This is a genomic window from Streptomyces sp. SD31 (assembly GCF_052068475.1).
In the GTDB taxonomy this organism is placed as follows: domain Bacteria; phylum Actinomycetota; class Actinomycetes; order Streptomycetales; family Streptomycetaceae; genus Streptomyces.
Map to the genome: position 1 here is coordinate 512,393 of NZ_JBQHCX010000002.1, position 228,247 is coordinate 740,639.

The 228,247-nt window shown below is 70.3% G+C and carries 200 protein-coding genes, 4 tRNA genes, 5 pseudogenes and 1 riboswitch (2 of these 210 cut by a window edge); of the genes and pseudogenes, 102 read left to right on the plus strand and 107 right to left on the minus strand.

Annotated features, from left to right (window positions below; translation table 11 throughout):
- The 3 genes from ACTMVF_RS06260 to ACTMVF_RS06270 form a co-directional block, all read left to right on the plus strand.
- Window positions 1–1,060, plus strand: partial view of a UPF0182 family membrane protein gene (locus ACTMVF_RS06260; RefSeq protein WP_441270142.1) — the end only. Its footprint begins 1,904 nt before the window's first position; the window shows 1,060 of its 2,964 coding nt (coding positions 1,905–2,964); the start codon falls outside the window, past its left edge; its stop codon occupies window positions 1,058–1,060.
- Between the two features lie 57 nt (window positions 1,061–1,117).
- Window positions 1,118–1,191 (plus strand) — tRNA-Met (locus tag ACTMVF_RS06265).
- A gap of 236 nt (window positions 1,192–1,427) precedes the next feature.
- Complete coding sequence (locus ACTMVF_RS06270; RefSeq protein WP_441269927.1) at window positions 1,428–3,338, plus strand: sel1 repeat family protein; 1,911 nt, start codon at window positions 1,428–1,430, stop codon at window positions 3,336–3,338.
- Window positions 3,339–3,879: 541 nt separating this feature from the next.
- On the opposite strand, the gene ACTMVF_RS06275 is transcribed toward ACTMVF_RS06270, so the two are convergent.
- Both ACTMVF_RS06275 and ACTMVF_RS06280 read right to left on the minus strand, forming a co-directional pair.
- A complete protein-coding gene (locus ACTMVF_RS06275; protein ID WP_441269928.1) occupies window positions 3,880–4,962 on the minus strand; it encodes a sugar phosphate nucleotidyltransferase in 1,083 nt (360 codons plus the stop codon).
- Window positions 4,963–5,158: 196 nt separating this feature from the next.
- On the minus strand, window positions 5,159–6,655 hold the full coding sequence (locus ACTMVF_RS06280) for an N-acetylmuramoyl-L-alanine amidase (RefSeq protein ID WP_441269929.1): 1,497 nt from the start codon (window positions 6,653–6,655) through the stop codon (window positions 5,159–5,161).
- A 141-nt stretch (window positions 6,656–6,796) separates the two neighbouring features.
- Between ACTMVF_RS06280 and ACTMVF_RS06285 the strand changes: the two genes are divergently transcribed.
- From ACTMVF_RS06285 to ACTMVF_RS06300, 4 genes are all read left to right on the plus strand, one after another.
- Window positions 6,797–7,552, plus strand: a complete 756-nt coding sequence (locus ACTMVF_RS06285; protein WP_441269930.1) for a TIGR03089 family protein — start codon at window positions 6,797–6,799, stop codon at window positions 7,550–7,552.
- A gap of 1,038 nt (window positions 7,553–8,590) precedes the next feature.
- Window positions 8,591–9,745: an LCP family protein gene (locus tag ACTMVF_RS06290; protein WP_441270143.1), complete on the plus strand. Its 1,155-nt coding sequence runs from the start codon at window positions 8,591–8,593 to the stop codon at window positions 9,743–9,745.
- Window positions 9,746–9,971: 226 nt separating this feature from the next.
- Complete coding sequence (locus ACTMVF_RS06295; RefSeq protein WP_441269931.1) at window positions 9,972–11,777, plus strand: LCP family protein; 1,806 nt, start codon at window positions 9,972–9,974, stop codon at window positions 11,775–11,777.
- Window positions 11,778–12,127: 350 nt separating this feature from the next.
- Window positions 12,128–13,714: an LCP family protein gene (locus tag ACTMVF_RS06300; RefSeq protein ID WP_441269932.1), complete on the plus strand. Its 1,587-nt coding sequence runs from the start codon at window positions 12,128–12,130 to the stop codon at window positions 13,712–13,714.
- A 24-nt stretch (window positions 13,715–13,738) separates the two neighbouring features.
- Here the strand turns inward: ACTMVF_RS06300 and ACTMVF_RS06305 are convergent, their stop codons facing one another.
- Window positions 13,739–14,767, minus strand: a complete 1,029-nt coding sequence (locus tag ACTMVF_RS06305; protein ID WP_441269933.1) for a glycosyltransferase family 2 protein — start codon at window positions 14,765–14,767, stop codon at window positions 13,739–13,741.
- Between the two features lie 143 nt (window positions 14,768–14,910).
- Here ACTMVF_RS06305 and ACTMVF_RS06310 point away from each other — a divergent pair, with 143 nt between their 5' ends.
- Together ACTMVF_RS06310 and ACTMVF_RS06315 are read left to right on the plus strand one after the other, a co-directional pair.
- Window positions 14,911–16,365, plus strand: a complete 1,455-nt coding sequence (locus ACTMVF_RS06310; protein WP_441269934.1) for an LCP family protein — start codon at window positions 14,911–14,913, stop codon at window positions 16,363–16,365.
- A 204-nt stretch (window positions 16,366–16,569) separates the two neighbouring features.
- The gene (locus tag ACTMVF_RS06315) at window positions 16,570–16,932 is read left to right on the plus strand and encodes a four-helix bundle copper-binding protein (protein WP_441269935.1); all 363 of its coding nucleotides are present in this window, start codon (window positions 16,570–16,572) and stop codon (window positions 16,930–16,932) included.
- A 91-nt stretch (window positions 16,933–17,023) separates the two neighbouring features.
- Here ACTMVF_RS06315 and ACTMVF_RS06320 read toward each other — a convergent pair whose 3' ends face one another.
- Window positions 17,024–18,316 carry an LCP family protein gene (locus ACTMVF_RS06320; protein WP_441269936.1) on the minus strand — a complete coding sequence of 431 codons (1,293 nt, stop codon included), beginning with the start codon at window positions 18,314–18,316 and terminating at the stop codon, window positions 17,024–17,026.
- A 119-nt stretch (window positions 18,317–18,435) separates the two neighbouring features.
- Here ACTMVF_RS06320 and ACTMVF_RS06325 point away from each other — a divergent pair, with 119 nt between their 5' ends.
- Window positions 18,436–18,993, plus strand: coding sequence for an acyl-CoA thioesterase (locus tag ACTMVF_RS06325; protein ID WP_441269937.1), 558 nt, complete (start codon window positions 18,436–18,438; stop codon window positions 18,991–18,993).
- A gap of 101 nt (window positions 18,994–19,094) precedes the next feature.
- On the opposite strand, the gene ACTMVF_RS06330 is transcribed toward ACTMVF_RS06325, so the two are convergent.
- Entirely contained in the window at window positions 19,095–20,252 is a 1,158-nt protein-coding gene (locus ACTMVF_RS06330) for an acyl-CoA dehydrogenase (protein WP_441269938.1), read from the minus strand.
- Between the two features lie 199 nt (window positions 20,253–20,451).
- Here ACTMVF_RS06330 and ACTMVF_RS06335 point away from each other — a divergent pair, with 199 nt between their 5' ends.
- The 6 genes from ACTMVF_RS06335 (at window position 20,452) to ACTMVF_RS06360 (ending at window position 26,578) form a co-directional block, all read left to right on the plus strand.
- Window positions 20,452–21,795: a UDP-glucose dehydrogenase family protein gene (locus tag ACTMVF_RS06335; RefSeq protein ID WP_441269939.1), complete on the plus strand. Its 1,344-nt coding sequence runs from the start codon at window positions 20,452–20,454 to the stop codon at window positions 21,793–21,795.
- 378 nt (window positions 21,796–22,173) lie between these two features.
- Window positions 22,174–22,797 carry a hypothetical protein gene (locus ACTMVF_RS06340; RefSeq protein ID WP_441269940.1) on the plus strand — a complete coding sequence of 208 codons (624 nt, stop codon included), beginning with the start codon at window positions 22,174–22,176 and terminating at the stop codon, window positions 22,795–22,797.
- Entirely contained in the window at window positions 22,794–24,146 is a 1,353-nt protein-coding gene (locus tag ACTMVF_RS06345) for a copper resistance CopC/CopD family protein (protein ID WP_441269941.1), read from the plus strand. The genes ACTMVF_RS06340 and ACTMVF_RS06345 overlap by 4 nt, the downstream gene beginning before the upstream one ends.
- A gap of 27 nt (window positions 24,147–24,173) precedes the next feature.
- Window positions 24,174–25,229, plus strand: coding sequence for a cupredoxin domain-containing protein (locus ACTMVF_RS06350; protein ID WP_441269942.1), 1,056 nt, complete (start codon window positions 24,174–24,176; stop codon window positions 25,227–25,229).
- Between the two features lie 117 nt (window positions 25,230–25,346).
- Window positions 25,347–25,865: a hypothetical protein gene (locus tag ACTMVF_RS06355; RefSeq protein ID WP_441269943.1), complete on the plus strand. Its 519-nt coding sequence runs from the start codon at window positions 25,347–25,349 to the stop codon at window positions 25,863–25,865.
- Entirely contained in the window at window positions 25,862–26,578 is a 717-nt protein-coding gene (locus tag ACTMVF_RS06360) for a plastocyanin/azurin family copper-binding protein (RefSeq protein WP_441269944.1), read from the plus strand. Before ACTMVF_RS06355 ends, ACTMVF_RS06360 begins: the two co-directional genes overlap by 4 nt.
- Window positions 26,579–26,611: 33 nt before the next feature.
- Here the strand turns inward: ACTMVF_RS06360 and ACTMVF_RS06365 are convergent, their stop codons facing one another.
- Entirely contained in the window at window positions 26,612–27,112 is a 501-nt protein-coding gene (locus ACTMVF_RS06365) for a CGNR zinc finger domain-containing protein (RefSeq protein WP_302000181.1), read from the minus strand.
- A gap of 116 nt (window positions 27,113–27,228) precedes the next feature.
- Here ACTMVF_RS06365 and ACTMVF_RS06370 point away from each other — a divergent pair, with 116 nt between their 5' ends.
- Both ACTMVF_RS06370 and ACTMVF_RS06375 read left to right on the plus strand, forming a co-directional pair.
- Window positions 27,229–27,588, plus strand: a complete 360-nt coding sequence (locus ACTMVF_RS06370; RefSeq protein ID WP_441269945.1) for a VOC family protein — start codon at window positions 27,229–27,231, stop codon at window positions 27,586–27,588.
- Window positions 27,589–27,615: 27 nt separating this feature from the next.
- Complete coding sequence (locus tag ACTMVF_RS06375; RefSeq protein ID WP_441269946.1) at window positions 27,616–28,002, plus strand: VOC family protein; 387 nt, start codon at window positions 27,616–27,618, stop codon at window positions 28,000–28,002.
- Window positions 28,003–28,024: 22 nt separating this feature from the next.
- Here ACTMVF_RS06375 and ACTMVF_RS06380 read toward each other — a convergent pair whose 3' ends face one another.
- Window positions 28,025–28,384 carry a MerR family transcriptional regulator gene (locus tag ACTMVF_RS06380; RefSeq protein ID WP_441269947.1) on the minus strand — a complete coding sequence of 120 codons (360 nt, stop codon included), beginning with the start codon at window positions 28,382–28,384 and terminating at the stop codon, window positions 28,025–28,027.
- Between the two features lie 69 nt (window positions 28,385–28,453).
- Between ACTMVF_RS06380 and ACTMVF_RS06385 the strand changes: the two genes are divergently transcribed.
- Window positions 28,454–29,584: an alkene reductase gene (locus tag ACTMVF_RS06385; protein ID WP_441269948.1), complete on the plus strand. Its 1,131-nt coding sequence runs from the start codon at window positions 28,454–28,456 to the stop codon at window positions 29,582–29,584.
- On the opposite strand, the gene ACTMVF_RS06390 is transcribed toward ACTMVF_RS06385, so the two are convergent.
- From ACTMVF_RS06390 to ACTMVF_RS06400, 3 genes are read right to left on the minus strand one after another with little or no spacing between them, the layout of a single operon-like run.
- The gene (locus ACTMVF_RS06390; protein WP_441269949.1) at window positions 29,533–30,723 is read right to left on the minus strand and encodes a dipeptidase; all 1,191 of its coding nucleotides are present in this window, start codon (window positions 30,721–30,723) and stop codon (window positions 29,533–29,535) included. The genes ACTMVF_RS06385 and ACTMVF_RS06390 overlap by 52 nt on opposite strands.
- 5 nt (window positions 30,724–30,728) lie before the next feature.
- The gene (gene purE / locus ACTMVF_RS06395) at window positions 30,729–31,256 is read right to left on the minus strand and encodes a 5-(carboxyamino)imidazole ribonucleotide mutase (protein WP_441269950.1); all 528 of its coding nucleotides are present in this window, start codon (window positions 31,254–31,256) and stop codon (window positions 30,729–30,731) included.
- Window positions 31,253–32,413 carry a 5-(carboxyamino)imidazole ribonucleotide synthase gene (locus ACTMVF_RS06400; protein WP_441269951.1) on the minus strand — a complete coding sequence of 387 codons (1,161 nt, stop codon included), beginning with the start codon at window positions 32,411–32,413 and terminating at the stop codon, window positions 31,253–31,255. The genes purE and ACTMVF_RS06400 overlap by 4 nt, the downstream gene beginning before the upstream one ends.
- A 175-nt stretch (window positions 32,414–32,588) precedes the next feature.
- Between ACTMVF_RS06400 and ACTMVF_RS06405 the strand changes: the two genes are divergently transcribed.
- On the plus strand, window positions 32,589–33,149 hold the full coding sequence (locus ACTMVF_RS06405) for a GtrA family protein (protein WP_441269952.1): 561 nt from the start codon (window positions 32,589–32,591) through the stop codon (window positions 33,147–33,149).
- Between the two features lie 161 nt (window positions 33,150–33,310).
- Here ACTMVF_RS06405 and ACTMVF_RS06410 read toward each other — a convergent pair whose 3' ends face one another.
- Together ACTMVF_RS06410 and ACTMVF_RS06415 are read right to left on the minus strand one after the other, a co-directional pair.
- Window positions 33,311–34,585 carry an ATP-binding protein gene (locus tag ACTMVF_RS06410; protein WP_441269953.1) on the minus strand — a complete coding sequence of 425 codons (1,275 nt, stop codon included), beginning with the start codon at window positions 34,583–34,585 and terminating at the stop codon, window positions 33,311–33,313.
- A 133-nt stretch (window positions 34,586–34,718) separates the two neighbouring features.
- Entirely contained in the window at window positions 34,719–35,396 is a 678-nt protein-coding gene (locus ACTMVF_RS06415; RefSeq protein WP_441269954.1) for a response regulator transcription factor, read from the minus strand.
- 484 nt (window positions 35,397–35,880) lie between these two features.
- Here ACTMVF_RS06415 and ACTMVF_RS06420 point away from each other — a divergent pair, with 484 nt between their 5' ends.
- Window positions 35,881–37,377 (plus strand): oligopeptide:H+ symporter, encoded by a 1,497-nt coding sequence (locus ACTMVF_RS06420; RefSeq protein ID WP_441269955.1) that lies wholly within the window; start codon window positions 35,881–35,883, stop codon window positions 37,375–37,377.
- Window positions 37,378–37,456: 79 nt separating this feature from the next.
- On the opposite strand, the gene ACTMVF_RS06425 is transcribed toward ACTMVF_RS06420, so the two are convergent.
- Both ACTMVF_RS06425 and ACTMVF_RS06430 read right to left on the minus strand, forming a co-directional pair.
- Window positions 37,457–37,669: a DUF397 domain-containing protein gene (locus ACTMVF_RS06425; protein WP_441269956.1), complete on the minus strand. Its 213-nt coding sequence runs from the start codon at window positions 37,667–37,669 to the stop codon at window positions 37,457–37,459.
- Window positions 37,657–38,493 carry a helix-turn-helix domain-containing protein gene (locus ACTMVF_RS06430; RefSeq protein ID WP_441269957.1) on the minus strand — a complete coding sequence of 279 codons (837 nt, stop codon included), beginning with the start codon at window positions 38,491–38,493 and terminating at the stop codon, window positions 37,657–37,659. The genes ACTMVF_RS06425 and ACTMVF_RS06430 overlap by 13 nt, the downstream gene beginning before the upstream one ends.
- Window positions 38,494–38,684: 191 nt before the next feature.
- Here ACTMVF_RS06430 and ACTMVF_RS06435 point away from each other — a divergent pair, with 191 nt between their 5' ends.
- Window positions 38,685–38,831 carry a hypothetical protein gene (locus ACTMVF_RS06435; protein WP_302000166.1) on the plus strand — a complete coding sequence of 49 codons (147 nt, stop codon included), beginning with the start codon at window positions 38,685–38,687 and terminating at the stop codon, window positions 38,829–38,831.
- A 169-nt stretch (window positions 38,832–39,000) separates the two neighbouring features.
- Window positions 39,001–39,186: a hypothetical protein gene (locus ACTMVF_RS06440; RefSeq protein ID WP_441269958.1), complete on the plus strand. Its 186-nt coding sequence runs from the start codon at window positions 39,001–39,003 to the stop codon at window positions 39,184–39,186.
- A gap of 40 nt (window positions 39,187–39,226) precedes the next feature.
- Here the strand turns inward: ACTMVF_RS06440 and ACTMVF_RS06445 are convergent, their stop codons facing one another.
- The 6 genes from ACTMVF_RS06445 to ACTMVF_RS06470 all read right to left on the minus strand — a co-directional run bounded on the left by ACTMVF_RS06445 (window position 39,227) and on the right by ACTMVF_RS06470 (window position 44,798).
- Window positions 39,227–40,561, minus strand: coding sequence for a hypothetical protein (locus ACTMVF_RS06445; RefSeq protein ID WP_441270144.1), 1,335 nt, complete (start codon window positions 40,559–40,561; stop codon window positions 39,227–39,229).
- 62 nt (window positions 40,562–40,623) lie between these two features.
- Window positions 40,624–41,688, minus strand: coding sequence for a hypothetical protein (locus ACTMVF_RS06450; protein WP_441270145.1), 1,065 nt, complete (start codon window positions 41,686–41,688; stop codon window positions 40,624–40,626).
- Between the two features lie 14 nt (window positions 41,689–41,702).
- On the minus strand, window positions 41,703–42,536 hold the full coding sequence (locus ACTMVF_RS06455; RefSeq protein ID WP_441269959.1) for a hypothetical protein: 834 nt from the start codon (window positions 42,534–42,536) through the stop codon (window positions 41,703–41,705).
- A 50-nt stretch (window positions 42,537–42,586) separates the two neighbouring features.
- Window positions 42,587–43,288: an LPXTG cell wall anchor domain-containing protein gene (locus ACTMVF_RS06460; RefSeq protein ID WP_441269960.1), complete on the minus strand. Its 702-nt coding sequence runs from the start codon at window positions 43,286–43,288 to the stop codon at window positions 42,587–42,589.
- Between the two features lie 268 nt (window positions 43,289–43,556).
- The gene (locus tag ACTMVF_RS06465; RefSeq protein ID WP_441269961.1) at window positions 43,557–44,159 is read right to left on the minus strand and encodes an ATP-binding protein; all 603 of its coding nucleotides are present in this window, start codon (window positions 44,157–44,159) and stop codon (window positions 43,557–43,559) included.
- Between the two features lie 243 nt (window positions 44,160–44,402).
- Window positions 44,403–44,798 carry an STAS domain-containing protein gene (locus ACTMVF_RS06470; RefSeq protein WP_441269962.1) on the minus strand — a complete coding sequence of 132 codons (396 nt, stop codon included), beginning with the start codon at window positions 44,796–44,798 and terminating at the stop codon, window positions 44,403–44,405.
- 239 nt (window positions 44,799–45,037) lie between these two features.
- Between ACTMVF_RS06470 and ACTMVF_RS06475 the strand changes: the two genes are divergently transcribed.
- Window positions 45,038–46,027, plus strand: a complete 990-nt coding sequence (locus tag ACTMVF_RS06475; RefSeq protein WP_441269963.1) for an RNA polymerase sigma factor SigF — start codon at window positions 45,038–45,040, stop codon at window positions 46,025–46,027.
- A gap of 227 nt (window positions 46,028–46,254) precedes the next feature.
- A complete protein-coding gene (locus ACTMVF_RS06480) occupies window positions 46,255–47,820 on the plus strand; it encodes a ricin-type beta-trefoil lectin domain protein (RefSeq protein WP_441269964.1) in 1,566 nt (521 codons plus the stop codon).
- Window positions 47,821–47,862: 42 nt separating this feature from the next.
- Here the strand turns inward: ACTMVF_RS06480 and hutI are convergent, their stop codons facing one another.
- The 4 genes from hutI to hutU form a co-directional block, all read right to left on the minus strand.
- Window positions 47,863–49,164, minus strand: coding sequence for an imidazolonepropionase (hutI, locus tag ACTMVF_RS06485; protein WP_441269965.1), 1,302 nt, complete (start codon window positions 49,162–49,164; stop codon window positions 47,863–47,865).
- Window positions 49,161–50,510: a formimidoylglutamate deiminase gene (locus tag ACTMVF_RS06490; protein WP_441269966.1), complete on the minus strand. Its 1,350-nt coding sequence runs from the start codon at window positions 50,508–50,510 to the stop codon at window positions 49,161–49,163. The genes hutI and ACTMVF_RS06490 overlap by 4 nt, the downstream gene beginning before the upstream one ends.
- Window positions 50,507–51,709: an allantoate amidohydrolase gene (locus ACTMVF_RS06495; protein ID WP_441270146.1), complete on the minus strand. Its 1,203-nt coding sequence runs from the start codon at window positions 51,707–51,709 to the stop codon at window positions 50,507–50,509. Before ACTMVF_RS06495 ends, ACTMVF_RS06490 begins: the two co-directional genes overlap by 4 nt.
- Before the next feature lie 98 nt (window positions 51,710–51,807).
- Window positions 51,808–53,472 (minus strand): urocanate hydratase, encoded by a 1,665-nt coding sequence (gene hutU, locus ACTMVF_RS06500; protein WP_441269967.1) that lies wholly within the window; start codon window positions 53,470–53,472, stop codon window positions 51,808–51,810.
- A gap of 141 nt (window positions 53,473–53,613) precedes the next feature.
- On the opposite strand from hutU, the gene ACTMVF_RS06505 reads away from it, so the two are divergent.
- From ACTMVF_RS06505 to ACTMVF_RS06525, 5 genes are all read left to right on the plus strand, one after another.
- Window positions 53,614–55,050, plus strand: coding sequence for a diaminopimelate decarboxylase (locus ACTMVF_RS06505; RefSeq protein WP_441269968.1), 1,437 nt, complete (start codon window positions 53,614–53,616; stop codon window positions 55,048–55,050).
- Window positions 55,051–55,231: 181 nt separating this feature from the next.
- Window positions 55,232–55,624, plus strand: coding sequence for a hypothetical protein (locus ACTMVF_RS06510; RefSeq protein ID WP_441269969.1), 393 nt, complete (start codon window positions 55,232–55,234; stop codon window positions 55,622–55,624).
- A complete protein-coding gene (locus ACTMVF_RS06515; protein ID WP_441269970.1) occupies window positions 55,621–56,415 on the plus strand; it encodes a transcriptional regulator in 795 nt (264 codons plus the stop codon). The genes ACTMVF_RS06510 and ACTMVF_RS06515 overlap by 4 nt, the downstream gene beginning before the upstream one ends.
- Before the next feature lie 37 nt (window positions 56,416–56,452).
- Window positions 56,453–56,950, plus strand: a complete 498-nt coding sequence (locus ACTMVF_RS06520; protein ID WP_441269971.1) for a roadblock/LC7 domain-containing protein — start codon at window positions 56,453–56,455, stop codon at window positions 56,948–56,950.
- A 14-nt stretch (window positions 56,951–56,964) separates the two neighbouring features.
- A complete protein-coding gene (locus tag ACTMVF_RS06525; protein WP_383448309.1) occupies window positions 56,965–57,339 on the plus strand; it encodes a hypothetical protein in 375 nt (124 codons plus the stop codon).
- A gap of 7 nt (window positions 57,340–57,346) precedes the next feature.
- Here the strand turns inward: ACTMVF_RS06525 and ACTMVF_RS06530 are convergent, their stop codons facing one another.
- From ACTMVF_RS06530 to ACTMVF_RS06540, 3 genes are all read right to left on the minus strand, one after another.
- The gene (locus ACTMVF_RS06530; RefSeq protein ID WP_441269972.1) at window positions 57,347–57,934 is read right to left on the minus strand and encodes a hypothetical protein; all 588 of its coding nucleotides are present in this window, start codon (window positions 57,932–57,934) and stop codon (window positions 57,347–57,349) included.
- A 109-nt stretch (window positions 57,935–58,043) separates the two neighbouring features.
- On the minus strand, window positions 58,044–58,916 hold the full coding sequence (locus ACTMVF_RS06535; protein WP_441269973.1) for a MurR/RpiR family transcriptional regulator: 873 nt from the start codon (window positions 58,914–58,916) through the stop codon (window positions 58,044–58,046).
- Window positions 58,913–60,430, minus strand: a complete 1,518-nt coding sequence (locus ACTMVF_RS06540; RefSeq protein ID WP_441269974.1) for an aromatic amino acid ammonia-lyase — start codon at window positions 60,428–60,430, stop codon at window positions 58,913–58,915. The genes ACTMVF_RS06535 and ACTMVF_RS06540 overlap by 4 nt, the downstream gene beginning before the upstream one ends.
- 118 nt (window positions 60,431–60,548) lie before the next feature.
- Between ACTMVF_RS06540 and ACTMVF_RS06545 the strand changes: the two genes are divergently transcribed.
- From ACTMVF_RS06545 to ACTMVF_RS06570, 6 genes are all read left to right on the plus strand, one after another.
- Window positions 60,549–61,139, plus strand: a complete 591-nt coding sequence (locus tag ACTMVF_RS06545; RefSeq protein WP_441269975.1) for a DUF402 domain-containing protein — start codon at window positions 60,549–60,551, stop codon at window positions 61,137–61,139.
- Between the two features lie 167 nt (window positions 61,140–61,306).
- Window positions 61,307–62,359, plus strand: coding sequence for an ABC transporter ATP-binding protein (locus ACTMVF_RS06550; protein ID WP_441269976.1), 1,053 nt, complete (start codon window positions 61,307–61,309; stop codon window positions 62,357–62,359).
- Window positions 62,356–62,997 (plus strand): ABC transporter permease, encoded by a 642-nt coding sequence (locus ACTMVF_RS06555; RefSeq protein WP_441269977.1) that lies wholly within the window; start codon window positions 62,356–62,358, stop codon window positions 62,995–62,997. Before ACTMVF_RS06550 ends, ACTMVF_RS06555 begins: the two co-directional genes overlap by 4 nt.
- Before the next feature lies 1 nt (window position 62,998).
- Window positions 62,999–63,661, plus strand: a complete 663-nt coding sequence (locus ACTMVF_RS06560) for an ABC transporter permease (protein ID WP_441269978.1) — start codon at window positions 62,999–63,001, stop codon at window positions 63,659–63,661.
- Between the two features lie 9 nt (window positions 63,662–63,670).
- Window positions 63,671–64,603, plus strand: a complete 933-nt coding sequence (locus ACTMVF_RS06565) for an ABC transporter substrate-binding protein (RefSeq protein ID WP_441269979.1) — start codon at window positions 63,671–63,673, stop codon at window positions 64,601–64,603.
- 82 nt (window positions 64,604–64,685) lie between these two features.
- Window positions 64,686–65,126: a hypothetical protein gene (locus ACTMVF_RS06570; protein WP_441269980.1), complete on the plus strand. Its 441-nt coding sequence runs from the start codon at window positions 64,686–64,688 to the stop codon at window positions 65,124–65,126.
- Between the two features lie 22 nt (window positions 65,127–65,148).
- Here ACTMVF_RS06570 and ACTMVF_RS06575 read toward each other — a convergent pair.
- Window positions 65,149–65,283: pseudogene (locus tag ACTMVF_RS06575) on the minus strand (short-chain dehydrogenase); the annotation flags it as partial.
- Between ACTMVF_RS06575 and ACTMVF_RS06580 the strand changes: the two are divergent.
- Window positions 65,282–65,461: pseudogene (locus ACTMVF_RS06580) on the plus strand (MmyB family transcriptional regulator); the annotation flags it as partial. The pseudogenes ACTMVF_RS06575 and ACTMVF_RS06580 overlap by 2 nt on opposite strands.
- A gap of 337 nt (window positions 65,462–65,798) precedes the next feature.
- On the opposite strand, the gene ACTMVF_RS06585 reads toward ACTMVF_RS06580, so the two are convergent.
- The gene (locus ACTMVF_RS06585; RefSeq protein WP_441269981.1) at window positions 65,799–67,184 is read right to left on the minus strand and encodes a cystathionine beta-synthase; all 1,386 of its coding nucleotides are present in this window, start codon (window positions 67,182–67,184) and stop codon (window positions 65,799–65,801) included.
- A 159-nt stretch (window positions 67,185–67,343) separates the two neighbouring features.
- Between ACTMVF_RS06585 and ACTMVF_RS06590 the strand changes: the two genes are divergently transcribed.
- The 3 genes from ACTMVF_RS06590 (at window position 67,344) to ACTMVF_RS06600 (ending at window position 71,049) form a co-directional block, all read left to right on the plus strand.
- Window positions 67,344–68,369 (plus strand): SGNH/GDSL hydrolase family protein, encoded by a 1,026-nt coding sequence (locus ACTMVF_RS06590; protein WP_441269982.1) that lies wholly within the window; start codon window positions 67,344–67,346, stop codon window positions 68,367–68,369.
- A gap of 381 nt (window positions 68,370–68,750) precedes the next feature.
- Entirely contained in the window at window positions 68,751–69,971 is a 1,221-nt protein-coding gene (locus tag ACTMVF_RS06595; RefSeq protein WP_441269983.1) for an acetyl-CoA C-acetyltransferase, read from the plus strand.
- Window positions 69,972–70,266: 295 nt separating this feature from the next.
- Entirely contained in the window at window positions 70,267–71,049 is a 783-nt protein-coding gene (locus ACTMVF_RS06600; protein ID WP_441270147.1) for a hypothetical protein, read from the plus strand.
- Window positions 71,050–71,064: 15 nt separating this feature from the next.
- Here ACTMVF_RS06600 and ACTMVF_RS06605 read toward each other — a convergent pair whose 3' ends face one another.
- Window positions 71,065–71,376: a hypothetical protein gene (locus ACTMVF_RS06605; RefSeq protein ID WP_441269984.1), complete on the minus strand. Its 312-nt coding sequence runs from the start codon at window positions 71,374–71,376 to the stop codon at window positions 71,065–71,067.
- Between the two features lie 104 nt (window positions 71,377–71,480).
- On the opposite strand from ACTMVF_RS06605, the gene ACTMVF_RS06610 reads away from it, so the two are divergent.
- Entirely contained in the window at window positions 71,481–71,711 is a 231-nt protein-coding gene (locus ACTMVF_RS06610; RefSeq protein WP_095753563.1) for a DUF4287 domain-containing protein, read from the plus strand.
- Between the two features lie 77 nt (window positions 71,712–71,788).
- Here the strand turns inward: ACTMVF_RS06610 and ACTMVF_RS06615 are convergent, their stop codons facing one another.
- The 3 genes from ACTMVF_RS06615 to ACTMVF_RS06625 form a co-directional block, all read right to left on the minus strand.
- A complete protein-coding gene (locus ACTMVF_RS06615; protein WP_441269985.1) occupies window positions 71,789–72,685 on the minus strand; it encodes a Bax inhibitor-1/YccA family protein in 897 nt (298 codons plus the stop codon).
- A 215-nt stretch (window positions 72,686–72,900) separates the two neighbouring features.
- Window positions 72,901–74,076 carry a 4-hydroxybenzoate 3-monooxygenase gene (locus ACTMVF_RS06620; protein ID WP_441269986.1) on the minus strand — a complete coding sequence of 392 codons (1,176 nt, stop codon included), beginning with the start codon at window positions 74,074–74,076 and terminating at the stop codon, window positions 72,901–72,903.
- 115 nt (window positions 74,077–74,191) lie between these two features.
- Window positions 74,192–74,275 (minus strand) — tRNA-Leu (locus ACTMVF_RS06625).
- Between the two features lie 393 nt (window positions 74,276–74,668).
- Here ACTMVF_RS06625 and ACTMVF_RS06630 point away from each other — a divergent pair.
- A complete protein-coding gene (locus ACTMVF_RS06630) occupies window positions 74,669–75,439 on the plus strand; it encodes an ABC transporter ATP-binding protein (protein WP_441269987.1) in 771 nt (256 codons plus the stop codon).
- A complete protein-coding gene (locus ACTMVF_RS06635) occupies window positions 75,439–77,973 on the plus strand; it encodes an ABC transporter permease (RefSeq protein ID WP_441269988.1) in 2,535 nt (844 codons plus the stop codon). The genes ACTMVF_RS06630 and ACTMVF_RS06635 overlap by 1 nt, the downstream gene beginning before the upstream one ends.
- Window positions 77,974–78,025: 52 nt before the next feature.
- Here the strand turns inward: ACTMVF_RS06635 and ACTMVF_RS06640 are convergent, their stop codons facing one another.
- Together ACTMVF_RS06640 and ACTMVF_RS06645 are read right to left on the minus strand one after the other, a co-directional pair.
- A complete protein-coding gene (locus tag ACTMVF_RS06640) occupies window positions 78,026–79,324 on the minus strand; it encodes a class I SAM-dependent methyltransferase (RefSeq protein ID WP_441269989.1) in 1,299 nt (432 codons plus the stop codon).
- A gap of 197 nt (window positions 79,325–79,521) precedes the next feature.
- Window positions 79,522–80,910 carry an NAD(P)/FAD-dependent oxidoreductase gene (locus ACTMVF_RS06645; protein WP_441269990.1) on the minus strand — a complete coding sequence of 463 codons (1,389 nt, stop codon included), beginning with the start codon at window positions 80,908–80,910 and terminating at the stop codon, window positions 79,522–79,524.
- 547 nt (window positions 80,911–81,457) lie between these two features.
- Here ACTMVF_RS06645 and ACTMVF_RS06650 point away from each other — a divergent pair.
- Entirely contained in the window at window positions 81,458–81,703 is a 246-nt protein-coding gene (locus ACTMVF_RS06650; protein WP_441269991.1) for a hypothetical protein, read from the plus strand.
- A gap of 81 nt (window positions 81,704–81,784) precedes the next feature.
- Here ACTMVF_RS06650 and ACTMVF_RS06655 read toward each other — a convergent pair whose 3' ends face one another.
- From ACTMVF_RS06655 to ACTMVF_RS06740, 18 genes are all read right to left on the minus strand, one after another.
- On the minus strand, window positions 81,785–82,756 hold the full coding sequence (locus ACTMVF_RS06655) for a Ppx/GppA phosphatase family protein (protein ID WP_441269992.1): 972 nt from the start codon (window positions 82,754–82,756) through the stop codon (window positions 81,785–81,787).
- Window positions 82,757–82,901: 145 nt separating this feature from the next.
- Entirely contained in the window at window positions 82,902–83,420 is a 519-nt protein-coding gene (locus ACTMVF_RS06660) for a DUF501 domain-containing protein (RefSeq protein WP_441269993.1), read from the minus strand.
- Between the two features lie 29 nt (window positions 83,421–83,449).
- Window positions 83,450–83,926, minus strand: a complete 477-nt coding sequence (locus ACTMVF_RS06665; RefSeq protein ID WP_441269994.1) for an FtsB family cell division protein — start codon at window positions 83,924–83,926, stop codon at window positions 83,450–83,452.
- A gap of 92 nt (window positions 83,927–84,018) precedes the next feature.
- Window positions 84,019–85,299 (minus strand): phosphopyruvate hydratase, encoded by a 1,281-nt coding sequence (eno, locus tag ACTMVF_RS06670; protein ID WP_441269995.1) that lies wholly within the window; start codon window positions 85,297–85,299, stop codon window positions 84,019–84,021.
- A gap of 331 nt (window positions 85,300–85,630) precedes the next feature.
- Window positions 85,631–86,326 carry a transglycosylase family protein gene (locus tag ACTMVF_RS06675; protein ID WP_441269996.1) on the minus strand — a complete coding sequence of 232 codons (696 nt, stop codon included), beginning with the start codon at window positions 86,324–86,326 and terminating at the stop codon, window positions 85,631–85,633.
- Between the two features lie 4 nt (window positions 86,327–86,330).
- A riboswitch (cyclic di-AMP (ydaO/yuaA leader) is annotated at window positions 86,331–86,530 on the minus strand.
- A 206-nt stretch (window positions 86,531–86,736) separates the two neighbouring features.
- A complete protein-coding gene (locus ACTMVF_RS06680; protein WP_441269997.1) occupies window positions 86,737–87,768 on the minus strand; it encodes a transglycosylase family protein in 1,032 nt (343 codons plus the stop codon).
- 167 nt (window positions 87,769–87,935) lie between these two features.
- Window positions 87,936–89,216 carry a cytochrome P450 family protein gene (locus ACTMVF_RS06685; protein ID WP_441269998.1) on the minus strand — a complete coding sequence of 427 codons (1,281 nt, stop codon included), beginning with the start codon at window positions 89,214–89,216 and terminating at the stop codon, window positions 87,936–87,938.
- Window positions 89,213–91,327 (minus strand): hypothetical protein, encoded by a 2,115-nt coding sequence (locus tag ACTMVF_RS06690; RefSeq protein WP_441269999.1) that lies wholly within the window; start codon window positions 91,325–91,327, stop codon window positions 89,213–89,215. The genes ACTMVF_RS06685 and ACTMVF_RS06690 overlap by 4 nt, the downstream gene beginning before the upstream one ends.
- Before the next feature lie 194 nt (window positions 91,328–91,521).
- Entirely contained in the window at window positions 91,522–92,499 is a 978-nt protein-coding gene (locus ACTMVF_RS06695; RefSeq protein ID WP_441270000.1) for a nucleoside triphosphate pyrophosphohydrolase, read from the minus strand.
- A 141-nt stretch (window positions 92,500–92,640) separates the two neighbouring features.
- Entirely contained in the window at window positions 92,641–93,285 is a 645-nt protein-coding gene (locus tag ACTMVF_RS06700; RefSeq protein ID WP_441270001.1) for a SurA N-terminal domain-containing protein, read from the minus strand.
- Between the two features lie 331 nt (window positions 93,286–93,616).
- Window positions 93,617–94,390 (minus strand): tetratricopeptide repeat protein, encoded by a 774-nt coding sequence (locus tag ACTMVF_RS06705; protein WP_441270002.1) that lies wholly within the window; start codon window positions 94,388–94,390, stop codon window positions 93,617–93,619.
- 143 nt (window positions 94,391–94,533) lie between these two features.
- The gene (locus ACTMVF_RS06710; RefSeq protein WP_441270003.1) at window positions 94,534–95,058 is read right to left on the minus strand and encodes a suppressor of fused domain protein; all 525 of its coding nucleotides are present in this window, start codon (window positions 95,056–95,058) and stop codon (window positions 94,534–94,536) included.
- On the minus strand, window positions 95,019–95,516 hold the full coding sequence (locus ACTMVF_RS06715) for a DUF4265 domain-containing protein (RefSeq protein WP_441270004.1): 498 nt from the start codon (window positions 95,514–95,516) through the stop codon (window positions 95,019–95,021). The genes ACTMVF_RS06710 and ACTMVF_RS06715 overlap by 40 nt, the downstream gene beginning before the upstream one ends.
- Window positions 95,517–95,602: 86 nt before the next feature.
- The gene (locus ACTMVF_RS06720) at window positions 95,603–106,222 is read right to left on the minus strand and encodes a LamG-like jellyroll fold domain-containing protein (RefSeq protein ID WP_441270005.1); all 10,620 of its coding nucleotides are present in this window, start codon (window positions 106,220–106,222) and stop codon (window positions 95,603–95,605) included.
- A 232-nt stretch (window positions 106,223–106,454) separates the two neighbouring features.
- On the minus strand, window positions 106,455–107,093 hold the full coding sequence (locus ACTMVF_RS06725) for a BMP family ABC transporter substrate-binding protein (protein ID WP_441270006.1): 639 nt from the start codon (window positions 107,091–107,093) through the stop codon (window positions 106,455–106,457).
- Window positions 107,090–107,434, minus strand: a complete 345-nt coding sequence (locus tag ACTMVF_RS06730; RefSeq protein WP_441270007.1) for a hypothetical protein — start codon at window positions 107,432–107,434, stop codon at window positions 107,090–107,092. The genes ACTMVF_RS06725 and ACTMVF_RS06730 overlap by 4 nt, the downstream gene beginning before the upstream one ends.
- Window positions 107,435–107,566: 132 nt before the next feature.
- A complete protein-coding gene (locus ACTMVF_RS06735; protein ID WP_441270008.1) occupies window positions 107,567–108,310 on the minus strand; it encodes an N-acetyltransferase in 744 nt (247 codons plus the stop codon).
- Window positions 108,311–108,407: 97 nt separating this feature from the next.
- Window positions 108,408–109,175, minus strand: coding sequence for an HNH endonuclease family protein (locus tag ACTMVF_RS06740; protein WP_441270148.1), 768 nt, complete (start codon window positions 109,173–109,175; stop codon window positions 108,408–108,410).
- Between the two features lie 193 nt (window positions 109,176–109,368).
- Between ACTMVF_RS06740 and ACTMVF_RS06745 the strand changes: the two genes are divergently transcribed.
- Window positions 109,369–109,569, plus strand: coding sequence for an Rv0909 family putative TA system antitoxin (locus ACTMVF_RS06745; RefSeq protein WP_441270009.1), 201 nt, complete (start codon window positions 109,369–109,371; stop codon window positions 109,567–109,569).
- Between the two features lie 189 nt (window positions 109,570–109,758).
- A complete protein-coding gene (locus ACTMVF_RS06750; RefSeq protein WP_441270010.1) occupies window positions 109,759–110,193 on the plus strand; it encodes an SgcJ/EcaC family oxidoreductase in 435 nt (144 codons plus the stop codon).
- A gap of 30 nt (window positions 110,194–110,223) precedes the next feature.
- Here ACTMVF_RS06750 and mfd read toward each other — a convergent pair whose 3' ends face one another.
- Complete coding sequence (mfd, locus tag ACTMVF_RS06755) at window positions 110,224–113,754, minus strand: transcription-repair coupling factor (protein WP_441270011.1); 3,531 nt, start codon at window positions 113,752–113,754, stop codon at window positions 110,224–110,226.
- 314 nt (window positions 113,755–114,068) lie between these two features.
- Between mfd and ACTMVF_RS06760 the strand changes: the two genes are divergently transcribed.
- Window positions 114,069–115,541 carry a DUF2079 domain-containing protein gene (locus ACTMVF_RS06760; protein WP_441270012.1) on the plus strand — a complete coding sequence of 491 codons (1,473 nt, stop codon included), beginning with the start codon at window positions 114,069–114,071 and terminating at the stop codon, window positions 115,539–115,541.
- Between the two features lie 95 nt (window positions 115,542–115,636).
- Here the strand turns inward: ACTMVF_RS06760 and ACTMVF_RS06765 are convergent, their stop codons facing one another.
- Together ACTMVF_RS06765 and ACTMVF_RS06770 are read right to left on the minus strand one after the other, a co-directional pair.
- Window positions 115,637–118,216, minus strand: a complete 2,580-nt coding sequence (locus ACTMVF_RS06765) for an ABC transporter permease (protein ID WP_441270013.1) — start codon at window positions 118,214–118,216, stop codon at window positions 115,637–115,639.
- Window positions 118,213–119,001 carry an ABC transporter ATP-binding protein gene (locus ACTMVF_RS06770; RefSeq protein ID WP_441270014.1) on the minus strand — a complete coding sequence of 263 codons (789 nt, stop codon included), beginning with the start codon at window positions 118,999–119,001 and terminating at the stop codon, window positions 118,213–118,215. Before ACTMVF_RS06770 ends, ACTMVF_RS06765 begins: the two co-directional genes overlap by 4 nt.
- A gap of 445 nt (window positions 119,002–119,446) precedes the next feature.
- On the opposite strand from ACTMVF_RS06770, the gene ACTMVF_RS06775 reads away from it, so the two are divergent.
- A complete protein-coding gene (locus tag ACTMVF_RS06775; RefSeq protein ID WP_441270015.1) occupies window positions 119,447–120,991 on the plus strand; it encodes an MFS transporter in 1,545 nt (514 codons plus the stop codon).
- Here the strand turns inward: ACTMVF_RS06775 and ACTMVF_RS06780 are convergent.
- The gene (locus ACTMVF_RS06780) at window positions 120,972–122,135 is read right to left on the minus strand and encodes an alpha/beta hydrolase family protein (RefSeq protein ID WP_441270016.1); all 1,164 of its coding nucleotides are present in this window, start codon (window positions 122,133–122,135) and stop codon (window positions 120,972–120,974) included. The genes ACTMVF_RS06775 and ACTMVF_RS06780 overlap by 20 nt on opposite strands.
- A gap of 101 nt (window positions 122,136–122,236) precedes the next feature.
- Between ACTMVF_RS06780 and ACTMVF_RS06785 the strand changes: the two genes are divergently transcribed.
- Window positions 122,237–122,731 carry a GNAT family N-acetyltransferase gene (locus ACTMVF_RS06785; RefSeq protein WP_441270017.1) on the plus strand — a complete coding sequence of 165 codons (495 nt, stop codon included), beginning with the start codon at window positions 122,237–122,239 and terminating at the stop codon, window positions 122,729–122,731.
- A 109-nt stretch (window positions 122,732–122,840) separates the two neighbouring features.
- On the opposite strand, the gene ACTMVF_RS06790 is transcribed toward ACTMVF_RS06785, so the two are convergent.
- Window positions 122,841–123,389 carry a DUF1062 domain-containing protein gene (locus ACTMVF_RS06790; RefSeq protein WP_441270018.1) on the minus strand — a complete coding sequence of 183 codons (549 nt, stop codon included), beginning with the start codon at window positions 123,387–123,389 and terminating at the stop codon, window positions 122,841–122,843.
- 195 nt (window positions 123,390–123,584) lie between these two features.
- Here ACTMVF_RS06790 and ACTMVF_RS06795 point away from each other — a divergent pair, with 195 nt between their 5' ends.
- The 3 genes from ACTMVF_RS06795 (at window position 123,585) to ACTMVF_RS06805 (ending at window position 126,992) form a co-directional block, all read left to right on the plus strand.
- Window positions 123,585–124,697, plus strand: a complete 1,113-nt coding sequence (locus ACTMVF_RS06795; protein ID WP_441270019.1) for a hypothetical protein — start codon at window positions 123,585–123,587, stop codon at window positions 124,695–124,697.
- Window positions 124,698–124,923: 226 nt separating this feature from the next.
- Complete coding sequence (locus ACTMVF_RS06800; protein WP_441270020.1) at window positions 124,924–125,385, plus strand: DUF485 domain-containing protein; 462 nt, start codon at window positions 124,924–124,926, stop codon at window positions 125,383–125,385.
- Window positions 125,382–126,992 (plus strand): sodium/solute symporter, encoded by a 1,611-nt coding sequence (locus ACTMVF_RS06805; protein WP_441270021.1) that lies wholly within the window; start codon window positions 125,382–125,384, stop codon window positions 126,990–126,992. Before ACTMVF_RS06800 ends, ACTMVF_RS06805 begins: the two co-directional genes overlap by 4 nt.
- A gap of 106 nt (window positions 126,993–127,098) precedes the next feature.
- Here the strand turns inward: ACTMVF_RS06805 and ACTMVF_RS06810 are convergent, their stop codons facing one another.
- From ACTMVF_RS06810 to ACTMVF_RS06820, 3 genes are all read right to left on the minus strand, one after another.
- Window positions 127,099–127,986, minus strand: a complete 888-nt coding sequence (locus ACTMVF_RS06810) for a cellulose-binding protein (RefSeq protein WP_441270022.1) — start codon at window positions 127,984–127,986, stop codon at window positions 127,099–127,101.
- Window positions 127,987–128,889: 903 nt separating this feature from the next.
- Complete coding sequence (locus ACTMVF_RS06815; protein WP_441270023.1) at window positions 128,890–131,712, minus strand: SUKH-4 family immunity protein; 2,823 nt, start codon at window positions 131,710–131,712, stop codon at window positions 128,890–128,892.
- 8 nt (window positions 131,713–131,720) lie between these two features.
- Window positions 131,721–132,716, minus strand: coding sequence for an SMI1/KNR4 family protein (locus tag ACTMVF_RS06820; protein ID WP_441270024.1), 996 nt, complete (start codon window positions 132,714–132,716; stop codon window positions 131,721–131,723).
- Window positions 132,717–133,026: 310 nt separating this feature from the next.
- Between ACTMVF_RS06820 and ACTMVF_RS06825 the strand changes: the two genes are divergently transcribed.
- Both ACTMVF_RS06825 and ACTMVF_RS06830 read left to right on the plus strand, forming a co-directional pair.
- The gene (locus tag ACTMVF_RS06825) at window positions 133,027–133,551 is read left to right on the plus strand and encodes a YwqJ-related putative deaminase (protein WP_441270025.1); all 525 of its coding nucleotides are present in this window, start codon (window positions 133,027–133,029) and stop codon (window positions 133,549–133,551) included.
- 74 nt (window positions 133,552–133,625) lie between these two features.
- Window positions 133,626–134,120: an SUKH-3 domain-containing protein gene (locus ACTMVF_RS06830; protein ID WP_441270026.1), complete on the plus strand. Its 495-nt coding sequence runs from the start codon at window positions 133,626–133,628 to the stop codon at window positions 134,118–134,120.
- Window positions 134,121–134,142: 22 nt separating this feature from the next.
- Here the strand turns inward: ACTMVF_RS06830 and ACTMVF_RS06835 are convergent, their stop codons facing one another.
- A complete protein-coding gene (locus ACTMVF_RS06835) occupies window positions 134,143–135,474 on the minus strand; it encodes a sensor histidine kinase (protein WP_441270027.1) in 1,332 nt (443 codons plus the stop codon).
- A 167-nt stretch (window positions 135,475–135,641) separates the two neighbouring features.
- On the opposite strand from ACTMVF_RS06835, the gene ACTMVF_RS06840 reads away from it, so the two are divergent.
- The 8 genes from ACTMVF_RS06840 (at window position 135,642) to ACTMVF_RS06875 (ending at window position 142,188) form a co-directional block, all read left to right on the plus strand.
- Window positions 135,642–136,514 (plus strand): hypothetical protein, encoded by an 873-nt coding sequence (locus tag ACTMVF_RS06840; RefSeq protein ID WP_441270028.1) that lies wholly within the window; start codon window positions 135,642–135,644, stop codon window positions 136,512–136,514.
- Window positions 136,515–136,525: 11 nt separating this feature from the next.
- Window positions 136,526–136,596 (plus strand) — tRNA-Gln (locus tag ACTMVF_RS06845).
- A gap of 125 nt (window positions 136,597–136,721) precedes the next feature.
- A complete protein-coding gene (gene glmU / locus ACTMVF_RS06850; RefSeq protein ID WP_441270029.1) occupies window positions 136,722–138,170 on the plus strand; it encodes a bifunctional UDP-N-acetylglucosamine diphosphorylase/glucosamine-1-phosphate N-acetyltransferase GlmU in 1,449 nt (482 codons plus the stop codon).
- 133 nt (window positions 138,171–138,303) lie between these two features.
- Window positions 138,304–139,284: a ribose-phosphate diphosphokinase gene (locus ACTMVF_RS06855; protein ID WP_441270030.1), complete on the plus strand. Its 981-nt coding sequence runs from the start codon at window positions 138,304–138,306 to the stop codon at window positions 139,282–139,284.
- A 192-nt stretch (window positions 139,285–139,476) separates the two neighbouring features.
- Window positions 139,477–140,070 (plus strand): 50S ribosomal protein L25/general stress protein Ctc, encoded by a 594-nt coding sequence (locus tag ACTMVF_RS06860; protein ID WP_441270031.1) that lies wholly within the window; start codon window positions 139,477–139,479, stop codon window positions 140,068–140,070.
- A 95-nt stretch (window positions 140,071–140,165) separates the two neighbouring features.
- Window positions 140,166–140,768 carry an aminoacyl-tRNA hydrolase gene (gene pth / locus ACTMVF_RS06865; RefSeq protein WP_441270149.1) on the plus strand — a complete coding sequence of 201 codons (603 nt, stop codon included), beginning with the start codon at window positions 140,166–140,168 and terminating at the stop codon, window positions 140,766–140,768.
- Window positions 140,769–140,833: 65 nt separating this feature from the next.
- Window positions 140,834–141,322 (plus strand): hypothetical protein, encoded by a 489-nt coding sequence (locus ACTMVF_RS06870; protein ID WP_441270032.1) that lies wholly within the window; start codon window positions 140,834–140,836, stop codon window positions 141,320–141,322.
- Between the two features lie 137 nt (window positions 141,323–141,459).
- Window positions 141,460–142,188: an LPXTG cell wall anchor domain-containing protein gene (locus ACTMVF_RS06875; protein WP_441270033.1), complete on the plus strand. Its 729-nt coding sequence runs from the start codon at window positions 141,460–141,462 to the stop codon at window positions 142,186–142,188.
- 66 nt (window positions 142,189–142,254) lie between these two features.
- Here ACTMVF_RS06875 and ppc read toward each other — a convergent pair whose 3' ends face one another.
- The gene (gene ppc / locus ACTMVF_RS06880) at window positions 142,255–144,996 is read right to left on the minus strand and encodes a phosphoenolpyruvate carboxylase (protein WP_441270034.1); all 2,742 of its coding nucleotides are present in this window, start codon (window positions 144,994–144,996) and stop codon (window positions 142,255–142,257) included.
- Window positions 144,997–145,306: 310 nt separating this feature from the next.
- Here ppc and ACTMVF_RS06885 point away from each other — a divergent pair, with 310 nt between their 5' ends.
- Window positions 145,307–146,317: an acyl-CoA desaturase gene (locus tag ACTMVF_RS06885; RefSeq protein WP_441270035.1), complete on the plus strand. Its 1,011-nt coding sequence runs from the start codon at window positions 145,307–145,309 to the stop codon at window positions 146,315–146,317.
- On the plus strand, window positions 146,314–146,991 hold the full coding sequence (locus tag ACTMVF_RS06890; protein ID WP_274239636.1) for a TetR/AcrR family transcriptional regulator: 678 nt from the start codon (window positions 146,314–146,316) through the stop codon (window positions 146,989–146,991). The genes ACTMVF_RS06885 and ACTMVF_RS06890 overlap by 4 nt, the downstream gene beginning before the upstream one ends.
- Before the next feature lie 9 nt (window positions 146,992–147,000).
- Here ACTMVF_RS06890 and ACTMVF_RS06895 read toward each other — a convergent pair whose 3' ends face one another.
- Complete coding sequence (locus ACTMVF_RS06895) at window positions 147,001–147,174, minus strand: CsbD family protein (RefSeq protein WP_441270036.1); 174 nt, start codon at window positions 147,172–147,174, stop codon at window positions 147,001–147,003.
- A 128-nt stretch (window positions 147,175–147,302) separates the two neighbouring features.
- On the opposite strand from ACTMVF_RS06895, the gene ACTMVF_RS06900 reads away from it, so the two are divergent.
- Both ACTMVF_RS06900 and ACTMVF_RS06905 read left to right on the plus strand, forming a co-directional pair.
- The gene (locus ACTMVF_RS06900) at window positions 147,303–147,557 is read left to right on the plus strand and encodes a type II toxin-antitoxin system Phd/YefM family antitoxin (RefSeq protein WP_441270150.1); all 255 of its coding nucleotides are present in this window, start codon (window positions 147,303–147,305) and stop codon (window positions 147,555–147,557) included.
- Window positions 147,554–147,799, plus strand: a pseudogene (locus tag ACTMVF_RS06905) (type II toxin-antitoxin system RelE family toxin); the annotation flags it as partial. The gene ACTMVF_RS06900 and the pseudogene ACTMVF_RS06905, both read left to right, overlap by 4 nt.
- On the opposite strand, the pseudogene ACTMVF_RS06910 reads toward ACTMVF_RS06905, so the two are convergent.
- Both ACTMVF_RS06910 and ACTMVF_RS06915 read right to left on the minus strand, forming a co-directional pair.
- A pseudogene (locus tag ACTMVF_RS06910) lies at window positions 147,777–148,093 on the minus strand (glyoxalase). The pseudogenes ACTMVF_RS06905 and ACTMVF_RS06910 overlap by 23 nt on opposite strands.
- Window positions 148,093–148,902 (minus strand): trans-aconitate 2-methyltransferase, encoded by an 810-nt coding sequence (locus ACTMVF_RS06915; protein WP_441270037.1) that lies wholly within the window; start codon window positions 148,900–148,902, stop codon window positions 148,093–148,095. Before ACTMVF_RS06915 ends, ACTMVF_RS06910 begins: the two are co-directional and overlap by 1 nt.
- A 93-nt stretch (window positions 148,903–148,995) precedes the next feature.
- Between ACTMVF_RS06915 and tamR the strand changes: the two genes are divergently transcribed.
- Window positions 148,996–149,493: a MarR family transcriptional regulator TamR gene (tamR, locus tag ACTMVF_RS06920; protein ID WP_059196100.1), complete on the plus strand. Its 498-nt coding sequence runs from the start codon at window positions 148,996–148,998 to the stop codon at window positions 149,491–149,493.
- Between the two features lie 151 nt (window positions 149,494–149,644).
- On the opposite strand, the gene ACTMVF_RS06925 is transcribed toward tamR, so the two are convergent.
- Window positions 149,645–150,418, minus strand: coding sequence for a LuxR C-terminal-related transcriptional regulator (locus tag ACTMVF_RS06925; RefSeq protein ID WP_441270038.1), 774 nt, complete (start codon window positions 150,416–150,418; stop codon window positions 149,645–149,647).
- Window positions 150,419–150,690: 272 nt separating this feature from the next.
- Between ACTMVF_RS06925 and ACTMVF_RS06930 the strand changes: the two genes are divergently transcribed.
- Together ACTMVF_RS06930 and ACTMVF_RS06935 are read left to right on the plus strand one after the other, a co-directional pair.
- On the plus strand, window positions 150,691–151,146 hold the full coding sequence (locus ACTMVF_RS06930; RefSeq protein ID WP_441270039.1) for a GNAT family N-acetyltransferase: 456 nt from the start codon (window positions 150,691–150,693) through the stop codon (window positions 151,144–151,146).
- 132 nt (window positions 151,147–151,278) lie between these two features.
- Window positions 151,279–151,455, plus strand: coding sequence for a hypothetical protein (locus tag ACTMVF_RS06935; protein ID WP_441270040.1), 177 nt, complete (start codon window positions 151,279–151,281; stop codon window positions 151,453–151,455).
- Window positions 151,456–151,573: 118 nt separating this feature from the next.
- Here ACTMVF_RS06935 and galK read toward each other — a convergent pair.
- From galK to galT, 3 genes and pseudogenes are all read right to left on the minus strand, one after another.
- Window positions 151,574–152,681 (minus strand): annotated as a pseudogene (gene galK / locus ACTMVF_RS06940) (galactokinase).
- A gap of 101 nt (window positions 152,682–152,782) precedes the next feature.
- The gene (gene galE, locus ACTMVF_RS06945) at window positions 152,783–153,745 is read right to left on the minus strand and encodes a UDP-glucose 4-epimerase GalE (RefSeq protein ID WP_441270041.1); all 963 of its coding nucleotides are present in this window, start codon (window positions 153,743–153,745) and stop codon (window positions 152,783–152,785) included.
- Entirely contained in the window at window positions 153,742–154,827 is a 1,086-nt protein-coding gene (gene galT, locus ACTMVF_RS06950; RefSeq protein WP_441270042.1) for a galactose-1-phosphate uridylyltransferase, read from the minus strand. The genes galE and galT overlap by 4 nt, the downstream gene beginning before the upstream one ends.
- 177 nt (window positions 154,828–155,004) lie before the next feature.
- On the opposite strand from galT, the gene ACTMVF_RS06955 reads away from it, so the two are divergent.
- Together ACTMVF_RS06955 and ACTMVF_RS06960 are read left to right on the plus strand one after the other, a co-directional pair.
- Complete coding sequence (locus ACTMVF_RS06955; RefSeq protein WP_441270043.1) at window positions 155,005–156,696, plus strand: sodium:solute symporter family protein; 1,692 nt, start codon at window positions 155,005–155,007, stop codon at window positions 156,694–156,696.
- Window positions 156,697–156,716: 20 nt separating this feature from the next.
- Window positions 156,717–157,067 carry a hypothetical protein gene (locus tag ACTMVF_RS06960; RefSeq protein ID WP_441270044.1) on the plus strand — a complete coding sequence of 117 codons (351 nt, stop codon included), beginning with the start codon at window positions 156,717–156,719 and terminating at the stop codon, window positions 157,065–157,067.
- A gap of 614 nt (window positions 157,068–157,681) precedes the next feature.
- Here the strand turns inward: ACTMVF_RS06960 and ACTMVF_RS06965 are convergent.
- From ACTMVF_RS06965 to rsmI, 13 genes are all read right to left on the minus strand, one after another.
- Window positions 157,682–158,389, minus strand: coding sequence for a helix-turn-helix transcriptional regulator (locus ACTMVF_RS06965; protein ID WP_441270045.1), 708 nt, complete (start codon window positions 158,387–158,389; stop codon window positions 157,682–157,684).
- A 338-nt stretch (window positions 158,390–158,727) separates the two neighbouring features.
- A complete protein-coding gene (locus ACTMVF_RS06970; RefSeq protein ID WP_441270046.1) occupies window positions 158,728–160,578 on the minus strand; it encodes an outer membrane protein assembly factor BamB family protein in 1,851 nt (616 codons plus the stop codon).
- 71 nt (window positions 160,579–160,649) lie between these two features.
- Window positions 160,650–162,452, minus strand: a complete 1,803-nt coding sequence (locus ACTMVF_RS06975) for an outer membrane protein assembly factor BamB family protein (protein WP_441270047.1) — start codon at window positions 162,450–162,452, stop codon at window positions 160,650–160,652.
- A 335-nt stretch (window positions 162,453–162,787) separates the two neighbouring features.
- A complete protein-coding gene (locus ACTMVF_RS06980) occupies window positions 162,788–164,596 on the minus strand; it encodes an ABC-F family ATP-binding cassette domain-containing protein (RefSeq protein ID WP_441270048.1) in 1,809 nt (602 codons plus the stop codon).
- 274 nt (window positions 164,597–164,870) lie between these two features.
- Entirely contained in the window at window positions 164,871–165,992 is a 1,122-nt protein-coding gene (locus ACTMVF_RS06985; RefSeq protein WP_441270049.1) for a peptidoglycan recognition protein family protein, read from the minus strand.
- A 194-nt stretch (window positions 165,993–166,186) separates the two neighbouring features.
- The gene (locus ACTMVF_RS06990; RefSeq protein WP_441270050.1) at window positions 166,187–168,187 is read right to left on the minus strand and encodes a sensor histidine kinase; all 2,001 of its coding nucleotides are present in this window, start codon (window positions 168,185–168,187) and stop codon (window positions 166,187–166,189) included.
- A gap of 55 nt (window positions 168,188–168,242) precedes the next feature.
- Window positions 168,243–169,022 (minus strand): MHYT domain-containing protein, encoded by a 780-nt coding sequence (locus ACTMVF_RS06995; protein ID WP_441270051.1) that lies wholly within the window; start codon window positions 169,020–169,022, stop codon window positions 168,243–168,245.
- Window positions 169,023–169,203: 181 nt separating this feature from the next.
- Window positions 169,204–170,109: a 4-(cytidine 5'-diphospho)-2-C-methyl-D-erythritol kinase gene (locus tag ACTMVF_RS07000; protein WP_441270052.1), complete on the minus strand. Its 906-nt coding sequence runs from the start codon at window positions 170,107–170,109 to the stop codon at window positions 169,204–169,206.
- A complete protein-coding gene (gene rsmA, locus ACTMVF_RS07005) occupies window positions 170,110–170,997 on the minus strand; it encodes a 16S rRNA (adenine(1518)-N(6)/adenine(1519)-N(6))-dimethyltransferase RsmA (RefSeq protein ID WP_441270053.1) in 888 nt (295 codons plus the stop codon).
- A 78-nt stretch (window positions 170,998–171,075) separates the two neighbouring features.
- Complete coding sequence (locus tag ACTMVF_RS07010; RefSeq protein WP_441270054.1) at window positions 171,076–172,584, minus strand: ubiquitin-like domain-containing protein; 1,509 nt, start codon at window positions 172,582–172,584, stop codon at window positions 171,076–171,078.
- Window positions 172,585–172,731: 147 nt separating this feature from the next.
- Window positions 172,732–173,613 (minus strand): TatD family hydrolase, encoded by an 882-nt coding sequence (locus tag ACTMVF_RS07015; RefSeq protein ID WP_441270055.1) that lies wholly within the window; start codon window positions 173,611–173,613, stop codon window positions 172,732–172,734.
- A 96-nt stretch (window positions 173,614–173,709) separates the two neighbouring features.
- Window positions 173,710–174,117 carry a hypothetical protein gene (locus tag ACTMVF_RS07020; RefSeq protein ID WP_441270056.1) on the minus strand — a complete coding sequence of 136 codons (408 nt, stop codon included), beginning with the start codon at window positions 174,115–174,117 and terminating at the stop codon, window positions 173,710–173,712.
- A gap of 190 nt (window positions 174,118–174,307) precedes the next feature.
- Window positions 174,308–175,156 (minus strand): 16S rRNA (cytidine(1402)-2'-O)-methyltransferase, encoded by an 849-nt coding sequence (gene rsmI, locus ACTMVF_RS07025; protein ID WP_441270057.1) that lies wholly within the window; start codon window positions 175,154–175,156, stop codon window positions 174,308–174,310.
- Window positions 175,157–175,218: 62 nt separating this feature from the next.
- On the opposite strand from rsmI, the gene ACTMVF_RS07030 reads away from it, so the two are divergent.
- From ACTMVF_RS07030 to ACTMVF_RS07045, 4 genes are all read left to right on the plus strand, one after another.
- On the plus strand, window positions 175,219–176,961 hold the full coding sequence (locus ACTMVF_RS07030) for a dolichyl-phosphate-mannose--protein mannosyltransferase (RefSeq protein ID WP_441270058.1): 1,743 nt from the start codon (window positions 175,219–175,221) through the stop codon (window positions 176,959–176,961).
- 92 nt (window positions 176,962–177,053) lie between these two features.
- Complete coding sequence (locus ACTMVF_RS07035; RefSeq protein WP_441270059.1) at window positions 177,054–177,224, plus strand: hypothetical protein; 171 nt, start codon at window positions 177,054–177,056, stop codon at window positions 177,222–177,224.
- Window positions 177,225–177,414: 190 nt separating this feature from the next.
- Window positions 177,415–179,058, plus strand: a complete 1,644-nt coding sequence (locus ACTMVF_RS07040; protein ID WP_441270060.1) for a penicillin-binding transpeptidase domain-containing protein — start codon at window positions 177,415–177,417, stop codon at window positions 179,056–179,058.
- 105 nt (window positions 179,059–179,163) lie between these two features.
- Complete coding sequence (locus ACTMVF_RS07045; protein WP_441270061.1) at window positions 179,164–180,846, plus strand: penicillin-binding transpeptidase domain-containing protein; 1,683 nt, start codon at window positions 179,164–179,166, stop codon at window positions 180,844–180,846.
- A 3-nt stretch (window positions 180,847–180,849) separates the two neighbouring features.
- Here ACTMVF_RS07045 and ACTMVF_RS07050 read toward each other — a convergent pair whose 3' ends face one another.
- Window positions 180,850–181,209 (minus strand): SsgA family sporulation/cell division regulator, encoded by a 360-nt coding sequence (locus ACTMVF_RS07050; RefSeq protein ID WP_441270062.1) that lies wholly within the window; start codon window positions 181,207–181,209, stop codon window positions 180,850–180,852.
- Between the two features lie 180 nt (window positions 181,210–181,389).
- Between ACTMVF_RS07050 and ACTMVF_RS07055 the strand changes: the two genes are divergently transcribed.
- The 6 genes from ACTMVF_RS07055 (at window position 181,390) to ACTMVF_RS07080 (ending at window position 186,210) form a co-directional block, all read left to right on the plus strand.
- The gene (locus tag ACTMVF_RS07055) at window positions 181,390–182,448 is read left to right on the plus strand and encodes an energy-coupling factor ABC transporter permease (protein WP_441270063.1); all 1,059 of its coding nucleotides are present in this window, start codon (window positions 181,390–181,392) and stop codon (window positions 182,446–182,448) included.
- A gap of 2 nt (window positions 182,449–182,450) precedes the next feature.
- Window positions 182,451–183,212, plus strand: a complete 762-nt coding sequence (cbiQ, locus tag ACTMVF_RS07060) for a cobalt ECF transporter T component CbiQ (RefSeq protein ID WP_441270064.1) — start codon at window positions 182,451–182,453, stop codon at window positions 183,210–183,212.
- On the plus strand, window positions 183,200–183,961 hold the full coding sequence (locus ACTMVF_RS07065; protein ID WP_441270065.1) for an energy-coupling factor ABC transporter ATP-binding protein: 762 nt from the start codon (window positions 183,200–183,202) through the stop codon (window positions 183,959–183,961). The genes cbiQ and ACTMVF_RS07065 overlap by 13 nt, the downstream gene beginning before the upstream one ends.
- The gene (locus ACTMVF_RS07070) at window positions 183,958–184,428 is read left to right on the plus strand and encodes a MarR family winged helix-turn-helix transcriptional regulator (RefSeq protein WP_441270066.1); all 471 of its coding nucleotides are present in this window, start codon (window positions 183,958–183,960) and stop codon (window positions 184,426–184,428) included. Before ACTMVF_RS07065 ends, ACTMVF_RS07070 begins: the two co-directional genes overlap by 4 nt.
- 130 nt (window positions 184,429–184,558) lie before the next feature.
- On the plus strand, window positions 184,559–185,008 hold the full coding sequence (locus ACTMVF_RS07075; protein ID WP_441270067.1) for an organic hydroperoxide resistance protein: 450 nt from the start codon (window positions 184,559–184,561) through the stop codon (window positions 185,006–185,008).
- Between the two features lie 35 nt (window positions 185,009–185,043).
- A complete protein-coding gene (locus ACTMVF_RS07080; protein ID WP_441270068.1) occupies window positions 185,044–186,210 on the plus strand; it encodes a serine hydrolase domain-containing protein in 1,167 nt (388 codons plus the stop codon).
- A gap of 76 nt (window positions 186,211–186,286) precedes the next feature.
- Here the strand turns inward: ACTMVF_RS07080 and ACTMVF_RS07085 are convergent, their stop codons facing one another.
- Window positions 186,287–186,562: a DUF1876 domain-containing protein gene (locus tag ACTMVF_RS07085; RefSeq protein WP_441270069.1), complete on the minus strand. Its 276-nt coding sequence runs from the start codon at window positions 186,560–186,562 to the stop codon at window positions 186,287–186,289.
- Between the two features lie 72 nt (window positions 186,563–186,634).
- Entirely contained in the window at window positions 186,635–188,104 is a 1,470-nt protein-coding gene (locus tag ACTMVF_RS07090; protein ID WP_441270070.1) for a TIR domain-containing protein, read from the minus strand.
- A 31-nt stretch (window positions 188,105–188,135) separates the two neighbouring features.
- On the opposite strand from ACTMVF_RS07090, the gene ACTMVF_RS07095 reads away from it, so the two are divergent.
- A complete protein-coding gene (locus ACTMVF_RS07095; RefSeq protein ID WP_441270071.1) occupies window positions 188,136–188,591 on the plus strand; it encodes an HIT family protein in 456 nt (151 codons plus the stop codon).
- Window positions 188,592–188,593: 2 nt separating this feature from the next.
- Here the strand turns inward: ACTMVF_RS07095 and ACTMVF_RS07100 are convergent, their stop codons facing one another.
- Window positions 188,594–189,052 (minus strand): hypothetical protein, encoded by a 459-nt coding sequence (locus ACTMVF_RS07100; protein ID WP_441270072.1) that lies wholly within the window; start codon window positions 189,050–189,052, stop codon window positions 188,594–188,596.
- 217 nt (window positions 189,053–189,269) lie between these two features.
- On the opposite strand from ACTMVF_RS07100, the gene ACTMVF_RS07105 reads away from it, so the two are divergent.
- The 3 genes from ACTMVF_RS07105 to ACTMVF_RS07115 all read left to right on the plus strand — a co-directional run bounded on the left by ACTMVF_RS07105 (window position 189,270) and on the right by ACTMVF_RS07115 (window position 191,966).
- A complete protein-coding gene (locus tag ACTMVF_RS07105; RefSeq protein WP_441270073.1) occupies window positions 189,270–190,763 on the plus strand; it encodes a metallophosphoesterase in 1,494 nt (497 codons plus the stop codon).
- Window positions 190,764–190,799: 36 nt separating this feature from the next.
- Window positions 190,800–191,519 carry a class I SAM-dependent methyltransferase gene (locus ACTMVF_RS07110; protein WP_441270074.1) on the plus strand — a complete coding sequence of 240 codons (720 nt, stop codon included), beginning with the start codon at window positions 190,800–190,802 and terminating at the stop codon, window positions 191,517–191,519.
- A gap of 165 nt (window positions 191,520–191,684) precedes the next feature.
- The gene (locus tag ACTMVF_RS07115) at window positions 191,685–191,966 is read left to right on the plus strand and encodes a hypothetical protein (RefSeq protein ID WP_302000026.1); all 282 of its coding nucleotides are present in this window, start codon (window positions 191,685–191,687) and stop codon (window positions 191,964–191,966) included.
- Between the two features lie 94 nt (window positions 191,967–192,060).
- Here the strand turns inward: ACTMVF_RS07115 and ACTMVF_RS07120 are convergent, their stop codons facing one another.
- From ACTMVF_RS07120 to ACTMVF_RS07135, 4 genes are all read right to left on the minus strand, one after another.
- Window positions 192,061–192,906, minus strand: a complete 846-nt coding sequence (locus ACTMVF_RS07120; protein ID WP_441270075.1) for an EamA family transporter — start codon at window positions 192,904–192,906, stop codon at window positions 192,061–192,063.
- Window positions 192,903–193,415 (minus strand): YbaK/EbsC family protein, encoded by a 513-nt coding sequence (locus tag ACTMVF_RS07125; protein WP_441270076.1) that lies wholly within the window; start codon window positions 193,413–193,415, stop codon window positions 192,903–192,905. Before ACTMVF_RS07125 ends, ACTMVF_RS07120 begins: the two co-directional genes overlap by 4 nt.
- Window positions 193,416–193,624: 209 nt before the next feature.
- Window positions 193,625–195,874 carry an MMPL family transporter gene (locus tag ACTMVF_RS07130; protein WP_441270077.1) on the minus strand — a complete coding sequence of 750 codons (2,250 nt, stop codon included), beginning with the start codon at window positions 195,872–195,874 and terminating at the stop codon, window positions 193,625–193,627.
- Window positions 195,875–196,101: 227 nt separating this feature from the next.
- Window positions 196,102–196,707: a TetR/AcrR family transcriptional regulator gene (locus ACTMVF_RS07135; protein WP_441270078.1), complete on the minus strand. Its 606-nt coding sequence runs from the start codon at window positions 196,705–196,707 to the stop codon at window positions 196,102–196,104.
- Between the two features lie 166 nt (window positions 196,708–196,873).
- Here ACTMVF_RS07135 and ACTMVF_RS07140 point away from each other — a divergent pair, with 166 nt between their 5' ends.
- Window positions 196,874–200,131 carry a S41 family peptidase gene (locus ACTMVF_RS07140; protein WP_441270079.1) on the plus strand — a complete coding sequence of 1,086 codons (3,258 nt, stop codon included), beginning with the start codon at window positions 196,874–196,876 and terminating at the stop codon, window positions 200,129–200,131.
- Here the strand turns inward: ACTMVF_RS07140 and ACTMVF_RS07145 are convergent.
- The 5 genes from ACTMVF_RS07145 to ACTMVF_RS07165 form a co-directional block, all read right to left on the minus strand.
- Window positions 200,056–200,346, minus strand: coding sequence for a DUF6980 family protein (locus tag ACTMVF_RS07145; protein WP_441270080.1), 291 nt, complete (start codon window positions 200,344–200,346; stop codon window positions 200,056–200,058). The two genes, ACTMVF_RS07140 and ACTMVF_RS07145, sit on opposite strands and share 76 nt — an antisense overlap.
- 512 nt (window positions 200,347–200,858) lie before the next feature.
- Window positions 200,859–201,044, minus strand: coding sequence for a hypothetical protein (locus ACTMVF_RS07150; RefSeq protein ID WP_302000016.1), 186 nt, complete (start codon window positions 201,042–201,044; stop codon window positions 200,859–200,861).
- Between the two features lie 88 nt (window positions 201,045–201,132).
- Window positions 201,133–202,026 carry an SDR family oxidoreductase gene (locus tag ACTMVF_RS07155; protein ID WP_441270081.1) on the minus strand — a complete coding sequence of 298 codons (894 nt, stop codon included), beginning with the start codon at window positions 202,024–202,026 and terminating at the stop codon, window positions 201,133–201,135.
- The gene (locus ACTMVF_RS07160) at window positions 202,023–202,973 is read right to left on the minus strand and encodes an alpha/beta fold hydrolase (protein ID WP_441270082.1); all 951 of its coding nucleotides are present in this window, start codon (window positions 202,971–202,973) and stop codon (window positions 202,023–202,025) included. The genes ACTMVF_RS07155 and ACTMVF_RS07160 overlap by 4 nt, the downstream gene beginning before the upstream one ends.
- Window positions 202,970–204,469 carry a flavin-containing monooxygenase gene (locus ACTMVF_RS07165; RefSeq protein ID WP_441270083.1) on the minus strand — a complete coding sequence of 500 codons (1,500 nt, stop codon included), beginning with the start codon at window positions 204,467–204,469 and terminating at the stop codon, window positions 202,970–202,972. Before ACTMVF_RS07165 ends, ACTMVF_RS07160 begins: the two co-directional genes overlap by 4 nt.
- Window positions 204,470–204,620: 151 nt before the next feature.
- Here ACTMVF_RS07165 and ACTMVF_RS07170 point away from each other — a divergent pair, with 151 nt between their 5' ends.
- A complete protein-coding gene (locus ACTMVF_RS07170) occupies window positions 204,621–205,295 on the plus strand; it encodes a MerR family transcriptional regulator (RefSeq protein ID WP_441270084.1) in 675 nt (224 codons plus the stop codon).
- Here ACTMVF_RS07170 and ACTMVF_RS07175 read toward each other — a convergent pair.
- Window positions 205,292–206,095, minus strand: coding sequence for an exodeoxyribonuclease III (locus tag ACTMVF_RS07175; RefSeq protein ID WP_441270085.1), 804 nt, complete (start codon window positions 206,093–206,095; stop codon window positions 205,292–205,294). The genes ACTMVF_RS07170 and ACTMVF_RS07175 overlap by 4 nt on opposite strands.
- An 87-nt stretch (window positions 206,096–206,182) precedes the next feature.
- Here ACTMVF_RS07175 and ACTMVF_RS07180 point away from each other — a divergent pair, with 87 nt between their 5' ends.
- The gene (locus tag ACTMVF_RS07180; RefSeq protein WP_441270086.1) at window positions 206,183–206,659 is read left to right on the plus strand and encodes a GNAT family N-acetyltransferase; all 477 of its coding nucleotides are present in this window, start codon (window positions 206,183–206,185) and stop codon (window positions 206,657–206,659) included.
- Between the two features lie 4 nt (window positions 206,660–206,663).
- Here ACTMVF_RS07180 and ACTMVF_RS07185 read toward each other — a convergent pair whose 3' ends face one another.
- Both ACTMVF_RS07185 and ACTMVF_RS07190 read right to left on the minus strand, forming a co-directional pair.
- On the minus strand, window positions 206,664–207,896 hold the full coding sequence (locus ACTMVF_RS07185; RefSeq protein WP_441270087.1) for an MFS transporter: 1,233 nt from the start codon (window positions 207,894–207,896) through the stop codon (window positions 206,664–206,666).
- 1,104 nt (window positions 207,897–209,000) lie between these two features.
- Window positions 209,001–209,738 carry a GntR family transcriptional regulator gene (locus ACTMVF_RS07190; RefSeq protein ID WP_441270088.1) on the minus strand — a complete coding sequence of 246 codons (738 nt, stop codon included), beginning with the start codon at window positions 209,736–209,738 and terminating at the stop codon, window positions 209,001–209,003.
- A gap of 221 nt (window positions 209,739–209,959) precedes the next feature.
- On the opposite strand from ACTMVF_RS07190, the gene ACTMVF_RS07195 reads away from it, so the two are divergent.
- From ACTMVF_RS07195 to ACTMVF_RS07245, 11 genes are all read left to right on the plus strand, one after another.
- Entirely contained in the window at window positions 209,960–210,295 is a 336-nt protein-coding gene (locus ACTMVF_RS07195; protein WP_441270089.1) for an SCO3933 family regulatory protein, read from the plus strand.
- Window positions 210,296–210,297: 2 nt separating this feature from the next.
- On the plus strand, window positions 210,298–211,644 hold the full coding sequence (locus ACTMVF_RS07200) for an FtsK/SpoIIIE domain-containing protein (RefSeq protein WP_441270090.1): 1,347 nt from the start codon (window positions 210,298–210,300) through the stop codon (window positions 211,642–211,644).
- Between the two features lie 81 nt (window positions 211,645–211,725).
- The gene (locus tag ACTMVF_RS07205) at window positions 211,726–211,902 is read left to right on the plus strand and encodes a hypothetical protein (RefSeq protein ID WP_441270091.1); all 177 of its coding nucleotides are present in this window, start codon (window positions 211,726–211,728) and stop codon (window positions 211,900–211,902) included.
- Between the two features lie 77 nt (window positions 211,903–211,979).
- On the plus strand, window positions 211,980–212,621 hold the full coding sequence (locus ACTMVF_RS07210; protein WP_441270092.1) for a DUF2637 domain-containing protein: 642 nt from the start codon (window positions 211,980–211,982) through the stop codon (window positions 212,619–212,621).
- A 21-nt stretch (window positions 212,622–212,642) separates the two neighbouring features.
- Window positions 212,643–212,825 (plus strand): mobile element transfer protein, encoded by a 183-nt coding sequence (locus ACTMVF_RS07215; protein ID WP_441270093.1) that lies wholly within the window; start codon window positions 212,643–212,645, stop codon window positions 212,823–212,825.
- Window positions 212,826–212,841: 16 nt separating this feature from the next.
- On the plus strand, window positions 212,842–213,219 hold the full coding sequence (locus ACTMVF_RS07220; protein ID WP_441270094.1) for a hypothetical protein: 378 nt from the start codon (window positions 212,842–212,844) through the stop codon (window positions 213,217–213,219).
- A 92-nt stretch (window positions 213,220–213,311) separates the two neighbouring features.
- Window positions 213,312–213,491 (plus strand): hypothetical protein, encoded by a 180-nt coding sequence (locus tag ACTMVF_RS07225; RefSeq protein ID WP_441270095.1) that lies wholly within the window; start codon window positions 213,312–213,314, stop codon window positions 213,489–213,491.
- Entirely contained in the window at window positions 213,491–213,700 is a 210-nt protein-coding gene (locus ACTMVF_RS07230) for a hypothetical protein (RefSeq protein ID WP_441270096.1), read from the plus strand. The genes ACTMVF_RS07225 and ACTMVF_RS07230 overlap by 1 nt, the downstream gene beginning before the upstream one ends.
- On the plus strand, window positions 213,697–215,088 hold the full coding sequence (gene repSA / locus ACTMVF_RS07235) for a replication initiator protein RepSA (protein WP_441270097.1): 1,392 nt from the start codon (window positions 213,697–213,699) through the stop codon (window positions 215,086–215,088). The genes ACTMVF_RS07230 and repSA overlap by 4 nt, the downstream gene beginning before the upstream one ends.
- Window positions 215,085–215,291, plus strand: coding sequence for an excisionase family DNA-binding protein (locus tag ACTMVF_RS07240; RefSeq protein ID WP_441270098.1), 207 nt, complete (start codon window positions 215,085–215,087; stop codon window positions 215,289–215,291). The genes repSA and ACTMVF_RS07240 overlap by 4 nt, the downstream gene beginning before the upstream one ends.
- Window positions 215,288–216,511: a site-specific integrase gene (locus ACTMVF_RS07245; protein ID WP_441270099.1), complete on the plus strand. Its 1,224-nt coding sequence runs from the start codon at window positions 215,288–215,290 to the stop codon at window positions 216,509–216,511. Before ACTMVF_RS07240 ends, ACTMVF_RS07245 begins: the two co-directional genes overlap by 4 nt.
- A gap of 72 nt (window positions 216,512–216,583) precedes the next feature.
- Here the strand turns inward: ACTMVF_RS07245 and ACTMVF_RS07250 are convergent.
- The 7 genes from ACTMVF_RS07250 to galU form a co-directional block, all read right to left on the minus strand.
- A tRNA-Ala gene (locus tag ACTMVF_RS07250) sits at window positions 216,584–216,657 on the minus strand.
- A 69-nt stretch (window positions 216,658–216,726) separates the two neighbouring features.
- A complete protein-coding gene (gene sepX / locus ACTMVF_RS07255) occupies window positions 216,727–218,022 on the minus strand; it encodes a divisome protein SepX/GlpR (protein WP_441270100.1) in 1,296 nt (431 codons plus the stop codon).
- A 196-nt stretch (window positions 218,023–218,218) separates the two neighbouring features.
- A complete protein-coding gene (locus ACTMVF_RS07260) occupies window positions 218,219–218,854 on the minus strand; it encodes a GNAT family N-acetyltransferase (protein WP_441270101.1) in 636 nt (211 codons plus the stop codon).
- Between the two features lie 20 nt (window positions 218,855–218,874).
- Complete coding sequence (locus ACTMVF_RS07265) at window positions 218,875–219,375, minus strand: MogA/MoaB family molybdenum cofactor biosynthesis protein (RefSeq protein WP_441270102.1); 501 nt, start codon at window positions 219,373–219,375, stop codon at window positions 218,875–218,877.
- The gene (moaC, locus tag ACTMVF_RS07270) at window positions 219,372–219,866 is read right to left on the minus strand and encodes a cyclic pyranopterin monophosphate synthase MoaC (protein ID WP_441270103.1); all 495 of its coding nucleotides are present in this window, start codon (window positions 219,864–219,866) and stop codon (window positions 219,372–219,374) included. The genes ACTMVF_RS07265 and moaC overlap by 4 nt, the downstream gene beginning before the upstream one ends.
- 86 nt (window positions 219,867–219,952) lie before the next feature.
- Entirely contained in the window at window positions 219,953–221,275 is a 1,323-nt protein-coding gene (gene glp / locus ACTMVF_RS07275; protein WP_441270104.1) for a molybdotransferase-like divisome protein Glp, read from the minus strand.
- Between the two features lie 4 nt (window positions 221,276–221,279).
- Window positions 221,280–222,182, minus strand: a complete 903-nt coding sequence (gene galU, locus ACTMVF_RS07280) for a UTP--glucose-1-phosphate uridylyltransferase GalU (protein ID WP_403331432.1) — start codon at window positions 222,180–222,182, stop codon at window positions 221,280–221,282.
- 94 nt (window positions 222,183–222,276) lie between these two features.
- On the opposite strand from galU, the gene ACTMVF_RS07285 reads away from it, so the two are divergent.
- A complete protein-coding gene (locus tag ACTMVF_RS07285; RefSeq protein ID WP_441270105.1) occupies window positions 222,277–222,897 on the plus strand; it encodes a 5-formyltetrahydrofolate cyclo-ligase in 621 nt (206 codons plus the stop codon).
- 73 nt (window positions 222,898–222,970) lie between these two features.
- Here the strand turns inward: ACTMVF_RS07285 and ACTMVF_RS07290 are convergent, their stop codons facing one another.
- Window positions 222,971–225,736 (minus strand): penicillin acylase family protein, encoded by a 2,766-nt coding sequence (locus ACTMVF_RS07290; protein ID WP_441270106.1) that lies wholly within the window; start codon window positions 225,734–225,736, stop codon window positions 222,971–222,973.
- A 255-nt stretch (window positions 225,737–225,991) separates the two neighbouring features.
- On the opposite strand from ACTMVF_RS07290, the gene ACTMVF_RS07295 reads away from it, so the two are divergent.
- Window positions 225,992–227,512, plus strand: coding sequence for a potassium/proton antiporter (locus ACTMVF_RS07295; RefSeq protein ID WP_441270151.1), 1,521 nt, complete (start codon window positions 225,992–225,994; stop codon window positions 227,510–227,512).
- Between the two features lie 238 nt (window positions 227,513–227,750).
- Window positions 227,751–228,247, plus strand: the start of a protein-coding gene (locus tag ACTMVF_RS07300) for an MFS transporter (RefSeq protein ID WP_441270107.1). Its footprint extends 796 nt past the window's final position; the window shows 497 of its 1,293 coding nt (coding positions 1–497); the start codon lies at window positions 227,751–227,753; its stop codon lies off the right edge, out of view.

Sequence of the window (228,247 nt, forward strand, 5' to 3'; positions counted from 1 at the left end):
CTCCGTGAAGGCCACCGTCGACGCGTACACCGGCGAGGTCAAGCTCTTCCAGTGGGACACCAAGGACCCGGTCCTGAAGACCTGGATGAAGGCGTTCCCGGGCACGGTGGAGTCGAAGAGCGAGATCTCGAAGTCGCTGATGGCTCATCTGCGCTACCCCCAGGACCTGTTCAAGGTCCAGCGCGAGCTGCTCACCCGCTACCACGTGAAGGACGCCACGACGTTCCTCAGCGGCAGCGAGGTCTGGCAGGTGCCGGACGACCCGACCAACAAGTCGGGCAGCGCGGTGCCGCCGTATTACCTGAGCATGAAGATGCCCGACCAGGCGGCGCAGTCGTTCTCGCTGACGACGACGTTCACGCCGAACGGACGGGACAACCTCAGCGCCTTCATGGCCGTCGACGCGGAGGCAGGCACCAGTGACTACGGCAAGATCAGAATTCTGAAACTGCCGACCAACACCACGGTCAACGGACCCAGTCAGGTCCAGAGTCAGTTCAACTCCGAACAGAACATCGCCGAGACCATCAGGCTGCTGAGAGGCGGCGACTCGGAGGTCGAGTACGGCAACCTGCTGGCGGTCCCGCTGGACGGCGGCCTGCTCTATGTGGAGCCGGTCTACGTCCGCGGTGGTGGACTCAAGTACCCGTTGCTGCGAAAGGTGTTGGTGTCCTACGGCGGCACCACAGCCTTCGAGGACACGCTCGGCGAGGCACTCAACAAGGTCTTCGGAGCGGAAGGCCCGACCACCCAGCCACCGGACGAGGGCGATGAGGACGGCGGCGGTACGACACCACCACCGACGTCCACCAACCCGACGGTCCAAGACGCGCTCAACGACGCCCAGAAGGCCTTCGAAGCCGGCCAGGAAGCCCTGACGAAGGGCGACTGGGAGGCGTACGGCAAGGCGCAGGAGGATCTCGAGGACGCGCTGCAGCGGGCCGAGGACGCCCAGGCCGAGGCGGACAAGGCCGGCGGTGGTGGCAGCGGCGGCGACAGTGGCAGCAGCCCGAGCCCCAGTTCCAGTCCGAGTCCGACCAGCAGTCCCACCAGCTCGTAGGGACGGCGGCTGATCGAATAGCCCACCCCGCGCCGTGATACGGTTGCAGAACAACGGCGCGGGGTGGAGCAGCTCGGTAGCTCGCTGGGCTCATAACCCAGAGGTCGCAGGTTCAAATCCTGTCCCCGCTACTGAAGTCGACGAACATTTCGTACGACAGCGAAGGCCCGGATCCTCCAAGGATCCGGGCCTTTGTGATGTGCGAACGCATGTGCACGAGGCCGAGGCGGTCGCGCCGCCGTGGGGAGTTGGGAGAACTGTGTTTGACTTGTCTCTCTGTGGGCATGTCGACAAAACGCTGAAGTGACCTCACTGGCTGCGGTATACGAGGTGTACCCAGGTTGCAGGTGGTGCGACGATGGACGTTATGGGGGACAAGGCAACTCTGTTGGAGACAGGGCGGTTTGTGCAGCCTGCCGACTTTGTGCAGCCGACGGGCGATTTCGTGCAGCCGACGGACAGTGCCTCGCTGCCGGTGGGTGACCTCGCGCAGCCGGAGGGCGACTTCGCCTTCGACCGGACGACCGACCGGGACGAGGCCGCGGAGGCCGCCGAGGAGGCCCGGCAGCGGCTTGCCGCCGAGGCCGGTGACGCAGAGGCGACGAGCGTCCTCGGGGCCATGCTGCTGCGCCGTGGCGACCTCGACGGAGCCGAGCCCTATCTGCGGGCCGCCACCGCCGCCGGGGACCGGGCCGCCGCCAACAACCTGGGAGTCCTTCTCCACCAGCGCGGGTACGCCGACGAGGCCGCCGGATGGTGGCGGATCGCCGCCGTCGCGGGGTCGGCCGCGGCCGCGCACGCGCTGGGACGCCATCACCGCGAGCGGGGCGACGAGCCCGCCGCCGAGTACTGGCTGCGGCAGTCCGCCGAGCAGGGACACGCGCTGGGCGCGTACGCGCTCGCCGACCTGTTGGAGCACCGCAGCGACGCCGGGGCCGAGCAGTGGATGCGGGCCGCGGCCGAGCGGGGGCACCGGGAGGCGGCGTACCGGCTGGCGCGTGCGCTCGACCGGCAGGCGGGGCGTACGGGCGAGGACGGGGCCGACAACGGTGTCGCTGCGAGCGAGCCTCTGCTCGTCGAGGCCGAGCAGTGGTACCGGCAGGCCGCCGCGCGCGGGCATCGGCGGGCCGCGCTGCACCTCGGGGCGATTCTCGAGAAGCGCGGGGAGCTCAAGGAGGCGGGGCGCTGGTACCTGACCTCCGCCAAGGACGGGGAGGCGCGCGCCGCCTGCGCGCTCGGGTTCCTGCTGCGGGACGCCGGGGACACCGAGAGCGCCGCCGTGTGGTGGCTGCGGGCCGCGCAGGACGGCGACGGCAACGCGGCCAACGCGCTGGGCGCGCTGCACGCCGAGCGCGGCCAGCCGCAGACCGCCGAGCGGTGGTACCGGGCCGCGATGGACGCCGGCGACGTGAACGGTGCGTACAACCTCGGGCTGCTCTGCGCCGATCAGGGGCGTACCGCGCAGGCCGAGCAGTGGTACCGGCGGGCGGCGTACGCCGGGCACCGGGAGGCGGCGAACGCGCTGGCCATCCTGCTGCTGCAGGGCGGGGACACGACGGGTGCCGAGCCGTGGTTCTCCAAGGCCGCGGAGGCCGGGAGCGTGGACGCCGCGTTCAACCTGGGGATCCTGTACGCCGGGCGCGGCGAGGAGCGGGCCGCGCTGCGCTGGTACGAGCGTGCCGCGGCCGCCGGGCACACGGAGGCGGCGCTGCAGGTCGGCATCGCGCGGCTGCGGGACGGGGACGAGCTCGCCGCGGAGCGGCATCTGCGGTGCGCGGCCGGGGGCGGCAGCGCGGAGGCCGCGTACCGGCTGGCGACCGTGCTGGACGCTCGGCGGCCGCCGGAGCCCGAGCATGAGCTCGGGGAGCCGGCGTACGAGAAGACCGAGTGCGAGGAGTGGTACGAGCGGGCGGCTTCCCAGGGGCATCGGCGGGCGCAGGTGCGGGTGGGGATGCTTGCCGCGGCTCGGGGGGACGTGGTGGAGGCGGCTCGGTGGTACCGGGAGGCTGCCGAGGCCGGGTCGCGGAACGGGGCGTTCAATCTGGGGCTGCTGCTTGCCCGGGAGGGAAGTGAGCCGGAGGCCGCGATGTGGTGGACGCGGGCGGCTGACGCCGGGCATGGGCGGTCGGCGTTGCGGCTGGCTCTGGTCTACGCGCGTCGCGGCGAGCTGGCGGAGGGGCAGCGGTGGGCTGATCGGGCGGTGAGTCTGGGGCCGGGGGAGGTTGCGGAGCGGGCTGCGCGGTTGCGGGATGCTCTGCGGGAGGAGCTTTCGGCGTGACGGTGCGTTGAGTGGGCTTCGTGGGTGCCGGGTGCGGCGCGGTCGGCGTCGCGGGGGTTCGCCCCCGCCGCCCCTACCCGTCCCATCCTCCAAGGGCTGCCGCCCCTTCGACCCCGCCCTCCTGGGGGCCTGCGGCCCCCAGACCCCCGCTTCGGCCCTGAACGGGCCTCGTCCTCAAACGCCGGACGGGCTGGATGACGCCGGCCGGCACTCAAACACGACGGTCGGCGCCCCGACGCCCAGCCCCCGGCGGGTGGGAGGGAGCCAGGGACGGTGCGGCCTCTTCCTCTAACGCCGGACGGGCTGAAGGATGCCGGCCGGCACTGAGACGCGACGGTCGGCGCCCCCACGCCCAGCCCTCAGCGGGTGGGAGGGAGCCAGGGACGGTGCGGCCTCCTCCTCAAACGCCGGACGGGCTGAGTGATACCGGCCGGCGCCGGGACGTGGCCGTTGGTGCCGTGGAACGGAGACCCCAGCGCCACACGGGAGAGACCCCGCCGGGCCGGCTGGGATGCACGGGCCGGCGTTGCGAGGTGGTGTTCTACAGGTCCGGTGAGAAGCGGACCGCTCCCGCCGGGATTCGGGCGTCGCACCACACCCGTGCACCCTCCCCCAGCTCGTTGTCGGCGCCGATCACCGCGCCGTCGCCGATGACCGTGCCGGTGAGGACGGAGCGTTCGCCGACGCGGGCGCGGGTGCCGATGAGGGAGTCGGTGATGATCGCGCCGGGTTCGATGACGGCGCCGGGGAGGATCGTGCTGCCGAAGACCCTCGCACCCTCCGCGACGAACGCGCCCTCGCCCACCACCGTGCCGCCCGTCAGCTTGGCGTCGGGGGCGACCGTGGCCGTGGGGAGGATCAGGCGGTCGCCGCAGCGGCCGGGGACCGCGGGGGACGGGGCGCGGCCCAGGACGAGGTCGGCCGAGCCGCGGACGAAGGCGGCCGGAGTGCCCAGGTCCAGCCAGTAGGTGGAGTCGACCATGCCCTGGAGGTGGGCTCCGGCGGAGAGGAGGTCCGGGAAGGTCTCGCGCTCCACCGAGACCGGACGGTTCGCCGGGATCGTGTCGATGAGCGAGCGGCGGAAGACGTACGCACCCGCGTTGATCTGGTCGGTGACGATTTCTTCGGGGGTCTGTGGCTTCTCCAGGAAGGCTGTTACGCGGCCCGTCTCGTCCGTGGGGACCAAGCCGTACGCCCTCGGGTCCGTCACCTTCGTCAGGTGGAGGGAGACGTCCGCGCCGGTCGACTCGTGGGTGCGGACCAGTGCCTTGATGTCCAGGCCGGTCAGGATGTCGCCGTTGAAGATGAGGACCGGGTCGTCGGGCGCGGAGTGCAGCCGGGACGCCACGTTGCGGATCGCGCCGCCCGTGCCGAGGGGCTCCTCCTCCGTCACGTACTCCAGGTGGAGTCCGAGCGCGGAGCCGTCGCCGAAGTACGGCTCGAAGACCTCGGCCAAGTACGACGTCGCCAGGACGATGTGCTCGACGCCCGCGGCTCTCGCTCTCGCCAACTGGTGCGTGAGGAAGGGGACTCCGGCCGCCCGGACCATGGGCTTGGGCGTGTGCACGGTGAGCGGGCGCAGCCGAGTGCCCTTGCCGCCGACCAGGAGGATCGCTTCTGTCACCTGTCGTCTCTGCTTCCTGCCGGGACCGGCCGAACTGTCTTTCGGCCGGCCAGTGTATGCAGACCGTTGTACGGCGCCCTCGTCGGCAGTGCGGCGTTCCGCCTCTTGCCCCCCGACGGCGGTGAATGCATCCCCGTGTACTCCGTGTACTCCGTGTACCTCGTCTACTCGCGTACCCGGTCAGCCCTCCCCCGGCTCAACGTCCCTGGTAGCGGGCCGCCGTGGCGCGGGCCGTGCCGAGCTTGCGGTAGAGCTGCCGTCCCGGGCACTCCGTCAGGAAGCCGTCCCGATGGCCGGAGATCGCATTCAGCCGTACGTTCTTTCCCTTTCGGTAGAGATTGCCACCGGCGGACTTCAGGTACGTCTTTCCGCGCGGATTGACGCCGAAGAGACCCAGTTTCCATGCCGTGAGCCGGGCCACGGCCTTCACCGACGCCTTGGTCGGCTTGGTGGAGCCGTAGCTGCCGAGAACGGCGATCCCCATGCTGTTGGTGTTGAAACCGAGAGTGTGGGCACCCAGGACCGGCTTCGCCACTCCCCCGGCGCGTCCCTCGTAGATGTTTCCGCACTTGTCGACGAGGAAGTTGTAGCCGATGTCGCGCCAGCCCATGCTCTTGACGTGGTAGCGGTAGATACCGCGAATGAGCGAGGGGACCTGCGAGCACCAGTACTTGCTGCCGGTCGCCGTGTGATGCACGAAGGCCGCCTTCACCTTCTTCGTGTAGACGAACTGCCGCTCCCGCCACCCCTCGTTCGCGCCCCAGCCGCGCCGTGTGACGATGCGCGGCCGCGGCCCGATGTACGGCTTCGCCTGCTGCGCCTGCGTCAACTGGTCACCGCGCAGCGCCAGCAGCTCCCGTTCGGTCTCGGCCCGGCCGAGCGCGGGGATCGCCGCGACGCCGAGGGGCGCGAGTTCGGCGTTGGCGGCGGAGGCGGCCGTGTCGGCGGCGGAGGCGCCGAGGGCCTCGGCGGTCTCCGTGGTCTCGGTCTGCAGTGAGCCGGGGCGGGGGGCGCCGGGGTCGTCCGACGTGGGGGCGGGTTCACCGGGATCGACGAGTTCGAGGCGGAGGCCGGCGGGGAGCGGAGAGACGACGCCGGTGCCGCCCGGCGGGGTCGGATCATCACTGCCCGGCCCCGGCGCGCCGTCCTTGGACCCGGCCCCGACAGCCTGTGCCGTCACCCGCACCTCCACGGCGTCCGACTCCCCGACCCACAACGGCGCCGTGGAGCCGCGCACCCGGCCGGAGGTGCGTTCGACGCTGCCGGGGTCGGCCGCGTGCTCGCCGTTGTGCGTCTCGACGTCCTGCCAGTCGGACCAGGTGCCCGTGCCCACGGCGCGGGTGCGGACCTGGACGCGGCCGTGCAGTTCGGCGTCCGGGTCGTCCCAGACGACGCCTACGAGGGAGAAGTGTCGTACGTCTCGTGGGGACAGGCCCTCTATGGCGGGGGCGCCGACGACGCGGTCACGGGCGAGGGGTGTGAGCGGGGCGAGGGGCATCGACTGGGTGCTGCCGGGGACGTACGACTCGGCGTCCTCCTGACGCACCGCCGGCCCGGCCACCGCCTCCCCGCGCGTGGCCGCTTCCGCACTGAACGCCGGTCTCGCGGTCGACGCGACGGCGGGTGGGGTGAGCGGGAGGGCCAGAGCGGCCGCGCACGTGACACCGATCGAGGAAGCAAGGAATCCACGCATACCCCAGATGTTGGACATAGTCATACAAAGCTGTCCATCTGGGAGTTGACGGAGTGTCGGCGCCCGATTCGCCCGAACCGGTGGTGGCAGGGTGCCGCCAACCGGGGGTGCGCGCCTGTGTGGCCGCGTACGCTTGCACGGGTGAACGCCACCGATCGCACCCCTGCCGACCTGCTGCGTTCCGCGCTCGCCGCGGATCCCGGACGTCCCCTGGTGACCTTCTACGACGACGCCACCGGGGAACGCGTCGAATTGTCCGTGACCACCTTCGCCAATTGGGTGGCCAAGACCGCGAATCTGCTCCAGGGCGACCTCGGGGCCGGGCCGGGTGACCGGGTCACGCTGCTGCTGCCCACCCATTGGCAGACGGCGGTCTGGCTGCTGGCGTGTTCGTCGGTGGGCACGATCGCGGACGTGGGCGGGGATCCGGCGGCGGCCGACGTGGTCGTGAGCGGGCCGGACACGCTGGAGGCGGCGCGGGCGTGCCGGGGGGAGCGGGTCGCATTGGCGCTACGGCCGCTGGGGGGCCGCTTTCCGCAGCCGCCGGCGGGCTTCGCCGACTACGCCGTGGAAGTGCCGAGCCAGGGCGACCGTTTCGCCCCGTACGCGCCGGTCGACCCCGAGGATCCCGCACTGATCGTGGCCGGCCGGGAGTTCAGCGGCGCCGAGGTCGTCGAACGCGCCCGCGCCGAGGCGACGGGGCTGGGCCTCACGGGCCCGGGCTCCCGCATCCTGTCGTCCCTTCCCTACGACACCTGGGAGGGCCTCAACGCCGGCCTGTACGCGGCGCTGGCGACCGACGGCTCGGTGGTCCTGTGCCGCCACCTCGAATCCCTGGACGAGGAGTCCCTGGCCAAGCGCATCGAGAGTGAGCGCGTGACGACGACGGCGCGATAGCCCCGGGCACGGTCGGCTGCGCCGGCTGGGCCGAGGTGACCGCGTCGACCAGGCCGAGTCACAGGTGCCGTTCGCTGTGTGGCTTGCCCGGCGTGCGGGCTGGGCGGGGTGGGTCGCGCAGCCCGGCACTGACGGGGCACCGCCCGCGCCCACCCGTGCCGCCCCAGCGGCACGACTGCCCGCGGATTGGGCGGGACGGCCCGCGGGGCTGAGGCGGGACTGCCCGCGGCTGAGGCGGGATGGTCGGCCACTGAGCTGTGGGATGACCCGGGGCTGGGGCGCGGGACGACCCGCGGCCGAGGCGCGGGACTGCTTGCGGCTGGGGCGAGGGACGACCTGCGGCTGGGGCCTGGGATGGCCTGCGGCTACGGCGGGATGGCCTGCGGCTGCGACGCAGGACACAGCCCGCAACCGAAGCGCGGAACAGCCCACGGCTGCGACGTACGACAGCCCGCAACCGAAGCGCGGAACAGCCCACGCCTGCGACGTACGACAGCCCGCAACCGAAGCGCGGAACAGCCCACGCCTGCGACGTACGACAGCCCGCAACCGAAGCGCGGAACAGCCCACGCCTGCGACGTACGACAGCCCGCAACCGAGGCGGGGGACAGCCCGCACCCGCGTACGGCGGCAAGGGGACGTGCCGGGGGGGGTGTCCGCCCGCAGAGTCGGGCGTCAAGACACGGCACCTCCAGCGCAACGACCACCGCCCGACCGAGGACGGACACCCCCCGGCACGGCCCCGACCCACACCCCACCCGCAGGCGCTACCCGCACCCCCACCGAACCGGCACAGGCGCCGCAGGCACCCGACGCGCACCCCCACCGGACAGCAACAGGCCGCCGCAGGCACCCCCGCCCAACCGCCGGAGGCAACCGTCACCCATTCAGCCCCCCACCACTCACCCCCCACCCCCCATCCAAGCCATGGTCGTAACAGCAGCCCACACCACACGCACTACGCCATGAGGGGTGGACCCAGCCGTGACCGACTCCGCACGCACGCGCCGGGGGGCGTCGGCCAGCAGCAGGTGGCCCATGCGGCGGTGGGTACGGCGAGGGGCGCTGGGGATCGGGCTCGTGCTCCTCGCCGCCGGCGGGGCCGGGTGGGCCGTCTACGCCAAGCTCGACTCCAACATCACGCCCGACGAGGCCGCCGCCGCCGAACTCGCCCGGTACGAGAAGGAGCGCCCCACCTCCCTCGTGCGCGACGCCCGCAACGTCCTGCTCATCGGCTCGGACTCGAGGGCGGGCAAGGCAAACCGGCGCTACGGCCGCGACTCCGGGACCGAGCGGTCCGACACCACCATCCTGCTGCACCTCTCCGCGGGGCGCCGCAGCGCCACCGCCGTCTCGATACCCCGCGACCTGATGGTGGACGTCCCCGGCTGCCGGCGCCCCGACGGCACCCGCAGCAAGCCCATGTTCGCGATGTTCAACTACGCCTTCCAGGTCGGCGGTTCGGCCTGCACCATCCGTACCGTGGAGCGGCTCACGAACATCCGCCTCGACCACCACGTGGTCGTCGACTTCCACGGCTTCAAGGAGATGGTCGACGCCCTCGACGGCGTGGAGATCTGCCTCACCGAGCCCATCAACGACAAGGCCGCCAAGCTCAGGCTCCCCGCCGGAAAGGTGACGCTCAACGGCGAGCAGGCCCTCGGCTACGTCCGAGCCCGCAAGTCCCTCGGCGACGGCAGCGACACCGACCGCATGGAGCGCCAGCAACGATTCCTCGCCGCGCTCGTCCAGAAGGTGCGCAGCAACGACGTACTGCTGAATCCGGTCAGGCTCTACCCCGTCCTGGACGCCGCCACGTCCTCCCTCACCACCGACCCGGCCCTGGCCAGCTTGCGCGGTTTGTACGAACTCGTCCGCGGCGTGCGCGACATCCCCACCGAACGCGTGCAATTCCTCACCGTTCCTCGGGAGTCGTACATCTACAACGCCAATCGCGATCAACTCGTGGAGCCCGAGGCCGAGCGGCTCTTCGAGCGATTGCGCATCGACGCCCCGGTGGAAGTCGTGAATTCGCCCGAAACGTCCCCAGGCGCTCCGCGCACATCTCCGCACAGGAGTTCCCATTACGGCGCCGGGAAGGCGGGCGCCAAGCGTCCCGACGACCACACGGGACCCACTCCTCCGGCACCCACCTTCCGGGGCAACACCGCCGCCGAGAACCCGTGCGAGTAAAGCGCTCACCAAGTCGGCGAACCCCAGTTCAAAGAAATGGGATGGATTGCCCAGTTGTAGGGACGTGGAATTTGTCACCGTCGTCGCTTGACGCTGAACTGGGCGGATAGTGTGAGCGATCCGGTGCACCCGGCCGTAGTTAGGCTTGCGCACTGTTTGACCGAGAGACCCGAGCGCCTTGGAGGGGGAAGGCGCCGCGTGGCCCCGACGGAGGAATCAGACAACCGTGGACGCGCAAGGCCGTGGGCGGGCGGACGACATCGACCCCGCAGACCAGTGGGTACTCAATCCGAACACCGGCGAATACGAACTGCGACTGACTCCTTCCGCACCGCAGTCGTCGGTCCCGGGACCCCGTAGATCCGCTTCCCGCGCAGGCGCCGGGGCGCGTGCCGCCGGTGGCGCCGGAGGTTCAGGGAGTGCTGCGGCCGCCGCAGGTGCCGGTGGCGCCGGGCGCAGCCGCACCGCGACCCCGGGGCGCGAGACGCGGCCGGTGTCGCCGGGCCGTGAGGTCCCCCCACAGCGCAGGCGCCGGGGCGCGCCCGAGGAGCCGCCGCCGGGACGGCGCGGTCGCCGGGCTCCGGTGAAGAAGAGCAAGGCGAAGAAGGCCGTGCTGTGGACCGGCGGAATCATGGCGTTCGTGGTGGTGGCCGCGGCGACCGGCGCGTACCTCTACATCGAGCACCTCAACGACAACATCCAGTCCGTCTCCGACGACGGCGCGAGCACCGGTGGCTTCCAGAAGGACAAGGCCATCAACATCCTGCTCATCGGCACGGACAAGCGCACCGGCGCGGGCAACGGCAGCTACGGCGACACGGGCAGCGCGGGACACGCCGACACCACGATCCTGCTGCACGTCTCCAAGGACCGCTCGAACGCGACCGCGCTCAGCATCCCCCGCGACCTGATCGTCGACATCCCGGACTGCCAGACCACGCAGGAGGACGGCACCCAGAAGGTCATCCCGGGTGAGACCGGTGTCCGCTTCAACACCAGCCTCGGCCAGGAGGGCCGTACGCCCAGCTGCACCATGCGAACGGTCACCGAGCTGACCGGGATCAAGCCGGACAACTTCATGGTGGCCGACTTCAACGCGGTGAAGACGCTGACGACGGCGGTCGGCGGCGTCGAGGTGTGCCTGGCCAAGGACATCGACGACCCCGACTCCAAGCTCAAGCTCAGCGAGGGCAAGCACGTCATCGAGGGCGAGCAGGCGCTGGCCTTCGTCCGCACCCGGCACTCCGTGGGCTTCGGTGGCGACCTGAGCCGGATCGGGCTCCAGCAGCAGTTCCTCAGCGCGCTGATGCGGAAGCTGAAGTCCAACGACACGCTCACCAGCCCGTCCAAGATGATCAAGCTGGCCGAGGCGGGCACCGAGGCGCTGACCGTCGACAGCAACCTCGACAGCATCGACAAGCTGAAGGACCTCGGCCTGGAGCTGGGCAAGCTCAACACCAAGAACCTGACCTTCACCACGATTCCGGTGATCGACAACCCGGCCGAGAAGGTGAAGGCGACCGTCGTACTCAACGAGACGACGGCCCCCCAGGTCTTCGAGGCGATCCAGAACGACGTCTCCTTCACCGCGGTCAAGCAGCAGAAGAAGAAGGAGGCCGCCGCCGTGGCCGCCCGGCTGAAGGGCACCAAGGCCGACCCCTCCGAGGTGCGGGTGCAGGTCTACAACGGCGGGGCTCCCGCGGGCAGCGCCCAGGAGACCCTCACCTGGCTGCAGACCGAGGAGGGCGTGACCAAGTCCGAGAACGCGGGCAACGCCTCGACGACGCTGTCGAAGACGACGCTCGAGTACGCACCGGACCAGGCGGACCAGGCACGCCGGCTCGCCGCCATCATGGGGCTCTCCGGGTCCGCGATGAAGCCGGGCAAGAGCGTGACCAACTCCCAGGGCCTGCCCACGATGACGCTGACGCTGGGCAAGGACTTCAAGGGTCCGGGCGTCTCCCTCACGGCTCCGACCAAGGCGCCCGACGTGGAGAAGTCCACGGCGGACAAGGTGGAGTGCGCGAAGTAGCGGCAGACAGTGGCCCAACGGCTCCGGTACGGAATCTGCGGCGGGGAACGCAACTGTGCCGGACCCTCGTTGGTCTGACACAGGACACGGTGGTGTCAGGCGGCGTTGGCCTGGCACACCGCGTGGCCGTGCAGGGCGTGGATTTTGCCGACACGTGGCAAACCCGGTTCGGACTCACACAGGTCTGACAGGTTGCGAACCGGTGTCGGACAGGGTGGTCCGACATGGTTCGCTCCGCACGGACAGGGAGGTCCGCCGCGGAGTGAAGCCGTGTCGGGCCAAGGGTGGGGAAGGGCGAACAGTTGGCGCAGAGCAGTGTGCGGGGGGAGGTCCCCGCGGTGGAGGACACCATGTCCCTCACACCGCGGGCTGACCAGGACACGCCGGCCGACCAGGGCGGCCGGCACGGTGGCGGGGGTCGCGGGGGCGGCCGCGGAGGCGACGGCAGGCGCCGCAGACGGCGTGCGCTGCGCTGGTCGGCGACGGTTCTGGCGGTGGTGATACTGGGCACCGCGGGTGCCGGGTATCTCTACTACCAGCACCTCAACGGCAATCTGAAGAAGGACGACCTCAATATCGGCGACGCGAAGGACCGCGCCGCAGAGACCAAGGCGAACGCGGCCGGCCAGACGCCGCTGAACATCCTGCTGATCGGCTCGGACGCGCGGGACAGCAAGGAGAACCAGAAACTCGGCGGCGCCAAGGAGACGTTCGGCGCCACTCCGCTCGCCGACGTCCAGATGCTGCTGCACGTCTCCGCCGACCGCACCAACATGTCGGTCGTGAGCATGCCGCGCGACACGCTGGTGGACATCCCCAAGTGCACGGACCCGGACAGCGGGGACGTCTACGAGGCCGTCGACCGCGCGATGACGAATCGGTCGCTGGGCCGCGGCGGCCCAGGGTGCTCGGTGGCGACGTGGGAGAAGCTCACCGACATCCACATCGACCACTTCATGATGATCGACTTCTCGGGCGTGGTGTCGATGGCCGACGCGATCGGCGGCGTGCCGGTCTGCGTGAACGCCAACATCCACTCCAAGGACAGCGAGGGCCACGGCTCCGGGCTGAAGCTGGAGAAGGGCACGACGTACGTCCAGGGCGAGCAGGCCCTGCAGTGGCTGCGCACCCGGTACGGCTTCGAGGACGGCAGCGATCTGGCCCGCGCCAAGGCGCAGCACATGTACATGAACTCGATGGTCCGTGAGCTGCGCAAGAACGCGAAGCTCAGCAACCCGGGCAAGCTGCGCGCCCTCGCCGAGGCGGCCACCAAGGCGCTCACCGTCGACCCGGGCCTGGGCACGGTGGCGAAGCTGTACGACCTGGCCGGCGAGCTCAAGAAGGTGCCGACCTCCCGCATCACCATGACGACGATGCCGAACGAGTACGACACGATCCAGACCGGCCGGGTGGTGCCCACCGAGGACGCGACCAAGCTGTTCCGGCTGGTGCGCGAGGACGTCGCGCTCGACGGCAAGGACAAGAAGAAGCCCACCGAGGAGAAGGCCTCCACCGACCCGGCGGCGGCGGACGGCGAGATAGCCGTCCAGGTGCAGAACGGCACGCGCACCGACACCCTCGCCGCGGCCCGCGGCCGTGCGACCACCGTCGCCGGGCTGCTCGTCGACAAGGGCTTCACCCAGGCCGTGGCGGACGCCTCGGCCACGCCGGTCGAGGACGCGACGCTCGTCCGCTACCCGAGCGCCGAGCTGGAGGGCGACGCCCAGCGGGTCGCCAAGGCCCTCGGCATCCCGGCCAGCGCCGTGGAGAAGTCCACGGACGTCTCCGGCGTCACCCTCGTCGTCGGCGCCGACTGGCGGGAGGGGACGGCGTACAAGGCCCCGAAGCAGGACGACAAGGCGCCGGACACGGCGGACGCGCTGAACGCCTCCGACACCAAGGCCTGCATGAAGGTGAACCCGAACTTCACGTGGTGACGCCAACTCACCTCATCGGCGGGCTCAGTTGACGCTGAGCACCGCCGGGCGGCGGGAGGCGATGACCTTCTTCGCCAGGGACCGCGGGCTGGTCAGGAAGCCGTAGCCCCAGGACATGTGCATGGTGGCGAGGGCGACCGGAATCTGGAGGCGTGCCTTCAGCGGGAGGCCCCTGCCGGCCGGGACGGAGCCCGCGGTGATGGCCGCGAGATAGCCGCCGGGGACCACCAGGGCCCACGGGGTCACCAGGGCGCCCAGCACGAGGCCCGCCGCGATCGCGCACACCGCCGTCGGCGGGGCGAGGTAGCGCAGGTTGATGGAGCCGGAGTGGTAGCGGGCGACGACATGGCGCCAGCGGCCGTAGTCCTTGTACTGCTTGGCGAGGGCGCGCACCGAAGGACGCGGCCGGTACGACACCTTCAGCTCGGGCGAGAACCAGATCAGCCCGCCCGCTTCCCTGATCCGGAAGTTGAGCTCCCAGTCCTGGGCGCGGATGAACTCCTCGTTGTAGCCGCCCTGTTGCTCCAGGGCCTCGCGCCGGAAGACGCCGAGGTAGACGGTCTCGGCCGCCTGCGCCTCGCCGCCGGTGTGGAAGGCGGCGTTGCCGACCCCGATCTTCGAGGTCATCGCGGCGGCGACAGCGTGCTCCCAGTCGTTCTCGCCCTCGGCGTGCATGATGCCGCCGACGTTCTGCGCGCCGGTCTCCTCCAGGAGCCGTACGGCGGTGGCGATGTAGTTCGGCGAGAGGATCCCGTGCCCGTCGACGCGGACGACGATCGGGTGGCGGGAGGCCTTGATCGCGGCGTTGAGCGCGGCGGGCGTACGTCCGGTCGGATTCGGAACCGTGTGGACGCGGGAGTCCTCGGCGACGAGCTGAGCCGCGATCTCGTCCGTGCGGTCCGTGGACGGACCGAGGGCGATCACGACCTCCATCTCGCCGGCGTACTCCTGCGCGAGGATCGCTTGGACTGCTCCGCGCAGATGCCGCTCCTCGTTCAGGACGGGCATGATGACGGACACGGCGGGGAGCTGCACGTCGGGATTGGCGTTCATAGGGGGCTCACGTTACCGCGAACGGGGGACACCGGTGCGCCCCGCCGGGGTCGCTGCCCCGGTCAGCAGATCGTATGGGCCTACGGTGCTCACGGATCCCACGTACGGCCCCCAGGGCAAGCCCCAGCGGAAGGTAGCCCCCCATGCCCACGCCGCCCCGCCGCTCCCCCGCCCCTCCGCAGCGCCGCCCGCAGCCGACCCGCGGCGGGGCGCGGCCGGTCGCGCCCGTGCGGCGGAGAAGGCCGCGCTGGGCCATGCGGGCGGTGACCACACTGTCTGTGGTGGTCCTCGCCTCCGCCGGGATCGGGCACGCGGTGGTCACCAGCCTGGACGCGAAGATCGCGCGCGTGGACCCGTTCAAGGACATGAAGAACCGGCCGCAGGCCGGGCACGGGATGAACGTCCTCCTGGTCGGCACGGACGGCCGTGACCGCATCAGCGAGGAGGAGCGGCGCAAGTACCGGCTGGGCGGGGCACCCTGCCACTGCACCGACACGATCATGATCGTGCACATCTCGGAGGACCGGGAGCGGGCGAGTGTGGTGAGCCTGCCGCGCGACTCGTACGCCGAGGTGCCCGCCGGTCCGGGGCGCAAGGCACACCCCATCAAGATCAACGCGGCGTACGCGGAGGGCGGCCCGAACCTCACCGTCGCCACGGTCGAGCACATGACCCGCATCAAGATCGACCATTATCTGGAGGTCGACTTCACCAGCTTCATGAGGACGGTGGACGTGGTCGGCGGCGTGCAGATCTGCACCGCCGAGCCGATGAAGGACTCGTACACCGGACTCGACCTGCCGGCCGGCACGCACCGGCTGATGGGCGGCGAGGCGTTGCAGTACGTGCGTTCGCGGCATGTCGACAGCGACTCCGACCTGGGCCGGGTGCAGCGCCAGCAGCGTTTCATGGCGGCGCTGATCGAGCGGGCGACGTCGTCCGGGATCCTGCTGAACCCGATGCGGTTCCGGGACGTGACGCGGGCGGTGCTGGGTTCGGTGCGGGCCGACAAGGGGTTCGGGACGGGCGAGTTGCTCGACCTCGGGCGGGCGATGCGGAACTTCTCGCCGTCGTCGTCGGAGTTCACGACCGTGCCCATCCGGCAGCTGGGGTACACCGTGAAGGGCGTCGGTTCCACGGTGAAGTGGGACGCCGCGAAGTCCGAGCGTCTGTTCAGGGCGCTGCGCGAGGACGAGCCGCTGTCCGTGCACCGACCGAAGCGCAGGCCGGTCCGGGTGGAGGTCGCCCCGCAGGAGATCCACGTCCAGGTGGAGAACGGCACTCAGTCCGCGGACCTCGGCAAGCGCGTCGATGCGGCGCTGGCGGCTACCGGGTTCCGGACGACGGGGCGGCCGGTGAGCGCGGCGGACCGCCCGGTGAAGCGGACGGTCGTCGCCCACGACCCGCGCTGGGACCGCTCGGCGAAGTCCCTGGCCGCCGCGGTGCCGGGGAGCGAGCTGCGCGCGGTGAAGGGGCTGGGACCGACGCTGAAGGTGATCGTCGGGACGGATTTCAGGCAGGTACGCAAGGTACGGGCCGACGACTCGACCGAGGGCGAGTCGATGGTGGTACGGGGCGACGAGGCGGGGTGCTCGTAGGGGATCACGCTCCTCACCTGCACCGAGGCGGGCCGTAACCTCAATGGACCCGTGCGGCGGCCTCCGGCGTAGCGCCGGGCACCTTGCCGTGTGCGGCACCCGGGGTGAATCGTTCGCGTCCGTCCGATGGCGCGGTGCGGCGGGCGGGCGTAGGACGGAAGGGCACGGGGCCCGCCCCGGGCTTCCCGCACCCCAGGAGGAGCCATGACCCAGCAACGAACCATGACTGCCATGAGCAAGGAGATGCAGGCCTGCGTCGACGCGTGCATGTCCTGCCACGTGGTCTGCGAGGAGACGATGAGCTCCTGCATGCAGATGGGCGGCCAGCCGCAGATGCAGATCATGCGGGCGCTCATGGACTGCGCCGAGACGACCCGTATGTGCGCGGACATGATGATGCGCCGCTCGCCGATGTCGGCCGAGATGTGCGCGATGTGCGCCAAGGCCTGTGACATGTGTGCCGAGGCGTGTATGTCCATGCCGGACGACCCGCAGATGATGCGCTGTGCCGAGGCGTGTCGCCGCTGCGCCGAGTCCTGCCGCGCGATGTCGGGCGCCACCATGTGACGACAGTCCGGCGCCCCCCGGAAACACTCGAGGGCACCCCCTGGGGTGCCCTCGACTGCTGTGCGCGGACGCCGCTCGGGCCGCGCGCTGCTCAGTTGCCGGAGACGGTCACCGTCTCGTCGTTCTTCAGCTGCTCCACCAGCGTCTTCACCTTCGCCTTGTCCCAGACGAGGTTGCCGCCCGAGGAGCCGGAGATCGGCATGTTCATCGACTTGCCGTCGCCGCCGCTGACGCCCTTCATCGACCAGAACATGTCCGCCAGGTCGAACAGGCCCATGTCCTTGTCGACGATCAGCGAGTCCAGCCCCGCACCCATGGTCGGGTACAGCTTGAACGGGTTGAGGATCGTGCCCGGCGTCGCCACCTGGTTGGCCAGGGCCGAGAGGAACTTCTGCTGGTTCTTCGTACGGTCCAGGTCGGAGCCGGCCAGCGCGTACCGGGTGCGGACGAAGGCGAGTGCCTCCTCGCCGTTCAGGGTCTGCTTGCCCTTCTTGAAGTCCGCGCCGGACTTGGTGTCCTTGATGTCCTGCGGGATGTCGATCTCGACACCGCCGACCGCGTCCACGATGTTCGCGAAGCCCGCGAAGCCGATCTCGACGTAGTGGTCGATGTGCAGCCCGGTGTTGTACTCGACGGTGCGGACCAGCAGCTCCGGGCCGTCCTCGGCGTACGCGGCGTTCAGCTTCACGTGCCGGCCGGTGCCCTTGTACGTCTTGCCGGACTCGGAGCCCACGAAAGTCGGTATCTCGACGTCCGAGTCACGCGGCAGCGAGATCAGCGTCGGCCCGTTGCTGCCGGTGTGCAGGATCATCATCGAGTCCGTGCGCTTGCCCTCGGCGGACCCGGTGTGCAGCTTTTTCTTCTCCTCGGCCGACATGCCCGCACGGCTGTCGGAGCCGACGATCAGGTAGTTGGTGCCCTCGCCCGCCTCCGGCCGGTCGATGACCTTGGACAGGTCGACCTCGCGGTTGAGCTTGGAGTCGGCCCAGAAGTAGGTGGCGACGGACGTCACGACCAGGACGGTCACGACGGTGATCGCGGTCACCTTGATACGGCGCCGCCAGTTCGGCGCGGGCCGCGGCTCGCGCATCCCGCGGCCCCCGGGGCCACCCGGGCCGCCGGACCCGCCGTAGACCTGGCCGGTGTTGTAGCCGCTGTCGTACCCGTCGTCGCGGACGGTGTCGTCGCCGTAGCCGCCGTGGCCCTGGCCGTTCACGTACGACGGCTGCTGCGGCACCCCGCCGTACCCCTGGCCGGGCGGCGCCGCCGGACCGCGGCGGACCTGCCGCATCACGCGCGCGCCCTCGGGCTGTGCCCTTGAGCTGCCGCGTCCGTAGCGGTCACCGCGATTGTCGTCGGACCATCCACCGGGCCAGTCATTCATGCGCCCCAGTGTGCAGGGCACGACCAGGTCACTTACAAGGTTCGCGGGAAAATAGAGGCACGGCTGTTGCGAACCCAACACAAAGTCCGCGAATCTCGGGGCGGCATAAGGTGGAGGCCATGACAGACCAGGTCACCGCCGCAGAGTCGGGCACTCCGGAGATCCCGGGCAAGCCGACCTCCGCGTCCCGCACCACCCTCAGCCACATCATGACCCACAACGACACCAACCTGCTGGGTACGGTGCACGGCGGCGTGATCATGAAACTTGTCGACGACGCGGCGGGCGCCGTGGCCGGCCGGCACAGCGGCGGCCCCGCCGTCACCGCCTCCATGGACGAGATGGCCTTCCTGGAGCCGGTCCGCGTCGGCGACCTCGTCCATGTGAAGGCCCAGGTCAACTGGACCGGCCGGACCTCGATGGAGGTCGGCGTACGGGTCCTGGCCGAGCGCTGGAACGAGTCGGCGCCGCCCACCCAGGTCGGCTCGGCCTACCTGGTGTTCGCGGCGGTGGACGCCGACGGCAAGCCGCGCCGCGTCCCCCCGGTGATACCGGAGACCGAGCGCGACAAGCGCCGTAACCAGGAGGCGCAGATCCGCCGCACCCACCGCCTGGCCCGCCGCCGCGCCATCATGGAACTGCGCCAGAAGCGGGCGGCGGAGGGTTTCGACGACTGAGCGCGCCGCCGGCCCGGTGGACACACCGACACCGCCCCGACACCGACGAAGCCCCCGGCATCACGCCGGGGGCTTCGTCGTGCGAGGACCCTGTCGGAGGGCTACGGCAGGTTCCGCGCCATCACGATGCGCTGGACCTGGTTCGTGCCCTCGTAGATCTGCGTGATCTTGGCGTCGCGCATCATGCGCTCCACCGGGTAGTCACGGGTGTAGCCGTAGCCGCCGAGCAGTTGGACGGCGTCCGTGGTGACCTCCATCGCCACATCGGACGCGAAGCACTTGGCGGCGGCGCCCAGGTAGGTGAGGTCGGCGTCGCCGCGCTCGGAGGCGGCGGCGGCCTGGTAGGTCAGGGCGCGGGCGGCCGAGATCTTCATGGCCATGTCGGCGAGCATGAACTGGATGCCCTGGAAGTCGGCGATCGGCTTGCCGAACTGCTTGCGCTCCTGGACGTAGCCCTTGGCGTAGTCGAGGGCGCCCTGCGCGATGCCCAGCGCCTGCGCGGCGATCGTGATGCGGGTGTGGTCCAGCGTCTTCATCGCCGTGGCGAAGCCGGTGCCCTCCTCGCCGATCATGCGGTCCGCGGGGATGCGAACGTTGTCCAGGTAGACCTCGCGGGTCGGGGAGCCCTTGATGCCGAGCTTCTTCTCGGGGGCGCCGAAGGAGACGCCTTCGTCGGACTTCTCGACGACGAAGGCCGATATGCCCTTCGAGCGCTTGGTGGGGTCGGTGACCGCCATCACCGTGTAGTACTCGGAGACGCCGGCGTTGGTGATCCAGCGCTTCACGCCGTTCAGGACGTAGTGGTCGCCGTCGCGGACCGCCTTCGTCTTCATGCCGGCGGCGTCGGAACCCGCGTCCGGCTCGGAGAGGCAGTACGAGAACATGCCGTCGCCCTTGGCGAGCGGGGTCATGTACCGCTTCTTGAGGTCCTCGGAGCCGGAGAGGATCACCGGGAGCGAGCCCAGCTTGTTCACCGCGGGGATGAGGGAGGAGGACGCGCAGACGCGGGACACCTCCTCGATCACGATCACCGTGGCGAGGGCGTCCGCGCCCGCGCCGCCGTACTCCTCGGGCACGTGCACCGCGTGCAGGTCATTGGCGACCAGCGCGTCCAGCGCCTCCTGCGGGAAGCGGGCCTCCTCGTCCACCGCGGCAGCGTGCGGCGCGATCTTCGCCTCGGCCAGCGAGCGGATCGCGTCGCGGAGCATGTCGTGCTCCTCGGACGGGCGGTACAGGTCGAAGTCAGCCGATCCGGCCAAGGTCTCTCACGCTCCAAGGACGCTGTGGGGTCTAAGTGCGGTGCTGGCGCTAATTACCGTTAAGTAACTCAAATTTTAGGGGGCCGCTCACGGGAGTGATACGTGAGCTTGGCGACAGCGGGAAAGTTGCCCGTCGAACGCCCCGACTATGCTCGGGGCCGCATCACCGCCGGACTTCCGTAGACCTCTGGAGTACCCCATGGCCCTCAAGATCACCGTGATCGGCACCGGTTATCTCGGCGCGACGCACGCCGCGGCCATGGCCGAGCTCGGCTTCGAGGTGCTGGGGCTCGATGTCGTGCCGGAGAAGATCGAGATGCTGCGGCGCGGCGAGGTCCCGATGTACGAGCCGGGGCTGGAGGAGCTGCTGCGCAAGCACGTGGCCGGCATCGAGGGGTCGACCGGTCGGCTGCGGTTCACGATGGACTGGGCCGAGGTCGGGGCGTTCGGCGATGTGCACTTCGTGTGCGTGAACACGCCTCAGCGGCACGGCGAGTACGCCTGTGACATGTCGTACGTCGAGCGGGCCTTCGAGTCGCTCGCCCCGCACCTCACCGGCCCCGCCCTCGTCGTCGGCAAGTCCACCGTCCCCGTCGGCTCCGCCGACCGCCTCGCCGCCTACCTCGCCGAGCACGCGCCGGCGGGCGAGGACGCCGAGCTGGCCTGGAACCCGGAGTTCCTGCGGGAGGGCTTCGCCGTCGACGACACGCTGCACCCGGACCGGATCGTGGTCGGCGTGCGCAGCGAGCGGGCCGAGAAGCTGCTGCGCGAGGTGTACACGACGCCGATCGCCGCCGGCTCCCCCTTCGTCGTCACCGACTTCCCCACCGCCGAGCTGGTGAAGACGTCCGCCAACTCCTTCCTCGCCACCAAGATCTCCTTCATCAACGCGATGGCGGAGGTGTGCGAGGCCGCCGGCGGCGATGTCGCCAAGCTCGCCGAGGCCATCGGGTACGACGACCGGATCGGAAGGAAGTTCCTGCGAGCCGGGATCGGCTTCGGCGGCGGCTGCCTGCCCAAGGACATCCGCGCCTTCATGGCCCGGGCCGGTGAACTGGGCGCCGACCAGGCGCTGACCTTCCTGCGCGAGATCGACTCGATCAACATGCGCCAGCGCGGCCAGATGGTCGAGCTCGCCCGGCAGGCGCTGGGCGGCGGGCCCTTCCTGGGCAAGCGGGTCGCCGTGCTCGGCGCCACCTTCAAGCCCGACTCCGACGACGTCCGGGACTCGCCCGCGCTGAACGTCGCCGGGCAGATCCACCTCCAGGGCGGCCAGGTCACGGTGTACGACCCGAAGGGCATGGACAACGCCCGCCGCCTCTTCCCGACCCTCGGCTACGCCGACAGCGCGATCGACGCCGTACGGGGCGCCGACGTCGTACTGCATCTGACGGAATGGCGGGAATTCCGCGAGCTGGACCCGGCGGCGCTGGGCGATGTCGCGACGGCTCGGGTCATTCTGGACGGGCGCAATGCCCTGGACCCGGAGTTGTGGCGGAAGGCCGGCTGGACTTATCGGGCGATGGGGCGGCCGACGGCCTGAGAAAAGGCGTCCGTTCGTGCGGGCCGTCCGGGCAAGGGAATCGTGCTCGGGCGGCCTTCCTCATGGGGGACGGGCCCATGGGCGCCCGGGGCCGCCCATGGCAGACCTGCACAACGGGCATATGCCGTTCTCCTTGAAATCCCCACGCGGCTGTGAATTCTATTCGAGTAGCGTGTGGGAATAGAAATGCTCGCACGCTAATTCTTCACAGCCGCATTGCGCGGAATAGCAACGGTCTCACCCGGTCTCACAGCAGGGGTCCCCTCGAAAGAGAGGCGCCGCAACAGGCGTTTAACTGACGCGTAGCCGCACGGAATTCGCGCGCCACTCCACTGGTCGACGTCCGCTGGTTTTGAACAGACCATGCCAGGAGTGACCATGCCCCTGTTCCGCCGGGCCCTGTGGCCGCACGACCACCGTGACGAACTGGTCGCGGGAGCGCTCGTCGGCGCCGTGGTGGTCGTACTCGGATACGCGTCGGGCATCGGCGCCCCGGCCGCCTCCTCCACTCCGAGCGCCGCACCGCCCGCGGCCACGACACCGGCCACTCCGGCCGAGTCCGCGCCGCCGACAGCTCCTGGGGGCGCCGCGGGAGGCATCCCGGGCGATCAGGCGGGCACCGGAGGGCTGCCGGTCACTGGCGGCACCGGCGTCTTCTACCCCGGCGGCACGGGCGAGGACCACGCGGGCCACACGGGCCACACGGGCGACACCAGCCACCCCGGACACGGCGCCTCCCCCACCCCGCCCGGTTCGGAGCCCACGCCCTCCCCCTCCGACCCGGCAGCCACTCCTCCACCGCCCGACGGTGACGGCACCTGCGAGGACGGCGAAGTCCGTCTCGTACGACCGCTCCTCACCGGCCTCACCGAGCCGGTCTTCGGCCTCCTCAACCCCACGGCCGAGGCATCCCCGACCCCACAGCCCTCCCCCTGCATCGGGCTCGCCCCGCTGCCCGCCCTCCTCGGCGGCACCAGCCCCGCCCCGGAGGCGACGCCGTGACCCTGCGCCGCGCCCTCACCCTCCTCGTCCTGACGCCGCTCCTCTACGTCCTGGCAGGCACCGCCCAGGCCGCCGCCCACACCGAGCTGGTCACCTCCAGCCCCGCCGACGGCGCCGAGTTGAAGCGGGCGCCCGACCACCTGACCCTCACCTTCGACGAGCCCGTCGACGTCGCCGAGGTCCGCGTCATGACCATGGACGGCGACCGGCTCCCGGTGTCCCTCGTGCCGGGGCACAAGGGCGATGTCGTACGGGCCGCCCTCGGGCACCCGGCCGACGGCTCCTTCGCCGTCGTCTGGTCGGTCGTCGACGAGGAGGACGGACACGCTTCCTCCGGCCGGCTCGACTTCGGCATCGCGGCACCCGCCGCACAGGACCGCGGCGACGAGGCCGCGCCCGCACCGTCCCCCCTGGTGCGCAAGGGCCTCGTCGCCGCTCGCTGGGCCGGCTATCTGTCGCTGGCGCTGTTCGTCGGCGGCCTCGCCTTCGTCACGCTGCTGTGGCCGCGCGGCGCGCACGAGCCGCGGGCCCGGGCGCTGCTGGGGCTGGCCTGGACGTGCGGGCTGCTGGCGTCGGTCGCGGCGATCGGGCTCCAGGGCGCGTACTCCCTCACGCTCGAATCCCCTCGCGCGGGGGGACCCTCATCGCTCGGTGGCCTGCGGGAGGCCCTGCGCGCCGAGACGTACGCCGACGTCCTGGCCACCGACCCCGGCGTCGTGCTCGCCGCCCGGGTCCTGCTGTGGGTGCTCGCGGCCGTGGTGCTGAGCGCGCTGCTGCAGGGCGGGCCGCGCACCTCCCGCTCCCCCGGCTGGCGGGTCGGCGCGCTCGCCGTCTGTCTGGGGCTGCTGCGGGCGACCGGCATGGCAGGCCACAACTCCGAGGGAGACGCGCCCACTTGGGGCGCGATCGCCGACCTCGTGCATCTGCTCGGCGTATCACTGTGGATCGGCGGGCTGGCCATGCTCGCGCTGGCGGTGCTGCCCCGACGGCGACCCGGTGAGCTGGCCGCTGTGGTGCCGGGCTACTCACGGCTGGCGGCGGTGAGCGTGGCGGGCATCGTCGCCGCCGGGCTGGTGCTGGCGTGGCAGGTCGTGGGGTCGTACGACGCCCTCCTGCACACCTCGTACGGGCACCTGCTGCTGGCCAAGACCGCCGTGCTGGGGGCCGTCCTGCCGATCGCCCTCGCCAGCCGTCAGTGGGTGCGCACCCGTCTCGATCTCGCCGTGCTGCTGCGCGGCGACGCCGCCACCGTGCGGCCCTTCGGTTACTCGGTCGCGGCCGAGACGGGGCTCGTCCTCGTCGTGCTCGCCGTGACGAGTCTGCTGGTCACGACCAACCCTGGCCAGTGAACGCCCAGGAAAATCAAAGGAGTTGCGTTGAAACGACGTAATGAGAGCGACGCGGCACCGCGCCGCCGGGCGCCCGCGGGCAACCGGGGTCTGCTGGTCGCCGGACTCGGCGCGGCGCTGACCGCGGTGCTCAGCCTGGGGCTGCTGCAGGCCGCCTCGGGCACCTCGGCGTCCGGGGCCTCCACGGCGGACGCGGGCGCGGCTCAGGCGCCCGCTGCCGCCGCGGCCCAGGCCCAGCCGGCCGCCGACGCGGCGCCGGACCACCAGGTCGACATCATGAACAACGAGTTCGGCGACGGGAAGCAGCTCGTCGTCGAAGTCGGCGACACGGTCCGCTGGACCAACCACGACAGCGTGCCGCACACGGTCACCACGACCAAGGGCCCGAAGAAGTTCGACTCGGGCACGCTGGAGCAGGGCGACTCGTGGTCGTACACCTTCACCACTGCCGGGACGTACGAGTACTACTGCGCGGTGCACCCGGACATGGTGGCGTCCGTGAAGGTCCTCGCCGACGACAGCGGCTCGTCCGGTGGTTCTGGCGGCGGCTCGTCCGGTGGCTCCTCGGGCGGGTCCAGCGGCGGCTCCTCCGGTGGATCCGGCTCCGGTGGCAGCACGGGCGGTACGTCCGGCGGCACCTCGGGCGGTTCGTCCGGTGGCGGCACGGGCGGCACCTCCGGCGGCACTTCGGGCGGTACGTCCGGCGGTGGCTCCGGTGGCGACGACGAGCAGTGCACCAGCGTCCAGGACGTACTGCTGCCGATCCTCCAGCACCTCAACTCCGCGCATCTGGAGCGGTCCCCGGGCCAGCAGGTGCAGGACGCGCTGGCGCTGGACGCGTACATCAAGACGCACACGGTGTGGATCGAGAGCATCCTGACGCCCGCCACCGAGGGCGGCGGCACGATCGCCGACGACACGCTCAGCGTGCTGCTGAACCACATCAACAAGGCGCACCTGGAGGAGTCGCCCGGGCAGCAGGTCGCCGATCTGCTGAACGCCGACAGCTACGTGAAGATGCACACGGTCTGGGCCGGGCAGCTGCTCGCCCCCACCGAGGACTTCCTCACCAACAGCTGCTGACACCGCCCGCGCGGAAGACGGACGCCGGTCCGGCCGAGGCTCAGTCGGCCGGACCGGCGCTCCCCCATTGTCCCCGTCACCGCCGCCCGTCCGGAACCGCTTTCCAAGGAGACCGGGATGACAACCGTCACCCTGCCCAGCAACCCGACCCCGCCCGGGGCCCCCGGCTCGCCCCCCTGGCTGCCCCTGCCCGGCCGCTACACCGTGGCCCCCGGCCGCTCGCTCGTCGAACTCACCGCGCTGTGCGGCCCGTTGCCGCTCCGACGCCGCCGCCTCACCCTCACGGTGGCCTCGCTCATCGTCCCCGAGACCGACGAACACCCCACCTTCCGCTTCGAGTTCGACGACGCCCACCTCAAGGGTGCCCTCAGCCTCGACCACGTCCACGCCACCGCCCACCAGGGCACCGGTACCACCGTCCAGCTGACCGGCGACCTCGGCATCGACCGCACCGCCGGCACCGGCTTCCCCGCGCTGCTACGGCTGCGGGTCGTCGAGCGGTCCGACGACCGGCTGCTCGTGGTGGGCACCGCCCGGCTGCCGTACCGGCTGCTGCGCCGCGCCACCGGCTTCCGGTTCGGCCGGCTGCGGCCCACGACCCGGCTGCGGCTGCTGGTCGCCGGGGAGTTCGTGTGAGGGCGGCACGGCGAGCGGTCCAGGGGACCGTCCTCGCCCTGGCCGTACCGTCGGTCCTGTCCGTCCTGGTCGGGCTGTTGCTCGTGGTGCCGGCCGGCCGGGCCTCGGCGGCGACGTACCGGGTCGCCATGAGCGGGTACGCGTTCAGCCCCGCGACCCTGACCGTCACCGCCGGTTCCACGGTCACCTGGACCAACCAGGACACCGCCCCGCACGACGCGAAGACCACGTCGGCTCCGGCCGCCTTCCACTCCCCCATGCTGAACAAGGGCGGAAGCTGGAGCTTCACCTTCACCACGCCGGGGACGTACGCCTACTACTGCACCGTCCACCCGAACATGACCGCCCGGATCGTGGTCCAGCCGGCGGCACCGGCGACCTCGGCACCGGCGCCTGCGCCGACGCACGACCACTCGGATACGGGGTCATCGACGGGACAACAGCCGTCCGGTCATCACGCGACCCCACCGAGTCGTACAGCGGCAACACGCCCACCGTCCACACCGTCCACGTCGGCTCCGGCGGCCGCCCAACATGCATCTCCGTCACCGACTCCCACGCCGACCGCGATGCCACAGACCCAGGTCGCGGCCTCGACCTCCCGCCCGCTGGACCCGTTGCTGGTCCTGACCGGGATGGTCGCAGGCGTAGCGGTCCTGTGCCTGCTCCTGGTGGGCTCAAGGGCATCCCGGGCCAGGGAAGAAGAGACCTGACACACAACCCGGCATCCCGGGGGCGTCATGGCGTCACTTGGCCCGATACCGCCGCATCTTCGCCCGCGCCCCGCACACCTGCATGGAGCACCACCGACCGCGGCCCCCCGGGCTGCGGTCGTAGTACGCCCAGTGACAGTCGACGGCCTCGCAGGCCTTCAGCCGGTTCCACGTGCCCTCGACCAGGGCCCGGGCGATCGCCGCCGCCACCCGCGAGGCCAACGGCCCCTCCTCGGCCGGGGCGAGCGTCGCCGAACCGTCACCCGCGTCCACCGCGACCACCAGCGGGCCCGCCGCCAGCAGCTCACCCAGCGGCGTCACGGCACGATGCGGCGGATGCCCCGCGTGCGCGAGCAGAGCCACCCGCAGGGACTCCCGCAGCTCCCGCGCTCCAGGTATGTCCTCCTCGGCCAGCCCGAAGCGTGCCCGGCCCTCCGCCGTGTCCAGCGAGTCGGCACCCGACTCGATGTCCAGCGTGTTGACCAGGGACTCGACCAGCTCCAGGCCCCCGGGCGCGGGCGATCTCTCACTCATGGCTGCACGCTACCTCCCGTTTCCCCTTGCGACGTTACCGCCAATGATGGAGTATGCAGTAACGGAGTTACCCCCTACTGAGCTGTAGGGGTAACCAAGACTTCGAGGAGGAAGTCATGGCCATCGCCGAACTGGGCGTCGTCGTCCTGGACTGTCCCGACCCCCGCGCCCTCGCTGACTTCTACGCGCGCGTGCTCGGCGGAGACGTCGAGGGCGAAGGAGACTGGGTGGACCTGAAGGTGCCCGGCGGGCAGTCGCTGGCGTTCCAGGCCGTCCCCGGGTTCGTACCGCCGCAGTGGCCGGCGCCCGATCACTCGCAGCAGTTCCATCTGGACCTGACCGTCGCGGACCTGGACGCGGCCGAGGAAGGCGTACTGGCACTGGGGGCGAAGCCTCTGGACACTGAGGACCGCGGCCGGAGTTTCCGGGTTTACGCGGATCCGGCCGGGCACCCGTTCTGCCTGTGCGCCTGCTGATCGCGCCCTGACCGCCGGGAGGAACCCATGGCCGCCGTGGCCCGCCTGCGCAACGTCGTCATCGACTGCCCCGACCCGCGCGCCCTCGCCCGCTTCTACGCCGGCGTCGGCGGCGGCACCCCCGAGGACGACGACCCCGAATGGGTCGTACTCCAGATCCCGGGCGGGCCACGGCTCGCCTTCCAGCCGGCGCCCGGGTACACCCCGCCGGAGTGGCCGCGGGCCGACCGCAACTCGCAGCAGTTCCACCTCGACTTCGACGCCGGGTCCACCTGGGAGGAGGTCGACGCGGCTGAGGAGAAGGTGCTGAAGCTGGGCGCGCGGCTGCTGCACGCCGAGGACAAGCAGGACTGGCGGGTCTACGCCGACCCGGCGGGCCATCCGTTCTGCCTCTGCCGGATCGAGCACCCGTGATCCGGCCTCCGGAGGCGGGCGGTCAGCCTTCCCGCGCCGCCTCGATCACCTCGTCCAGGGTCTCCCTGGAGCGGACGAGGTCGGCGATCAGGCGGTCGATGCGGTCGCGTTCGGCGGTGAGGTCCTCGACCAGCCGGGGCGTGGCGACGGCGGAGGGACCGCCGTCGCTGTCCCGCATGCAGGGCAGCAACTGCACGATCCGGCTGCTGTGCAGCCCGGCGGCGAACAGCTCCTGGATCCGGACGACCCGGTCCACGGCCGCCTCGGGGTAGTCGCGGTGCCCGCCCGGGGTGCGCTCGGCGCGCAGCAGGCCCTGGGTCTCGTAGTAGCGCAGCGACCGCTCACTCACGCCGGTGCGCCGGGCGAGTTCCCCGATCCGCATCTCCGCCTCCGCCTCCGTCGACTGCCCGGGCTTGAATCTGACACTGATGTCAGGTTTTAGCGTACGGGCATGACGCAGACGACGGATTTCCTGGCACCGGCCCGGCTCGGCCGGCTCTCACTTCCCCACCACCTGGTGATGGCACCGCTCACCCGCAACCGCGCGGCGGCGGACGGCACCCCGACCGACCTCATGGTCACCCACTACACCCAGCGCGCCACGGCCGGTCTGATCATCGGCGAGGCCTCGACACCGAACGCGGTCGGGCAGACGTACCCGAACATCACCGCGATCCACACCGACCGGCACCTGGCCGGGTGGCGGCGGGTGACCGAGGCCGTGCGGGAGGGCGGCGGGCGGATGTTCCTGCAGCTCCAGCACGGCGGGCGGGTCAGCCATCCGGAGACCACCGGCCTGACGCCCGTCGCGCCCTCCCCCGTGCCGCTGCCGGAGAAGATCTTCACGCCGCGCGGGCACCTGCCGGCCGTCGTCCCCCGGGAGATGACGGTCGACGACATCCGGGCCACCGTCGCCGACTTCGCCGCGGCCGCCCGCCGGGCCGTCGACGCGGGCTTCGAGGGAGTCGAGGTGCACTCGGCCAACGGGCATCTGCTGCACCAGTTCCTCGCCGGGAACACCAACCGCAGGACGGACGGATACGGCGGGCCGGCGGAGCGGCGGGGGCGCTTCACGGCGGAGGTGACCGAGGCTGTGGCCGATGCGATCGGCGCCGACCGGGTGGGCGTGCGGATCTCCCCGGGAAACACCGTCAACGGCATCGAGGAGGTCGACACCGACGTCCTCTACCCGGCGCTGGTGGCCCGGCTGCGGGCTCTGGACCTGGCGTATCTGCACCTCGTGCACGCCGACCCGGACACGGCGGTGTACCGGAGGATCCGCGCGGACTGGCCGGGCGTCCTGATCGGCAACCCGGTACTGCCCGACCTCACCACCGAGGGCGTCACCCGGGCCACGGCCGGCATGCTGGCCGCCGGGGCCGATCTGGTCGCCCTCGGCAGGCCGTTCCTCGCCAACCCGGACCTGGTCACCCGCCTGCGCCTCGGCGCACCGCTCAACCCTGTCCGGGACCGGTACCTGATGTACACGGGCGGGGCGACCGGTTACACCGACTACCCCGCCCTCGACGATCAGCCGTCCAGCGCCTCGATGGTCGCGTTGGACGGCCCCCGAGTCGCCTGAAGGTCGCGCGCCACGTCCTCCGCCGCGCCCAGCACCCGTACCGCGTTCTGCCAGGTCAGCTTGGCCAGGTCAGCCTTCGACCAGCCACGGTCCATCAGTTCGGCGATGAGGTTGGGGTAGCCGGAGACGTCGCCCAGGCCGTCAGGAGTGAAGGCGGTGCCGTCGTAGTCGCCGCCGATGCCGATGTGGTCCACCCCGGCCACCTCACGCATGTGGTCCAGATGGTCCGCGACCGTGGACACCGTGGCGACCGGACGCGGGTTGCTCTCCTCGAAGGCGCGGTGCACCTTCATCGCCTCGGCGGTCGTGTCGAGGTGGTGGAAACCGTGGGCACGCATGTTCTCGTCAGCCGCGGCCGTCCAGTCGACCGCCGCCTGGAGCACGAACTTCGGCACGAACGTCACCATGGCGACGCCGCCGTTGCCGGGAAGGCGTTCCAGGACGTCGTCGGGGATGTTGCGCGGGTGGTCGCACACCGCGCGGGAGGAGGAGTGGGAGAAGATCACGGGGGCCGACGTGGCGTCCAGCGCGTCGCGCATCGTCGTCGCCGCCACGTGCGAGAGGTCCACGAGCATGCCCTCGCGGTTCATCTCCCGGACGACCTCGCGGCCGAAGGCCGACAGACCGCCCACCCCGGGCTCGTCCGTCGCCGAGTCGGCCCACGCGATGTTGTCGTTGTGGGTGAGGGTCATGTAGCGGACGCCGAGCGCGTACAACGCCCGCAGCGTGGCGAGGGAGTTGGCGATGGAGTGGCCGCCTTCGGCGCCCATGAGGGAGGCGATACGGCCCTCCGCGCGGACGGCCTCCATGCCCGCCGCCGTCAGCGCGGGACGCAGGTCGTCCGGGTAGCGCGCCAGCAACTGCCGTACGCAGTCGATCTGTTCGAGGGTGGCGCTGACCGCCTTGTCGCCGGCGTAGTCCGAGCGGACGTACACCGACCAGAACTGCGCGCCCACGCCGCCCGCACGCAGGCGGGGGATGTCGGTGTGCAGGTGAGCGCCTTGGTGGACGGCGATGTCGCGGGCGTCTAGGTCGTAACGGACCTGTGCGCGCAGGGCCCACGGGAGGTCGTTGTGGCCGTCGACGACCGGGAACTCGCGCAGGAGTTCCCGGGCCGCCTCCGACGAGGCGGAGGTCATCGCCGTCACTTCCCCGAGCCGAAGCCGAAGCCGCTCGCACCCTCTACCTTGGCGCGCAGGCGCTTGCCCTTCTCGGTGGCCTGGTCGTTCAGGTCCTGCTGGAACTCCCGCATCCTCTGCAGCAGGTCCTCGTCGTGGGTGGCGAGGATACGGGCGGCGAGCAGACCGGCGTTGCGGGCGCCGGCGACCGAGACGGTGGCCACGGGCACGCCGGCCGGCATCTGCACGATCGAGAGCAGGGAGTCCATGCCGTCGAGGTACTTCAGCGGCACCGGGACGCCGATGACCGGCAGGGGCGTGACCGAGGCGAGCATGCCGGGCAGATGAGCGGCCCCGCCGGCACCGGCGATGATCACCTTCAGGCCGCGCTCGGCCGCCTGCTCACCGTAGGTGACCATCTCGCGCGGCATCCGGTGCGCGGAGACGACGTCGACCTCGTACTCGATCTCGAACTCGTCGAGGGCCTTGGCCGCCGCCTCCATGACGGGCCAGTCGGAGTCCGACCCCATGACGATGCCTACAACGGGGCTCATTCGGTGATCGTGCCTCTCAGGTAGCCGGCAGCGTGACGGGCGCGCTCCAGCACGTCGTCGAGGTCGTCGCCGTAGGTGTTGACGTGACCGACCTTGCGGCCGGGCTTCACGTCCTTGCCGTACATGTGGATCTTGAGCTGGGGGTCGCGGGCCATGCAGTGCAGGTACGCGGAGTACATGTCCGGGTAGTCGCCGCCCAGGACGTTGACCATGACGGTCCACTTGGCGCGCGGGCGCGGGTCGCCCAGGGGGAGGTCGAGGACCGCGCGGACGTGGTTGGCGAACTGGCTGGTGATCGCGCCGTCCTGGGTCCAGTGGCCCGAGTTGTGCGGGCGCATCGCCAGTTCGTTGACGAGGATGCGGCCGTCGCGGGTCTGGAACAGCTCGACGGCGAGGTGGCCGACGACGCCGAGTTCCTTGGCGATGGTGAGGGCCATCTCCTCGGCCTTCAGGGCGAGGGTCCGGTCGAGCTCGGGGGCGGGCGCTATGACGGTGTCGCAGACGCCGTTGACCTGCCGGGACTCGACCACCGGGTACGCGACGGCCTGGCCGTGCGGGGAGCGTACGACGTTCGCCGCGAGCTCCCGTACGAAGTCGACCTTCTCCTCGGCGAGGACCGGGACGCCGGCGCGGAACGGCTCGGCGGCCTCCTCGACGGAGTCGACGACCCAGACACCCTTGCCGTCGTAGCCGCCGCGGACGGTCTTGAGGACGACGGGGAAGCCGTCACCCTCGGCGCCCTCGGAGAGGCCTTCGGCCGCGAAGGCCGCCACATCCTGTGGGTCGGTCACGAGTCTGTGCCGTGGGCACGGCACGCCGATCGCGTCGAGCTTCGCGCGCATCACGCCCTTGTCCTGGGCGTGCACGAGTGCGTCGGGGCCCGGGCGGACGGGGATGCCGTCCGCCTCCAGAGCCCTGAGGTGCTCGGTGGGTACGTGTTCGTGATCGAAAGTGATCACATCGCAGCCCCTCGCGAAGTCGCGCAGCGTGTCGAGATCGCGATAGTCGCCGATGACGACATCGCTCACGACCTGCGCCGCGGAATCCTGAGGGGTGTCACTGAGGAGCTTGAACCTGATGCCCAGCGGGATGCCTGCCTCGTGTGTCATACGAGCGAGCTGGCCCCCGCCGACCATGCCGACTACCGGGAACGTCACGCCCCTAGGGTATCGGCCGCGTGAGGGCGACCCTCTTACCGGACTTTTCCTGGCCTCTTCCCGACCTGTGTCCCGACCTATGAGTTCGCCCACAGGCAATCGAGGAGGGGGGTGGTTAGCATGGCTGGGTTGACGAAACCGACCGACAAACCGACCGACAGGAGCCTTCACGACCATGGGACGTGGTTCCTCGGGGCTTCATGCGGCGCCTCCCGTACCTCGCAGTGCGGTGCGGCAACGCTTTGACCGGCTGATGCGTGAGGTCGCCAAGTTCGGCGCGGTGGGTGGGGCGGGGCTGCTGGTCAATCTCCTCGTGTTCAACCTGGTGCGGCATGTGACCGACCTCCAGGTGGTGCGGGCCAGTGTCATCGCGACCGTCGTCGCGATCGTCTTCAACTACGTCGGGTTCCGCTACTTCACGTACCGGGATCGTGACAAGAGTCGGCGTACGAAGGAACTGGGGCTGTTCCTGCTGTTCAGCGTGGTCGGTCTGGTGATCGAGAACGGTGTGCTGTACGCGGCGACGTACGGGTTCGGCTGGGACAGTCCGCTGCAGAGCAACATCTTCAAGTTCCTCGGTATCGGTATCGCGACGCTGTTCAGGTTCTGGTCGTATCGGACGTGGGTGTTCCGGGCGCTTCCTGCGGAGCAGGAGCAGGCGGTGGTCGGCGCGGAATCGTTCCTGGAGCCTCGGCCGGGGGCCGCGAAGCCGCGAGTGCGGCAGCGAGTGGGCTGATTTTTTCGCCCTCGCCGCCCCTACCCGTCCCATCCTGAAGGGGCTCCGCCCCTTCCACCCCGCTGAGGCTGCCGCCCCAGACCCCGCTTTCGGCCCTGAACGGGCCTCGTCCTCGAACTCCCCCAGAGGGGGCACCCCCAGACGGGCTGGAATGCCCCCTGCTACCGGACCGTCGGCCCCGCGTCCCCCGGCTGCTTCTTCGGTGGAGGCGTGCGGGAGAGGAACAGGGCGAGTACCGGGGGCTTCGTCTGGAGCATTTCCAGGCGGCCGCCGTCGGCTTCGGCCAGGTCGCGGGCTACCGCGAGGCCGATGCCTGTGGAGTTGCGGCCGCTGATCGCGCGCTCGAAGATGCGGGCGCCCAGGTCCGCCGGGATGCCCGGGCCCTCGTCGGTGACCTCGATGACCGCCTGGTTGCCGGTGACGCGGGTGCGCAGCGCCACCGTGCCGCCGCCGTGCATGAGGGAGTTCTCGATCAGGGCCGCCAGGACCTGAGCGACCGCCCCGGGGGTGCCGACCGCCGTGAGGTGGCGTTTGCCCGAGCTGACGATCGCCCGCCCGGCGCTGCGGTACGCCGGGCGCCACTCCGCCAGCTGCTGCTGGATGACCTCGTCGAGGTCGAAGGTGACGGCGGAGCCGTTGCGCGGGTCGCGGGAGTTGGTCAGGAGGCGTTCGACCACGTCCGTGAGGCGCTCGACCTGCGTCAGGGCGATCGTCGCCTCCTCCTTCACCGTGTCGAGATCCTCGGTGAGGGTGATCTCCTCCAGGCGCATGGACAGTGCCGTGAGCGGCGTGCGGAGCTGGTGCGAGGCGTCCGCGGCCAGGCGGCGTTCCGCCGTCAGCATGCGGGCGATGCGCTCGGCGGAGGAGTCCAGCACGTCGGCCACTCGGTCCAGCTCATGGACGCCGTACCGCTTGTGACGGGGGCGGGGGTCGCCCGAGCCGAGGCGTTCCGCCGTCTCGGCCAGGTCGGTGAGCGGGGAGGCGAGGCGGTTCGCCTGGCGGATCGCCAGCAGGACCGCCGCGATCACCGCCAGCAGCGCCACCGCCGCGATGATCAGCAACGTACGGCCGACCTCCCGCGTCACCGACGACCGCGGCTCCTGCACGGTGACCGTCTCGCCCTCCTCGCCGGTCTCCTTGGCGCTGATGACGTCACCGGTCGGCTTGGAGCCCACCTCGATCAGCGGCTTCCCCGGGATCCGGATCTCGGCGTAACGGTCCCCCTGGATCTGATCCCGCAGCACCGAGGCGTCCACGGTCTCGTCCCCGAGCAGCCGGCTGTCCACGATGCTGACCAGCCGCACCGCCTCGGTGTCCACCCGCTCCTGGGCGGTACTGGTGATCGTCCGGGTCTCGACGATGACCAGGGACACGCCGAAGACGGCGATGACGACGAGTACAACCGCGAGGGTCGACTGGATAAGACGGCGACGCACAGGTCCCTCCGGACAGTGACTCTAAAACGACCGGTACGTACTGCGCCCCTGAAAGGGGCGCGGGGAACTGCGCGACCAGCCACACACGACCCGCCGTCGCGCGCTCACACAAGCCCGCGACGGCGCGACCACGTCAACTCTTCTCGAACCGGAACCCCACACCCCGCACCGTGGCGATGTACCGAGGGTTCGCCGCATCGTCGCCGAGCTTCTTCCGCAGCCACGAGATGTGCATGTCGAGCGTCTTGGTCGACGACCACCAGGTCGTGTCCCAGACCTCCCGCATCAGCTGGTCCCGGGTCACCACCCGGCCCGCGTCGCGCACCAGCACCCGCAGCAGGTCGAACTCCTTGGCAGTGAGCTGGAGTTCCTCGTCGCCCATCCACGCCCGGTGCGACTCGACGTCGATCCGCACGCCGTGCGTGGCGGGCGGCTGCTGCGGCTCGGCCGACCCGCGCCTCAGCAGGGCCCGGACCCGCGCGAGCAGCTCGGCGAGCCGGAACGGCTTGGTGACGTAGTCGTCGGCGCCCGCGTCGAGGCCGACGACGGTGTCCACCTCGTCGGCGCGGGCGGTCAGGATGAGGACCGGCACGGTGTGGCCCTCGGCACGCAGTCGGCGGGCCACCTCCAGGCCGTCCATGCCGGGAAGACCGAGGTCCAGCACGACCAGGTCGATCCCGCCCTGCATTCCAGCGTCGAGCGCGGTGGGACCGTCCTCCCGCACCTCGACCTCGTACCCTTCCCGGCGCAGTGCGCGGGCCAGCGGCTCCGAAATGGACGCGTCGTCCTCGGCGAGCAGTACACGGGTCATGAGCTGATGGTAGTCCGCCCACGACAAGAGCTGGGGTGTGATCGGGTGCCTTGATTCTTACCCATCTCTGGCGCGTCTCTTACCTTCGACCGCTGTGGTACAGACCAGCACCTGAGGGGTGCGATCCTGTAAGGACCTTGGAAAGCGTGCCTACGGTTCCCTCGACACCTGTGATACCTGTCTCAAGTCCTTCCATATCCGGCGGTGTCCTGACGTATGGTGAATCAACGCCCGTAGCACTGCGGGGACCTTCGGCGGCACTTGACGCTGGGGGTCTCTTTTGTGTCTGCCTGGAATGACCTGTGGCCGGGCCCCCAAGGACGGGGGCGTGGATCCCGGTGGCCGCCGCCCTTCGCTCCGTGACCCGGAGCGGAACTCCCCGTGGGCGTGGGGGTGGGCGACTGTGCCCCGCCGGTGCCGGCCGCCCCCCACCGGGCGCGTGACAGTCAACGTCGGTGCGCGTCCCGACCAGCAAGGATCGACCATGGCGTCCAGCCTGACGAAGGACTCGGCCCGCCCGGGCACCCCCGGCTCCGAGAAGACCTTCTTCGGCCACCCCCGCGGACTGGCCACTCTCTTCATGACCGAGATGTGGGAGAGGTTCTCCTACTACGGCATGAGGGCACTGCTCCCGCTGTACCTCGTCGCTCCGGGCGGCCTGCACCTCAACGCGGCGACGGCCACCGCGATCTACTCCGTGTACGTGTCGCTGGTGTACCTGCTCGCCATGCCCGGCGGCTGGTTCGGCGACCGCGTGTGGGGTCCGCGCAAGACCGTCGCCGTCGCCGGCGGCGTCATCATGCTCGGCCACCTCACGCTGGCCCTGCCCTCCTCCGGCACCTTCTACGCCGGTCTCGGCCTGGTCGCCATCGGTTCGGGTCTGCTGAAGGCCAACATCTCGACGATGGTCGGCCACCTCTACGACGGACCGGGCGACCCGCGCCGCGACGGTGGCTTCACCGTCTTCTACATGGGCATCAACCTCGGTGCCTTCGCCGCGCCGCTGGTCATCGGCACCATCGGGGAGAGCGTCGACTGGCACCTGGGCTTCGCCCTCGCCGCGCTCGGCATGGCGCTGGGCCTCGCCCAGTTCCTGATCGGCTCCCGCCACCTGGCTGAGCGCTCCAGCGTCGTCCCGACGCCGCTGTCCGCCGAGGAGAAGGCCTCGACGCTGCGCAAGGCGGCGATCTGGGCCGGTATCGCGGTCGTCTTCTACGCCATCGTCGGCTTCTCCGGCCACTACACGCTGAACTGGATCCTGGTCCCGCTGACCCTGCTCGGCGTGATCATCCCGACGATGGTTCTGGTCCGCATCAAGCGCGACAAGGACCTGGACCGCACCGAGCAGAAGTCGATGTCCGCGTACATCTGGTTCTTCGTGGCCGCGGCCGTGTTCTGGATGATCTACGACCAGGGCGGCTCGACCCTGTCGATCTTCGCCGATTCGTCGGCCGAGAACAGCGTCTTCGGCTGGGGGTTCCCGGTCTCCTGGTACCAGTCGGTCAACCCGGTCCTGATCATGGCCCTGGCCCCGGTCTTCGCCTGGTTCTGGCTCGCGCTGAACAAGCGGGGCAAGGAGCCGAGCACGGTCGTGAAGTTCGCTTCCGGTCTGGTCCTGGTCGGCGCGTCCTTCTTCCTGTTCCTCGCCCCGCTGTCGATCGCCGAGGGCGGTCACAAGGCGGCCGCGATGTGGCTGGTGGCGATCTACTTCGTCCAGACCGTCGGTGAGCTTCTGGTCTCCCCGGTCGGCCTGTCGGTGACGACGAAGATGGCGCCCGCCAAGTACGCCTCCCAGATGATGGGCGTCTGGTTCCTGGCCGTCACCGCCGGTGACGCCACGACCGGGCTGCTCTCCATCGCCGGGGTCGACCTGAACAAGACGAACGTCGTGGCACTGGAAGCCACGCTCGCCGTGATCGCCGGTGTCGCGGTGTGGATGTACCGGAAGAACGTCAAGGCGCTCATGGGCGACGTCCACTAGCCGCCTGCGGCTGGGCTGAGCGGCCGGAGGCCGTCGCACTCACGTGAGTGCGACGGCCTCCGGCCTTTTGCGGGTCAGGTCAGTGCGGCAGTTCGTCGCGCCGTACGGCCGTGACGAACGAGGCCCAGGCCGTCGCCGGGAGGATCAGGGCGGGGCCGTGGGGGTTCTTGGAGTCGCGGACGGGGACGACGGGGGCGGGGAGGTTGTCGGCGACTTCGAGGCACTGGCCGCCGTCGGAGTTGCTGTAGCTGCTCCTGCGCCACGTCACGCCAGTCAGGTCTATGGATCGCACGGTGCTTCCTCCAGCATCTGCCCGATGAACTTCAGCGACTCGGCCGGTGACAGCGCCAGGTCACGCATCGAATCGTATGCGAGCTGCAACCGCCCAACTTGGCTTGCTTCTTCGATCAGTTCGCCCCGATAAGCGGTCTCCGTGTAAGCCACGGTACGCCCGTCGGCCATCCGCAGGAACATCACGTCCGTGCTGTCCAGGACGCACGGTCCGGCGCTGAACGGCAGCACCTGGATCGTGAGTCTCGGAAGCTCGGCGGCCTCCACAAGGTGCTCCAGCTGCTCGCGCCACGCAGCCGGGTCACGCAACGCCATGCGCAACACCGCCTCGTACAGGATGGTGCGGAAGCGAGGGCCGCCGTCCCCCATCAGCAACTCTGCACGACCGAGTCGCGCTTCCACCTGCTGGACGAGGGCGTCCCCCTCGATATCGCCCGCCGCGAGGACCTCCGTCGCGTATCCCCTGGTCTGGAGCATGCCCGGCACTCGGGTGACGCCGAAGTGCCACAGGCTTTCCGCCTCGGCCTCCAGCAGCATGTATCTGCGGTACTGCTCCTTGAACTGGGTCGGATCCCCGACCGCCAGCTCCCACAACGCCAGCAGCAGCCCCGGCGTCCCGTAGAACTCGTCCAGTGCCTGCGCCACCTCAGGGCTCCCCAGCGACTGACCCCGCTCCAGCTTCCCCAGCGTCGACCAGTCCCAGCCCAGTTCCGCCGCGAGCTGCCGCAGTGTGAGTCCTATCCCCTCCCGTAACCGCCGCACCTCCTCCGCATACCTCAAGCGCGGCTCATGGCTCCGGCTCGTCACCGTCCGTCGCTGCGGCACCCTGTCTCCCCCTCCGCCAGGCTGTGGAATTTGTGGAATTTGGAGTGCCGAGCGTGGAACTAGCGCGTCTCAGCAGCCTTTTCGCCTCCCCGACACGGCATGCTCGTATCCGGCACCTGAACACGCAGCGTAATCCAGCGATTGCGTGCAGCACAGGCGTTCCCCGGAACGCGAACCTCAAGGAGTGAGCCATGCAGTCCACGACTCTCCCCCGACTCCCCCGCCGCACGCGCCCCAACCGCTCGACCGTCGCCTGGACGCCGCCCGGCGGCTGGGCGCGGCCGACGCCCGCCGTGCTGCGCACGCTGGAGTCGGCGCTCGCACGGTGGTCCGCGTGACCGCGCGCACGGCATGGGTGGCGGCGCCCCCGCCGCCCCCCGCGTGTGATGTGTGCGGGGCCTTACTGGCCCAGCGGGAGGCGGCGAGAGCGGCGGGCCGGACCGCCGAAGCCGGTGCCTGCGAACGGGAGTTGCGTGAGCACTGGAGCGTCGGACGGGGGTGCGCGCCGTGACGGAGCCGCCGCCGTACCCCTCGTTCGACGTGAGCCGCTCGCCCGTCCCCGTGGAGGGCTGCGAGTCCTGCCGGAAACTCGCGGCCCGACGGGCGGCGGCCCGGACCGTGTTCGACCACAGCGCGGTGGCCGACGCGAACGTCATGCTGCGGACGCATCTACGGCTGGATCACGGCAGGTGAGGAGGAGGCGTCGTCGGCCTCGCGCCTCACCCGAAGAGCGCTAGCGCAGGCGACGCCCGGGCATGAAAGTGAACACCGCTCCCCCGAGGAGCAGTGCCGTCCCCGCCACCAGCCCCAGGGCCTTCAGCGAGCCGTGGTCCTCCGCGCCCGTCGCCGCCAGGCCGCCGTCGGTCGACGAGCCTCCGGCAGAACCTCCCGCCGCACCTCCCGCCGAACCACCGGAGGCCCCGCTCGCCTGCTCCGTCGTGTCCAGGGTCAGGGACACCTCGGTCTTGGCCGGCGTACAGGTCGTCGTCGTACCGAGGGCCTCGATGGTCAGGACCCCCGGGGAGAGCGTCGACTCGCCGCTCGCGCCGGGCTTGTACGTGCCCGTCAGGTCCGGTATCTCGATCGGCTCACCGGACTTGATGTCCTCGGAGTTGGTCGGGCCCTCGACATGGACCGTGCCCTTGTCCGCGCCGCCCAGGACGACCTCCATGGACGGCTTGACCGAGTCCTTGGGGATGTCGGCGGGGCTGTCCATCACCGACTTCTTGAACTGGACCGTCAGATCGAAGCTGCCACCGCTCTTCTTGGCATTGATCTGGACCGGCGAGGTCGCCTCCTTGTCGCCGATGGGCGTCTTGCACTGGTACGGGACCTGGACCTCCTTGCCCGTGAAGTCGGTCTGACCGCCGTCGCCGCCGCCAGTGCTCGAACCGCCGGAGTCCCCGCCCGTCTCGCTCTCACTCGGCGTCGGATTCGACGGACTCGTCGGGCTCGACGTCCCCGTCGGCAGACCTGTCGGCACGTCGGTCGGCACACCCGTGGGCAGCGTCGGGACGACCGTCGGCAGTCCTCCCGTCGTACCGCCCGAACCCCCGCTCCCGTCCGTCACCTTGATCGTCGCCGCCGACTTCACCGTCTCCTTCGGCGTGCACTTGGTGTCCGTGGAAATCGGCTTGTTGACGTTGATGTTGTACGCGTCCGGCGTCAGGGTCACCTCCCCCGGCGCCGTCAGCTTCAGCTTGCCCTTCATGTCGGACAGCTTCATATCGCTGTTCTTGGGGATGGGCGGGTTCTGCCGCGGCCCTTGCATGGCGATGTCCGCCGTCTGCGCGCCGGCCGCCTTCAGCGTCCCCGTCGGCTGGACCGTGTCCTGCCCGAGGTCGAGGATGTTCGGGTTCTTCGACGCCGCCTGGACGAACTTCCAGACGATCTCCACCTCGTCGCCGACCTTCGCCTCCGCGGGCGCGGTGATCTCCACCTTCGTCGTGCCCTGGACCGGCGGCAGCCCGGAGATGGCGGGCGGGATGCACTCGGTCGCGTACGCCACCTCGGCCGCCTGTGCGGGTGCGGCGGCCACGCCGAGCAGCACGCCCGCGCCGCCGAGCATCAGGGCGGCGCCCGCCGCGGTCGCTCTCCGGGGGCGTACCGGTGTGACTCTCCTTGACTTGCTCACGGGGGTCCCTTCCTGGTGGGGGTGGCAGGGGTCGTCGGGCTGTCGTCGTGCGGTGCGGAGAGCAGACCGGCCGTGCCCGGGTCGTTGTCCGGGGTGAACCACGGCAGGGTCGAGGGGGAGGGAGAGGCGTGCCTCGCCTGTTCGCGGGGCTTCAACCCCGGGATGCGCAGGGCCACTTCAGGCAGCCGGAGCCCGCGGCGGCGTGCGGTCTGCCGCGGCCGTACCCGGTCCACCACCGCCATCCCGACGCGGAACAACGCCGCCGGGACGACCAGACCGGCCAGGATCCAGAACAGCGTCACGCCCCAGGGCCGGCCCACGCCCCAGGGCTGTTCGGCCATCACCTTGCCGCCGTACTTCAGGGAGACGGTGTAGCCGCCGTGCGCCCCGGCGGCGAGCTCCACCGGCAGCTCGATCCGCGCCTTCCTGCCCGGCTGGATCGTGCCGCGCCACTGCTGTTCCTGCCACTGCGGGGCGAACACGCCGTGGGAGGTGCCGACTTGGAACACCGGGTTCTTCACGGCGGAGGTGCCCACATTGCCGACGGTGAAGACGAGCGTCCGCGCCGGCGGTGCGCCGAACCACGTCAGCAGGCCGCTCGATCCCTCCAGCCGGGTGTCCGTGAGGACCGACAGGCGCCCGCCCGCCGGCTCCGTGGGCAGCGGCTCGACGGCGTGCCCGGCCACCTGGAAGATGGCGTCGGCCTCGGCCTTCGCCCCGGTCACCGTCGCCACGTGCACCACGCACGGGCACGGCACGGGCGGCTCGGCCACCGGCAGCTTCCTGCTGAAGCGCCCGTCGGCGTCCGTCGTCACGGCCCTGCCGTCCGCGTTGGCGCAGGAGTTGGTGCCGCCGGTCACGCCGGTCGAGGGCACGGACTGGCCGCAGATCAGGATCATCAGCAGCGCGCGCGAACGCCAGCCACTGCCGGTCACGGTGATCGAACCGCCCGTCCCCGCCTGGGACTTGGAGAGCTTGACGGCGGGTGGGTCGGCGGCCATGGCCGGGGCGGGCGCCAACAGCAGCGCCAGCAGGGGCAGCACAGCCAGCACCATCGACATCCGCGCCCTGCCGTTCACGTCCCCGCTCCCGTCAACTCGGCTTGTTTGTGAGGTCGTTCGGCCGACTCGTCAACGGTGGGCGCACGACGCCTGCGATGCCGTACGACGAACAGGGCGCCGATCACGGCCGCTGCCCCCGTGAGCGTGCCCCACGGCACGAACCGCACCGACACCTGAGCCGTGTCACCCGCCCCGCCCGCCGCCGTCACCGTCAGCCGCACGTCGACCGCGTCGAGGGCGGGCCGGTCGGGCCACGGCTCGGTGAGGTTCGTACGGCTGCCGGGCGGCAGGTCGACGGAGAGGGTGCGCGGCGTACGGTCCAGGACGGCGCCGAAGACCCCGTCCGCGTGGACGGACAGCCGCGGTGTCAGGGTCGTCGTACCGCGGTTGACCAGCTCGTACGTGATGCCGTCGGCGCGGACGGAGACCTGCTCGACGGTCAGTGCCGCGACCGGCGGGACCGAGGCGCGCACATGGAGCCGCAGGCGCTGGGTACGGCCGTCCGTGTCCCGCGCCACGATCTCGGCGGTGCGGTCACCCTCCGGGACGGTCACCGAGAAGGGCACGTCCGCTCGGGTGCGGGCAGGGATCCGCACCTCGGGCTCCGCGAAGATGACCGGGGCGCCGGTGCCGTGCAGCCGTACGGTGACCGGTTCGCCGCCCCGGTTCGTCACGGAGACCGCGTCCTGAAGGACCGCCGCCGGCTCACCCTCGGCGTAGAGGTACGGCCGCCCGCCGCCGGAGGGCGCGACGGACCAGCCCTCGGCGGCGGTCGCCGTGGGGGCGGCGACCAGCAGAGCCGGGAGGGACAGCAGGGACAGGCACAGGACACGGACGGCTGACGACATCGGCGGCTCCAGCAGCGTCGTACGAAACGGTACGAACCGGCACGACACGGTCAGCGGCGTACCGCCTGCCCCATCTGCCCCCTCTGCCCACGCCGCGTCAGCCACAGCGCCCCCGCCGCGCCCGCGAGCAGGACCGTTCCGCCGAGGGTGCCCAGGGCGATCGCCGAGTCCTCGGGGCCGGTCTGCGGGAGCTCGGCGCCGGAGCCGGAGCCGCCCTGGCCACTGCCGCCGCCCGCGCCGGCCGCCGCCGTCACGTCTAGGGTCAGCGACGGGCCGGGGTTGTTGGTGGGGGTGCACGTGGTGGTCGTGCCCAGGGCCTTGATGGTGAGCACGCCCGCCGTGAAGGTGACCTTGCCGGTCTTCTTCGGGGTGTAGGTGCCCGTCAAGTCGTTGATCTTGATGGGTGTGTTGGCGGGAATCGCCTCCTGGTTGGCCGGGCCGGTCACCGCCAGGGTGCCGCCGTCGGCGCCGCCCAGCTTGATGGTGGCGCTCGGGCTCATCGCGCCCTTGCCGAGTTCGACCGGGCTGGAGGAGACGCCCTTCTGCCACGACATGGTGATCTTGTAGGCGCTGCCGCTCTTGACGCCCTTGATGTCGATGGGCGAGACGGCGCTCTTGTCGCCGATCGGCGTCTTGCAGGCGTAGTTGACGTCGACAACCTCGGCCCGGGCCGCGGGGGCGGCCATCAACACCGCCGAGCCGGCCAGGGCCGCGGCGGTCGCGAGCGCGGCGGTTCGCTTCTGCTTCGACACGGTCCCCTCATTCCTGACGGCATATCAGATCGGCCGTCAAGGTACGCCCGGGGCCCAGAGGAAGGAAGACACGGCGCACACCGGAGTTGTGGGGATCCGGCGTGCGCGCGAGGGGGTTCGGATGGAGAGGGTGACCCTTGGTAACCCAGGGTCGGCGTGGCCGCGCAAAGGAGGCGTTCGTTCGAGTCCGATGACGGGGGCCGGCCGACGGGGCGTCGGCTCCCCGTGCTCAAGAACGGCCGCGCGGAAACGAATCTCCGCGCTTCCCCTACGCCGGCGCTCCCAGCTCCGCCCACACCGTCTTGCCCGCGACCCCCGGCGTCCGTACGACGCCCCAGTCCAGGCACAGCCGCTGCACGATGAACATGCCGTGGCCGCCGGGGCGGCCCGCGCGGTGTGGGGTGCGGGGGGCCGGCTGGCCCGTGCCCTTGTCGGAGACCTCGATGCGGATCACCTTGTTGTCGCAGGCGATCCACAGCTCGTCCGGCCCCTCGGCATGCAGACAGGCGTTGGTGACCAGTTCGGAGACGACGAGCAGCACATCCTCGGCGGCGGCCCGCTGGTCGGCGGTGGCGGCGGGCAGCCAGCCCCACGCGTACAGCGCCTGGCGGGCGAAGTCGCGGGCGAGCGGGACGACCCCGCTCTGCCCCTCGAAGCCCAACCGACGGACCTGACGCGCCACCGATGCCTCGGCGGACGACTCGGGCCCCTCGGGCCTCGAGGACGGCATGGAGCCCCCGTCGGACGCTCCGGCCGCCGGGGCGCCCTCCTCGGCGCTGCCCGTGGTCGGTACGCCCCTCTCGGACGCCCCGGAAGCGCCGCTGGGCTCTGGGCCGCGGTCGCCCGGCGAGAAAGGCCGGGTGGTGCTCATCAGCGCTTCACCTCACCGATTCACCAGCTCAACAGTTCAACATTCACACGATTCACAAGTCTGTACGCAGAGTCAGTACGCCAGTGCACGTCCTTGCTTGATACATCGGTCACAGTCCCCCACCCTCGGTGGCCGACGTCACAGCCGACAGGTTCAGGATGTCTCCTGCCCGACCGCGCCGAGGGAACACCCCCGATTTCGGCACGAATGATGTGACGTCCGATGCAGTGCCGGACGCGAGGGTCAACCCGATCCGTCGGACTCGTCGGACTCGGCGGCCAGGGCGTCGGCGAGCGAGTCGTGGACCGTGAAGACCGCTTCGGCCCCTGTGATCTCGAACACGCGCGAAACGACGGGCAGCATGCCCGCGAGATGCACCCCGCCACCGGCGGCCTCCGCCTTCAATCGCGCCCCGAGCAGCACGTTCAGCCCTGTGGAGTCACAGAACTCAAGCCGCGAGCAGTCGACGACCAGTCGACTGAAACCCTTGCCGAGGCAGTCCTCGAGTGGCTCACGCAACAAATCGGCGGTGTGGTGGTCCAACTCACCCGCCGGGGTCACGACGGCACTGGAGCCCTCTTCCCGCACCTCGACCAGAAGCCGGCCAGACTGTGCGCTGCCGACGGTCCCGCGGTCCATGCCGTCTCTCACTCCCGACGTCGTGGCTGCTGACTGACGCTCTCGAACACTACGCCTTCCCTACGTCCTCCAACACCCGAACATCCACCCAGAAACGGACATTTCGGAACAGAGTGCACTTGCGGTGGGCTCCCGAAAGCGGGTAGGGCTAGTAGAGACACGTAACCGACTCGGCCGGCTTTGGAGGCGCCGCACACCGCAGTGCACGCACAGGCTTCGGCAGCCATATGCCGAGAACGATGGAGGACATCATGTCACCCCGGCTCGACGCATCGCATACCCAGAAGGCGACGTCGGCACCCCGACCGGAACATCTGGATCCCATCGAGCGCAGCAGCGCCGTACGTCACGGACAGGACTTCGCTCAGGAGTTCGGCCAGCAGTTCGGCCATGAGTCCGCTCAGGAGTCCGCTCAGGACGACGTACTCGCCGGGCTTCCGGACATCCCCCCTTACGACGAGGTGGGGCCGGTGGACGCGCGGGCCCTTTCCAAGACCCTCTTCGAGCGGCTGGAGTCGCTGGAGGAAGGGACCCACGAATACTCGTACGTCCGCAACACGCTCGTCGAACTCAACCTCGCCCTGGTCAAGTTCGCCGCCTCCCGCTTCCGCTCGCGCAGCGAGCCGATGGAGGACATCATCCAGGTCGGCACCATCGGCCTGATCAAGGCGATCGACCGCTTCGAGCTCAGCCGTGGCGTGGAGTTCCCCACCTTCGCCATGCCGACCATCGTCGGTGAGATCAAGCGCTTCTTCCGCGACACGTCGTGGTCGGTGCGGGTGCCGAGGAGGCTGCAGGAGCTGCGGCTCGACCTCGCCAAGGCGGGCGACGAGTTGGCCCAGAAGCTGGACCGCGCCCCGACGGTGGCGGAACTGGCGGAGCGCCTCGGTCTGACCAACGACGAGGTCATCGAGGGCATGGCGGCCTCGAACGCGTACACCGCCTCCTCGCTGGACGCCCAGCCCGAGGAGGACGACGCCGAGGGCGCGCTCGCCGACCGGATCGGCTACGAGGACCACGGCATCGAAGGCATCGAGTACGTCGAGTCGTTGAAGCCGCTCATCGCCGAACTGCCGCAGAGAGACCGGAAGATCCTGTCCTTGCGGTTCGTCGCGGGCATGACCCAGTCGGAGATCGGCGACGAGCTCGGCATCTCGCAGATGCATGTGTCGCGACTGCTGTCGCGTACCTTGATCCGGCTCCGGAAGGGGCTGACGGTCGAGGAGTGATCCCGCAGGATCGGTGTCTTCTCCGCGCTGACCTGCGCTGTGCCCGGTGCCCCGCCGAATTCTGTCGGCCGGACACCGGGCACAGTGCGTTCGGGCCGCGCCCACGCGGCCCATGGGTTACCCACAGAAACTCTTTCCCCAGAGCTTCCCTTCCTCCACTATGAGCGGTCATACCCGCCGGTAGCCAGGTCTCCGGGCGGGTCGCACGGCTGCAAGGAGGCAGGCGGATGGCTCGCGCCGACGACGGCAGGGACTCCGGCCCCGGGGTCTACACGGGCGCGTCCGACGCGCGGCTCACCGAACTGCTGCGCGCCGACACGGCCACCGCGTACCCGGCGCTCCAGGAACTCCGCGCCCGCCACCACACACCCGTCCTCGCCTACGCCCGTCTGTGCACCCCGAACGAGTCCATGGCACGGCAGTTGGCGGCCCAGGCGTTCACCCTCGCGGCCCGCCAGACGGCACGCGGCGTCGACCCCGGCCTGCCCTGGCGGCACCGACTCCTGCTCCTGACCGCCCGGTCGGCCGGGACCTGGGCCATGGACGAGCGGGCCGCGGGCCTCGACGCGAGCCTGCTCCTCGTCCTGAACACGGCGGGCCCCTCCGGCCCGGTCCCGCCCATGCTCACGGCGTTCCAGTCCCTGCCGCCGCGCGCGCAGGGCCTGATCTGGTACGGAGTCGTGGAGCGGGAGCCGGTGGAACGAACGGCCGCTCTCCTCGGCCTCACCCGCGAGGACGTCACGTACGGCACCGATCCGGCGCTCCAGCAGCTGGCCCGGGCCTGCCTGCGTACCCGCCTCGCCGCCTCCGACGACCCCGACTGCCCCGACTTCGGCCGCCTCATCGAGGAGTCCGTACGGCCGGACAGCCCCCGCGACAGCGCCGACCTGCACGCCCACATGACACGCTGCCCGCACTGCACGACGGCCTACGAGGAGCTGTCGGCGCTCCGGGACACCCCGCGCACGGCGCTGGCGGAGGGGCTGCTGCCGTGGAGCGGGACGGCGTACGTGGCTGGTGGTGCCGGGGAGCGGGAGGCCGTCTCCGGCGCGACGGACGGGACTTGGCCAGCGCAGCGACGCCGGCTCGTGCTGGTGTCGGCGGCGATCGGGGCGGCGTTGGTGCCATTGGTGGTGTTCCTGGTGGCGCAGGGCGGTTCGTCGGCGGCGCAGGGTCCGGTGGGCTCGGTCAGCACTCCGGTGAGCGGGCCGACGGTGGCGGTCACGGTGACGGCCACGGTGTCGGCCACGCCGTCGGCCGCTTCGCCCTCACCATCGGCGTCGCCCTCTCCGTCGCGAAGTTCCAAGTCGCCGGCCCCGACGACGAGTTCGACACCCACGAAGGCTCCCCGCCCGAAGCCGACTCCCTCCCCCGCTCACACCCCGCCGAACGGCACCTTTGCCCAGGTCGTGAACATCGCCACGGGCCTCTGCTTGGACGTCGAAGGCGCCCCGGCGAACGGCACGGACGTCGTCACGGCCACCTGCACGTCCTCGCGCGACCAGCGGTGGCGGGTCGACTCCGAGCGCGGCGTGCTGCAGTCGTACGCCTACCCCGGCTACTGCCTGGACAGCCGCGGCTCCGTGGAACGAGGCATCGGCATCTGGGAGTGCGACGCGGTGTACGGGCCCAACGGGCAGAACCTGAGGTTCGCGGTGGACTCCCGCGGGGTGCTCCGCCCCGGCATCGCCCCGGACCACGCGGTGACTCCGAACGAGGACGGCTCGCTGTCCCTGGTGAGGGAGGCCGGGCGGGGGGATCAGCGGTGGCGGGCGGGGGCGCAGCCGGCCTGACGGCTTCACCGGCTCGTCCGCCCACGGCTGACACCCCGCCCCTCACACCTCCCGCGCACCCCTCCGCCACACCCCGCTGACCAGCGGCACGCCCGGCCGGTAAGCGAGGTGCACATGGCTGGGCGCGTCGAGGAGGAGCAGGTCCGCGCGGGCGCCCGGGGTGAGGTGGCCGATGTCGTCGCGGCGGAGGGCCGCCGCACCGCCCGCCGTGGCCGACCAGACCGCCTCGTCCGGGGTCATGCCCATGTCCCGTACCGCGAGGGCGATGCAGAACGGGACGGACGACGTGAAGGACGAGCCCGGGTTGCAGTCCGTCGACAGGGCGACGGTGACACCCGCGTCGAGGAGGCGGCGGGCGTTCGGCCACTGGGCGCGGGTGGAGAACTCGGCGCCGGGGAGGAGGGTGGCGACGGTGTTGCCGCTCGCGAGGGCGTCCACGTCGGCGTCGGTCAGGTGGGTGCAGTGGTCGGCGCTGGCGGCGTCCAGCTCGACAGCCAGCCGGACGCCAGGGCCGTAGGTGAGCTGGTTGGCGTGGACGCGCGGGTGCAGGCCCTTGGCCTTGCCCGCGGTGAGGATCGCGCGGGCCTGGTCGCCGTCGAAGGCGCCCTTCTCGCAGAAGACGTCGATCCAACGAGCGTACGGGGCGCAGGCGTCGAGCATCTCGCCGGTGACGAGGGCGACGTAGGCGGCCGGGTCGTCGGCGTAGTCGGGAGAGACGATGTGGGCGCCCAGGTACGTGACCTCATCCGTGTGCGCCGACGCGATGCGCAGCGCTCGGGCCTCGTCCTCGACCGTCAGGCCGTAGCCGGACTTGGTCTCGAAGGTGGTGGTGCCTTGGCGCAGCGCCTCGCGGAGGTAACGGGTGAGGTTGGCCTCGAGTTCCTCGTCGCTCGCGGCGCGGGTGGCGGCGACGGTCGTACGGATGCCGCCGGCGGTGTAGCTGCGGCCGGACATGCGGGCGTTGAACTCCTGCGTCCGGTCGCCCGCGAACACGAGGTGGGAGTGGGAGTCGACGAAGCCGGGGATGACCGCCCGGCCGCCCGCGTCGACCCGATTGTCAGTGGCGGGTGCTTTGCTTTGATCACCGGTCCACGCGATGCGGTCGCCTTCGATGACGACGGCCGCGTCCTGGATCAGTCCGAGGGGGGAACTGTCACCGAGGGAGGGGTCGTTGGTGACCAGGGCGGCGATGTTGGTGATGAGCGTGCTGGCGGTGCTCGCGGAGTTGGCGGGGCTGACGGTCGTCGCGTTGCTCATGGCGTCCTTGCTGGCCTGGTCGGCGGTGGGGTCGGGTTCGGGGGCGGGGACGGGGGCGGACCGCGCGGGTGGGCGGCCCGGGGTCATCCGCGCAGCGCTGCGACGGCGTCCGCGAGGGCTTTCGGCACATCCGGTACGAGTGAGTGGACCCCGTCCCGTACGACGTGCCGACCGCCCACGACCGTATGCGACACGTCTGCTGCCGACGCAGCGAATACGGCCGTCTCGGCCCCGAGCCGCGGAAGCGGCCCTGCCGTCCTGACCGAGTCGAGCGCGATGGTGGTGAAGTCGGCGAGCGCGCCGGGCTCCAGGGTGCCCGCCCCGTCCCAGCCGAGGGCCGCGTGGCCGTCGGCCGAGGCCGCCCGCAGCAGGGCCGCCGCCGTCCAGTGACCTCGCGTGCGGGTGCGCAGGCGCTCGTTCAGCTCCATCGCGCGCGCCTCTTCGAGCAGGTCGATGACGGCGTGGCTGTCGGAGCCGAGGGAGAGCGGGGAGCCTTCGTTCTGCAGGGCGACGGCCGGCCCGATGCCGTCCGCGAGGTCCCGTTCGGTGGTCGGGCACATGCAGGTGCCGGTGCCGCTGCCGCCGATCAGGGAGATGTCCTCGGCGGTGAGGTGGGTGTTGTGGACGCCGGTGGTGCGCGGGCCGAGGACGCCGTGCAGGGCGAGGAGCTGGGTGGGGGTGCAGCCGTGCACCTCCAGGCACGCCTCGTTCTCGGCGGTCTGCTCGGACAGGTGCACATGGAGCGGAGCCCGCCGCTCCTCGGCCCATCGCGCCACGGTCGCCAACTGGTCGGCGGGCACGGCCCGTACGGAGTGGATCGCCGCCCCGATCCGTGCGTGATCCTGGTCCTTGAGAACTGAACAGCGTTCGGCCCAGGCCTCGGCGTGTCCGTCGGAGAAGCGGAGCTGGTGGCTGTTGGGCGGCCGGCCGAAGCCGGCGGAGAGATAGGCGGTGTCGAGGAGGGTGATCCGGATGCCGGCGTCGGCGGCCGCCGCGACGAGGGCCTCGCCCATCGCGTTCGGGTCGGCGTAAGGGGTGCCGCCCGGGGCGTGGTGGACGTAGTGGAACTCACCGACGGCGGTGATCCCCGCCAGCGCCATCTCTGCGTAAACGGCCCGGGCGAGGGCGTGGTAGGTCTCCGGGGTGAGCCTGTCGGCGAACGAGTACATGACCTCGCGCCAGGTCCAGAAGGTGCCGGAGCCGACCTGGACGGTGGAGCGCAGGGCGCGGTGGAAGGCGTGCGAGTGGGCGTTGGCCAGCCCGGGGAGCGTGAGCCCGCGGAGGATCGCGGCGCCGGGGGGCGGGGTCTTTGTGCCCGTGCGGACGGCGGTGATGCGGCCGTCGCTCACCTCGAGGGCGACGCCCGGCTCGACGTGGGTGTCGAGCCAGGCGTGTTCCAGCCAGTACGTACGGGTCCGCTGGGTGGGCGTCACGTGCAGGCCAGTCCTTCCAGTACGTCGGCGAGGGCGATGACTCCGGCCACGCAGTCGTCCTCGGCGGCGAACTCGGCCGGGGAGTGCGAGACGCCCGTGGGGTTGCGTACGAACAGCATGGCGGTCGGGACGGTCCCGGAGAGGATTCCGGCGTCGTGTCCGGCACCGGTGCCCAGGACCGGGACGGTGATGTCGGAGTCCTTGCCCAGGATGCGGGCCAGTTCGTCGCGCAGGGCGTGGTCGAACTCGACGACGGGCGTGAAGGACTCACGGACGATGTCGAAATCGATGCCGTGGGCTGCCGCGTGCTCCCGGGCCGCCTTCTCGATGCCGCCGACGACGGTGTCGAGGCTCGCCTGGTCCTCGGCCCGGGAGTCGAGCCAGCCGCGCACCAGGGAGGGGATGGCGTTGACGCCGTTCGGCTCGACGGAGATCTTGCCGAACGTCGCGACGGCACCGGCGAGTTGCGCCTCCCGGCGGGCGGCGAGCACGGTCTCGGCGTACGTCAGCATGGGGTCGCGGCGGTCCACGAGCCGGGTGGTCCCCGCGTGATTGGCCTCGCCCCGGAAGTCGAACCGCCACCGGCCGTGCGGCCAGATGGCGCTGGCGATGCCCACCCGGTCGCCGGACAGGTCGAGGGCCCGTCCCTGCTCGACATGCAGCTCGACGAAGGCACCGATGCGGGCGAGCCGCTCCGGGTCGGCGCCGATGGCCTCGGGGTCGTACCCCGCGGCCTCCATGGCCCGGGGCAGGCTGACCCCGTCCCCGTCGGTCAGCTTGTGGGCGCTGTCGACGGTGAGCTGCCCGGCAGCGAGCCGGGACCCGACACAGGCGAGCCCGAACCGGGCGCCCTCTTCGTCACCGAAGTTGACGATGGCGAGGGGCTTGGCGAAGTGCACGCCCCTGCCCCGCAGTTCATCGAGCGCGGCGAAGGACGACACGATCCCGAGGGGCCCGTCGAAGGCACCCCCGTCCGGCACGGAGTCGAGATGCGACCCGGTGACGACGGCGTCCCCGGCAGCGGGATCCCCGAGCCAGGCCCACTGATTCCCGTTCCGGTCGACCTCATAGACAAGCCCGCGCACTTCGGCCTGCTCCTTGAACCAGCCTCGGCATTCGAGGTCGGCACCGTTCCAGGCGAAGCGCCGGTAGCCGTGGGAGCCGGGGTGCCGGCCGAGGGGGAGCAGCTCGCGCCACATCTCGTGGAAGGACCCGCCAGGCACAGTCGGACCCGCAGACGGCGATGAGACCTCGGTCCCCGCCGGAGGGTTGCCGCTGCGCCCACTGTCGTTCCGCGTCACGCCTGGTCACCCTCGCGCATCGGGACGCGCACGCCCCGCTCATCAGCGACGGACTCCGCGATGTCGTAGCCCGCGTCCACATGCCGGATGACCCCCATCCCGGGGTCGTTCGTCAGCACCCGGCGAATCTTCTCGCCCCCGAGCTTCGTACCATCCGCCACCGTCACCTGCCCGGCATGAATGGACCGCCCCATCCCGACGCCGCCGCCGTGGTGAATGGACACCCAGGAGGCGCCCGAAGCCACGTTCACCATGGCATTCAGCAGCGGCCAGTCCGCGATCGCGTCGGACCCGTCGAGCATGGCCTCGGTCTCGCGGTACGGAGAGGCCACCGAACCGCAGTCCAGGTGGTCCCGCCCGATCGCCAGCGGCGCGGCCAGCTCACCGCTCGCCACCATGTCGTTGAACCGCTCACCCGCCTTGTCCCGCTCCCCGTAACCGAGCCAGCAGATACGCGCGGGCAGCCCCTGGAAGTGCACCCGCTCCCCCGCCATCTTGATCCAGCGGGCCAGGGACTCGTTCTCCGGGAAGAGGTCGAGGATCGCCTTGTCGGTCTTGGCGATGTCGGCCGGGTCGCCCGAGAGGGCAGCCCACCGGAAGGGCCCCTTGCCCTCGCAGAAGAGCGGCCGGATGTAGGCCGGCACGAACCCGGGGAAGGCGAACGCCCGCTCGTACCCGGCGAGTTGGGCCTCGCCCCGGATCGAGTTGCCGTAGTCGAAGACCTCGGCACCGGCGTCCATGAAGCCGACCATGGCCTCGACGTGCTTGGCCATGGACTCACGGGCACGGGTGGTGAAACCGGCCGGGTCCTTGGCCGCGTAGGACGCCATCTCGTCGAAGTCGACGCCCAACGGCAGGTACGCCAGCGGGTCGTGCGCCGAGGTCTGGTCGGTGACGATGTCGATGGGGGCGCCCATGGCGAGGAGCTGCGGCACCAGCTCGGCCGCGTTGCCGAGGACGCCGATGGACAGCGGGCGCCGGGCGTCGCGCGCCTCCACCGCCAGCTGAAGGGCGTGGTCCAGGCTGTCGGCCTTCACGTCCAGGTACCGGTGCTCGATGCGGCGTTCGATGGCACGCGGGTCGCAGTCGATGCAGATCGCGACGCCGTCGTTCATGGTGACGGCGAGCGGCTGGGCGCCGCCCATGCCGCCGAGACCGGCGGTGAGGGTGATCGTCCCGGCGAGGGTGCCGTCGAACTTCTTCGCGGCGACGGCGGCGAAGGTCTCGTAGGTGCCCTGAAGGATGCCCTGGGTGCCGATGTAGATCCAGGAGCCGGCCGTCATCTGGCCGTACATGGTCAGCCCCAGCTGCTCCAGGCGGCGGAACTCCTCCCAGTTGGCCCAGTCGCCGACGAGGTTGGAGTTGGCGATGAGGACGCGCGGGGCCCACTCGTGGGTCTGCATGACGCCGACGGGGCGGCCGGACTGGACCAGCATGGTCTCGTCCTGCTTCAGCCCCTTCAGCGTGCGCACCATCGCGTCGAAGGAGCGCCAGTCGCGGGCCGCCTTGCCGGTGCCGCCGTAGACGACGAGCTTGTCGGGGTGCTCGGCGACCTCGGGGTCGAGGTTGTTCTGCAGCATCCGCAGGGCGGCTTCCTGCTGCCATCCCAGGGCACTCAGTTCCGTACCGCGCGGCGCTCGGACGGGGCGGGGTCCTGACATGGTCTGCCTCCCAGCGGACTGTGACTGCGAAGTGTGACTGCGAACTGTTGAGGTGGTTATTCACATCCTGGACGCCTGAATAGAGCTAGTCAATACGTTCGCGGGCCAGCGCTCGCGCGTCACGGATGTTTGGCTGGATGCATGGGCTCGGACAACGACAGGACGGGGGATGTTGTGGACATCGGAGCGGGCGACGCAGTGGGCGGCGGAGTCGAGATACCGGCGTATGACGCCGACCGGGTGGCCCGGCGGGACGACGCGGTGCGGGCGGCCGTGGAGCAGGGGCTGCTCGGGCCCGGCTCCCCCATCGTCGGCCTGCTGGACGTCACCGGCATCCGGGAGTCGGCGGCGGCGTTGCGGGCGGCGTTCGACGCGGTGGTGGCGCCGGGCACGCACGTGCTGCACGCCTTCGCGGTGAAGGCGACCCCCCTGGTTCCGGTGCTGCGGCTGCTGCGCGAGGAGGGCATCGGCGCGGAGGTGGCGAGCCCGGGCGAGCTGGCACTGGCGAGGGCGGCGGGGCTGCGGCCGGAGATGACGGTCCTGGACTCGCCGGCCAAGACGCCGGCCGAGCTGCGCGAGGCGCTGGCGCTGGGCATCGCCGTCAACGCGGACAACCCGCAGGAGCTGGACCGCATCGACGGCCTCGTCCGGTCCGCGGCCAGCCGCTCCCCGCTCGGGCTCCGGGTGAATCCGCAGGTCGGCGGGGGCTCCATCGAGGCGACGTCCACGGCCACGGCGACGTCGAAGTTCGGGGTGGCACTGCGCGACGAGGGGGCGCGGGAGTGGGTCGTACGGGCGTACCAGGACCGCCCGTGGCTGACTCGGCTGCATGCGCACACCGGCTCGCAGGGCATCCCGCTGGCGCTGATGACCCGGGGGGTCGCGGAGGCGTACGCGCTCGCCGAGGAGATCAACCGGCGGATCGGGCGGCGGCAGATCGACACGCTCGACATCGGCGGCGGGCTGCCGGTGAACTTCGCCTCGGACGCGACGACGCCGACGTACGCGCAGTACGCGCGGCTGCTGCGCGAGGCGGTGCCGGGGCTGTTCGACGGGCGGTACGGGCTGGTCACGGAGTTCGGGCGGTCGCTGCTGGCCAAGCACGGGACGGTCGTGGCCCGGGTCGAGTACGCCAAGAGCGCGGGCGGGCGACCGGTGGCGGTCACGCACGCGGGCGTGCAGGTCGCCACGCGCACGGTGTACGCGCCGGGGAGCTGGCCGCTGAGGATCACCGCGTACGACGGCAAGGGGCGCCCGAAGGAGGGTCCGGCCGTGGTGCAGGACGTGGCCGGGCCGGCCTGCTTCTCGGGTGACCTGCTGGCCGAGGGGTGCGCGCTGCCGCTGCTGGCGCAAGGGGACTACGCGGCGGCGGTGGACACGGGGGCGTACTACTTCGCGCACCACTACGCGTACAACTCCCTCGCCCGGCCCGGCATTTACGGCTTCGCGCCGGACGAGGCCGGGGGCATGGCCTTCGCGACCGTGCGCGAGCCGCAGTCGCTCGACGAGATCGTGGCCGAATCCGGAGGGGCGCACGCGACATCGCTCACCACCCTGCCCGCGCCGCAGCGCCGTTGACGTACGGCGATGAGGGTCCGTACGCCATACGCGATCAACTGGAGTGAAAACAGGGTCAGTTGACCCACCTTAGTCACTCGGCGCATGTTCCACTGGAAAATGCCCGAACGCTCACTCGCCGCACACACGTTGCGTAGTTTGGCCATCACTCAGCCGAACCCCAGGCGGGAGGGGAGCGACGGTGCCCGGAATCGACGAGTGCTTGCTGGAGGCGATGCGGCTGCCCGGTGCACGGGGCGCCGCGCTGGTCGACTGGACCAGCGGGCTGGCCCTGGGCACCGTGGGCGATCCGCCGGGCGGTGACCACGAGACGGCGGCCGCCGAGGCGGCGGAGCTGGCGCGGCTGGCCGCCGAGCAGCACGCGTTCGGGCCCGGCGACGACGGTGACGCCGCGGATCCGCCCGTCGAGGACGTGATCCTCAGCAACCGGGACAGCTATCACGTGCTGCGGTTCGTGCCGACGGCCTTCGACAGCAGCGTGTTCCTGTACCTGTGGCTGGCCCGCGCGGACGGCAACCTCGCGCTGGCCCGTATCCGGCTGGGCGAGATGGCCGAGCGGCTGGTGCTGGGATGACCGTGGTCGGAACCACACCGCCACCGCGTCTGCCGGTCCGGGACCGGACGACGGCGCACCAGCGGGCCGGGGGCGTGTCGCCGATGCTGACCCGGCTGGCGGACGAGCGGGCCACCGGCGTCCTGGACCGCGAGCACGGCACACTCCATCTCGCCGAGGGCCGGGTGGTGCACGCCGAGAGCCCCCTCGCCCCCGGCCTCGGCGTGCTCCTCACGCTCCACGGCGCCCTCGCCGCCGAGACCTGGCAGGACGCCGAGGACAGCGCCGAGAAGGGGCGGCTGCTGCGGCACGGCGTCACGCCGGGGGCACTGGAGCTGGCGCAGGCGAGCGCCCTGTACGACGCCGCGTACTTCGCCCTCGCCCCCAGCAGCACGCCCGGCCGCTTCCGCTACGGCCCCGCGCACTGGCTCGCCTCGGTGCACCCCGTGCCGGTCGCCGCCCTGGAGCGCGAGACGCTGCGCCGCCGCGCCCTGCTGCGCCGCATCTGGCCCGACCCGGCGACGGACGCCGCACCCCTGATCCGGGCCGACCCGGTCGCCGCCCCCGCCGTCCCGCCGAGGCAGGCCGCCGTACTCGCCCGGGTGGACGGCGTACGGCGGGCCGCCGACATCGCGCGGGAGCTGGGCAGACCGGCGTTCCACACGCTGGTGCACCTACGGCGGCTGGCCGCGGCGGGGCTGGTGTCCCCGCAGCCGCCGCCCGCCGCCCGGGACCACCCGACCGACGCCGCCGCCGCCGATCCCTATGTCGCGCTGCTGAAGAGGGTCAGGGATGCGCTGGAGGCCCTTTGACCGCAAGCCCCTCGTGGGCGCCGAGAGGAGACACCTGATGGCGGCCGAGCCCCCGATACTCGACGAGTTCCGCCGGCTCAGAGCCCGCGTGCCCCAGCTGACCGGAGCACTCGCGGCCGGCGTGGACGGCCTCGTCCTCGCCCACGACACCCCCGGCGTCGAACCGGACGGCCTCGCCGCGCTGACCGCCGCCGCACTCGGCGTCGCGATGCGGGTGACGGACGCGACCGGCCGGGGCGACTTCCGCGAGCTGCTCGTGCGCGGGGCGGACGGCTATGTGGCGACGTACGCCGCGGGACGCACCGCCGTACTGACCCTGCTCGCCACGGACGGCGTCAACGTCGGCCGGCTGCACCTGGAGGGCCGCCGCGCCGGTGCCCGCATCGGAGAGCTCGTCGACGCCGACGCGGCGCCCCCGAAGAGGAGCCCCGCCAAGAGCTCCGCCAAGGAGCCCGCCAAACCCATGCCCACCCGCACGAGAACCGCGCGTGCGGCACGTACTGCCGCCAACGCGCGTACCACTACCGAGAGTTGAGAGGAACACTCGTCATGGCCAACACCGAGACCACCCTGAAGGAATGCCTCGCCTCCATCGAGGGGGCGACCGGGGCCGCGCTGGTCGACTACACCAGCGGCATGGCGCTCGGCACGCTGGGCGGCAGCAAGACCTTCGACCTCAATGTCGCCGCCGCGGGCAACACCGACGTCGTCCGCGCCAAGATGCGCACGATGGAGCACCTCGGCCTCAAGGGCGGCATCGAGGACATCCTGATCACCCTCAGCGACCAGTACCACCTGATCCGGCTGATCACCGGGCGCGGGGGCAACGGTCTCTTCCTGTATCTGGTCCTCGACGCCAAGCGCGCCAACCTTGCGATGGCCCGGCACCAGTTGAAGAAGATCGAGGAAGAACTGGAGGTCTGACCGCGCCCTACACCAGCGCCGCGGTGCGGCGGCGCGCCCCGCCCGGGGCCGCGTCGCCCGCCGCGATGCCCGTGCTGCGGTAGCCCTTGACCGCCTTGCCCGCCGGCCGGCCGCCCCGGCGGTCGAGCCAGTCCACCCGCACCCACAGCAGGGCGTTCTCGGCCCGCTCCCGCCGCCCGAGCCACGCGGCCTTGAGCCGGAGCCCCGCCCCGCACCCCGCCAGCAGCATCCCGCCGACCGCCGGCACGGCGAACGCGCTGCCCAGCGCGGCGACGAAGGCGAGCAGCAGCCACCAGCGGTGGCCACGACGCCAGTTACGGACGGCGACCGCACGGTCCTGGAGCACGTCGTGCTTGCCGGCGCGGGCGGCCGAACGACTCAGCGCGGTGTAGCGCCCGCGGCGGGCGTACGCGACCACGGCCGTCGCGACGATGAACAGCGCGGCGCCGGCCATGACGCCGATCCTGCGGCCCGTCAGCCCCGGCACCAGCACCCCGATGCCCGCCACGAACACCCCGAGCCACCACAGCGGTGCCGCCCCGGCCCGTACGACGACGGCCACCCGAGCCAGCCCCTGCCCACCTCCGTGTGCCACGTTCCGCCTCCCGTCTCACGTCTGTCCAGCTGCTGTCCGCGCACGCTAGCCAGTCAACGTGAGACGAGCCTTAAGAACTCACCCGGCCCTCAGGAACTCACACGACGACTCACTCGACGAACAGCCCCCGCGCCACCGCCCGAGCGTCGAACTCCTCCAGACGCGCCTGGGCGTCCGGCAGGTCGTCGCACATCGCCTCCAGCAGGACCCGGCCCAGCAGCATCGGCGCGCAGGCCGTGTCGAAGGCGAGGCCCGTGCCGACGGCGGCGGGCAGCAGCAGGTCGGAGACCTTGGCGACCGGCGCGAAGGCGGAGTCGGCCACCGTCACCACCGTCAGCCCGGCTTCCTTGGCGTACGCCAGGGTGTCCACGACCTCGCGCGGGTGGCGGGGCAGCGCGAAGCAGAGCAGGGCCGTCGCACCGGCCCGTACGGCGGCGTCGATACGGTCGTGGATCATCGTGCCGCCCTCGTGCAGCAGCCGTACGTCCGGGTGCACCTTGGCGGCGAAGTAGGAGAAGCCGTACGCCTGGGAGGCAGCCGCCCGCAGGCCGAGCACCGGCAGCGGACGTGAGGCCGCGAGCAGCCGCCCCGCCTTCTGCACCGGGCGCGGGTCGGCCAGCACCTCCGCCAGATGCCGGAGGTTCTCGATCTCGGCCTCGACAGCCTGCTGGTACTCGTTGTACGAGCCGGCGTCCGGGGCCTGCTCCACGGGCGCGACCTCGCGCAGGTGCTTGCGCAGCGCCGGGTAGCCGTCGAAGCCGAGGGCGACGGCGAAGCGGGTCACGGAGGGCTGGCTGACCCCGGCCAGCTCGGCCAGTTCCACGCTGGACAGGAACGGCACGTCGGCGGCCTGCCGCACCATGCTGTGCGCGATGCGCCGCTGGGTCGGGGTGAGCCGGTGCCCCTCGAAGAGCGCCTGGAGCCGCGCGGTGGGGCTGTCCGTCCCATGCGCCGACCCGTTCGTGTTCCTGTCCGCGCTCATGCGGCGCTCCCCCTCCAGATGTCCGTGAACCGGTCCAGCAGTGCGGCCGCCGCCGTCACGTCGTCGGTGAGCGGCCGGTCGGCCAGGTCGTCGTCGAGCACCGACTCGGCCAGCTCCAGTGCCCGGGCCACCGGAAGATCCGGGTCGGGCCTGAGGCCGCGCAGCCGCAACGCCCGTACGGCGGCGACGAGTTCACAGCCGACGACCAGACGGTACGCGCCGCACGCGCGCAGTGTCTGCCGTGCGGCGAGCGAGGCGAAGCTGGCCTGCTCCTCCACGCCCCGGGAGAGTACAGCGTGGCCGAGCGAGGCGGGGGCGGAGAAGGCGCGCAGGTCACCGAGGGCGGCCGCGGCGGCGTACTCCAGGATCATCACGCCGGACGAGGCGGGCTCGTGGTCGGCGAGGAAGGGCTTGAGGCGGGTGTAGGCGGGCTCGTTCAGGGTGGACAGGCGGGATGTCGACAGCCGCGCCACCTGGGTCAGGGCAAGCCTGAAGTGGTCCAGGGCGAGGGCGAGTTGGGCCTGGTAGAAGCCGCCGTGATGGTAGGCGGCCATGTCCTCGGGGGAGATGAAGGGGTTCTCGGCAGCCGCGTTGATCTCCACCGCGAGCACCTCCTCCAGGGCGTCGGCAGCATCGTGCGCGGGGCCGTGGATCTGGGGCAGGCAGCGGAAGCCGTACGGATCCTGGATGCGGCCCAGCGGAGGGGTGGGCCGGTCCTCGGCGCCGATCAACTCCCGCATCCGGCGGGCGACTTCGGCGCTGCCCCGGTGCGGGCGGGCGGCGTGCACGGGGGCGGCGTACGCCTCGTGGGAGCCGTCGACGGCGAGCAGCGACAGGGCGGCGACGACCTGGGTGGCGGCGACCAGGCCGCGCAGTTCGTGCAGGGCCAGGGCCGCCTGGCCGAGGGTGAGGGCGTTGCTGCTGATGAAGGCGAGGGCGTCGTTGTTGTCGAGCTGCTGCGGCTCGGGGGCGCCGGAGCCCCGCCAGGGATGCTCACCGGCGAGCGCGAGGCCGGCCTGCGCAAGCGCCGCGAGGTCTCCGGTGCCGACCGAGCCGAACTCGTTCACGACCGGGTGGGCCCCGCTCTCCAGCGCCTCGCAGAGCGCCGTGACGACGGTGGGCCGCAGGCCGGCACCCCCCGCGAGCAGCTGGTTGGCCCGTACGGCGAGCATGGCCCGCACCTGCCGGGCGGGCAGCTCCTCGCCGATGGCGCCGGCGTGGCTGCGCAGCAGGCGCAGGCCGTGCTCGGCGGCGGCGTCGGTGGGGATGTCCTCGTTCCGGTTGGCGCCCACGCCGGTGGAGCGGCCGTAGACGCGTCCGGTCGCGGCGATGAGGCGGGCGGCGTCCCAGGACTCCTCGGCACGCTTCATCGCGTCGGCCGCGGGAACCGGGCGCGCGGTGCCGCCCGCGAGGCCTACGACGTCCTCGACGCGGAGCCCGATGCCGTCGAGGACGACCAGGCCGGTGTGCCCGGTGTGCACAGCGCCGGGTGCGTCCACGATCCGAGACGACATAAGACTCAAACACCCCTCAATCCGTGCAGCTTCGACCACTTATTCAGACACCAAGAACTCTGCATGACGTTATACAGCCGGGCAAGGGACATCTCATGATCCACTAGGGTCGGGCGCCATGAGGTCACGGTTCCGCAGTGGTGAGGTCGCCGTCCGGCGGGAGATTCTGTCCGGCCGCGAATGGCTGGTGTACCCGGTGCGGGTCGCGAGCGACGACGAGCGTGCGCTCGCCGTGTACCTGGCCCAGGGCACCCCGCTCACCTTCGGGCGAGGCGACTTCCGCTGGGGCCTGCACCCCTGGATCGAGTTCGAGCACGTGTGGCAGTCCAGCGGTGTCCTGCAGCTGCAGCGCCCGGGGGACGGCTATTCCGTGTGGGGCCGTTGGGAGGACGGCGTCCTGTCGGAGTGGTACGTCAACTTCCAGGCACCCCTCGTCCGCACGGAGCGCGGGTTCGACACCCTGGACCACGAGCTGGACCCGATCATCCCCGGCGACGGCTCCCCGTACCGATGGAAGGACGTCGAGCACTTCGAGGAGCGGGTGCGCACGGGCGGCTTCGACGCCGAGGAGGCGGACGCCGTCCGTGCGACTGCCGCCTCCGTCGTGGATCTCATCGAGCGGGGGGCGTGCTGGTGGGAGCAGTGGCGCGACTGGCGGGCGCCGGCCGACTGGGCCGTTCCGGCCCGCGTGCCCCTCGGGCACGAGTGACATCCGTCCACGATCCGAGACGACATAGTCCCTGAAACACCCCCAAGCCGGTCAGTCAGTCCCGCTCCCCGGTCATCCGTTACCGCGGATTAACAGCAGAGTATTGACAATCTATTCAGCCGCCGAGAACTCTGCATGAGGTTATACAGCCGGGCAGAGGACACCTCATGATCCAGTTCGACGCGGTCCACAAACGCTTCCCCAACGGCACGACAGCCGTCCACGACCTCTCCCTGGAGATGCCGGAGGGCGGCGTGACCGTCCTGGTCGGATCCTCCGGTTGTGGCAAGACAACCACCCTGCGGATGATCAACCGGATGGTCGAGCCGACCTCCGGCACCATCCGGGTCGGCGGCAAGGACGTCACCCGGCAGGACGCCGCCGAGCTGCGCCGCTCCATCGGCTACGTCATCCAGCAGGCGGGCCTGTTCCCGCATCGCACGGTGCTCGACAACATCGCCACCGTGCCGCTGCTGCTCGGCTGGAACCGCCGCAAGGCCCGCGCCCGGGCGGCGGAACTGCTGGAGACCGTCGGTCTCGCGGCCGACGCCGGCAAGCGCTACCCGCACCAGCTCTCCGGCGGCCAGCAGCAGCGCGTCGGCGTCGCCCGTGCGCTCGCCGCCGATCCGCCCGTGCTGCTGATGGACGAGCCGTTCGGCGCGGTCGACCCCGTCGTGCGCACCCAGCTCCAGGACGAACTGCTGCGCCTGCAGAAGGAGTTGAGCAAGACCATCGTCTTCGTCACGCACGATGTCGACGAGGCCGTACGGCTGGGCGACCAGATCGCGATCTTCCGCACCGGCGGCCACCTCGTCCAGTGCGCCTCCCCCACCGAACTCCTCGCCCGCCCCGCCGACGACTTCGTGGCCGACTTCCTCGGCGCCGAGCGCGGCCTGAAGCTGCTGTCGCTGCGGACCCTCGCGCAGGTCCCGCAGGGCCCGGCGCCGGAGGGCGGCGACTGGAGCCTCGTACTCGACGCGGCGAACAAGCCCCTGCACTGGGCGGCGAAGGCCACCAAGGACACGAAGGGCGCCGAACTCCCCGTACGACCGCTCAAGGACACCGACTCGCTCCTGGCGGCCCTGAACGAGTCGATCGCCTCCCCCACCGGCCTGATAGCCCGCGTCGACGCGGAGGGCGCCCTCACCGGCGTCTCGTCCCGCGCCGACATCCACGAGCACGCCGGACAGGCCCACACCGAGGCGCGGGTAGCCGCATGACCATCGACTGGTCGTGGATAGGCGACCACACCGACGACCTCACCACCCTGACGATCTCCCACCTCCAGGCCGCACTCACCGCCGTCTTCCTGGGCGTCCTGATCTCCCTCCCCCTCGCGGTGATCGCCCACCGGATCCGCCCCCTGCGCGGCTTCCTGCTCGGCCTCTCGAACGTCCTGTTCACGATCCCGTCGATCGCGATCTTCGTGCTCCTGCTCCCGGTCTCCGGCCTCACCCGCACCACGACCGTCATCGGCCTGACCGTCTACACGCTGGTCGTCCTGCTGCGGAACACCGTCGAGGGCCTCGACTCGGTCCCCGTGAAGGTGAAGGAGGCCGCGAAGGCGATGGGCACGCGCCCCCTGCGCACGCTCCTCACCGTCGAGTTCCCGCTCGCCCTCCCCGTGATCATGGCGGGCGTCCGGATCGCGACGGTCATGTCCATCTCCCTGGTCTCGGTCGCGACCTACATCGGCGACGGCGGCCTCGGCCAGCTCTTCACCGACGGCTTCCAGCGCAACTTCCCGACCCCGGTGATCGTCGGAGTGGTCCTCACCCTCCTGCTCGCCGTGGTCGCGGACGCGGCTCTGGTCGCCCTGCAGTACGTCCTGACCCCCTGGCGGAGGCGGCGAGCCTGACATGTACGAACTCTTCAGCAACCTCGGCGCCTGGCTGGTCAGCGGCGAGCAGTGGTCGGGCCCGGACGGCATCGGCCACCGCCTGGCCGAACACCTCCAGTACTCCCTTCTCGCCACGCTCATCGCGGCGGCGATCGGCCTCCCCCTCGGCCTGCTGATCGGCCACACCGGCAAGGGCGCCTTCCTCGCGATCAACCTCGCGTCCTTCGGCCGCGCCCTGCCGACCGTCGGCTTGGTCGTCCTGGTCTTCCTGGCCGGCGGACTGTCCATGCTCCCGGTCTACGTCGCCCTGGTCGCCCTCGCGGTCCCGGCGATCGTGACCAACACCTACGCGGGGATGACGGCCGTCGACCCGGACGTGAAGGACGCGGCGCGCGGCCAGGGCATGCGCGGCCACCAGGTCCTGTTCCAGGTGGAACTCCCCCTCGCCCTCCCCTTGATCATGACGGGCCTGCGCCTGGCACTGATCCAGGTCGTGGCGACGGCCACCATCGCCGCGTACGTCTCCTTCGGCGGCCTGGGCCGCTACGTCTTCGACGGCCTCGCCCAGCGCGACCTCGTGCAGGTGCTCGGCGGCGCGGTGCTGGTAGCCGTGGTCGCCGTGGCCCTGGACCTGGCCCTGTCCGGCCTCCAGCGCATCCTCTTCCGCCACCGCACTGCCTAGGGACCTTCGATGAACCGACGCACTCTCCTCGGCGGCCTCTTCGCAGCGGCCTCCGTCCCGGCCCTCTCCGCCTGCGCGAGCGGCATCACGTCCCTGGACAGCCAGGGCTCGACCAGCGGTGGCGGCGGCTCCAGCAAGGGCGGCATCACCATCGGCACCGCCAACTTCACCGAGAACCAGGTGCTCGGGTATCTGTACGCCGCCGTGCTGCAGGAGGCCGGCGTGAAGGTGAACGTCCGCCCCAACCTCGGCACCCGCGAGATCCTCATCCCCGCCCTCAGGGGCGGCGACATCGACCTGCTCCCCGAGTACCAGGGCGCCCTGCTCCACTACGTCGCCCCCAAGGCGACCGCGACCGAGGAGGGCGAGATGCAGAACGCCCTCACCATCGCCCTCCCCAGCGGCCTCCAGGTGCTGCCGTACGGCATGGCCGAGGACTCCGACGCCTTCGTCGTCACCCGGGAGACGGCCGAGAAGTACGGCCTGACCTCCCTCGCCGACCTGAAGAAGCAGAACGGCAAGCTGGTCATCGGCGCGGCTCCCGAGGTGAAGAAGCGGGAGGTGGGTGTGGTCGGTCTGAAGGACGTGTACGGGGTGGAGTTCAAGGAGTTCAAGTCCCTCGACTCCTCCGGTCCGCTGGTCAAGGGCGCCCTCAAGAAGGGCGACGTGGACGTGGCGAACCTCTTCACCACCGACACCGACATCCAGGCCAACGACTGGGTGGTCCTGACCGACCCCAAGAACCTCATCCCCGGCCAGCACGTCGTCCCCCTCATCGCCGACCGCAAGGCCGACTCCACGGTCCGCAAAGCCCTCGCCCGCCTCGGCAACACCCTGACCACCGCCCAGCTCACCGAGCTGAACCGGCAGGTCGACAAGGACAAGAAGGACCCTCAGGACGTGGCGGACGCGTACGCGAAGGAGCACGGGTTGGTGAAGTGACGGCGCCCTGCCGCGTACCCCCATCCCAACAGGGGGGCTAACCCCAGTGCGGCCGCCGCCCGCGCTCCCTACCGTGGACCGTATGACCGGAATGGACGCGCGGGACACCGAGCTCAAGAAGGAACTCAACGCCACCCTGCAGGCGCGCAGGGAACTGGGCGACGACTACGAGTCCGCGCTGGTCGACTCGTTCATGGAGAAGGTCGACCAGCGCATCGACGGGGCGGTCGAGCGCCGGCTGCGGCGGCAGTTGGCCGAGCAGCAGATGGTGGCGGCCCGGGGCGCCCGGTCGCCGAAGGCCACGGACTCCTTCGGCGAGCGCTTCGGCTTCGGCATCGTCTCGCTGGTCGTGGCGATCCCGCTGTCCGGCATCGGCGGCGGCGTGGCCGGCCTCTCCGGTCTGCTGGTCACCTGGGTCGGCATCGTCGGCGTCAACGTCGTGCAGGCGGCGCGCACCAACCCCGGGTTGTTCCGGGGCTGGCGCCGCAAGTCGGCCAAGGACGAGGACCGCTGGGAGGCCTGATCTCCCTGAGCGGCTACGGCGCTCACGCCTGCCGGGTCGGCAGCACCACGACCTGCCGCAGGTTGACGTGCCGGGGGCGGCCGGCGACGTAGGCGACGAGATCGGCGAGCTCCCCGGCCGCCAGTGTGCCCATCGCCTCGACCATCCCGCCGACCTGCATGTACGGCGTGAAGCGGGTGCGGCATCCGGTCGCGGGCCTGCTGACCCTCCCGTACGAGTCGCTGACGCTCCCGGAGGCACCGGAACAGACACTCGTGGTCTACACGCCGGAACCGGGCTCGGAGACGGCGGAGAGGCTTGCGCTGCTGGCCAGTTGGACGACGACCCACGCGTAGCCCTGCTGAAAAAGCTATGCGCGGGGACCGCCGCACCCCCGTTTCCGGGGGGCGGGACGACGGCGGTCCCCGCGAGGGACGCGGGCCGGGTCAGGCCGGGTTGCGCGTCCTAGGCGTCTGGAGGTCCGGGAGCCGCTCCGGAGGTCCTTGACGCCGTTTTGGTGCCGGCCTGGGCGGGGAGCCGCTCCCGCCCTGCCGACACCCACTAATGTGCCGGACCCGTGTTAAGCCGGTGCTGCGTGAACGTGACGCGCTCGTACCAGTTCCGCGACGGCCCGAGCGGCCCCGGTCACCGCAAGTTCGCCGCGGACACGGCCCGTTCACCGCAAGTTCGCCGCTACTTCCCGCCCTTGGCGAGGAACGCCAGCAGGTCCTGCCTGCTGACCACACCGGTCGGCTTGCCCTCGACGAGGACGATCGCCGCGTCGGCCGCGCCCAGCACGGACATCAGGTCGCCGACCGGCTCACCGGAGCCGACCTGCGGCAGTGGAGCCGACATGTGCTTCTCCAGCGGGTCGTCGAGCGAGGCCCGCTTGGTGAACAGCGCGTCGAGCAGCTCCCGTTCGACGACGGACCCGACGACCTCCGCCGCCATGACGTCCGGGTGGCCGGCGCCCGGCTTCACGATCGGCATCTGCGAGACGCCGTACTCGCGCAGCACCTCGATGGCCTGACCGACCGTCTCGTCCGGGTGCATGTGGACGAGGGAGGGGATGCCGCCCTGCTTGTCCTTGAGGACGTCGGCGACGCGCGCGCTCGGACCCTCGTCCTCGAGGAAGCCGTAGTCGGCCATCCACTCGTCATTGAAGATCTTGGAGAGATACCCGCGCCCGCTGTCCGGCAGCAGCACCACCACGACGTCGTCCTCCCCGAGCCGCTCGGCGACCCGCAGCGCGGCCACGACCGCCATGCCGCACGAACCACCGACCAGCAGCCCCTCCTCACGGGCCAGGCGGCGGGTCATCTGGAAGGAGTCCTTGTCGGACACGGCGACGATCTCGTCGGCGACGGTCCGGTCGTAGGCGGTCGGCCAGAAGTCCTCTCCGACGCCCTCGACGAGATACGGCCGCCCGGACCCGCCGGAGTACACGGAGCCCTCGGGGTCGGCGCCGACGACCTGCACCTTGCCGTCGCTGACCTCCTTCAGATAGCGACCGGTACCGGAAATGGTCCCCCCGGTCCCCACGCCCGCCACGAAGTGGGTGATCTTCCCCTCCGTCTGCTCCCACAGCTCGGGGCCGGTGGAGTGGTAGTGGGAGAGCGGGTTGTTGGGGTTGGAGTACTGGTCCGGCTTCCAGGCGCCCGGCGTCTCCCGCACCAGCCGGTCCGACACGTTGTAGTAGGAGTCCGGGTGCTCGGGATCGACGGCGGTCGGGCAGACGACGACCTCGGCCCCGTACGCCCGCAACACATTGATCTTGTCGGTGCTCACCTTGTCGGGGCACACGAAGATGCACTTGTACCCCTTCTGCTGAGCGACGATCGCGAGACCGACACCGGTGTTACCGCTGGTCGGCTCCACAATGGTCCCGCCGGGCTTGAGCGCACCGCTCTCCTCCGCGGCCTCGATCATGCGCAGGGCGATGCGGTCCTTCACGGAGCCGCCCGGGTTGAAGTACTCCACCTTGGCCAGGACGGTCGCCCGGATGCCCTTGGTCACGTTGTTGAGCCTCAACAGCGGGGTGTTGCCGACGAGGCTGATCATCGAGTCGTGGAAATGCACCGTTGTCTCCGGATGCTGCAAAAGAAGTGGTCTTAGTGGTTCCGCCAGCCTATGGCCTGCACGGGGCCCATGACGGTCGTTCACTCCTCGTTGGGATTGGGCCACGGTCCGTGCGGGGCAAGCAGTGGGTGTACGGCTATGAGGAGGTGGCGGCGACGCATGACGAGCATGTCGAGGGCGCGGGTGGCCCGGCGGATCGCGGCGGGCGCGGCGTACGGCGGAGGCGGGATCGGCCTGGTCGGCGCGGCGGCCGTCGGTCTTTTTCTCGCCGAAGTGCGGCTGGCCAGGCGCCACGTGGGCAACGGCACCGACAACCACGTACCGAACGCCGACGGCCGGTACGGCCGCCTGTACGACAACCCCGGTGAGCCGCCGCTGCGCCTGACGATCCTGGGTGACTCGACGGCCGCGGGCCAGGGCGTGCACCGGGCGGGCCAGACGCCGGGCGCGCTCCTCGCGTCCGGGCTGGCGGCGGTCGCGGAACGTCCGGTGCTGCTGCGCAACGTGGCCCTGCCGGGCGCCCGCTCCGACGACCTGGACCGCCAGGTGGCCCTGGTGCTCAGTGACCCCGCCCTGCTGCCCGACATCTGCGTGATCATGATCGGCGCGAACGACGTCACCAACCGCATGCCGCCGACGCGCTCGGTCCGCCACCTGTCCGCGGCGGTACGGCGCCTGCGCACGGCCGGTGCGGAGGTCGTGGTCGGCACGTGTCCCGACCTGGGCACGATCGAACCGGTCCAGCAACCCCTGCGCTGGCTGGCCCGCCGGGCCTCACGCCAGCTGGCGGCCGCCCAGACGATCGGCGTCGTCGAACAGGGCGGCCGCACGGTGTCGCTGGGCGACCTGCTGGGTCCGGAATTCGCGGCGAACCCGAGGGAGCTCTTCGGCCCCGACAACTACCACCCCTCGGCGGAGGGCTACGCCACCGCGGCGATGGCGGTCCTGCCGACGGTCTGCGCGGCCCTCGGGCTCTGGCCGGCCGAAGAGGAACGCCCCGACGTCACCCGCCGCGAGGGCTTCCTCCCGGTGGCCCGCGCGGCAGCCGAGGCCGCGTCGGAGGCGGGCACGGAGGTCACGGCCGCGATGCCGACAGGCCCGAAGGGCCCCTGGGCCCTCCTGAAGCGTCGGCGCCGCCGCCGCGTCCCGGAACCGGACAGGACCCCGGCAACACCGTCACCGTGAACCCCGGGAGGTTTGCATCCCATCCCCGGGGCTGCCGCCCCGGGACCCCCGCTTCGGCCCTGAACGGGCCTCGTCCTCGAACGCCGGGCGGTTAAATCCAGCCCCTGCGGCGTTTGAGGAGCGGGGGTCCAGGGGGCAGAGCCCCTGGCGGGGTCGAAGGGGCGGAGCCCCTGGGGATGGGCCGGGTAGGGGCGGCGGGGGCGGGAAAAGCAAGCGCTTAGAAAATTGCGGCCAGGGTCACACCGCACTACCAGTGACCCTGGCCGTACGTACGGGTAACTTCCCTCACAGCCCTGCCCGACCCCCCGGTATGCCCACCCGTCGCCCGACCACCACCCCTCAACGAGGCGCTGCGCGCCACACCTTTCAACTGGAGCCGTGATGCCCGAAGCCGTGATCGTCTCGACCGCCCGCTCCCCCATCGGCCGCGCCTTCAAGGGCTCCCTGAAAGACCTCCGCCCCGATGACCTCACCGCCACGATCATCCAGGCGGCCCTGGCCAAGGTCCCCGAGCTGGACCCGCGCGACATCGACGACCTGATGCTGGGCTGCGGCCTCCCCGGCGGCGAGCAGGGCAACAACCTCGGCCGCATCGTCGCCGTACAGATGGGAATGGACCACCTCCCGGGCTGCACCATCACCCGCTACTGCTCCTCCTCCCTCCAGACGTCCCGCATGGCCCTGCACGCCATCAAGGCCGGCGAGGGCGACGTCTTCATCTCGGCGGGCGTGGAGATGGTCTCCAGCTTCGCCAAGGGGAACTCCGACAGCCTCCCCGACACCCGCAACCCCCTCTTCGCCGAGGCCGAGGCCCGCACCGCCGAGGTCGCCCAGCAGGAGGGCACGACCTGGCACGACCCGCGTGAGGACGGCCTCCTCCCCGACCCGTACATCGCCATGGGCCAGACCGCCGAGAACCTCGCCCGGGTGAAGGGCATCACCCGCCAGGACATGGACGAGTTCGGCGTCCGCTCGCAGAACCTCGCCGAGGAAGCCATCAAGAACGGCTTCTGGGAGCGCGAGATCACCCCGGTCACGACCCCCGACGGCACGGTCGTCGCCAAGGACGACGGCCCCCGCCCGGGCGTCACCATGGAGGGCGTCGCGGGCCTGAAGCCGGTCTTCCGCCCCGACGGCCTCGTCACCGCCGGCAACTGCTGCCCCCTCAACGACGGCGCGGCGGCGGTCGTGATCATGTCCGACACCAAGGCCCGCGAGCTCGGCCTCACCCCGCTCGCCCGCATCGTCTCCACCGGCGTCTCCGGCCTCTCCCCGGAGATCATGGGCCTCGGCCCGGTCGAGGCGAGCAACCAGGCCCTGCGCCGCGCCGGTCTGACGATCGACGACATCGACCTGGTCGAGATCAACGAGGCGTTCGCCGCCCAGGTGATCCCCTCCTACCGCGACCTGGGCATCGACCTCGACAAGCTGAACGTCAACGGCGGCGCCATCGCCGTGGGCCACCCCTTCGGCATGACCGGCGCCCGCATCACCGGCACGCTCATCAACTCCCTCCAGTTCCACGACAAGCAGTTCGGCCTGGAGACGATGTGCGTCGGCGGCGGCCAGGGCATGGCGATGGTCATCGAGCGCCTGAGCTGAACCACCGATCCAGAGCCCCTAGGTAGTCAACTCACGACCCAGCGTGAGCCTTCGGCCCAGAACCCGGGAAACCCCAAGGTTCTGGGCCGTTTTGTGATCCAATCTCCCCCAGGATGTGACCTATCTCCCTCCACGGAGGGATCTATGCAGGTCAGAGCCGCTTCACCACTAAACACAGGACCCAAAGTCCTGCCCGTTTCGTGACGTTACGCACTGACAGCTGGATAGTCCGCCCTTCAAGCTGATGTAGGAAGTCGGGGGTCGACTTTGAACCGGGAGTACGTCAGTGAGCGCCATGCCGATCGCTTTGCTGCTCACCACGGCCGCCACCGGCGCCGTGGGCGTCGCCGTCCTGCGCACCCTCATGATGTTGCGCCGACAGGTCGCGGCCCTGCACACCGAGCTGGCCCAGAACAACGCCGCCGCGGCCCGCGGCCTGGTCCCGCCCGCCCGCCTCTCCGCCGAGGCCGATGAGATACGCGCCGCGGTGGCCGAGGCGCTCGCCGAGGAACGTGAGCGGGAGCTGGCCGAGGCGCGCGCCTTCTGGGCCGCCCAGGAGGCCCGTGACGCCTCCGACGCACCCACCCTGCTGGGCCTGTCCGACAGCGAGCTGTTCCTGCCCCGCCAGGCCGATTTCGCGGGCCTGGAGCACCTGGAGCCGGTGAGCGAGACGACCACGGACGCCGACGAGTTCGCCGGGGAGTCCCCGGAGCTGGCCGCGGCCCGCCGCCGCCACCCCTCCCACCCGGACTTCGTCCCGGTCTCCTCACCCGTGGTGAACGACCATGAGCGTACGGTGTCCACCCTTGAGGAGTTGGCCGCCTCCGCCACCGAGCTGACCGACGTCCGCCCGGGCCCGCTCGGCACCCTCGACGTCTACGTCTTCGCCGACGGCACCACGCTCTGCATGACCCCGGGCCACCGGGAGACCGCGGAACGCCTGGCGGCGGCCCTGCGCGCGGGCGAGACGCCGGTGCTGCTGGGCGGATCGGGCGTGTCCGGGGCGTACACCCTGACCTTCGCCTGCGGCGAGGAGAACGTCTACATCCTGGCGGACCGCGTCATAGCGTCCCTCTAGGGCTGAACAGCCGGGTCACACCCCCGCCCGCTTCTGCGCCTCCTCCACCAGCTTCACCGCGTCCTCGACCTCACCCTCGTTCGTGAGTACGAGAGCCAAGTCGTGCACGGCAACGGTGATTTGGTCGGCCGCGGCGAACATCCCGGCGTCAGGCATCTCCCGGGGCTCCGCCCCGGGCCGCTCCAGGACCTGCGCCCGCCGGGCCAACTCCCTGGCCAGCCGCAATGCTTCGCCGGCGCCGCCTCTCTGCAACCGGCTCTGAGGCGCGGCCCTCAAACGGTCGGCGAAGTGATCAACGGCACGAGTCAAGGGCGTCGTATCAACCACCCCACAAACCTACGCGTCGCACCACGACTGTTGCCAACGGGCGAACGCTCAGGCACGGTGACCTGAAGGACCGGCTTACATCCCCTTTGCGTCCGGAGGCGCCGATGTCCCACGTCCTCTCCGAGGAGACCCACCGCAACATGCTCGCCCGCATCCCCCACTGCACCGGTCGTGAAGTCTCCGACTGGCTCCGCACCGTAGAAGAAGGCCCGGCTCTGTTCCGCTTCGAGGAGAAGGTCAGCTGGCTGCGCCACGAATACGACCTCGCGTACGGCCACGCGAAGGCGATCGTCCATGAGTACGACCTGAGGAGGGCGGCGCGCAAATTCCTCTAGGCGCGCACAGACGACGAAGGGCCCCGGGTACGTACCCGGGGCCCTTCGCTGCAACGGCTGTCGCGGACTGGTCGCTGCTAGTCGCTGCTGTTGAGGATCGCGATGATCCTCAGGAACTCCATGTAGATCCACACCAGCGTCAGCGTGAGGCCGAAGGCCGCCAGCCAGGCCTCCTCGCGCGGCGCGCCGTAGGCGAGGCCGTCCTCGACCTGCTTGAAGTCCAGGGCGAGGAAGCAGGCGCCGAGCAGGATGCCGATGACACCGAAGAGGATGCCGAGAGGGCCGCTGCGGAAGCCGAGGCCGTCACCGCCGCCGAAGACGGCGAACAGCAGGTTGACCGCCATCAGCAGGATGAAGCCGAGCGCGGCCGCCATCACGAAGCCGACGAAGCGGCGGTTGACGCGGATCCAGCCCGCCTTGTACGCCACCAGCACCGCGGCGAAGACCGCCATCGTGCCGAGCACCGCCTGCATGGCCGCACCGCTGGCGATGCGGTTGTCGACGATGCTGGAGATCACGCCGAGGAACACGCCCTCGAACGCGGCATACGTCAGGATCAGCGCGGGCGAGGCCTTGCGCTTGAAGGACTGGACGAACGCCAGGACCATGCCGATCAGCGCGGCGCCGATGCCGATGCCGTAGGACCGGCTGATGTTCGCGTCGTCGACGGGCAGCAGCGCCCAGGCGAGCGCGGCCGTGACGATCAGGACGCCGAGCGTGGTGCCGGTGCGCAGGATGACGTCATCCATCGTCATCCGGCCGGTGGTGGCCGGGGCCTGCGGCGGTGCGCCGTGCTGCACGTCCTGCTGGGCGTACGGGTTCTGCGCGTACGGGTTGCCGGCCTGCGGCTGGGCGTACGGGTTGGCCTGCGTGCCGACAGCGGCGCCCCCGGCCTGCGGCGCGGTGTTGAAGCCCGCGTAGCCGTTGTCGCGGCTGAACCCCCGTCGCGAGAAGACCGGGTTGCTGCTCCTCATTTCACTCCTCCATGGCCGCCGTGCGCGGCCTTGGCTCAAGAGTAATAGGTAGGCAAAGGATTGACCCTAGTGCTTGGGGAGGATCTTTCCCTCGTCGTGTTGCGCAACACGCTACGCGGCTGGGTGATTCCCGGCCACGGTGGGGCTCATTCATGACGAACCTGGTACGTGGCCGGAACCGGCCGGAGATCACTCCCCCGGCCCCACCCGTGCGCTCACCCGAACGGGAAGCCGGTGTACCCCTCGGCCAGGTCCGTCTCGGCCGCCCTCGACCCCGTGATCCGCTCCAGTCGCGCCAGCTGGAGCCGGTCCTCGAAGGGGGTGGCGTCGGGGGCGCGGTGCAGCAGCGTCGTCATGTCGTACGAGAACCGCTCGGCCTGCCAGACGCGGCGCAGACAGGTCGCGGAGTAGGCGTCGAGAAGCTCCGCCGAACCCGTCCGCCGCTCGTGCGCCAGTGCCCTCGCGAAGGTGACGACGTCCCCGACGGCCAGGTTCAGGCCCTTCGCGCCGGTCGGCGGCACGATGTGCGCCGCGTCGCCGGCCAGGAAGAGACGGCCGTGACGCATGGGCTCGTGGACGTACGAGCGCATGGGGGTGACGTTCTTCTGGGTGATCGGGCCGCGCTCCAGGCGCCAGTCGTCGGCGGTCTCGAAGCGGCGCTCCAGCTCCGCCCAGATCTCGTCGTCGCTCCACTCCTCGGCGTCCGTGCCCTCGGGGACCTGGAGGTAGAGGCGGGAGACGGACGGGGAGCGCATGGAGAGGAGCGCGAAGCCGCGGTCGTGGCGGGCGTAGACGAGCTCGTCGTGCGAGGGCGGTACGTCGGCGAGGATGCCGAGCCAGCCGAAGGGGTACGTCCGCTCGAAGACCCGAGTGAGCTCGGCGGGGATCGCCTTGCGGGACACGCCCCAGAAGCCGTCGCAGCCGACGACGTAGTCGCATTCGAGGACGTCCTCGACGCCCTCGTGCCGGAAGCGCACGCGCGGGCTGTCGCTGTCCGCGCCCTCCACCGCCAGGGCCTCCGCCTCGAAGAGCAGCGGGCCGCCCTCCTTGAGCTGGAGGGCGATGAGGTCCTTGCAGACCTCGGTCTGGGCGTAGACCCTCACCGACCGGCCGCCGGTGAGGGCGGGGAAGTCCACGCGGTGGCGCTTCTTGTCGAAGCGGAGCTCTATGCCGTCGTGGCGCAGGCCCTCGCGGTCCATGCGCTCCCCGGCACCGGCCGCGCGCAGCACGTCCACCGTGCCCTGCTCCAGGATTCCGGCGCGCTGGCGGTGCTCGACGTAGGCGCGGTCGCGGCTCTCCAGGACGACCGACTCGATGCCGGCGTTGTGGAGCAGCCGGGCGAGGAGGAGGCCGGCGGGGCCTGCTCCGATGATGCCGACGGTGGTGCGCATCGCCGAACCTCTCTGTTCGTGTAGTGAAATTTCATTCACCAACTTCCGAACAGGAGTCTGCTCCCCTCGGCATGAGGTGTCAATGAACGCTGCAGTGATCGACGAACGTCGGAAGTGCCCAGAGCCGGACTTGAACCGGCACGCCCGCGAAGGGGCAGCGAGGTTTAAGCTCGCCGTGTCTGCATTCCACCATCTGGGCAGGCCATGGGCTCCGCATCGAGGTTCCGAGCCTATCGGGATACATCCCCCGAACAGCGGACGGGCGGACCGATGTTGTCTTATTTTATTGACGTCTGAGGGTGCATCAGCCCACGGAACGCGCCATCCGCACTTGCCAATAGCCTTACGTGCGGCGGTCGGCGGCGCATACGGAATGACGGAATTTCACCGTCCGAACAAGGACGCTCCACCTGTTCCAGACGCGAACACCCGTCAGGGGCGCCCGTCATCCTCAGGTATGACGCGGCGGCGTCCGGTCCATCCGCAGTCTGTCTTCGAAACCGGAACAGCGACTGACTACACGGCGCTCTTCGGCCAGGACGATGGATGACGTCCCTTCGAACACACCGTCGTCCCTCAGGAGCGCCTTCTCGTGACCACCTCATCCATCGCCGACCGGGCCACCACCGTGGCCGCGCGTGCCACGGATCTGTCGAAGATCTACGGACAGGGCGAGACCCAGGTGGTCGCCCTGGACCAGGTCTCCGTCGACTTCCGGCAGGCCGAGTTCACCGCGATCATGGGACCCTCCGGGTCCGGCAAGTCCACGCTGATGCACTGCGTGGCCGGCCTGGACACCTTCTCCTCCGGTTCGGTGCGCATCGGCGACACCGAGCTGGGCTCCCTGAAGGACAAGCAACTGACCAAGCTGCGCCGGGACAAGATCGGCTTCATCTTCCAGGCGTTCAACCTGCTGCCGACGTTGACGGCCCTGGAGAACATCACCCTCCCGATGGACATCGCGGGCCGCAAGGCTGACAAGCAGTGGCTGGATTCGGTCATCCGGATGGTGGGCCTGGCCGATCGTCTCAGCCACCGCCCCGCCCAGCTCTCCGGCGGCCAGCAGCAGCGCGTCGCCGTGGCCCGCGCGCTGGCCTCCAAGCCCGAGATCATCTTCGGCGACGAGCCGACCGGAAACCTCGACTCGCGCTCGGGCGCCGAGGTGCTGGGCTTTCTGCGCAACTCCGTACGGGAGTTGGGGCAGACCGTGGTGATGGTGACCCATGACCCGGTGGCCGCGGCGTACGCGGACCGGGTGGTCTTCCTCGCGGACGGCCGGATCGTGGACGAGATGTACCGGCCGACGGCCGACACCGTCCTCGACTTCATGAAGCAGTTCGACGCGAAGGGCCGCACCAGCTGATGTTCCGCACCGCCCTGCGCAACGTACTCGCGCACAAGGCCCGGCTGTTGATGACGGTGCTCGCCGTGATGCTCGGCGTCGCGTTCGTCTCCGGCACCCTGGTCTTCGCCGACACCCTCTCCAACGCCTTCCGCAACCAGTCGGCCAAGAGCTACGACAACGTCGCCGTCGCCATCACCTCGTACGCCAACCCGAACGACACCAAGGAAGAGCCCGGTCTCTCCCGCGAGACCCTCGACAAGATCGCCGCGGTGGACGGCGTCGACGCCGCGTACGGCCGCGTCGACGGCTTCGCCGGGGTCGCCGACCCCGACGGGAAGCTGATCGGCGTCGGCTGGTCCAACAAGGGCTCCAACTTCGCTCCCGGCAAGGACGGCAAGGACCCCGCCTACACGTTCACCGACGGCTCGGGCCCGGTGAAGGACGATCAGATCGCCCTGGACAAGGAGTCCGCGGCCAAGGGCGAGTACCAGGTCGGCGACCGGGTCCGGGTCGCCACGAACGGGCCGGTGAAGGAGTACACCCTCAGCGGTGTGTTCACCACCGAGGACGGCGCCGTGAACGCCGGCGGCAGCCTCGTCCTCTTCGACACCGCGGTCGCCCAGAAGCAGTACCTCAAGCCCGGCTACTTCGCGAGCGCCACCGTCACCGCCGCCCCCGGCGCGTCCGACGCGAAGATCCTGGACGCGGTCAAGCCGCTGCTGCCGGACGCTGCCGAGGCCAAGACCGGCCAGGCGCTCGCGGACGAGCAGGCCGAGCAGATCGAACAGGGGCTGAGCTCGCTCAAGCAGGTCCTGCTCGGCTTCGCGGGCATCGCGCTCTTCGTCGGGATCTTCCTGATCTCCAACACCTTCACGATGCTGGTCGCCCAGCGCACGAAGGAGATCGCGCTGATGCGGGCCGTCGGCGCGTCGCGCAAGCAGATCACCCGCTCGGTGCTCGCCGAGGCCGCGGTGGTGGGCCTGGTCGCCTCGGTGATCGGCTTCGTCCTCGGCGTCGGTCTCGCGGTCGGTCTGCGGTCCGGGATGGCCGCGTTCGGCATGAAGATTCCGGACGGTCCGCTGATCCTGTCCGTCACGCCGGTGCTCGCCGCGATCGGCGTCGGTGTGCTGATCACGATGTTCGCCGCCTGGCTGCCCGGCCGCCGGGCCGCGAAGATCCCGCCGGTGGCGGCCATGAGCAGCGTCCACGCGGTGGCCACCACCAAGTCGCTGGTGGTGCGCAACTCCATCGGTGCGGCCATCACCGCCCTCGGCTCGGCCGGCATCGTGCTGGGTGCCTCGTCCGGTGGCGAAAGCGGGCGGATGTACATCGCGGCGGGCGCGTTCTTCGCGCTGGTCGGTGTGATCATCCTGATCCCGCTGCTGTCCCGGCCCGTGATCGCACTCGTCCGTCCGCTGCTCGTCGGCCCCTTCGGGGTGTCCGGCAAGCTGGCCGGCCAGAACGCGGTCCGCAACCCGCGCCGTACCGGCGCCACCGCCTCGGCGCTCGCGATCGGGCTGACGCTGGTGACCGGCCTGTCGGTGCTCGGTGCCACGGTCGGCACGGCCATCGACAAGATGACCACGGACAACATCAAGGCCGACTACATGGTCTCGATGGCGAACGGCGGGGACCTCGACCAGTCCGCGCTGACGGCGCTGGAGAAGGCCAAGGGCGTCTCGGCGGTCTCGCCGCAGCAGAGCGCCTACTTCCAGGTCGGCGACGACGACTTCGTGTCCGCTTCGGCGGTCACACCGGGCGACATCGAGCAGGTCCTGAACGTCGACGTCGTCAGCGGCAACATCGCTTCGCTCGCCAAGGGACAGATCGCGGTCGCCGAGAAGACGGCCAAGAGCAAGGGCTGGAAGCCCGGCGACAGCATCCCCGTCACCTTCAACGACGAGAAGAAGGACACCCTGACGGTCGGCGCCGTCTTCAAGGACAGCGAGTTCCTCTCCCCCGTCCTCGTCGACACGAAGGTCGTGAACCCGCACGAGGTACAGCCGTCCATCCAGCAGATCTTCGTGAAGGTCGACGGCGGCGACTCCGCGGCGAACGAGAAGGTCCTCGTCGACGCGCTGGGCGACAACCCCGCGATCACGGTCATGGACCAGCAGGACATCCGCAACGAGTTCGGCGGCATCATCAACACGATGCTGAACATCATGTACGGCCTGCTGGCGATGGCCCTGATCATCGCCGTGCTGGGTGTCGTCAACACCCTCGCGATGTCAGTCTTCGAACGGCAGCAGGAGATCGGCATGCTGCGTGCGATCGGTCTCGACCGGCGCCGGGTGAAGCGGATGGTCCGGCTGGAGGCCGTGGTCATCTCGGTGTTCGGCGCGGTGGTCGGCATCGGTCTCGGCTCGTTCCTCGGCTGGGCGATCGGCGAGACCATCGCGGAGGAGATCCCCGGTTACGCGCTGGTCCTGCCCTGGGACCGGATCGGGATCTTCCTGGTGCTGGCCGGTCTGGTGGGCGTCCTGGCCGCACTGTGGCCGGCCCGCAACGCCGCGCGGCTGAACATGCTGAACGCGATCAAGGCGGAATAGCCGTACGAGTGCAAGGGCCCCGTTCCCGGGAGGGAGCGGGGCCCTTGGCCTTTCAGCCCCAGGTACGGGACCGCAACGGCATCCCCGAGTCACCGGAGTCGGGTGTCCTGACAGCCAGCACCTGGTTCACCCCGATGCGATTGCGTTCGAAGGCGAGCGCGCAGGCGGCCATGTACAGCTGCCAGACGCGGGCGCGCCCCGGGCTGGTGAACTCGACGGCCCGCGCCCAGTCGGCCTCCAGGTTGGCGACCCAGCGGCGCAGGGTCAGGGCGTAGTGCTCACGGATCGACTCCACGTCGCGCACCTCGAAGCCGGCCCGCTCCAACTGGGCGACGGTGACGCCGATGGGCTGGAGCTCGCCGTCGGGGAAGACGTAGGAGTCGATGAACTCGTCGACCTGGTAGGTGGATTCGTCCCGCTGCGGCCGCCGCCCGATCTGGTGGTTGAGCAGCCGCCCCCCGGGCTTCAGGAGCCGGTACAGCACATCGGCGTACTCCAGATACCGCTCGGCGCCGACGTGTTCGGCCATACCGACGGAGGAAACGGCGTCGTACGGACCGTCGTCGACGTCCCGGTAGTCCTGGACGCGGATCTCCACCTTGTCGGTGAGCCCCTCGCCGGCGACGCGCTTGCGGGCGTACGCCGCCTGCTCCTGGGAGAGGGTGACACCGACGACGCTCACGCCGTACTCACGGGCCGCGTGCACGGCCATGGAGCCCCAGCCGCAGCCCACGTCCAGCAGCCGCTGACCGGGCCGGAGTCCGAGCTTGCGGCAGATGAGGTCGAGCTTGTCGTGCTGGGCGGCTTCGAGGGTGCCGTCCGGGGGCGGGGCGGACCAGTAGGCGCAGGAGTACACCATGGACGGGCCGAGGACGATCTCGTAGAAGTCGTTGCCGACGTCGTAGTGGTGACTGATGGCCCGTCTGTCGGTGCGCTTGGTGTGCAGATGACCGCGGGCCCGACGCACCTCCTCCGGCGGCGGCGCGGGCGGCAGCGGAAGTCCGCCGAGCTTGACGAGTCCGCGTACGGCGGCGCGCACTTCGGGGTCACGCAGGGACTCCACCAGCCCGCGGGCGTCCTCCCCCCGCTCCCACACCAGCCCCGCGAGCAGATCGAGGGCGGCGTACAGGTCCCCCTCGATCTCCAGGTCCCCCGCCACCCAGGCCCGCGCCAGGCCCAGTTCGCCCGGCTTCCACAGCAGTCGGCGCACCGCACGGCGATTGCGTACGACGAGAATCGGCGCCCCCGGCGGCCCCGCCTGCGAACCGTCCCAGGCGCGGATGCGCACCGGGAGCGGAACTCCCAGCACCTGTTCGAGAAGGCTCTTCAGCCGCAGCGCGACGTCTGCCATGGCGCACACCTCCGTGATCGGATCCCGGAATGTCCAACACCACGTAAACACCTGAGGGCCCCGTGCGCAGTCCCCCACGCGCGTTACGGCTGGGCAAACAACCGTCACGGATCCCGTCACGGATCCCCGAACGCCGAAGGACCTCCCGCACCACGGATGGCGGGAGGTCCTTCGGTTGGTTCAGCGACCGGTCGGGGTCAGGAGGCCTTGGCCTTCTCGCCCTTGTCGGCCTTGCTCGCGGCGGCGACCGGCGCCGGCTTGGCGGCCTCGTAGAACTCCTCGCGCGGGTGCTCCATCGCGCCGAGGGAGACGACCTCGCGCTTGAGGAACATGCCGAGGGTCCAGTCGGCGAACACGCGGACCTTGCGGTTCCAGGTCGGCATCGCCAGGCCGTGGTAGCCACGGTGCATGTACCAGGCGAGACGGCCCTTGAGCTTGATCTTCATCTTGCCCATGACGATCATCGCCACGCCCTTGTGCAGGCCGAGGCCCGCCACCGCGCCCTTGTTGGCGTGCGCGTAGTCCTTCTGCGGGAAGCCCCGCATACCGGAGATCACGTTGTCGCCGAGGACGCGGGCCTGACGCAGCGCGTGCTGGGCGTTCGGCGGGCACCAGGCGTTCTCGTTGCCCGCCTTGCGGCCGACGAGGTCCGGGACCTGGGCGTTGTCGCCCGCGGCCCAGATGTAGTCGGTGCCCTTGACCTGGAGCGTCGTCTCGCAGTCGACGTGACCGCGGGGGCCGAGCGGCAGACCGAAGCGGCCGAGGGCCGGGTTCGGCTTGACGCCGGCCGTCCACACGATCGTGTTGGAGTCGACCTCGAGCCCGTTCTTCAGCACGACGTGGCCGTCGACGCAGGAGTCCATCGAGGTGGAGAGGTAGATCTCCACGCCCCGGCTCTCCAGGTGCTCCTTGCCGTAGGCGCCCAGCTTGGGGCCGACCTCGGGAAGGATCTTGTCGGCGGCGTCGACGAGGATGAACCGCATGTCCTCGCGGGAGACGTTGGTGTAGTACTTGGCCGCGTCGCGGGCCATGTCCTCGACCTCGCCGATGGTCTCCGCGCCCGCGAAGCCACCGCCGATGAAGACGAAGGTGAGCGCCTTGCGGCGGATCTCCTCGTCGGTCGTGGAGTCGGCCTTGTCGAGCTGCTCGAGGACGTGGTTGCGCAGGCCGATGGCCTCCTCGATGCCCTTCATGCCGATGCCCTGCTCGGCGAGGCCGGGGATCGGGAAGGTGCGGGAGACCGCGCCCATCGCGATGACCAGGTAGTCGAAGGGCAGCTCGTACGCCTCGCCCACCAGCGGGGCGATCGTGGCGACCTTGCGGTCCTGGTCGATGGTGGTGACCCGGCCGGTGAGGACCTCCGCCTTCGGCAGCACGCGTCGCAGCGGGACGACGACGTGGCGCGGGGAGATGTTGCCGGCGGCGGTTTCGGGGAGGAAGGGCTGGTAGGTCATGTACGACCGGGGATCGACGACCGTGACGGTCGCCTCGCCGTAGCGCATCTTCTTGAGAATGCGCCGAGCTGCGTACAGGCCTACGTACCCACCGCCTACTACGAGGATCCTGGGACGCTCCGTGGTGCTCATGCCATCGAGTATCCACCCGGTTCAGGGGGGTCGCTCGTGCGCCCCTTCACAAGCTCTTGCAGAGCCTGTGCTACCATCCCCGGCCCGCGTGACGCAGGTCATGGTCACGATCGGGAACCGCGATGCGCCGCACCCCGTTGTCAATGCCGCGTGAGCTGCCTCTCTGGGCCTCCGGGCCCCCGGTGAGCGGTCCGGAACACCCTCCGACGGGAGACCCCCGCAGCACCCTTACACCGTCCATCTGAACATGTTCAAGGGCCTGTTCACCCCTCGGACGGGTCAACCGACACCGATCAGTGCTCCGACAGGGCAGAATTCCTTGTGAAGAACTTCACGAAGTTTCTTCGGCGGGCACCTTCGAAGGGTTCCCGAAGGGCCCCAAAGGCCCCCTGGACGCGCTCATACGCTAGCCGACCTGCTCAACCGAAGGCTACTGATCGGTAGCAAACGAGACCCGGACCACCCCGCGAGTGCGACCGCGACCACCGTCACCCGGTCAGCCACGCTCGGCGAGCAAATCCGACATAAGCGCGCATAACGTGCAGCCATGATCACCACACAGAAGGCCCTCACGCGGGCCACCTCGCGAATAGTCTCGGTCGGCGCGGCTCTGGGCATTGCTCTCGCATTGGGGGCGGCGACGGCCGCATCCGCTGCGGCAGCCCCGCCCGCCTCACACGTCGCCGCAAGGGCCGCGGACGGCCACGGCCACGAGCACGAGCACCACCACGACGGTCACCACCACCACGACGGCGGGGGCTGCAGCGGCCTCGTCGTCCTCCTCTGTAACTGACGGATAGCCCGCAAGGGCCGAGACAACGGCCCCGGTTCCTCACCAAGAGGTACCGGGGCCGTTCCGTGTCACCGCGGCGGGTCAGTCGCCGCGCTCACCCTCTTCCGCGGCTTCCGCCACCTTGAAGGCGATGCCGTCGAGGATGTCGTGCTCGCTGACGACGACCTCCTGCGCACCGATCCGTTCCATGATCGCGAGCAGCACCAGGGCGCCCGCCGCGATGACGTCAACTCGCCCCGGGTGCATGGACGGTACGGCCGCGCGCTCGGCGTGGGTGGAGTGCAGCAGCCACTCGGTGATCTCCCGGACCCGGTCGTGGCTGATCCGCGAGTGGTGGATGCGGGTCGAGTCGTACTCGGGCAGCTCCTGGGCGATCGCCGACACCGTGGTCACGGACCCGGCGAGCCCAACCAGCGTGCGCGCCTCCCGCAACGGCACCGTCTCCTCGGCGAGGTCGAGGGCCGCCTCGATGTCGGCCCGCATCGCCGCGATCTGCTCCGCGGACGGCGGGTCGGAGACGACACCGTCCCGCACCAGATGACGCTCGGTCATCCGCACACAGCCGACGTCCACCGAGCGCGCCGCGCGCACGTGCTCCTCGCCGACGACGAACTCCGTCGACCCGCCGCCGATGTCCACCACCAGGTAGGGCTTGGGGAGGTGGTCGTGCTCGGCCAGCTCCTTCGTCGCCCCCGTGAAGGAGAACTCGGCCTCCTGGTCCCCGGTGATGACCTCGGGCTCGACCCCCAGGATGTCCACGACCCCGCGCACGAACTCGTCCCGGTTCTCCGCGTCCCGGGAGGCGGACGTGGCGACGAAGCGCAGCCGCTCGGCGCCGTGCTCCTTGATGATCGCCGCGTAGTCACGGCAGGCGGCGAAGGTGCGCTCCAGCGCCTCGGGCGCGAGCCGCCCGGTCCGGTCGACGCCCTGCCCGAGCCGCACGATGGTCATACGGCGGTCCAGGTCGGCGAGTTCGCCGGTGGCGGGGTCCACATCGGCGACGAGAAGCCGGATGGAGTTCGTACCGCAGTCGATGGCGGCGACGCGGGTCATGGGGGGTGCCTTTCTTCTCAGCCCGTCCGGCGTTTGAGGACGAGGCCGTCAGGCCGAAGCGGGGGTCTGGGGGCGGCAGCCCTCAGCGGGGTCGAAGGGGCGGGGCCCCTTCAGGATGGGACGGGTAGGGGCGGCGGGGGCGAGATCACTCGGCGGAGACCACGCACGGCCCCTTCGCCCACCACTCCGGCAACATCGCGATCGCCTCGTCCCCCAGCGGATTGACACCGGGCCCGGCCGCCAACGAGTGCGCGACCAGCACATGCAGGCACTTCACCCGATCCGGCATCCCGCCCGCACTCGGAAAGCCCTTCAGCTCCTCGATCTCGTCGCGGCGCCGAATGTAGTCCTCGTGCGCGGAGCGGTACGCGGCGGCCAGCTCCGGATCACTCTCCAGCCGAGCCGTCATCTCCTTCATCACGCCGTTCGCCTCCAGCGTGCCGATCGCCGACGACGCCTTGGGGCACGTGAGGTAGTACAGCGTCGGGAAGGGCGTGCCGTCGGGCAGCCGGGGAGCCGTCTCGACCACGTCCGGCTGTCCGCACGGGCACCGGTGCGCGATCGCGCGCAGCCCGCGCGGCGGACGTCCGAGCTGCTGCTTGAAGGCCTCGACGTCCGCGTCGGTGGGTTCGGTGCGCGGGGTGGGCGGCGGGGGCGTTTGCATGCCTGTCTTTCTATCGGTTCTCGCTGGGCTCAGTGATCGGCGGCGTCGGCCTTGTCGACCCCGTCCCAGATGTTGGTGTACCAGGGCCGGTCGGCCGCGCCCAGTTCGGTCCGCGACTGCTTGGCCGCGTCCGGGTCGATCACGATGTAACCGGTCTCCCCGGGCATCACATAGTGCAGCCGCTGCCGGATCTGCTGCTCGGCGTAGGCGTCGTCCTGCCAGCGTGCCTTGACGTCGCGCAGTTGCTCGACCCGCTTGGCGGCTTCCTTCTTCTGCCGCTGCATGTCGGCGATGTCGGCGCGCTGGGAGACGTACTGCCTTATGGGGTAGGCGAGCGCCACGACCAGGGAGCACAGGACCAGCGCGAGCAGCGCGGCCCGTCCGGTGAGCCTGGAGCGCCGGGCCTGCCGCTTGGTCTGGGAGCGGTAGACGCGGGCCGCCGTCTGCTCTCCGAGCAACCGGATCCTGGTCGCGGTGGAGAACCGGTCCCGGTCCTTCACGGCCATGTCCCGCCTCCCGTTTCACACGCGTACGTCCCCGCACACGGTACGGGACCGAGTACGGGGACGTACGTACGACGCTGCCCTTATGGAGCTTGTCAGCCCTTGAAGCGCGGGAAGGCGCTACGGCCGGCGTACACCGCGGCGTCGTCGAGGATCTCCTCGATGCGCAGCAGTTGGTTGTACTTGGCGACGCGCTCGGAGCGGGCCGGGGCGCCGGTCTTGATCTGGCCGCAGTTGGTGGCGACGGCCAGGTCGGCGATGGTGACGTCCTCGGTCTCGCCGGAGCGGTGGGACATCATGCACTTGAAGCCGTTGCGCTGGGCGAGCTCGACGGCGTCCAGGGTCTCGGTGAGCGAGCCGATCTGGTTCACCTTCACCAGCAGGGCGTTGGCCGCGCCCTCCTCGATGCCACGGGCCAGGCGCTCGGGGTTGGTGACGAACAGGTCGTCGCCGACGAGCTGCACCTTGTCACCGAGCTTGTCGGTGATGGTCTTCCAGCCGTCCCAGTCGTCCTCGAACAGCGGGTCCTCGATGGAGACCAGCGGGTACGCCTCGACCAGCTCGGCGTAGTACTCGGTCATCTCGGCGGCGGAGCGCGCCTTGCCCTCGAAGAGGTAGGAGCCGTCCTTGTAGAACTCGGACGCGGCGACGTCGAGCGCGAGGGCGATCTGCTCGCCGGGGGTGTAGCCGGCTTCCTTGATGGCCTCGAGGATGAGGTCGAGGGCCTCGCGGTTGGAGCCGAGGTTCGGGGCGAAGCCGCCCTCGTCGCCGAGGCCGGTGGCCAGGCCCTTGCTCTTCAGGACCTTCTTGAGGGTGTGGTAGACCTCGGTGCCCCAGCGCAGCGCCTCGGAGAAGGTCTCCGCGCCGATCGGCGCGATCATGAACTCCTGGATGTCCACGTTGGAGTCGGCGTGCGAGCCGCCGTTCAGGATGTTCATCATCGGCACCGGCAGCAGGTGCGCGTTCGGGCCGCCCAGGTAGCGGAAGAGCGGGAGGTCGCTGGCCTCGGAGGCGGCGTGGGCGACGGCGAGCGAGACGCCGAGGATGGCGTTGGCGCCGAGGGAGCCCTTGTTGTCGGTGGCGTCCAGGTCGAACATGGCCTGGTCGATCAGGCGCTGCTCGGTGGCGTCGTAGCCGACGAGCTCCGGGCCGATCTGCTCGATGACGGCGAGGACGGCCTTCTCGACACCCTTGCCGAGGTAGCGGTTCTGGTCGCCGTCGCGAAGCTCGATGGCCTCGAAGGCGCCGGTGGAGGCGCCGGACGGAACGGCGGCACGACCCGTGCTGCCGTCGTCGAGGCCGACCTCGACCTCGACGGTGGGGTTGCCTCGCGAGTCGAGGATTTCCCGGGCTACGACGACGTCGATGGACGGCACGAGCATCTCCTTCGTGGATGTGACGCTGGTAGTGCGGGGCTGTGAGCCTTGCGACTAGAGCCTAACCGCCTCGGGGACCTCGGCAGCCGACCGACCGTCCCGTGGACAGAACCGAACCGTACCCATTGTTCCCTACCGGAACAAAGGGCGGGAACAAAGAGGGGGAACAAAAGGTGGGTGACATACGGGAAAAGAAAAGCCCCGCCCCGGTGCGTACGGGGGAACACGCACCGGAGCGGGGAGCCCGTGGGGGACGGGGGTGACCCTCACGAGGTCTTCGCTATGAGGTCCACGGATGTGAGGGCCCTGTGGTTCAGCTGCCGCCCTCGTATTACTTCAGGTGCAGCTGCTGACCCGGGTAGATCAGGTTCGCGTCCTCGACGATGTCCTTGTTCAGCTGGAAGAGCTTCTCCCAGCCGCCCTTGACGTCGTGCTCCGCGGCGATCGAGCTGAGGGTGTCGCCCTTGACGACCTTGTACTCGCCGTCACCCTTCTTGACCTTCTTGCCGGTCGGGGTGGTGACGGTCTTGGTGCTCTTCTTGGCGGCCGGACGCTCGCTGGAGCGGGAGGCCGACTGCTCCTCGGTGGAGCGGGTGGTGCTCTCGCTGCTCTGCGAGGAACCGCTCGACGAGGAGCCGGAGCCGTTGTAGGCGGCGCTCGACAGGCCGGTGCCGCAGTGCGGCCAGGCACCCTTGCCCTGGCCCGCGAGGACCTTCTCGGCGATCTCGATCTGCTGGGCCTTGGTGGCCTGGTCGGCGGTGGAGGCGTACGCCGTGCCGCCGTACGCGGCCCACGTGGAGGCGGAGAACTGCAGACCGCCGTAGTAGCCGTTGCCGGTGTTGATCGACCAGTTGCCGCCGGACTCGCACTGGGCGACGGCGTCCCACTCGGAGGCGGTGGCGGCGGAGGCGCTGCCGGCCGCCATCAGCGGGGCGGCGACGGCGGCGGCGCCGGTGACGCCGACGACGGCTATGGCGCGAGCGGCCTTGGACGGACGACGGTGCTTGCCCTTGCTGGAAAACAGCATGGAGAGATCCCCTCACCGACGCCTGCGAGGTGAGCTGTCGGGTTCGGGCCGGTTGAGTTGCCCGGCCGCGCACGGTCGCCTTTCGGCTCCCGCTGCGCGGCTTCACCCCTAGCCGACTCCGGCCGTGCGGCCCCGAAGGGCCTCAACTGCCGGACCCGGCGCTTACCTTGGGTCCCCCGCTCCTGCCTACGGCGCTTGACGCGACGACTGTTCCCGTACGGCCGCTGGCAGGATTCGGCGTTGCGGCAGCCGGGGCTCGTGGTGACGAGCGGTCATGACCGTAGCCACGCGATTCGCGGAATTTCAAAGACGATCAGGGCTTCTGAGATCTATCTCTCACTGCATTCAAAGCGGACATTCAGTGCGAAATCATGACGCGAACTCCGGCTGTTTTTCACCCCGTTCGCCCCCTATTCGGTGGGGACTTCCAGGGTCTGACCGGGGAAGATGTGGTTCGCGTCAGTACCGATGGCCCGCTTGTTCGCGTCATACAGCGCGGACCATCCGCCGTCGAGGTCAAGGGAGTCGGCGATGGAGGCGAGAGTGTCGCCGGCGCGCACGGTGTACGAGGCATGGCGGCCGGAGGACTTGACGGCGCTCTCGGTCGCCTCGCTCTCGTCGGCACTGGGGCCACGATGACGCCCGGAGCCGGTCGCTTCGGAGTCGATGGCTCCGGTGTCGACGAGACTCCGGGAGCCCTCTCCCTGCTCCGAGTTGTCCCGATTGTCGCCCTTGGACGTCTCTACGGGTGAGCCATCGGGCGACTGTGAGGCGCCCGTGTCGGCGGACGTATCGGACTTCGAGGAGTTGTCCGTCGTAGAGGATGAAGAGGGCGAAGAGGAGGAAGGGGCGGAATCCTGGGATGATTCGGACGAGGTGTCGGGAGAGCCGCTCGGCGAGTTCGAGGAGTCGGAGGAATTCGAGGAGTCACCGGACGGGTTCGTCGCATCGGACGAGTCCGATGAGCCCGACGAACTCGATGAATCGAGCAATCCGGACGATCCGGATACTTCGGAGGGCGAGTCCTCCGCGACGCCGGTGTCGAGGTCGAGGTCGACCGAGCCGGACTTCTGAGTCAGCCCGTTGAGTACCGCACAGGTGCCCCAAGGGCTGGTTCCCTGGTCCGCGAGGATGTCCTGGGCCACGGCGATCTGCTGGGAACGGCTCGCCAGGTTGGGGCTGGAGGCGTAGTCGAGGCCGCCGTACTTCTCCCAGTCGTCCTGGGTCAGTTGCAGTCCGCCGTAAAGTCCGTCGCCATTGTCGGCACTCCAGGAGCCGCCGCTCTCACAGTCGGCCACCTTGTCCCACACGGTGCCCTCGGCCGCGCTCGCGCCCGTGGCGCCGAGAAGCGGGATGGCGATGGCGGACCCGGTCACTCCGGCCGCGACGAGGAGCGCCGGAGCTTGACGGGGGCGACGGTGACGACCGTTCCCGGAGAGCATGCGGGGACCTTTCGCGAGACAACAGTGACCGCGGCGCGTGAAACCTGGGCGCCGTCATTGATCCGTGAACGTATAGGCAGACGATCACTTGTCACAAGTTAATGCCGCGCAGATCACGTGAAGATCACAGGCTTGTGCGCGTGTCACGTTTGCGCCGGCGGACGTACTCACCCAACAGGGGTGAACTCCACCGGAAGCGTACGCAGTCCGCGCATGATGAGGCCGCCCCGCCACCGCAACTCGGCCTGATCCACCGCGAGTTCCAGATCCGGGAGGCGGGTGAGGAGCGTGGCGAGGGCGGTCTGGCCCTCCAGGCGGGCGAGCGGGGCGCCGAGGCAGTAGTGGATGCCGTGGCCGTAGCCGAGGTGCTGGTTGTCGCGGCGGCCGAGGTCGAGGACGTCGGGGTCCGCGAACCGCTCCGGGTCACGGTCGGCGGCGGCCAGCACGACGAGGACGGGATCGCCGGGTGCGATGTGCTGCCCGCCGATGGTGAGCGGTTCGGTGGCGAAGCGCCAGGTGGCGAGTTCGACGGGGCCGTCGTAGCGCAGGAGTTCCTCGATGCCGGTTTCGAGGAGGGCGGTCTCCTTCGCGGCGAGGGAGGTCTGGAGGCGGGCGCGCTGCTCGGGGTGGGTGAGCAGGGCGTAGGTGCCGTTGCCGATGAGGTTGACCGTCGTCTCGAAGCCGGCGAACAGCAGGATGAAAGCCATCGCCGCGGCCTCGTTCTCGGTGAGGTGCTCGCCGTGGTCGGAGGCGCGGATGAGGCCGGAGATGAGGTCCTCGCCGGGGGTGGGCGTGTCGGGGAGTGCCTCGCGCTTGCGGTGGATGAGGTCGGCGAGATAGCCGCGCATCTTCTTCACGGACCGTGCGACGCCGCCCCGGGGGCCGCCTTGATGCCGGATCATCATGCCCGCCCAGTCCCGGAAGTCGTCCTGGTCCTCGCGGGGGACGCCGAGCAGGTCGCAGATGGCGTAGATGGGCAGCGGGAAGGCGAACTCGTGGATCAGGTCGGCGCTCCCCTTCTGCGCGAACCCGTCGATGAGCCGGTCCGTGAGCTCCTGCACCCGGGGGGCGAACTCGGCGACGCGGCGAGGGGTGAAGGCCTTGGAGACGAGCCTGCGCAGGCGGGTGTGATCGGGCGGGTCGATGTTCAGCAGGTGCGTCATCAACTCGGCCTTGCGCTCACCCGGGATGCCCGTCTTGCCTTTGGCGTGGGCGGGTTCGTCGTGGTGGGCCGGGTTCTTGGAGAGGCGGGCGTCGGCGAGGGCCTGCTTGGCGTCGGTGTAGCGGGTGACCAGCCAGGCCTCGACGCCGCTGGGGAGGCGGGTGCGGTGCACTGGCGCGTGCTCGCGGAGCCAGGCGTAGGCCGGGTAGGGGTCGGTGGCGAACTCCCAGGTGAAGAGTTCGGGGGACTGGGGGGTGGGGCCGGTGGGGGTGGGCTGGTTGGTCACTCCTTGACGGTATCCGGAGCGTCGGCCGGGGTACTGCCGGGTGGTGTGGGGAGCGTTTCGAGGAGGCCTTCCGGGTCTGCGGCTTCCGCCTTGCGGCGCCACTCCTCGGCTTCCGTGGCCTTCCCTCGCTTCTCCAGTAGCTCGGCGATGTACGACTCAACCTCAGTGGCTCCCCGTGCATGGCCCGCGAGATACCACGACAGTGCCTCCTTCTCCTGGCCGAGTTCCTCCAGTTCGACGCCGAGGTTGACCGCCCCGGACGCGTCGCCGCCTTCCGCCGCCTGCCGGTAGAGGGACACCCAGTCGGCGCCCTCCCGATCTTCGAGAAGAAGCCCGAGGTTGTTCGCGGCGCGCGCGTCACCCCACGCTGTCGCATACCGAAGCCACGCCTCCGCGTCCTCCTGCCTGCCCCAGTGGTACAGCAGAACGCCGAGACTGCCCGCGACCTCGCGGCGGCCCGCGGCCGCGGCCTTGCGGTACCAGCGCAGCGCCTCCTCCTCACGTCCGAGCCCCACCAGCATGTCGCCCAGTTCGTGCGCCGCGTCCCCCTCACCCGCCGACGCCGCCGCGCGCAGCCAGTGCTCGGCCCGCTCCCGCAAGAGGCTGCCCAGCCGCGCCGCGGCCTTCGCGCTGCCCGCCGCAGCCGCCCGCTCCAGATACGGGAGCGCACCGCCCTCCTCCCCCCGCCCCCGCAGAATCTCCGCCAGTTCCACGGCCGCCCACGCGTCCCCCGCGTCCGCCGCCCGCCGCAGCCACTCCTCACGCTCGTCCCCCTCGGTACGCCGAGCGAACCCGAGCGCCACCGCCGCGTCCCCCGCCTCCACGCGGTCGTGCAACGCGGTGCGGGCCGCGTCCAGGACGGCCGGGAAGTCCAGCGGAGCGTCCGGCTCCCGGGCCGCGTCGAGCAGTGTCCACCACACCTCGTCCGGCACCGGCTCCAGATCGCCGCCCGACCTCAGCGCCTCCGAGACAAGCGCCCCGTACGCCCGCCAGGTGCCGTCCGCCTCGCCCGCCACCAGCAGCCCCGAAACCCCGAACATCGGCGCCGTCGCCCAGGCGAGAGCATCCTCGAACGACTCCCGGTCCTCCGCCCGGTACAGCTCCTGGACCCTCCTGAGCAGCTCGGCCGGTACCGCTCCCGTGACCCCACAGCGGGCGAGGTCGATCGCCGCCCGGACCAGTAACTGCCCGCGTGGGTGCTCCAGTTGGGTTCCCACGCGACGCCATTCGTCGAACAGGTGGTGTCCGACGGCGAAGTACGTGGCCACGCCCTCCCGGCCGCTCCACATGTACGCCGGATACGCACGCCGGTCGTCGAGCGCCGCCAGCCGCGCCAGCTCCGCCTCACTCCACTCGCGCCCGAGCTCCACCGTGCGGGCCGCGGCGACGACCCGGTCGCCCGGGGCGGTCCCGGCCCGGCGCCGGTAGTACCCGTCGGGGCTCATCGTCGCGAGCACGACGGCACCAAGATCGTTGAGGCGTCCCAGGAGCCGGAGGTCCAGGCCGCCCGTGCCGAGATGACCGGTCAGCTCGTCCAGCCAGATGACGTATTTGCCGGGGTTGCCCTGGAGGGTGGCCGCCAGCGGCCGGAGGTCCTCGCCCGGGTCCGGGGCGTACAGGCGGTGCCCCTCCAGTGACCGCACGCCATGCCATGCGGTGTACGACTTGCCCACGCACGGCTCGCCCAGGATCAGCACGAGGCTGTTGCCGGCAATTTGGGCACGCAGCTCCTCGTCGCAGTCGCGCGGCACATACGGCGGCACGTCGGGCAGCCCGGGGACGGGACGGGTCGGGCGTACACCGAACTCCCGCGGCCCCACCTCCCCCACCGGCCGCCACTGCGCCGGAGCGGGAACGGTGCCGTAGTGGTTGTACTGCACGCCCACGACACGGTGGTGGAACGTGGAGTCGCGGAAGTCGACGTGGTCACCGGCCACGTGGTCACCGATGACTAGCTCGGCGGCACTAAGGATCACCTCACGGGCGTTGTCACCGGTCACGGGGGCGGCGTAGTCGGCCCCGATGGCCTTGAGGGCGGAGAACTCCTGGGGATGGTTTCTGCGCAGGACCACCAGCAGACTGACCCAGTCGCGAGCGTCCGCGCTGTGCATGGACGCCATCCCGGCTGTCCGGGCCCAGAGGTCCACCGCTCCGGGAACGCTCGACCGTTTCAGCGCTTGCAAGACCTCCTGCGAAGTCTCCCGCGAGTCGACCATGGCGCGCGTCAGCGCGTCCCTCAGCTCCTCCAACGACTCCCTTGGCACACCGGCCCCCCGCCTCGCTCCCGCCCGTTGGCCCAACGGTACTAAGGGGACACCCCCTCAGCAGCCCTCACCGCATCCCGGTATGCCCGTGCGGCAACCCTCAGGGCCGCCTCCGGATCCACCCCGGCCGCCTCCGCCCGGACCGCCATCGCGAGCAGCTCGTACCCGATGCCCTCCCCCGCCGGCAGCGGCACCTCCAGCCCCGCCGTGCGCACCCGGGACGCCAGCTTCGCCGCGAGGGCGAGGCCCGGCTGGCCGAGGGGTATGCCCTCCGTCACCGAGTTCCGCTGCTTCTCGACGGCCTTGGTGCGCAGCCAGTGCTCCTTGACCTCCTCGGGCGTCGTCGCCGTCTCGTCGCCGAAGACGTGCGGATGGCGATGGATGAGCTTGGTGACGATGCCGCCGGCCACGTCGTCGATGGAGAAGGGGGACTCCGGGTCCTCCTCGGCGATCCGCGCGTGGAAGACGACCTGCAACAGGACGTCGCCCAGTTCCTCGCGGAGCTCGTCGCGGTCGCCGTCCTCGATCGCCTCGACGAGTTCGTACGCCTCCTCGATGCCGTACTTCGCCAGGCCCTTGTGGGTCTGCTGGGAGGACCACGGGCACTCGGCGCGGATGCGGTCCATGACCTGGACGAGGTCGAGGAGGCGGGCGCCCGGGAGGTCGTAGGAGGCGGGGAGCAGCTCCAGCTCCGGCATCCGGACGCGGCCGCTGCCCGCCAGGCGGGCCAGGCCGTCCGTCAGGGCCGGCTCGCCCTCGCCCGTGGCCACGACCACGAGCGTGCGGCCGCCGGCGCACGCGTCGATCAGTTCCTCGGCGGTCGGGGCGGCCTCGTCGACCGCTATCCCGGCCTCGCGCAGATACGGCAGCTGCGGATGCGCGCCGTCCGCGCACAGCACACGGTCGGCGCCGTGCAGCGCCTGCCACGCCGGCCAGGACAGCAGGCCGGGTGCGACACGGTGGCTGGTGGTGAGCAGGACGATGCGGCCGGGGGCGGCTTCGGGACTGGTTGCGTTCACGATCCGAACGTAACCCAAGCCACGCACAACCCCCTGAGTTATCCACAGGCGGGCGGCTCAGCCGTTGTCCACAAGCCGGGCTCAGCGCGGCCCCTCGTTGTCCACAAGCCGGGCGACCCCTGCTGCCGCCCCGCCACTGCGCTACGCCGTCTGCGGCGTCCCCGCCGCCGTCACCTCGCGCACCCACGGCGTTTTCGCGTCGGCCCGGCTGCTCTTCTGGACGTCCCAGGTGCCGTAGCGCGGGTTGAGGTCGATGTCGAGCTTCTTGGACGCCTCGGCCAGGGCGTTCCAGAAGGCCGGCTTGCCGGTGTCGGTGCCGAGCGCGGCGGCGAGTTTCTGGGCCTCGAGCTGGAGGCGGAGGTTTTCGTCGAGGCGCTCGGGGGCGATGCCGTACTGCTGGAGCCAGGCCGTTTCCAGCGCCTTGGCCCCGCCGACCTGCCCTTCCAGCTCGGAGCGCATCTTCTGGAGCTCCTTGCGGGTGACGGTCACTCCCGCGTCCTGCGCGGCGCGGTGCAGCACCTGGTCGAGGACGAGGTTGTGCAGCACGTCGCGCGGGAGGGTGCCCGACTTGGCGATGACCTGCGCGTACTGGGCGTCGTCCGGCACGGCCGCGCGCTGTGCCGCGCGCACCTCACTCACCCTGTTCTCCAGCTGCGCGACGGTGATCCGCTGGCCGCCGACCACGGCCGCCGCTCCCGGATGCGCATCGTTTCCGCAAGCGGTGAGCAAAGGCGCCGCGGCGATCGCGGCGGAGAGCAGGAGCGCGGTGCGACGGCGGCGGTGCAAGGAAACCTCCCGAGGAGATTGTGCGACGGTGCACAAAGTCTTGCGGTGATCGATGGTAGGCAGTCGGCAAGCTCTGGCCAACCCATTCGACCAACGATTCATCAGGACTTCGGGCACCGACGCCTCCCCGGCACGACCCGCACGGCCCACTCGGCCTGCTCGGCCCACTCGGCCCGTGACTGGGTTCGGGAACCGCCGTTCCGCCGGCGTCACATCCGCCGTGCCTCCCCCGCGAGCGGGTGGCCGATGCGGCGGCGGACGTCGTGGGCGAGCTGGGGTCGCCGGAGACGTACTGGTTCTCGTAATACGGCATCTCTTCCGAAGTTGCCGATCACCTGTACTTCTGCACCGTCCCCACCATCGCCTCGGCCTCCCCAAGACAACCCGCCAGCTCCCCGGCACGGCGGATCTCCTCGTCGGTCAGGCCACGCGCGACGGTGATCGCCTCGTGGAGCCCGTCGGCGTTTCCGGCGTGGATCATCTTGAAGAACCACTTCAGGGCCTCGACGCTGTCCGGATGTCCGGCAGTGCCGTCCCGGTACCAGCAGGCAGCGATGTACATCGCCCCGTCATGCCCCGACACGGCAGCGTTCACATAACTGCGCAGCGCCTCGGCGTCCTGGTCCATCGCCGCGAGCAGGTCACCGAGGACGACATACGCGTCGTCGACACCACCCTTCGCGGCGGATCGCAGGAGCCCGGCAACAGCATGAGGGTCACGCTTTCCCCACCACAGCTGCGCCAGATTGAACTGAGCATGAGCGTCCCCGTCGTCGGCAGCCTCCTTGAAGAGCCGCTCAGCTTCCGCGAGGTCCTGCGGGACTCCCTGTCCGTTCGCGTAGAGATGCCCCAGGCTTCGCTTACCCACGGCACTGCCCCGGTCAGTGGTCTTCTTGAACCAAAAAGCAGCATCGGAGGGATTCTCCGCGAATTCGAGGAGAATCCCTCCGAGCACATTCTGAGCATCCGTTTCGCCTGATGCTGCCGCCGCCGTCAGCGACGGCAGCATCTCGCCGATTCGGTCAGCAGCAACCAGGTCCCCGTCTTGCGCCGACTCCAAAAGGGAAAGAGCGGTTGCCGCGATGCCGGAGTTCTCATCTGCCACTCGATCATGATACCGCGCCTCTCCTCTGCCCGGTCAACGCCCCGGCCCTCACAGCTATCATGGGTAGCGCAAATTGAGGATGCTCTCCAGCTCTCCGAAGCCATCGATCGCCGGCACCGTCAGGCCTGGCCGTGTCGTGAAATTCAGAGAGTCATCCCGGCGCGATTCAGATCCAGTAGATCGGGATCCTGACGGACCAGTTCCTCCTCGAAGGCAGGCCATCCCTTCTCGCGGACAAATGCCGCCTCGGATGCACCGATCGGGACGAGCCATACCACGGACGTCTCGACCCCGTTCTCCAGAACGACCGACGCGAAGTCGTCGTCGAAGTAGACCGGGAGCGCGGCATACAGGGCCGTCATGGTGCCGCCCGGGATCAGTGGCATGGGCAAAGGGATGACCTCTCCGCGCAGGACCGCCTCCCCGCTGGCCACCAGACGGTCGGCGACCCACTCCAGAACGCCTGGCAGAGGCCCGTGTTCGTCCCCCGGCACCGGGCGGCCGCACGTCAGCAGTTCGAGGTGCTGGTGCCGACCCGACACGCGGGACGTCAGAGGCGTCTTGAACAGACCAATCGTTTCCGAGAGGGCTACTGGGGTCGATATTCCCTTCTTTGGGTGCCAAACTTCTATATTCCTGTAGTCTGGAACGGCTTCATGTCGCTCCATTCCCAGAACAGCTTCCCCGCTGCGCGTTGTTCACTTATCAGCGCCACCAAAGGACTTGGATCCCTGTCTCCCGGAATGTCAACAGCCACATGCCGGTCACCACTCCACTCCCGGACGAAGCCCTCGCGCTGAGCCAGTGAGTTCACTCGATCTGCGAGAGCTGCCACCTCCGCGTGAGTAAGGCCCGGCACAATCAAGGCACGCAATGTCCGGTGGCCGCCGGAAGAGACAACCTCGGTCAGCATGTCGTCCTCATCGATCCGTACGACGTCGAACAACGAAAGTCCGTAGATACGGAACGGAATGCATTGCATGACGAAAAGACCATCGTCGCGATGGCCGAGCCAGATCTGCTCCAACTGATCTGGCAAGTCGAAAGGCGCGAGATCCACCATGGCAATGCGCTGCCGTTCGGACAGGATCGCAGGGTCATCGTGAACGATGTAGGTCTTGGTCACAAAATCACTCCTGAGGCTCTCTGCCAGCATAAGCGGTCCAGGCACCCCAGCAGAACGCCGGGGTGCCTGGCCGTATGGCTGGACTATTAGACCTTGTAGGGACTTATCCCATAGGTCTTCTCCCAGCCATTCCTCATATTCACCGGCCACCACGGTGGCGGCCAGTCTCCCTTGTAGTTCGGCGGCGGGGTCTTCGGCGCGACGCGATCACGCTTCGAGCTGTTGCAACGCCTGCATGCAGGAGTCGTGTTCGCGTCGGTCAGGTCGCCATTGTTGATCCTGGCGTCTACGTGGTCGATCGCCTGAGCTGGATTCGCCCGGCAGTACGAGCACAGCGGCGGCGTAGACCCCTGTGGCGCATTTACCCCGACGTTGTAGTCGCCGAGCATCGATGCCGGAATGCCCTCGCCGGCTCCATGGCCGCCCCTCGATCCTGCCGGGATGTCGTAAATCTCGTGGCCGCCGTTGACCGAGCACGCGATGGGTTCGTTCTTGTTGTGAACGAGGACCTCCACATTTCCGGCCGCCACGTGGTACGTGTGCAGGCCATCGATGCTGAGGTCGTAGGTGACGCGCTGTGCCGTGTACGCCTTGACGTCGACGATCTTGGTCGGTGCACCGTCCCCGTTCTGGAGCTTGTGGCCCGCCTTGAGGTCGCCGGCCTGGGTCCAGGCGTTGCGGCTGACCTCGTAGAACTGGTGGTGCTTGGTGGTCTGGATCGTTTTGGGACCGGCCTTGGTGTCAACGATCACGTCGACGTAGTTGCGGTCGGTCTTGGTGACGATCACCGCCTTGACCCGGTGCTTCTCCTTCTTCTTCTTGCCGGGCTCGGCCGTCAGGACCCAGTCCCCGGCCTTGACCTCGGAGATCGGCTTGGTGATGGCGTTCGCCATCAGGACGCCGGTGCTGCCGGTGAAGCTGTGCGGAGTGCAGCCCTTCGACTTGGGCCCGTACTTGCTGACCGCCGCCCCGAACACCCCCCCGGTGACGGCCCCGACAGCCGACGCCTTGGCCGCGCCGCTCGCGCTGCACCCCTCCTCGCTGGCCGCGCAGGAGACGCCGTATCCGACCGCGCCCTCCGCGGCGCCGCCCGCGGCGCCCATCGCCGCGCCCTGCGTGACCTTGCCGCCGACGCCGGCGAGCAGGCGGCCCACCGCGCCGGAGGCCGCTCCGCCGGCCGCGCCGCCCAGGGCACCGGTGGCAGCGCCGATGGCGACCGCGCCCAGGAAGCCCCCGACGGACTTGGGACCGTCGCTCATCAGGTAGCCCACGCCATTGGCCGCCGCGCCCGCGAGCGCCGCGCAGCCGATCACACCGGCGCCGGCCGTGGCCGCCGTACAGCCGGCGAAGACCACCACACCCACCGCCACCGAGGCGATGGTCGCGGCGTGCTGCTTGACGAAGTTGGCTGAGGCCTTCGCCGCCTTCTTGACGGCTCTGCCTATCTTCTTGACCGCCTTCTTGGCCGCCTTGACCGCCTTCTTCGCCACGTGTTTGACGGCCTTGGCGACCTTGCGCACCGTCTTCTTGACGTGGTGGACGACCTTGTGGACGACGCGTTTGACGCGTTTGTAGGTGCGTTTGACGTATCTCTTGACCTTCTTGACGCTGTCCGCCACATAGCGGACGGTCTTGCGGACCGTGCGATACACCTTGCGGGAGACCTTCTTGACCGCCCGCTTGACCTTCTTCACCGCCTTGCGGACCGCCTTCGCCGCCCGCTTGACCGTGTGCTTGGTCTTCTTCCAGGCCGACTTCGCGACCTTCTTGACCTTCTTCGTGACCTTCTTGACGGCCTTCTTGATGAACTCGAACCAGTGGCCGGTCGGGTCCACACCCGTCATCGGGTTCTGGTTGGCGTAGGCGTACTGGTTGGCGTTCACCGACGACGGCAGCGGGTCGTTGGACACCGTGTCCCGGCTGTTGAACTGGCCGGTCTGCGGCGAGTACCAGCGCGCCGCCATGTTCACCTTGGCCGTGGCCGGGTCCGTCCAACCGGACTGATAGCCCAGGTTGCCCAGCATCCCCGCCGACGTCGCCGCCTTGCCGAACGGCGTGTACGTCGTCGACCCGGTCAGCGCCTCACCCGTGTCCGTGAACTGGGCCACCACGTCGTCGTGGATGTCCGTCAGCACCTGCACCGACGACGCGCCCGTCTTCACGCCCACCAGCGAACCGTCCACGTTGCGGCTGTAGACGGACGAACCGTCCGAGGCCACCTCGTTCCCGGCACCGCTGTACTGGAAAGCGAAGACCTCCGAGCCCTGCTCGTCCTTGGCGCTCAGGACACGATCCAGACCGTCGTAGACGTACGTCCGATCGCCCTCACTCATCACCCGGTTGAAGGCATCCGCCTTCATCGGGGTTTGCACCCCGCCCTCGTCCGTGACCGAACTCAGCGTGCCGCGCGCGGTGTACGCGTACGTGCTGTGCCCGTCCGAGGTGAGCCGGTTACGGGCGTCGTACGTGTACGTGTCGCCGCCCACCCGGGTGCGGTTACCGGACCCGTCGTAGCCGTAGACCTCCGTCGTCGTCCCGTTGTTCCACGACGTCAGGCGGTTCGCCCAGTCGTACTCGTAGGTGTTCGCCGACGCGCCCGCCACACCCGTCGTCGTCTTCGACTTGAGGTTGTCGTTCTCGTCCCATCCGTAGGAGATGGACGACAGCACCTTGCCCGTGGGCGAGGTCAGCTTGTCACTGGTCAGCCGCTCCAGAGCGTCGTAGGAGAAGTCCCGCTTGGACTTTCCGGTGCCGTAGTCGATCTGCGTGACGTTGTTGTCGGTGTTGTAGTTGTAGGTCATCGTCGAGCCGGTGACCCCGTCGTTGACCGTCTTCAGCCGACCCGCTGTGTCGTACCCGTAGGTCGACGTACCCGACGCGTCCGTCCGTGTGGTCATCGCCCCGTCGCCGTCGTAGGCGAAGGACGAGGTGCCCGACGGGCCGGCCGTCGACAGCAGCAGACCGCGGTCGTCGTAGGTGAAGGTGTTCAGCTCCGTACCCACACCCGCGACGGCCGTGACCCGGTCGTCGGAGTCGTACGCGTAGGTGTGGTCGACCGTGGTGGCCTCCGCACCCGCGCCGGTCTGTTTGGTCAGCCGGCTCTTCTCGTCGTAGTCGTTGGTGACGACCACACCGCCCGGGGAGCGCTGCTCCCTCACCCGACCGTTCGCGTCGTACACCGTGGTGAAGGTGCGGTCGGCGGCGTCCGGGTGGGCCGGGGTGGACGGTTCGATCAGTGACTCGGGCAGCCCCCAGGTGTTGTACGTGGTGATGAAGGAATTGGTACGGCCGTCGGTGAAGCGCGTGCGGTTGCCCGCCGCGTCATAGCCGAAGGTCGTGGTGATGGACTCGGTCGCCGAGACCGGCTCGACCGCCTTGGTGACCAGGCCGGTGGCATCCAGGGTGAACGTGGTGGTGTGGCCGCGGTAGTCGGTCACCGACACCGGGTTGCCCGCCCGGTCGTACTCGGAGCGGCTGGTGCGCAGCACCGCGCCGGTCGCGTCCAGGTCGCTGGTGGCGACCAGCTGGCCGTAGCCGTCGTAGGTGTTCTTGGTGCTCGTCTGGTCCTGGTCCTTCGCGGTGAGGACCTCACCGTCCATGTTGTAGGTGAACGTCGACACGTTGCCTGCGGGGTCGGTCACCTCGGTGACTTCGCCCAGGGCGTTGTACTTGTACGACTCCGCCACACCCGTCGGGCTCACCATGCGGGACAGCTCGCCGCCGGGCGCGTTGTACTCGTTGATCGCCGTGTACGCCCGCTGCGTCGGCTGACGCACGATGTCCGTGCTGGTCAGCTCACGCCCCAGGTAGTCCCATGTGGACTCCTGACGCGCCCCGTTGGGGCTGGTCGCCGACAGCAGGTCGCCGTTGGTGTCGTACGTGAACGTCGACTTCGCGGCGCCCGGCTCCGTGACCGAGGCCAGATCTCCGAGCTGCGTGTAGGTGTACGTGGTGCGGTTGCCCAGTGGGTCGACCTCGGCGGTGACCTGGCCGAGCTTGTTGTACTCGTTCCAGGCGGTGGCCGTGATCGGTGTCGTGGACCCGGGTGGGGTGTAGTTCGGCAGTCTGGTCGAGGTCTCCTGGCCCTCGGCGTCGTAGGCGGTGACCGTGACGTTGCCGAGCGGGTCGGAGGTCTCGGTCATCTCGCCGAAGGTGTTGTACCCCATCATCGACACCGGGCGAACGGCCGTGGAAGTGCCGCCGTTCGTCTCGGCGTTGACGACCGGCTCGGTGACGGTGGTCTGCTGGGCGGCCTCGTCGTACCCGTAGTCGGTGGTGTTGCCCTTGGCGTCGGTCATCGACACGGGCAGTCCACGCTGGTCCAGCTTCCATGTGGTGGTACGGACCGAGCTGCCGGCCGCCGGGAGTGTGCCGCCCCGCACCGCGGACACCTGAGCCGCGGTGAGCGCCTCGCCGTAGACCTGGACGTCGTCCAGGCCGCCCTTGTGGGGCAGGGAGTAGCCGGAGGGGCCCTTGAAGCGGCCGAGCTGCAGCGTGCCGGTGGACTCCCAGGCGCCGGCGAACGCGGTCTCCTGCGCCAGCGTGCCGTTGACGTAGAGCCGCATCATCGCGGCGTCGGCGTCGTAGACCCCCGCGAGGTGCGCCCAGGTGCCCGCGGTCACCGCGGACAGTCCGGAGCTCACGCTCGCGCCGGTCGGCGGCTGGACGTCCGCCTTGGTGCGGGCGAAGCTCCAGCCGGTGCTGGCGGAGTAGTACAGCGCGAAGCCGTAGGTGGCCTGGCCGTCCTGCGAGACCAGCATGCGGGTCGTCGCGGTGTCGTCCATCTTCGCCCAGGTGGCGACGGTGAAGCTGCCGTTGCTGTTGACGGCGGGCGTCTTCGACTGGCCGTACGCGTTGGCGGTGCCGTCGAAGGTGGCCGAGCCGCTGCGGTCGGTGCCGTAGGTCATGCCCGAGCCACGGGTGACGGTGTTGTTGCCGCCCGAGGAGTCGGCCGCGGTGCTGCCGCCGCTCTCGTCGAGCTTCCAGCGCCCCACCGGAGCCGTCGTTCCGTCGTGGACGGTCATGCCGGTGACGTTGCCGAGGTTGTCGTACAGCGTGTCGACCGTGCTGACCTCACCGGTCGCCGGGTCGGTCTCGCTCTCCCTGACGACATTGTCGTCCGGGTCGTAGGACACCTTCGTGGTGCGGTTCAGGCCCGCCGGGTCGAGTATCTCCGACGTGACGCGGTCGGCCGCGTCCACCGTAAAGGTGGCCGTGGTCTGGCCGTCGTTGGTCACCTGCTTGATCAGGTTCCCGGCCATGTCGTAGGTGTTGGACTCCTCGACGAACTGCTTGCCGTTCTTCGGGTCCTTGCGCACGACCGTCGCCGGCATGCCGTCGTCGGTGTAGGTGTACGCGGTCACCCAACCCATCGAGTCGGTGATCGACGCGAGCCGGCCCGCCGGATCGTACGCCCGCGACTCCTGGACCAGCGTCTTGGCCGACTCGGGGTTGTTCGGGTCGCCGGTGTAGTTGAGCAGGTTGGTCGTCAGCGGCCGGCCCTCGGCGTCGAAGGTGTAGGTGTTGACGTTCCCCTCGGGGTCGGTCTCCTTCACCTTGTTGCCGTAGGCGTCGTACTCGAACGACGTGAACGACGTGGCGCTGCCGCCCGGGTCCGTCCGCGTGGCGACACGGTTGTAGGCGTCGTACGTCATCGACGTCGTCCGCGAGGCGTCACCGCCGGTCAGGTCGGCGACGGTCTGCGAGGTGACGTTGCCGTCGTAGTCGTAGGCCGTGGTCGTCTTCGCCTGGTGCACCGCGCCGGTGACCCGGTTGGTGACCGACGGGGCGGTCTCGGTGAGGACCTGGTCGTTCTTGTCGTACGTCCAGGTCGTGGTCAGGCCGGCCGGGTGGGCGTCGGATATCTCCTTCTTCGCGATCGGCCGGCCCAGGTTGTCGTAGGTGTTCTGCACCTTGGCGCCGCCTGCGTCGACGACCTCGGCGAGGTCGCCGTTGGCGAAGTAGACGTGCTTCGTCTTCCTGCCGCCCGGCGTCGTCACCGTGTCGACCAGACCCGCCGGCGCCACCGCCGTACCGCCCTCGGCCGCCGGGGTCGAGGAGGTGGTGTAGGTGGTGGAGGCGGTGCGGCCGTTCGGATGCCCGGCAACCGGCGGGCTGGTCACCGACAGCAGGTTGCCGCCGGTGTCATAGCTGTAGCTGGTCAGATAGGTGTTGTCCGTGGCGGACGTGGAACGGGCGTCCCGCTCGGTCAGGAGCAGGTCGTTGCGGGGGTCCATCGCCGGGAACGCGGTGGTCGCGTCCGGGTAGTAGGTGTAGTAGTCCGTGGCGCACTTGTTCGCGGCCGTGTCCTGGCAGTCGGTCTGGGAGACCGTGTTGCCGCGGACGTCGTGACCGGTGATGCTGCGGTTGCCGTTGGCGTCGGTCACGGTGTGCAGGAAGCCGCCCGTGTCGTAGCCGTACGTCGTCCGCTTGCCGTTGGTGTCGATCGCGGCCAGCAGGCGGTTGCCCATCTCCGCGTCGTACACGTACGTCAGCGTCTTCTCGTACGGGTCGGTGAGCGTGACCGTGCGCACCGGCGCGATGCCGGAGGACGCCTTGTACGCCGACCAGTGCTGCTCGACGTCGTCCGCGCTCAGCGAGTGGTCGTACGCCGCGACCTCGGCGATGGAGCCGTTGAAGAAGCTCACGTCACCGGGGGACTGGTACCAGTACTTGCCGAAACCGGCACCGACGAAGGTGCGGGTGTTGGACTGGTCCTTGGCCTCGCCGCTGTAGTCGGCCTGCTTGACGCCGTCGAGGTAGAGGGTCTGGGTCGTGCCCGAGGCGGACAGGACCGCATGGTGCCAGGTGTTGTCGTTGACGGTCTTCGTCGAGCCGAAGGCGATGCCGCTGGAGCTCGACGCGCTCCACCAGTGGCCGTGCAGCTTGCCGTCGGCGCCCACGTACAGCAGCGGGTTCCAGCTGCCGGTCGGGGTCGCGCCGGTCGGCGGCTGCGACTGGTCGGACAGGATCACACCGGGGCTGCCGGTCTTGAACCACAGCTCGACGGCGCGCTGGGACGAGCCGTGCCACGGGGTGAACGGGATCTCGGCGTACGACGACGTCCCGTTGAAGGACGCCGCGGTCACGTCACCGGTCCCGAACGGCCCCGCCACACCCTGCGTGACGGTGCTGTACGTGCCGGAGCCGGTGTGGATCTCGTTGGCGGCCTGCGCGGCGCCTCCCGTGTCGGCCAGCCGCCAGTAGCCGTTGGGCGCGGAGCCCATCACGGCGGAGCGGTAGACCTGCGAGGAGCCGGTGACCGTGGGCGGGTTGAGCTTCCAGGTGCCGCCGTCGCCGTCCGTGACCTGCTTGACCAGGTCGTCGGTGGTGCCGTACACCACCTGGGACTGGGTCTTGAGGTTGGGCGTGGTGATCTTGTTGAGCAGGCCGGCGGACCGCTTGGCGGCCTGGTACTGCGCGGTGATCACCGACGGGTCGAGGGGCTCGGAGTAGATGGCGACCTCGGCCAGCTGGCCGGTGTAGTGCCCGAGCTTGTCGGTCGTGTTCATCGCGGGCCAGCCCTGGGTGTTCACACCCGCGCCGAGCGAGATGTAGGGCTGCTCCCAGTCGTTGATGGTGCCGGTGAGGGAGCCCTGGGACACGCCGTCGAGATAGAGGGTCTGGCTGTTGGCCCGACCGGTGAGGACCGCGTTGTGCCACGCGCCGTCGGTGACGGTGGCGGTGGAGACGATGGTCGGGCTGCAGCTGGGGGACATGGCCAGGCAGCCGCGCAGCTTGCCGTCGGTGCCGACGTACACCGCGGGGGTGTTCTTCGTCGTGTTGTTCACCGGGTCGGCGTCGCTCAGCGGCTTGTCGCCGTAGTAGAACAGCACGCCTCCGGCCGTGGTCGTCTTGAACCACAGGGAGACCGTCATGTACGACGGCGTCGCGCCCGGCGCGGACGGCATCTCCACGTACGACGTGGTGCCGTTGAACGTGGCCGTGGTCTGGGTGGAGCCCGCGAGAACGGACGAGCTGCCCAGGGTCACGTTGTGGTAGAGGCCGTTGTAGCGGCCCTGGTTGATGTCGACCGTGTCCTTGGCGACGGTGGCCCCGGAGGCTTCACCCAGGCGCCAGTAGGCGTACGGGTCGGCGTCCAGCACCGTGGTGCGGTAGTGGTTGCCGGTTGCGTAGCCGTATGTGGTGCAGTGGGCCCAGTCGGCCGGCGGGCAGACTTTCGTCAGCTGGTCGCCGCTGTAGCTGTACTTCCAGGTCTGCGCGGTGTTCGAGTCGCCGGCCGTGGACGGGTCGGTGAAGACCGTCTCGACATGCGCGGTGGTGGCTCCGGTGGGGGTGACCCAGGTCAGGCCCAGCGAGCGCTTGGACGTCTCGTTGGTGATCTTGGTCAGCTGCTTGGACGTGTTGTACGTGAACGTCTCGGTGCGGCCCGCGTAGTCCTTGATGCTGGATATCGCGTACGTGCCCGCCTTCGCGGTGGCCTGCTTGAAGGCGTACTCGGTGAAGTCCTTGTCCGTCAGCGTGTAGCCGCCGCTCACCGCCTGGAACCGGGCATACCGGCCCAGTGGCGGCTGAAACGTTCCGTCGCTGTTGCGGCCGAAGGCGACCTGCTCACCGCCCGGGTAGGTGACGATTACGCTGGTGACCGTGCCCGACGGGTCCTTGACCTCGGCCGCCTTCATGTCGACGACCGTCGACCAGCCGGCGCCGAACGCACTGTCGATCCGCGGGTCGAGGCTGTTGTACGAACGGTCGATCTCCAGCGAGGGGCCGACCACCTCCACATCGGCGTCGGTGTCCTCGGTGGTGTAGTTGCCGTCGGACGGGTCGAACTCGTGCCCGTCGGTGTTCTGGGCCAGGCCCGAGGTGACCGGCGGCTGCGGCACGGCGGTGGTGAAGCGGCTGGAGTACGTCACCTCCTCGTAGCCGTCACTGACCCCCACGTACCACGCGTAGTTCTTGGACCACTTGAGCTTGCCCGTGGGTATCTTCCAGCTGCCCTTGGACAGCGCGCCGGAGGTGGCGACCGGGGTGGTGCTCTCGGAGTCGGCGTCGTAGACCTCGAAGGTGTACGTCAGCGTCGTGTTCGGCCACTTGTCGGCGTCGCTCGCGTAGACCAGCAGCTCCGGCTGAAGGGTGTTGGTCTGGAAGTTCTCCGGCGGGTACTGGGCGTTGACCTGCGGCTTGGTGTTGGGTGCGTAGGTCAGGTCCAGGGACGGGCGCCAGCTCGCCGTGGCCGAGTCCTCGGAGTGGAACTTCTTCCAGTGCAGGGCGTCGCTCGTCGGCGCGGCCAGCGCCAGGCCGTAGTTGGCCCCGCCGGTGGCGACCTGGGTGAACCACGAGGTCGACAGCGTCACCGGCATCTTCACACCGACGCCGGTGCTGCCACTGGTGTTGGTGCACGAGGAGCCGGGGGCCACCGTGGCGGAGCCGATGGAGGAGCCGTACGCCGGACCGGGGTACGTGGTGGTCGTCGACGGCGACCACGACTGGGTCACCGGGTACACGGAGAAGGGCGTGGCGGTGCACGTCGAGGACCACAGCGCCCAGACGTTGAGGGTGGCCGCGGAGACCTTCTGGCCGGAGATCGTCGAGCCCAGTGAGGAGAACTGCAGGAAGGAGTTCGCCTTGGTGGTGCCCGAGTCGTACGAACCGACCTTGATCTGGTTCTCGGCGGAGCGGTCGGCGCTGTAGTCGTTCTGCACGTACGTCGCCTCGCTCGCGGCGAGGACCGTCGTGGGGTCGACGGTGACCGGGTAGACCCGCTTCGGGTCGTCCAGCCAGTCGCGGTCGGCGGTCATCCGCAGCGCCGGTTCGCCGTCCACCGTGGTCAGCTCGTAGGAGACCCGCGGGGAGCGGACGCCCTCGCCGGAGCGCCGGTCGATGCGGGAGTCCTCCATATAGCCGTGCGGGACGGTGGCGGTCACCTTGCCGTCGGCGTCGGTGAACTCCACGTCCCCGTCCTTGGCGACGCGCGGCGTCAGGCCCTTCGCCTCCAGCGGGAAGACCCAGGAGCTGGCCGCGTCCGGCGAGTGCAGGACGAGGTTCTCCTTGAAGCCGTCGGCGATCGGGACGAGTTGCACGTCCGTCTCCGGCAGCACGTCGGCGTAGACGAGGGTGCCGTCCTCGGCCTCGGCCGCCGTGGCCTCGCGCGCGCCGCGCAGCGCGTACGACAGGGTCCGGCCGGCTCCGAAGTCGACGGAGGCCAGCTGCTCGTCGGCGGCGTTCGCGGCGAACGCGACGTCGAGGGAGTTGGCCTTCTGCTCGAACCGGCCGCCCTTGTCCTCGACCAGGCTGGTGTCGATGGGCTTCCAGGTGCCGTCGGCCGCCTTGAAGTTGGCGCGGCCGTTGTAGTGGCGGATCGTGGTGGAGCCGTCCGCGTTGACGTAGTAGTCCGACGTGGCCGTGGACTTCTTGGCGTCGCGCTTGCTGGTGTCGGCGTCGAAGCTCTTGGCCGTGCCCGGGGCCGCGCCGGTCGTGGCCTTCTCGGTCCCGTCGACGGGGCGCTCGTACGCATCGAGCTGCCCCTTGCCCTTGCCGGGCTTACGACCGACACCGCGGTCGGCGCTGGTGGCCGCGGTCGAGGCGCGGTGGCTCTTGCCGCGAGCGGTGCCGCCCTCCTGGTCCGGGGTGTTCGCCGAGGGGGACTCGGAGGCCCATTCCCACAGACCGGACAGCGACAGCTCGGGCATTTTCACAGCCGGCAGCGTGGCCCCGGCGGCCGCCGCCGTTTCGGTGGTGAGCACGAACGTGAACGAGACAAGGACAGAAAGCGCCGTAGCCCTCGCTCTGCGCCTGCCGGCACGACCCGGCGGGAAGAAGCGAGGGCCGTGGACCCAGCGAACGCGCATGGGCAAGCCTTTACTTGAGAAGCTTACAAAGCTTCGAAAGCTTGCACTTTGGAGTCACATAAGTGCCACATAAGGTCGACGTCGTTAGCTGATCTTTATCGGTCCGACCCCACCATCTGCCTGTACGTCACCTTTCGGCCATCTGCACAGCCTGCCGGATCGATTCCGCCACCGTCTCCTTGACGCTTCCGTCAGGCTTCGCGACGGTGACGTTTCCGGCGTGGACCGCCTTCGTGCCCGACGTGCCGTCCACCACGACGAAGCGCACATCGGGGTTCTTCCCGGCGGCGGCCCGCGTGACCTGAACCTGCGAGGTGCCGACCGCCAGGACGACTTCGCACTGACGCTGGATCAGACTGTTGAAGAACGGCCGGACGTTGTCCACCGACTGCGGCCCCGTGACCGGCACGTAGTTGACCCGGGCCCGGGTCTCCAGGGACGCCTTCTGCATCCCCTCCCACACGGAAGCGGCAGGCGTGCCCGGCGCGATGCCCTTCTCTCCCGTCAGCAGGCACGCGTCAACCTCCGTGTACTGGCGCGCACGCGGATCAGGGGGCCCGTCCTGCCCGCCGGTGAGAAGCCACGCGCCCAGCACCCCGAGCACGACGACGACAGCCGCACCGCCCGCGGCCCAGCCCCTGCGGCCCCGCAGCGCACCCGCCGTCGCGGCCATCACACGGGCGACGGCGGCCTTGCGCGCGGGCTTGCCGGCCGGCCCCTTCTTGCTGTCGCGTTTGTTCCCGCGCCAGGTACGCCGGAGTTTCATCGCGGCCGGCTCTCGGACGATCTGCGCAGCAGGCAGTGCAGGGTGGCACCGACCGTGGCGACGAACAGCAGCAGCACATCGGCGGCGTACTGCAGGCCATGGGTCTCCACCGGGGTGAGCAGCGTCTGGGCCACCCACGCCACGTTGACCGCGGTGAAGACCACCGCCGCCAGCCAGTCGGCGCGCGTACCCCGCCGGACGGCCAACACCAGCGACGGTACCGCCGCCAGCATCCCCAGCGTCAGCACCGGTACGGCCGCCAGTGCCGTCCTGGGGAGCAGCCCGGGCCCGGTGCCGGCTCCCGATCGAGCCGCGGGCGCGGCACCAACGTTGTGCTTCACGGCGGTCTACCTCTGCTTCTCGGGAGCGTGCGCATGTATGCACGAGATAAGGACGGCGGCCGTAGAGTACATCCCCCGCCGGACCTCATCGGCCCTGGGGCCCGGCGAGGCAGGGCCGAGCCGACGGTCCGCTCACAGCGGGTGCCGCATCCACACATTGGGCTCGACATACACCGCGTGGTCCCGCTCCGGCTCGCACCGCACCGGTGCCAGGGCGCCGGGCACCTCGATGTCGCCCGCGGTGTCGAAGGGCAGGCCGGTCCAGCGGCGCCATTGTTCCAGTGAGCCGGCGATGGTCATGGAGGCCGGGGCGATGGAGTCGATGGTGGCGCCGGCGCGGGCGTGGACGCGCAGCCACGGGTCGTGGGGCAGGCCGTCGGGGCGTACGCGGCGGGCGTACTCCTCGATGGGGGTGTGCGGTTCGAGATGCTTGGCGTTGGGGCGGACCGGGGCGACGACCTCGCTGAAGCCGTGGGTGCGGGCGTTGTCGCGCATCGCGGAGAGCATCCGGGCGGACAGGCCGCTGCCCTGGGCGTGCGGGGCGATGACGACGGAGATGGCGCTGACCGTGTCGGGCGGGGTGCCGCGGCGCAGGTCGGCGAAGGCCCACACCAGCACTTCGTCCCAGCCTCGCGCGGGCAGTCGGCCACGGCCCTCGGCGGCGAGGGCGAAGGGCACGCTGTAGGCGTGGGCGACGACCTCGCCCCGCTCGTCCTCGGCGAACAGCGCGTACTCCGGAAACTCGTACGGGATCCGGCCGTAGTGGGCGTTGCCCACGGGGTCCTGGGTCGTGAACTCCGGCCACGTGTCCGGCATTTCCTCGACCCGGTCGAGCATCTCGGGGCGGTCGGCGAGGCTCGATACCTTCAGCTCCATGCCGGCCACCGTAGGCACGGGGCGGCGGCACCGGGAAGCGGTTTTCGGCGCACCGCTCGGCGCTTGGGCCGGGAGGCGGGGAGGGCGCAGGGCGGGGTCACCCTCCGCACTGCCGCAGCATCGTCTCCTTGTCGGCGGCGGTCACCGGAAGTTCGTACTTGAGCGACACCTGGGCGAAGCGCACCGCGTACGAGCAGCGGATCCGCTTGTTCGGGGGCAGCCAGGACGCGGGGCCGGAGTCACCCTTGGAGCTGTTGGTGGGGCCGTCGACCGGTATGAGGTTGAGGGGATCGTTGGCGATGTCCTGGCGTTTGCCCTTCGGCCAGCGGGAGGCGCCCATCTGCCAGTCGTACGACAGCGGCATGACGTGGTCGATCTGGACGCTCGTGGCACGGGACTTGGCCCAGTCGATCGTCCGGCCCGTGTACGGGTCGTGCAGGGTCATGGAGGTCACGACGCAGTCCGAGCCGGAGCGGAAGCGGATGTCCTCGCCGTCGCGCTGGAGGAGGTCGTTGCGGGTGTCGCAGCCGTTGCGGGCGAACGGGATGCCGCCCGGGGCCGAGTCCATCCACGCGTAGCCGAACTCGTCGCGGTCGTAGCCCGTCTTCGGGCCCCGGCCCTTCGTCGTCACCTTCTCGATGAGGGCTCGCGCCTCGGCCCGGTCGGCGTCCGAGGTGAGCGGCGCGAGCCCCGGCTCGGTGCCGTCGGGGTTGTCCAGGGGGCTCACGGCGCGACCGGAACCCGTGGCGGGGACGGAGCCGGTGGGCTCGCTGTCCACGGGTAGGTCGACGTTCTCGCACCCCGCCAGTACCAGCACCATGCCGAGCATCGCCGCGGCGCTCGCCGCCCCGCCCCTCAGACGCATCACGATGCGCCCCTCCCTTTGTCGCCCGCTCCGCCCCGCACAGGCGGTTTTTCCCTGGTAAGCCGTCGGGCACACGGTAGCGACCCGGCGCACCGTGGCATCCAAGAGGTCCAGACCACAACGGACTCAGGCGCGCATACCTCATAACTCGGGCGTATCGTCGGTGGTGAGTCGCCCCTGGAAGGAGCTCTGGATGGGCATCTTCGACAGGTTCAAGAACCGCCACGCGCAGGACAAGGCCGGCAACAGGTCCGACGCCGCGGAACGGAAGGTCAACGAGAAGACGGGCAACAAGTACGAGAGCCAGGTCGACGACGCGCAGCAGCGGATGGAACGCGATCTCGGCATGGACCGCGACCTCGGCAGGGACCGCGGCAGGCCCGATCAGCCCTGAGGCCCGATCAGCCGTATGGCCCGTTGAGCCGTAAGGCCCGAGCCCCACGAGGGCCACTCGATCCGAGAACAGAGGCCGCCCGCGGACACCGAGACCGTCTCCCGCGGGCGGCTTCGCACTGCCGGGGCCGCACGAAGCCCCGGGGCGGCCCTTGACCTCAAGTGCGGTTGAGGTCCCAGAGTGATCCGCATGACCACCGAAACCGCGGACATCGCGGACATCAAGGCCGCCCAAGAAGCCGACCGCAAGGCCATCGAGCAGGTCGTCGCCACCGTCGAACGCACCCAGCGCGCCAAGGACCCCGACGGCTTCCTCGCCCTCTTCCACCCCGACGCCCTGTGGACGACCGGCCACGGCAAGGTCCTCATCGGCTTCGACGCGATCGCCGAGTTCACCCGCGCCGTGCTGCCCGCCGCCACCTGGGACGGCGAGGTCACCTACGAGGTCGTCCACACGCAGTTCCTGCGCCCCGACGTGGCGGCCGTCAAGGTCCGGCAGGTCTACCACTCCCCGGACGGCGACCGCGACACCGAGGGCGCACCGCTTTACGTCATGACCAGGCAGGACGACGGAAGGTGGCTCTTGCACGCCTGCCAGAACACCGAGGTGCGGGTCGACGCGTAGCCGGACCGGTCACCGGTCACCGGTCACCGGTCACGACCCGAGAATCGACGCCAGGAACTCCCCGACCCACCCCAGCAACTCCCGCCCGACGAGCGGCTTCCCGCCCACCTTCGCGGTCTTCGGACGCGGCACCAGCACCTGGTGCGCCGCCGACTTGATGACGGTGCCCGGGTACAGGCGCTTGAGCCTGAGCTCCTGCGACTCCCGCAACTCCACCGGCGCGAAGCGGATGTTGTTGCCCTGCAGGACGATCTCGCCGACGCCACACGCGCGTGCCAGCATGCGCAGTCCCGCCACCAGCAGGAGGTTCTCGACCGGTTCCGGCAACTTGCCGTAGCGGTCGACGAGTTCCTCGCGTACGGCCTTGATGTCCTCCTCCGTGTTGGCGGAGGCGATGGAGCGGTAGGCCTGCAACCGGAGCCGCTCGCCGGGCGCGTAGTCGTGCGGGACATGCGCGTCGACGGGGAGCTCGATCTTGACCTCCAGCGGCGGCTCCTCCTCGACGCCGCCCTCCAGGGACGCCCGGTAGTCCGCGACCGCCTCGCCGACCATCCGGACGTACAGGTCGAAGCCGACGCCCGCGATGTGGCCGGACTGCTCGCCGCCCAGCAGGTTGCCGGCGCCTCGGATCTCCAGGTCCTTCATGGCGACGTACATGCCGGCGCCCATCTCCGTGTGCTGGGCGATGGTCGCCAGGCGCTCGTGGGCCGTCTCCGTGAGGGGCTTCTCCGGGGGGTACAGGAAGTAGGCGTAGCCGCGCTCCCTGCCTCGCCCGACCCGGCCGCGCAGCTGGTGCAGCTGGGACAGGCCGAAGTTGTCGCCGCGCTCCACGATCAGGGTGTTGGCGTTGGAGATGTCGATGCCGGACTCGACGATCGTGGTCGAGACGAGCACGTCGAACTTCTTCTCCCAGAAGTCGACGACGACCTGCTCCAGCGCCCCCTCCGACATCTGGCCGTGGGCGGTGGCGATCCGCGCCTCGGGGACGATCTCGCGCAGGCGCGCGGCCGCCCGGTCGATCGACTCGACCCGGTTGTGGATGTAGAAGACCTGGCCCTCGCGCAGCAGTTCGCGGCGGATCGCGGCGCCGATCTGCTTCTCCTCGTACGGGCCGACGAAGGTCAGGACGGGGTGCCGCTCCTCGGGCGGGGTCGTGATCGTCGACATCTCGCGGATGCCGGTGACCGCCATCTCCAGGGTTCTGGGGATCGGGGTCGCGGACATCGTCAGGACGTCGACGTTGGCGCGCAGCTTCTTCAGCTGTTCCTTGTGCTCGACGCCGAAGCGCTGCTCCTCGTCGACGATGACCAGGCCCAGGTCCTTGAACTTGGTCTCCGACGAGAACAGCCGGTGGGTGCCGATGACGATGTCCACCGAGCCGTCCTTCAGGCCCTCCAGGACCGCCTTCGCCTCGGTGTCGCTCTGGAAGCGGGACAGCGCCCGGGTGTTCACCGGGAACTGCGAGTAGCGCTCGGAGAACGTCCCGAAGTGCTGCTGCACCAGCAGGGTCGTCGGCACCAGCACCGCCACCTGCTTGCCGTCCTGTACGGCCTTGAAGGCGGCCCGGACCGCGATCTCCGTCTTGCCGTAGCCGACGTCGCCGCAGATCAGGCGGTCCATCGGGACCGACTTCTCCATGTCCTCCTTGACCTCGGCGATGGTCGTCAGCTGGTCGGGGGTCTCCGCGTACGGGAAGGCGTCCTCCAGCTCGCGCTGCCAGGGGGTGTCCGGGCCGAAGGTGTGCCCCGGGGCCGCCATGCGCGCGCTGTACAGCTTGATCAGGTCGGCCGCGATCTCCTTGACGGCCTTCTTGGCCCGCGCCTTGGTCTTGGTCCAGTCGGCGCCGCCCAGGCGGTGCAGGGTGGGGGCCTCGCCACCGACGTACTTGGTGATCTGCTCCAACTGGTCGGTGGGGATGTACAGGCGGTCGCCGGGCTGGCCGCGCTTGGCGGGGGCGTACTCGACGACGAGGTACTCGCGCGTGGCGCCCTGGACGGTGCGCTGCACCATCTCGATGTAGCGGCCGACGCCGTGCTGCTCGTGGACGATGTAGTCGCCCGTCTCCAGGGTGAGCGGGTCGATGGTCTTGCGGCGGCGGGCCGGCATGCGGGCGCCGTCCTTGCCGGCGGCCTTCTGCCCGGACAGGTCGGTCTCGGTCAGGACGGCCAGCTTGAGTACGGGGTCCACGAAGCCGTAGTCGATCGAGCCGCAGGCGACATGGACGACCGCCGGGGCGATCTCCCCGAGGTCCGCCGCCAGGCGCGCCGCCACGCCCTCACCGCCGAGCACCTCGACCGTGCGGGCCGCCGGGCCGTGGGCCTCGGTCACGAAGACGGTGCGCCAGCCGTCGGCGAGCCAGCCCTTGGTGTCGGCGAGGGCCTTCGCGGTGTCGCCGCGGTAGGACTCGGGGGCGTGCATGCCGAGCTTGAGGGTGTCTGCGTCGAGCGTCTCGTCGGCCGCGAACGGCGAGACCGACCACCACATCATGTCCAGCTCGCGCGCCCGGTCCCGGACGTCCGCGATGGACCACAGGGAGGCCGCGCCGACGTCGATGGGCGCCTCGCCGCCGCCGGCCGTGGCGGCCCAGGACGCCTGGAGGAACTCCTGCGAGGTGGCCACGAGGTCGGCGGCACGCGTGCGTACCCGTTCCGGGTCGCATACGACGGCCATGGCGTCCTTGGGCAGGACGTCGAGGAGCAGCTCCATGTCGTCGACGAGGACGGGGGCGAGGGACTCCATGCCCTCGACGGCGATGCCCTCGGCGATCTTGCCGAGCAGTTCGCCGAGCTCGGGGTGCGCTTCGGCGAGGGCACGCGCGCGTGCACGTACGTCGTCGGTGAGGAGGAGCTCGCGGCAGGGCGGGGCCCACAGGCCGTGCTCGGCGACTTCGAGGGAGCGCTGGTCGGCGACCTTGAAGTAGCGGATCTCCTCGACGTCGTCGCCCCAGAACTCGATGCGCAGGGGGTGCTCTTCGGTGGGCGGGAAGACGTCCAGGATGCCGCCTCGTACGGCGAACTCGCCGCGCTTCTCGACGAGCTCCACGCGCGCGTACGCGGCGGCGGCGAGGGCTTCGACGATCTCGTTCAGGTCGGCGGTCTGCCCCGTGCGCAGGGCCACCGGTTCAAGGTCGCCGAGGCCCTTGACCTGCGGCTGGAGGACCGAGCGGATGGGGGCGACGACGACGGAGACCGGGCCCGTCTCGGGGTCGTCGGGGCGGGGGTGGGCGAGGCGGCGGAGGACCGCGAGGCGGCGGCCGACGGTGTCGCTGCGGGGGCTGAGGCGCTCGTGCGGGAGGGTCTCCCAGGACGGGTACTCCACGACGCCCTCCGGGGGGAGGAGGGAGCGCAGGGCTGCCGCCAGGTCCTCGGCCTCGCGGCCCGTCGCCGTCACCGCGAGGACCGGGCGGTCGGTCTCACGGGCCAGGGCGGCGATCGCGAACGGGCGGGCCGCCGGGGGGCCGACCAGGTCGACGTGCATGCGGTTGCCGTCTGCGGCCGCCGTGATCGCTTCCGCGAGGGCGGTGTCCTTGACTACGGCGTCGAGCAGACCGTGCAGGCTCATTCGGGGGCGCTTTCGTCCGGGGTGGGCAACACGAAGGGCCCGACGCGTGTGACGGGCCGGGGGCCTCCAGCGTACGTCGCTGCGCGGGCGGGTGCCGGGCCTGTGGATAACGTCCGTTCTCTGGTGGCCGGCGTTGACGTGACGTCGTGCAGGGGCTCCGCGCCTGCGACCCCCCTGGGGCTGCCGCACCAGACCCCGCTTCGGCCCTGAAGGGGGCTCGTCCTCAACCACCGGACGGGCTGAAATGCCCGGGCCGGCCGCGGAAGGCACGGGTGGCCACAGGCTCCGAACCCCGCACCGCGTATGGTCCCCCCATGCCCACCCCCGCCACCTCCGCGACGCCGAACACGTCCTCGGACCCGCACATACCGGCGCCCGCCGGGCGTCCCGAAGGGGACGCGCGGCCCGATCCCGGTCGGCGGGACCCCTGGCTGCTCGCCGCCGCGCTCTTCGTCGGCTATGCGATCGTCTCCGTCGGCCGTTACCGGCATCTGGGGCAGCGGTCGTGGGATCTCGGGATCTTCGAGCAGGTCATCCGGTCGTACGCGCATCTTCAGGCGCCGATAGCCGACCTCAAGGGGCCCGGGTTCAACATCCTGGGCGATCACTTCAGCCCGGTGACGGCCCTGCTCGCGCCGTTCTACCGGGTGTTTCCCTCCCCGGTCACCCTGCTCGTCGCGCAGGCCGCGCTGTTCGCGCTGTCCGCCGTCCCCGTCACCCGGGCCGCGGCCCGGCTGCTGGGTCGGCCGCGTGGGCTTGCGATCGGGCTGTCGTACGGGCTGTCGTGGGGGCTTCAGCAGGCCGTCGACTTCGACTTCCACGAGATCTGCTTCGCCGTGCCGCTCATCGCCTTCAGCCTCGAAGCGCTGCTCGCACGGCGGTGGCGGGCCGCTCTGCTCTGGGCGATCCCGCTCGTCGTGGTGAAGGAAGATCTGGGGTTCACCCTGACGGCCATCGCGCTGGTCGTCGCCTGGCGGGCCCGCCAGGACTCGCCGCGCGCGTCCCGGTACGCGATCGGCGTCGCCGTCTTCGGCGTGGTGGCCGTCGCGGCCACCCTCCTGCTGGTCATACCGAGCTTCAACTCCGCCGGGACCTACGACTACTGGAACAAGGTGAGCGAGTCGTCGGGCGGCGGCGGGCCCTTCGACGGCCTCGACACCAAGCTCCGTACGCTGTGCTGGCTCCTCATACCGACCACCGGGCTGCTCGCCCTGCGGTCCCCGATCCTGCTCGTCGCCCTGCCCACCATCGGCTGGCGTTTCGTCTCCTCCTACTCGCAGTACTGGGGGACGGACTGGCACTACAGCGCCGTCCTGATGCCCGTCGTGGCCCTCGCGCTCGTCGACGCCCTCGACACTTCCCGGCACAGCACGCGCGCGTGGCTGCGGTCGTACGTCCATCACCTGCCCGCCGCCGTCGCGGCCGCCTCACTCGCGCTGACCACCTCGCTGCCGCTCGCCGCGCTGACCGAGAGCGAGATCTACCGCAAGCCCGCGCGCGTGACGGCCGTCGAGCGGCTCCTCGCCCAAGTGCCCGACAACGCCTCCGTCGAGGCGAACATCGCTCCGATCAGCCGGCTCACCTCGCGCTGCCGCGTCTTCTGGGTCAGCACTACGCGCGGTATCAACCCCGACTTCATCGCCCTCGACAACTCGCGCAAGCGCTATCGCGACGTCGAGGCCTACGCCGAGGCCCTGCACCCCGACGCCCGGTACACCGTCAAGGGCACCGCCTACGGAGTCGTACTGCTGGCGCGGCAGAGCGGACCGGGGCACAGCGGGCAATGACCGTGGGCCCGGTCCGGAGGGTGAAACCTCCGGACCGGGCCCGTCTCCCCCGCAACCCCCGTGTGCGGTGGCTCTTCGGTCGGCTGTTCGGTCGGCTATTCGGTCGCGATCGCGTTCAGTACGTTCATCCGGCCCGCCCTGAACGCCGGCACCAGTGCCGCGAACAGGCCCACGAACGCCGAGCCGATGAAGACCCCGGTGATCGTCGGCCACGGGATGTCGAGGACGTTCAGGCCCTCCAGAGCCAGCAGCTTCTGCGCGGTCGCGCCCCAGCCCATCCCGAGCCCGAGGCCCAGCAGGGCGCCGAACAGGGCGATCACCACCGACTCCATGCGGATCATGCGGCGCAGCTGGCGGCGGGAGAGGCCGATGGCGCGCATCAGGCCGATCTCGCGGGTGCGTTCCACCACCGACAGGGCCAGGGTGTTCACCACGCCCAGGACCGCCACGATGATCGCCAGGGCGAGCAGGCCGTAGACCATGTTCAGGAGCTGGCCCATCTGGTCCTTGAGCTCCTGCTTGTAGTCGGTCTGGTCGCGGACCGGGTACTGCGGGTAGTCGTGCAGCGACTTCTTCAGGGCCGCGTACGCCGCCTCCTCCTGGCCGTCCTTCGCCTTGCCGAACAGCATCTCGGTCTGCGGGATCCGGTCGGCGGGCAGGTACTCGCGCAGCGTCTCGATGCTGATGTAGCGCGCGCCCTGGTCGAAGGAGGTGTCGTCGTCCGTGATGGCCGCGACCTTCAGCTTCGCCGTCCGGCCGCCCTCGAAGGCGACGGTGAGGGTGTCGCCGACGTGCACACCGTGCTCGGTGGCGTAGTCGGAGCCGACCGACATGGCGTCCTTGCCGTAGGCGGCGGACAGGGTGCCCTCCGTGGTCGTACGGCGGAGGTCCTCGGCGTACGTCGGGTCGGCGGCGGTGAGCCCGCTGTCGTCGGTCTTGCCGTCCGGCGAGGTCAGTGTGGCGTCGACCGCCTTGGAGCGGGTGACATGCTCCAGGCCCGGCGTCCGCTGCATCGCCTTCTCGGCGTTCGCCACGATCTCCTGCTGCCCGCTCATCACGATGAAGTCCGCGCCCACCGACTTGTCGAGCTCACTCGTCGCCGAGGCGACCAGCGAGGAGCCGACCACCGACAGGCAGGCCACCAGGGCGAGGCCGATCATCAGGGCGGCGCCGGTGGCGCCGGTACGGCGCGGGTTGCGCAGGGCGTTGCGCTCGGCCATGCGGCCCACGGGCCCGAAGGCGCGCAGCAGCACCGCGCTGATCACCCGGACCACCCCGCCGGCGAGCAGCGGGCCGATGACCACGAAGCCGATCAGGGTCAGCACCACGCCGCCGCCCAGCACCAGCGCACCGTCGCTCGCCTTGTCGGCCGTGGCGGCCAGGTAGAGGGCGAAGGCGCCCGCGCCGGTCAGGACCAGCCCGATCAGGCCGCGCACCCAGCCGGCCTTGCCGTCGGCCGGCGTACCGGCGTCGCGCAGGGCGGCCATCGGGGAGACCTTGCCGGCTCGGCGGGCCGGGAGGTAGGCGGCGAGGACCGTGACCACGACGCCCAGGAGCAGGCCGACCACCGGGGTCGTCGCCTTCACCGTCAGGTCGTCGGTGGACAGGTTCATGCCGGCCATCGACATGAGCTTCATCAGGCCGATCGCGATGCCGACACCGGCCCCCACACCGAGCACGGATCCGACGAAGCCCAGCAGCAGCGCCTCCACCAGCACGGACCGGTTGACCTGCCGGCGCGAGGAGCCGATCGCCCGCATGAGGCCGATCTCGCGGGTGCGCTGGGCGACCAGCATCGAGAAGGTGTTGATGATCAGGAAGATGCCGACCAGGAACGCGATCCCCGCGAAGCCGAGCATGGCGTACTTCATGACGTTCATGAACTCGCCGACGTCCTTGCGGTTCTCGTCGGCGTTCTCCTTGGCCGTCTGGATCTTGTACGCGCCGGACGTGCCGTTCAGGGCGTCGGCGACGTTCCGCTTGAGCTGCGCGTCGCTGACGCCGTCCGCCGCGGTGACGGAGACCTGCGTGAAGCGGCCGGTGGCGCCGAGCAGGGTGCGCTGGGCGGTGGCGGTGTCGAAGTAGACGACGGCCGCGCCCGGGTTGGTGACCTTCCAGGAGGCGATGCCGGCGATCCGCGCGCGGATGTCGCCGGTGGCGGCGATGGTGCGCAGTTCGTCGCCGAGCTTCAGGTCGTGCTTGTCGGCGGTGTCCGCGTCGACCATGACCTCGGTGGGCCCGCGCGGGGCATGCCCGGAGGTGATCTCCATGGACCTCAGGTCGTTGGCCGTCCAGTTGCCGGCGAACGTGGGCGCGCCCGTGCTGGACCCCATGTTCTTGTTCTCGGAGTTGACGACGGTCACGCTCGTCGAGGCGACCGCGCCCTCCGCCTTCTTCACGCCGTCGACGGCGGCGACCTGCTCGACGGTGGAGGCGGGCAGCGAGCTGGGCCGGCCCGTTCCACCGCCGTCGTCCTCGTCCTTGGCGTCCTTGGGACTGACGGTGACGTCGGAGGAGGTGACGGCGAAGAGCTTGTCGAAGGTGGTGTTCATCGTGTCGGTGAACACCAGCGTCCCGCACACGAAGGCGACGGACAGGAGCACCGCCACGGCCGACAGCGCCATGCGCCCCTTGTGCGCGAAGAAGTTGCGCAGCGAGGTCTTCACGACGGTCATGACGTGCGCCCCCGGGCGTCGAAGTCCTTCATGCGGTCCAGGACGGCGTCGGCGGTCGGCTTGTACATCTCGTCGACGATGCGTCCGTCGGCGAGGTACAGCACCCGGTCCGCGTACGAGGCGGCGACCGGGTCGTGCGTGACCATCACGATGGTCTGCCCGAGCTCGTCGACGGACCTGCGCAGGAAGCCGAGCACCTCGGCACCCGCGCGCGAGTCGAGGTTTCCGGTCGGCTCGTCACCGAAGATGATCTCCGGCCGCGCGGCCAGGGCACGGGCGACGGCGACACGCTGCTGCTGGCCGCCGGAGAGCTGGGTGGGCCGGTGCTTGAGCCGGTCGGAGAGTCCCACCGTGTCGACCACGCGCCCGAGCCACTGCCGGTCCGGCTTACGGCCCGCTATGTCCATGGGGAGTGTGATGTTCTCCAGGGCGTTGAGCGTCGGCAGCAGGTTGTACGCCTGGAAGATGAAGCCGATCCGGTCCCGGCGCAGCTGTGTGAGCTTCTTGTCCTTCAGCCCGGTGATCTCGGTCTCGTCGAGATAGATCTTGCCGCCGGTGACGGTGTCGAGCCCGGCGAGGCAGTGCATGAGGGTGGACTTGCCGGACCCCGAGGGGCCCATGATCGCGGTGAACTGCCCACGCGCGATGTCCACATCCACATGGTCGAGGGCGACGACACGGGTCTCCCCCGACCCGTACGCCTTGACGACCTGCCGCGCCCGCGCGGCAACGGCCGTACGCCCTCCAGTGCCCCCGTGCCTGGGAATGGTTACAGCCGATGTCACGGTATGTCTCCTAAGTCGGTCAGCAGGTGAGTCACGAAGACCGCTACGACGGTCAGTGATTCGGTCCGGCGACGGTCCAGTAATGCGGTACGACGCTCAGTCTCGTGGCGGGAACGGGTACGGCGCGCTGGTGCCCGGCCCCGTCTTGTGCGGGGGAAAACCCCACCCCCGCCGGTTCGGTCAGCCGCCCCCCAGCGGCGTAAAGCCAGGTTAAGGACGGCCCCCGCCGCGTCTCGTCCTCCCGCGGTACCAACCCTCCCCGAGACCTGGTGCGGAGGAACCCCTAGGGGCAGTCCACCCTTCGGGGGAGCGCGCCTCGGGGTCGCCTCCACCCTCGGACGCATCCAGGCTGCACCCTCCCGCGACGTCAGGGTCAAGTGGGAAGCTGTTCGCGGCATATAGATGCAAGGGGAATGCATAGGGAATGCATCAGGAGAGGAACCCGGTGGGCAGTACGAGACCCGCGACGCGCGACCCCGCACAGCGCACCGGAACCGACAGACGCGGGGCCGTGGTCGCGGCTCTGATGCTCGCGATGGCGCTGGCCGCGCTCGACGCCACCATCGTCTCCACGGCCGTACCGCAGATCGTCGGCGACCTCGGCGGCTTCTCGGTCTTCTCCTGGCTGTTCTCCGGATATCTACTGGCCGTGACCGTGACCCTCCCGGTCTACGGCAAGCTCTCCGACACCTTCGGCCGCAAGCCGGTGCTGATCGCGGGCGCGGCGCTGTTCCTGCTGGGGTCGCTGCTGTGCGCGGTGGCCTGGAACATGGCGGCGCTGATCGCGTTCCGGATCGTGCAGGGCCTGGGCGGCGGGGCCCTTCAGGGCACGGTCCAGACGCTGGCCGCCGATCTGTACCCGCTGGAGGAACGCCCGAAGATCCAGTCCAAGTTGTCCACGGTGTGGGCGGTGTCGGCGGTGGCCGGCCCGGGGTTGGGCGGGGTCCTGGCGGCGTACGCGGACTGGCGCTGGATCTTCCTGATCAACCTGCCGATCGGGGCGGTGGCGTTGTGGCTGATCGCGCGTCACCTGCACGAGCCGGCCCGCGAAACGACGGGTACGCGTGCGCGTGTCGACTGGGCGGGCGCGTTGGCGGTGTTCGCGTGCGGGGGTGTGCTGCTGACGGCGCTGGTGCAGGGCGGGGTGGCGTGGCCGTGGCTGTCGGGGCCGTCGATCGCCTTGTTCGGTACGGGACTTGCGCTGGCGGCGGTCGTGGTGTGGGTGGAGCGCCGGGCGGCCGAGCCGATCATCCCGGGCTGGGTGTGGCGGCGCCGGACGATCGCGGCGGTGAACCTGGCGCTGGGCGCGCTGGGGTTGCTGATGGTGGCGCCGACGGTGTTCCTGCCCACCTACGCCCAGTCGGTCCTCGGCCTGGCTCCGGTGGCGGCCGGATTCGTGCTGTCGGTCTGGACGTTGAGCTGGCCGGTGTCGGCGGCGTTCAGTCAGCACGTGTACCGCAGGATCGGCTTCCGGAACACGGCGATGCTGGGGATCGGATCGGCTTCGCTGATCCTGCTGGCGTTCCTGTTCCTGCCGTATCCCGGGGAGGCCTGGCAGCCGACGCTGCTGATGCTGTTGCTGGGGGCGGCGCTGGGCCTGTTCCAACTGCCGCTGATCGTGGGCGTGCAGTCGACGGTGGGGTGGTCGGAGCGGGGTACGACGACGGCGTCCGTCCTGTTCTGCCGGCAGACGGGCCAGACGGTGGGCGCGGCCCTCTTCGGCGCGGTGGCGAACGGGGTACTGGCGTCGCGGCTGGGCGGCGCGAGCGACCTGGACTCGGTGACGCGGGCCCTGGATTCCGACGGCGGGGCACCGGAGGCCACCAGGCGGGCCGTCGCCGAGGCGGTGCACGCGGTGTACCTGGGGGCGTCGTGCGCGGCGGCGCTGGCCTTCCTGGTGCTGTTGCTGCTGGCGCCGAGGCGGTTTCCGGTCCTCAAGGAAGACCTCAACGAAGACCTCGAAAAAGCCCTCAAGGAAGACGGACGCTGACCTCGGGGTTGGCCGGCGACGGCCCGTCGAGCGGCGGCTGCGGAACGCCCTTCAAGTGCAGGTCGAAGAACGCGGCGACGTACACGCGCGTGAGAGCCTGCGAACGCTCATAGGGAAGCGGGGCGGTGTCCGGGATGCCGGCCAGTTCCGCGAGGAGCGGTACGTCGGTGAAGGAGCCGTGGTCGGCTCCGGCGACGGTCAGCCAGCGCTTCCAGCCGTCCAGGTGGGGCCAGCCCTGGACCCACTTCTCGTCCGCGTGCCTCTCCTTCGTCCCGAACATCAGGAAGGGACGCCCGTCGAGCCCGTCGTCCGGGACGGGCGCGAAGAAGGTGCCGTCCATGTTCACACCGGCCCGCACGCGCGCGTCCCCGGCCATCGTCGTGGCGGCGGCGTTGCCGCCGATGGAGTGCCCGGCCATGCCGATCCGCTTCGCGTCGATCACGCGCGCGTACCGCCACGCGGGGTGACGTCCGGTCAGCCGGTCGAGCACGAAGGAGACGTCCTCGGCCCGGCTCTCGGCGATGGCCGCCAGTCCGCCCTGAGGGAGCTTGTCGCAGATGGCACAGGGCAGGGTCCGCCCGTCGGGGAGGGTCGTACCGGCGTTCTCATACGGGTGGTCGACCAGCGCGACGACGTATCCGCGACTGGCGAGGTCCTCGGCGAGACCGGTGAGCGTGGCGCGCGGGAGGGTGAAACCGGGCGAGAGCACGACCAGCGGGAATCTGCCGTGCGCCGGGCGCGCGTCGGGGTGCGCCCAGGTACGGACACCGCCGATCACCTCGGGCGGGACGGTGACGTCCGGGGCGCGCAGCTGAATCAGGAGGCGGGCCTCCTCGGTGGTCATGTACGGGGCGGTCGGGCCTTCGGTTCCGGGCCGTGCGGGGTAGTACATCGAGACCATCAACTGCCGCGGGCCGGCGGACGGCACCCAGGGGTCGGGGCGGTCGCCGTCGACGAGGTGGACGGTGCCGCGCCCTACGGTGTGGGGTCCGGTGGGGCGGGGCAGTTGGGCCGACCCGACCGTGGACGAAGGGTTCGCGGGGGTGGCGGAGGCGGACCCCGCTGCGGCGATCGGCAGGGTCAGGGCCGGTCCGAGCGCGAGCACGGCGGACGCCGTGAACGCCAATAAGCGTGATCTGTTCATGCGGAGGACGCTAGGGCGCGGACCCGTGACCGGCGTCACCCTGGAGTCCCCTGTCCGGCAGGCCACGTCGTACCGCAGACGTACGGATCTACCCTGTCCCCATGCTGACCCTGGAGCGCCTACGCGCCGACCACGCGGACGCCCTGCTGGCCTTCGAGCGGGAGAACCGCGAGTACTTCGCCCGGTCGATCCCGGACCGTGGAGACGCCTATTTCGACCCTGCCGGGTTCGCCGCCCGGCACGAGGCACTGCTGGCCGAACAGGACGCCGGGATCTGCCACTTCCACGTCGTGCTGGACGCCGACGGGCACCTCGTCGGCCGGGTCAACCTGATCGACGTCGAGGACGGTTCCGCCGAACTCGGCTACCGCGTCGGCGAATTCGCGGCCGGCAAGGGCGTCGCCACCTCGGCGGTGGCACAGGTGTGCCGGGTGGCGGGTACGGCGTACGGGCTGACGTCCCTGGTCGCCGTCACCCACCTGGACAACCTCGCCTCCCGGACCGTGCTGGAGCGAAACTCCTTCACCGTCGTGGAAGACGTCACCGTGGACGGCCGGCCCGCGGTCCGCTACCGCCGCTCGCATCTCGGGCACTGACGGTCTGCGTCAGCGCCGGGGCCTGTCCGGTGGTCCCGCCGGACAGGCCCCGGCCACAGGCCCCTTGGCCCCTGCCCCTTGGCCCTTGGCCCTTGGCCCCGAGGAGGGCTCAGCGCTTGAGCGTGAAGGTGAAGTCGCCGGAGAGCCTGCCGCTCAGCCGGACTGTCGAGACGAGCTTCCCCTCCGTGATCGCTCTCTCGACCTCGGCCCGTGAAAGACCACAGCCTTCAGCGATCAGCCGTACCGGCCGGACGGGAATCCGCGCCGCGAAGCGGACCGAGACGTCGATCACCTCGCGATCCAGGTGATCCGATCCGCCGGTGTCGAGACGCCAGGCGCCCGCCCAGTCGAGGGCGATGCGATTACGGCGCCGCACGACCGGGTCCTGGAGCAACTCGGCCGTCAGGCCGAGGTCGTTGTCATGCAGCCGGTCCAGCAGCTCAGGTCGTACGGAGCGCACATGCACCCGCTCCAGGACCGTGAGCTTTGCCGTTTCCCCGCAAGCGGTGCAGAGGACGAGGAGCCAGGCGTCGATGAGCTTGTGGTGTGCGTTGACGCGAAATTTGCCGCTTGCCCGGAAACGCTCGGACGCGCACGTGTGGCAACGGCGCAGAACGATCGGCAGGCAGGTGGGCGCGACGACCCAGGTTGTGAGCACAGAAGTACACCGGTTTCAGTGAGAAGTCCGCAGCAAAAAGAAGCGCGGCGCACATGCGCGACGCGCGACGAATCAGCGCTCGGGAGGTCTCACACGGTGTACAACGGCACGCCCTTCACCAGACGACTGGAGGCGGCAGCACGGTAATGGCGAACGGCCGTGCTGCTCCACCGGTTTTCGTGTGAGGGTGCTGTCATGACCCACGCAACACGACGCACCCTCCGTGGATTTGCGGAGACCTTGGTCCACCTGGGCATAGCGACGGACGAACAAGCCGCGACCGGCCTGGCGAAGGCCGCCGGGATCGGCATGGACCTCGACGAGGAGTTCCAGCACACCAACGAACTGACCTTCCTCGTCGGCGAATGCGGCCTCGGCTTCCAAATGCCCGAGAAGGTGCTGGGCGATCTCGAGGACGGGTACGAGGAGCTGCTGCTCGACGCGGCGGCGTGCTCGGGCGGCTCGGTGGTCGTCGATGACGTGGAGCTGGTGAAGGACGAGGACGGGGACGAGTACCTGCACTTCCGGCGCAATGGCCGGTCGATCTGGCACCCGGCGGAACACTTCTCCGACAGCACCCGCTACATGGACTGGAACGCCGCCTTCGACGCCATCGGCGACCTCGTGCCCGGCAACGACGATCCACGGGGCTTCCACCAGCTGGACGAGGAGTCCTGCGACGCCTGGTGGCTGCTGTTGACGCCCGAACAGGCCGCGGGGCTCGAGGAGTTCGGCCTGCCGATGCCGGTGCGGCTCGGCAACTGGGTGCGCGACCAAGTACCCACCGCGGAGCCCGAGACGCTCGCCTGGTACGTGGAGGACGACCGCCTGCACGCGAGCGAGGAGTCCCGTCAGCGTCTTGACGCGTGGCTGGCTTCCATGGACACCGCCCTGGACCGGTGGCGAACGGCCCACCTGCCGGCCGCTTTCCCCTTCGACTACTCGCTCGACTCGCTCTCGGAACTGGAACGGCTCGTACTGGACCGCTTCGACAGCCTTGCCTCCCTGGAGGCGGCGGCCGCAGACGAGTTCTTCGAGGGCGCGGTCCGGTACGTCGGAGAGACCTCGCTGCGGCTGTGGCCGTGCCGCTGGACGTACCGGCACTCCGACGACGCCTCGTCGGTGTTCACCGACGAGCCGCTGATCCGTTCCAATGCCCCGGACGGCTTCGCGGGGCAGTTCTCTCCCGCCTACGTACTGCGGACCCTCGTCAGAACCCGCACCTCCGAGGACATGCGCGAGCGCATGGAAGGAGTCGGCGAAGCGGTCGACAGCTACCACAAGGCGCTACGCTCCCGCGCCCGCTGAGGCCCCTGGGGGACAGCCCCAGCCCCTCAGCTGCTTCAAAGGTCTGAGTTAACGCGGGTAACACCCCAGGTCAGGCACGGTTTGACGTAGTAAGCGCCTACCGACCGCTCAGTTTGGTGAAAACCGCACGCATTCCCGGTACTCCGAAGTAACGTGCGTGGCTCGCCCGCCCCCCACCTCCCTGCGGTCCGCCGCACCGGACCCGAGCCATGCAAGGAGCAAAGGGATGTCCTCCCCGCACGACCCCTACGACCCCTACGACCGGTACGACCGGTACGCCCCGCCCTCGCCCACCTACCCCTGGCAGCCCCCCGCCCCACCGCAGCCACCGGCACCCCCTCGACACCGAACCCCCGACCACCCACCCCTCGGCCACCACAGCGACCTGCGCATCCTGCGCACCGCCTACCGCTGGCAGCGGCGCGTCGCGACGCTCACCGCGCTCGGGTACTTCACCCTCTTCCTGATCCTGTCCGCCTTCGCACCCGGGTTCATGACGAGCACGGTCACCGACGGGCTGCCCGCCGGCCTGCTGCTCGCGCTGCTCCAACTGCCCGTCACCTGGCTGGCGATAGCCCTGTACGAGCACACCGCCCGCCGTTACGTCGACCCGCTCGCGGACCGCATCCGCAAGGAGGCCGCCGTGGAAGCCAAGCGTGAGTCGGCGAAGAGGGGGACGGGACGATGACGGACTTCAGCGGAGACGCCCAGGCGATGTCGCTGGTCGCCTTCTGTGCCGTGGCCACCATCACGCTGCTGCTGTGCGTGATGACGGGCCCGGACCGCGACGACCTCGACGAGTTCTACACGGGCTACAGCTCCCTGTCCCCCATGCGCAACGGCCTGGCGATCGCCGGCGACTACATCAGCGCGGCGACCGTACTGGGCACGACCGGCGTGGTCGCGCTGTGCGGCTACGACGGGATCGTGCTGGCGTTGAGCACGGCCCTGTCGCTCATGCTCCTGATGTTCCTGCTGGCCGAACCCCTGCGCAACGCGGGCCGGTTCACCATGGGCGACGCGCTGGCGCGCCGTATGCCGGGGCGCGGCGTGCGCATCGCGGCGTGCGTGGTGACGCTGGCCGCGCTGGTGCCGCTGATGCTGGTGCAGCTGGCGGGGACCGGGCAGTTGCTGGCGTTCATCCTCGGGTTCTCGGGCGACTCGTTGAAGACCGGGTGCATCGTCGGCCTCGGCGTGCTGATGATCAGCTACGCGGCGATCGGCGGGATGAAGGGCACGGCCCTCATCCAGATCCTGAAGATGGTGATGCTGCTCGGATCGGGCGCCGTCGTCGCCGTACTGGTGCTGGCACGGTTCGACTGGAATCCGGGCGCGTTGTTCAGCGCGGCGGCCGAGCGGAGCGGGGTCGGCCCGGCGTTCCTGGAGTCGGGGCTGCAGTTCGCGGGCGGCCCGCACCCCCGCCTGGACATGATCAGCGCGCAGTTCGCGGTCGTCCTCGGCGGTGCCTGTCTGCCGCACATCACCATGCGCATGTACACGGCGTCGGGCGTGCGTCAGGTGCGGCGCTCGATGTCCTGGGCGGTGTCCAGCGTGGCGCTGTTCGTGCTGATGATCACGGTGATCGGCTTCGGTGCGACGGCGCTGATCGGGCGTGAGGCGATCCTCGGGGCGGACCCGCAGGGCAACACGGCCTATCTGCTGGGCTCCAGGGCCGCCTTCGGCGCCGACGTCTCCACCGCGGAGACCCTGCTCTTCACGACGGTCACCACGGCCATCTTCCTGACCGTGCTCGCCTCGGTCGCCGGCATGATCCTCGCCTGCGCGAACTCCCTCGCCCATGACGTGTTCGCCGTCCGGGTACGGGAGCTGTCCGGCCGCCGCGAGATGACGCTGGCGCGGCTGTCGGCGCTGGCCGTGGGGGTCCCGGCGATCGTGCTGGCGACGATGGTCCAGCACCGCAGCCTGCAGCCGCTGGTGACCCTGTCCTTCTCCCTGGGCGCCTCGGCCATCGCCCCGGCGCTCGTCTACAGCCTGTTCTGGCGCCGGTACACGCGGGCCGGTCTGCTGTGGACGCTGATCGGCGGCTCGGTGGTCGTGCTCGTACTGATGCCGGGGACCAATCTGGTCTCCGGATCACCGGTTTCGGCCTTCCCCGACGCCGACTTCAACTGGTTCCCGTTCACGACTCCCGGGCTGGTGTCGATTCCGGCCGGGTTCCTCTTCGGGTGGCTCGGGACGGTCCTGTCCGGACGGGGGAAGTCGGAGGAACAGCGGCGGCAGTACGAGGCCGTGGAGGGGTGGATTCTGGCGGGGGCGGTACGCAGGGGGAACTGACCGCCGGGTGAATGACCGCGAGGGAACTGACGACCGGTGACCTGACGGCCGGTGAGCTGACCGCCGGTGAGCTCACCCGGACACGGCGCCCCGCCACCGGCGTCACTCACTCCAGCGCGGCCTGCCCCGTCAGCGCCGTCAGACTGACCCGCATCTGGCCGATGTGCGCCCGCACGTCGTCCCACATCTCCCCGTGCTCGCGCAGCACCCGTTCCGTCTCCCGGGCGATGGCATCCGCCCGCCGCCGGGCCTGCGCGAGCAGCTCCGTCGCGCGCGCCCGCGCCTCCTCCTGCAAGCGCTGCGTCGAGGCCTGCGCGTCCGCGAGCTCCTGCTCCGCATCGGACAGCGAGGCCTCGGCCCGCGCCATCCGCTCCTTCTCCGACGCCTCCAGCGCCGCCAGCCGCTCCTCGGCCTCCCGTTCGGCCTCGGTCCACCGCGCGGTGTGCTCCTTGTCCTGCTCGGTGAGCATCACGGCGGTGCGCTCCCGTACCTCGCGCAACGTGCCGAGCGCCTCCCCGCGCCCCTCCTTCACATCGCGCCGGGCGGTGACACGGATCTCGATCGCCTCGGCACGAGCGGCGAGCAACCGCTCATCGGCACGCTCCTCCGCGTCGGCGCGTACGGCGTCGGCGTACGCCTGTGCCGCGTCACGCACACTGTTCGCACGCTTCAGCGCCTCGTCGACCAGGGTCTGTGCCTCCTGCCGCGCACCTTCCCGCAAGGTCTCGGCCTCCTCCTGCACCAGCGCGAGGATCCGCCGCGCGCGCCCCCCGAGCGTCTCGTACGTCTGCGGGGCGAGCTGCGCCACCTCCTCCCGCAGCTGCTCCGCCTCCTCCTCCATCTCCCTGGCGAGCACGGTGAGGCGCGCGGCCCGCTCCCAGGCGGCGTCGCGGTCGCGGAAGAGGGCGTCGACGTAGGCGTCGACCTGTTCGGGACGGTAGCCACGCCCACGTACGACCACGAAGTCGTAGAGCGAGACCGGTGCGCCGCTCATCCTGGAACCCCTCTCCGTCAAACCAACGCGAAAATAATCATTTAGCGTCCATCTTGATGTATCAGATGGAATCGCCCATAACGCGACACTCCGCGCGCGGGGGCATGAGGTAGGCGCAGGGGCACGGCACAGGCGCAGAGACACAGAGGGGAGATATGGAGGCGCGGGGTGGGATTGCGCGGGGCGGAAGGCGCCGGGCGGGTGGCGCGGGGACGTAGGGGTGTGCGGGCGTGATGGGGCGGGGGCGTAAGGGGCGCGGGTGTGATGGCGTGCGCGGGTGATGGGCCGCGGGGCATTGACTCAGGGGTGCGCGGCGGGCGGACGTAATGGCGGACACGCGCATGCCGGCCCGCGGGCCATCGGCTCACGAACGCGGCATGCGGACGTGATGGCGGACACGCATGCCGACCCGCGAGGCAGGACGTGCGGCGCAGGCGGGGTGCGGCGGGCGCGCGTACCGGCCCGCGAGGCAATGACGCAGGGGTGCGCGGCGGGGGGACGTAATGGCGGACACGCATCCCGGCCCGCGAAGCAGGACGTGCGGCGCAGGCGGGGTGCGGCGGGCGCGCGTACCGGCCCGCGAGGCATTGACGCAGGGGTGCGCGGCGGGCGCGCGTACTGGCCCGCGAGGCATGACGCAGGGGTGCGCGGCGGGCGGACGTAATGGCGGGCACGCGCATGCCGGCCCGCGGGCCATCGGCTCACGAACGCGGCATGCGGACGTGATGGCGGACACGCATGCCCGCCCGCGCGGCAGGGCCTGCGGCGGGGGGCAGCGTGCGAGGGCATGTGAAAGGGCCGGACCCGGTCGGACAACCGAGGGTCGGCCCTTTCGTCACCCGCACGCCGCCGCCGTCAGCGGCAGCAGGGCGATGTCACCTCACGCCAAACAACCGGGGGGCGTCACAGCAACCCGTCCCACATCTGCTCCAGCAGCACCGACCACCAGCTCTCCGGCGAGCCGAGCGCCGCCGGGTCGAGGGCGGCGAGCTGGGCCTGGAAGTCGACGGTCCAACGGCCCGCCTGCTCCTGGTTCAGGCCGAAGCGAAGACGCCACATACGGCCGAGCAACGCCAGGCAGCGCTGGAACTCGGGCAGCCCGGTGTTCACGAACTGCGGCGGTACGGGCGCGCCGCCCGGCCCCGCCTCCACCGGCACGGCGACGATGTTCGCCGTCCCGTACTGCACACACAGCGCCCTGCCGAAGTCGCTGCCCATGACGAGGTACGAGCCCGCGTCCGACGCCGGCTGCACCCCGCGCTCGGCCGCCAGCTCCGCCAGCGTCGGAACGGGCCGCCCCGGCTGGGCCTGCGCCCAGAAGAACGGACCCATGTCCATCGGCAGCCCACCGACCACCAGGCTGTGTGCCACGACCGGCGGCACACCCTGCCGGGACACGGCGGCCTGCTCGAACCGGAAGAGCCCCGGCCCGAACGCCCCCGCCAGCTCCTGCGCCACGCCCTCCGGCGGAATCGGCGGCGCCGCCTGCACCTGCGGCAGCGGGGCGCGGACGGGCGCCGGCCGGGCGGGCCCGTCGGCCACCTGGTGCAACTCGCCCTGGTGGGCGAGCAGTTGCTGCATGCCCTGCTGCCGGCTCGCGTGATCCGTGCCGTACGGCGCGATGGACGTGATCCGCGCCTGCGGCCACTGCTCCCGGATCATCCGCGCGCAGTACGCACCCGGCAGCTCGCACGACTCCAACTCCGTGTGCAGCTCCAGCACCTGGTCCGGGGGCACGTTCATGCCACGCAGCTCATGGAAGATCTGCCACTCCGGGTGCGGCGTACCCGGCGCCGAACGCCGGATCAGCTGCTGCTCCGACCCGTCCTGGGCACGGTAGCGAAGGACGGCCTGGTAGCCGGGGCCGACGGTCGGCTGGCCGGCGGGCTGCTGGGGGTAGCCGTACGCCGGACGCTGCCCCGGGCCGGGCTGACCGGGCCCAGGCTGACCTGGCCCATGCTGACCCGGCCCAGGCTGACCAGGAGGCGGCGGAACCGCACCCGGCGGCATCGGCGGCTGGGGGGCACCGGGCGGCATACCCGGAGCACCTGGCGCCACGCCGGGGGCGCCCGGAGCCATACCGGGAGCCCCGGGAGCCCCGGGAGCGCCGGGAGCGCCGGGAGGCTGAGGCACGCCAGGGCCCTGCGGCGGCTGCGGGACGCCAGGCGCCGGCGGAGGCGGAGGCACACCGGGGCCGCCCACCGGGGGCCCCGCCAACACGGTCTCCGCATGGTGAACGGCACCGCGCGCATCGCCGGAGGAGCCCGGGGCGCCGTTTCCACCCGGCATGCCCGGGGCACCGGGAGGCTGCGGGGCGCCCGGCGGCTGCGGGGCACCGGGAGTTCCAGGTGCAGCCGGGGCACCGGGAGGGCCGGGAGGCTGCGGGGCGCCCGGCATGCCCGGGGCGCCCGGGGGCGGCGGAGGCCCGCCCATCTGCCCCGGGTCGGCCAGCACCGTGGCGGCATGATGCACGCCGCCCGAAGGAGTCCCGCCGGGCATGCCGGGCGCGCCGACGGCACCCGGCCCCTGCGGAGCCCCCGGCCCGGCAGCACCCTCAGGACCATCGGCCCCCAACGCCGAAACCAGCTGCGTCGGAACGTACCCACCCGCCGGCGCACCCGGCGTACCCGGAGCGGCCGGCATACCCGGCGCGGCCGGAGGAGGCGCCGTACCCCCCACACCCGCACCCGGCACCCCCGGCGCACCCGGCGGCGGAGGCGGCGTCGCCCCACCCCGCGCACGAGGAGGCGCCGCCTTGCTCGTCGCGGCATCCGCGATGTCCCCGGCGTTCGGCCCGAGCGGCTGCCCGGGCCCGCCCGGAGCCTGCGGCGCACCGGCACCCTGCGGATAGCCGTACGAAGGCGCACCCGGCGGAGGCGGAGGGATCGCCCCCGGCTGGGCCGTACCCGGCGCCCCCGCACCCTGCGGATACCCGTACGAAGACCCACCCGGCACCGGCGGAGGCGTGCCGCCCTGCCGCGCACCACCCTGGCTGCCCTGAACACCCGGCTCGTCGACCGCCGGTTCGACCGCCGTCGGCGGGAGCTGGCTGCCGCCCGACATCAGCGCCGTCTTGGCGTCCGGCGGCGCGGTGTCGTCACCGCTCAACGGCGGCGCGAACACCGTCTCCGGCAACGGCACGGAACGGTCCTCACCGGCATCGCCGTTGGTGTCCGTCCCGGCCCAAGGAGTCGCCCCGTCAGGCACACCGGGCATCCCCGGCCCACCGGCAGCCCCAGACACCCCAGCCGCACCGCCGGCCGAGCCCACACCCGCAGTCACACCCACACCGGCACCGGCACCGGCACCACCATCGGTGTCCGAACCCGACTGCCCGTCCCGCCGATCCGAGACACCCAGCCTGTCCGCCGCCTCCTGCAACCACTCCGGCGGAGTCAGCAGGAACGACGTCTGGTTCAGATCCATCCGAGCCGGGGCGGCCGGCGCCGGATCCGGAACCGCGTCGGGACGGCCGTACTCCTCCTCGTACCGGCGAATCACCTCACCCACCGGCAGCGAAGGCCACAACGTGGCCTCACCACTGTCCCGGGCGATCACCAGCCGCAGCGCACCCCCATCCGAACGCGGACCGTCCGCACGGTCCTCGCCCCACACCACGAACCCGAGCTCGAACTCCCGCACCCGCACGTCACGATGCTGGTACGACGGCACATCCCCGTTGATCCACTCTTCCGCGCGCTCCTGCGCCTGTGCGAACGTCACCATCGCGAAGCTCACTCCCCCACAGCCGCGGCAGCCACGGGCACCGCATGCGCGAACCCACCGTCCACCATCAGATTCGCGACCGTCTCCAACTCCGGCGGAGAACCCGCCAGTCGGGACAGAAACGCGTCGAAGTCCTCACCGCACGGCACCAACAACCGCTCCACCCGCTCGGCCGGCGACCACGACGGATCCACGTCCCGCGCGTCGTCGTACGCGCAGAACCACACCGAACCGAGCCGCTCGCCCTTCACCTTCACGGTCAGCAACCCGCCCTGGACGAACCCGACGCCCAAGTAGTCCTTGGTCAGATGGTCCCGCAGACACTTGTTGACGTAGACCAGGTCATTGACCGCCGCCTCGTCCCGCACCGTGAAGAACGGCTGGTCCACCAGCAGCCCCAACTCCGCGTCCAGAGCCGTCCCCACCGGCGCACAACCCCCCGCCGCCTTCAGAAACGACCGATACGCACCCGGCAGCCGATACCCGAGATCCTCCTCGACCCCCAGCACCTGCGACTCCGTCACCGCCACACCCGACTTCGGCAACCCGAAGTGCGCCGGCCGCGTCTCCTGCAACGGCCGCGTCCCCCGCTTGTTCTGGTCCACCGTCGACGTGGCGATCCCACCGTGATGCCGCAGCAGCGCCTTCACCTCGACCGGCACCAACTCCAGCCGCCGCGAACCCACCACGTGATGCCACGTCCAGCCGTGCGGCGTCGCCACCGCCGGAATCGTGTCCCACAGATCGTGCCCCGACGCCGCCAACGCCGCGTTCGCCGACACATAGTCCGTCAACCGCAACTCGTCGACACCGAAACCCTCCGGCGGCTCCGCGATCTCCGCCGCCGCCCGCGCATACGGCGAGAAGTCGGGGTAACCACGCTCGTCCACCCGTACTCCTCTCGGGTGACGGGCCGCCCGAACCGGATCCGGGAAATGCACGACCTGCCCGGCGTAGGCCGCGTTCGGCGGCGCGGCTTGCTGCCCGAGCCGACCTGTCGTCATGGCGGTTGCCCCCTGCGGCGTTCTGATACCGACCCGCCATGACCACACTCGGTCACAACGCCCCGGTATCTGCTGTCTCGTCTGCCTCCACGCGTCACCGCATGGAAAGCGGTGCCGACAGCCTAAGCGGTACGACGACACCGGTCACCGGCACCGGGCACGACCCCCTCCGCTTCCGTGACCAGCCGTCACCCCGCCGTGACAGCCCGCCCAAACCCGGGCGTGTCGCACGGCCCCAGCTTCCGCACCCGCCACGCCTTTTGGCACTCTGTGACGTCCGAGAGCATGCCCGGGGGATGCTCGGGAGGGGATGATGAACATGAACGCGACGCAGACAGGCCCACACTCAGCGAGTTCCGGCGACCCCCGCATCGGCTGGAGCGCCGCCGAAACACCCCACGCGCCGACCCTCCGTCACCGCCGCGACGGCATACTCCCGACCGTCGCCGCCGCCCTCTCCGTCCGCGGCGCCACCCTCACCGGCACCGCCGCCCGCGGCGACCAACCCCCACCACTGCACCACCTCGTCCAGGACTTCCTCGACACCCTCACCAGCTCGGAACGCGACCGCTTCACCGGCCGCTGCGCCGAGACCATCCTCATCTCCCGGCACCTCGCCGCCGCCGACGAGGCCCGCAGCAAACGCGCCGCCCGCAAACCCATGACCAACGGCGAAGCCCGCAAAGCCCTCAAACAGGCCAAACTCACCGCCCGCCGCATCCGCGAGGACGGCGACCCCCTGCACGGCAGCTTCGCCGCACCCTGCCGCGCCTGCACCGCCCTCAGCGCCCACTTCGGCGTCCACATCGTCGACCCGACACCGACCGGCAACTGACCCCACCCACCCCCACCCTCACGCGCTCCCGCACCACGCACCACGCACATCACACGGACGAGAACAAAGGGCCGATGCAAGCCGACCGCACCTCAACCACCCGCTTCCCCGTCCCCGTCGACGCCACCCTGCGCGCCGCCGGCTGGCAACCCGGACGCTGGGACATCAAACAGGCCGAATACTGGGCCGACACCCTCCGCGACCACACCTCACCCGCCGGTCACCGCCACGCCGTCTTCCCCGCCGCCGTAGAAGCCTGGGCCGAATTCGGCGGACTCCACCTCACCCCCACCGGCCCCGGCCGCCAGGTCGCCCCCGCCCACATCCACTTCGACCCACTCCACGGCCTCCACATGGCCCGCACCCTCGGCGACCTCGGCCGCGCCCTCGACACCAAGGTCTGCCCCCTCGGCGCCGAAACCGACACCCGGGCCCTCCTCGCCATCGACACCGAAGGCCGCATCTACGCCCTCGACCACACCGGCGACTGGTACCTCGGCCCCGACATCGACCAAGCCCTCGCCGGCCTCGTCTCAGGCATAGAGCCCGCCCGCCTGACCGCCGGCTGAACCCGGGGACAACGAAGAGCGCCTACGCCGCCGGAATCACCGCCGACACCCGAAAACCCCCCGCATCCGTCGGCCCGGACACAAACACCCCGCCCAGCCCCACGACCCGCTCCTTCATCCCCACCAGCCCATTGCCCCCCGACGGCAACCGCGCCGACGACGCCGACGACACCTCCGGCGGCGGCTCGTTCTCCACCTGCATCGCGATCTCCGACACCCGATGCGCGAGCCGCACATGCGTCTTCGCCCCCGCCGCATGCTTGTGGACGTTCGTCAACGCCTCCTGCACCACCCGAAACGCCGTCTGCTCCACCTCCGGCGCATACGACCGCGACTCCCCCTCCACGGACAGATCCACCACCATCCCCGCAGCCGCCGACTGCCCGATCAACTCATCCAACTCGGACAGACAAGGCCCCTCGGCACCACCCTCGTCCCCACCGCCGCCCATCTCCCGATCAGCGGCCGCGGCAGCGGCAGCCCCCACAGCGGCAAGCGGTACGACAACCCGCTGAACCTTCTCCGCACTGCCACTGCGCAGCACACCGAGCATCTCCCGCAACTCGGTCAACGCCTGCCGCCCCATGTCCCCCACGAGCGCGGCATTCCGCACGACCTTCTCAGGATCCTTCCGAGCCACGGCCTGCAACGCGGCGGCATGCACCACCATCAAGCTCACCCGATGCGCGACCACGTCATGCATCTCCCGCGCGATCCGAGTCCGCTCCTCGTTCCGCGCCCACTCGGCCCGCTCCTCCGCCCGCTCCGCGAGCAACTGAAGCTCCCGCTCAAGACTGTCGGCCCGCTCCCGCAGACTCTCCATCAACCGCCGCCGAGCCCCCACATACAGCCCCAGCAGCAGAGGAGGCGCGGTCACCCCGAGAGCCGTCGTGAGCGAGGCAAGCGGCACAACCCAGTCCCCGAACGTCAGATCCCCACTGTCCACCCCCTGCCGCACCCACACGAACGTCACGATCAGCATCCCGACGAACGACATCCCCGCCAGCGAGGCGATGATCCGCCGCGGCAGCTCGGAAGCGGCGAGGGTGTACAGCCCGACGATGCCCATCAGGAACCCCATCTGGGCGGGCATGACGGCAATGGACACGAGCACCACAGCAATGGGCCACCGCCGCCGCAACACCAGCACCGACCCGGCCAGCACCCCGAACACAACCCCCGCGGCCTCCGGAATCCCGGCATCCCGCGCGAACCGAACCCCCTCGCCCCCGCACTCCAGCGCCGACACCACGGCCAGACTCACGTCCAGCACCGCACTGCGCACCCTGCCCCACCACCACGGCCCCGCCCCCGGTGGCGGCGCCTCTGTGTGGGCTTCCCCCGTCGTGGTCATGCCTCCAGCCTACGGGCGCCCCGGCCCGGTTTTCCGGTGAGTTTTGTGGACTGGCCTACACCACAGCACGTAACCGAACGGAAGCGAAACCACCCGATATCCCTCGAACTGCTGAATCGCTCACCGTTCGACCCCGGAACCGATCATTCCGGCCGGACGGTATGCCTATGGCACATCCACAGGGCAAATACGCCAACTTCGAGGGGCTGCGGGAGCAGGCGGTGGCACTGCGGCGCGCGGGACTCAGCCGACGACAGATCCGCGACCGGCTGCACGTCGACAACAACGACATCCTCAACCGGCTCCTGGAGGGCGAGCCGGCACCGGAATGGACGAAGCGACCGAACGCGAAGGACGACCTGAGGGACAGGGCGAGAGAGCTGCGGCTCCAGGGCTGGACGTATGACCAGATCCAGGTGGAGCTGGGATGCTCGAAGAGCTCGGTGTCGCTCTGGGTGCGGGATCTCCCGAAGCCGGAGCGCAAGCGCACCCCCGAGCAGGCGGCAGAGATCGCGCGACGAGGCTGGGAAGCGAAGCTCCGCATCCGCGACGAGGAGCGGCAGCACACAAAGGAGACCGCCAAGCGGGCGGTCGGCAAGCTGTCGCCGCGGGAACTGTTCCTGGTAGGCGTGAGCCTGTACTGGGCCGAGGGCGGGAAGGACAAGCCGTACGACCGCCGCGAGAACGTCGCCTTCGTCAACAGCGACCCCGGCATGATCGAGGTCTTCCTCGCCTGGCTGGACCTCCTCGAAGTCGAGCGTGAGCGCCTCCGCTTCGCCGTAATGATTCACGAGACCGCGGACGTCGCCGGAGCCGAGCAGTACTGGGCCGACTTCGTCGGCGCCGACCGCTCCGCGTTCAACAAGACGACCATCAAGAGGCACAACCCGAAGACCGTGCGCAAGAACGTCGGCGATTCCTACCGGGGTTGCCTCGTGATCAAAGTGCTGAAAGGTGCCGACCTGTACCGTCGCATCGAGGGCTCCTGGTACGGCATAGTGTTGTCCGTGCGCGAAGCCGATCAATCAAATCGGGCATAGTGCGCAATTGATCCCGGATCGTCTAAGGGCAGGACAAACGGTTTTGGTCCGTTGAATGAGGGTTCGAATCCTTCTCCGGGAGCTCACAGCACAAACCCTTGGTTCGGGCCCTGACAGCCAAGTCAGGGCCCGCTCCCATGTCCCTCACGAAACGCCCCGGTATCCTGCGGATGTCACCCCACCCCCTCCACAGCCGAAGGGCATCCCGTGAGCGCCATTCGCCCGGCAGCCGTCGTCGTTCTCGCAGCGGGTGAGGGCACCCGTATGAAGTCGGCCACACCCAAGGTCCTGCACGAGCTCTGCGGACGCAGCCTCGTGGGTCATGTGCTCGCCGCCGCACGCGAGTTGCAGCCCGAGAATCTGGTCGTGGTCGTCGGGCACGCGCGCGAGAAGGTCACCGCGCATCTCGGCGAGATCGACCCCGGCGTACGCACCGCCGTGCAGGCTGAGCAGAACGGCACCGGGCATGCCGTACGGATGGCCCTGGAGGAGCTCGGCGGCGCGGTGGACGGGACCGTGGTCGTCGTGTGCGGCGACACTCCCCTCCTCACCGGCGAGACGCTGACGCACCTCGCCGCCACCCACTCCGCCGACGGCAACGCGGTCACGGTGCTGACCGCCGAGGTCCCGGACGCGACCGGGTACGGGCGGATCGTGCGTGACGCTGCCTCCGGGGCGGTCACGGCGATCGTCGAGCACAAGGACGCGACCGAGTCGCAGCGGGCGATCCGGGAGATCAACTCGGGTGTGTTCGCGTTCGACGGGCAGTTGCTCGCGGACGCCCTCGGGAAGGTGCGTACGGACAACAGTCAGGGCGAGGAGTACCTCACCGACGTGCTCGGGATTCTCCGCGAGGCCGGTCACCGTGTCGGTGCCTCCGTTGCCGCCGATCATCGGGAGATCGCCGGGATCAACAACCGTGTGCAGCTCGCCGAGGCCCGGCGGATTCTGAACGACCGGCTGTTGACCCGCGCCATGCTGGACGGCGTCACCGTGGTCGACCCCGCCACCACCTGGGTCGACGTCACCGTCACTTTCGAGCAGGACGCCATCGTGCACCCGGGCACCCAGCTGCAGGGTTCCACCCACGTCGGTGAGGGTGCGGAGGTGGGTCCGAACAGCCGGCTCACGGACACGCGCGTCGATGCCGGTGCCCGCGTCGACAACACCGTGGCCTACAGCTCTCACGTCGGGCCGGGCGCGTCCGTGGGGCCGTACGCCTACCTCCGCCCGGGTACGCGGCTGGGTGCGAAGGGCAAGATCGGTACGTACGTGGAGACGAAGAACGCCTCGATCGGCGAGGGGACCAAGATCCCGCATCTGTCCTACGTCGGTGACGCGACGATCGGTGAGTACTCCAACATCGGTGCCGCGAGTGTCTTCGTGAACTATGACGGACAGGACAAACACCACACGACGGTCGGCTCGCACTGTCGTACCGGTTCGGACAACATGTTTGTGGCTCCTGTCACGATCGGGGACGGCGCGTACACCGCGGCGGGCTCTGTGATCACGAAGGATGTGCCGCCCGGTTCGTTGGCTGTGGCCCGCGGTCAGCAGCGGAATATCGAGGGTTGGGTGGCTCGTAAGCGCCCGGGTAGTGCGGCCGCGAAGGCGGCTGAGGCGGCGTCCCGTCCGGGGGAAAGCGAAGACTGACCGGAAACGGGTGCGTCGGACACGGCGTACCGTGATAAGTGCACATCCGCACCCCACCAGCTGAGACGGCTCGTCGCGCCCAGCGGCGTGGTCTCTCGACACCCAGCTGAGACACCTCTGAGGAGACAGTGCTGTGACCGGGATCAAGACGACCGGCGAGAAGAAGTTGATGTTCTTCTCCGGCCGCGCCCACCCCGAGCTTGCCGAGGAGGTCGCCCAGCAGTTGGGTGTCGGGGTTGTCCCGACGAAGGCCTTCGATTTCGCCAACGGTGAGATCTATGTCCGTTATCAGGAGTCGGCGCGTGGTGCGGACTGCTTTGTGATCCAGAGCCACACGGCTCCGATCAATCAGTGGATCATGGAGCAGTTGATCATGATCGACGCGCTGAAGCGTGCGTCGGCTCGCTCCATCACGGTGATCGTGCCGTTCTACGGTTACGCGCGGCAGGACAAGAAGCACCGTGGGCGTGAACCGATTTCGGCGCGTCTGATCGCGGATCTGATGAAGACGTCGGGTGCTGATCGGATCCTGACGGTGGATCTGCACACCGACCAGATCCAGGGCTTCTTCGACGGCCCTGTCGATCACCTCTTTGCCCTTCCTCTCCTCGCGGACTATGTGGGTGCGAAGGTCGACAAGGCGAAGTTGACGGTTGTCTCGCCGGATGCCGGGCGGGTTCGGGTGGCGGACCGCTGGTGTGACCGGCTGGGTGCTCCCCTTGCCATCGTGCACAAGCGGCGGGACAAGGATGTGGCGAACCAGGTGACCGTCCATGAGGTCGTGGGTGAGGTCAAGGGCCGGGTGTGTGTCCTGGTGGACGACATGATCGACACGGGTGGCACGATCTGTGCGGCTGCGGACGCGCTGTTCGCTCATGGTGCGGAGGACGTCATCGTGACGGCCACGCACGGTGTGCTGTCGGGTCCTGCCGCGGACCGGTTGAAGAACTCGCGGGTGAGTGAGTTCGTGTTCACGAACACGCTGCCGACGCCGGGTGAGCTGAGCCGGGATCTGGACAAGCTGACGGTGCTGTCGATCGCGCCGACGATCGCGAGTGCGGTGCGTGAGGTGTTCGAGGACGGTTCGGTGACGAGCCTGTTCGACGAGCAGTAGGGCGTGGCGCCTTTCGCTTGATCGATTTCTTTGCGGCCTTCCTTGCCGAGTAGACTGCTTCAGTTGCTCGGCGAGGGAGGCCGTACCGCTTCATTGGAAGTCGTACGGCGATCCGTTATCGACGCGCTCTTCGTAGCAGGCCGTTCGTGGCCGGGTGACCACGTCCGTTTCCAGCTTCTACGAGGAGTGATCATGTCCGAGGTCAAGATCTCCGCTGAGACCCGTACCGAGTTCGGTAAGGGTGCCGCCCGTCGTATCCGCCGTGACAGCAAGGTTCCCGGTGTTCTGTACGGTCGCGGTTCCGACCCGATCCACCTGACCCTCCCGGGCCACGACCTGCTGCTCGCGCTGCGTACGCCGAACGTCCTGATCTCGCTGGACATCGACGGCAAGACCAACGAGCTGGCGATCCCGAAGGCCGTGCAGCGTGACGCGATCAAGGGCTTCCTGGAGCACGTCGACCTGCAGCTGGTCAAGCGCGGCGAGCAGGTCAACGTCGAGATCTACGTCCACACCGAGGGCGAGCTGGCCCCGGGTGGCAACCTGCTGGAGCACGTCCTGAACGCGCTTCCGGTCGAGGCCGAGGCCACGCACATCCCCGAGTCGGTCACCGTCTCCATCGAGGGTCTGACGGCCGGCGACTCCGTCCTCGCCAAGGACATTCCCCTGCCGAAGGGCACCAAGCTGGCCGTCGAGGGTGACACGGTGGTCCTGCAGGTCCTGGCCGCGCAGGCCGAGGAGGCCGCGGAGGGCGAGGCCGGGGGCGAGGAAGTCGCCGAGGCCTGATCTTCGGCTCTGGCAGAGGCGTGATCCTCGGCTCTGTCATCGGTTTGTCAGCCGCTGTTCCCGATGGGGGGCAGCGGCTGGCGCGTATCAAGGAGATGGACGTGACGAGCGACCCGAGCGCCCCTTGGTTGATCGCCGGCCTCGGCAATCCGGGGCCCGATTACGCGATGAACCGGCACAACGTCGGGTTCATGGTGGCGGATCTGCTGGCTGGGCGGATCGGGGGGAAGTTCAAGCGGGCCGGTAAGGCTCAGGCGCAGGTCGTGGAGGGGCGGATCGGGCCGCCGGGGCCGTTGAACCGGCGGGTGATTGTGGTGAAGCCGATGTCGTACATGAATCTCTCTGGTGGTCCGGTGAACGCGCTGCGGGATTTCTACAAGGTGCCGGTGGGCAATATCGTCGCTGTTCATGACGAGTTGGACATCGACTACGGCATGTTGCGGTTGAAGCTGGGTGGCGGCGACAACGGGCACAACGGGTTGAAGTCGATGACGAAGGTGATGGGTTCGGATTATCACCGGGTGCGGTTCGGGATCGGGCGGCCTCCGGGTCGTATGCCGGTGGCGGACTTCGTGCTGAAGGATTTCGGGTCGGCGGAGCGCAAGGAGTTGGACTACTTCGTGGACCGGGCGGCGGATGCGGTGGAGTGTCTGGTGATCGAGGGGTTGGAGCGGGCGCAAAGCACGTACAACTCGTGACTTGTCCGCCCACTCCAACGGGCTGGGTTTGACCGGGCGTAGGGGCATGGCCAAGGATCGCGGCCATGCCTTCTGCCGTTGTTTCCAGTCAGGGCGCTGTGGCCGTGCTGCGGTTCGGGCGTTTCGCGGCGATGGGTACGGTCGCGGTGCTGATTCTGATCGCGGGTGTGTGGGCGTCGTGGGGTACGGCGCACCATGTGATGCTCACGAAGGGGCGGGAGAGCGGCACGATCGAGGTGTCGCGGTGTGGTGCGCACACGTGCAGTGGGCCGTACTCGCCGATCTCGTCGGGGTCGCAGCCGCGTAGGTCGGTGGTCATCGAGAAGAACGTGGCGGTGCGCGAGGGGCAGACGTACACCGTCGTGGTGAAGCCGGGGAGTGACGAGGTCGTTCGGTCCGGGCCGGCGGGTGTTCTGTACGCGTGGGTGCCGTTGGGTGGTGCGCTGTTGCTGGCGTCGGTCGTCGTCGCAGGTGGGCTGCGGCGGACGCGGGTGGCGTGGGTGATGGCGGGGTCGGGGATCGCGTTGTTGACGGCGGCGTTCGTGACGGTCTGAGGTTTGAGCCGTTCTTCATATCTGTGGAGGACGTGAGTGTTGTCTGTTCGTGATTGACCTGGGGTCAGTCCGGGCTGGATGCTGAGCCGCCCCCTCCACATCTTCCCGTTCCTTTCACGAAGATGGACTACTGCCTCATGCGAACCCTCTCCCGCGTCGGCGCTCTGTGCGCCGTCGCCGCGGCCGCTGTTTTCTCCGCGCCGGCCGCCGCCCATGCCACCGGTTCCGGTGACGACACGTACACCGTGCAGCTGCGGCAGGAGCTGCCGCGTACTTCGACCACCGACGACGGTGGTGCCCCGCAGGAGGGGCGGGATGAGTGCCCCGGTATTCCGGAGGGGCAGGACGGCTGGCACTTCGTGCTGCCCGGGAACTCCTCGGACTTCGTGAAGCTCACGGTCACGTTCGAGCCGGGCGGGCAGCAGGTGGTGACGGACTTCGGTCCGCCGTCCGACAAGCACGCCTACGTTGCCTCGCAGCCGGGCGCGGAGCTGACTTCCGCGGTGGCCGAGGTGCGCGGCGGCGATCTGGAGCTGTTCAACCTGTCGCACACCTGCCCCGCGACGGACGGCGGGACGCCCAGCGCGACGCCGACAGAGACGCCGTCGGAGACGCCGGGCACGCCGGATCCGACCAACGGCGGTGAGGAGACCACCCCCGCCGAGGAGCCGACGCAGGGTGAGTCCGCCGAGGCTTCCGAGGAAGCGGCTCCGGCTGTCTCCTCCTCGCCGTCCACGCAGGGAGGCGACGGCGAGGGCGACCTCGCGGAGACGGGCAACGGTGCGCCGGTGGGCCTGCTGTCGGCGGCCGCGGCCGTGCTGCTCGCCGGGGGCGGTTACCTGATGTTCCGTCGCCGTAAGGCCTGATCAGCGACACAACGGTGCCCCCGCTCTCGTACGAGGTACGAGAGCGGGGGCACCGTTGTGTGTGCGTCAGCCGGTGTTGCGCAGGCCGGCCGCCACGCCGTTGACGGTGAGGAGCAGGGCGCGGGCGAGCAGCGGGTCGGGTTCGGCGCCCGCGGCCGCGGCGTCGCGCTGGCGCTTGAGGAGGGCGACCTGGAGGTAGGAGATGGGGTCCAGGTAGGCGTCGCGGATGGCGAAGGTCTGCTTGAGGACCGGTGTGGCGTCGAGGAGTTCCTCCTCGCCGGTGATCTTCAGGACCTCGGAGACGGTGAGTTCGTGTTCGGTGCGGATGGTGTCGAAGACATGCTTGAGGTCGTCGGGGACGAGGGTGTCGACGTAGTGGGCGGCGATCCGCAGGTCGGTCTTGGCGAGCGTCATCTCGACGTTGGAGATGAAGTTGCGGAAGAAGTGCCACTGCTCGTGCATCTCGTCGAGCACGGTGTCCAGGCCCGCCTCGCGCAGTGCCTTCAGCCCCGATCCCACGCCGAACCAGCCGGGGACGATCTGCCGGGACTGGGTCCAGCCGAAGACCCATGGGATGGCGCGCAGTCCGTCGAGGGAGACGCCTGATCCGGGGCGGCGGGAGGGCCGCGAGCCGAGGTGCAGGTCGGCGAGCTGGTCCACGGGCGTGGACGCGAGGAAGTACGTCGGCAGGTCCGGGTCCTCGACGAGCTTGCGGTACGCGGCGTGCGCGGCGTCCGAGACGACGTCCATCGCGGCGTCCCAGCGGGCCAGCGCCTCGGTGGACTGGCGCGGGGCCGTGTGCAGGGCGGAGGCCTGGAGGGTGGCCGCGACGGTCAGTTCCAGGTTCTCGCGGGCCAGGGACGGCACGAGGTACTTGTCGGAGATGACCTCGCCCTGTTCGGTGACCTTGATCTCGCCTTCGAGGGTGCCCCAGGGCTGGGCGAGGATGGCGTCGTGGGAGGGGCCGCCGCCGCGGCCGACGGTGCCGCCGCGGCCGTGGAAGAGCCGCAGACGCACGCCGTACCGGTGCGCCACGTCACGCAGGCGCCGCTGCGCCCGGTGGATCTCCCACTGGCTGGTGGTGATGCCGCCGAACTTGGAGGAGTCGGAGTAGCCGAGCATGACCTCCTGGACGTCGCCGCGCAGGGCCACGAGCCTGCGGTACGACGGGTCGGAGAGCATGTCCTCCAGGATGGTGTCGGCGGCCTTGAGTTCGTCGGTGGTCTCCAGGAGCGGGACGATGCCGATCTTGGCCCAGCCGGCGTGCAGGTCGATGAGGCCGGCCTCGCGGGCGAGGACGGCGGCGGCGAAGACGTCGTCGGCGCCCTGGCACATGGAGATGATGTACGACTCGATGACCTCGGGTCCGAAGACGGCCAGGGCCCGCTTGACGGTCTGGAAGACGCCGAGGGTCTTCTCGCCGGCCGCATCGACGGGCGCCGGGGTGGGGGCGAGGGGCCTGCGCGAGCGGAGTTCCTTGGCGAGGAGCTTGGAGCGGTAGTCGCGGGGCATGTCGGCGTAGCGCCAGGACTCCTCGCCGAGGCGGTCGAAGAGCTGGCCGAGGGCGTGGTGGTGGGCGTCGGCGTGTTCGCGGACGTCCATGGTGGCGAGCTGGAGGCCGAACGCGGACAGGGTGCGGATGGTGCGGTCCATGCGGCCGTCGGCGAACAGGCCGCCTCGGTGTGCGCGCAGTGACGCTTGGATCAGCTTGAGGTCGTGCAGGAGCTCGCTGGTGCCGAGGTAGTCGCGGCCGGGCTCGTGCGGGATGTTCCTGGCCAGGCGGGTCTTGGTGTTCTCCAGCTTCTGCCGGATGCAGGTGGCCTTGAGCCGGTAGGGCTCCTCGGCGTTGAGGCGCTTGTAGCGGGGGCTGATCTCGGGGAGGGCTTCGAGGTCGGCCTGGAGGGACTCCAGGAGCTCCTCGGTGGCGCCGGTGTAGCGGATGGAGTTGGACAGGAAGCCGCGCAGCTCGTCGATCATCTCCAGGGCGTCGTTGATGCCGTGTTCGTGCTGGAGGATGAGGACGTCCCAGGTCACCTGGGGGGTGACGTTGGGGTTGCCGTCGCGGTCGCCGCCGATCCAGGTGCCGAAGGTCAGCGGGCGGGTGTCGTCGGGGAGCTTGTGGCCGACGCGCTCCAGTTCCGCGGTGAGGTCCTCCAGGACGTCGCCGACGGCGCCGGCGTGGAGTTCGTCGAGGTAGTAGATGGCGTTGCGGGCCTCGTCGGCGGGCTCGGGGCGTACGACGCGGAGCTCGTCCGTCTGCCATACGAGGTCGATGTTCTCGGCCAGTCGGGTGTCATGCCGGCGTCGGTCTCCGTCGAGGACGGGGGTCTCCAGGAGGGCTGCGATGCGCCGGAGCTTGTTGAGGACGGAGCGGCGGGCGGCCTCGGTGGGGTGGGCCGTGAAGACGGGGCGCACATTGAGGTGCTTGATCGTCTGGCGCAGGTGTTCGGCGTCGGCGTCCTTGAGGCGGTCGGCCGTTCGGGCGAGGAGGCCGCCCTCGGCGGCGCGCCGGGCGCGCAGCTCGCGGCCTCGGTGGACCTGCTCGGTGACGTTGGCCAGGTGGAAGTAGGTGGAGAAGGCGCGGACCAGCTTGGCCGCGGTGTCCAGCTCCGTGCCTCGCAGCAGCTCGGCTGCGGCCTCGCCGTCCTCGCGGGTGAGGCGGCGGACCTTCTCGACGAGTTCCAGCAGCTCGGGACCCTCCTGGCGGACGAGGGTCTCGCCGAGCAGGTCACCCAGTCGGCGGATGTCGGCTCGCAGCTCGGTGCTGGTGGTCGCCTGGGACACGGTCTGGTCGTCGGCACTGCTCACAGGTGCGGCTCCTTGCAGTGTTGAAGCTCGTCCGGGAGGGGAACCCGGGGCCGGGGACCGCGCGGCGGGGGCCGCATACGGCTCCTGGCATCCGGAAGAAATCAGAGCGGACCGCGCTGTCCGACCGACTCCAAGGATAGGTGTCCATGCGGACGCGCAGACTCTCGGGCTCTTGCCGCCGGGCGACGCACTGCCATACTTACGACGCCGTAGGTTACGGAACCGTAGGGACCGTTGTAACGGAACCTGGGAACAGTTCCCGAGAACCCCGGCACCTGTCTCAACCCTCGAAACCCCACAGGGGACGCCCATGACCACGAGCTCCGATGTGATCGAAGACGCCCCGAAGGCGAACGACGACACCATGACTTCCTCAGCCACGCTGGGCGGCGAGAAGAAGGGGTCGCTCGAGCAGTTCGCGCTCCTCCTCTTCATCGTCGTCCCGTTCCTGGCGCTCGCCGCCGCAGTGCCGCTGGCGTGGGGCTGGGGCGTGAGCTGGCTGGACCTCGGTCTGCTGGTCTTCTTCTACTTCTTCGCCTGCCATGGCGTCACGATCGGCTACCACCGCTACTTCACCCACGGTTCCTTCAAGGCGAAGCGTCCGCTGCGCATCGCGCTCGCCGTCGCGGGCTCGATGGCGGTGGAGGGCCCGCTGGTCCGCTGGGTCGCCGACCACCGCAAGCACCACAAGTTCTCCGACGCGGAGGGTGACCCGCACTCCCCGTGGCGTTACGGGGAGACCGTCCCGGCGCTGATGAAGGGCCTGTGGTGGGCACACATCGGATGGATGTTCGATGAGGAGCGGACGCCGCAGGAGAAGTACGCGCCGGATCTGATCAAGGACCGGGCGATCCGCACGATCTCCCGTCAGTTCATCTGGTGGACGGTGCTGTCGCTGGCCCTGCCGGCGCTGATCGGCGGTCTGGTGACGATGTCCTGGTGGGGCGCGTTCACGGGCTTCTTCTGGGGCTCGCTGGTCCGGGTGGCCCTGCTGCACCACGTCACCTGGTCGATCAACTCGATCTGCCACGCGGTGGGCAAGCGGCCGTTCAAGTCGCGTGACCGTTCGGGCAACGTGTGGTGGCTGGCGGTCCTGTCGTGCGGCGAATCCTGGCACAACCTGCACCATGCCGACCCGACCTCCGCGCGGCACGGTGTGGAGCGTGGGCAGATCGACTCCTCGGCGCGGATCATCCGCTGGTTCGAGATGCTCGGCTGGGCCTCCGACGTGCGCTGGCCGTCACGCTCGCGTATCGATTCGCGCCGGAACACCGAGGAAGGCGGCTCCCGGCGCGGGAAGGAACCCGCGAAGGCGGCATGATTGACGCCGTGGCGACCGACTCCAGCAGTACCCCCGGCAATGACAAGCAGCGGCGGACGCGCCGCACCCGGATGACCGGGGCGGAGCGCCGCCAGCAGCTGCTGGAGATCGGCCGCACCCTGTTCGCCGCGAAGGGCTTCGAGGGCACGTCGGTGGAGGAGATCGCGGCGAAGGCCGGGGTGTCCAAGCCGGTGGTGTACGAGCACTTCGGCGGCAAGGAGGGCCTGTACGCGGTCGTGGTGGACCGGGAGATGCGCCGTCTGCTGGACATGGTGACCAGCTCCCTGACGGCCGGCCACCCCCGGGAACTGTGCGAGCAGGCGGCTTTCGCGCTCCTGGACTACATCGAGGAGTACACGGACGGCTTCCGCATCCTGGTCCGTGACTCGCCCATCCCCCAGTCGACGGGTTCCTTCGCGTCTCTCATCTCGGACATCGCCACCCAGGTGGAGGACATCCTGGGCCGCGAGTTCAAGAGCCGCGGCTTCGACCCCAAGCTCGCCCCGCTGTACGCACAGGCCCTGGTCGGGATGGTCGCGCTGACCGGCCAGTGGTGGCTGGACGTCCGCCGTCCGAAGAAGGCGGAGGTGGCGGCCCATCTGGTGAACCTGGCCTGGCACGGGCTGGACGGGCTGGAGCCGAAGCCGCGGCTGATAGGGCACCGCAAGAGTTAGCCCCAAGAGCTAGCCCCTGAGGGTGTCCTTCCCCTTCTCCTTCGTCTGACGGGCGTTGCCCTTCCTCTTCTCGGTCTTGCCTTCGGCGGTCAGCTCCTCGTTGCCGACCGTGCGACCCACTGTTTCCTTGGCCTTGCCCTTGAGCTGTTCTTTCTTGCCCCTGACCTTCTCTTCCTTCGCCACGTCTCTCACTCCTCGCAAGGCTTGACGTCGTGGTCACTGAGCGGGTGACCCTCCGCCGCAGGGCTCAAACAGCGCTCCCAGACCTGAACCTCATGCACACAAGATGCACCTTGTGTCATCATGCGCTCCTGACTGAGATCCCGATCAGCGCGGCCCGTTCCCAGCTCGGCGACCTGGTCCGCCGCGCCGCCCACAGCCGCGAGACCATCGCCATCACCGACCACGGGCACGTGGCGGCGCTGCTCGTCTCACCGCAGGTGATAGAGGATCTCGAAGACGCCCTCGCCGTCGCGGACTATCAGCGGCGCAAGGCGGATGGGACGCTCGGCGAGGGCGGCATCCCGCACGAGGAAGTCGGACGCATGCTGGGGCTGCGCCCGTGACCTACCGCATCATCTGGGAACCGAGCGCCACGAACGCGGCCGTCCGGTTCCTCAAGGACGACCCGCCCGGGCTCGCTGCGGTCTACGAAGCAGTGGACAAACTCGCAGAGACACCGCGCCCCCTCAACTCCGTCGCCTACGGCGTCGACATCCGGCGCCTGCGCGTGGGCGACTACCGCGTCCTGTACGTCATCGACGACGAAGTGATCCACATCCTCGTCATCCATCTGGGCCGCACGTCCGGAACGCCACAGGCTCCAGGAACTCCAACCGGTTCCCCACGGGGTCGTACGAGTAGAACCGCTTGCGCCCCGGCAGGTTCTCGTCCCAGGTGACGACCGCTCTCCGGGCCGCCAGCCGGGCGGCCCGGGGTCGGCCTGCACGGGACCCGTCTGGAACCAGCAACCCCCTCGCACGGCGAGCACCGCCGGCTTGGGAATCTCCGTCATCCCGAGAACACCCACGTAGTACGTCCGCAGCCGTTCCTCCGAGCCGGGCGGGGCCGCGAGCAGGACGTGGTCGACGGCGGTGATCATCACGCCTCCTGGTGGGCCACGGCGAAGATCCGGCGGAACGGGAAGGGCGTGCCGTGCGGGCCGGGCGGATAGGCCTCACGCAGGGCCGCCCGGTAGTCGCTCAGGAAGGCCTCCCGCGCCTCGGGGGCGTCGGCGAGTGCCGTCAGGACCGGGCGCAGCCCCGTTCCCTTCACCCAGTCCAGCACCGGATCCTCGCCGGTCAGGAGGTGGATGTACGTCGTCTCCCACACGTCCGCCGCGCAGCCCAGGTCGGTGAGCCGGGCCAGGTAGTCCTGCGGGGCGAGCACGGCGTCCTCGTGGCGCAGGGTGTCGGTGAGGCCGTAGCGGTGCGCGAGATCGCGCATCAGGCGGTGGCTGGGGGCATCGAAGTTTCCGGGGACCTGGAAGGCGAAGGTGCCACCGGGACGAAGGCCCCGCACCCAGTCCGCGAACCGCTCCACATGCCCGGGCACCCACTGCAACGTGGCATTGCTGATGATCAAGTCATGCGGCTCGCCGGGCGTCCACGTCCGTACGTCGGCGTGGGCGAAGTCGAGGCGGCCGCCGCCCGGGGTCGGCCCTTCGTGCTCGACGTGGGCCTTGTCGAGCATCTCGGCGGAGTTGTCGTAGCCGGTGATCCGGGCCGTGGGCCAGCGTCGCGCGAGCAGGGCGGTGACGTTGCCGGGGCCGCAGCCGAGGTCGGCGATGCGGGGCCGCTCGCCGGGGAGGTCGGGGACGCGGGCGAGGAGGTCGGTGAAGGGGCGGGCGCGGTGGCCGCCGTGGCGCAGGTACTGGGCCGGGTCCCAGGTGGGGGCGGTGGCAGCGGACATGGCGGGGCTCCTGTCTGTCGCTCTCCAGCCTGCCCCCGCAGATATCTTGACGTCAAGAGACTTCACGTCGACACAACCACTACACTGATCTCCATGGAGGACGAGGTCGATCGGCTGGTCGCAGCGTGGCGCCGGGAGCGCCCGGACCTCGACGTGGAACCGCTCGAGGTGCTCAGCCGGGTGAGCAGACTGGCCCGGCATCTGGACCGCGCACGGCGGCTGGCCTTCTCCGAGCACAGCCTGGAGCCCTGGGAGTTCGACGTACTGACCGCGCTCAGGCGCGCGGGGACGCCGTACCAGCTCTCCCCGGGACAGCTGCTGACGCAGACCCTGGTCACCTCGGGCACGATGACGAACCGTATCGACCGCCTGGCCAAGAAGGGCCTGGTGGAGCGCCTCCCCGACCCCAGTGACCGACGCGGCGTACTCGTCCGCCTCACGGACGAGGGCCGCGACCGCGCCGACCAGGCACTCGCCGGCCTGCTGGACCAGGAACGCGCGATCCTCGCGGAGCTGTCGCGCGCCCAGCGGGGTGAACTGGCCGGTCTGCTCAGGCAGTTGACGGCCCCGTTCGACAACATCCCCGGCTAGGCGCTCCGCTGGGCGAGCCGTGTGGGGAAAGTGCCACGCGATGCCGTCGGTTGCCTGCGGCTTCGTCGTGGCTGGTCGCGCCCACGCGGCGGTAGCCGCACATCGACACAGCCCCCCGCCCCTCAGGGGCGTTGCCGCTCACCGGCATCGGTCACGCACTGCTGCTTTCCTCCGGCAGGATCCGGTCGGCGGGCCCCAAGTCGACCGGCCCGACCCCGGCGCGGCGCGCTAGCGCCACCGCGGCCAGCGTCGAGTGGACGCCCAGTTTGCCGAGGACGTTCTGCATATGGGTGCGGACGGTGTGCGGGGAGAGATACAGGCGCTCGGCGACGGCCTTGCGCCCCAGTCCCGCCACCATGCACCGCAACACCTCCCGCTCGCGCGGCGTGAGGGACTCCACCAGCCGTTCGCTCTCGGTGCGGTGCTTGCGCGCGGCCGTCAGCTCCCGCAGTACGCCCGTGAGCAGGGCGGGCGGCAGATGCGTCTCGTCGCGCAGGACGCCACGGATGACGGTGAGCAGCCGGGACAGCGAGCAGTCCTTGGCCACCCATCCGGAGGCCCCCGCCTGCAGGGCGAGCGCGGCCCGGCGCGGATCGTCCTTCTCGGCGAGGACGACGATCCGTACGGCCGGCTGGGCGGTGCGGACGCCGGCGACGAGCGAGATGCCGTCGACGAGCCCGTCCTCGCCCACCTCCTGGACGGGAACGGCGGGCCGTATCCCCGCCACGTTGCCACCCAGGTCGGCGTCGACGAGCAGGACATCGAACCGGCGCCCCTCGGCGACCGCGCGCTCCAGGCTGCGCAGCGCGGCCGGGCCGCTGCCGGCGGCGGAGACGTCGACGTCGGGCTCGGCGGCCAGGGCGGCGGCGAGCGACTCGGCGAAGATGCGGTGGTCGTCGACGACCAGCACTCGGATGCGAACCACGAAACCCCCTTCCCCAAGCTCCCGAAGAGCCGGGGATACCCCATCGTCATGAGGACGACACCGGGAGACGAACACGGTCGCGGGTACGACGCCCGAAGCATGATGGGCCGCACGGCCGCCGCCGTGCAGAAACTGCTACCCCCACTTCGGGCGTCGAACCCGACTTGTCTCGCCCCCTGATCAGCACCGGCCCCCACCGGTGCCGTTCATCAGAGTACGGGCGGGGGGCAGGAGCGGAAGGTAATTTGCAGAACTGGTAGTCCGGCGCGTTTATGGTGAGCCGCATGTTTCGTCTGGAGACAGAAGTCGACAAATCACGGCAGCATCTGCTCCGCCGGCGGCTGCGGGAGACCAACACCGCGCTGTCCCCGATCCTGCGCGCCCTGCGCGGAACCCCAGGTGAACGCGAACTTCCGCTCCACGTCTGGGCGTTGGACGACCATGGCGCCCTGGCCGGCGGGCTGGTCGGCCACACCTGGACCACCTGGCTGCATGTCACCTACCTCTGGGTCGACGAACGCCACCGCGGGACGGGTCTCGGTTCGCATCTGCTCGCACGCGCGGAGCGCATGGCCCGCACCGAACGGCGCTGCACCGCCGTACGCGTGGAGACGTGGGACTTCCAGGCGCCGGAGTTCTACAAGAAGCAGGGGTACGACGTGGTGTGCGTGATCCCGGACTATCCACCGGGGATCACGGAGTACACGCTCACCAAACGGCTGGGGTGAACCGGGGCGGCACTCGGCGTCGTAGCGGGCGAGTGCGGCGCCCCGGACCCGGCCGGCCCGCACGCTCAGGCCACCGATCCGTCGCAGAGCTGGGACTCAGCCCCTTCTCAGACGCGCCCTGCCCTCCGCGCCATGAGCATGCTGCGGAAGCTGAACTCGAAGATCGGCGCGACGACCGGATACCAGGTACGCCGAGTGCCGGCTCCGCCTCCGACGCCGCTCGGCGGACACGTCCTGCGCTACGAGGACCTCACCGCCGACCCCGCCGCCCGACTCCGCGACATCTGCGCCTTCCTGGAGCTGGGGTAGGAGCCCGGCATGCTCGACTACGGCAGCAGCCTGCAGGGCGCTGTGCTGGGCGGCGGCTTCGGTGACTGCGCCGCCGCCCTCAGCCCCGTAGCCCTTGGGACCCTTGGGACCCTTGAGGTCAGCTCACCCGGTGCGCCCCCGCGGCCGGCACCGCCTCGAACACCCGCGGTGCCGTGAACCCGGCCGAGGCGAAGGCCTCTTCGACGGCCTTGGTGATGGTCTCGACGTCGGCCGCCTCGGCCAGCACGATCGCGGAGCCGCCGAAGCCGCCGCCGGTCATGCGGGCACCCAGCGCGCCGGTCGCGTTCGCCGTCTCGACGACCAGGTCCAGCTCCGGGCAGGAGATCCGGAAGTCGTCCCGCAGGGAGGCGTGGCCCTCGCTCAGGACCGGGCCGATCGCCCGCGTCTCGCCCGATTCCAGCAGGGCGACGACCCGCTCGACGCGCTGGTCCTCCGTGACGACATGGCGCACCAGGCGGCGCACCTCGTCGTCGTCGCCGAGCCGTGCGAGCGCCGCGTCCAGGTCGTCGTAGGCGACATCCCGGAGCGCGTCCACGCCCAGCAGCGCCGCGCCCTTCTCGCAGCCCGCGCGCCGCTTGCCGTACTCGCCCTCGCTGTGGGAGTGCTTGACCTGGGTGTCGACGACCAGCAGGCGCAGCCCCAAGGCGGCCAGGTCGAAGGGGATCTGCTTCTGGGAGAGGTCCCGGGTGTCGAGGAACAGGGCGTGGCCGGTCTCGCAGCACGCGGACGCCGTCTGGTCCATGATCCCGACCGGGGCGCCGACGTAGACGTTCTCGGCGCGCTGGCACAGGCGGGCCAACTGCCAGCCCTTCTGGCCGAGGTCGTAGAGGTCGTTGAGCGCGAGCGCGACCACGACCTCCAGTGCCGCCGACGACGACAGGCCCGCGCCCGCCGGGACCGTCGAGGCCAGGTGGATGTCGGCGCCGGTCACGGCGTGGCCGGCCTCGCGCAGCACCCAGACCACACCGGAGGGGTAGGCCGTCCAGGCCTTGTCCGACTCGGGCACCAGGTCGTCGACGCGCAGTTCCACGACGTCGCCCTCGACGTCCGCCGAGTGCAGGCGCAGGACACCGTCGTCACGCCGGGAGACCGCCGCGACCGCGGTGTGCGGGAGCGCGAACGGCATGGGCCCACACCCCTTCCGGCTCGGCCCCGTACAGCTCCTTGAACCGCTCGGCGACCGCGGCTGCCGTCTCGACGCTCATCCCCTGACCCTGACCTTCCCTGCTGAACCGGCCGAAGCGGCCGGTGAGTTGACCGGCCGAACAGCCGTGGTACTTACGGCCGTGAGTACCGGCCGTAGAACTTACTTGCCGCGGCGCTGCGCGAACTCCCACGCGTCCGCGACGATCCCCGCGAGGTCCGCGCGGGACGGGTTCCAGCCGAGCCGCCGGCGGGCGGTGTCGGCGGAGGCGACCAGGACCGCGGGGTCACCGCCGCGGCGCGGGGCCACGACCTCGGGGATCGGGTGCCCGGTGACCTGGCGGACGGTCTCGATGACCTCGCGGACGGAGAAGCCGTTGCCGTTGCCGAGGTTGCAGATGAGGTGCTCGCCCGGCTGGGCGGCCTTGACCGCCAGCAGGTGGGCCTCGGCCAGGTCGGCGACGTGGATGTAGTCGCGCACGCAGGTGCCGTCCGGCGTCGGGTAGTCGTCGCCGAAGACGGAGATCGCGTCGCGCCTGCCCTGGGCGACCTGGAGGACGAGCGGGATGAGGTGCGACTCGGGGTCGTGGCGCTCGCCGCAGTCGCCGTAGGCGCCGGCGACGTTGAAGTAGCGCAGGCTGACCGCGCCCAGGCCGTGGGCCGCCGCCTCCCCGGTGATCATGTGGTCGACGGCCAGCTTGGAGGCGCCGTACGGGTTGGTCGGCTGGGTGGGCGCCGACTCGACGATCGGTACCTGGCTCGGCTCGCCGTACGTGGCGGCCGTGGAGGAGAAGACGAGCTTGCGCACGCCCGCCTCGCGCATGGCGCCGAGGAGGGCCATGGTGCCGCCGACGTTGTTGTCCCAGTACTTCTCCGGCTTCACCACCGACTCGCCGACCTGCGAGAACGCGGCGAAGTGCAGCACCGCGTCGAAGGAGGAGTCCAGCCACTTGGCGGCGTCGCGGATGTCGCCCTCGACGAAGGACGCCCCGGCCGGCACACCCTCGCGGAAGCCGGTCGAGAGGTTGTCGAGGACGACGACCTCGTCACCCGCCTCCAGCAGATGCTGGGCGACCACGCTGCCCACGTAGCCGGCGCCGCCGGTGACCAGGTACTTCCCACTCATGAACTCGCTACCTCTCGCAGTCGCTCGGCCGCGGCCTCCGGCCGGATGTCGTTGATGAACACGTTCATGCCGGACTCGGAACCCGCGAGGAACTTCAGCTTGCCGGAAGTGCGGCGAATGGTGAAAAGCTCAAGGTGAAGCGCGAAGTCTTCCCGCACGACGCCCTCGAAGTCCTCCAGCTGACCGAACGGCGCCTGGTGCCAGGCGGCGATGTACGGCGTCGGAGGCTCATCCGCACCTTCCTTCCCTCCACCCGGCCCATCGAAGATCCGGTCGAAGCGCCTCAAGAGTTCCAGATACACCTTGGGGAACTCTGTGCGCGCCTCCTCGTCCAGGGCGAGCAGATCGGGCACGCGGCGCTTCGGGTACAGGTGGACCTCGTACGGCCAGTGCGCGGCGTAGGGCACGAAGGCCACCCAGTGTTCACTCTCCAGGACGACCCGCTCGTCGGCGAGTTCACGCTCCAGGACGGCGTCGAAGAGGTTCTCCCCGCCGGTGGCGTCCTTGTGGGCGGCGAGGGAGCGCAGCATCAGGGCGGTGCGCGGGGTGGTGAAGGGGTAGGCGTAGATCTGCCCGTGCGGATGGCCGAGGGTGACACCGATCTCGGCGCCGCGGTTCTCGAAGCAGAACACCTGCTCCACGGAGGGCAGCGATGACAGCTCGGAGGTCCGGTCGGTCCAGGCGTCGAGGACGAGCCGCGCCTGCTCCTCGGTCAGGTCGGCGAAGGACGCGTCGTGGTCGGAGGTGAAGCAGACGACCTCGCAGCGCCCGGAGTCGCCGGCGAGCGAGGGGAAACGGTTCTCGAACACGACGACGTCGTACGAGGAGTCCGGGATCTCGCTCAGCCGGTCGCCCTCCGACGGGCACAGCGGGCACTCGTCGGCCGGGGGGTGGTACGTCCGCCCCTGCCGGTGCGAGGCGATGGCGACCTCGTCACCGAGCAGCACGTCGTGACGGACCTCGGACGTCGTGACGGTGCGGTCCAGGGGACGGCGGTCGACCGCGTCCCGCACGGTGTCGTCGCGCAGGTCGTAGTAGATGAGCTCACGACCGTCGGCCAGCTGGGTCGAGGTCTTCTTCACGCCGGACTCCCTATTAGGGCCACTCAACCACTCAACAGAACTAAACACATCGAAACACAACTCACCACCAGCGTCAACATCACAATCAAACAAAGAGCATCACCATACGTGTTCAATTACTGAACACAGGGGCATAGGTTCCGCTCTGTATCGGTTCGCACAACGAAGCGAGTACATATGCAAACCCCCACAGAATCCCCCACGTACCTCGCCGCCGAGCTACGGCTCCCCACGAACTGGCTCGACTACCTGATCCTCGGCATCTACTTCGTCGTCGTGCTGGGCATCGGGTTCGCCGCCCGCCGCTCGGTGAAGACCAGCCTCGACTTCTTCCTCTCGGGCCGCTCCCTGCCCGCCTGGGTCACCGGCCTCGCCTTCATCTCCGCCAACCTGGCCGCCACCGAGATCCTCGGCATGGCCGCCAACAGCGCGCAGTACGGTGCCTACACCGTGCACTGGTACTGGATCGGCGCCATCCCGGCCATGGTCTTCCTGGGCCTGGTGATGATGCCCTTCTACTACGGAAGCAAGGTCCGCTCGGTCCCCGAGTTCCTGCTCCTGCGTTTCGACAAGGGCGCGCACCTGCTCAGTTCGGTCCTGTTCGCCTTCGCCGCGATCCTGATCGCCGGCGTGAACCTGTACGCCCTGGCGATCGTGGTCGAGGCCCTGCTGGGCTGGCCGCAGTGGGTGGCCATCGTCGTCGCCGGCTTCTTCGTCCTCGCCTACATCACCCTCGGCGGCCTGTCGTCGGCGATCTACAACGAGGTCCTGCAGTTCTTCGTGATCCTGGCCGCGCTGATCCCGATCACCGTGCTGGCGCTGAAGAAGGTGGGCGGCTGGGACGGCCTGACGGACTCCCTGACGAAGACCCACGGCGACGACTTCGTCACGGCATGGGGCGGGACGGGCATCGGCGAGGCGAACCCACTGGGCGCGAACTGGCTGACGATCGTGCTGGGCCTCGGCTTCGTGCTCTCCTTCGGCTACTGGACGACGAACTTCGCCGAGGTCCAGCGAGCCCTCTCCGCGAAGAACCTCTCGGCGGCCCAGCGCACCCCACTGATCGCGGCCTTCCCGAAGATCTTCATCGTGTTCCTGGTGATGATCCCGGGCCTCGCCGCCGCGGTCCTGGTCCCGAAGATCGGCACATCCGGCTCCGACCTCCAGTACAACGACGCGATCCCGTACCTGATGGAACAGCTCCTGCCGAACGGCGTCCTGGGCATCGCGGTGACGGGCCTGCTGGCGGCGTTCATGGCGGGCATGGCGGCGAACGTGTCGTCCTTCAACACCGTGTTCACGACGGACATCTGGGCGAAGTACGTGGTGAGGGACCGCGAGGACGCCTACTACGTCCGCTTCGGCCGTCTGATCACGGCGATCGGCGTCCTGGCGTCCATCGGCACAGCGTTCCTGGCCTCGTCCTTCTCCAACATCATGAGCTACCTCCAGACCCTCTTCTCCTTCTTCAACGTCCCGATGTTCGTGGTCTTCATCGTCGGCATGTTCTGGAAGCGGGCGTCGATGAAGTCGGGCTTCTGGGGTCTGCTGGCAGGCACCACAGCAGCAATGATCAACTACTTCGTCTTCTACAAGCAGGACGTCATCTCCATCCCCTCCGACCAGGGCGCCAACTTCGTCTCCGCCATCGCGGGCTTCGTGGCGGGTGCGGTCGTGATGGTGGCCGTCTCCCTCTTCACCGCGCCCAAGCCGACGGAGGAACTCCAGGGCCTGGTCTACGGCACCCGGTCCCCCGGCACGGCCGAGCCGGCCGCGCCGGGCGACGAGGCGTGGTACCGCAAGCCGGCGCTGCTGGGGTGGGGTGCGGTGGTGCTGGCGGCCGTCTGCTACATCCCGTTCTCCTTCTGACGATCGGAGGTTGAGAGACCATGAGCGAGCATCCCGAGCACCCTGAACCCTCCCGGCGCCCCGGACACGCCGCGTACTCCGAGAAGGACGTCCTGCGCGAAGTCACCGAACTGGAGGGGAAGTCCGCGACAGCGGCCCGCCTCTTCGACATCCGGCGCATCATCGGCGGCCTCTTCGTGATCTACGGCGTCATCGTCACGATCGCGGGGCTCACCGACGACGACGCCGCGATCGACAAGGCCGAGGGCGTCAACATCAACCTCTGGACCGGGCTGGGCATGCTGCTTCTCGGCCTGTTCTTCCTGGCGTGGCTGAAGCTGAGGCCGATTGCTCCGCCGCCGGACGTGGTGGAGGACGACTCGAAGGAGTGACGCCCGGCGGGGGCAACCCTCGGGCTTCTCGCCCCCGCCGCCCCTACCCGTCCCATCCCCAGGGGCTGCCGCCCCTTCGACCCCGCCAGAGGGCTGCCGCCCCCTGGACCCCCACTTCGGCCCTGAACGGGCCTCGTCCTCAAACGCCCCCAGAGGGGGCACCCCCAGACGGGCTGGGATGCCTGGGCCGGCGTCGAGAGGTGACGTCCCCTACGGGTGGGTGGGGGCCAGGACGCGCGGCCTTGTCCTCGAACGCCGGACCGGCTCGATGCCTGAACCGGCGTCAAGAGGTCAAGCCCCCTACGGATGGCGTGGCCTCGGCCTCGAGCGCCGGGCGGGCTGGATGACGGGGACCGGCGTTTGAGAAAGGGCACCCCCGCGGCGCCGCAGTCGCCCACGGCGGGAAGGGGACGTGTCGGGGGGTGTCCGCCCGCAGCGGCCGGCGTCAACACACGGCACGCTTCTCAGCGACGGCAACCGCCGGACCGAGGACGGACACCCCCCGACACGGCCCCGACCCACCCACCAAACGGCAGGCGCCACGCGAACCCCCACCCATCAGCAACAGGCCGCCGCAGGCACCCCCGCCCAACCGCCGGAGGCAGAGGCAACCGTCAGGACCCAGCCCCCGCCCCACCCTCCGGCAACGACTGCACCACCGGCCCCGCCCGGTCCAGCAACCCAGTCCGCGCCGCCAAGGCCGCCGCCTCCAGACGCGAGCCCACGCCCAGCTTCATCAGCACCCGCTGCACATGGGTGCGAGCCGTCGAAGGCGCGATGCCCATGCCCGCCGCGATCAGTCGGGTGTCCTCGCCATCGGCGACACGCACCAGGACCTCGACCTCCCGGGGGGTGAGCATCTGCAGCAACCTCTGCCCCTCGTCGTCCGGTTGAGCCACCGGATTGAGCAACTCGCTGAACGCGCCCTGCAGAAGCTGCGGCGCCACCGCCGCCTCCCCCGCCCGCGCCTTCATGATCGCCCGCTCGACGCCCTCGATGCGCTCGTCATGCCGTACGTAACCCGAGGCCCCCGCCGCGAACGCCGCCGCTATCCCGCGCGGGCTCGGCACCGGCCCCAGCACCAGCACCGCCACCTGCGGACGCTCCCGCTTGATCTTCACCACCGGGTCGAACATGCCGGGCTCCGCCGGCGTCGCCGTACCCAGCAGGCACACCTCCGGCGCCCGCGTGATCACCAGCTCCGCCGCCCCCGCGGCCGGAGCCGCCGCGGCCAGCACCCGGTGCCCCCGCAGTTTCAGTGCCGAGGCCAACGCCTCGGCGAGCAATCGGTGGTCGTCGACCACCATGAGCCGCACTCCCATCGAGCAACCCCCCAGTCCCCCCAATGGATCCCCATCAACGCCCAGCCCCGGACCGGCTGCGCCAGTCCGGATGACTCACTATGGATGCCCACTGGTCCGCGCGGACAGAAGCCCCCTCCCGGCTCCCCCGCCCTTCATGCCCCCGGAAGCTACACGCTTGTTCGACATTGCGCTCCCCCTACTGGTGAGAAGTGCCCCGGATCGACGTAATTTCTGGCTTTCCCCGCATTCGAGGGTGATGAGCGGTACGCGAACGGCCCCGCCCCTGAACAGGGCGGGGCCGTGCGCGTACCGCTCATCACGCCCGACAACGATCGTTCGCCGACCGGTCGTTTTCGTCAGCCGGTCGTACCGAACGCGATCACATGGGACTTGCTCGTGTCCGAACTGCTCAGCTCGCTCGCGTACATCGCGGACATGTACAGATGCCCCTGCACGTAGATGATCTCGGCGTAGTCCGGGGACATCCGGGTCTCCGCATCGCGCACCACCTGCGTGGCCGGGTTCTCCAGCAGCTTCGTCTCCTTGAAGCTGCCGCCGTCGATGCTGACGATCTGACCGCCCTTGTCGTACGGCGGACGCTTGTACGCGATCACATTGCCGCCGTCCATGCGCAGCGGCGTGATGTTGTACCCGTCGCCCGCGTCCGCCCGCTGCCCGGTCTGCTTGCCGGTGGCCAGATCGAACGAGACGATCTCGTTGGTCCGGCCGCGCTCGCCGCCGCCGGCGTGCTCCTCGGTCTGCACATAGAGCCGGTCGTTGCCCACCACGACGCCCGTGCAGGACTCGATCTTGGTGACGCCGGGGCAGCGGGCCGCGTACTGACCGCCGGGCAGGGAGATGCGGTTGCGCAGCTTGCCGGTCTTGTTGTCGATGGCGAAGGCGTCCGTGATGCCGATGGAGTCCTGGGACTCGCCGAGTTCGGCGGCCACGACGAGCGGCTCGGTGGAGATCACGCTGGCGTACTCGACGCCCTCGGTCATCTCGTACTCGGAGATCACCTTCCCGGACTGCGGGTCGATGGTCTGGATGTGCAGCTGGGGCTGGGTGTAGGAGCCGCACTTGCGGACCGCGACCAGCTTCGCGCCACCGGCGTACCCGAGGTCGTAGCAGCTGTCGTCGGCCTTCGGGACCCAGAGCGGCTTGCCGGTCCGGACGTCGAACGCGGCGCCGCCCCTGATGCCGCCGGCGGCGACCGTGCCGCCGCTGACGGTGACGTTGTCGAACTGGATCGAGTCGCCGTCGACCTCGGCGGTCTTCGTCCACAGCTTCTTGCCGGCCTCGAGGTCGAGCGCCGCGACCTGGGTGCAGCCATGCGAGGGCTTCGCCTTGGTCGGCATCGCGGGCTCGAAGGCGATGGCCGTCAGGTTGTCCTCGGTGACGTGCTCGGTCGCCAGGCAGACCGGTCCCGGCAGCGGGATCGTCCACAGCTTGGTGCCCTTGTCGGGGTCGTAGCCCACGATCTGGGCGACGCCGCTCTTGACGTACGCCTTGTCGGTCAGCCACGAGCCGGACACGGTGACGCTGGTCTTGTCGTCGACATCGGGCGGCGGGACCCGGAAGAGGACCTTGGAGGCGGGGTCGGCGGGCACCTTCTCCGTGCCGTCGGGGAAGTCGCCGCCGTCGGCGCCGTCTTCCCCGCCGCCGGTGCCGCCGCTGGAGCTGGCGGTGTTGTCGGTGCCGCCCTTGTCACCGGACTTGGCGTACCACACGCCACCTCCGATGATCAGCGCGATCACCACGACGGCCGCCGCCACGATGACGGCCACCTGCGCGTTGAGCTTCGAGCCACCGCCCGGCGCGGCGGGCTGGGGGTACTGCGGCGTGGCCGCCTGCTGATAGCCGTAGCCGTAGCCGGGCTGCTGTTGCCCGTGCTGGTTCTGCTGCTGCCCGTCGTACGGGTTCGGCGGCTGGCCGTACGGATTCTGCGGCTGACCGTATGCGGCGGGCTGCTGGCCGGGATAGCCGTACCCGGCCGGAGGGGTCTGCGGGGCTCCCTGGGGCGCCTGGGGTGCTTGGGGTGCTTGGGGTGCCTGGGGATAGCCGTACGCGGGCTGCGGCGGCTGCTGCGGCGCCGGCGGTGTCTGAGGTGCCTGCCCGGGCGGCTGCGGCGGCTGCTGCGGTGGCTGCGGCGCGCCGAACCCTCCCCCCGGCGGGGGCTGGTGGGGCGGTGGAGGCGGCTGGGTCATGGCGTGGGTACCTCAGGGGAGGGGGACGGCGGACGCGTGGGGAGTGGGGAAGGGGAGAGCGGACGCACGCCTCACTTGCCGTAGACGAGCATCAGCTTCTCCTTCGCCTGGTCGTTGCCGCTCAGCCGGGTGCTGGAGAGATACAGACGCCCGTCGGCCCAGTCGAAGTCCTTCGAGAAGAAGCCGTTCTCGACGCTCGCGGCGCTCGCCGGGTTCTGCAGCAGCGTCGTCGGCTTGGGGTTGCTGCCGCCGACCGGGATGGACACGACCCGGCCGCCCGCGTCGTACGACGGCTCGACGTAGGCGATGAGCTTGCCGTCCTCGACCTTGATCGGCAGCATCGACTCGTCCACCGGGGACTTGACGCGCCACTTCTGCTTGCCGTTGGCGAGGTTGATCGCGACGATCTCGTTGGCGCCGGTCGTCGCCTTGGTCGGCATGTAGAGCGTGTCGGCGTCGGCGGCCACACCGGTGCAGCCCTGGAGGTCACGCTGGAGGATGGCCCAGCCGCACTGGGCGCCGATCTCCAGGGAGACCTGGACCTGCGAGCGGCGCTTGCCGTCGGCGCCGAGGGTGGAGATGTTCCACTGCTTCTTGTCCTCGTTGGTGCTGTAGATGACCAGCGGGTCGAGGGAGAAGAAGCGCGCGACCTTCCAGCCCTTGTCGAACTGCCAGGTCCACTTGGCCTTGCCGGTCGCGGGGTCGAGCTGCTGCACCTCGTCGTGCTCGTTGGTGCCGGTGGCGTCACAGCTCGCCACGGCGATCAGCTTCTCGCCGCCCGCGAACGCGTCCGGGAAGCACTTGTCGCCGAACCGCGTCTTGTCCCACAGCTTCTCGCCGCTGTCGATGTCGTACGCCGTGCCGGACTGCGAGCGACCGACCATCAACGTCTTGCCGGTGATGGACAGTTCGACGTCGAGCGTGCTGTCGAACAGCGCGCCGTTGGCGACCGAGCCCTTCCAGCCCTTGGCGCCGGTGCCGAGGTCGATCTGCTGGAGCTGGTTGCACTTGGCGCGGTCGCTGCTGCCGCTCATGTACGCCACGACGATCTTGTCGTCGGCCGACTTCTGCGGGGTGACCGCACAGATCTTCTGCGGGAAGGTGATCGGGTCCCAAGCGGCCTCGCCGTCACCGAGGTTGTAGGCGAGCACCTGCTTGTACGCCGCCTTCACGGCGGCCTTGTCGGTGATCCACATGCCGGGGGCGTCGGCACCGGAGGCGGGCGCGTCGGGCGCCTGCGTGTACCAGAGCACCTTCGACTCACCGGACTGGCGGCCCGCGTTGAGGTTCTCCGGGTCGGCGCCGCCACCGCCGCTGCCGTTGCCGGAGTCGCCGGTCGGGGACCCGGAGCCCTTCGGGTCGCCGGTCGGCTGGGCGACCGGCGTCTTCGGGTCGTCGTCGCCGCCGCGGGTCACCGCGAACACGGTGCCACCGAGGACGAGCAGCACCGCGGCCACGGCACCGATGATGAGGGCGGGCTTGCCCTTGAAGGAGCTGCCCGAGCCGGGCGGGGGTGTGCCGGGGCCGCCCGGGTACTGCTGCTGGGGCGGGAAGCCGTAACCCTGGGCGGGCTGCTGGCCGTACGGGCCCGGCTGCTGCGCATAGCCGTACGGGCCCGGCTGCTGCTGCGGCTGGCCATAGGCGCCCGGCTGCCCGGGCTGGGCCGGCGGCTGCTGCGGGTAGCCGTAGCCGGGCTGGGGGGCGCCGGGCGGCGGGCCCTGCGGGGGCGGGGGCGCCTGGGGCGGGCCCTGCGGCGGGGGCGGAGTCTGCGAACCACCCGACTGCGGGGGCTGCGGCGCTCCGAAGCCACCCTGCCGCGGATCCTGCGGTACGCCGAAACCGCCCTGCGGCGGCTGGTTGGGCGGCTGGCTCATGCGCGGTTCCCCCTTGTGACCGGTGTGGTGCCACGTCCTGTGCCGTCGCGTTTCCGCCACACCAGCGTTTCTCAGACTGTCTTCAGACGGCTCTTTCTATCACCCGCCACCGACAGCGCACCGGCCCGTCTCAGCCCCTGTTCCCAAGGGAGAACCGCCCCGTGATGCCCCCGTTATCCGCCTTCACGGCCTGTACACACAGCGCACGGAGGCACCCCGAAGGGGCGCGGGGCCGCATTGAACATACGGTTCCGCCGCGCGGGCGCGACCAGCCACGGCGGGCCCGCGGCCAGACGACGACACTTCGCGGCACCCCACACCCCCCAGCGGAGCGCCTACGCCTCGTCGGCGAGTTCCAGCCAGCGCACCTCGAGCTCATCCCGCTGACCCGCCAAGTCGCGCAGTTCGGCGTCGAGTTCGGCGACCTTCGCGAAGTCGGTGGCGTGCTCGGCGATCTGGGCGTGCAGCTTGGTCTCCCGCTCGGAGAGCTTGTCGAGCTGCCGCTCGATCTTCTGCAACTCCTTCTTGGCGGCGCGCAGATCGGCGGCGCTCTTCTCCGGTACGGCCTTCTCGGCGGCCGGGACGGAAGCCGTGGCGGCGACCTGCGCCTCCATGCGGTGGCGCCGCTCCAGGTACTCGTCGATGCCGCGCGGCAGCATCCGCAGGCTGTGGTCGCCGAGCAGGGCGAACACCCGGTCCGTGGTCCGCTCGACGAAGAACCGGTCGTGGGAGATGACGATCATCGAGCCCGGCCAGCCGTCGAGGACGTCCTCGAGCTGGGTGAGGGTCTCGATGTCGAGGTCGTTGGTGGGCTCGTCGAGGAAGAGGACGTTGGGCTCGTCCATCAGGAGACGCAGGAGTTGGAGCCTGCGCCGCTCACCACCCGACAGGTCCCCGACCGGCGTCCACTGCTTCTCCTTGCTGAAGCCGAACGTCTCGCACAGCTGCCCGGCGGTCATCTCGCGCCCCTTGCCGAGGTCCACGCGCTCGCGTACCTGCTGAACGGCTTCCAGCACACGCAGGTTGGGGTTCAGCTCGGAGACTTCCTGGGACAGATAGGCGAGTTTGACGGTCTTTCCGACGGCGACCCTGCCACCGGCCGGCTGTGTCTCGCCGTCCGTCCGCGCCGCCTCGGCCATCGCGCGCAGGAGGGAGGTCTTGCCCGCGCCGTTGACGCCGACGAGGCCGATGCGGTCGCCGGGACCGAGCTGCCACGTCACATGCTTGAGCAGCACCTTGGGGCCGGCCTGGATGGTCACGTCCTCCAGGTCGAAGACGGTCTTCCCGAGCCGGGACGAGGCGAACTTCATCAGCTCGCTGCTGTCCCGGGGCGGCGGTACGTCCTTGATGAGCTCGTTGGCGGCCTCGACCCGGAAGCGCGGCTTGGAGGTGCGCGCGGGGGCGCCGCGCCGCAGCCAGGCCAGCTCCTTGCGGACCAGGTTCTGCCGCTTGACCTCCTCGGTGGCGGCGATGCGCTCGCGCTCGGCGCGGGCGAAGACGTAGTCGGAGTAGCCGCCCTCGTACTCGTAGACCGAACCGCGCTGCACGTCCCACATGCGCGTGCAGACCTGGTCGAGGAACCACCGGTCGTGGGTGACGCACACCAGCCCCGAGCGCCGCTCGCGCAGGTGCTGGGCGAGCCAGGCGATGCCCTCGACGTCGAGGTGGTTGGTGGGCTCGTCGAGGACGATCAGGTCCTGCTCCTCGATGAGCAGCTTGGCGAGCGCGATCCGCCGCCGCTCGCCACCGGAGAGGGGGCCGATGACGGTGTCGAGGCCCTGCGGGAAGCCGGGGAGGTCGAGGCCGCCGAAGAGGCCGGTGAGTACGTCCCTGACCTTGGCGTTTCCGGCCCACTCGTGGTCGGCCATGTCCCGGATGACCTCGTGCCGGACGGTCGCCGCGGGGTCGAGCGAGTCGTGCTGGGTGAGCACGCCGAGGCGCAGCCCGCCGGAGTGGGTGACCCGGCCGGTGTCGGCCTCCTCCAGCTTGGCGAGCATGCGGATCAGGGTCGTCTTGCCGTCGCCGTTGCGACCCACGACACCGATGCGATCGCCCTCGGAGACGCCGAGCGAGACACCGTCGAGCAGGGCACGGGTGCCGTACACCTTGCTGACGTTCTCGACATTGACCAGATTGACGGCCATTTCTCTCCTGCCCAGGGGGATCGATCGACCCTCCAGGGTAGTCCGGGCACCGACACCTCCTCGATCCGCGTCGGCACCGGCCCTCTCACCCGTACTTACTCGCGCGTAGGGATGCCCCTGATTGACGTGACCTCTTCAAAAACGTCACCGTGCCCCGCCGCAGACGCATCGCCCTCGCCGCGCAACAGCAGTTCCTCCGACTCGGCGGACAACGTCGACAGGACAGCCGTGCGCCCCGGGGGTCCCGTCCCCGGGGCGCATCACCGTGCCCGGGTCAGCGGCGGGCGGCCGCCGCGCGGACCTCGGCGAGGAGGCCGTACATGATGTTGCCGGGGCACTCGGTGGAGAAGTAGTCGCGGTGACCGCCGATCACGTTGGTGTCCTTCTTCGTACCGTTGACCGGGTTGACGTACGTCACCTGCGCCTGCGGGTCCAGGCCCTTGAAGCGGGAGATCACCTTGATCAGTCGGATCAGGGAGGCCTTGGCCGCCTCCGTGGGGCCCTGCTCCTGGAGGGTGCCGATCAGGGCGATGCCGAGGGCGCCGGAGTTGTAGCCCACGGAGTGGAAGCCGGTGACGAGGTCGCCGTCCTGGTTGAAGGCGGGGATGCCGTCGTCGCCGGAGTAGCGGCCCTCGTAGACATTGCCCGCCTCGTCGATGAGGAAGTGGTAGCCGATGTCGCCCCAGTCATTGGTGATCGCGTGCATCTCGTAGATCGCACGCACCGTCGCGGCCGGGTCGGGATCGTCGTTCGGCGTCGCCGTGTGGTGGACCGTGATGATCTGGAGCGGGTAGTACGTCTCGGGCGAGTTGACCGAGCCGTCCGGCTTGAACCGCTTGGACTCGTCGGCGCCCCAGGCCGGCCGCGAGAGGTAGCGCACGCCACGCACGCGCGTGGGCTCGCTCGGCACATGGAACGTGCGGTCGGGGCCGTCGGTGGTGTCGATCGCCAGCGAGTGCACGCCGTCGATGTCGCTCGACGCCTTCACCTCGTAGGCGGTGGCGTTCTGGGCGGCGACCAGGGCCGCGCCACCCTCCTCGACGATCGCGCAACCGCTCTTCAGGGGCTGCCAGTCACCGTCCGCGAGCCGGATGGCGGCGCCCTGCTTCGCGCCGGACCAGCGCACCCCGACGTAGGAGGCGGCGAAGGCGGTGGTGGCCTCACCGGTGCCGGTGGCGGCCTCGGTCCGGGTGGCGGGGAACTTCTCCGGCGTCGTACCGGAATCGCCGGAGCCGGACGCGGAGTTGTCCGTCTCGCCGGAGTCGGTGGACGCGAACACCATCGGCGTGATCGCGGCACCGGCGGCCACCGCTCCCGAGGCGGCGATCACGCCGCGCCGGGACAGGGAGCGCTTTCTACGGTGGGACGGCTGGGCGGGGGTGGGGGATTCGGACACGGACGTGTCCCCTTCCAGAAGTGCACTTGACGGGGGGTGCGCCAGGCATGCCGCGGGCAGCCCGGGCGGCCTGGCTGACGCCAGGCACTTGAAACGTCAACAGACCCTAACCGCCCCACCCGCCCCACGCGTACTCCGATCGCCGTACATTCGTGTGAAGATCGGGCAAAGAACCCCTACTTGTGAGTACGGCGTTACGCTCCGGCGCCGTCCGCCCGCTGCCGCTGCGTGATCAGCGCCGCCGCCGGGGCCAGGCCCCGTCCCTGGAGCTCCTGTTCACCCACCGGCATGTCGTCGCGCAGCAGGTTCTCGGGGACGAGAACCGCGGCCGTGACACCCCCGTTCGGCGACGCGCGCAGCTCGACGCGCAACCCCTGCCGCTCACGCAGCCGGTTCACCACGAACAGGCCGATCTGCTTGGCGTCGAGGAGGTCGACCTTCTCGGACTGGAGCTTGCGGTTGGCGTCGGCGAGGGCGTCCTCGTTCATGCCGAACCCGCTGTCCTCGACCTCGATGAGGAGCCCTTCGCGCATCCGGGCGGCGCGCAGTTGCACCTTGGTGCTCGGCGGGGAGAACGCCGTGGCGTTCTCGACCAGTTCGGCGAGGAGATGGATGACGTCGGCGACCGAGCCGCCCACCAGCGACACCCTCGGCACCGCCCAGATCTGCACGCGCTGCGCGTTCTCGATCTCGGCAACGGCCGCGCGCAGCACGTCCGCCAGCGCGATCGGGTCCCGCCAGCCACGCCCCGGCGCGATGCCGGACAGGATCAGCAGGCTCTCGGAGTGCCGGCGCATCCGGGTCGCGAGGTAGTCGACGCGGTACAGGTCCTGCAGCTCCGCCGGATCGTGCTGCCGTTGCGCCATCCCCGCCAGGAGGTCCAGCTGACGGTGCAGCAGCACCTGGCTGCGGCGCGCCAGGCTGACGTACACCCCGGAGATCCCGCTCAGCAGCTCGGCCCGCTCGCTCGCGGCCTTCAGCGCCGCCCGCTGCACCGCCGTGAGCGCGGTGCCGACCTGGGCCAGCTCATCGCCGACCAGTCGCCGCATGGGCGCCTCGGCGTCGATGTCGACGCCCTGTCCGGCGTGCAGCTTGCGCATGGCCTGGGGCAGACGCCGGCCGGCCACCTCCAGGGCGTCGTTGCGCAGGTCGAGGAGCTCGACGATGAGGCCGCGGCCGACGAGCACGGAGACCAGCAGCGACAGCAGCACGCCCACCAGGCCGAGGACCACCGCCACGCCCGAGGCGCCGAGGGTGTCCCAGCCGAACGGGTCGGCCTGCGCGGTGGCCCCCGTTCCGGCCGCCGTCTCGGCCTCGGTCAGCTCCTTCAGCACACCGGAGACCGCCGTGTCCCAGCCCGCGACCGAACCGGCCGTCACGGCCGCCGCCCCGGCCCCGGCATCCCGCACCCGGTTCTCGACGGCCCGCACGCGCGCGTACCCGTCGCCGTCCAGGACCTCCTGATACGCCGCCCGGTGTGCCGCCTTCAAATCGGCCACCGCAGGCTCCAGCAGCTCACGTTGGGTGGCGACGGCCCCCACGAACAGGGCGTACTCCCTCTCGCTCAGCGACCCGCGCGCGTCGGCGGCGGCCAGCAGCGCGTGTTCCCGCGCCAACGCCTCCCGTGCGCGGGCGAGTTCGAGCACCACGCGCGCCTCGGACGCGGCGTCGGTGCCCTGGTCGCCGGTGAGGGCGCCGGTGACGGCGAAGGCGTGCTCGATGATCGCCGAGTACGCGGTGTACGCGGCCGAGGGCGCCCCCGCCTTCTTCGCGGTCGCCTCGGCGCGCGGCTTCGCCAGCCCCTCGGCGTCGGCCTCCAGGCGCTCGATGCGCCCGGGCAGGCTCGCGTCGAGGAGGGCGGCGTCGGAGCTGGCGGCGTTGATGCCGTCGAGCAGGGCGGTGGCGGCCTTGTCGGTGGCCTGGCGGGCCTTGGCGAAGGCCTCCGGGGCCGTCGTGTACCGCATCGCGGCGGTCCGTTCGGCCTGCACGACGGTGACGAAGGCGCCGAGAGGGGTGAGGAGTTCGGCGTTGACGTCCTTGGCGCGCTCGGTGTCGCCGATGCTGGAGGCGGTCGTCACGGCGGCGAAGCCCCACAGCGCCATGAGGGACACGATGGGCAGCATCAGCAGGGAGACGATCTTCGCCCGCACCGATCTGGGGCGCAGCCGGGCGGAGGTACGGCGGGGGACGCGCATGAGGGGACCTCGTTCGACCTGGGTCGGGGGAGAAGCTCGGGGGTACGGGGAGCCGTCAGGCGGTGGTGAGTTCGACCTCGCGGAGCAACTGTGCCGCGGCGGCCGACTCGTGGCGCTTGCCGGTCGGGGACAGCGCGACGTACGCGGCGGCGAGGAAGAGGAACGAGCCGAGCAGCACGGCCAGCGGGAAGATGAACTCCGTGGCGGTGGCGCCGGGCAGGGCCGCGCTGCTGGGCGCGAGGGAGATGTCCACGGCGTACATCGCGGTGTAGTGCATGCTGCTGACGGCGAGCCCCATGACGAGTGCTGCGGCGGTCGCCAGCACCGGTCCGCGCACGATGAGCGTGAGGGTCAGCGCGGCGGTCGCGGCGACGACGGCGATCGCGACCGAGGCGATGACGAGCATCGGGTCGTAGTCGACCGCGCCGTGGAGGTTGAGCGCGGCCATGCCGGTGTAGTGCATGGCGGCGACGCCGAGTCCGGTGCCGAGGCCGCCGAGGAGGACCGACATCACGCGTGAGCGGCCGTATCCGGCGGTGAAGACGCCGGCCGCGACCACGGCGACGGCCATCAGCAGGCTCAGCACGGTGATCGGGACGTCGAAGCGGATCGGGGTGCCGTCGACGCTGAAACCCATCATCGCGATGAAGTGCATGGTCCAGATGCCGGAGCCGATGGCGAGCGAGGCGAGCAGCAGCCAGTTCCGCTTGGAGGCGCCGTCCGCTTCAAGTGCCCTGACGGTGCAGCGCAGTCCGAGCGCCGAGCCGACGCAGGCCATCGCGTAGGACAGGACGGGGGTGACCCATCCCGCGCTGAAGTGGTCCATGTGCCCCATGGGAGCTCCTCAGGAGTACCACCGGTAACAGACGACCGGGGGTGGCTGATAATGCCACCCCTCACTGAGGAGCAGATCACCCGAAAGGGATCACGAAACCCCAATGGTGAACATTAAATTAGTGTGGCGTGCCTTACACCCTTCCCCCCTCACCCGCACATTTACGCAGGCCAGAGGGGACTCACCGGCTGATCACCGTGGCCCCCGGCACGGGTCCGGATGCCGTACGCACCAGCCGGCAGGTCCCCGACGACCGTAGAGTTTCAGCCACCTTCGCCGCCGACTCGGGGTCGCGGGCGAGGAACGCCGTCGTCGGGCCCGAGCCGGAGACCAGCGCCGTGAGCGCGCCCGCCGCACGGCCGGCGGCGAGGGTGTCGGCGAGCTCCGGGAAGAGGGAGAGGGCGGCGGGCTGCAGGTCGTTGGAGACGGCGGCGGCGAGCGCGTCGGGGTCGCCCTTCGCGAGGGCGTCGAGGAGCGGCTCGGAGGCGACCGGCTCCGGGATGTCCGTGCCCTCGCCGAGCCGGTCGAACTCACGGAACACGGCGGGGGTGGACAGACCCCGGTCGGCCATGGCGAAGACCCAGTGGAAGTCGCCGCCCACGTCGAGCGTCCGGAGCTTCTCCCCCCGCCCGGTGCCGAGGGCCGCCCCGCCCACCAGGCTGAACGGCACGTCGCTGCCCAACTCGGCGCAGATGTCGAGGAGTTCCTCGCGGGAGACATGCGTACCCCACAGGGCGTCGCAGGCCAGGAGCGCGCCCGCGCCGTCCGCGCTGCCGCCCGCCATGCCGCCGGCGACCGGGATGTCCTTGGCGATGTGGAGGTGCACGGCCGGGTCGATCCCCCGGCGCTCGGCGAGCGCGATCGCCGCCCGTGCCGCCAGGTTCGTGACATCGAGCGGGACCTGGTCGGCGTCCGGCCCCACGCAGGTCACGCGCAGTTCCCCGGCCGGGGCCACGGTGACCTCGTCGTACAGGCCGACCGCGAGAAAGACGTTGGCCAGGTCATGGAATCCGTCGGGGCGGGCGGCGCCCACCGCGAGCTGGACGTTGACCTTGGCGGGGACACGTACGGTGACGCTCGCGCTCACTTACTCGGACTCCTTGTCCCGGCCGGCGGCTTCCTTGTGCTCCGCGATACGCACGAACTCCTCGACCGTCAGCGCCTCTCCACGCGCCTGCGGCGAGACCCCGGCCGCGACGAGCGCCGCCTCGGCCGCCGCCGCCGAACCCGCCCACCCGGCGAGCGCGGCCCGCAGCGTCTTGCGGCGCTGGGCGAAGGCGGCGTCGATGACGGCGAAGACCTCACGCCGCGAGGCGGTGGTCTTGATCGGCTCGGTGCGCCGGGTCAACGCCACCAGCCCGCTGTCGACGTTCGGCGCGGGCCAGAAGACATTGCGCCCGATGGCACCGGCCCGCTTGACCTCGGCGTACCAGTTGGCCTTCACGGACGGCACGCCGTACACCTTCGAGCCGGGCGCGGCGGCCAGGCGGTCGGCGACCTCCGACTGCACCATGACGAGGGTCCGTTCGATGCTCGGGAAGGTCTCGAGCATGTGCAGGAGCACGGGGACGGCCACGTTGTACGGCAGGTTCGCGACCAGGGCGGTGGGCGGCGGGCCCGGCAGCTCGGCGACGTGCATCGCGTCGGTGTGCACCAGCGCGAAACGGTCGGCGCGCTCCGGCATGCGGGCCGCGATGGTCGCGGGGAGCGCGGCGGCCAGTACGTCGTCGATCTCGACGGCGGTGACGCGGTCGGCCACCTCCAGCAGGGCGAGGGTGAGCGAGCCGAGCCCCGGGCCGACCTCGACGACCACGTCGTCGGGGCGGACCTCCGCGGTGCGGACGATACGGCGGACCGTGTTCGCGTCGATCACGAAGTTCTGGCCGCGCTGTTTGGTCGGGCGCACACCGAGGGCGGCCGCCAGTTCACGGATGTCGGCGGGGCCCAGCAGGGCGTCGGGGGTGGGGCTGCTCACCCGACAAGGGTACGGGGCCCCGCCGGGCGCGATCGCACCAGCGCAGCCGACCCCGCAGCCGACCCCGGCGGCCGGCGGTCACCCGTGCAACCGCGCCCCGCAGTGCGGCCAGGGACTCGCCCCCTGCCGCACGTACAGCTTCTTCGCCCGCAGCGTCTGTTCCGCCGCCGGCGCGTCCTGCGGCCGCCCCTTCCCGCCGAGGTTCCGCCAGGTCTGCGTGTCGAACTGGTACAGCCCGCCATACGTCCCCGACGAGTCCACCGCGTCCGCCCGCCCCCCGGACTCGCACGCCGCCAGACCCTCCCAGTTCAGGTCGCCCGCGCCCTGCACGGACGTCGGCAACGGCTTCGTCCCCACCTTCACCACCTGCGTCCGCGGCTCGCGCACCACCTCGGACCGGAGCCGCCGCGGCTTCTGCCGGACGCCGTTGACGGTGCGCAGCGAGTACGTGGTCCGCCGCAGCCCCGGCTGCCCCGCCCGCTCGACGACCTCCGTGCCCTTGAACACCGAGGGGTCGTCGATCCGCTCCACGGCGAATGGGATCGCCTCGTCACGGATCTCCTTGCGGCCGGTGATCCTCAGGACCGTGACCGTCTGGCCGTCGCGCGGAAAGCTCTCGTGCGGCACGGACGTGGTGTCCTGCCCGCGCAGAGTGACGCCGGCCTGCTCGACCACCTCGCCCACGGTCGCCGCGTTGGTACGGATCGTGCGCGCCCGGCCGTCCGCCATGACCGTCACCGCGCGTTCGGTGCGCACATCCAGCGCGAGCCCCTCGCGCCCGATACGCCGGGAGCGCGACGTCGACAGATACGCCCCCTCCGCGCGCACCCCCAACTGCTTGAGCGCCGCCTCGACCGTGCGCGCGGTCGTCCACACCTCGCGCCGCTGCCCGTCGAGCGTGAGCCGCACGGGGCGCCCGTAGTGCACCTCGACCTCGTCACCGTTGGTGAGCGCCGCACCGGGACCGGGCGCCACCACGTCGTGCGCCCCCACCTCCACGCCCTCCTCGGCCAGCAGTTCGGTGACGTCGTCCGCGAAGGTGTGCATCTCGCGCGGCTCGCCGTCGACGGTCAGCTCGATCGCCTTGTCCTTGGCGACGAAGGCGGTCGTGCCGCCCGCGAGGAACGCGACGACCAGCGCCTGCGGCACGAGTCGGCGCATGGGCCCGTCCACCCGCTCGGCGGCTCGAGCCCGGTGCCGGCGCGCGGCTCGTCGACCACGCCGGGGGCGCACCACGGGCACGGGCGCCGCGGCTTCGGAGGCCTCGTACGCGGGGCGGTACGTGTCCTCGTAGGCCTCGTAGTCCACGTGACCCACGTAGTCCGCGTAGTGATCGGCGTAGTCCGCGTAATCCCCGCGATTCCCCTGATCCCCTTGGTGACCTTGGCTGCCATGGCCCCCGTAGCCACCGTGCTGGCCATAGCCGGCGTACACCCCGTACACAGGTCCATACGTGTCCGTACGCGTCTGGTACGCCCCCGGCACCCCGTATGCCAGCGTCTGAGCGCTGTACGGGTCGAAGCCGCCGTACGCCGGGGGCTCGTGCACGGGGCTCGGGCCATACGTCTCGAACTGCGCGTTGCTCACGACGACACGCTCCAGCGGAGGAGTCCGGATCCGGATCGGGCCCACAGAAAGTAGCGGAGGGGTGGTGACTCTCCAAAGCGAACCGACTACACATCGTGACGAGCGTTGGGGGCGCGGACCGGGCGAGCGTTATCCGCCGGTTATCGGTCAGTAGCCGAAGGCATGTGCCGTGTTCGAGCCGAGGGCCGCCGCCAGCACGTCCTCCTCGATCCCCCGTACGGCCGCCATGGCGCGCACCGTGATCGGAATGAGATACGGCGCGTTGGGCCGTCCGCGGTACGGCGCCGGCGTGAGGAAGGGCGCGTCGGTCTCCACGAGGAGCAGCTCCAGCGGGGCCACCGCCACCGCGTCCCGCAGGTTCTGGGCGTTCTTGAAGGTGACGTTGCCGGCGAAGGACATGTAGTAGCCGGCGCGGGCGCACACCTGGGCCATCTCGGCGTCGCCGGAGTAGCAGTGGAAGACGGTCCGCTCGGGGGCGCCCTCCTCCTTCAGCACCCGCAGCACATCCGCGTGAGCCTCGCGGTCGTGGATGACCAGGGCCTTGCCGTGCCGCTTGGCGATCTCGATGTGGGCGCGGAAGGACGCCTCCTGCGCCTCCTTGCCCTCGGGCCCGGTGCGGAAGTAGTCGAGGCCGGTCTCGCCGACGCCCTTCACCTGGGGGAGCGCGGCGAGGCGGTCGATCTCCGCGAGCGCCTCGTCGAGCGCCTGGGCGCCTCCGGGTTCGCGCGCGCCCTGCCGGGACCAGCCGTCGGGGTCCCCGTGCACGATGCGCGGAGCCTCGTTCGGGTGCAGGGCGACGGTCGCGTGCACGGCGTCGTACCGCGCCGCCGTCTCGGCCGCCCACCGCGAGCCGCGTACGTCACAGCCCACCTGCACGACCGTCGTCACCCCGACCGACGCCGCCTTCGCCAGGCCCTCCTCCACCGTGCCGGACTGCATGTCGAGGTGGGTGTGGGAGTCGGCGACCGGCACCCGGAGCGGTTCCGGGAAGGGCGGGGCGGCGTGCTTGTCGGCGGCGTTCGAAGGCATACCCCGATCCTACGAAAGGGGTATGCCTTCCCTGCCGGCGCTCGGCCTCGCCCGGCGCCCGGTCTCAGCCGACGCCCCGTCTCAGCCGGCCTCGACTCAGCTCGCCTTGCGGTGGAAGACGTGCAGGAGATCGGACAGATGCCAGTGATGGTCCGTCCCGGCCGCCGACTCCGACCCCGACTCCGGTGTCCGCTTCGCCTGCCGGGGGATCGACCGCTCGGGGTGCAGGGAGTTCTGCACGGAGGACACCTGCCCGGGCCGCATGATGCGGACGACGTGGTTGTCGCAGTTCTGACACGTGGGCCGGCTCAACGGAGACGGAACCACCTGGCCATCGGCCACATACAGGACGAACTCACGGCCGTCACCGTCTATGTGGTGCTCTATCTCGTACGACTGCTCCCAACCGTGCCCGCACCTCATGCAGGCGAAGGAATACGACTCGTGGACGACGGCGGTCGCGGCGCTGCGAAGGCTCGTGGTCTGCTGTGCGATCTCGCTCATGCCAGCTCCTGTGGTCCGCTGGTGGGACGGGTTGCGTCCCTTCGACCAGTGGACTCCTCCGCGGGAGCGAACGCACGCCATCTGTCCAGTGTTGGCGCCGACTTGGACGTTCCTTGCCGAAAGGGCCGACTCCCTTTACCCCCGCATGGGGCGCCCGCTCAGCCGAGATACGCCCTGCTCACACGGTATTTCACGCCCCCGCGTTCTTGGCCGCCACGACGGCGTCGAAGACCTCCCGCTTCGGCACCCCGGCCTCCACCGCCACCGCCGCGATGGCCTCCTTGCGCCGCTCCCCCGCCTCTTCCCGCACGCGAACCCGCCGCACGAGCTCCTCGGCGCCGACCTCCTCGGCCCCCTTCTCGGGCGCGCCCTCGACCACGACCGTGATCTCCCCGCGCACCCCCTGCGCCGCCCAGGCCGCGAGCTCGCCGAGCCCGCCCCGCCTGACCTCCTCGTACGTCTTGGTCAGCTCCCGGCACACGGCGGCCCGCCGCTCGGCGCCGAACGCCTCGGCCATCGCGGCGAGCGTGTCGTCGAGCCGGTGCGGGGCCTCGAAGTAGACGAGCGTGCGCCGCTCCTCGGCTGCCTCCCGCAGACGCGACATCCGCTCCCCCGCCTTGCGCGGCAGGAAGCCCTCGAAGCAGAACCGGTCGACGGGCAGCCCGGACAGCGCGAGCGCGGTGAGCACGGCGGACGGCCCCGGTACGGCGGTGACGCGGATGTCCTTCTCGACGGCCGCGGCGACCAGCCGGTACCCGGGATCCGACACCGACGGCATCCCCGCGTCGGTCACCAGCAGCACACGCGAGCCCTCGAGGAGCGCCTCGACGAGCTCGGGCGTACGAGCCGACTCGTTGCCCTCGAAGTACGACACGACGCGCCCGGCCGGCTGCACGCCCAGCGCCTGGGTCAGGCGCCGCAGCCGCCGGGTGTCCTCGGCGGCGACCACGTCCGCGCCGGCCAGCTCCTCGGCGAGCCGGGGCGGGGCGTCCTTGATGTCGCCGATGGGGGTGCCTGCCAAAACAAGGGTTCCTGTCACGTTTCCATCCTCGCAGGGCGCATCCACGGGACTCCCACAGACGTGTTCCCTACGATGGCGCGGTGACCAGTACCGCGTCCTCCACGGACACCCGGCAGGGCCAGGCGACCCACGAGCAGCAGCCGTCGTGGCAGCAGCGGCTGCGCCGATTCGGCTACACGGCGACGCCCAGAAGCGACGTACGCGACCGGCTCGTGCCGCCGTATGTCCAGCCCAGCCCGCGGATGTGGCAGTTCCTCGGCGTCTCGCGGCCGCTCGCCGAGCGGATCGCGCGCTGGTCCGGCTGGGTCGGTCCGCTGCTGGTGACGCTGCTCGCGGGAGTGCTGCGGTTCTGGAACCTGGGCAGCCCGAAGAAGGTGATATTCGACGAGACGTACTACGCCAAGGACGCCTGGGCGCTCGTCCACCGCGGCTTCGAGGTCAACTGGGACAAGAACGCCAACGACCTGGTCCTGTCGACGAACGGTCACGTCCCGATCCCCACGGACGCGGCGTACGTCGTGCATCCGCCGGTCGGCAAGTACGTCATCGGGCTCGGCGAGCTGATGTTCGGATTCAACCCGTTCGGCTGGCGGTTCATGACGGCGCTGCTGGGCACCCTGGCCGTCCTGATGCTGTGCCGCATCGGCCGCCGGATCTTCCGCTCCACCTTCCTCGGCTGCCTCGCCGGCGGGCTGATGGCGGTGGACGGGCTGGCCTTCGTGATGGCCCGCACCTCGCTGCTCGACGGGGTGCTGATGTTCTTCGTGCTGGCGGCGTTCGGCTGCCTCGTCCTCGACCGGGACCGGGCACGCGCGAAACTCGCGGCCGCGCTGCCGGCCGACGCCGACGGCCGGGTCCGCCCCGACGCGCACACCGCCGAGACCCTGTTCCTCGGATGGCGCCCTTGGCGCTGGCTGGCGGGCCTGATGCTGGGCCTGGCCTTCGGCACCAAGTGGAACGCCCTGTACTTCATGATCGCGTTCGGCCTGATGACGGTGCTCTGGGACGTCGGCGCCCGCAAGGTCGCCGGTGCCCGCCACCCGTACACGGCGGTCCTCAAGCGCGACCTGGGACTCGCCTTCCTGGCGACCGTGCCGGTGGTGACCGCCACGTACCTCCTGTCGTGGACCGGCTGGATCCTCTCGCCCACGGACGGCAGCGGCGGCTACTACCGCGACTGGGCGAGCGCCGACGGCCGCACCAGCAGCTGGTCGTGGCTGTTCCCCGACTGGTGGCTCAGCCTGTGGCACTACGAGCACCAGGTGTACGAGTTCCACGTCGGCCTGTCGTCCCCGCACACCTACCAGTCCAACCCGTGGAGCTGGATCGTCGACGGCCGCCCGGTGTCGTTCTTCTACGAGTCCCCCCTGCCCGGCAAGGACGGCTGCCCCGCCGACGCGGGCGAGAAGTGCGCGCGCGAGGTCCTGGCGATCGGCACGCCGCTGCTGTGGTGGGTGGCGGCCTTCGCCCTCCTGTACATCCTGTGGCGCTGGCTGTTCCGCCGCGACTGGCGAGCGGGCGCCATCGCCTGCGGCGTCGCGGCCGGCTACCTCCCCTGGTTCCTCTACCAGGAACGCACCATCTTCTTCTTCTACGCCGTCGTCTTCCTCCCCTTCCTCTGCCTGGCCGTGGCCATGCTCCTCGGCGCGATCATCGGCCCGCCGGGCGCCGGCGAGACCCGCCGGGTGGCGGGGGCGACGGGCGCGGGCGTCCTGGTGCTGCTGATCGCCTGGAACTTCATCTACTTCTGGCCGATCTACACGGGCACGGCGATCCCGATCGACGACTGGCGGTCGCGGATGTGGCTGGACACATGGGTCTAGCTTGCGTAACAGGAGCAGGCGCTGATCGTTCACCGAGCATGAACGCAACCAAACGGACACTTGCTGTCATTGCCCTCACCGGAGCAGCGGTCATGTCGGCCGTCACCGTCGCCGCCGCCGACACCCGCGACTCGCAGCCCCCGCAGACGTCCACGAACCTGGTGTACCCGTACTCGGCCGCCTACCCGCCGGGCGTCCTCCCCCTGGCGGCTGCTCCCGCGGCCGCCATCCTCGGTTTCGTCAGCCCCTTCGGCGTCCTCTGAGGACCGTCTCCCGCTGAGCGCCGCGGCAGGCCGACCGGGCCGGCCGCGGCGCTCAGTCGTATCCGCGGTATCCGGACGGGCGCTCTTCGGTCACTCCATCGCCACAAAAGCGGCCAAGAAAAGAAAACTCCTTCCACAGGCTTCCCTCACGCCACTTACAGTGCGGATGACTGAAACGGGGAGGGGACGTATGTCCAAGGGGGTCAAGGCTGCCGTCATAGGCGGGGTGTTCGCCGTGATGGTGGGTGGGGCCGGGTACGGCGCGTACAACATCATGTCCGCGTTGAACGGCGGCGGGGCGACGGGGCAGGGCGGTGCGCCGGCGCCGGTGCGGTCCGGGCCGCCGAGCGGGGACGAGGTCGAGGAGACCACGGCGAAGTTCTTCGCGGCCTGGGAGAAGGGGCAGGCGACGCGGGCGGCGTCGTACACGAACAACGACACGGCCGCGAAGGCCGTGCTCACCTCCTACGGCGACGCCGCGCACATCACCGGCGTGAAGATCACGCCCGGCAGGACCAAGGGCGCCACCGTGCCGTACACGGTGCAGGCCAAGGTGTCCTACGGCGGGAAGTCCAAGGCCCTCAGCTACAGAAGTGAGCTCACCGTCGTGCGCGGGCTCACCACCGGGCGGGCCCTCGTCGACTGGCAACCGACCGTGATCCACCCGGAGTTGAAGAGGGACGACACCCTCGTCACCGGCGAGGCGGCGAGCCCGCCCATCGAGGCCGTCGACCGTAACGGCACCGTGCTGACGAAGGAGAAGTACCCCTCGCTGGGCCCGATCCTGGACACGCTGCGGGAGCGGTACGGCAGCAAGGCCGGCGGCTCGCCCGGTGTCGAGCTGGCGATACGGCACGCCGACGAGTCGCCGGACACCTCGCTGCTGACCCTCGCGAAGGGCAGACCCGGCAAGCTGGAGACGACGCTCAGCGCGGGCGTGCAGGCGGCGGCCGAGCAGGCGGTGAAGCGGTACGACCAGTCCTCGGTCGTGGCACTCAAGCCGAGCACCGGCGAGGTGCTGGCGGTGGCCAACCACCGGGACGACGCCTTCAACGCGGCCTTCGAGGGCAAGGTCGCCCCGGGCTCCACGATGAAGATCATCACTGCGGCGATGCTCATCGACAACGGCGTGACCTCGATGAACGGCCCGGCGCCCTGTCCGCCGACCGCCACCTGGCAGAGCCAGACCTTCAAGAACCTCACGGGCCTGGAGCCGAACGAGACCGCGAGCGCCACCCTCGCAGGCGGCTTCATGCGCTCCTGCAACACGGCCTTCATCAAGCTCGTCGACGAGGAGCCGCTCACCGACGCCTCGCTGACCCAGGAGGCCGAGGAGCGGTTCGGGATCGGCCGCGACTGGAAGACCGGCATCACGTCCGTCGACGGCAGCGTCCCCGCCTCCGGCGGCCCGGACCGCGCGGCCAACGCCATCGGCCAGGGCCAGGTCCAGATGAACCCGCTGAACATGGCCTCGGTGACGGCCACGGCGATCACGGGCGAGTTCCGGCAGCCGTATCTGGTCTCGCCCGAGCTCGACAACCGCCAACTGGCCACCGCCGAGGGGCTGCGGGCGGGCACCGCCGCCCAGCTGAAGCAGATGATGCGGCTGACCGCGACCACCGCCCCGGGCACCGCCGTGCAGGTCATGTCGGGGCTCGGCGGCGACATCGGCGCCAAGACCGGTTCCGCCGAGATCGACGGCAAGGCCACCTCCGACAGCTGGTTCACCGGCTTCCGCAATGATGTGGCGGCCGCGGCCCTGTCCCAGCAGGGCGGCCACGGCGGCGACGCGGCCGGGCCGATTGTCGCAGCCGTGCTACGAGCGTCCGGCTGAACTCATCCCCCGTGGCACGGGACTCTAGGGTGGTCGTCGTCGTTGGTATGCGTGAGGTCGGCGGGGCGGCGGGGGCCCCTGGAATACGCGAGGGAACGGAAAGAAGTGGGTAACAGAGGGCGCGTCGCTGAGCGACGGAAGACCAACCCCGCCGTGGTCGGCGGGATGATCGCCGTGGTCATCGGCGGCGCCGGGTTCGGCGCCTACGCGCTGTTCGGCGGTGGGGCCGTCGCCGACAGCCGTACGCAGTCGACATCGGCGAGCCCCGACGACAAGGCGAAGGACGTCAAGACCGGCCCGCTGTCGGCGACCGAGGTCACGTCGGCGGCCCGGGAGTTCCTCACCGCCTGGCAGCAGGGCAAGGTGACCGAGGCGGCCGCCGCCACGGACGACACCACGGCCGCCACCACCCTGCTGACCGGCTACACCAAGGACGCCCACATCAAGGACGTCACCCTCACCGCCGGCCCCCGCACCGGCGACAAGGTTCCCTTCTCCGTGAAGGGGACGGTGGCGTACAAGGGCACCGAGAAGCCGCTGGCGTACGACAGTTCACTCACCGTCGTCCGCCGCGCCGAGGACGGCAAGCCGCTCGTCGAGTGGCACTCCGCGATCGTCCACCCCGACCTCAAGGACGGCGACAAGCTGGTCACCGGCGAGTCCGGCACCCCGCCGGTCAAGGCCCTCGACCGGGACGGCGGCGAGCTGACGGAGGCCGAATACCCGTCGCTGGGCTCGGTCCTGGACGGGCTGCGCGAGAAGTACGGCGAGAAGGCGGGCGGCAAGGCGGGCGTCGAGCTCCAGGTGATCCGGGGCGCGGAGTCCAAGAAGGCCGAGCTGTCCGACAAGACCCTGCTGGAGCTGAGCAAGGGCACGCCGGGCACCGTGAAGACGACGCTGAGCCCGACGATGCAGGCCGCCGCGGAGAAGCAGGTGGCCGCGAAGTCCAAGGCGTCGGTGGTCGTCCTGCGTCCGTCGACCGGCGAGATCCTCGCGGTCGCGAACTCCTCGCACGGCTTCAACACCGCCTTCCAGGGCTCCCTCGCCCCGGGCTCCACGATGAAGGTCATCACCTCGTCGCTGCTGATCGAGAAGGGCCTCGCGTCGGCGGACAAGCAGCACCCCTGCCCGAAGTACTTCACGTACGGCCACTGGAAGTTCCAGAACGACGACAAGTTCGAGATCAAGAACGGCACCTTCAAGGCGAGCTTCGCCCGCTCCTGCAACACGGCCTTCATCAGCCAGGCCCCCGAGCTGGACAATGACAGCCTGACCAAGCAGGCCCAGCAGGTCTTCGGCCTCTCCCTGAACAACTGGTCCGTCGGCGTCCCCACCTTCGACGGCTCCGTCCCGGTCCAGTCCCAGGCCCAGATGGCGGCCTCGCTCATCGGCCAGGGCGGCGTGCGGATGAACCCGCTGAACATGGCGTCGGTCTCGGCGACCGTCAAGGCGGGCACCTTCAAGCAGCCCTACCTGGTGGCCCCGACGGTCGACAACCGCACCCTCGCCACGGCCTCCCGCTCCATGTCCGCGTCCACGCTGTCGCAGCTGCGCGAGCTGATGGCCTACACGGCGGCCTACGGCACGGCGGCCGAGGCGATGTCCGGGGTCACCGGCGACGTCGGCGCGAAGACCGGCTCGGCGGAGGTCGACGGCCAGAAGAAGCCGAACGGCTGGTTCACCGCGTACCGGAACGACCTGGCGGCAGCAGGCGTGGTCCAGGCAGCCGGCCACGGCGGCGAGACGGCGGGCCCGATCGTGGCGGCGCTGCTGAAGCTGGGCGGCTGAGCCTCAGCGTGCTACGGGCGCGGCGGCCAGATACGTCCGCCGCAGGAACCTCATCAAGGCCTTCGACTCGAACTGCACCACGGAAACGCCCTGGTCCGAGTGGAATTCCACGACGGCCTGCACCCTCCCGCACGGCCACACCCGTATCTCGCCGCTCCCCGCAGGGGCCCGCAGCCCCTGCTCCAGCAGGGAGCGCGAGAACGTCCACTCGTGTTCCTCGCGCCCGGGCAACCGCACACGCACCGAGCGCGGGTCGGTCTCGGGGTCGTAGCGCAGGACGACCGGGACGGCCTCCTGCTCCTCCTGCAAGAGGTCGGCGTCCGTGACGATATGGGCTCGCGCATACTGTTCGACTACCGACATCGGACGGCCCCTTACGCTGCGTGACCTGTGCGAAAGCTGTGCCTCCGCTCCCTCCAATGTCGCATATCTTGCGGAAAGCGCTCCCTGGAGCAGACGTATCTCACATGTGCGATACACCAACGCGATGCACAAGCTCCTCGCTCTTGCAAGCCATTCGCATTAAGCCACTATCATCGAACGGTGCATGTACCCGACGGATTCATAGACGCCCCGACCTCCGCCGTGACCGGAGTCGTCGCCGCGGCCGCGGTCGCCGTAAGCCTGCGCGGCGCGCGCCGCGAGCTCGACGAGCGGACGGCGCCGCTGGCCGGCCTGGTGGCCGCGTTCATCTTCGCGGTGCAGATGCTGAACTTCCCGGTCGCGGCCGGGACCAGCGGACATCTGCTCGGCGGGGCCCTGGCCGCGATCCTCGTCGGCCCCTACACCGGCGCGCTGTGCATCTCCGTCGTCCTGCTGATGCAGGGCATCCTCTTCGCGGACGGCGGCCTCACCGCGCTCGGCGTGAACATCACCAACATGGCGATCGTCGGCGTCGTGGTCGCCTACGTCGTCTTCCGCAGCCTGGTGAAGGTCCTGCCGAAGACCCGGCGCTCGATCACCGCCGCCTCCTTCGTCGCCTCGGTGGTGTCGGTGCCGGCCGCGGCCCTCGCGTTCACGCTGCTGTTCTGGATCGGCGGCACCACCGACGTCTCGATCGGCAAGGTCGCCACCGCCATGGTCGGCGTCCACCTCCTGATCGGCATCGGCGAGGCGGCGATCACCGCGCTGACCATCGGCGCCGTCATCGCCGTACGCCCGGACCTCGTCTACGGCGCCCGTGACCTGCGGCAGCCGCTGAAGCTGCGGGTCGGCGGCGAGCTCGTCGACGCCCCGGCGCCCGAGGCCGCGCGGCCGGTCGCGGCCCGGACCTCCCGCCGCACCCTGTGGATCAGCGGCCTGGTCACCTCCCTCGTCCTCGCCGGGTTCGTCAGCTTCTACGCCTCCGCCAGCCCCGACGGTCTGGAGAAGGTCGCCGAGGACAAGGGGTTCGCCGAGTCCGCCGAGGAGCACGCGGGCGCCGACTCCCTGCTCGCCGACTACGGCGTCAAGGGCATCGACACCGCCCGCCTGTCCGGCGGTCTCGCCGGCGTGATCGGCGTCGGCGCGACCCTGGCCGCGGGCACCGGCATCTTCTGGGCGGTGCGCCGGCGTCGTACGGACGAGGCGGCCGATGTGTCGCCCACGAGCACGAGCGTCTGACCATGGGCGCCGGGCACGCGCACAAGCTCTACCGGCACGGGCACTCACCCGTGCACGGCCTGCCGCCGCACACCAAACTCGCCGCGACCTTCGCGTTCGTGGTGGTCGTGGTGTCGACGCCGCGGGAGGCGATGTGGGCGTTCGGCCTGTACGCCGTGCTGCTCGCGCTCGTCGCCTTCGTCGCGCGCGTGCCCGCCGGGTTTCTGCTCAAGCGGCTGCTGATCGAGGTGCCGTTCGTGGCGTTCGCCGTGCTGATGCCGTTCGTGGCGGAGGGCGAGCGGGTCGAGGTGCTGGGCATGTCGCTGAGCGTCAGCGGACTGTGGGGCGCCTGGAACGTGCTCGCGAAGGGCACCCTGGGCGTCGCCGCCTCGGTCCTCCTCGCCTCCACGACCGAGCTGCGCGAACTCCTCCTCGGCCTCCAGCGGTTGAAGCTCCCGCCCCTCCTCGTGCAGATCGCGTCCTTCATGATCCGGTACGGCGATGTCATCGCGGACGAGATGCGGCGGATGCGCATCGCCCGCGAGTCGCGCGGCTTCGAGGCGAAGGGCGTGCGGCACTGGGGCGTCCTCGCGAAGTCGGCGGGCGCCCTGTTCATCCGCTCCTACGAGCGCGGCGAGCGCGTGCATCTGGCCATGATCAGCCGCGGGTACGCCGGTTCGATGCCGGTGATCGACGAGGTGACCGCGTCCCGGGCGCAGTGGTCGTACGCCCTCGCGCTCCCCTTCGCCGCCCTCGTCGTCTGTCTGTTGGGATGGGCCCTGTGAGTACTGCTTCCCTGGAGGTCTCCGGCCTCGCCTTCGCCTACCCCGACGGCCACCAGGCCCTGTTCGGCGTGGACTTCTCCATCGCGCGCGGCGAGCGGGTCGCACTGCTCGGCCCGAACGGCGCCGGCAAGACGACCCTCGTCCTCCACCTCAACGGCATCCTGACCGGCGGCACGGGCACCGTGCACGTCGCCGGGCTGCCCGTCGGCAGGCAGCACATGGCCGAGATCCGGCGCCGGGTCGGGATCGTGTTCCAGGACCCGGACGACCAGCTGTTCATGCCGACGGTCCGCGAGGACGTGGCCTTCGGTCCCGCGGCGGCCGGGCTCAAGGGTCCGGAGCTGGAGGAGCGCGTCGACCGGGCCCTCGACCGGGTCGGCATGGCGGAGTTCAAGGACCGTCCCCCGCACCACCTCTCCTTCGGCCAGCGGCGCCGGGTCGCGGTGGCGACCGTGCTCGCGATGGAGCCGGAGATCCTCGTCCTCGACGAGCCCTCCTCCAACCTCGACCCCGCCTCCCGCCGCGAACTGGCCGACATTCTGCGCTCGTTGGACGTCACCGTCCTGATGGTCACGCACGACCTGCCGTACGCCCTGGAGCTGTGCCCCCGCTCCCTCATCCTGAGTGAAGGCGTGATCGCAGCGGACGGCAGGACGGCGGAGCTGCTGTCCGACGACGAGCTGATGCGTGCCCACCGGCTGGAGCTGCCGTTCGGATTCGATCCGCGGTCCGTGACAATGGGCGCGTGACCAACGACGAGGGCACCGCCGAAGAGGGCTCGCTGCTGCTGGACGAGCAGCTGTGCTTCGCGCTGTACGCCGCCCAGCGCGCGGTGACGGCCGCCTATCGCCCGCTCCTCGACGAACTCGGCCTCACCTACCCGCAGTACCTCGTCCTGCTGGTCCTCTGGGAGCGCGGCGAGACGACGGTGAAGGAACTGGCCGGCGCGCTGCGGTTGGACTACGGCACCGTGTCGCCGCTGCTCAAGCGGCTTCAGGCGGCGGGTCTGGTCCGCCGGGAGCGGGCGGCGAGCGACGAGCGTTCGGTACTGGTCGCGTGCACGGCGCGCGGACAGGAGCTGCGGGAGCGCGCGGCGCGGGTGCCCGGTGCGCTGCTCGCCGAGACCGGGCTCGGCGGCCCGGAGGTGCAGCGGCTGCGCGAGGAGCTGTGGCAGCTGGCGGCGAAGGCGGCGGCAGCGGCCGACCGCAACCGCTGATCTCGGCTTACCCCTGGTTACTACCCCCCGGCAACAGCAACTCCGTACCGGCCAGTACCTTGTGCACGATGTACTTGTGCGCCCACGCGGCGGAGCCGGACATCGAAACAGCTTCTGGGGGAGGCCAACCATGACCGACGAGGGCACCGCCGTCGACACCCGTCCGACGAAGATCATGTACGTCGCCGAGGCCACCGCGCACGGCGGCCGGGACGGCTTCGTCACCAGCCAGGACGGCCAGATCGAGCTGAAGGTCGCGATGCCGCCGGAGCTGGGCGGCGACGGCAACGGCACCAACCCCGAGCAGCTGTTCGCCGCCGGCTACAGCTCCTGCTTCCACAACGCACTGATCCTCGTCGGCAACCGCGAGGGCTACGACCTCACCGGATCCACCGTCGCCGCGAAGGTCGGCATCGGCCCCAACAAACACCGCGGTTACGGCCTCGCGGTCGCCCTCAGCGTCTCCCTGCCGGTGCTGGACGCGGACCTCGCGGCCAAGCTGGTGGACGCGGCGCACGAGATCTGCCCGTACTCCAACGCGACCCGGGGGAACATCGACGTCACCATCCTGCTTGGGTAGAAGGGCACCCGCACAGGCAGGACGAGGAGACGGACGTGGGCGTGAACGGCACAGTGGCCGAGGGCTTCGAGCCGGTCAGGGAGGCGTTCGTACGGAACTTCGCCGCGCTCGGGGAACGGGGCGCGGCCGTCGCCGTGTACCGGGACGGGCGCAAGGTCGTCGACCTGTGGGCCGGAACCCGGGACGTGGACGGCGAGGCTCCGTGGCAGCACGGCACCGCGCAGGTCGTGCGCTCGGCGACCAAGGGCGTCGCCGCCGCCGTACCCCTCATCCTCCACCAGCGCGGAGAGCTGGATCTGGACGCGCCCTTGGCCGAGTACTGGCCGGAGTTCAAGGCGCACGGCAAGGAGCGGCTGCTGGTCCGGCATGTGCTGAACCATCGCGCCGGGCTCCCGGTGCTCGACCGCCCGCTCACGCCCGAGGAGGCGCTGGACCCGCACCGCGGCCCCGAGGCGGTGGCCGGGCAGGCGCCCGCGTGGGAGCCGGGCACCGACCACGGCTATCACGCGCTGACGTACGGCTGGCTGCTGGACGAGCTGGTGCGGCGGGTGACGGGGCGGTGGGCCGGCGAGTGGCTCGCGGCGGAGGTCGCCGGGCCGCTGGGCCTGGATCTGTGGCTGGGGCTGCCGGAGTCGGAGGCGGGACGGGTCGGTCGTACCGGCCGGGTCGACGGTCCCGAACCGGCGGGCGGGCTGCGGTCGCGCCCGAAGCGGTCGGTCACCGAGGCCTATGACGACCCGGACTCCCTCACCCGCCGCGCGTTCGCCGCGATCACGCCGTTCCCCGACCAGAACGACCCCGCCTACCGCGCCGCCGCCCTCCCCGCGACGAACGGCATCGCGACGGCCGACGGACTGGCCCGGTTCTACGCGGCGCTGATCGGCGAGGTCGACGGCGTACGGCTCTTCGACCCGGCGACCGTGGAGCTGGCCCGGGCGGAGGAGTCGGCGGGGCCGGACCGCGTCCTGGTCGTGGGCACCCGTTTCGGCCTCGGCTACATGCTGCACGGCACCGCGTCGCCCCTGCTGGGACCGGGTTCCTTCGGCCACCCCGGCCGGGGCGGCGCCCTCGGCTTCGCCGACCCGGCAGCGGGGATCGCGTTCGGCTATGTGACGAACGGCTTCCGCAAGACGGTGACGGCTGATCCGAGGGCGCAGGGGTTGATACGGGCGGTGCGAGTGGCGGTCGGGGCGCTCGCGTAGCGTTCGGGTCGGACTGGGATTCGGTTCAGTCGTGGATTCGGTTCAGTCGTGGATTCGGGTCAGACGTGGAATCGGGTCAGACGTGGATCGGGTGCGACGTGCGTCCCGACGCCTGGTCGATCTCCGCGTGCGCCTTGGTGAGCATCTGCATCGCCAGCTCGTTCAGCGCGCGGGCACCGGCGATCTCCTCACCGACGCGTGGCTGATTCGCGTCCGTGTGGTGCCGTGAGGCATGCCCGTGGGCCCGTACCTCGGTGCCGTCGGGGAGCCGCACCATCGCGACCGCCTTGGTGTGGGTCTCGTCCTCCTGAAACTCCAGCTCGACATGCCATCCCACTGCGGTGTGCATCATGACGATCACCTCCGGAAGTTCTGCTTCCAGGGTGCGCCTCGGAAGGGCCCGCCGACTAGTCGGGCTCGGTGCCTAGTCGGGCTCGGCGAACTCCTCGGGCCGTGGCGCCGGGGCGGGGCGCCTGGTGCGGGCGGGGGCGCTGAGGGCGGTCACCCGGTCGGCGAGCAGGGCGATCCGCTCGGCGGCCTCGGTCACCAGGTCGGTGCGCAGCCGGCGCTGGTGGCGCAGCGCGAGTTCCATGGTGGCCAGCGCCAGGGCCGCGCCGACCAGGACCACGGCCGCCAGCGTGAGGTGGACACGCGGCCGGCCCTCCCCCGCCGCGTCGAAGGCGAGCCCGGACGCCACGGCCAGGGCCGTGACCAGCGCCAGCCCCACGCAGTAGCCGCCGAGGATCCAGGGGTGGTCCTGGCACAGCCACCTCACCCGGGAGCGCCGCGCCTCGTCCGCCAGCCGTTCGAGCGCCCCGCGCATGTCCTCCAGCTCCCAGTCGGCCTTCTCGCGCTGCTCGCGGGAGAGCGGCGGCCGCGACTCGGCCAGGCGGAGCTCCAGCCGTGCGATCGCCCGGCGCAGCACCGGCCGGGTCACCCGGTCCGGCAGGCCCTGCGGCCAGCGGGCCCACAGGTCGGCGTCGCGCCGCTTGAGGCGGATGTGGGTGGCGGCCGTGTGCGCGACGGCGAGGCCCATGACCAGCAGCAGGGCCAGGGACCCCCACATGCCCTTGTCGCCCCACATCTGCAGCGCCGGGAACAGCCCGATGAGCACCAGCCCCGCGCCCATCGGCCAGGTCTGCCGGATGTACGTCTGGTGCTTGACGGCGTGCAGGTCGCGTTCCCAGCTGTCGATGGGGCGGCGGAGCAGGAAGCGGCCGACGGCGACCGCGATGAGCGGCGCGCACAGCAGCAGGCAGCCGCCCAGGGCGGCGTACAGGGTCCACGGAAGGCCGTCCCCGCGCGCCCAGGCGTCGTCCCTCGGCAGCGCGGGCACCCCGACCAGTGCCGCGCCGGCCAGCAGAGCGGTGAGGACGCCGAGCCACCGCCCCGGCCGGTATCCCGGCGGTGGCGGCGGGACGTGGCGCCAGGTCCGGGTGACGTCGGTCTCCAGTACGGCGATCAGTGCCGCCAGGTCGTCCTCGAAGCGGGCCGCGCGCAGTGATTGGGCGTTGCGGTGGGCCAGTTCGCGGATGGGAGGCGGGAGTTGGTCCGGTCTCGGCGGGGCGGCGCCGTCCAGCAGCAGCGGGACGACGGTCTTGTCGGTGTGCAGCGCCTGGTCGATCTCCCGGCGGACCCAGTCCGCCTCGTCGTCCAGCCGCAGCCCGCCGGACGGGCCCCGCGCCTCGAGCCAGCCCCGGTGCACCACCACGAGCAACACGTCGCAGTCCGCCACGCGCTCTCGCAGCGTGTCCGGGTAGCGCTGCCCCGGCACGATGGACGCGACGTCCCGGAACACCTGGTCCTCGCCGAAGTACTGTTCGAGCCGGTCGTACAGTTCCCGCACGACGTCTTCGTGATCGCCCCTGCGGTAGTTGATGAAGATGCCGCCCACGCCGCACACCCTAGAGCGACAGGGAAGATCCATGGACACCCGTGAACAGGCCTGCGCCTTCTGCGAGATCGTCGCCGGCACCGGCCGGGCGCGGGTGGTGTACGAGGACGCGCACACCCTCGCCTTCTTTCCGCTGGCGCCCGCGACACTCGGGCACACGCTGGTGGTGCCCCGGGCGCATACGGCGGACCTGTGGGCGATGGACGAGGCGGAGGTCCAACGCCTGTTCCACACCGTGACGGTGGTGGGCAGGGCGCTGCGGGCGGTCCTCGAACCCGACGGCATGAACGTCATCAACTCCGCGGGCGCGGTGGCCTCGCAGTCCGTGTTCCACACCCATGTGCACCTCGTGCCGCGTCGGCCCGGGGACGCGATGGGGCCCATCTGGCCGCCGAAGGGGGCGGGGTTCCGGGACGAGGACGACGCGTCGACGACGGACGCCCTAGCCGCCCGCCTCACCGCGGCGCTCGCCCGTCCGGCGCGCTGAGTTCACAGCGCGATGACGACCAGCGCGAGGTCGGCGAGCAGCAAGGGTGCGTAGAACAGCAGTAACGTCGGCGTGAGCCAGACCTCCGGCCAGGGCATTCTCGACAGGTACGGCGCCACGTTCATGGACAGCACCTCGACCGTGCTGTCGGGGGCCCGCGCGGCGTCGTAGAGCCGGCGGAAGGCTCTTTCCTGGCGCAGGAAGAAGCAGTCCAGGTACCAGAAGCAGAGCAGCGGCACCACGCCGACGGCCGCGAGCTGCCAGCTGAGCCGGCTGGCGGAGAGCGCCAGCAGACCGGCGGCCAGGGTCAGCGCCCAGCCCTTGACGAGAAACGAGTTGGTGCCCAGGCGGGTGATCGTCGCCTGGATGAACTCGAGATGCTTGATCCGGTCGGCGTCCAGCGGCGCCCTGCCGCCGACTCCCGCGTCCGATGTGCCCGGCCCCTCACTCAGCGCAGTCACTGCCCCGCCCCCTCAATGAAGTTTTCGCACGTCCGATCGTAGTGCCGGAGCAAAGACGGCAACTCGGGATCAGTGAGACTCGGCACACTCGCTTCGGTGACCGGCTCCGCCCTGCTTCCATGGAGATGTCGCATTCCACGGAGATGTCGCGCGCCGGCCCTGGCCCAGCCGCCAACGCCGCCTCCCCCGTTCACCGCTCCGGGCCACATCGAGGGACATGCGCTGCTGCTTCTCCGCCCACCTCCCCGCTCTCGCAGCACTGTCGGCCTTCCCCGGCCCCTGCGAGGTGCTGCGCTCCGGCGCGCGCCTCGCCCCTGCCCTGCTGCGCACGGCCGCCGCCGCCATGCAGCGGGCGCGCGCCCACCACCCCGACGACCTGACCGCCGTCAATCTGGAACTGGTCACGCTCACCGAGGACACCGCCGTCATCACCTGGTACACCGGCATCCCCGGCACCGACGACGGCCTGGGCCACCCCCTCCCGGCGATCACCGAGGGCGAGGTCGTCTACGGCACCCACCCCTCCCGGCTCAACCGCACCGCGTCCGAGGGCCGGCCGACCGCCCACCACCAGGTCGAGCTGACCGACCTGGAGCCGGGGCAGACGTACTACTACCAGGCCCGCTCACGGGGCGTGGCCGCCACACCCACCCCGCTGCACCTGGTGCGCGGCAACGCGGTGGGCACGTCGACGTTCGGGTTCGGTTCGGGTGGCGGGCCGTACTCCTTCACCACCCCGCAGCCCCCGCCCGGCCGGCATCTGCTGTCGGTCGCGCTCTGCAACGACCTGCACCTCGGCGAGACCACCGCGGGCCTGGTCGGCGGCCTGCCCCTGCTGCGCGGCGTGCCGCAGTTGCCGGGGCGCGCGCCCTATCCGGAGCTGATGAGCCGCGCCCTGGTCGAGGAGGCCCGGCGGCGCGGGGCGGACCTGCTGCTGGCCGGGGGCGACATCTCGGCCGGCGGAGCCGCGCACGACCTGCGCGAGGCCCGGCGGATCCTGGACGGCTTCGGCACGCACGGGCGGGACTACTTCGTCGTACGCGGCAACCACGACCGCTCCCGGGACGCCAGCGTCTTTCGTACCGCGTTCCCGGGTGGCGGCGGTGGCGACGGTGGCGATGACGGGCCGGGGCACTTCGCCCGTGACCTCGGCGGGCTGCGGGTCATCGGCCTGGACACGTACGTCAAGTCCGGCAACGGCGCCGACGCGGGCGGGCTCGGGGACGAGCAACTGGCGTGGTTCCGGGCGAGGTTGCGGGAGGCGCCGGACCAGCCGACGCTGGTGTTCGGCCACCATCCGCTGACGGTGCGGGACTCGGTCTTCCCGGTGACCCGCGGCCAGTGCCTGGAGCGCCGCCAGGCCCGCGCCGTCGTGGACGCCTACGCGTCCGCCCCCGGCGTCTTCCTCCACCACGCGGGCCACACGCACCGCAACAAGCGCACCGTGCTGACACGTGCCCCGCACGTCACCCAGCAGGAGGTCGCCGCCGCCAAGGAGTACCCCGGCGGTTTCACCCTGGTGCGCATCCACTCCGGCGGCTTCGCCCTCAACCACTACAAGTCCGGCGACCTGGCGGCCCGGCAGTGGAGCGAGCGCAGCCGCCGGGTGGCCGCGGGGCTTTGGCCGCACCACGCCCTGGGCCGGTCGGTCACCGACCGCAACAGCGTGACCGCGCACGACCTGTCGGGAGTCACCGTTCACAGGGTGTGAATCGCACATGACAGCGAGTGTCCGTAGCATCGAAGCATGGCGACCCTCTGGGACCTCATGCGGGACTGCATCCCCGACGACCACGCCCGTCAGGTCACCTCGCGCTACTACGTCGACGAGGTGATGGGCGCCCCCGGCGCACCCGGCCTGGTCGTCGATCTGGGCTGCGGTCGCGGCACGTCGGCCGCGCTCTTCCGTAAGCACGCCCCGCGGGTGCGGTGGATCGGGGTCGACATCCGGGACTCGCCGGAGGCCGGCCAGCGCACCCCGGGCGGTGACCCGGTGGTGCACTACGACGGCGTCCATCTCCCCCTCGGTTCGGACTCGACTCCGCTGATCTACTCGCACCAGGTCTTCGAACACGTCGCCCGTCCACGCGAACTGCTGGCGGAGATCGCCCGAGTGCTGGAGCCCGGTGGGCATTTCATCGGATCAACATCCCAATTCGAGCCGTACCACTCCTTCAGCCTGTGGAACTACACGCCGTACGGCTTCCGGGTCCTGGTCGAGGAGGCGGGGCTCGCGCTGGAGGAGATCCGGCCCTCGCTCGACGGAGTGGCGCTGATCATGCGGAGTTACCTGGGCCGGCCGCCCGAGTACAGCCGCTACTGGGACGAACAGTCCCCGCTCAACACCGAGATCGACCAGTGGGCGAAGGACGGCCGCCGCAGGACGGCCCTGGTGAACCTGCGCAAGCTGACGTACTGCGGCCAGTTCGCGTTCCGGGTGGGCAAGCCGGCACTCGCCCAGGCCTGACGCACGGCACTTCTAGTGCAAGATCGTGAAACTCGGCGTGCCTCAGGATGATTTGGGGCATTTCCTACTTAATCTCCCTTAATCGTGAGGAGTCACCCCTTTTCGCGAGGAGCGATCCTTCACGCAGCGCATCCACCTCGCTCCACTCACTCCACCGGAGATGACATGCACAAGCTTCGCAAGGCCGCCGTCCTGGTCGCCGCCCTCAGCACCGTCGGCCTCGCGGCCGCCGGAACCGCCCACGCCGACGGCAAGGGCCGCGGGGGCAACGAGTTCAAAGTCCAGCAGAGCACCCAGTGCAAGTCCCACGACCTGAACATCGACATCCTCGGTGTGGTCGGCGTGCTCAACGGCGCGCTGGGCGGCGCCCTCAACGGCGAAGGCAACGAGGGCAGCCAGGCCACCAGCCTCGGCTCGAAGATGGGCTGCAGCAACAGCGCCTTCTAGGCCAAGCCTCCTGCCGCACAAGGGTTCTCAGGCGGTCAGCCAACGGCTGACCGCCTGCCCTGGTACGGAACCCCGTACGGAAACCCGCCGACCGCTAACTCGCGTGCAGCATCATCCCGATGCCCACCACCAGCAACGCGGCCGCCCCGATCCGGGCGGCCCCGAACCGCTCCTTGAAGAAGACGGCCCCGATGGCCGCCCCCACGATGATCGAGGACTCCCGCAGGGCCGCGATCGGCGCCAGCTCCGCCTTCGTCTGCGCCCACAGGACCAGCCCGTACGCGGCGACGGACAGTGCGGCACCCAGCAGCCCCAGCACGGCGAACGGCCGCAGCACGGCGACCGTCTCCCCGCGCCAGCGCCAGACGGCGTACGCCGGGACAGCGAGGCCCTCGACCGCCATCAGCCAGGCGACATAGCCGACGGACGAGCCGGAGGCCCGTACGCCCAGCCCGTCGAGGACGGTGTACACCGCGATGCTCAGCCCGGTCGCCAACGCCGCGCCGATCGCCGCCCAGTCGGGCCGGCGCCCGCGCAGACCCCACAGGGCGACTCCGGTAAGTCCCGCGCAGGAGCAGGCGATCCCGGCGGCCGCCCACCCGTCCGGCACCTCGTGCGCGAACACCGCGGCGAGCAGGGCGACCACGAGCGGCGCGGTGCCGCGCGCGATGGGGTAGGCCTGCCCGAAGTCACCGAGCCGGAAGGACTTCATGAGCAGCGCGAAGTAGACGACATGCACGACGGCGGACGCGAGGAGATACGGCCACGCCCCCGCCGCCGGGAACGCCCCGAAGGGCATGAGGAACAGCCCGATCAGCACCCCGCCGCCCGCGATGAGCGTGAACGCGACCAGCTTGTCGGTGATCCGGTGGGCGATGGCGTTCCAACTGGCGTGCGTGACGGCCGCCAGCAGGACGGCGGCGGTGACCAGCGGGGTCACGAAGTCCGCGTCTGCTCGCGCACGTCCACCAGGGTGGCGCCGGCGTGGGTGACGAGGTCCTTGGGTGTCATCGGGAAGACCGCGTGCGGGTTCCCGGCGGCGGCCCACACGACGTCGTGGTCGAGCAGCGACCGATCGGCGAGCACCCGCGTCTTCGTACGGTGACCGAAGGGCGGTACGCCCCCGATGGCGTACCCGGTGGTCTCCCGTACGACGTCGGCCTTGGCCCGCGTGACCTGCTCGACGCCGAGTGCCTTCCGCACGAGCTCCACGTCGACCCGCGAGGCCCCGTCCATCAGCACCAGCACCGGCACGCCGTCGGCCGCGAAGATCAGTGACTTGCAGATCTGACTGAGCTCACACCCGATCGCCGCGGCGGCCTCAGCGGCGGTACGGGTCGCGTCCGGGAAGCGGCGGATCCGGCCGTGAAGCTCATCGAGACCCAGCTTCTCAAGGGCCTCGGCGAAACGGGGATTGGCTCCGGAGCCCGCACTATCGGTCGTCGTCATGAACGGCACGCTAGCGGTGGGTGTACAGGCCATGCTACTGAGTTGCGGGGCTGAGGCGGTGTGTTGTCGGGGCGGGCTGCCCGAACCTGCCAATTGCCGGGGCGAAGGCCCGACTTGGAGTGTCTTCGCCCCGCCCGTATGAAGAAGCCGGTGAGGGCGCCCCGTCCCCACGGAGCCCTCACCGGCCGGTCCACTTCAATGGTGAACGGTCAGACCCGTGCCAGCGCGCGGTCCCCGTCGGAGTCCGTGTCCTTGCCGGTCTCGGCGTCCGTGCGCAGCCCCTCGCCCTCCACGTCCACGTTCGGCAGGGCGCGGTCCAGCCACTTCGGGAGCCACCAGGCCTTCTTGCCGAGCAGTGCGAGGACGGCCGGGACGATGGCCATGCGGACGACGAACGCGTCGAAGAGGACCGCGATCGCTAGGCCGAAGCCGATCATCTTGACCATCGACTCGCTGGCTCCGATGAAGCCGGAGAACACCGCGATCATGATGATCGCCGCGGCGGTGACGACCCGTGCGCTGTGCCGGAAGCCGGTCACCACGGCCTGGGTGGGCCGCTCGCCGTGGACGTACGCCTCGCGTATTCGCGTCACGAGGAACACCTCGTAGTCCATGGCGAGGCCGAAGACCACGCCGACCATGAAGATCGGCATCATCGACATGACGGGGCCGGTCTCCTGGACGCCGAAGAGGTCGGCGAGCCAGCCCCACTGGAAGACCGCCACGACGGCGCCGATGGCCGCGAGGACCGACAGGAGGAAGCCGAGGGCCGCCTTCAGCGGAACGAGGATCGAGCGGAACACCAGGATCAGGAGGAGGAAGGCGAGGCCCACCACCAGGATCAGGTACGGCACGAGCGCGTCGTTCAGCTTCTGCGAGAAGTCGATGTTCATCGCGGTCGTGCCGGTGACCAGCACGTTCGCGTCCGTGTCGGCCTTGATCCCGGCGCCCGCGTCGCGGATGGAGTGCACCAGGTCCTCGGTGGAGACCGATGACGGCTTGGAGTCGGGGATCACGGTGATCGTCGCGGTGTCGCCCGCCTTGTTGTACGTCGGCGGAGTGACCGTGACGACGTCCTCGAGGCCCTTGATCTCGTCGGAGACCTCGGTGACCGCGTTCTTCGGGGCGTCGCTCGTCCTGGCGTCGACGACGACCATGAGGGGGCCGTTGAAGCCGGGGCCGAAGCCCTCGGAGAGCAGGTCGTAGGCGCGGCGCTGGGTCGTCGACGTCGGCTGCGAGCCGTCGTCCGGGAGGCCCAGTTCGAGGCTGGTCACCGGGAGGGCCGCGGCGCCGAGGCCGAGGACACCCAGCAGGAGGACGGCCAGGGGACGGCGTACGACGAAGCTCGCCCAGCGGGTGCCCATGTTCGGCTTGTCCGCGTTCGCCTTGTCGGCATGCGCCTTGGCCGCGGTCGTCTTCTCGCCGCGTCCGAGGAGCTTGCCCTTCTCTCCGGCCGGCTTCACCTTCCGGCCCGCGTACCCGAGCAGCGCGGGGACCATGGTCAGCGCGATCAGCACCGCGATCACGACCGTGCCCGCGGCGGCGACGCCCATCTTCGTCAGCATCGGGACGTTGACCACCGCGAGGCCGACGAGCGCGATCACCACCGTGAGGCCGGCGAAGACGACCGCGGAGCCCGCGGTGCCGGTGGCCCGGCCGACCGCCTCCTCGCGGTCGCGGCCCTCGGCGAGTTCGGCGCGGTAGCGGGAGACGATGAACAGGGCGTAGTCGATACCGACCGCGAGGCCGATCATCATGGCCAGGGTGGAGGTGGTGGAGCCCAGGTCGAGGGCGTTGGCCAGCGCGGTGATCACCGAGACGCCGATGCCGACGCCGATCAGCGCGGTGAGCAACGGCAGTCCGGCCGCGATCAGCGAGCCGAAGGTGATGACGAGGACCACCGCGGCGACCGCGAGCCCGATGATCTCGGAGGAGGCGGCCTCGGGTGCCGCCTGGAGCGCGTCACCGCCGATCTCCACGGTCAGCCCGGCGTCCCGCGCCTGCTGCCCGGCGTCTTCGAGGGCCTCCCGGCTGGCGTCCTTCAGCTCCATGCCGGGAACCTCGTAGCGCACCGAGGCGTAGGCGATCGTGCCGTCCTTGCTGACGGCGTGCGCCTTGAAGGGGTCGGCGACGGAGACGACCTCGGAGCCGTCGGACAGCTCCTTCACGGTCTCCTCGACGGTCGCCTTGTTGGCGGCGTCCGTCATCTTCTCGCCGTCGGGTGCCCTGAAGACGACGCGGGCGGTGCCGCCGTCCGCGCTGCTGCCCGGGAAGCGCTGTTCGAGCAGGTCGAAGGCCTTCTGGGCCTCGGTGCCGGGGATGGAGAAGGAGCTGGATCCGGCGCTGGGGGCGCCGGCCGCGCCGGCGCCCGCGAGGGCGAGCAGCGCGACCCATATGAGGGCGACGAAGTGCCGCCGCCTGAAGGCGAGTCGGCCGAGTTTGTACAGGAACGTGGCCACGGAGGCGTCTCCCGGTCAGGTCATGGGGTCGGGGGGGCCTGTGTCGGAATCCCGGCCGGATCAGCGCACGTCGTCTGGTGCGTGCGATCGCAAGGCGCCGGAGCGGCGAGCGTGCGTGCCAGGCGGCGGGCGCCCGGCCGGGGTTCCGCCACAGGCCCCAGGGCAGGGGTGATCAGCCCGACGACGTGAGCGGTTACGTCAGGTGGAGGGCTTGCTGGGGGAAGGGGTCAGTCGGTGGGAACGCCGAGGGCGGGGAGGACCACGGCGTCGATGTACGAAATGAGGAAGGCCCGGGTCGGCGGCAACTCTTCGAGCAACGTGCGGGCGGCGAACCCGCCCAGCATCATGTGCATCATGTAGTCGATCGCCGGGTTGTCCGCACGGACCTCGCCCCGGTCGATCGCCCGCTGCACCACGCGACGGAACTCCGCCATCTCCGGATCGATGAGATGGTCCCGGAACGCCCGCAGGAGGTCCGGGTTGCTGTGCACGGCCATGGCCAGACCCCGCATCAGGGCGGAGTTCTGCTCCATCTCGCAGTCGTCCGAGCGCATGGTGAGAGCGTGCAGGTCGCCCTTCAGCGATCCGGTGTCGATGTCACCGAGTCCGATGCCGCCCGGCTTGCTGTGCCGGACCGCCTTGGCCACCAGCTCCGGCTTGCCACCCCACTGGCGGTAGAGCGTCGCCTTGCTGGATCGGGTGCGGGCCGCCACGGCGTCCATGGTGAGGGCGTCGTAGCCGACCTCCCGGAGCAGGTCGAGCACGGCCTCGTACAACTCGGCCTCGCGCTCAGGGGTGATGCGGCTGCGACGTGCGGCTGCGACCTCGGTCACCGTACTCACCTTCCCACTCCGAACGACACGGTTTCGTACACCACGAAGGTACCCCATCCCCCCACCGAAACGAAACGGTTTCGTTCGCATGCTCCCCGTGTTCTGGGTCACGCGAACCCTTGTGTCACGAGTTGCCCAGGTACGTCCACAGGAAAAGCATGGGGAGGTGAGCTACCTGCGCCTACCGCATCTGAGCGGCGATCTGCTGTGCTTCGTGGCCGAGGACGACCTTTGGCTGGCCCCCCTGGACGGCCCGGGCCGCGCCTGGCGGCTCACCGTGGACCGCACCAAGATCGGCCACCCCCGCTTCTCCCCCGACGGCCGGCATATCGCGTACACGAGCTGGCGAAGCCTGGTCCCCGAGATCCACCTGGTCCCGGTGGACGGCGGCCCCGGCAGCCAGCTCACCCACTGGGGGTCGGCGGACACCCAGGTGTGCGGCTGGACACCCGACGGCATCATCCTCGCCGTCGCCTCCCACGGTGAGCCCTTCTCCCACTTCACCTGGGCCTACAAGGTCAGCCTCGGCGGCGACCCCGGCCGCAAACTCCCCTGGGGACCGTGCTCCGACATCCAGGTCGCCGACCTCGACGGCGAGCGCAAGACCCTGCTCCTGAGCGGCACCCCGCCGCACGAGCCGGCCGCCTGGAAGCGCTACCGGGGCGGGGCCTTGGGCCGCCTCTGGCTGCACGGCGAACGCCTGCTCCCGGGCATCGGCGGCCACCTCCACTCCCCCATGTTCGTCGGCGGCCGGATCGCCTTCCTCTCCGACCACGAGGGCGTCGGCAACCTCTACTCGTGCGCGTACGACGGCTCCGACCTGCGCCGCCACACCGACCACGACGCCTTCTACGCCCGGCACGCCTCCAGTGACGGCACCCGGGTGGTGTACCAGTGCGCCGGCGATCTGTGGATCGTGGACGACCTCGCCTCCGACAGCGAGCCGCGCCGGCTCGACGTACGGCTGAGCGGGCCGCGCGCGGGCCGCCGCACGTACCAGGTGCCCGCCGCCCAGCACATCGACGGCATCTCCGTGGACGAGACGGGCCGCGCGAGCGCCGTAGTCGTACGCGGCAGCCTGTACTGGCTGACCCACCGGGACGGCCCGGCCCGCACGATGACCGACACCCCGGGCGTACGGGTCCGGCTCCCGGAGATGCTCGGCTCGACCGGTCAGGTCGCGTATGTGACGGACGCGGAGGGCGAGGACGCCATCGAGATCGCGTATCTGCCGCGGGCGACGGGTGACCGCGAGCCGCGCCGGCTGGCCTCGGGCGAGCTGGGCCGGGTCCTGGAGATGGCCGCCGACCCGAAGGGCGAGCGCCTCGCGATCGCCTCGCACGACGGCCGACTCCTGCTCATCGACGTGACCGAGGACTCGAACGGCGAGGTCACCGAGTTGATCCGGTCCATCAACGGCCCGGTGCGCGACCTCGCCTTCTCCCCGGACGGGACCTGGCTGACCTGGTCGCACCCCGGGATCGGCCGCTCCCTGCGCCAGATCAAACTGGCCCGCATCAAGGACAGCCTGATCGTCGACGTCACCAACGGCCGCTTCGAGGACGAGAACCCGGTGTTCACCCGGGACGGCCGCTACCTGGCCTTCCTCTCCTGGCGAGGCTTCGACCCGGTGTACGACGTCCACACCGGCGACCTGTCCTTCCCGCTCGGCTGCCGCCCCTACCTGGTGCCCCTGTCCTCCGCGACCCCCTCCCCCTTCGCCCTGAACCCCGAGGGCCGGCCGGCCGCCGGCGGCCTGGACCCGGTGGAGGACGAGGAGGGAGGCGACGCCGGTACGACGACCGTCGAGGTGGAGGGCCTGGAGAGCAGGGTCACCCCCTTCCCGGTCGCCGCCTCCAAGTACTCCGCGCTGCACCCGGTCGCGGGCGGCGGACTGGTCTGGCTGCGCTGGCCGATCTCGGGGGCGCTGGGCGAGACCTTCGCCAACCCCGACGACATGACCGGGCGGCCGACCCTCGAACACTTCAACATCAGCAAGGCGAAGAAGACCGAACTCGTCGACCACCTCGACTGGTTCGCGATCAGCGGCGACGGCTCCCGCCTGGTCCTGGTCGACGAGGGCGACCTGCGGGCGGTGCCCGCCTCCGAGTCCGGCGACAGCGACACGACGGTCTGGATCGACCTGCGCCGCATCCTGCACGAGGTGGACCCGACGGCGGAGTGGAGGCAGTCGTACGCGGAGGCGGGCCGGCTGATCAGGGCGTACTTCTGGGAGCCGGACATGTGCGGCATCGACTGGGACGGGGTCCTCGACCAGTACCGCCCCCTGGTCGAACGGGTCGCCTCCCCCGACGAGTTCGCCGACCTGCTCCGCGAGGTCCTGGGCGAACTGGGCACCTCACACGCGTACGTCGCGGCTGCCCGCCGCAACGAGGGCCCGGCGCACTACCAGCGCTGGCAGGGCCTGCTGGGTGCCAACTTCGTCCGCAGGGACGAGGGCTGGATGGTCAAGCGCATCCTTCCCGGCGAATCGTCCGACTCCAAGGCGCGCTCCCCGCTGGCGGGCACCGGCATCCGGGAAGGGGCAGTGCTCACCCACGTGGACGGCCGCCCCGTGGACCCGGTCGCCGGCCCCTACCCCCTCCTGGCCGGCTCCGGCGGCACGACGGTGGAGCTGACGTTCACTCCGGCGGAGGGCGAGGCGGGCAGGGCGCGCCGGGTGGCCGTGGTCCCGCTCATCGACGAGCGCCCGCTCCGCTACCAGGACTGGGTCGCCAAACGCCGCGCCGTCGTACGGGAGTTGAGCGGCGGTCGCTGCGGCTACCTGCACATCCCGGACATGGGCGGCTCGGGCTGGGCCCAGTTCAACCGGGACCTGCGGATGGAGATGTCCCGCCCCGCACTGATCGTCGACGTACGCGGCAACGCGGGCGGCCACATCAGCGAGCTGGTCGTGGAGAAGCTGACCCGCACGATCCTCGGCTGGGACCTGACGAGAAACGCCCAGCCCGTGTCGTACGCGTCCAACGCCCCGCGCGGCCCGGTGGTCGCCCTGGCGGACGAGGCGACCTCCTCGGACGGCGACATGATCACGGCCGCCTTCAAACTCCTCAAGTTGGGCCCGGTCGTCGGCCAACGCACCTGGGGCGGAGTCGTCGGCATGACCGGCCGCCACCGCCTCGGCGACGGCACGGTGATCACCGTACCGATGAACGCGGCGTGGTTCGACGCGTACGGCTGGTCCATCGAGAACAAGGGCGTAACCCCGGACGTGGAGGTCCTGCGCACCCCTCTGGACTGGGCGGAGGGCAGGCACGCCCAGCTGACGGACGCGGTGGAACTGGCCCTGAAAATGCTGGAGGACAACCCCCCGGCAACTCCTCCGGACTACTCGCACGTCCCGGACCGGTCGAGGCCGAAGCTTCCGCCGCGTTCCAGCGAGGCGAGCCAGCGGCCGTCCTGAAACTCGGCAGGGACCTCGTCCTCCCCCGGATCGATCCCGCGGCGCTCCAGCTCGTCGAACCACCGGTCCCGCTGCGATGCGGGGAGGCGTCGTCCGCACCAGGGACAGAAGTCGATCGTGATGCTCGACGTGCCGCCGTCATGGAGGATCAGCCCGTACTCCTGGAACCTGGCGCTGAAGCCGACCAGCGCGTCAGGGGAGGTCCGGCTACGCATGCCAGAGCGAGCTCCGCCGATGACGCGCCGGTGGTACATCCACAGTGTCCGCGGCATCGAGTGCGAGTCCGTCGCCGGTGGAGTTCACCAGCCTCAGGAGATTCCCCACTTGGGCTCGCAGCCGCTGTCGCGCTCGGCGTTCCTCGATCGCGGACGACTGCGCGAGGGAGCGGTCCCGCTTCTGCCGGGCGAACGAGTGGACGTCCACCGTGCGGCGAACCATGCGAGGTTGGGGCCTTGTCGACTCTCGTGCGGCATCGATGAAGGAGCGGGCGCTGTACCTGAGGTCGTAGAGGACCACGGAACGCCGGCTGTGCGAAGAGGGAAGGTGGTGGGCGGTGCGTGTCACGGGACTCCGATCGCAGCAACCGCCAGGTATCTCCTGGCGAGCTACCTGAAGCCCGTCGGCCCTGTCGAACGTACGTTTCCCATGCGCGTGACCCTATACCGACACGAACGCGGGGCACCGCCCAAAAAACAGGGGGGCACCCCACGTTCATCGAGCGCAACGACTACCGGTCGAAGTCCTGGTCGAAGCGCTCCTCGTCCTCACGCTCCCGCATCCGCTCGGACTCCTCGTCCCGCTGCGGCCGCTGACGACCCTTCTGCTGAGCCTGCTCCCGCGCCTGCTGCGCCTTCTGGCGGGCCTGCTCCTGCAGCTTCTCGGACTTCTCCTGGAACTGGTCCTTCATGCCCATGTGGGTTCACTCCCATAGTGGGTGGGGGGTTGGCCCCTCGCTGGGGCCTCGACCAGATTCACACGGCCGATAACCCTGCGCATGTCGATCAGTTACGCCGCGTAGTCCGCGCAGTTCGCTCCTGCTCGTCGGCCGCGCCCCCCGCCCCGACCAGCCCCGTACGCATCCCCTCCAGCCGCCCGGCGAACCGCCGCATCTCCCGCTGCCCCACGGTGCCGATGATCCCCGGCAGATACCCGCGCACGCCCTGCATCCCGCGCAGCCACCACTGCCCGTACACATGGCTCGACCGCCGCTCGATGCCGGCCACGATCCGGTCGACGGCCGGCCCCAGCGGATAGGTCTTGTTGGACGGCCACGGCAGCCGCTTCCTCAACTCCCGCATGACGTCGTCCTGATCCGCCCCGCGCACCATGTCGGTGTCGGTCCAGGACAGATACCCGACCCCCACCCGCACGCCCCGGTGACCGACTTCGGCCCGCAGACTGTGCGCGTACGCCTCCACACCAGACTTGGACGCGCAGTACGCGGTCATCATCGGCGCCGGAGTGATCGCCGCCAGCGAGGCGATCTGCAGCAGATACCCCCGGCTCTCCATCAGCACCGGCAAAAACGCACGCGCGGTCACCGCCGACCCGATGAGGTTGACCTCGATGACCCGCCGCCACGCCTCCGGGTCGGAGTCGACGAACGGCCCCCCGGTGGCGACACCGGCGTTGGCCACCACGATGTCGACCTTCCCGAACCGCTCCTTCACCTCCCGTGCCACCTGGGCCATCGCCTCGTGATCCGTCACATCGGCGTACCAGTGGTCACTGTCGCCGTGCAGCCGCTCGGAGACCTGCTTGAGCGCGTCCGGCTCCAGCCCGACGAGCGCCACGCTCGCCCCGCGCGCCGAGAGCTTGCGGGCGAGCAGCTCACCGACGCCCCGCGCCGCCCCGGTGACGACGGCGACCTGTCCTTCGAGGCTCACCCTGCTCATGCGCCCTCCTTGACCTGCGTGTACGTCGTGGCTTGCGTGTGCGCGTACGCCGTGACGAGCTCCCGTATCTTCCCGGTCACCAGCTCGGGGGCCTCGACCGGCGTCATGTGCCCGAGGCCGGGCAGCTCGGTGACGCCGAGGCAGTTCGGCAGGGCGGCGGCCAGTGAGCGGGCGTGTACCGGCGGGGTCAGGCGGTCGGCCGTACCGACGATCACCGCGGTCGGCGCCGCCAACTCCCGTACGCCGTGGTCGAGATCGAGCAGGTCGAGCACGTGCGACCAGGCGTACCGCACCTTGCGCGGGCACGCGTGGACTATCCGCGCGCATGCCTCGACCATGTGCGGTGCCGAACCGGGGCCCATCGTCCCGTACTTGAGGATCGCCCTGGCGATCGGCGTGACCGGTCCGAGCGGTGCCCGGGAGCCGAGTATGTGCTTGGTCAGCCAGGTCCGCAGCCGCCCGGGACGTATCGGCACGACGGTGGACTCGGCGACCAGCCGCGAGGCGCCCGTGCTGCACAGCAGGACGGCGGCCGCATGCTCCCGGAACGCCGGGCGCGCGGCGGCGGCCAGCACCGTCATCCCGCCCATGGAGTGCCCGGCGATCACGGCCTTCTCGCCGGGTGCGAGCGTCGCCTTCAGTACGGCTTCGAGGTCGTCGGCGAGCGCGTCGGCGCTGCAGGCCGGGTTCGCGGGGCTGCGTCCGTGGCCGCGCTGGTCGTAGGCGATGACCCGGTGGTCGGCGGACAGCTCCCGGATCTGCGCGGCCCAGAAGGCGGTCGAGCAGGTCCAGCCGTGGGCGAGGACGACGGCGGGCGCGGCGGGGTCGTCGACGGGGCCGTGCACCTCTATGTGCAGCCGGGCACCGTCGGCGGAGACGGCGACGAGCTCGCGGGCGGGGGCGGGCGGGGCGTACGGCCCGGACTTCACGTGCATGAGACGGCTCACGCGGTCACCTCGGCGCTTTCCTTGACGGTGGCTCGGACCACGGCGTACTCCGACAGATCCACGCGCCGCGTGGCCCGCCGGAACTCGGTCGTCGTACCGGGCCAGATGGTGGTGTTACGGCCGCTGGCGTCGAGGTACCAGCTGGTGCAGCCGCCGGTGTTCCACACCGTCCGCTTCATCCGCTCCTGGACCCTCCGGTTCCAGGCGGCCACGGCGCTCGGCCGCGCGTCGAGAGCCACCCGGCCCCCCAGGACGTTCAACTGCCGTACGAAGTCGGCCATGTAGTTCAGCTGGGACTCGATCATCAGGATCATCGAGGAGTTCCCGAGTCCCGTATTGGGGCCGATGACGGTCATCCAGTTCGGGAACCCCGCCGCGGAGGCACCCCGCAGCGCTTCCATCCCGCCCTTCCAGACCTCGGCGAGCGTCTTCCCCTCCGCCCCCACCACTCGCTCGGCGATGGGCATGTCGGTGACATGGAACCCCGTACCGAACACGATCGCGTCGACCTCGGCCTCGCTGCCGTCGGCGGCCACGACGGTCGAACCGCGGATCTCGCTCAGCCCACTGGCCACCACATCCACGTTGTGCTGGGCGAGCGCCGGATAGTACTCACTGCTCAGCAGGATCCGCTTGCAGCCGATGCGGTAGTCCGGGGTCAGCTTGGCGCGCAGGGCGGGGTCCTTGATGGAGCGGCCCATGTGGCGCTTGGCCAACTGCTCGATCATCCCGAGTTCGCCCGGGTGCTTGGTGAACGCCTGGACCTGGAGCTCCCGCAGGCCCCACAGCAGCCCGCGCCGCAGCTGCGCGGTGAAGGGCAGAGCCCGGTGCAGGGAGCGTTCGACGCCGCTGATGGCGCGGTCCATGCGGGGCATGACCCAGGGCGGGGTGCGCTGGAAGAGCGTGAGCCGCTCGACCTCGGGCCGGATGGCCGGCACGATCTGGATGGCGGAGGCGCCGGTGCCGACCATGGCGACGCGCTTGCCGCGCAGGTCGTAGTCGTGGTCCCAGCGGGCGGAGTGGAAGACCTTGCCCGGGAAGGATTCCAGCCCCCGGATGTCCGGGATCTTCGGATCGGACAGCGGCCCGGTGGCGGAGACGACGAAGTCGGCGGACAGACTCCCACCGGTGGTCTCGATGTCCCAGCACAGCCGCTCCCCGTTCCAGGTCATCCGCTGCACCTCCGAGTTGAAGCGGATGTGGGGGCGCAGCCGGAAGACGTCCGTGACGTGCTCCAGGTAGGCGCGGATGTGCTCCTGCCCGGAGAAGGTGCGCGGCCAGTCGGGGTTGGGCGCGAAGGAGAACGAATACAGATGGGACGGCACGTCGCACGCGCACCCCGGATAGCTGTTGTCCCGCCAGGTGCCGCCGACGCTGTCGGCCCGCTCCAGGACGACGAAGTCGGTGACGCCCTCGCGTCGCAGCCGTACGGCGGCCCCCAGCCCGCCGAACCCGGACCCGACCACCGCGACCCGCACATGTTCGCGTTCGGCCATGCCTGTGCCTCCATGCTTCACCCGGAACCTGGAACCATGCCAGTGAACACTGGCGCAATGGGGAGAGTAGAGGAGGACAGTACTGACCGGTAGGGGTCGGTCGAGGAAACCACCGAGGAAAGTTACCGCCGGTACGACTTAAGGTTCCCGAGTGACCGAGAAGCGTGAATACCGCGTGGAGGAGCTGGCCCGCCTGGCCGGCATCACGGTGCGCACCCTGCGCTTCTACCGCGAACGCAAGCTGATCCCACCGCCCCGCCGCGAGGGCCGTATCGCCTGGTACGACGACCACCACCTGGCCCGCCTGCGCACGATCGCCGCCCTCCTGGAGCGCGGCCACACCCTCACCGGCATCGCGGAACTCGCCGAGGCCCTCGACCACGGCCGCGACGTCGCCGACCTCCTCGGCGTCGCCGCCCCCACCGAGGAGGAGCCGGTCCGCCTCACCCCCGAGGAACTCGCCGCCCGCTTCGAGGGCCAGGTCACCACGGAGAACCTCGCCCTCGCCCTGGACCTCGGCTACCTGGGCACCGACGGCGACGAGATCGTCCACGTCAGCCGCGGCCTGCTGGACGCCTCCTCGGCCCTGGTGCGCGAGGGCATCCCCCTCTCGGAGGTCCTGGCGGCGGGCAAGCGGGTCCGCGCACACGTCGACGACCTCGCGGAGATGTTCGCCGACCTGGTACTGCGCCACACCCACGAAGGCGACCTCCAACGCCTGCGCCCCCTCGCCCGGAGCGTGGTGGCGGCGGAGCTGTCCCTGGCGCTGGACCGGCGGCTGCGGAAGCAGAACGAGGGGGACCGACGAGGCGCCGAGCAGGCCTAACGGTCGTAGACGACCGTCACCGGCGCATGATCCGACCACCGCTCGCCATGCGTCGCCGCCCGCTCGACGTACCCCTTGAGCGCCTTGGCGGCGAGCCCCGGCGTCGCCACGTGGTAGTCGATGCGCCAGCCGGTGTCGTTGTCGAAGGCCCGCCCTCGATACGACCACCAGGTGTACGGCCCCTCCGCATCCGGATGCAGCGCCCGCACGACGTCGACGTAGCCGCCGGCGTTGGCGTCGAAGACCTGGCCGAGCCACTCCCGCTCCTCCGGCAGGAAGCCGGAGTTCTTGGTGTTGCCGCGCCAGTTCTTCAGGTCGGCCTGCTGGTGGGCGATGTTCCAGTCACCGCAGACGAGGACCTCACGGCCGTCGGCGGCGGCACGCTCGCGCAGGTCCTTCAGGTAGGCGAGGAACTCACCCATGAAGCGGACCTTCTCGTCCTGCCGCTCGGTGCCGACCTCGCCGGAGGGGAGGTAGAGGGAGGCGACCGTCACACCGGGCAGGTCGGCCTCGACGTAGCGGCCGCTGTCGTCGAACTCACTCGACCCGAAGCCGACCTGGATGCGGTCGGGCTCACGGCGGGTGTAGAGGGAGACGCCGGCGCGCCCCTTGGCGGCCGCGGGCGCGTGCACGACATGCCAGCCGTCGGGCATACGGACGTGCTCGGGCAGCTGCTGCGGCTCCGCGCGCACCTCCTGCAGGCACAGCACATCGGCTTCGGTACCGGCGAGCCACTCCACGAAGCCCTTCTTCGCGGCGGCCCGCAGCCCGTTCACATTCACAGAGGTCACAGTGAGCACCCCGGCACCATACCGGCACACTGGACGTTGTCCGATTCTGGAACCGATTGACCTCCCTTGATCTTGAATTGATATACGGTAACTAGCATGCATATACGTCGTGTCTCCTTCGACCACCCCGACGCCGTCAAGCTCAACGACGAGGTGCAGGCCGAGTACGGCGTCCGCTACGGCGACGACGGGGACGCCACGCCCCTCGCCCCGACGGACTTCGAGCCGCCGAAGGGCCTCTACCTGATCGCCTACGACGAGCTCGGCACCCCCGTCGCCTCCGGCGGCTGGCGTACCCAGGACGAGAACGGCGAGGGCAACGCGGACGGGGACGCCGAGCTCAAGCGGATGTACGTCGTCGAGCGGATGCGCGGGCGGGGCCTGGCGAGACGCATCCTGGCCGCGCTGGAGGAGGACGCGCGGGCGGCGGGCCGCATCCGCATGGTGCTGGAGACCGGCGCCAAGCAGCCGGAGGCGGTGGGCCTGTACACGTCCAGCGGGTACGAGCCGTGCACGAAGTTCGGCTACTACCGCTTCCACGAGCTGAGCCTGTGTTACGCCAAGGCGCTGTGAGCGGTCAGTTCCGTGCGGCGTTGATGCGGTAGACGTCCCGCACGCAGAGGTTGAGGACGGCGGAGGCGACGACAAGCCCGGCACACGCCACCAGCACCGTCCGGTTGTCCCAGATGCCGACGGCGAGGGCGGTCAGCAGATAGCCGAGCGGAATCGCCAACCGCTCCCCGACACTGTTGAACGCGCTCATGCGCCCCAACTCGCCCTGTGGCACATGCCGCTGGAAGGCGGTCGTCCACGCGACGATCGCCACGTCCAGCCCGACGCCCGCGAGCAGGGCGGTCAACAGCAGCCAGGGCAGCGGCAGTCCCCAGCCCATGACGAGCAGGGGGCCGGCCATGGGCAGGCAGGCCGCGACAGCCACCACGAGCAACCGGTACGGCCGCCAGCGCAGGCACACCACCGTCCCGGCCAGCAGCCCCGCCGCGAACGCCCCCTGTACGAGCCCCCAGTCACGCGCCCCGCCGTACCGCTCCGCCGCGACGACCGGCCCCAGCAGTTGGAACCCCGCCAGCCACGCGGCGACAAGGACGGTCCCCGCGACGGTGTACGTCCACAGCCAGGTCCGCGACCAGAACCCGGCCCAGCCCTCCCGCAGATCGCTCAGCGCGCTGGTGCCGGTGACCGGCGCGTCCAGGCGCAGCCCGAGCAGCAGCAGGGCGGCTACTGCGAAGGTGAGCGCGTCCCAGGCCAGGGCCCAGGCCGGGCCACTGACCGCGACGACGACCCCGCCGATCGCCGGACCGAGCACCTTGACCGCGTTGCTCGGCAGCCTGAGCAGCGCGTTGGCCTGCTGCAACTGCTCCGCGGGCACGATCTGGGCCATGGCCCCCTGAGTGGCGGGCACGGTGAAGGCGACCGCCGTCCCGGAGACGAAGCCGCAGACCGCGATGGAGACGGTCGTGGCATGCCCGGTGGCGACGACGGCCGCCAGGGTCCCCTGGGCGGCGGCCGCCAGCAGATTGCCGAGGAAGAGCAGTCGGCTGCGGGACATACGGTCCGCGAGCACTCCGCCCATGAGGAGGAAGACGATGGTCGGAACGGTGTTCGTGGCGAGCACCACACCGAGGGCCCCGGCTCCTCCGCCCTGTTCGATCACGGAGTAGGCGAGCGCGAGGGCCGCCATCGCGGATCCGGTGGCGGAGATCAGACTGGCGGTCACGAACCGCCGGAAGGCCGCGTTCCGAAGCGGCGTCGCCGTACGCGTCGCCCGTAACCGTGCGTCGACCTTCTCCATGCTCCCCCTTGCACATAACAAAGATCCCGCCCGATCAACCGATCGGACGGGATCTTTCAACTCCCAAGTTCCCTTGGAAAGTTGTTGCGGTGGACCTGAGGGGATTTGAACCCCTGGCCCCCTCGATGCGAACTATGGGCGGCTAGGTCGCTGAGGTCATCCGTCCTGGTCACGAGGATGTTAGCGGTTGCGGAAGGTCATGTGCAGTCAGCACGGTTGCTGTACTTCTCTGCTGTACCGCAGTCAGCCTGCGCGTGCCCACGTGATCGATGGAGTGACTTTGGGCTGGAGCTGCTTTGGGGGGAGTGATCATGGCCCCGTAAGCTTCCGGCGAGTCGGGCAGTCTGTGGACCTGCCCGTTAAAGCACGACGTTGGGGCCATGATCTTCGAGGCTCCCCCCAAAGTGGCTGCCTAAAGTCACGGAGTCGATCACCCCAGCCACCTACGATCCCACCCCGCTGCGGCCCGCAGGTTCCGGCAGGGCTCCCAGCCGTCGCGCACCTGCTTTTGGGTTCAAAGCGTCTGTTGGTCCGTGGCGGAACATGCGGGAAGACCTGTGGGCAATGCCATCTTCCACAGGTCCGGGCCTGGTGGCGTGGGGCAAGGGTGGGGAATCAGGCTCGTTCCGGTACATCGGCCCTCGGCGGGCCAGAGTGTGAAGCGTGATCATCCCGGGGCATCGTGAGTGCCGCGGGGCCGGGGGCCGGGGCGGCGCGGGCCGAAGGCAGGAGCGGAGCCCCGAGCCCACGAGCCCGCGGCGGCCCGCAGTGCGGGCCGGTGGGGTGTGATCTACGCAGCGACGGCCGGAAAGCCGTTGGGACAGCGCGACCGGATGGCGAAGCCAAGAGCCCCCATCCGTGGCCCCTGGCCGCTGAGGCCCGGTGACCAAGGGGATGGAGGCTCTAGCCCTGAGGGGCTGTGAAGCGTGGGCGAGCTGAGGTTCCTAGGGGTGCTGTCGAGTCCTGTTCTCCCAAGTGCGCGACGGCTGGGAGCCCTGCCGGAACCTGCGGACCGTGGCGGAACGGGATCCCCCTCCCCCGCCGGAACGGCGGGGCTTGATGAGGTAGAGAAACCTGTAACAGGTGGCTGCTCCGCCTCGCTGATCAATCGAGGTTGTACTCGGCAGAGAGTTCGCGCCCGGCCCCAAGGAAGTCTTGGGCATACTCGGTCGGCTCGCCATGCTGATCCGAGTACTGGTTGGTCATGGTCAGCGCCTGGCTCCCGACTTCAGCACCGAGTACCTCGGCGATCTCCTCGGGCACCGGGTGCATGGCAACTACGTCTCGACGCCGCACTGCACGCCGACCTGTCCGTTCTTCGATCAGACCAAAGGTCATCTTGGGCAGGGGACCGACTTCAAGTAGTTCCGGGGCCGCTTCGGCCAACTGGCCCGCCAACCACGATGTGGACACGGCCACGACCCCGTCCTCGTCGCGGTACACGCGTCGACGCTGGACTACCTGATCACCCTCGCTGATCTTCAATCCTTCGGCGACGTGCGCTGGCGCAGGGATCAACTCGGCACTCAGGATCTCGACGCTTTCGCCTTTACGGAAGCCGCTCCCCGTCGCACGCAGCATTTGAAGGCGATCCGGACCGCTGGTCAGCTTCCTGCCCAAGTCCACGAAGGTCCCTTGCGATGAAGACCGTACGTATCCCTCGTCCTGGAGCTTATTGATCGCCTTTGCCGCTGTGGCTGTGGCGACTCCCCATTCGCGCGCAATGTCCGCGATCGACGGGAGCTTCGTTTCCTGCGGTAGCTCACCCTCCTTGATCTTCACGCGGAAGTGCTCGGCGATCTGCATGAACGGGGGTGCGGCGCGTTGCACCTTCGGTGTCATCTTCCTTCTCCTTCTCCCTCCTGAGCGTGCTAGTTACCGATCACGACGCGTTCTAGCTCGCATATTCCACCGTACCCCGTCGGGCGGGGCACAGCCATGCTCTTCAAGCCTGCCTGCTCGGAGGGGCTTGACAGGCGCGTACTAGTACGCGCACTATCGATGCAAGCTAGTACGCGATGAGCTAGCGCAAGCTAGCTCGCTCCCGAGCGAAAAGAGGCGCCATGTCGTCCTTCAAGATCGACCTTTCGACCGCTGTGGTGTTCGTCGCGACCGCGCCGGAACCGAAGCTGATCAGCAAGAAGACCGGTGAGCGGGCCATGGACCGGGACAACCCCGACGTGGGCCTGTCGACGGTGGGCCTGCTGGTCTCGGACGAGGGTGAGGGCAACCTGTACCAGGTCACGATCCCGGAGACCGGTCTTCCCAACGGACTGACGCCGGGTATGCCGGTGGCGGTGACGGGGCTGAAGGCGCGTGACTGGGAGAACGAGTTCAACGGCCAGAAGCGGCACGGGATCTCGTTCCGCGCGGTCGCGATCACCCCGCTGGGGGCCTGACCATGACCGACGTCACGACCTGGTTCGAGCTGGGAGGCGCTGCGGCCGGTGCCGGTGGGATCGGCTACGCCAAGTACCGGGCCCCGCGCGTGTACTGGTCGCTGGTTGGTCTCCCGGCGACGTGGGGCCGGTTCACCTGGACCTACCGCGACACCATGGAGGCATGCGGGCTGACGGTCCAGCCGTCCCGCTTCCGCGCCTTCATGGCCCGCAACGTCGCCCGCGGTGAGGTGCGGCCGGTCCCGCCGAAGGTCCGCCGGGTCCGCCCGACCGCGACCGGGCTGCGGGTGACGCTCCGGCTCCCGGCCGGTCTTGAGCCCGCCGACGTCGCCGCGTCCTCCGAGCGCCTGCGCCACGCATGGGGAGTGCACTCGGTGACGGTGCGGGAGACCAAGCCCGGCTATGTCGAGCTGCGGATGACCGGTTACGACGTGCTGAACCGCGTGCGGCTGCCGCGCAAGGCCATACCCCGTGACCTGGTCGTCCCGGTCGCGCTGCGGGAGGACGGCTCGGTCTTCGAGCGGGACTACCGCAAGATCCCGATGGCGCTCACGCTAGGGGCGAACTCCTCCGGCAAGTCGATGTATCAGCGCAACCTGATCAAGGGATTGGCGAAGCTGCCGGTGGGGCTGGTCGGGATCGACTGCAAGCGCGGTGTTGAGCAGAGCCGCTTCGCCCCGCGCCTGTCGGCGCTGGCCACCGACCGTGAGAGTGCCGGGCACCTGGCCGACGCGCTGGTCGGGGAGATGGACGACCGCTTTGATCTCCTTGCCCTGTATGGCGTCTCCGATCTATGGGAGCTGCCCGCAGAGGTGCGGCCGGTGCCGCTCATCGTGCTGATTGATGAGGTGGCGGAACTCTTCCTGGTGACGTCCAAGAAGGACGAAGCCGCTCGCGACCACACGGTCATGCAACTGGTTCGCCTTGGCCAGATGGCCCGTGCGGTCGGGATCTTCCTGGAGGTGTGCGGGCAGCGTTTCGGCTCCGACCTGGGCAAGGGCGCAACCGCCCTGCGCGCCCAGCTCACCGGACGCGTGGTGCACCGCGTCAACGACAAGCAGACGGCAGACATGGGCCTGGGCGACATCGCCCCCGACGCTGTTGTCTCCGTGCTCGGTATCCGTGCGGACCGCCCCGGCGTGGCCGTGGCCGGTGACGCCTCGGGCTACTGGTCCCGGATCCGTACCCCCGAGACCACCCCGGATCAAGCGGCGGCCGTCTGCCGCGAATTCGCCCACCTCACCCCGGACTTGCCGTTCCTGGCTCCGTTCCGGCCGGTCGGCTCGGGGATCGTCCCGCCGATGCCCGTCAGCCCGCCCCGGGTGCAGCCCAGGCCCGTCACCGAGTAATCCCCCGCTTTCCCGGTCGGCGCGACCGTCTCGCGCCAGGTCCCTACCCGAGCCATGCCGAAAACCGATGGGAGATCGCTCATGGCCCCGCGCAAGACCGCCAAATCCAAGGTCACGAAGTGCTCGGACTGCGACGGCAAGGGCGAGATCACCGAAGTCGTCCGTGTCGGCGCCCGCAAGGGCCGCGCCACCGACCACCGGCAGTCCGCCGTGTGTCTCACGTGCTGGGGCTCCGGCGAGATCCCCGCCGACGGCTGAACGCCTGCCGGGGCCGGGCGGCCGGACATGTGATCCCCGCCTCGCCCCCGGCTCAACTCCCCGAAGGAGGTGAGGACATGCCCCGCCCGCTTCGCATTGACGCCGTGCTCGTTCAGGCCGTGATCGCTGGTGCGCTGTCCTTCGCCCACCTGCACGACCTCGCCGAAGCCGCCGGGCAGACCGGATGGAAAGCCTGGGCCTACCCCGTCTCGGTCGACCTGCTCTTGGTCGCCGTGTGGCGCCGACTCCGTACGGAGCGGTCCCGGATGGCCTGGTTCTGGTTCCTGGTCGCCCTGGTGGCCTCGCTCGGCGCGAACATCGCCACCGCCGGACTCCTCGACCTCGACCACGTTCCGGCCTGGCTGCGCATCCTTGTCGCCGGATGGCCCGCGCTCGCGTTCCTCGGCGGCACCCTGCTTGCCCACTCGCCGACTCCGGCCGGGGATCGGGTGCCGGTTCCGCCGGCGCCCGCAGCGCCGGCCCCCGCACCCGCCCCTGAACCGATCCCCGAGCGTGAGCCGATCACTGCCCCCGAGCCCGCACCGGCTCTGCCCGAAGCATCCGCCCCGGCGGTGCCTCCGGCGCTGATCGACCACGCGCGGAAGGTCGCGACCGAGCACCGCACCCGCACCGGCACGGACATCGACGCCGCCACCCTGCGCGCCCGCCTCGGAGTCCCCGAAGCCCTCGCCGGGGCGATCGTCGCCCAACTCGCCTGACACAGAAGGAGGTACACACCCATGCGTCCAAACCGCTTCTACGACGTGATCCGCATCGGACCGGTCAAGGTCGGCACGTTCAACAACGGCCGCGGCCAGACCAAGCACACCGCTGCCTGCACCGCCCCCAAGTGCGGCTTCTCGACCGAGCACAACGACCGCTCGGCCGCTGAACTCGCCGCCCGCACCCACCGCTGCGCCTGACCCGGAGGGCCGACCCGTGCAGTTACCTCAAGACCAGTTCCGCGCCGGTCACATCCCCGCTGACGTCTACCGGCAGATCCCGCCCGGCACTGACGTGCGCAAGGTCGTGATCGTCCAGGAAGCCCCGCGCTCCTACAAGGGCCCGATCGTCCTGACTCTGGTCATCGCCTCCGCCGCCGTGGTCGTGCTGCTGGTGATCGCTTTCGTCGCCCAGGTCGTTGCCGCCTCGGCCGTCGCGGTCCTGTCCGCGACCGGCGGCCTGAGCTACACGATCAACCGCGCATCCAAGAAGCGGGAGTTATCCCGCGCGGGCACCGGTCGGCGCTCCCGCTCGCCGCGCAAGCACCCCGTGCGCTCCCCGAGCGTCCGGTCCAAGAACCGCTACCGCAAGTAGCACCCTCCGGGGCGGCCTCTCTCGCCAAAGATCCGCCGCCCCGGATGGCTTCCACCTTCCCGATCCAACGGACCCGAAAGGGAGACCCCATCATGCCCGTCCACGCCTCGAACCGTCCGGTCTGCCACCACTGCGACGGCTTCAGCGTCGTCTCGATCGCCACCGGTGACCGCCACCGCGACGGCTCCCGCGTGCTCCTGCACGTCGTCTGCCACGTCTGCCAGGGCACCGGCCACGCCCTTTCTCTGCGCAAGCAGGGGGTGAGCGCCTGATGCCCCGCCGCTGGAGCCTCGGTGTCGACCGCATCCACTCCGACGGACTGGACGGCGACTACGACCGCCTGAAGAAGACCGCGAAGGCCCACAGCCTGCACGACACCCAGCGGGCCGAAAAGCCGACCCGTCCCGGCAAGTCGACGGACACATCCGGACCGGCCAGCACCACGGCCAGTACCCCGCAGAAGCGGCGGTGGGGCCGGTGACCGATACCGCCACCCTGGCGGGCCTGGATGCGGCCACCCTCACCGACGTGCTGAGGGTGGCCGGATCGGCCGACTTCGACCGCTGGCAGGAACAGATCCGCCGTACCGGCGGCTGCTCCGACCCGATCCGCTTGATCGGCGGCACGAAGACGATCGATCCCGCCACGAAGACCGTTCTGCACGCCTACACCACCGACAATGAGCCCGGTGGCATGCTCCGCGTGGCCTGCGGTAACCGGCGTGCCTCCCGGTGCCCGGCCTGCGCCTGGACGTACGCCGGGGACACCTACCACCTCATCCGCGCCGGACTCACCGGAGACCCCGCCAAGGGCACCCCCGAGACTGTGCGGGATCACCCCCGCGTCTTCGCCACCCTCACCGCCCCCTCGTTCGGCCCCGTCCACAACCGTCCCGGCACACGGCTCTGCCGCTGCGGTGTCCGGCACTGGGAGGATGCACCCGAACTCGGTACCCCGCTCGATCCGGCGTCGTACGACTACGCGGGTGCGGTGCTGTGGAACAACCACGCCTCCGAGCTGTGGCGCTACTTCACGATCTACCTCCGCCGCGAGATCGCCCGCCGGGCCGGACTCACCCAGAAAGCCGCCCGAGAACAGTCCCGCGTCTCCTTCGGCAAGGTCGCCGAGTACCAAAAGCGCGGAGCCGTGCACTTCCACGCGGTGATCCGCTTCGACGGCCCAGACGGACCGGACAGCCCGCCTCCGACCTGGGCCACCCTTGATCTCCTCACCGACGCGATTCACGCGGCTGCTGCCCGTGTCGCGGTCGACGTGCCCCCGGCCGGTGACCAACCGGCTCGCACGCTGCGCTGGGGCACCCAGCTCGACGTTCAGCCGATCGGCGCCTTCGGCCACGGTGAGGAGATCACCGAACAGGCCGTCGCCTCCTACGTGGCCAAGTACGCCACGAAGGCAGCCGAGACCACCGGCACCGTCGACCGCCGGATCGGCAACAAGGAAGCCCTCGTGCTGCTCGGGGTGCCCGACCATCCCCGCCGGTTGATCGAAGCCTGCTTGGACCTGCACGCGCTGTACCCGGACCGCAAGCTGCGCGACTGGGCCCACATGCTCGGCTTCCGCGGCCACTTCTCCACCAAGTCCCGCCGCTACTCCACCACCCTCGGCGCCCTGCGCCAGGTCCGCGCCGACTACCGCGCCGCCCAACAACGCGAAGCCCTCGGCCTGCCCGACCCCGACGACACGGAGGCCACCACGCTCACCCTCACCCACTGGACCTACGCCGGACACGGCCACACCCCCGGCGAATCCTGGCTCGCCGCCAACATCCACCGCGACATCCAACAGAGCCGCGAAACCGCACGTGAAGAGCTACCCGCCCTGCTCGACCTGGAAGGAGCAGCCGCATGACCACGACCGTTATCCGGCCGAAGTGGCACACCACAGCGGAGGTTGCGGCCATGCTCGGCTTCGGCCTCTCGAAGACGAAGATGTTGGTCCTTACCGGAGAGATCCGTTCGGTAAAGGTCGGCCGCAACCGGCGCATCCTGCCGGAATGGGTTGACGAGTACGTCCAGCACGTCGCCTCCGCGCCTGAGGGGGTGTCAGCATGAGCGGTAAGCGTGGCAAGGGTGAGGGCTCGATCTACCCGTACAAGAACGGCTTCGCTGCGTACGTCTGGGTCGACACTCCGGACGGCAAGCGCAAGCGGAAGTACGTCTACGGCAAGACCCGTGATGAGGTCCACGGCAAGTGGATCAAGCTGCATGCGGAGGCCAAGGAAGGGCCGGTAGCGACGTCTACGCCGACCATGGCGCAGTACCTCACGCGGTGGCTCCGGGAGGTCGTAGAGCCGGACCTGAAGCCCAAAACGGCTGAGACGTACGCGATGCACGTCCGGCTGTACATCGCGCCAGGGTTGGGCTCGAAGCGGCTCGACAAGCTCACCGTGCGGGACGTGCGGAACTGGGTGAACACCCTCCTGGATCAGTGCCAGTGCTGCGCTCAGGGTCTGGATGCGAAGCGGGACGAGCCGCGTTGCTGCGCCGCCGGTGAGTGCTGCGAGCGCATCCCGTCACGTCGCACTGTGCAGGATGCTCGCGCGGTTCTGCGTTCGGCTCTGACCAATGCCATGACGGAAGAGCTGATCTCGAAGAATGTGGCGGGCCTGGTCAAGGTGCGGTCGGCGCGGAAGAAGAAGCGGCACCCGTGGTCCGTGGAAGAGGCTCGCCAGTTCCTCGAATCGGCAAGCGCGGCACGTGATCCGCTGTACGCGGCTTACGTGCTCATCCTGGTCCTTGGCTTCCGGCGAGGTGAGGTGCTGGGCCTCACTTGGGAGAACGTGAACCTGGACGCCGGAGAGATCACGGTGCAGATGCAGCTACAGCGCATCAATCGGCGCCTGGTCCATGACGAGACCAAGACCGAGGCGTCGACGGCCACGCTCCCGCTGCCGCAGATCTGCATCACGGCGCTTCAACTCCGCCTGAAGGAGCAGGAGTTGGCGAAGCAAGCCGCTGGTGAGCTGTGGACGGAATCCGACTTTGTGTTCACGACGCGCTACGGCACACCGTACGAACCTCGCAACTTCAACCGGCTGTTCGTCGCTCGATCGGAGCGGGCGAGCGTCCGCCGTATCCGTCTGCATGACACCCGGCACACGTGCGGCTCGCTGCTCGCCGCTCTCGACGTGCACCCCCGGATCGCGATGCAGATCCTTCGGCACAGCAAGATCGCGGTGACGATGGAGGTGTACACGCACGTCCCGTCCGAGGCGACCCGCCGGGCACTTCGCAAGCTCGGCAAGCACCTTGGGAAGCAAGATCCAAAGTAGTTGCTGTACTTCGCTGCTGTACGACACGTCAGAGCCCCGGTCGGTGATCACCAACCGGGGCTCTGAGCTGCGTGGACCTGAGGGGATTTGAACCCCTGGCCCCCTCGATGCGAACGAGGTGCGCTACCGGACTGCGCCACAGGCCCTTGCAACGAGTGAAACTTTAGCACCCCGATCGGCCTGCTTGGAAATCCATTCCCGGCCCCGGCCGGCCGCTACTCGTTCGCCGCGCGCGGCCGGTCTCCGTCCTCGTACTGGTCGAACAGTGGCGTACGGCCCCGCTCGCGCGCCCGGCGGGCGGAAGCGGCCCGGCGGGCGTCGCTGCGGCCGCCCCCCTCGGCCTTCTCCTCACCGCGAGCCTCGTCTCCCGACTCTCCCGGCACCCCCGACTCCGCGCCCCGCGCGGAACCGTCCCCGGCATCGCCGCCCGCGTCCCGGTCCCGGCCGACGGGGCTCGACCGCGCCGAGCTCCACGCGTCCGGCGCGCCGAGGTCCACATCGGGAGTGGCCCGTGGCGCGACCGGCGCGGTCACATACGTCGGCAGCGGCACCGGCACCGGGTCCCAGCTGTCCCCGTGCCCCGGCCTGCGTCGGCGCTCCCGCTGCTGGTCGACCCACTCGGCGTGATCGGTCTGCTCGACGAGGGCGCGCCGGTCCGCGGCGAGGGCGGACAGGCCGGGGTCGGTGCCTGGTTCGGGCCCTTCGTCGGGCTCATCCAGACCGGCACCGGGGTCGGGGCCGCCTCGCCGGCGCGACTGGCGCGCCTGCTCGCGAAGCCGCTGCGCGGCGGCCTCGGCGCCGCGCCGGTCCATCTGGTAGGCGAAGCGACGGCGCTCCTGGGAGCGCAGGTACGCGATGTACCCGCTGAGCATCACGGCGGGAACGCCGGGCGCCCACAGGAAGGCGAGCCCGCCGACCGCGGCGACGATCGCGCCGAGCGTGAAGGCGAGGAAGAGCATCACGGTGGTACGCCGTCGGCGCGCGAGCACCTTCAAGCGCCTGGCACGCGCCGCGGCCGCCTCGTCCGAGGGTGCTCGCCGGGGTGCGGGGACCCGTTTGCGCGCCTTGGACTCCGGGCCGGAGCCCGTTTCGGCCGCGGGCGCGTTGGCACGTTCGGGGGCCGGCCTGGACCCGTGTTCGGGCGCCGCCTTGCCTCCCTGTTCCCGTGCGGATTCGCGCGCCGGCTCCGGGCGCTCCGGTGCCTGGGCCTGGACCGCCGCCTGGGTCTGCGGACGGGTCGGAGGCATGGCGAAGGCCCGGACGTCCACCGACTCGGTGACGTCGCCCGGGTCATCGGCGCTGGGCTCCCCCTCGTCGGTGGAGCGCGCGCGCAGGTCCTTGGCGTACCGGCGCTCCATCCCCGCCCGTCCGGACAGCAACCGGATGGCTGTGCTGAAGCGTTCCGTCGGACGGGCCTCGTTCAGCTCGTCCTGCCTACGGAGCCACATCGGCACCAAGTAGGCGGCCCAGGCCCCGACAATGACTGCGTAGATGAGGCCGCTGCTGCTCACGCCTCACACGGTAGAGGGGTTTGCGTGAGGCCATCTGCCAATTGAGCCGGTGTGTCGCACGATCTGGCTGATATTTCGAACTTTTTTTGTGACCGATGCGATCAGCAGCCCGCCCAGGGCGCGAATTTAATGCCCCGAGGCGGTCATCCGGCGTCAATTTCGAACACTTATTCAATTTCCGGGGGCTGCTTCCCGGCTACGCGGGATTGCCCCGGCTGTTCTGCGGGTTCGTGCGCGGTGTCTCCTGTGAGAGTGCCCGGTGCCAGCGGCCCAGCAACCCCTCCGGCACCTCTTCCGCCGTGAGCGCGAAGACGAGATGGTCCCGCCAGGCTCCGTCGATGTGGAGATATCGCGGACGCGTTCCCTCCTCGCGGAATCCGAGTTTCTCCACGACCCGGCGGCTCGGGCGGTTCTCGGGGCGAATGCAGACCTCGATGCGGTGCAGCCCGACGGTGCGGAAACAGTGGTCCACGACCAGCGCCACGGCGGTCGGCATCACCCCGCGGCCCGCCACCGCCTCGTCCACCCAGTAACCGATGTGCCCCGAACACATCGAGCCCCAGGTGATCCCGGCGACCGTCAACTGCCCGACCAGCCGCCCCTGGTACTCGATGACGAACGGCAGCATCCGGCCCGAGTTCGCCTCGGACCGCAGATGCCGGACCATCTGGCGGTAGGTCGGCCGGTGCGCGATCGGCCCGCTGGGCGTGGGCGGCGGAATCGTCGCCTCCCAGGGCCGCAGCCAGTCCCGGTTGCGCCGGTTGACCTCGCGCCAGGCCCGTTGGTCGCGCATCTTTATCGGCCGGAGGACGACATCGCCGTCCCCCAGCACGACGGGCCAGGATGGGCTGTTCAGCTCGCACCCCCGCTGCTGGGTCTGGGGTGGTCGCCGCCGCGGATCTGGTCGACGGCGTGGATCAGGAGGGGCTCCAGGACGGCCAGGCCGTCCTTCACCCCGCCGCTGGAACCGGGCAGATTCACGATCAGCGTGCGCCCCGCCACTCCGGCCAGGCCCCGGGACAGCACCGCGGTCGGCACCTTGTCCCGGCCGAACGCCCGGATGGCCTCCGCGATGCCCGGCACCTCGTGGTCGATCACCTCGCGGGTCACCTCGGGTGTGCGGTCGGTCGGCGAGATGCCGGTGCCGCCCGTGGTCACGATGACGTCGTACCCGGCCTCGACACCGGCGCGCAGGGCGGCGCCGACCGGGTCGCCGTCGGGCACGACCTGCGGCCCCTCGACGTCGAAGCCGAAGCCCTTCAGGCCCTCGGCGATCAGCGGGCCGCCCTTGTCCTCGTAGATCCCGGCGGCAGCCCGGTTGGAGGCGGTGACCACCAGAGCGCGATACGTCATGCCCGGCTCCAGTCGCCCGACTTGCCGCCCGTCTTCTCCTCGACCCGTACGTCCGTGATGACCGCTCCCTTGTCGACTGCCTTCACCATGTCGATCACGGTGAGCGCGGCGACGGAGACCGCGGTGAGGGCCTCCATCTCGACGCCCGTGCGGTCCGTGGTCTTCACGGTGGCCAGGATCTCCACGGCGTCGTCCGCGACCGACAGATCCAGTTTCACACCGGACACCGACAACGGGTGGCACAGCGGGATCAGGTCCGGTGTGCGTTTGGCGCCCATGATGCCCGCGATGCGCGCGGTGGCGAGGGCGTCGCCCTTGGGGACGCCCTCACCGCGCAGCAACTCGATCACACGGGGCGAGACGAGGACCCGGCCGCTGGCGCGGGCGGTGCGCGCGGTCACGTCCTTGCCGGACACGTCGACCATGCGGGCCGCGCCCGCGTCGTCGATGTGCGTGAGGTGGTCCTGCGTGGATGGGTCCTGCGTGCTCATGCTTGTGTGGCGCTCCCGGTCCGGGCCCGTCGCGGTGCGGCGCACGGGCCTGCTGTGCGCGACACGGTACCGCCAAGCAGGGCCTCTCAGCCGAGCAGGACCACCTCGACCTCGCTGCCGGGCTCGACGCTCTCCACGTCCTCGGGGACCACGATCAGCGCGTCCGCGTGCGCGAGGGCCGCGATCAGATGGGATCCGGCGCCGCCGACCGGCCGCACCGCGCCGTCGGCATACGTCCCGCGCAGGAACTGTCTGCGCCCCTTCGGCGAGGTCAGCGCCTCGTCCGCCGCCAGGGTCGCGGTCGTGCGCGGGCGGTGGACGTCCTCCAGGCCCATCAGGGTGCGGATCGCGGGGCGGACGAACAGTTCGAAGGAGACGTACGACGACACCGGGTTGCCCGGGAGCGCGAGCAGCGGGGTGTGGTCCGGGCCGATGGAGCCGAAGCCCTGGGGCTTGCCGGGCTGCATGGCGAGCTTGCGGAACTCGACGCCGCTGCCGGCCTCGTCCTCGTCACCGACGTGGGACAGGGCCTCCTTGACGACGTCGTACGCCCCGACGCTCACGCCGCCGGTGGTGACCATGAGGTCGGCGCGGACGAGCTGGTCCTCGATGGTGGAGCGAAGGGTCTCGGCGTCGTCGGCGACGGCGCCCACGCGGTAGGCGATGGCGCCGGCGTCACGGGCGGCGGCGGTGAGGGCGAAGCTGTTGGAGTCGTAGATCTGGCCGGGGCCCAGGTCCTCGTCGGGCTGGACGAGTTCGCTGCCGGTGGACATGACGACCACGCGTGGGCGCGGGCGCACACGTACCGTGCCGCGGCCGATCGCGGCGAGCAGCGCGATCTGTGGCGGGCCGAGGATCGTGCCGGCCTCGAGGGCGCGGTCGCCGGACTTCACGTCGCTGCCCTTGGCGCGCACGTGCGCGCGTGCCTCGGCCGGCCGGTAGACGTGCACCTGGCCCTGGGCGCCCTCCGGGGCGAGGCTGCGGGCGCGCATCCCGGTCACCGGGCCCTCGCCGAGGCCGCCGTCGGTCCATTCCACCGGTACGACGGTTTCGGCGCCGGGCGGCAGCGGGGCGCCGGTCATGATGCGGGCGGCCTGGCCGGGGCCCACCTGGAGCAGGTCGGCCTGGCCCGCCGCGACGTCCCCGACGACCTCCAGCGCGGCGGGGAACTCCTCGCTCGCGCCCGCGACATCCGCGACCCGCACCGCGTACCCGTCCATGGAGCTGTTGTCGAACGGCGGCAGGGAGACCGGCACCGTGACGTCCTCGACCAGGACGCAGCCCTGGGCGTCGAGCAGTTGCAGCTCGATGGGTTCGAGGGGGCGGACGGTCGCGAGGATGTCCTCCAGGTGCTCGTCCACCGACCAGAGGTGGTCCTGACCGGCGGGGCGGGTCGCGGCGGTGCTCAAATCCCTACATCTCCTCGGCTACGTAACTGCGAAGCCAGGTCCGGAAGTCCGGGCCCAGGTCTTCACGTTCGCATGCGAGTCTGACAATGGCACGCAGATAGTCGCCGCGGTCACCGGTGTCATAACGGCGGCCCTTGAACACGACGCCGTGCACGGGTCCGCCGACCTTCTCGTCCGCGGCGAGCTGCTGGAGGGCGTCGGTGAGCTGGATCTCGCCGCCGCGGCCCGGCTCGGTCTTGCGCAGTATGTCGAAGATGTGCGGGTCGAGGACGTAGCGGCCGATGATCGCGTAGTTCGACGGGGCGTCGGCCGCGGCGGGCTTCTCGACGAGGTCGTGCACCTTGACCACGTCGCTGTCCTCGGTGGGGTCCACGGCCGCACAACCGTAGAGGTGGATCTGCTCGGGGGCGACCTCCATGAGCGCGATGACGCTGCCGCCGCGCTGCTCCTGCACCTCGACCATCCGCTTGAGCAGCGGGTCGCGCGGGTCGATCAGGTCGTCGCCGAGCAGAACGGCGAACGGCTCGTGGCCGACGTGCGGGGCGGCGCACAGGACGGCGTGGCCGAGGCCCTTGGGGTCTCCCTGGCGGACGTAGTGCATGGTGGCGAGGTCGCTGGACTCCTGCACCTTCGCGAGCCGGCCGGCGTCGCCCTTCTTCTGAAGGGCCGATTCCAGCTCGTAGTTGCGGTCGAAGTGGTCCTCCAGGGGGCGCTTGTTGCGGCCCGTGATCATGAGGACGTCGTCGAGGCCGGCGGAGACGGCCTCTTCGACCACGTACTGGATCGCCGGCTTGTCGACGACCGGCAGCATCTCCTTGGGAGTGGCTTTGGTGGCCGGCAGGAAGCGGGTGCCCAGGCCCGCTGCGGGGATGACAGCCTTGCTGATCCGAGGGTGTGACTGAGTCATGCCCGACACCATATCCGGTGCCTTTGCAGGGAATCTGAGGCTCCGGTTAATTGGCTCTCATATGAGCGCATAAGGAAGGGTTCGGGAACGACCAGTGAGTCACAGCGGGCGTCCGGCCGAGACTGACAAGCGAACGTTGCGGCGAGAGTTCGTCTCGGTGAGGAACAGGTTGACTGCCGATGACCTGCGGGCATCGGCGACCGCGCTGGCCGGGCGGGCGCTGGAGCTGCCCGAGCTGGCGCATGCGGGCACGGTGGCGGCGTACGTCTCCGTGGGGAGTGAACCCGGCACGCTCGCGCTGCTGGACGCGCTGCGCGCGCGGGGTGTGCGCGTCCTGCTGCCCGCCCTGCTGCCCGACAACGACCTCGACTGGGGCGCGTACACGGGAGAGGACTCCCTCGCCCGCGTCCAACACGGCGGAAAGATGGCCCTCTTCGAGCCCACCGGCGAACGCCTCGGCCCGGACGCCGTGACCGACGCCGATGTCGTGCTGCTGCCGGGCCTCGCGGTCGACGCGCGCGGGATGCGTCTGGGGCGCGGCGGAGGGTCGTACGACCGCGTCCTCGCCCGGCTGGAACGCGCGGGGGCCCATCCCGCCCTGGTGGTGCTGCTGTACGACTCCGAGGTCGTCGAGCACGTCCCCGAGGAGCCGCACGACCGGCCGGTGCACGCGGTGGTGACACCGTCGGGCACGCGCCGCTTCCGGGAATCCTGAGCCGCGCTCCGCATGCGAAGGGGCCCTCCACGCGCGCGTGGAGGGCCCCTTCGGTCGTTCGACCGTCAGTGGGTCATGGCCTGAGCACCAGGGTGTCGCTCGTGCTCTCGTCGACCGCGCCGTCCGAGAAGGACCAGTCGAGCAGTTCGCCGTCGGCCCACTTGTCCGTCTGGTCGGTGTAGTGGGCGCTGTAGGCGTGCCCGGAGGCACCGGTGAGGTTGATCCACTTCGACTTGTCGAGGTCGCCGAGGTTGACCACCATCCGCATCGACGGCACCCAGACGACGCCGTAGCCGCCGGCGGCGTTCCAGCCCGAGGCGTTGACCGTGGCCTCGCCGCCGCTGAGCTTCCAGGGGCCTCGGTTGAGGACGTACTGCAGGAAGCTCGGGCCGTCGGTGCCGAGGGTCTGGTTCTTCAGGAACAGGCGGTGCAGCCGGCCCCAGCTCCAGGTGTCGATGTCCTTGCCGAGCTTGGCGGTCAGCTCCCAGCGGGCGTCGATCATGGCGCGCTTGAACAGGTCGTCACGGTTGTGCACCGCGCCCGGCCGGGTGAGCGACTTCGGTGTGGTCCACCAGTCGTTCTTCGGGTCGTCCATGAGGGTGCGGACGACCTCGAACCAGCGGTCGCCGCCGTCCGGCTGCGCCTGGTCGGCCTCGCGCTCACCGCACTCGCGCACCTTCTCCGTCTCGTCCGCGGGACCGGTGGTGTTGACGGGATCGACCCACAGGCACTGGCCCTCGACGCGCAGCTCCTTGGGCAGCTTGTTGCCGAAGGCGAGCTTGAGGATGTTGCGCCAGACCGAGTTGAAGTAGGCGGCCGCCGCCGAGTCGGCGTCCTGGGTGTAGTCCCAGCCCTCCAGGAGCTTCTGCGCCTCACGGACGTCCTTGTCCTCGATGTCGATCTTCAGCAGCTTGGGCACGAGCAGCTTGGCGATCTCGCTGCTGTTGTCCAGCTGCATCTGGCGCATGTCGTCGGTGGAGATCTTGCCGCCGTCGTCGATCTTCGACTGGATCAGGTCGGTGATGCGCTGACTGCGGGCGCCGTAACCCCAGTCCGTGGTGAGCGTGTAGGGGTACTTGGACTGGTCGACCACGGCCTGGTTGGCGGTGACGATGTAGCCACGCGACGGGTTGTACTCGTACGGCAGCTCGTCCTGGTCGATGTAACCGGTCCAGCGGGACTTGGCGTCCCAGCCCGGCGCCGGGACGGAGCCGTCGTAGCCCTGCGCGCGCGTGGGGATCTTTCCGGGCAGCGTGTAGCCGATGTTGTCCTTGGTGTCGGCGTAGATCAGGTTCTGCGAGGGCACGTCGAACAGGGCGGCCGCGGCGCGGAAGTCGCTCCAGTTCGTCGCCTTGTCCATGGCGAAGACGGCGTCCATGGTGGTGCCCGGGCTCAGCGCGGTCCAGCGCAGTGCGATGCCGTAGCCGTCGCCGCGGTCGGGGGCGGCGGTGTCGACGGTGGCCTTTCTGCCGACCTTCACGAGTTCGGAGCTGCGGTCGGACAGCAGGGGCCCGTTGTTGGTCTCACGGACGACGATCTTCTTGGCGGCGCCGCCGGCGACCTTGATGGTCTCCTCGCGCGCGGTGAAGGGGACCGTCTTGCCGTCGTACAGGTAGCCGTCGCCGGAGAGCTTCTCCAGGTAGAGGTCGGTGACGTCGACGCCGGAGTTGGTCATGCCCCAGGCGATGTTCTGGTTGTGGCCGATGACCACGCCGGGCATGCCCGCGAAGGTGTAGCCGGAGACGTCGTACTGGCACTTGCTGGAGACCGTGCGGCAGTGCAGGCCCATCTGGTACCAGACGGACGGCAGCGAGGCCGACAGGTGCGGGTCGTTGGCCAGCAGCGGCTTGCCGGTGATCGTGTACTTCCCGCGGACCACCCAGGAGTTGGAGCCGATGCCGTTGCCGTTCACGCCGACGGCCGTGGGGAGGTCGTCCAGAACGTTCTGCAGGCCCGACAGCTGGCTCTGCAGGCCGGTGCCGGTGCCCGAGGCGGCGGCCGTACCGCTCGTGGACCCGGCGGTCGACGAACCCGCGGAGGACGTGGCGCCGCTCTGCTCGAACGTCTTGGTGACCTCGTCGTACTGGCCCGACTGGACGATCGTCTTGTTGCGGCTGTACGGGTAGTCCGGGTAGAGGTCCGCGATCTGCTTGGGGCCGAGGCGGCTGGTCATCAGGGCGCGGTCGGTCTCGTCCTTCATGTTGCCGCGCAGGTCCCAGGCCATCGCCTTCAGCCAGGAGACCGAGTCGACCGGGGTCCACTGCTCGGGCTTGTAGTCGTTGGTGAACCCGAGCGCCGCGTACTCCAGGGAGATGTCCTTGCCGTCCTTGCCGTCCAGGTAGGCGTTGACACCCTTGGCGTAGGCCTGGAGGTACTTCTTGGTGGAGGCCGACAGCGTCTTGTCGTACTCCTCCTTGGCGATCCGGTTCCAGCCCAGGGTGCGCAGGAACTCGTCGTTGTCGACCTGGCTCTTGCCGAACATCTCCGACAGGCGCCCGGACGTCATGTGGCGGCGTACGTCCATCTCGTAGAACCGGTCCTGCGCCTGGACGTAGCCCTGGGCCATGAACAGGTCCTCGTCGGAGGAGGCGTAGATCTGCGGGATGCCGTAGTCGTCGCGCTTCACGTCGACGGGCCCGGACAGGCCCGCGAGCGTGAGGGAGCCCTTGGTCTGCGGGAAGGAGGCCCGGACGGTGCTGATGGACCAGTACCCCCCGTAGCCGACGCCTCCGACGAGGGCCAGCACCAGCACGAGAACGATCAGGCGGGCTTTGCGCCCCTTCTTCCTGCCGGACTTGCCGGGCTGCTGACCCGTGGAGGCGGTGGTGTTGGGGGGCATCGCTGTCCTTGCTGTCCTAACGCGAGCGGCAGGCGGTCCTGGAGTGCTGGAGCAACCATAGGCGCAGGGCCCGGTCCAACTTGACGCGGAGTAGGGAACCAGCACGGACGGACGTTCGATCATGCCTGCCCGAGTGTCAAGAAATCGTCAAGAGTTAGGTAAGGTAACGAAGTAGTTGGGTGCGGAGAACCGCCACTTCGTGTCCTATGTACGTGAGCCCACGCGCGCGCGTGGGCCAGGGAAAGGGAACGGCCGCTGACTGTCCACGACCTCAACCAGCTCCTGCTCGTCTGCTCGCTCGTCCTGCTCGTCGCCGTCGCAGCGGTCCGGATCTCCTCGCGCAGCGGGCTCCCCAGCCTGCTCGTGTACCTGGGCATCGGCGTGCTCATGGGCCAGGACGGCATCGGCGGCATCCGCTTCGACGATGCCGAGCTGACGCAGGTCATCGGGTATGCGGCGCTGGTCGTGATCCTGGCCGAAGGTGGTCTCGGCACGAAGTGGAAGGAGATCAGGCCGGCGCTTCCGGCCGCCTCCGCGCTGGCCCTGGTCGGGGTCACGGTGAGCGTCGGGGTCACGGCGACGGCCGCGCACTACCTGGTCGGGCTGGAATGGCGGCAGGCGCTCATCATCGGGGCGGTGGTCTCCTCGACCGACGCCGCCGCGGTCTTCTCCGTGCTGCGGAAGATCCCTCTCCCCTCGCGCGTGACGGGCACCCTGGAGGCCGAGTCCGGCTTCAACGACGCCCCCGTGGTCATCCTGGTCGTCGCCTTCTCCCAGTCCGGCCCGATCGAGCACTGGTACGCGCTGCTGGGCGAGATAACCCTGGAGCTGGCCATCGGCGCGGCCATCGGCATCGCGGTGGGCTGGCTGGGCTCCTGGGGGCTCAGGCATGTGGCGCTGCCCGCCTCCGGCCTCTACCCGATCGCCGTCATGGCCATCGCCGTCACCGCGTACGCGGCGGGCGCCTCGGCGCACGGCAGTGGCTTCCTGGCGGTGTACCTGGCCTCGATGGTGATGGGCAACGCGCGGCTGCCGCACTGGCCGGCCACCCGCGGGTTCGCCGACGGGCTCGGCTGGATCGCCCAGATCGGCATGTTCGTCCTGCTCGGCCTGCTGGTCACCCCGCACGAGCTGGGCGACGACATCCTGCCCGCGCTGGCCATCGGGCTGGTGCTGACCATGGTGGCGCGCCCGCTGAGCGTCGTGGCATGTCTGGTGCCGTTCCGGGTCCCCTGGCGGGAGCAGGCACTGATGTCCTGGGCCGGGCTGCGCGGCGCCGTGCCCATCGTTCTCGCGACGATCCCCATGGTGGGCGGCGTCGAGGACAGCCGCCGCATCTTCAACATCGTCTTTGTCCTGGTCGTCGTCTACACCCTGGTCCAGGGACCGACGCTGCCCTGGCTCGCCCGCAAGCTGCACCTCGGCCGGGGCCCCGAGGCCGCCGACCTCGGCATCGAGTCGGCGCCGCTGGAGCGGCTGCGCGGACATCTGCTGTCCGTCGCGATCCCCGAGGGCTCGAAGATGCACGGCGTCGAGGTCAACGAGCTGCGGCTGCCCGCCGGAGCCGCCGTCACCCTCGTCGTCCGCGAGGGAAAGTCGTTCGTTCCGCTGCCGACGACGGTGCTGCGGCTCGGCGACGAACTCCTCGTGGTCGCCACGGATCCGGTACGGGACGCCGCGGAGCGCCGACTGCGCGCCGTGGGGGCCGGGGGCAAGCTGGCCGGGTGGCTGGGGACGAACGGGGCGACCGGAACCGGGCGATCCAATCGCAGGTGAAGCACCGGACAGTGCTCATTTTCACAGGGGCGACAGGCGCTGTTCCCTGTACTATGCAGGCGTAACCCCGATCAAACCAACTCTGCCTGACGCAGAGCTGGCGCGACCGTATGGCGGCCGGGATGCCCCTCCTTCAGTGGGCGCCGGTATCTACCGCAGTTCCGCGCGACAGGACAGCTCTCGGCGCCGCCCCCCACCCGACGGGGTCGCGCTACCAGGCGGCAGAAAGGCACGGGCCGTGGCGTCCACGGTCACCATCGAGCCGTCGAAGGACTCGTCGGCTCCCTCCCGCCCGGGATACGGACAGCTGCTGCGCACCCGCGGCGCCTGGACGTTCCTGCTGCCCGGCTTCGCGGCACGCCAGCCGTTCGCGATGCTGACCATCTCCATCGTGCTGCTCGTGCAGCACACCACCGGCTCCTACGGCGCGGCGGGCGCCGCCGCGGCCGTCACCGGCGTCTCCATGGCGCTGTTCGCGCCGTACAGCGGCCGCCTCGCCGACCGCTACGGGCAGCGCACCGTACTGGTCCCCGGCGTGCTGGTGCACACGCTGTCCGGCCTGACCCTGACGGTGCTCGCGCTTAACCACGCCCCCTTGTGGGCGCTGTTCGTGGCGGCCGTCCCGACCGGTGCCTCGGTGCCGCAGGTCGGGCCCATGGTGCGGGCCCGCTGGGGCGTGAAGCTCCAGGGCTCGCCCCTGATGACGACCGCGGCGGCCTTCGAGTCGGTCACGGA

Coding starts and splice junctions, on each gene's coding strand:
- ACTMVF_RS07245 (WP_441270099.1), top strand. CDS start 215,288: ATGAGCGGTAAGCGTGGCAAGGGTGAGGGCTCGATCTACCCGTACAAG.
- ACTMVF_RS06570 (WP_441269980.1), top strand. CDS start 64,686: ATGACCGGAATGGACGCGCGGGACACCGAGCTCAAGAAGGAACTCAAC.
- ACTMVF_RS06565 (WP_441269979.1), top strand. CDS start 63,671: ATGAACCGACGCACTCTCCTCGGCGGCCTCTTCGCAGCGGCCTCCGTC.
- ACTMVF_RS07290 (WP_441270106.1), bottom strand. CDS start 225,736: ATGCCCCCCAACACCACCGCCTCCACGGGTCAGCAGCCCGGCAAGTCC.
- ACTMVF_RS06785 (WP_441270017.1), top strand. CDS start 122,237: ATGCTGACCCTGGAGCGCCTACGCGCCGACCACGCGGACGCCCTGCTG.
- ACTMVF_RS07150 (WP_302000016.1), bottom strand. CDS start 201,044: ATGGGCATGAAGGACCAGTTCCAGGAGAAGTCCGAGAAGCTGCAGGAG.
- ACTMVF_RS06610 (WP_095753563.1), top strand. CDS start 71,481: ATGTCCCACGTCCTCTCCGAGGAGACCCACCGCAACATGCTCGCCCGC.
- ACTMVF_RS07085 (WP_441270069.1), bottom strand. CDS start 186,562: ATGATGCACACCGCAGTGGGATGGCATGTCGAGCTGGAGTTTCAGGAG.
- ACTMVF_RS06525 (WP_383448309.1), top strand. CDS start 56,965: ATGGCCAACACCGAGACCACCCTGAAGGAATGCCTCGCCTCCATCGAG.
- ACTMVF_RS06505 (WP_441269968.1), top strand. CDS start 53,614: ATGGGCTCGGACAACGACAGGACGGGGGATGTTGTGGACATCGGAGCG.
- ACTMVF_RS06415 (WP_441269954.1), bottom strand. CDS start 35,396: ATGACCCGTGTACTGCTCGCCGAGGACGACGCGTCCATTTCGGAGCCG.
- ACTMVF_RS06620 (WP_441269986.1), bottom strand. CDS start 74,076: ATGCGCACCACCGTCGGCATCATCGGAGCAGGCCCCGCCGGCCTCCTC.
- ACTMVF_RS07195 (WP_441270089.1), top strand. CDS start 209,960: ATGTCGTCCTTCAAGATCGACCTTTCGACCGCTGTGGTGTTCGTCGCG.
- ACTMVF_RS07230 (WP_441270096.1), top strand. CDS start 213,491: ATGCCCCGCCGCTGGAGCCTCGGTGTCGACCGCATCCACTCCGACGGA.
- ACTMVF_RS06980 (WP_441270048.1), bottom strand. CDS start 164,596: ATGGCCGTCAATCTGGTCAATGTCGAGAACGTCAGCAAGGTGTACGGC.
- ACTMVF_RS06435 (WP_302000166.1), top strand. CDS start 38,685: ATGCAGTCCACGACTCTCCCCCGACTCCCCCGCCGCACGCGCCCCAAC.
- ACTMVF_RS07200 (WP_441270090.1), top strand. CDS start 210,298: ATGACCGACGTCACGACCTGGTTCGAGCTGGGAGGCGCTGCGGCCGGT.
- ACTMVF_RS06305 (WP_441269933.1), bottom strand. CDS start 14,767: ATGAACGCCAATCCCGACGTGCAGCTCCCCGCCGTGTCCGTCATCATG.
- ACTMVF_RS06820 (WP_441270024.1), bottom strand. CDS start 132,716: ATGACGACAGGTCGGCTCGGGCAGCAAGCCGCGCCGCCGAACGCGGCC.
- ACTMVF_RS06825 (WP_441270025.1), top strand. CDS start 133,027: ATGATGAACATGAACGCGACGCAGACAGGCCCACACTCAGCGAGTTCC.
- ACTMVF_RS06690 (WP_441269999.1), bottom strand. CDS start 91,327: ATGCACAGCGCGGACGCTCGCGACTGGGTCAGTCTGCTGGTGGTCCTG.
- ACTMVF_RS06365 (WP_302000181.1), bottom strand. CDS start 27,112: ATGAGTGAGAGATCGCCCGCGCCCGGGGGCCTGGAGCTGGTCGAGTCC.
- ACTMVF_RS06860 (WP_441270031.1), top strand. CDS start 139,477: ATGTCCGAGGTCAAGATCTCCGCTGAGACCCGTACCGAGTTCGGTAAG.
- ACTMVF_RS06665 (WP_441269994.1), bottom strand. CDS start 83,926: ATGGCCGTGAAGGACCGGGACCGGTTCTCCACCGCGACCAGGATCCGG.
- ACTMVF_RS06540 (WP_441269974.1), bottom strand. CDS start 60,430: ATGTCGTCTCGGATCGTGGACGCACCCGGCGCTGTGCACACCGGGCAC.
- ACTMVF_RS06445 (WP_441270144.1), bottom strand. CDS start 40,561: ATGCTCGGCGGCGCGGGCGTGCTGCTCGGCGTGGCCGCCGCACCCGCA.
- ACTMVF_RS06615 (WP_441269985.1), bottom strand. CDS start 72,685: ATGAGGAGCAGCAACCCGGTCTTCTCGCGACGGGGGTTCAGCCGCGAC.
- ACTMVF_RS06970 (WP_441270046.1), bottom strand. CDS start 160,578: ATGACCCAGCCGCCTCCACCGCCCCACCAGCCCCCGCCGGGGGGAGGG.
- ACTMVF_RS06650 (WP_441269991.1), top strand. CDS start 81,458: ATGATCACCACACAGAAGGCCCTCACGCGGGCCACCTCGCGAATAGTC.
- ACTMVF_RS07115 (WP_302000026.1), top strand. CDS start 191,685: ATGCACAAGCTTCGCAAGGCCGCCGTCCTGGTCGCCGCCCTCAGCACC.
- ACTMVF_RS06660 (WP_441269993.1), bottom strand. CDS start 83,420: ATGCAAACGCCCCCGCCGCCCACCCCGCGCACCGAACCCACCGACGCG.
- ACTMVF_RS06560 (WP_441269978.1), top strand. CDS start 62,999: ATGTACGAACTCTTCAGCAACCTCGGCGCCTGGCTGGTCAGCGGCGAG.
- ACTMVF_RS06975 (WP_441270047.1), bottom strand. CDS start 162,452: ATGAGCCAGCCGCCCAACCAGCCGCCGCAGGGCGGTTTCGGCGTACCG.
- ACTMVF_RS07225 (WP_441270095.1), top strand. CDS start 213,312: ATGCCCGTCCACGCCTCGAACCGTCCGGTCTGCCACCACTGCGACGGC.
- ACTMVF_RS06735 (WP_441270008.1), bottom strand. CDS start 108,310: ATGGAGCTGAAGGTATCGAGCCTCGCCGACCGCCCCGAGATGCTCGAC.
- ACTMVF_RS06955 (WP_441270043.1), top strand. CDS start 155,005: ATGCAAACCCCCACAGAATCCCCCACGTACCTCGCCGCCGAGCTACGG.
- ACTMVF_RS06550 (WP_441269976.1), top strand. CDS start 61,307: ATGATCCAGTTCGACGCGGTCCACAAACGCTTCCCCAACGGCACGACA.
- ACTMVF_RS06800 (WP_441270020.1), top strand. CDS start 124,924: ATGTCCTCCCCGCACGACCCCTACGACCCCTACGACCGGTACGACCGG.
- pth (WP_441270149.1), top strand. CDS start 140,166: ATGGACGTGACGAGCGACCCGAGCGCCCCTTGGTTGATCGCCGGCCTC.
- ACTMVF_RS07265 (WP_441270102.1), bottom strand. CDS start 219,375: ATGACGTATCGCGCTCTGGTGGTCACCGCCTCCAACCGGGCTGCCGCC.
- ACTMVF_RS06385 (WP_441269948.1), top strand. CDS start 28,454: ATGACGCAGACGACGGATTTCCTGGCACCGGCCCGGCTCGGCCGGCTC.
- ACTMVF_RS06635 (WP_441269988.1), top strand. CDS start 75,439: ATGTTCCGCACCGCCCTGCGCAACGTACTCGCGCACAAGGCCCGGCTG.
- ACTMVF_RS06710 (WP_441270003.1), bottom strand. CDS start 95,058: ATGGAGCGACATGAAGCCGTTCCAGACTACAGGAATATAGAAGTTTGG.
- ACTMVF_RS06555 (WP_441269977.1), top strand. CDS start 62,356: ATGACCATCGACTGGTCGTGGATAGGCGACCACACCGACGACCTCACC.
- ACTMVF_RS06320 (WP_441269936.1), bottom strand. CDS start 18,316: ATGAATGACTGGCCCGGTGGATGGTCCGACGACAATCGCGGTGACCGC.
- ACTMVF_RS06325 (WP_441269937.1), top strand. CDS start 18,436: ATGACAGACCAGGTCACCGCCGCAGAGTCGGGCACTCCGGAGATCCCG.
- ACTMVF_RS07065 (WP_441270065.1), top strand. CDS start 183,200: ATGGGCCCTGTGAGTACTGCTTCCCTGGAGGTCTCCGGCCTCGCCTTC.
- ACTMVF_RS06795 (WP_441270019.1), top strand. CDS start 123,585: ATGACCCACGCAACACGACGCACCCTCCGTGGATTTGCGGAGACCTTG.
- galE (WP_441270041.1), bottom strand. CDS start 153,745: ATGAGTGGGAAGTACCTGGTCACCGGCGGCGCCGGCTACGTGGGCAGC.
- ACTMVF_RS06890 (WP_274239636.1), top strand. CDS start 146,314: ATGATTGACGCCGTGGCGACCGACTCCAGCAGTACCCCCGGCAATGAC.
- ACTMVF_RS06725 (WP_441270006.1), bottom strand. CDS start 107,093: ATGAAACTCCGGCGTACCTGGCGCGGGAACAAACGCGACAGCAAGAAG.
- cbiQ (WP_441270064.1), top strand. CDS start 182,451: ATGGGCGCCGGGCACGCGCACAAGCTCTACCGGCACGGGCACTCACCC.
- ACTMVF_RS07145 (WP_441270080.1), bottom strand. CDS start 200,346: ATGCGTAGCCGGACCTCCCCTGACGCGCTGGTCGGCTTCAGCGCCAGG.
- ACTMVF_RS06495 (WP_441270146.1), bottom strand. CDS start 51,709: ATGTGGCGCGAGCTGCTCCCCCTCGGCCGGCACCCCGGCTCCCACGGC.
- ACTMVF_RS07205 (WP_441270091.1), top strand. CDS start 211,726: ATGGCCCCGCGCAAGACCGCCAAATCCAAGGTCACGAAGTGCTCGGAC.
- ACTMVF_RS06600 (WP_441270147.1), top strand. CDS start 70,267: ATGCCGATCGCTTTGCTGCTCACCACGGCCGCCACCGGCGCCGTGGGC.
- ACTMVF_RS06465 (WP_441269961.1), bottom strand. CDS start 44,159: ATGAGCACCACCCGGCCTTTCTCGCCGGGCGACCGCGGCCCAGAGCCC.
- hutU (WP_441269967.1), bottom strand. CDS start 53,472: ATGTCAGGACCCCGCCCCGTCCGAGCGCCGCGCGGTACGGAACTGAGT.
- ACTMVF_RS07015 (WP_441270055.1), bottom strand. CDS start 173,613: ATGCCTTCGAACGCCGCCGACAAGCACGCCGCCCCGCCCTTCCCGGAA.
- ACTMVF_RS06965 (WP_441270045.1), bottom strand. CDS start 158,389: ATGGGAGTGCGGCTCATGGTGGTCGACGACCACCGATTGCTCGCCGAG.
- ACTMVF_RS06340 (WP_441269940.1), top strand. CDS start 22,174: ATGCCCCTGTTCCGCCGGGCCCTGTGGCCGCACGACCACCGTGACGAA.
- ACTMVF_RS06765 (WP_441270013.1), bottom strand. CDS start 118,216: ATGACCGTCGTGAAGACCTCGCTGCGCAACTTCTTCGCGCACAAGGGG.
- ACTMVF_RS07050 (WP_441270062.1), bottom strand. CDS start 181,209: ATGTCGGTAGTCGAACAGTATGCGCGAGCCCATATCGTCACGGACGCC.
- ACTMVF_RS06420 (WP_441269955.1), top strand. CDS start 35,881: ATGGCGTCCAGCCTGACGAAGGACTCGGCCCGCCCGGGCACCCCCGGC.
- ACTMVF_RS06840 (WP_441270028.1), top strand. CDS start 135,642: ATGGCACATCCACAGGGCAAATACGCCAACTTCGAGGGGCTGCGGGAG.
- ACTMVF_RS06830 (WP_441270026.1), top strand. CDS start 133,626: ATGCAAGCCGACCGCACCTCAACCACCCGCTTCCCCGTCCCCGTCGAC.
- ACTMVF_RS06595 (WP_441269983.1), top strand. CDS start 68,751: ATGCCCGAAGCCGTGATCGTCTCGACCGCCCGCTCCCCCATCGGCCGC.
- ACTMVF_RS06995 (WP_441270051.1), bottom strand. CDS start 169,022: ATGGGGCACATGGACCACTTCAGCGCGGGATGGGTCACCCCCGTCCTG.
- hutI (WP_441269965.1), bottom strand. CDS start 49,164: ATGACCCCGGGCCGCCCACCCGCGCGGTCCGCCCCCGTCCCCGCCCCC.
- ACTMVF_RS06390 (WP_441269949.1), bottom strand. CDS start 30,723: ATGACCTCCGCCTCGTCGGAGGCGGCCCGGGAACTCCTGCGCGAGTTC.
- ACTMVF_RS06545 (WP_441269975.1), top strand. CDS start 60,549: ATGAGGTCACGGTTCCGCAGTGGTGAGGTCGCCGTCCGGCGGGAGATT.
- galU (WP_403331432.1), bottom strand. CDS start 222,182: ATGACTCAGTCACACCCTCGGATCAGCAAGGCTGTCATCCCCGCAGCG.
- ACTMVF_RS06405 (WP_441269952.1), top strand. CDS start 32,589: ATGGGACGTGGTTCCTCGGGGCTTCATGCGGCGCCTCCCGTACCTCGC.
- ACTMVF_RS07095 (WP_441270071.1), top strand. CDS start 188,136: ATGGACACCCGTGAACAGGCCTGCGCCTTCTGCGAGATCGTCGCCGGC.
- ACTMVF_RS07165 (WP_441270083.1), bottom strand. CDS start 204,469: ATGGCCGAACGCGAACATGTGCGGGTCGCGGTGGTCGGGTCCGGGTTC.
- ACTMVF_RS06885 (WP_441270035.1), top strand. CDS start 145,307: ATGACCACGAGCTCCGATGTGATCGAAGACGCCCCGAAGGCGAACGAC.
- ACTMVF_RS06475 (WP_441269963.1), top strand. CDS start 45,038: ATGGAGGACATCATGTCACCCCGGCTCGACGCATCGCATACCCAGAAG.
- ACTMVF_RS06355 (WP_441269943.1), top strand. CDS start 25,347: ATGACAACCGTCACCCTGCCCAGCAACCCGACCCCGCCCGGGGCCCCC.
- ACTMVF_RS06740 (WP_441270148.1), bottom strand. CDS start 109,175: ATGCGTCTGAGGGGCGGGGCGGCGAGCGCCGCGGCGATGCTCGGCATG.
- ACTMVF_RS06875 (WP_441270033.1), top strand. CDS start 141,460: ATGCGAACCCTCTCCCGCGTCGGCGCTCTGTGCGCCGTCGCCGCGGCC.
- ACTMVF_RS06780 (WP_441270016.1), bottom strand. CDS start 122,135: ATGAACAGATCACGCTTATTGGCGTTCACGGCGTCCGCCGTGCTCGCG.
- ACTMVF_RS06455 (WP_441269959.1), bottom strand. CDS start 42,536: ATGTCGTCAGCCGTCCGTGTCCTGTGCCTGTCCCTGCTGTCCCTCCCG.
- ACTMVF_RS06810 (WP_441270022.1), bottom strand. CDS start 127,986: ATGAGCGGCGCACCGGTCTCGCTCTACGACTTCGTGGTCGTACGTGGG.
- ACTMVF_RS06270 (WP_441269927.1), top strand. CDS start 1,428: ATGGGGGACAAGGCAACTCTGTTGGAGACAGGGCGGTTTGTGCAGCCT.
- ACTMVF_RS07185 (WP_441270087.1), bottom strand. CDS start 207,896: ATGGAGAAGGTCGACGCACGGTTACGGGCGACGCGTACGGCGACGCCG.
- ACTMVF_RS06835 (WP_441270027.1), bottom strand. CDS start 135,474: ATGACCACGACGGGGGAAGCCCACACAGAGGCGCCGCCACCGGGGGCG.
- ACTMVF_RS06375 (WP_441269946.1), top strand. CDS start 27,616: ATGGCCGCCGTGGCCCGCCTGCGCAACGTCGTCATCGACTGCCCCGAC.
- purE (WP_441269950.1), bottom strand. CDS start 31,256: ATGAGCCCCGTTGTAGGCATCGTCATGGGGTCGGACTCCGACTGGCCC.
- ACTMVF_RS06280 (WP_441269929.1), bottom strand. CDS start 6,655: ATGCGTGGATTCCTTGCTTCCTCGATCGGTGTCACGTGCGCGGCCGCT.
- ACTMVF_RS06480 (WP_441269964.1), top strand. CDS start 46,255: ATGGCTCGCGCCGACGACGGCAGGGACTCCGGCCCCGGGGTCTACACG.
- ACTMVF_RS06870 (WP_441270032.1), top strand. CDS start 140,834: ATGCCTTCTGCCGTTGTTTCCAGTCAGGGCGCTGTGGCCGTGCTGCGG.
- ACTMVF_RS06675 (WP_441269996.1), bottom strand. CDS start 86,326: ATGCTGTTTTCCAGCAAGGGCAAGCACCGTCGTCCGTCCAAGGCCGCT.
- ACTMVF_RS07210 (WP_441270092.1), top strand. CDS start 211,980: ATGCCCCGCCCGCTTCGCATTGACGCCGTGCTCGTTCAGGCCGTGATC.
- ACTMVF_RS07110 (WP_441270074.1), top strand. CDS start 190,800: ATGGCGACCCTCTGGGACCTCATGCGGGACTGCATCCCCGACGACCAC.
- mfd (WP_441270011.1), bottom strand. CDS start 113,754: ATGAGCCTGCACGGTCTGCTCGACGCCGTAGTCAAGGACACCGCCCTC.
- ACTMVF_RS06640 (WP_441269989.1), bottom strand. CDS start 79,324: ATGGCAGACGTCGCGCTGCGGCTGAAGAGCCTTCTCGAACAGGTGCTG.
- ACTMVF_RS06655 (WP_441269992.1), bottom strand. CDS start 82,756: ATGACCCGCGTCGCCGCCATCGACTGCGGTACGAACTCCATCCGGCTT.
- ACTMVF_RS06290 (WP_441270143.1), top strand. CDS start 8,591: ATGCGGCGGTGGGTACGGCGAGGGGCGCTGGGGATCGGGCTCGTGCTC.
- ACTMVF_RS07240 (WP_441270098.1), top strand. CDS start 215,085: ATGACCACGACCGTTATCCGGCCGAAGTGGCACACCACAGCGGAGGTT.
- ACTMVF_RS06745 (WP_441270009.1), top strand. CDS start 109,369: ATGGGCATCTTCGACAGGTTCAAGAACCGCCACGCGCAGGACAAGGCC.
- ACTMVF_RS06310 (WP_441269934.1), top strand. CDS start 14,911: ATGCCCACGCCGCCCCGCCGCTCCCCCGCCCCTCCGCAGCGCCGCCCG.
- moaC (WP_441270103.1), bottom strand. CDS start 219,866: ATGAGCACGCAGGACCCATCCACGCAGGACCACCTCACGCACATCGAC.
- ACTMVF_RS06760 (WP_441270012.1), top strand. CDS start 114,069: ATGCCCACCCCCGCCACCTCCGCGACGCCGAACACGTCCTCGGACCCG.
- ACTMVF_RS07180 (WP_441270086.1), top strand. CDS start 206,183: ATGCATATACGTCGTGTCTCCTTCGACCACCCCGACGCCGTCAAGCTC.
- ACTMVF_RS07215 (WP_441270093.1), top strand. CDS start 212,643: ATGCGTCCAAACCGCTTCTACGACGTGATCCGCATCGGACCGGTCAAG.
- ACTMVF_RS07105 (WP_441270073.1), top strand. CDS start 189,270: ATGCGCTGCTGCTTCTCCGCCCACCTCCCCGCTCTCGCAGCACTGTCG.
- tamR (WP_059196100.1), top strand. CDS start 148,996: ATGGAGGACGAGGTCGATCGGCTGGTCGCAGCGTGGCGCCGGGAGCGC.
- ACTMVF_RS06535 (WP_441269973.1), bottom strand. CDS start 58,916: ATGAGCGCGGACAGGAACACGAACGGGTCGGCGCATGGGACGGACAGC.
- ACTMVF_RS07190 (WP_441270088.1), bottom strand. CDS start 209,738: ATGACACCGAAGGTGCAACGCGCCGCACCCCCGTTCATGCAGATCGCC.
- ACTMVF_RS06380 (WP_441269947.1), bottom strand. CDS start 28,384: ATGCGGATCGGGGAACTCGCCCGGCGCACCGGCGTGAGTGAGCGGTCG.
- ACTMVF_RS06805 (WP_441270021.1), top strand. CDS start 125,382: ATGACGGACTTCAGCGGAGACGCCCAGGCGATGTCGCTGGTCGCCTTC.
- ACTMVF_RS06520 (WP_441269971.1), top strand. CDS start 56,453: ATGGCGGCCGAGCCCCCGATACTCGACGAGTTCCGCCGGCTCAGAGCC.
- ACTMVF_RS06935 (WP_441270040.1), top strand. CDS start 151,279: ATGAGCATGCTGCGGAAGCTGAACTCGAAGATCGGCGCGACGACCGGA.
- ACTMVF_RS07040 (WP_441270060.1), top strand. CDS start 177,415: ATGTCCAAGGGGGTCAAGGCTGCCGTCATAGGCGGGGTGTTCGCCGTG.
- ACTMVF_RS06590 (WP_441269982.1), top strand. CDS start 67,344: ATGACGAGCATGTCGAGGGCGCGGGTGGCCCGGCGGATCGCGGCGGGC.
- ACTMVF_RS06990 (WP_441270050.1), bottom strand. CDS start 168,187: ATGCGCGTCCCCCGCCGTACCTCCGCCCGGCTGCGCCCCAGATCGGTG.
- ACTMVF_RS06370 (WP_441269945.1), top strand. CDS start 27,229: ATGGCCATCGCCGAACTGGGCGTCGTCGTCCTGGACTGTCCCGACCCC.
- ACTMVF_RS06645 (WP_441269990.1), bottom strand. CDS start 80,910: ATGAGCACCACGGAGCGTCCCAGGATCCTCGTAGTAGGCGGTGGGTAC.
- ACTMVF_RS06680 (WP_441269997.1), bottom strand. CDS start 87,768: ATGCTCTCCGGGAACGGTCGTCACCGTCGCCCCCGTCAAGCTCCGGCG.
- ACTMVF_RS06335 (WP_441269939.1), top strand. CDS start 20,452: ATGGCCCTCAAGATCACCGTGATCGGCACCGGTTATCTCGGCGCGACG.
- ACTMVF_RS06915 (WP_441270037.1), bottom strand. CDS start 148,902: ATGTCCGCTGCCACCGCCCCCACCTGGGACCCGGCCCAGTACCTGCGC.
- ACTMVF_RS06300 (WP_441269932.1), top strand. CDS start 12,128: ATGTCCCTCACACCGCGGGCTGACCAGGACACGCCGGCCGACCAGGGC.
- ACTMVF_RS07035 (WP_441270059.1), top strand. CDS start 177,054: ATGTCGGCCGTCACCGTCGCCGCCGCCGACACCCGCGACTCGCAGCCC.
- ACTMVF_RS06930 (WP_441270039.1), top strand. CDS start 150,691: ATGGTGAGCCGCATGTTTCGTCTGGAGACAGAAGTCGACAAATCACGG.
- ACTMVF_RS07075 (WP_441270067.1), top strand. CDS start 184,559: ATGACCGACGAGGGCACCGCCGTCGACACCCGTCCGACGAAGATCATG.
- ACTMVF_RS07125 (WP_441270076.1), bottom strand. CDS start 193,415: ATGACGACGACCGATAGTGCGGGCTCCGGAGCCAATCCCCGTTTCGCC.
- ACTMVF_RS06960 (WP_441270044.1), top strand. CDS start 156,717: ATGAGCGAGCATCCCGAGCACCCTGAACCCTCCCGGCGCCCCGGACAC.
- ACTMVF_RS06470 (WP_441269962.1), bottom strand. CDS start 44,798: ATGGACCGCGGGACCGTCGGCAGCGCACAGTCTGGCCGGCTTCTGGTC.
- ACTMVF_RS06315 (WP_441269935.1), top strand. CDS start 16,570: ATGACCCAGCAACGAACCATGACTGCCATGAGCAAGGAGATGCAGGCC.
- ACTMVF_RS07155 (WP_441270081.1), bottom strand. CDS start 202,026: ATGAGCAGGGTGAGCCTCGAAGGACAGGTCGCCGTCGTCACCGGGGCG.
- ACTMVF_RS06750 (WP_441270010.1), top strand. CDS start 109,759: ATGACCACCGAAACCGCGGACATCGCGGACATCAAGGCCGCCCAAGAA.
- ACTMVF_RS06815 (WP_441270023.1), bottom strand. CDS start 131,712: ATGGTGACGTTCGCACAGGCGCAGGAGCGCGCGGAAGAGTGGATCAAC.
- ACTMVF_RS06515 (WP_441269970.1), top strand. CDS start 55,621: ATGACCGTGGTCGGAACCACACCGCCACCGCGTCTGCCGGTCCGGGAC.
- ACTMVF_RS06450 (WP_441270145.1), bottom strand. CDS start 41,688: ATGTCGATGGTGCTGGCTGTGCTGCCCCTGCTGGCGCTGCTGTTGGCG.
- ACTMVF_RS07020 (WP_441270056.1), bottom strand. CDS start 174,117: ATGAGCGAGATCGCACAGCAGACCACGAGCCTTCGCAGCGCCGCGACC.